We start from the raw sequence: 230686 nt of genomic DNA on the forward strand, positions 1-230686 counted from the left end.
AATGTAGATAAAACTATTGCATTATATGAAGGGAGGATTACTATGACTGATAAAGAAAAGTTTGAGGGATTTAAGCAAAAAATGATTGAAGAAAATGAGGAGAAATATGGTAAGGAAATTAGAGAAAAATATGGCGATAAAGAAGTTGATAAGTCCTATGAAAAGTTAAAAAATATGAATAAGGAAGAATATGATAGGGTAGAAAAACTAAGTGCAGCCGTACTTGATACGCTAAAGGAGGCAATGGAAACTGGGGACCCGTCCTGTGAAATTGCACAGAAGGCTGCAGATTTGCATCGCCAGTGGCTGTGCTTCTTTTGGGATAAATATACAAAGGAAGCTCATGCGGGTATTGCTCAAATGTATGTTGATGATGAAAGATTCAAGGCATATTACGACAAAGTAAAGGCGGGAGCAGCTGAATTTTTAAGAGATGCCATTCTTATTTATACAGGGATGAAAAAATAAATTTGCATGATTTAGGCAAGGGGCAATATGCCCCTTTTATTGTAGGTATCTGGGACGGTTACTTATTTCTTTACCTTCAACTCAAATTTAAAAAACGCCCTATTGTTTATCCAACCCCGTCGTTTTTCCTTAAAAAAATTATTTGTTTTAAAACAAATTCACCTTATTTTGAATAGGCTTGTCCAATCTTAATATTTATTTCATCCACAAACACAAAAACTTTTTATTGGCTTGCGGATATTTAATAAAGTTTTTTAAAGTCAATAAATTAAATTTCAAAAAGTATGCATTATTCTTTGTATAAATGCAAAATGTTCCCTTTAATATTGAAAACTTTATGCACATATATTTAAAATTTCATCGATCAATCCCCTATACTTTTCCTCCTTTACAAGCTCTCTGCCTATTGTGCAAAGCCTCGAAACATTGGCTTGCCCTACATTCCCTAAAATCCTGCATATATCAGCACATTTTAAATCGCAAAACTTCCTTAAAACAAAGCAAAGTACAGCCTTTGCCTCTTTTGCATTCTTTGCCCTTTTTATCCTTAGCATAAGCTTATCTATGTTAAACTTTTTTACAATTATATCTATTATCCTCTCAGGGGATATATCCCTTGCAAGTACTGTCCTCATGCTTCTATATTCTGTAGGCTCATTTTTAAACTCTTCACTTTGAGCATCTACCACACTTTTTACTTTAAATATAAGATCTTTATAAATAGCCCTTGCAGCAGCTTCTTTCAGGCTGAACATTGATAAAATAAACTCATCATCAATAAGTTCATATTCATCTTTCTTTTCAGCTAAAAATATCCCTAAGGATGAAAAAGGATAATCCTGAGGATTAGTTTCATAGCCTTTGATATCCGTTGCATTGTAGTGAACGTAGGCTGTTAAGGCAAAGAGGTACCTGTCATCCCTTACAATTTTGCTTTTAAATCTGTCTTGGAAAAGGTGGCCATGCCTTTTATGCCTTTTGTTAAAATACATAGCATATTTGTAGTTGATAAAATGCATAATTTTTGATATGTCTGCCCCGTTAGCGTCTATAATAAAATGGGCGTGAGTATCCATTACACAGTAGGAGTAAACTCTAAATTCAAACTGATCCTGAGCTTTTTTTATAAAATCTAAATATTTTGCTTTATCTTTTTCATCAATATAAAGATTTACCTCGGAAATACTTTTTACCATGATGTGATAAATAGAGTCAAAGGATTTTTCTCGTGCCAATCTTGGCATAATAACACACCTCCAGATTAGGTTGTATTTTTAGTATTATTTTGCCAATTTGGAGGTGATTTTATTCATAAAATTATTTAGTTGCAACAATAAATAAGTAACCGTCCCCGGAAAATTCCCCGGAAAATTCGAAAACCCCAAAAGTATGAAACCCCACAATACAATTATACGATTATTCAACAAATAAGTAACCGTCCCCCGCACCAAACATTGCTGCCTTTTTCGCATAGTAAAATTAATAAGTAACCGTCCCTCCTACCCCCGCGCCCCATGTCCAGTCCCCCTTCCCCCAAAACGCCCCCACCCCCCAACCACCTCCACCAACAAAAAACTTGCAGGATATTTTAAATATTTAGAGAATAAATAATTAAAAATATTTACAACAGGAAGTGTGGATATGGAGCTTAAAGATGGCCTTTATGAGCAGGTTATAAACAGAATAATTTCTGAGAATATTAATTTGCTTAATGATAGGAAACTGATACAAAAGGAAAATATTGATGAAGAAGAAAGCAGCTTAATATTATCTCAATATTTATATGCAGTTTTAAAAAAGGCTTTAAGTTATATTAGTGATGATGACAAATTGCAAAGGCAAATAGAAGTCGCAAATAAAATTATTATGCTTTTAAAGCATGCACTTAATGATGAGAGCATTACAGAGTATCTAATAACTGAGGATGCGAAGATGCTTCTATCAATTTTTGATAAGGTAAATTCAAAGTATGCAGTTATAAATGAGAATAAGATAGTAAGGCCTGCAACCCCTCTTTCTAAAAGCTCTATTTTTACCGGCTCAAGCAGCGAGCCAAGTTTAGTGAGCGAGCTGAAGAAGGAGATTTTAACGGCAGACAGAATAGATATGCTTGTTTCATTTATTAAATGGAGCGGCCTTAGGCTTATTGCTGATGAAATAGTTGAATTTACAAAGGATAGAAAGCTTAGAGTTATTACAACCTCCTATATGGGAGCAACGGATTATAAGGCTGTTGAATTTCTCTCAAAGCTTCCTAATACTGAGATAAAAATTTCATATAATACAAAAAGAACAAGGCTTCATGCAAAATCCTATATGTTTTATAGAAATACTGGGTTTAGCACAGCCTATATAGGTTCTTCAAATTTATCTAACGCGGCGATTTCAAGCGGCCTTGAGTGGAATATTAAAGTTACAGAGCAGGACATGAAGGACATTATGAAAAAATTTGAGGCAACCTTTGAAGCATACTGGCACGATAGGGAGTTTACTTCTTTTCATCCTTCTGATGCTGATATTTTAAAAAATGCAATTGAAAAAGAAAAAAGAGCCAGCTATGAAACATTCGAATATGGTTTTGATATTCAGCCCTATTCATATCAAAGAGAAATATTAGAAAAGCTGAAGGCTGAAAGGGAAATTCATGGTAAGTATAAAAATCTTATAGTTGCAGCTACAGGAACAGGCAAGACGGTTATTTCAGCCTTTGATTATAAAAATTTTAGAAAAGAAAATCCTACTAATAACAGACTTCTTTTTATAGCCCACAGAGAAGAAATATTAAAGCAGAGCATAGGAGCCTTTAGAGGAATTTTAAAGGATCAGAATTTTGGGGATCTTTGGGTAGGAAGCTTTGAGCCACAGCAAATCGACCACCTTTTTATGTCGATTCAGACCTTTAATTCAAAGGAGTTTTATAATATAACTACTCCTGATTTTTACGATTTTATTATAATAGATGAATTTCATCACTCAGCAGCCCCATCCTATCAAAAGCTTATAGATTACTATAAACCCAAGATATTATTAGGTCTTACTGCAACTCCAGAGAGGATGGACGGAAAGGATATTACTGAATATTTTGATGGAAGAATAGCAGCAGAGATTAGATTGAGTGAGGCGATAGATAGAAAGCTTCTATGCCCTTTCCAATATTTTGGGGTTTCCGATAATGTTGACCTTAGCAATTTAAGATGGAGCAGAGGGGGGTATGAAAAGAACGATCTTGATAAGCTCTATACTCATAATACAAAAAGGTCGGAGCTTATTATAAATTCCATAAATAAATATGTAAGCGATATTAAAGATATAATAGGATTAGGATTTTGTGTTAGCGTAGAACATGCAAAATATATGGCTGATTTTTTTAATAAAAAGGGCATACCATCTATTGCATTGCATTCAGGTTCAGGGGATGATGAAAGGTTTAGTACTCAGGAGAAATTAAAGAATAAGGAGATAAACTTCATATTTGTAGTTGACCTTTATAACGAAGGAGTTGATATACCTGAAATCAATACGGTTTTGTTTTTAAGGCCTACGGAAAGTTTAACGGTATTTCTTCAACAGCTTGGGAGAGGGCTTAGGTTATGCGAAGGAAAGGAATGCTTAACAGTTCTTGACTTTATAGGTCAGGCACATAAAAAGTATAACTTTGAAGAAAAGTTCAAGGCATTATTAGGTAAGTGCCGAAGTTCCCTTCAAAGGGAGATACAAAATGGTTTTCCTAACGTTCCTAAGGGATGCTATATACAGCTTGAAAAGCTTTCTCAAAAATATGTTTTAGATAACATAAAAAGCTATTTTAACAATAGAAGCAGTATAGTAAACAGGATAAGTACATTTGAAGAAGATTGCGGTAAAAAATTGACTCTTTTAAATTTTATAGAGCATTATCATATTTCTTTAAAGGATATATATTCAAAGGATAATTGGAGCAGATTATGCGTTCAGGCAGGAGTTAAGGATGATTTTGTAAATTCTGATGAGAGAAAACTAACAAAGGCTCTTTTAAGGGTTTCTCACATTAACTCTAAAACGTGGATTGATATTTTACTAAAATATTTAAATAACATAGATAAAATCGATGAAAATAATATGACAGAAGACGAAGTAAAAATGCTTACTATGTTTCATTATACAATTTGGCAGGAACCTCTTTATGTTATGGGTTTTAAATCACTAAAGGATAGTTTTAAAAGGGTAAGAAAAAATGATGAATTGTTTAGTGAACTTATTGAAATTTTAAAATATAACTATGAAAAAATAGATTTTATAGATAAAAAGATAGATTTAGGCTTTTCCTGCCCATTATATTTGCACTGCACCTACAGCAGGGATGAGATACTTTCAGCATTAGGATACTTTACATTACATAAGAAACCTTCCCAAAGAGAAGGTGTATTGTATATTGAAGATAAAAACGTTGATGTACTCTTTGTAACCCTTAATAAATCTGAGAAGGATTATTCTCCCTCTACACTGTATGATGATTATGCAATAGATGAATTCCTATTTCACTGGCAGTCACAGAGTACAACTTCCGATGCTTCAAAGACAGGACAAAGATATATAAATCACAAAAAACATGGAGGGAAGGTTTTATTGTTTGTAAGGGAGTATAAGATGGAAAATGGCATCGCTTCCCCATATTATTATCTTGGACCTGCAGATTATGTAAGCCACAGCGGAAGCAGACCTATGAATGTTATATGGAGACTTGAAAATGAAATTCCTGCATTTTTGCTTACTAAAGCAAACAAAATGATAGCTTTATAAGGAGATATTAGATTTTTATGGAGAAAAGGTGTATTATAAATAATAATGATTATGTTTTGGCACTTGGAGGGGCGAATGTTGATATACAGGGCGTCCCTAAGGATAAGCTTATATTTAGGGATTCTAACATAGGAACTTTGAATATTTCTTTAGGAGGCGTTGCAAGAAATATAGCTGAGAACCTCTCAAGGCTTGGAATTTTTGTGAAGCTTTTAACCGCCATAGGGGATGATTTATACGGCAATAAAATATTAGAGCACTGCAAAGATTTAAAAATTGACGTAAGCGATGTTATAGTTTCAAAAAAGCATAGCACATCAACTTACTTATCGATTCTTGATGAAAAAAAGGATATGGCAGTAGCTCTCTCCTGTATGGATGTATGTGATGAGATAACCATTGATTATATTAAATCTAAAGAAAATATTTTAAAAGATTCAAAGATATGCATTGCAGATACAAACCTTTCAAGGGAAGTTTTAGAATACATAACTCAGATTAAGGATGTAAATATTTTTTTAGATACGGTTTCAACCTCAAAGGCTAAAAGAGTTAAGGATTTTATAGGAAGGTTTCACACAATTAAACCTAATAGATATGAGGCACAGGTTTTAACAGGGATAAATGTTGATAGTATAGATAATGCTAAAAGAGCCTGTGAATATCTTTTAAATAAAGGAGTAAAAAGGGTGTTTCTGAGCCTTGGGGAAGAGGGAGTCATAAGTGCAGGGGAAGAATTTGACATGTTTAAAATTAATATGTTAAAGATTAAGGTTGTAAATGCAACAGGAGCAGGGGATGCCTTTTTAGCAGGCCTTGCTTTTGGGGATCTAAAGGGAATGAGCATTATAGAGTGCGCAAAGTTTGCTATGTCCTGTGCAGCAATAGCCCTGTCATCTGAAAATACTATTTCTGATGAAATGTCAGTTGAAAATGTTAATAAAAAAATGAAGGAGATGGAATTATGCTTGAAAAATATTTAGTTATATCCGATGAGGTAAAAGAAGCGATAGATAATAAAAATCCCGTTGTTGCCCTTGAATCAACTATTATTTCCCATGGAATGCCATACCCTCAAAATGTAGAAACTGCGCTTTCCGTTGAGAAAATAGTTAGAGAAAATGGTGCTGTTCCTGCAACTATTGCAATAATAGGAGGAAAACTTAAAGCAGGACTTAGCCGTGATGAGATTGAATATCTTGGGAAAAAGGGAAGAGAAATTATAAAGGTGAGCAGGAGGGACATACCCTATATAGTTTCAAAGGGATTAGATGGAGCTACAACTGTGGCATCAACGATGATAATAGCAGCTCTATCGGGAATAAAGATTTTTGCAACTGGGGGAATAGGGGGCGTTCACAGAGGGGCACAGGAGACCTTTGACATATCAGCAGACCTTCAGGAACTTGCAAATACAAATGTTGCTGTTGTTTGTGCAGGAGCAAAATCTATACTTGATTTAGGATTAACTCTCGAATACCTTGAAACCTTAGGCGTTCCTGTTGTAGGATATAAAACCGATGAGCTTCCTGCATTTTATACAAGAAGAAGCGGATTTAAGGTTGACTATAGATTGGATACGCCAAAGGAAATAGCAAATATGCTAAGGGTAAAATGGGAGCTTAACTTAAAGGGCGGAGTAATAATAGCAAACCCCATACCAAAGGAGTATGAAATGGACTATGATACAATAAATAAAGCCATTGAAGATGCACTAGAAGAAGCGAAGTATAAGGGAATAAAGGGCAAGGAGACAACTCCCTTCCTGCTTTCTAAGGTAAAGGATATAACAGGAGGCAAGAGCCTTGAATCCAATATTCAGCTTGTATTTAACAACGCAAAGCTATCAGCTCAGATTGCTGTGAATATGTAATTTTTTCTCCCCAAAGGATATTTTTAATCCTTTGGGGAGTTTTTGTGAGTCCGGCATGGTGACAGCTCGCCGGACAAGCCTGGGGACAGTTACTTATTTTATGAATTTGATATTTAATTTTTTACCGTAACAAGCAGAAGGACGGTTACTTATTTCATACACAATATCTGCAAAATTAGGGGGGCCATCCATAAAATATTATGTTTATTTAATATATTAAGTAACCGTCCCTCCTGTTACTGCAACTGCTAAGTAAGAACATGTCTCCCAAGCTTGTATTAACACTACAATAATAAATAAATAAGTAACCGTCCCCCTGCACTGCACCATGCCAAGGGACGGATTACACTAACAGCATATTCATTTTGTCAGTGACTTTTTAGAATATTTTTTTAAGAAGTATTGATGCATAATATAACTTTCAAATTTGCTAAGGGGGACTCCTTTTTCAAGTAATTTTGTCTCAATGAGGGTTTTGCATGATTTTTCAAGTATTTCGCATGCTGTGAAAGCTTCATTAAGGCTTCTTCCTATACATACAGCCCCGTGATTTGCAAGAAGAACTCCATTTCGCCCTTTTAATGCCTTTATTGTATTTGTTATCAATTTTTTAGTTCCTGGTATTGCATAATCAGCAACCCTTATTGAAGGACCTATTATCTGTGCCATATCATCAAGAAGAGGAGGGACTTGAAGCCTTGCAGCTGCAACTGTGCAGGCACTCTGTGAATGAGTATGAATTACTGCATTTATCTCCCTTCTTGTTTTATATATTTTAGCGTGAAGACCGGTCTCACCTGAAGGTTTAAGCTTACCCTCATAGCTTAAATCATTTATATTTACTATTACCATATCTTCAGGTTTTAAAGATTTATATGGTATTCCGCTTGGAGTTATGAGCATGTAATCATTATTTATCCTGAGGCTTAAATTTCCCCATGTTCCACTTACAAGTCCAGATTCTAAAAGTCTTAAACCTCCATCACACAGTTTCTGCCTTAGTTTTATAATAACATCATCATCAAAATTGTCCTTTGCTTCAGTAAGAATTAATGGTGATTCCTCAAATTTTCTTGCATAGAGAAAAGTTAAAAAGATAAGAACTGTAAAGAAAAGAAGGGAATATACCATGTTTCCTCCTGCAAGACTGCCTAAATAATCCATTAAAAATATAAAAATTATCCCAGATATTTGTCCCATAAGCATTAAAATACCAAAGGAAGTTCCTTCAGGTATTGGATATGCAATTTCAGCTCCGTATTGAAATGCGATTGGCCCAATACCCATTATAAAAAAGCCAAATGCTGAACAGCAAATTAATATAACAGCATAACTCTTTGAAAAGGTGAGTACTGCAAAGGGAATTACAGCAAAAAGTATAGGCCATACTAATAAAGGTTTTCTTTTTTTAATCCTGTCTGATACCATAGGAAGAATAACAGCGCCTACAAGACCAACTATTATTAGTATTCCTCCTATTGTTCCTGCCTGTACAGAGCTAATTCCCTTTGGACGAAGCATCTCTTCAATCCATGTCATAACAGCGTTAAAAATTCCCATAAGGACAAACATACATACCATGAGCCTTATATAATTATTATTGCTTAATAAAGACTTTGTTTTTGAAAAAGTAAATTCTTCTTTAATATTATTTGTTTCATCTACTAAGATTTCAGGCTTTTCCTTTGAAAATATTATAAAAATGATAGCGCAGAATACGGAGGCATAACCATATTGCATAAGAAGCTTTGGAAGACCTAAAGATAAATATAGTCGAGGTGATAAAAGCATTGCTGCAATCATGCCAATATACCCTGCCATAGTTGCTATGCCTGATGCAGTAGCTCTCTCATATAGAGGAAACCAATTCGCAGCAATCTTTGTTATTGAGTTTACAAGAAAGGGCTGCCCAAGAGCTATGGCTGTCTGGCATAATGAAACTACAATATAGTTATCTGCAAAGATACCTCTTAGCATTCCAAAAACAGCAGTAAGAAGGGCACCTATGAGCATAGAAATTTTAAATCCTTTTTTATCAATTAGATATGATACAGGCAGTGCTGCAACTATATAGACTATCATATAAATCATTGAAAGAAATGCTATATAAATAGGAGAAACATTATAGAATTTTATTGCCTGACTTGTTATAGGTGCAAAAGTAAGCCAGAAAACATTTGTCATTGCAAGTATTGGAAGTGTACAAAAAAGCACAACCCACCTATATGGATATACTTTATATTCTTTCAAGACAAACCCCCCTTAAAAGATATTTTCTCCATTCTCCGGTGCCAGGCACCGGAGAATGGGTACCGTTAAAATCGTTTTGAATTTATTTCTTTATAAGCTTTCTCAAGGGAATAATATATTTTTTTGTATGAAATAAACAATTCATCGTATATCTTATAGTTTTCTTCCTGAGGTATATAGGTATGTTCTATATGAAGAAGCTTCTTAACGTCAGAAAAATCCTTATAAATTCCAAGACCAACCAGTGCACACATTGCAGCACCGAGGGCACCGCTCATTTTAGGATTGTTTGAAACCTCTATTCGTTTTTTAGTAACATCGGATATTATCTGCATCCACTGTTTATCAAGCGCTCCTCCGCCTATAATTTTAATCACATCAAAATCAAAGCCGAAATCCTTTTTATAGTTTTCTAAAATCCATCTAAGGTTATAGGCAACACCTTCGTAAACTGATCGCATTAGATGTTCTCTTGTATGCTCATGAGTAATATTAAATAGGGTTGCTCTAACAGTTGTTGAGCTTACCGGGCATCTTTCTCCCCTCATCCAGGGGGTACATATAAGATAATCTGATCCTGGAGGAACCTTTTTAACATGCTCATCCATTAATACATATATATCCTTAATTGAAGGGTCAGCTTGTTCGTGCCTGTAAAATTCATCCGCTATCCATTTTATACATGAGCCGGCAGATTCAGTAATACCAACAACAATATTCATATCTGGATCTGCACTTTTTAGGCATACTGCAGAGTTTTTAAATTTTAGTACCTTTTTTGTAGAAACACATACCCATGCGGAGGTTCCAAGATAAATATGAGCTTCATTATCTAAGACAGCACCGGAGCCAACGGCTGCACTTTGAGTATCATCGCATCCCCCAAAAACTGGAGTACCCTCTAAAAGCCCCATCTCTTCTGCTGCCTTTTTTGTAAGCCCTCCAACATTATCAATAGAACGCACAAGGGGAGGGAGCTTTGAGGTGCTTATACCGCTTATTTTAAAGAAAATCCTCATCCAGTCTTTTTTATGCAAGTCAAAACCATAGGAACAGGCTCCGGAAAGTTCAGCAGTTTTTGCCCCGCTTGCCATAAACCTCAGATATCCATTAACGTCTAAAAAATATTCCGTCTTATTATAAATATCCGGTTCATTTTCCTTAATCCACAGAAGCTTTGGAATAACATCCTTTCCCATTAGTTCAATTCCAACAATTGATTTGAATACCCCGCTTCCCAAAAATCTTTTCATTATCTTTTTAGCCTGAACTTCTGCTCTTCCATCTACCCACGTTATGTTTGGCCGAAGGACATTTCCATCTTTATCAATAGGTATTATACCCATTGCCTGTGTCGTAAAAACTATACCGATGATATCCTTTGGCGAAACCGAGGATTTTTTAATAACATCTCTTGTACATTTTGTAACAGCTCTCCAGTAGTCCTCAGGATTTTGTTCAACCCAATTAGGATGAGGAACGCTTAGAGGATAATCACAGGATTCATGACAGCATATTCTGCCATCAGTATCAACTAATACTGCTTTGCTGCAGCTTGTTCCAACATCATGGGCAATTATATATTTGGCACCCACAAAACCACCCCTAATTCATAATAAATTTACAAAATATAGAATTAATTCTATTATATACTATTTGATTTTGAAATAAAATATAATATTAAAATATTGTATAAAATTATACCATAGTACAAAATTATTGACTTGGAAACTATTAACATATATAATGGTTTCAAAGAGAGGAAATTGGAGGTATGTTACACCAATGGAGATTTCAAGAAGAGAAAGAAAGAAAATAAAAACAAAATCAGATATATTAAGGGCTGCAAGGCATTTGTTCGAAGAAAAAGGATACGATGATGTTTCAATTGAAGATATAACAGAAAGGAGTGATGTTTCAAAGGGTACATTTTTTAATTACTTTAACAGCAAGGAAGGCCTTTTAAAAGCAATAGCAGAGGAGGAAGTAGATGATATACAGGAACTTTACGAGAGAGAAGGGCAAAACTTTAAATCCTGCAGGGATAGAATAAAGCTGATTATGAAAAGGCTGTTAGATGATTCAATACCATATATGCACTTAACTGGAAGGGTTGTATTTTCTACAATTATTAACTCTAATGAAGATGTCTCGCCTTTCTATGCAATAAATGAAATGATAGACTCACTTGTACAGGAGGGGCAGATGTGCGGTGAATTCTCTAAGGAATATCCGTCTAAATATATTGTTACGGCAATATTAGGAGCATATTATGGACTTATTTTCACATGGTTTGAACACAAAAAAGAGACAATAGGATGGAGCGAGCTTGAATGTATTTTGGATGCTGTCTTTAAAGGCTTTAATAATATTATATAAAAATTTTAAATTTGAGGGGGGTGTATGTTATGGAGAAGGAAGGATATGCAATATCAAAATGGCATAATACAAAAGAAATTTATGAAAGGATAGATAATCTTTTAAAGCAGCCTGTAAGGGGAATAAAAAAAGATGCAATGGATAGATATATTGAATATTTTAATACGAAATGTTCAAAGTCAAAGGAGATAATAACTGAAGCAAAAAAATATATTCCAGGAGGGGTACAGCATAATCTTGCCTTTAACTATCCTTTTCCCATAGTTATAACTAAAGCTGAGGGAGCTTATATGTATGATGCTGACGGCAACAGGTATATAGACTTTCTTCAGGCTGGAGGGCCTACTATTTTAGGAAGCAATTATAAGCCTGTCCAAGAGAAGGTAATAGAGCTTATAAAGGAATGCGGGCCTGTAACGGGACTTTTCAGCGAATATGAGCTTAAAATTGCAAAGCTTATAAACAAGTATATGCCTTCCGTTGAAATGTTCCGTATGCTTGGAAGCGGCACGGAGAGTGTGATGGCAGCAATTAGGATAGCAAGGCTTGCAACTGGAAAGAAAAAGGTTATAAAGCTTGGAGGGGCTTATCACGGATGGAGCGACCAGATGGTTTACGGCCTTCATGTTCCAGGAACAAGAGGGTTTGAAGCTCATGGTATTCCAAGTTCATGTTTTAAACATACTCAGGAGGTATTCCCAAATAATATTGAACAGCTTGAAAGAAAGCTAAGGTTTAATAAATTAAGGGGAGGAACTGCTGCAGTTATAGTTGAGCCCGTTGGCCCAGAGAGCGGAACAAGGCCTATTGATAAGGATTATAATAAAAACGTCAGGGAACTTTGCGACAAATATGGTGCCCTTCTTATATTTGATGAGGTTGTAACAGGATTCAGGATTGGCCTTGGTGGAGCACAGGGATACTTTGATGTTAAACCTGATTTGACTGTATTTGGGAAGATAGTAGCAGGAGGATATCCTGGAGCTGGAGGAGTAGGAGGACGAAGAGAACTTATTGAATGCCTTGCAGCAGGAATTCAGGGGGACAAAAAAAGGGCATATGTTGGAGGAACTCTCGCAGCAAACCCATTAAGTGCTGCAGCGGGGTATTTTACATTACTTGAAATAGAAAAAACGAATGCATGTGAAGTTGCTGGACGTGCTGGGGACAGACTAACAAAGGGGCTTTCAGAGCTTATTGAAAAATATAAACTTCCCTATGTTGCATATAATCAAGGTTCAATATGTCATCTTGAAACAACAGGAACGATGTTTGTAAAGCTTTTGAGCTTAGGCAGTATGAATGAGATTAAAAAACGAAAGAAGATGATGGAGGAGATGGGTGCTGCCTACATGGCGGAGGGTATTATAACTCTTGCAGGAAACAGGATGTACACAAGCCTTGCAGATACAGATGATGTTATCGATGAGGCTTTAAATAGATTTGAAAACGTGTTTAAAAATGTAGACGGAGTTTAAATAAAAATGCCTGCAGAATTTATATTAGCAGGCGTTTTTGTGTGCGCCCGGCATGGGCAACAGCTTGGCGGTGAAAGTCCGCTATGGGTTTGGTAGTGGGAATCATTAGCCAATAGCAAGGGTGTCCATTGTGAGGTGGAATCTGAAGGAAGACGGAGGCAAAGTCCTGGCTCGATGAATAAGAACCACATATGAGGCTGACTTGAGGCGGACGAGTTTGCACAACAAAACAAAGTCCAACACTACCCTAACCTCATACAGTAAATGTGGCGAGTATATTGGATGAAGTCGGTCGCTCTTACTTGGGGAGGTCTAACAGCTATGCCATCATGCAGATATCCTTTGGGGGACAGTTACTTATTATTGAACATTATAATAAAATATCTAAAATTGCATATTTTTGTACGTTGCATTATTATTTTAAAAAATATAAAATCACAATAAACCTTATGCTATAATAAAAAATATAATATTTTTTGAAGGAGATTAAATTGTGATTGAAATAAAGGGAAAATACAACAGCGCTATTGTTTATACTGACAATATAGAAGACGATGCAGCGAGGCAGATTGAAACATTATGCAATCAGGAATTTGTAAAGGGAAGCAAAATAAGAATAATGCCCGATGTACATGCTGGGGCAGGATGTACTATAGGAACTACAATGACCATTGATGATAAAATAGTCCCTAACCTTGTTGGGGTTGACATTGGCTGTGGAATGGAAGTTGTAAAGCTTGAAAACCGCCGTATAGAGCTTTTAAAGCTTGATAAGCTGATTTATGAGAAAATTCCTTCAGGCTTTGATATAAGGGATAAGGAACATAAGTTTAATGATGAAATAGATTTAGGAGAGCTAAAATGCAGGGGTGAAGTGAACCTTATAAGGGCGAGAAGAAGTATAGGCACCCTTGGCGGAGGCAACCACTTTATTGAGGTTAACAAAGACAGCGAAGGCAATCTATATATTGTTGTCCACTCAGGTAGCCGCCATTTAGGTCATGAGGTTGCAACGTTTTATCAGGAAGAAGCCTATAGAGCTTTAAACAAAAACACTAAAAAGGATATTGAAGATTTTATAATGCAGCTGAAGAATGAGGGACGGGATAAGGAAATACAAAAGCTTCTTAAAATAAAAAAATCTGAGGTTTTAACGAAAATTCCAAAGTCCCTTGCCTATGTATCAGGAGAGCTTTTTAAAGATTATATTCACGATATGAAAATAATTCAGCGCTTTGCAGAGCTTAACAGAAAGGCTATAATTGAGGAAATAATAAAGGGTATGAAATTAAAAATTGCTGAACAGTTTACAACTATTCACAATTATATAGATACTGAAAATATGATTTTAAGGAAGGGTTCGGTTTCAGCACAAAGAGGAGAAAAACTTTTGATACCTATAAATATGAAAGATGGCAGCCTTATTTGCATTGGTAAGGGAAATGCAGATTGGAATTTTTCTGCTCCCCACGGTGCCGGGAGGGTAATGAGCAGGACTCAGGCTAAAAATTCTATTACTTTGAGCCAATATAAAAAAATGATGGAAGGGATTTTCACAACATCGGTAAATAAGGAAACGATAGACGAATGTCCCCTCGCCTATAAACCTATGGAGGAGATTATAAAAAATATTGGTGATACAGTAGATATTGTTGAAAGAATAGTTCCTGTATATAACTTTAAAGCAGCGGAATGATGAAAAAGGTGCCACCCAATTGACAATGACAAACTTTTTATAACTGTCCTTTTGGGCAGTTTTTTTTAACATAAAAAGGCTCTTTGTCAATTGTTGGGGCGGGTATTCGATTAGAATGCCTGTCCTATCTTGTTTGAGAGTTATTTTAGAAAGATAAGTTAGATTGGGGAGAGTATCCCACAAAAATTGCAGGACAAAAAGACCAACGTGAGTTGGTTTTCTAAAATTTGGTATTATAATTTACTTTAATTACAGCAATGAAGAATTCTATTTCTAAACCTATCAAAGTTTTTGAAGCCGAAGGCATTTCTTTTAATAACTTTAATTTTGTTATTAAAGCCTTCAGTGCAAGCATTTGTATATGGTATATCAAAAGAATTCACTATTTCATTAAAATACCTGATATAAGTATTAGCACATCTTTCAAATTCTTTAAGGCCGCTACTTTGTGCAAACTTAATCCATTCCTTTAATAAAGTACGAGCTTCTTTAGAAGAAGAGGTAGTATCAATTATTTTTAATAGTTTTTCTTTTAAGGTATGAGCAATAGCTAAATCGCTATTGTAAGAAAACATAACTTGTAATGCGAACTTTGAATCTTCATCAAGTAAGTCAAATCTTTTAAGAATAAGTTTTTTGCTTCTTTTAAAGTATTTTCTTAATTTAACAGATAGCTCTTTTTGAACACGTTTTCTAACTGCTTCTACAGCCCACATAGCGTGCCTAATATAATGGAATTTATCAATAACAATAATAGCATTTTTAAAGTAAGTTTTAGCTAAATCAATATAAGGTTGCCACATATCACAAATAAAATATTCAACACTATCGCGATTTTTAATTTTTTTAAAGTAGTCCGATAGGACGTGAAACTGTCTATCTTTAATAATATCAATAATTTTTCTATTAACAGGGTCAACGATAGAACAATGATATTTAGCACCACCAGAATTACCTTTAAATTCATCAATAGCAATAATTTTAGGTAAAGTAGTAGCAGCAGAATAAGACACATTATTGAAAATGCGTTTTATAGTATCAACAGATAAGTTAACTTTTTTAGCAACACTTGACATACTACAAGTATTAGCAAGTTCATTAATTACATACAGAGATAGAAGATTGGTGATTCTATGATATCGAGGAAGAAATTCAATACTTTCATAGAATCTCTTACCACAAACATTACAACGATACCTACGTTTTTTAATAATAAGAACCGTAGATTTTAAGAAAAAAGGAAGATGTTTAACACGTTGAATTCTATAGTCGTGAACTCTACGAGTTTCAGAATTACAACGAGGACAAGTATGAGGCTTCTTTTTCATTTCTAAATAAATTTCATAGCAAACATTATCAAGTACTTTTGTTATAATAACATCTTTAAAACCCAGTAAATTTTTGATAAAATAATTATTGTGCACTTGTTGGATGCCTCCTTTCAGGTAATATTTTTGTAGTTAATTTAATTTTACCAGGCATCTAAAACAGGTGCATATTTTTTTGTAAAAAAATATGCTGGGGCTACGCCCCAACATATATTATAGAACCCATAAAAAATCAGAGTTCAGAGGGACGGTTACTTATTTCATGCATTTAATATAATAAATTACAGAGGACGGTTACTTATTTCATGTATTTGATATAAAATTTTCGTATAGGAAATTAAAAAGGGGTACTTGAGAGAGGAGAGCTCTCTTTTTTTATAATAAATAATAGAAAAAGGGGGACGGTTACTTATTTCGTGCATTTAATATGAAATTTTCATATTAAAAATAATAAAAGGAATAACCCCTATGAAGCAGATTAATTCTTTTAAATATTAAACTAATAAGTAACCGTCCCTCCATACTCCACACTTTCACACACTACAATACACTTTTCATATCATCCTTTATTTACGGTTCTATATTTAGCATTGGAGGCTATTCCTTCTACCAAAGAATGTTTGAATTGGGGATACTATCGAAAGTAATTTAGAATACAAAAGTAACAGATCATGATTAATCAATAGCCACAACGAAGGCATGAAAAAGTTTGTCACTTTCAACTGGGTGGAAGTTTTTTTTCTCTATTCTCCATATTCGGTGCCAGGCACCAAAGATGGAGAAAACTTTTTCACACTAATCATCCCTATATACCCGAGTCTGTCTCACGATTAATCTAATAGCATATAATAAGTAACCGTCCCCAGGCTTGTCCCCAGGCATGTCTTATTTGCAATATAAGCTAATAGAAGTATAATTATTATGATAAATATAAAAGGATGTATTTATAAGGATGTTATTGTTACATAAGATGCAGAAAAGGGAGTGTTGTTGTGAGTACATGGATATTTCAAGATAATCCTAATTTTTTTGATATAGATAATTACTTAAAAGGAAATCAAATAATAACTTGGTCTATAAGGCAAAAACAGTACATTGATGTTATTAAAGAAAAAGATAGAGTTTTTATATGGCGTTCAGATGGAAAGATTAAAAATAGCGGTGGAGTAGTTGCCCTATGTGAAGTTGTTAAAACACCATATATTGATCAAAATGGAAAATATGTTGCTGATTTGAAGGTATTAGAGTATAGATTAAGTGAAGATGAAGGAATGCTTTTAAGAAGCTATCTTAAGGAAGTTCCTAAAACTATGAATCTTCCCATCCTAAAGATGACACAAGGTACCAATTATAAGCTAAATGACAAAGAGTCAGAGGCTTTACTTGAATATTGGCAAAATCCCAAATTTTTAAAGGATGCTGCCAATATGCCAAGGATAGAAAAATATCTTCAAATTTTTAAGGAAGAAGCTGTAACATGGTTTGATAAGTGTGATTTTATAAAAGAAAACTATAAATTTTTTATAGAGTTTAAAAGAAAAGAAAATCTTGAAAAAATGGAATGGGATGATATACAAACTTTGGGAGAGCATATAAATGCATTTAGAATGCCCCTTGCAAGGAAAAGAGCCCTTGGCAAGCCCAATGCTGATATTGAGAAATATAGAAACAGCTTCATATATTTAATATATGGGGATGAACCTTTGGAGATAAGAATAGATAAATTTCTTACAAATGAAGAATATAGTTTATTTGGTTTTGGAGAATCAGCTCTAAGTGAAATAATAGGGAATATTTATCCAGAAAAATTCTGTTTTTTTAATCAAAGGGACAAGGTAGCCCTTGAAAACATTTTAGGTATTATTCCGCCCTATTCAAAGAATGACAAATTCTCAGATAAGTTTATTAAGTTTCATAAAGCAATTGAGGAAAATGAAATTATAGATAAATATTTACAAGTTGTGGGAAAACACACGAATCTGCCAATATTTTATGAAATAGATCAGTTCTTTAGTTTCTTATATGAAAAATATGGAGAAATTGAAGAATTGGATGAAAAAGTAGAGACAAATTATTGGACGCTTTCTGCTGGAGATAATGGATCTATGTGGGAGGATTTTTATAAAAATAATATTATTGCAATAGGATGGGATGAACTTGGCGACTTGAATCTTTATAGTAGTAAGAGTGAAATAAGTGATAAATTAAAAGAAATGTATGATCAGAGCAAAGATTATAATAATACTGCTTTGGCTTGTTATCAATTTTCAAAGGATATGAGTATAGGAGATTTTGTATTTGTTAAAAAAGGTTTTAATACTATTCTTGCCTATGGTCAGGTTGTATCTGATTATTATTTTGATTCATCGAGGGAAAAATTTAAAAATGTCAGGAAGATTGATTGGATAAAAATCGGTAGTTGGGATTGCAGCAATAATAAAGTAGCAAGTAAAACACTTACAAATATTACTCCTTACAAAGATTTTGTCAAAAATCTTCTAAAGATTGTTGGCATTGAAGAGGCGGAAAATAAAAGTGACAATAATATAGAAGACAGCGATGAAAAAATTTATGAAGAATATAATATGGAACAGCTTTTAAAAGAAGTATTTATTTCTGCTGACAAGGTAGAGGAGATAATTGATGCTGTGAATTATAAGAAAAATATAATACTGCAAGGGCCCCCAGGAGTTGGGAAAACATATATTGCAAAGAGGATTGCCTTTGCTCATAGTAAAGTAAAGGATAATAAGAAGATTGAAATGGTTCAGTTTCATCCAAGTTATTCCTACGAGGACTTCATAAGGGGTTATAAGCCGAGCATTGATGGAAATTTTAAATTAAAAGATGGTATATTTTATAATTTTTGCAATAGAGCAATAAATGATCCAGAGCATAATTACTATTTAATAATCGATGAAATAAACAGAGGTAACTTATCAAAAATATTTGGAGAACTTATGATGCTAATAGAATCTGATAAAAGAGGATTTGAATATGCTGTAACCCTAACATATTCTGAAGGAGAAGAAAAATTTTTTGTACCTGAAAATCTTTATATAATTGGAACTATGAACACAGCAGATAGATCTATTGCACTTGTTGACTATGCATTAAGGAGAAGATTTTCATTTATTGAACTTGAGCCTGCATTTGAAAACCAAGCTTTTCAAGAATATTTAATATCAAAGGGAATAAGCAGAGGATTTATTGATAGAATTATTGAATCAATAAAAGAAATTAATAGTGAAATAGAAAACGATAAAATTAATCTTGGAAAAGGGTTTAAAATAGGTCATAGCTATTTTTGTCCAACTAATAAAGTTGATGATGAAGAAAAGTGGTTTAAAAGTATAATAAAGCTTGAAATTGAGCCTTTACTTAGGGAATATTATTTTGATGATGAAGATAAAGTGAGTGGTTTACTTGCAAGACTACGATAGAATTCCTGTTAGAAATATTTATTATATGCTTTGTTATGCTTGGGATAGACTCAAAGAAAAAGATGAAGTCAAGGTGAGTCAATCAGATTTTTCAGATATTTATAATCTGCTTTCAAGAGTTTTAATAAATAATCTTGAAAAGCTTATAAAAAAGGGATTTTACAAAGAATATAATGTTAATTATAAGGAAACTTCCACACTTAGAGGAAAAATAAATTTCAATGATAGTTTGAAGCATTTTGGATTTAAAAGAGGAAAACTTTATTGTGAATTTGATGATTTTAGTTATAATATACTTTATAATCAAATAATTAAAACAATATTATATATTCTAATTAAATACAAATATCTTGATGAAGAATATAAAGAAAAAATATATGAAATGCTTAATTATTTTGAAGATATATCTTTATTAAGACTAAAAAGTGAGCATTTTTCAAAAGTAAAACTAAATAAAAATAATTTATATTATGGATTTGTGTTAGATATATGCCAGCTAATTTTTGATAACTGTCTTATAGATGAAAGTAAAGGTGATTTTTTATTTAAAGATTTTGAAAGAGATGATAGAGCAATGGCATATCTATTTGAAAATTTTGTCCGTAATTTTTATAAAAGAGAATGTAAGGAGTTTAAAGTTTATAGGGAAAATATAAATTGGGCTGAAAAAGATAGTAAGGTTGATTTGCTTCCGATAATGCAGACAGATATTTCTCTTGAAAGTGCTGATAGAAAAATTATTATTGATACAAAGTATTATAAAAACTCACTTTCTAATAATTATGGAGCAGAAAAACTAATTAGCAGCAATTTATATCAATTATTTGCCTATCTTAAAAATATAGAATATAAAAGCGATAAGGACATTAATGCAGAAGGTATTCTTATTTATCCTAAAACCAGCAAAGAGCTTAACTTAAGATATGTTATACATGGACATAAAATAAAAATATGTACAGTTGATTTAAATAGGGATTGGCAGGTTATACATAACAGGCTTATAGAAATAATAAGGCAGGGTTAAGGGAAAGAAGTATAATTATAATAAAACATAAAGTGGTGAAATTATGGATGGTATTATTAAAAGTAAAATAGATGAATTTCTAAAAAAAGCACAAGAAATTTGTGAAATTAATTTTGCCTACATTTTTGGATCCTACGCAAGGGGAGAGCAAAACGAAAACAGCGATATAGATATTGCCATCATGCCTCAAAAAAACTATGATGACATAGAAGAAGTTTTTATTAGAGGGAACTTAATAGAAATTGGGAAAGAAGTGTTTAAAAAGGATGTTGATGTAGTATTTTTAAATATAGATTCTATTTTTTTAAAATATGAGATTATAAGGGATGGTATTGTTATAAAAGATAGTATCGATAGAATATCCTATGAATCCTTGGTAATTAGAAAATATTTAGATTTTAAATATTATAGTGATTATTATAATGAAGTTATTCTAAATAGTATAAAAGCTAAAAATAGGGGTGTATAGTATGGTTAACAGGGATGTTGTACTTACAAGAATAAGCAAACTTAATGAGTATTTGGATTTTTTAAAAGAAATTCAAAAGTATTCCATTGAGGAATACCTAAATAGCCCTATGATATACGGTTCTGCGGAAAGGTTTTTGCATTTATCAATAGAGTGTATTATTGATATAAGTAGCCATATTATCGCTGATATGAGATTTAGAAAACCAGCCAGCAATAGGGAAATATTTGAGATACTCTATGAAAATAAAATAATAAATGATTCTCTAAAAGAAAAATTGAGCAATATGGCTGGATTAAGGAATATATTAGTTCATGATTATATACTTAATAAGAGAATAGTATATGAGATAATAAAAAATAATTTAAAAGATATCGAGGATTTTGTAAATATAATAATAGAATATATTTAAAATAAATTGACAAAAGATAAGATTATATTGAAAGCAAATTTTTTAATCAAATTAGTGATATAACACCTCTACTTTTATAAGTGGGGGTGCTTACAGAAAAAAGTGCTGCCATCAAATTACAGTTGGCAGCACTTTTTTCCTTTCTTCTCCATCTCCGGTGCCTGGCACGGAAAATGGAGAACTTATAAATTTTTCATATAATAAATATAATAAGTAACAGGTCATGACTAATGAATAGCCACAACGACGGCATGAAAAAGTTTATGGTTTTTCAAAGGTAACAGAAGGGACGGTTACTTATTATATTAAATAATAGACATAATATTTTATACATGTCCCCCTGATTTTGTAGATATTGTGTATGAAATAAGTAACCGTCCCTTAGCTTGCTTTGGCTTGAACTTTTTTCCTTTTTTGTAAATGGACATTTTCACACTAACTGATCCGATTTCGAGTTGTATGAATTAGACCTCTCTGCCATCTCTCCATCTAAATCATATGATAAGTCTAATATATTTATATCACATGATAAATTTTATTTACTTTCTAATACTTGTTATGTTATAATCCTAATATCGAATTTCGATATCGTATATTGATAGAGGTGCAATATGGAAAATAAAATACTTAGAAAACTTTTTCTTGGTTTTATTGAATTACACATTCTTCATCATGCTAAAAAATGCCCCTTTTATGGTTCTTGGATGATAGAAGAACTAAAGGAACATGGATACGATATAAGCCCTGGAACACTATATCCCATTCTTCATACACTATGCAGCGAAGGTTTGCTTGTTGTTGAATCTAAAAATGTTGAGGGTAAAATTAGAAAATACTACTCAATAACAAAAGAAGGAGAAGAAATATTAAATAAGGCTACCGAAAAAGCTATAGAACTTATAAAAGAAATTGGAGGTTAAAATATGTTTGAAATAAAGAATATAAAATTTAAAGACATATTAGATATTGAACATTTAATAATACCTGAAGAAAAGATAACAAGTATAGTAGGGGAAAGTGGCAGTGGTAAAACTACTTTACTAAAAATGTTAAACAACATTATATCTCCAGATGAAGGTGAAATTTTATATAAAGGAAAAAACATCAATGATTTTGATGCCATAGAACTTAGACGAAAAATTACTATGCTTCCTCAAAATCCTGTTATTTATAAAGGAAATATATTGGACAACATACTTATAGGTAAAAAGTTTGCAAAATCTACTGACTATGATATAGAAGAAATAAAAAAACTTATGAAGGAATTCAGCATAGATAAAGACCTTAATTCACCTGCTGATAACCTATCGGGAGGTGAAAAACAAAGACTTTGTATAATAAGGGTACTAATTATGAATCCTGATGTAATACTTTTAGATGAACCATCATCTGCACTTGATGAAAAAACAGAGGAAAAAGTAATAAACTATATTTGTAATTATGTAAAACAAAACAATAAAACACTTGTTATGGTTACTCATTCAAGTGAAATTGCTAAAAAATATTCTGATCACATTATTGAGATTAATAAAAGGAGTTGAAACTATGAATGGTGCTGTTGACTTGTCTTTGATTCAAGTTGTTTCTGCATATATATTTATTTTAATTCTTCTTTTTATAGTTAGAAAACGTGAATTAAATAGAGAAAAGGAAATAATTATTGCAACTACAAGAATGACAGTTCAGCTTATTTTAACTGGGTTTATACTAACATATATATTTAAAAATCCAAATGTTTTTATCACAATTTTAATTGTAGGCTTTATGGAGATATTTGTTATAAGCAATATATTAAAAAGAAATAAAACTAAGCTATCAAATGAACTTAAAAATGTAATTACTATTTCTATGTTAGCTGGAACACTGATTAGTTTATTATATTTTTTACTTATCGTTATAAAAATAAAACCTTGGTTTAATCCACAATATCTCATACCCCTTGCTGGCATGATTGTTGGAAATTCTATGACTGGAATAAGCCTTGGAATAAACAAGCTGATTGATGGAGTTACAAACCAAAGAGATATGATAGAATGTTCACTAATGCTTGGTGCAACACCAAAGGATGCATGTAAATCAATAATAGATAATGCCTTTGATTCGGCAATACTGCCAACAATAAACTCAATGGTTGGAATGGGAATTGTGTTTTTGCCTGGTATGATGACAGGACAAATACTATCAGGCTCGCTTCCTCTTGTTGCAATAAAATATCAAAGGTTCTATAATAAATGTTGGGGTGGTAAACCTCAACATTTTTATTTAAATAGAAAAAAGCACTTTATTCAGATGCCAACTTTGCTAAAATAAAATTAACCAAAACAAAATTTTAGAAAGGAGGCATCCAATAAAGTGCTTAAGTATAATTTTATCAACAATTTACTAAACTTAAAAGATGTTTTTGTAAAAAACGTTGTTAATAAAGATGATTTTATTGAGATATTTGTTGAAACTAAAAAGAAACCACATGTTTGTCCAGTTTGTGGCTATACTACATCTAAAGTTCATGATTACAGAAAACAAAGAATTAAAGATGTACCCATTCAGTTTAAAAAAACTTTTATCATTCTTAGAAAAAGGAGATTAGTATGCTCAGAATGCGGTAAGCGCTTTTATGAAAAGCTAGATTTTCTTCCACGCTATCATAGAATGACAAACCGCTTATCTTTCTTCATAATTAACGAACTATCTAATGTTAATAGCATGAAGCATGTTTCCTTAAAAGCCAATGTTTCCACCCATACTGTAAAACGCATTTTTGATACTGTTAGTTATACTGCGTATTCTTTGCCTGAAGTTATATCTATTGATGAATTTAAAGGTAATTCTGGTGGCTCAAAATATCACTGTATATTAGTTGATCCTGTTAATCATAAAGTAATTGATATTATTAAAGATAGACGATTTCATATCCTTTCGGATTACTTTAGAAATTTTAAAAACAGGGATAAGGTAAAATATGTAGTTATTGATATGTGGAGTCAATATGCTGACATTGCTAAAACATACTTTAAAAATGCAACTATCATCATAGATAAGTTCCACTTTATGCGCTACAACACCTGGGCTATAGAAAACGTTAGAAAGCGCATTCAAAAGAATATGGATAAGAAACTAAGGCGATATTACAAAAAAAGTCGAAAACTCATTCTTGCTAGAAAAGATTCCTTAGATGAAGACTCTAAGAGACAACTTGAAATTATGCTTTTATACAATGATGAATTAAGACATGCCCATTACCTTAAGGAATCCTTTTACAAAATTTCAGATGCAAGGTCTGCTTCTGAAGCAAAAATATTACTAAAGGAATGGATTGAGATAGCAAGAAAAAGCGGTATAAAAGAATATATTTCATGTGCAGAAACTTTAAGCAGGTGGTTTAAGGAAATAGTTAATTCCTTTGATGTTCCTTATACGAATGGATGTGTTGAAGGTTTTAACAACAAGATTAAAGTTATTAAAAGAAATGCGTTTGGGTTCAGAAATTTTAACAGGTTTAGAAATAGAATTCTGCATTGTTGCAAGTAATTGATTACTGTACTCTATTTTTCAAAAACCAACATTAGTTTGGTCTTTTTGTTATGCCCATTTTTAGAGAATTTTTGATTCACTTTCTTTAATTCGTTAAAACTTCTTGAAAATTAGCAAGGGCAGGCATTTGAATAAAATGCCCACCCCAACTATTGACATAGAACCATATCAAATTGCTATTATGCTTGGAATATTAGGGAGCGTTTCAATAACAGTAATTACATTTTTGAATCTAGGATATAAAACGTTTTTTAATAGTAGAATGCAGCTTAAAAGAGAGGGATAAGCATACCCTCTCTTTTAAAATTACTGACTAAATTCATCTTATAAAACTCTATCTATAACCTCAAGTCTATGGTTAGCCATTTATTACATTCTAAATCACAAAATGTTTCTAAGGTACAAACATGAATTTCATAAAAAATAGGCATTTGTGCTTTTTTTACTGCTTATAAAAGGAGGATTAAATAAAAATAATAAGTAACCGTCCCCCTAAATGAATTTTAATGCTAATTCAAATCCATCCCTTATTGCCTCAACAGCTGATGCTACGTTATTACAATCACCTATAAAAATATATTTTTTATTATTTTTTAAAGGTGTAAATCTATCATCTGGTTTATATCCTAATGCTACAACAATATCATCAAATTCTTGAACCACTTCTTTTCCTTCTAAACTATAAATAAGCTTATTTCCATCAATATTTTTTATATTTGCATTTGTAATAATTTCTATGTTATGCATTTTAATTCTGTTTAAAATTAATCTTTTTGTCATTGGAAATACATTTTCTAATACATTACTTTCTTTTTCTAAAATTATTACATTTTTATTAAATTGGGCTAAATATTCTGCAGTTTCAATTCCAGTTAATCCTCCACCAATCACTATAATATACTTCCCTTTTGGCATTTTCCCTGTTAAAACATCAGATGCAAAGTAAAATCCATCTAAATTTTCTATATTATTAGGAACAGAACCTGTTGCTATTATAACTTTGTCATGGGGTAAATTCATAATTTGTTCTATATTCATTTTATTATTTAAATGTATATTAACATTAAGATTTTTCAAATCTCTTTCTAAATAATCAATAACTTGTCCTATTTTTTGTTTAAAAGGTGGAACCTTTGCAATATTAAGCTGTCCTCCTAATTTACATGTCTTTTCGTACAAATCAACATTATGACCTTTTTTAGCTAAATACTTAGCAGCAGACATACCAGAAGGGCCACCGCCTATTACTGCTATTTTTAAAGTTTCTTTAGTATTTTCATTAAATTCTGATTCTCTTCCAACTTCAGGATTTATAAGGCATGAAACAGGCAACCCTTTCAAAATATTTGCAATACATGCTTGATTGCAGTGAATGCAATATCTAATTTCTTCAAATTTACCATTTTTAATTTTTGATATTAGATCTGGATCACATATCAAATTCCTTGCAATACCTATGAAATCGGCAACATTATCTTCTAATATTTTTTCCCAATCCATAAAATTTCCAAGCTTGTTTGCAGCTATAATTGGTATGTTAATATTTTCTTTTATTCTTCTCACTAAATTTACTAAGAGTTTGTCTTGGATTTCCATTGGTGCTATATGATATTCAGCTTTTTCTCCAACCCCTGCTGAAAGACTAATACAATCTGCTCCATATTTCTCAAGCATTTTTGATAGTTTTATACTTTCGTCAATATCAAAACCATTTGGAAGAAAATCACTAACATTAATTCTGCAACTAACTGCTATATTGGGAACTCTCTCTTTAACTTTATATAATATATCTAAAGCAAATTTAGCTCTTTTTTCAAAACTTCCACCATATTCATCATTCCTGTTATTTTTATATGGTGACAAAAAGTTATTTACAAACCAACCATGAGCAAAATGAAGTTCTACTAAGTCAAAGCCTGCTTTTTTAGCTCTAAAAGCGGCCTGTGCAAAGTCTTCTATAAAATTTTTAATTTCTTGTATATTAAAATCCTCAGGTTTAAATTTTGGATTATGCATGGCAAGCTGTATACCTGCTATTGAACCATTTTTATGTAATATATTAGATAATTTATTTAATCCTTCTATCTTATCATCGTTATCGATACCAAGCTGATTTAAAAAAAACTTTCCTAAAGTGTTTACATAGCTTGCCTCTACTATGACTAATGAAACATCCTTTGATCTTTTATCATAATATTCCATTTCTCTATCAGTAACAAATCCATTACAGGCTAAATTAGTAACTGTAGGTAGCATAATAAATCTGTTTTTTAAATATATATTTCCTATTTTACCACTATCAAAAAGCATCTTTAAGCATCTCCTTTATTTACGCTAATTTTAAACGATATGTGAGACTATTAAACTTATCAAAGAAATAAATGAACTTGATATAATACCTAAATATAGTGGCTTAAGTCCTACCTTTTTCATTGATGCTATACTTAAATCTAAACCTAATCCTGCCATAGCTAAAGTCATTAAATAACCATCTGTTTTAACAAGCAAGTCCAATGTATTTTTAGGGATTTGTATAGTAGAATTAATTATAACTATCAAAAGAAATAAAATTACAAAATATGGAATAGAAATATTTTTTAAACTAAACTTACTATTTTCTTTTTTTGATGAAGTTAAACTTAATATTATCGTAACAGGTATAATAAATAAAACCCTTGTTAACTTAACAATAGTTGCCTGCGTTCCTGCATCATTCGAAACTGTAAAACCTGCTGCAACAACCTGGGCAACTTCATGTATTGATGAACCTGCCCAAATACTGTATATTTGTTGATTCATTTTAAAAAGTTTGAATATAACTGGATAAACAAACATAAATATAGTTCCTAAAAGCGTTACAACACCTATAGAATAGGCAATATCTTCCTCATCTGATTTTATAATAGAATTCACAGCTGCAATGGCTGCAGCTCCGCATATAGACATTCCTGTTGCTAATAATGTAGTTAAATTTTGTTTTAGATTAAACTTCTTTCCAAGATAATTTGTAAAAAGTATAGTTGATGTGGTTGAAATTAAAATAACAATTACAGCTTTAGGACCAATTTTTAGAATTTGTGAAAAACTAAGCTTAAATCCCAGCAGGACTATTGCTATTCTAAGTACCTTTTTAGAGCAGAATTTAATTCCTCCTTCAAATTTTTCAGATATACCTACCGTATTTTTTATTAATGCTCCAAGTATAATCGCTATTATGAGTGTGCTTAAATTGAGTTTTTTTATTATCCATATATTTTGAAGTAAATATGCTGTAATAGTAACAATTATACTTGCTGCAATACCTAAAATAATTTTTATATTCATATTTTCACCTCCATCCCTTATTTTAAATTGAAATATATCATAAGTAAAATTATATTATTTTATAATATAAATAACTAAATACTTATATTGGAATAGAATTATATACATAATCAACAAAAACATTTATTAGATTAGAAAAGTATTTATCCTTATGATATATAAAATAAAACTTTCTTTTTAAGTTAACATCTTTTATTTTAAGCATCGAGATAAGTCCTAATTTTATTTCGTCATTAATACATCTTTTAGATATACAAGAAATACCCAAATTAGATATAACAGCTTTTTTGATAGCTTCTGTATTTCCAAGTTCAAAGGCTGTTTTATATTCTATATTATTTTTTAAAAATGTCTTTTCAAAAACTTCTCTTGTACCACTTCCGGCTTCCCTTAGTATAAACTTCTCATTTTTTAAGTCTTCTTTATCTACTTCGTAAAAATTAGATAATCTGTGATTTGAAGATACTATAACCACAAGCTCGTCATCACAAAAATCCTTAACTACTATTTCATCTGAATAAATAGGGCCTTCAACAAAGGCAATATCAATTTTGTTTTCCAATAACATATTTTCAATAATCTTTGTATTTTCGATTGCAATTGAAATTTCAACATCTTTGTATATATTATTAAAACTTCCTATTATTTTAGGAAGAAGATAAATTCCTATTGTTGTACTTGCTCCTATTCTTAATTTACCGCACTTTAGATTGTTTATATTGCCAATTTTAGTTCTACATTCATCATAAATATTTAAAATTCGCCTGACATAACCTAAAAAAATTTCTCCCTCATAGGTTAAACAAAGTTTCTTTCCAATTCTTTCGAAAAGTTTAACACCAAGTTCATCCTCTAATTCAGATATAACCATACTAACTGCTGGCTGAGTTATATATAAATTCTTTGCTACTTCAGTCATGTTAAGTGATTTAGCTACTTCATAAAATATTTTAAGCTTTCTTTCGTTCATATTTAGCCTCCTTATTGATTTTTGGGACGGTTACTTATTATTGATTAATACATTACAATTTCTAAAAAGTGATGAAAGGTAAATAACATTATTAGAGTTATTAAAAATTATGAAATTTAATTGATATATGTTACTTAAATTATAATAGCTTGTCCAACTTTATTTTAAGTTTAAAAAATATTAATTAAAATTTTTTATTTTTATATTGAAATTGTTGTAAATTTTTACAATAAACAGCTATGCTCCTATTGATAGTATTTCCTCTGCTATTACTTTATATCTTTCTTCTTTAATAAGCTCTCTTCCTATGGAGCATAGCCTCGAAACATTGGCTTGCCCCGTATTTCCAAGTATCCTGCATATATCGGCACACTTTAAATCGCAAAACTTTCTCAGTACAAAGCAAAGCACAGCCTTTGCTTCTTTTGCATCCTTTGCTCTTTTTATCTTTAGCATAAGCTTATCTATATTAAACTTTCTTATAATTATATCTATTATTCTATCAGGGGATAGATCCCTTACAAGTACAGTTCTCATACTCCTATATTCTGTAGGCTCATTTTTAAATTCTTCCTTTTGGGCATCTACTAAGCTTTTTACTTTAAATATAAGATCTCTGTACATTGCCCTTGCGGCAGCGTCTTTTAAGCTAAAGATAGATAAAATAAAGTCTTTATCGATAAGTTCAAACTCATCAACCCTTTGGGCTAAAAATATACCTAAGGATGAAAAAGGGTAATCTTGTGGATTTGTTTTATATTCCTTGATATCTGTTGCATTAAAGTGAACATAAGCTGTTAAGGCAAGGAGATACCTATCGTCTTTAACTATTTTGCTTTTAAATCTGTCTTGAAAAAGGTGGCCATGTCTTTCATATCTTTTGTTAAAATACATAGCATATTTATAGTTTATAAAATGCATAATCTTTGAGATATCGGCTCCATTAGCATCAATAATAAAATGGGCGTGATTATCCATAAGGCAGTAGGAGTAAACTCTAAATTCGAATTGATCTTGAGCTTTTTTCATAAAATCTAAATATTTTGCTTTATCATTTTCGTCGATATAAAGATTTACCTCAGAAATACTTTTTACCATGATGTGATAAATTGAATCGAAGGATTTTTCACGTGCCAATCTTGGCATAATAAAACACCTCCAGCTTAGATTATATTTTTAGTATTATTTTTCCAAGATGGAGGTGTTTTTATCCATTAAATTGTAAAGTTACAATGATAAATAAGCAACAGGCCATGACTAATCAATAGCCACAACGATGGCATGAAAAAGTTTTAGGCTTGTCAAAGGTAACAGCAGGGACGGTTAATTATTATATTAAATAATAGACATAATATTTTATAGATGTCCCCTTGATTTTGCAGATATTGTGTATGAAATAAGTAACTGTCCCCTGGCTTGAACTTTTTTCCTTTTTTGTAAATGGACATTTTCACACTAACCGTCCCAAAGTTGCAAAGTTCTACCAAAGTTTTAGTCCCACAAGTAACAGGTCATGACTAATGAATAGCCACAACGACGGCATGAAAAAGTTTGTCACTTGTTAACTGGGTGGGAGTTTTTTTCTCTATTCTCCATCTTCGGTTCCAGGCACCAAGGATGGAGAAAACTTTTTCACACTAACCGCCCCTCCCAATACCATAAATTACAAAAATAAGTAACCGTCCCCAAAGACATACCACCGAATACCTGTTAACGGAATTTGCAAAAATAAGTAACCGTCCCCAGCACCCTAGCACCCCTCAGCACCTACAGTTCCAAGCATTTACCCAGTATTTAGATTCTTTACTGTGCTCCGTAGATGAATTCTTTAAGTCTTTTTTTGTTTTCATTCAAATTAGGTACAAGGACAGCCATTCCTCTTATGTTTTCGCTTTTAAAAGTGCCATCAGCGGGTATTCTAAATTGGATTATATTATTCGTGTCAAATTTGGCAGCATCTAATGATAGTGATAAAATTTCTTTATTTGAAAGGTTGGTTTCCACATAAGGTAGCATTTCAGATATTGTAGATGTAAGTTTTATAATTCCTTGAGCCTTTAATTTTTTAAAGATTTGATTTAATACCTCTCTTTGTCTTTCAGTTCTTTCATAGTCTCCATTACCAACATATCTTATTCTTGCGTATGCAACTGCCTGTCTACCATTTAATGTATTTACTCCCGCATTAACATCAGGTACAGTATTATTATTTAGTCTATTTAATTCTTTAAGATACATATTTAAAACCTTTGCTTCATCAGATGTTACATTAATTGTTACTCCACCAATCGTATCGATTAATTTTTCAAGTCCTAAAAAATCAACTGTAACGAACTTTTCAATGTTAAGGCCAAAATTTGAATTAATGGTTTTTATTGCAAGGGCTGGTCCACCAAATGCATAAGCGGCATTAATTCTATTACTTCCTTTTCCAGGTATTGGGACATACATATCACGCATTAATGATGTAGCTTTAACAACTTTTTTATCATTATCAATAGAAATAATCATTATGCAGTCAGTTCTTGAATTTTCATCAGGATTTCTTCTATCAAGCCCAAAAAATAAAATATTTGTTATACCAGTATTTTTCACTTCCTCTTTGTTTTCTTCCGTGTTTATTCCAAGATCTGTATTATTTTTTGATATTTCCATTTTTTTAATCTTGCCTATTAATGATAAGCTTATGTATCCTATAATTGAGAAAATAAAAATAATAATTATGATTAATGAAAAAACTATCTTTTTAGTTTTTGTTTTAATCATTTTCATCACCTTTAAAAGAAATTTTTGGTAATTAATCTTAAAATAAAACGTTATTCTGAAACTTATTGTATCCTATCATGCAAAGATAATTCAATGCAAATTTTACCATAAAATTATAACATAAATATGATCTTGACAAAATAATAAATTTAAAATATGTTACATTTAAAGTTATTCAGTATAAAAGATAGAGGTGTATATATGAAAAAAATAATATTTTTATTTTTAATAATTATAATTATGCCTGCAGTTTTAGCCTTTTCAAAGGGAGGATATAAATATATTCCTAAATCTGATCCAACTGATGCTATCGATAAAATAGAAACGGCTTATATGTTAGGAGGTAATATTGAAATTTCTCAAAGTGATATTAACAATATATTAGGGCAGCTCGTTGAAAAACGTTTTAATAGTGGTAGAATTTCAATTCAAGATGTGTGCTTTTATATTAATAATAATAAATTAAACATTATTTTAAAATCAAAATATAATGGCATAACCTTTTATCCTGGTATTTCAGCAAATTTGGAGTATAATGATGAAGGTTTAGTAATAAGTATATCTTCTGCAAAAATAGGATATTTTCCTATACCAAAATTTGTAATAAACAAATTTGTTAATGAATATTCAAATGATTATATAAAAATTCAAAAAAATAAAATACTCATTACAAAATCTATTATTCCATTGAATTTAAATAATTTATATATTAATGATAATAAAATTGTACTTGAAATTAAGAAAAATATAATTTCGAAGCAATATTACAATAATAATATAAATCAGCAGACTGAAAATAAATCAAACAATAACCTAAATAAACAAGTTAAAACTGATAATAATATATCTGTTCAAAATAAAAATAATATAAATACTGTTGAACCTGAGTACAAAAAATATCTTGCTGAAGTTAGCAGTCAGATAAATGGAGCTATATTAGAAGTTAAAACTTCAAAAGAAAAGGAAATACTTAAGAATATTCAAAGGGTTATAAGTGAAGTTTCTAAAAATCCCTCATATCCCTATAAAACCGAAGTAGATAAAGTTAAATCATATTATAATAATTTAAGTAATGAAGAAAAAAATAGAATTAAAAAAGCAATAATTAATAATGTTGATATAGGAAATGTATTAAGACTAATAAATATATTTGGAGTATAGCCTGCATTGCAGGCTTTTTAAGTTTAATGCATACTTTATATTCAAAATTCTAATATTATTTGATACAATATTATTAGAAGGTGTTACTACATAAATAAGTCTGAATATTTTTTATATTTATTTTGTTTTTAAGGAGGTAAAAAATGATAAAAAATTTTGATCAACTTTTAGAAATTGCAAAACAAAGACCTAAAATGAGGCTTTCAGTTGCAGCAGCACAGGATGAGGAAGTACTTCTTGCGGTTGATTCTGCAAAAAAGCTTGGCTTAATTGATCCTATTTTAGTTGGAGACATTGAAAAAATAAAAAAAACATCTTTTGATTTAAATGTAGACCTGGCAGGATATGAATTGATTGATTGCAAAAATATAACAGAATGTGGTAAAGTTGCTGTATCACTTGTTGCAAAAGGTGATGCAGACTTTTTAATGAAAGGCCTTATTCCAACAGCAGACCTTTTAAGGGCGGTTCTTGATAAAGAAACTGGACTTAGAGGAAGTGGCCTTTTAAGTCATGTTATGGTATATAGTACTTCCAATTACCATAAACTATTATTCTTAACTGATGGTGGAATGGTAACCTATCCTGATTTAGCTCAAAAGGTTCAGATAGTTAATAATGCTGTTAAGGTTGCAAAAGCCCTTGGAGTAAGCCCTATAAAGGTTGCACCACTTTGTGCAGTTGAAGTTGTTAATCCTGACATGCAAGCAACTCTTGATGCTGCACATCTTTCAAAGATGAGTCAAAGAGGACAGATTAAAGATTGCATAATAGATGGACCTCTTGCCCTTGATAATGCAATTTCAAAGGAGGCAGCAAAGCATAAGGGAATAGAAAGCACAGTTGCAGGAGATGCCGATATACTTCTTGTTCCAAACATTGAATCAGGAAACATGCTTGGTAAATCTCTAACTTACTTTGGAAATGCAAAGTCAGCAGGAATAATAATGGGAGCAAAATGCCCTATTGTTCTTGTTTCAAGAGCTGATACCCATGAATCAAAACTTTACTCAATAGCCCTTGGATGCTTTGCAGCAGATATTAAATAATAAAATGGGGGATGGGAGTCATGAAAAGGATAATGTCAGGAAATGAGGCTATAGCAAGAGGTGCTTATGAAGCAGGCTGTACAGTAGCTGCAGCATATCCTGGAACGCCAAGCACAGAAATACTTGAAAATACAGCTTTGTATAAGGAAATATATTCAGAATGGTCACCAAATGAAAAGGTGGCTGTTGAGGTTGCATGTGGTGCGTCAATTGCAGGGGCAAGATCGATTTGTGCAATGAAGCATGTTGGACTTAACGTTGCAGCAGATCCCATGTTTACTATGGCTTATGAGGGAGTTAACGGAGGGCTTATAATAATTACTGCAGATGACCCTGGAATGCACAGCTCCCAAAATGAGCAAGATAATAGATATTATGCACCCCATGCAAAGGTTGCAATGGTAGAACCTTCAGATTCACAGGAATGTAAGGATTTTGTAAAATACGCCTTTGAAATAAGCGAAAAATTTGATACAGTTGTTCTCTTTAGAATAACTACAAGAATAGCTCACAGCAAGAGCATAGTTGAACTTAAGGAAAGATGTGAAGTTGGAGTTAAGGAATATAAAAAGGATATTGAAAAATATATTATGATACCAGCTCATTCAAGAGTTAAACACTATGAAGTTGAAGAGAGGCTTTTAAGATTGCAAGAATACTCAAATAACTGCCCATTAAACAGAATAGAATGGGGAGATAAAAGGATAGGAATTATAACAAGTGGGATATCCTATCAATATGCAAAGGAAGTGTTTGGGGAAAATGCATCATACCTAAAAATAGGAATGAGCTATCCTCTTCCTGATAAGATGATTAAAAAATTTGCAAAAGCAGTGGACAAGGTGTATATAATAGAGGAAAATGATCCATACCTTGAAACTTATGTAAAATCCCTTGGAATAGAATGTATAGGAAAAGAATTTATACCAATCTGTGGGGAACTTAATCCAGATATAATAAGAAGAGCACTTTTGCCAGTAAAAGAAAAAAATATATATAGAGTTGATATTAAAGTGCCATCAAGACCTCCTGTGCTTTGCCCAGGTTGTCCACACAGAGGACTATTTTTTGCAATATCAAGGTACAAGGATATAATAGCAACAAGCGATATAGGATGCTATACTCTTGGAATGATGCCACCATTAAATGTAGCAGATGCTATGATATGTATGGGAGCAAGCATATCTGCAGGAGTTGGATTTAAAAAGGCAGCAGAAAAGGCAGGAAGGGATTCTAAAGTTTTTGGAATAATTGGCGATTCAACATTTTTTCATTCAGGAATTACAGGCCTTATAGATGCAGTATATAATAATGCACCAATAGTTACAGTAATCCTTGATAACAGAATTACAGGAATGACAGGTCATCAGGATAATCCAGGAACTGGAAGAACATTAATGGGAGAAGAAGCTCCAATTATTGATATTGAAAAAATTGTTAAAGCTGTTGGAATAAAAGATGAAAACATTAGAGTTGTTGATCCATATAATCTTGAAGAAACTCAAAGAGCTGTAGATGATGCTTATAAAGCTGTAGAACCTTTTGTGATAATAACAAAGCAACCCTGTACACTTATTAAAGAAGTTCAAAAAAGAAGGTTTAACATGTACTGCAAAGTGGAAGATGAAAGATGTAAAAAGTGCAAAGCGTGTCTTAGAATTGGCTGTCCTGCAATAACCTTTAAAAATGGAAAAATAGCAATAGAGAGAAGTATGTGTAATGGATGTACACTTTGTATGCAGGTTTGTAAATTTGATGCTATAGAGAAGGTTGGTGAATAATATGACAAAGAGCATATTGTTTGTTGGAGTTGGAGGACAGGGAATAATACTTGCATCTAAAATTTTGACTGAGGGGCTTGTAAAATTTGGGTATGACGTTAAAATGTCAGAAGTACACGGAATGGCACAAAGGGGGGGAAGCGTTACAACGCAGGTTAGATTCGGAGAAAAAGTATATTCGCCTTTAATTGGAGTTGGTGAAGCTGATGTTTTAGTTGCTTTTGAAAAGGTTGAGGCTGCAAGGTGGATAAGCTATCTTAAAGAGGGTGGAAACCTTATTGTAAATGATTATGAGATATATTCTATGCCTGTTTTAATAGGACAAGAGCAGTACCCAGAAAACGTAATAGAAGAACTTAAGTCAAAGGTTGAAAATGTAAAGATATTTAATGCTGCAGAAGCTGCACAAAACATTGGAAATATAAAGACGCAAAATATAGTTCTACTTGGGGCTTTGATAAAAGCCCTCGGCCTTGAAAACCTCGATTGGGAGGGAATAATTAAAGAAAACCTTCCTGAGAAAATGCAGGATGAAAACATAAAGGCACTTAAATTTGGTATGAATATATAAAAAACCAGGGAAAAAACCAGGGACAGTTACTTATTTTGCACAATTTACACACAATACTAAAAAATTAAAAAAACTAAGTGACGGTTACTTATTATGAAAAAACAAAGGGAAATAGAGGAACAAGAGGGACGGTGAACAAGAGGGACGGTTACTTATTTTGATTAAATTATAAAAAATAGGTGGTTCCCCCTATACATCAACATAAATTGCACAAATAAGTAACAGGTCATGACTAAAAGTAGCCTCAACGACGGCATGAAAAAGTTTATTACTTGTCAACTGAGTAGCACTTTTTTCCTCTCTTCTCCATCTCCGGTGCCTGGCACCACGGATGGAGAAAACTTTTTCACACTAACCGCCCCTCCCAATACCATAAATTACAAAAATAAGTAACTGTCCCCAAGATTATGTCCCCAAGATTATGGAGTCCCTCATACTTGGCGGATACCACCGAATACCTGTTAACGGAATTTGCAAAAATAAGTAACCGTCCCCAAAGACACACCAAAGACACACCAAAGACAAAGACCAAAGACTACGCTACAGTTAACAGATACCAGGCAGTGGAGAGATTATTAATCTTAAAATTTCATATAATATTAAATAGATTTGTAAAATTAAAAGGAGTCTTTTATGCTGATGTTTTATAGAACTTGTTTGAAGTTGTTTTTAGCGGTAATTTTGGGTGGAATAGTAGGATATGAAAGACAGCACAAAAGCAGGCCTGCCGGGCTTAGAACCCACATACTTGTCTGTATTGGTGCATGTCTTGTCCAAATTATATCCCTTGACTTTTCAATAATAAATAAAGGAACAGAAGTGGATCCTATGAGGCTTGGTGCTCAGGTTATAAGCGGCATAGGCTTTTTAGGAGCAGGTACCATTATAAAAGAAGGGGCAAGCATTAAAGGCCTTACAACTGCAGCAAGCCTTTGGACAGTCGCATGCATTGGCCTTGCCACGGGAAGTGGGCTTTATATGCAGTCAATCCTTGCAACATTTTTTATATATATTGCTCTGAAAGGTTTTAAACTAATTGAGGATAAAATAGGCTACGACAAAAGAGAAGTTTCCTTTGAAGTAGTTATAGATGATGACTTAGGAAAGATAGGTTTTATAGGAACAAACCTTGGAAAACTTAATGTTAATATATCGAACATTGAAATAAATAAGAAAGATGAGCATATTATAATTGAGCTTAATTTAAAATCTCCCAAAAATATATCAAACGAAAGAATAATTAAAGCATTTTCTGATATACCAGGAATAAAAAGGGTTAGTTTATTATAAAAATAAAGGCAGCCATTTAGGCTGCCACATTTTGTATCCAAAACAGAATTATTTTACTTTAATTTTTAAATTTATCCTTTGAATCAATGAGCCTCTGCTTAACGTTATGCTATCTATTATATATCCATCCTTATTTGCCATTTCCCTTAAAGCATCTATATTAACTCCAGAAGGAGGATTATCTACTTTACCAAAATCCTCTGGCCCAAAAACTTTCTTTTCATTAGCCTTCAAATTAAACTTATAATTCAAATAAGAAAGCACACTATCCTTATTTGTAGTTATATAAGTTTTAACGCCTATACCGGATTTTAATGAGCTTAAATCAAGGGTATAGAAGTTTTCGGTATTAGATTTTTGAGCTTTTAATATAGTCCCATCGCTTAAAACAGCACCAGCTTCTGTAATATTTATTGGATCAACAATAAAACTGCTTGTTACAACATAGCTATCATAAGGCACTTTAGCCCCAGCCCTTTTTACAAGAACAGAAATCTTGTATATTCCTTCTTCATTTACTGGAAAAGAAACTGTAAAAGAAGACGTTCCTTTAGGAGTGCTTTTAACATTGTAATATCCATATTTCTTCATATTTGGATACAATTCAACCTGAGTCTTTTTAGCAAAATTCCAAAGAATAACCCTATACTGAACCTTTCCACTATAATTTGACGCTTTAACTTGAAATGTAACCTTATCACCTTTTTTATATTCAGCCTTAGGCTGCGAAACAAAAATAAGTTTTGGCTTTACAACTGTTTTAGTTTTAGCATTTGCATTTATAAATCCTAAAAAAGTAAAAACACTAAATAATGCAGCTACAATGCATACTAAAGTTTTATATCTTTTTCTCATAACTGTAACTCCTTTCTAAATTTGATACAAAATACATTTTAACACATAAGTAACATAAAATCAAATAAATATAAAAATATGGAAATAAATCATGCAAATTATATATTTTAAATCAAAATAACTAAGTGCTCTAATCTTATAATATAATTGTACGATATATATTAAAGTGAAGCATAAAAACAAAGGGGAAATATAAAATTTTTAAGAAGATAATATATTTCTCTTAGTAACATTTTTAATAATAAAAATCTTAGAACTAAGTATAATATTACTTAGGAGGATAAAAAATGTTAAAATGGATATTAGGTATTATATTTGTATCATTTATTTACTTACTCATATTTTCCCTCTGTAAAGCAGCCTCAAAAGATGATAGATATAAATAAAACCCCGCATATTGCGGGGAATTTTATTCAACAACCTTTATATAATTAACTTCAGGATCCTCAGTTCCTTGAACATAAAGCCCTGTATCCTTTAGTGCCTGAACATAATCAATAATCTCCTTAGTTATAACTTCTCCAGGGCAAAGAACCGGGATTCCAGGAGGATAGGACATTAAAAATTCACAGGATACAAGCCCTGCACTCTCATTAATAGGAACTGACCTCTTATTTGCATAATAAGCCTCCCTTGGAGATAACTTTCTCTCTGGTATAGAAGGTATATCAAGTACTTCTCCCTTAACAGGCCTTTTCCCATAAAACCTTTTGCTAATATCCCAAAGAGCTTCAATCAACTTATCATTTTTCTCCTTTGTATCTCCAAAGGATCCTACTGCAAGGGCATTATATAAATCAGATAATTCAAGCTGTATATGATACTCATCAGCAAGCATACTGTCAAGCTCATAACCTGTTAATCCAAGGCCCTTTGCAGTTATTGTAATCTTTGTAGGATCAAGAGCATAAACTCCCTTTTGCCCTAAAATTTCTTTTCCAAAACAATAAAGTCCTGGTATCTTGTTTATTTCATTTCTTGTATATTCAGCAAGATCAATAGCATAGTCTAAAAGCTCTTTTCCCTTAGTTGCAATTTGCATCCTTGCAACATCAAGTGAAGCCATTAAAGGATATAATGGGCTTGTAGTTTGAAGAAGGCTCATCATAGACTGAACTCTATTTATATCAACCCTTCCGCCTCTAACCTGCAAAAAAGAACTTTGAGTCATAGAACCTATTATCTTGTGGGTGCTTTGGGAACACATATCAGCTCCAGCATCCATTGCAGATATTGGAAGCCTGTCGTTAAACCCAAGATGCGGGCCATGTGCCTCATCAACTATTAAAGGAATATCATAGCTGTGGACGATTTCAGCAATCTTTTTAATATCAGTTGCAACTCCATAGTAAGTTGGATTAATAACAAGTACAGCTTTGGCATCTGGATGCATCTTTAACGTTTCTTCAACAGTTTCAGGAGTAACACCGTGAGCTATGCCAAGGTTTTTATCTATTTCTGGCTGCATGAAAATAGGATTAGCACCGCTTAAAATGATGCCTGCTGTAACAGATTTGTGAACATTTCTTGGAACTATTATCTTATCTCCATCCTTAACAACACTCATTATCATAGCCTGAATAGCACCAGAAGTTCCGTGTACTGATATAAATGCCATATCAGAGCCATAGCAATCGGCAGCAAGCTCCATAGCTTTTTTTATAGATGTTGTTGGATGGTGAAGGCTATCCACAAGCTTAAATACTGTAACATCAATGGATAATATATTTTTACCTACAAAATCTTTAAATTTACTGTCCATTCCATCTCCTTTTTTATGGCCAGGTACATGGAAGGGTATTGTGTTCCTGTTAACATACTCCATTAAGGAGTCAAAAATTGGCGTTTGTGTCTGATCAAGTTTGTAATTTCTCAATGTAATATGCACCCTCTTTCTTTTCTTAATAAACCTTGTATAATCAAGGCTTTAACATGTCTTAAAGCCTATTTAATTATAAGATAACACTTCTTTAAATTCAATTATTTATTTTAAAAAAAAGATAAATTTTTATAAATAATTTTCCTCCTGTAAAAAATAATATGCAGTCTTTTAATAATTGCTACAAATTAGTTTAAAAATAATGTTTAAAAAAATAAAAAATAGGAAAAACTTCTAAAGAAAAAACTTTAAGGAGGTTACAAGATGGGAAATACTCTTCATGCAGATAAAAGATTTCACATTACAAAAGGTGATAATAAAAGGCTTAGAAAATCAGGGAAAATCCCTGCAATATTATATGGGCTTAAAGAAAGCAGCATGCTCGTTGAGTTTGCAGAGCTTGATGTTTACGATGTAATAAAAAGGGTAGGGGAACATGGAGTAATTGACATTGAGCTTGACGGGAAAAATGAAAAGTCATTAATAAAAGAAGTACAAAGGGACCCTGTAACAAAGAAAATAATACATATAGACCTTCAAAGGGTTAAAGAAAACGAAAAGATTAAAACTAAAGTTCCAGTTATAGTAAAGGGAGAGGATACATTAAAAAACTATGATGCAATAGCCCAGATTGAAAAGGATGAAATTGAAATAGAATGCATTCCAAGTAAAATACCAAATTGTATAGCAGTTGACGTATCCTATAGGCATCCAAACGAAAGAATAAGAATAAAAGATATTGAAATTGCAAATGAAATATCAGTACTCGATGATTTAAATTCAGTAATAGTTTCAGTAAAACATATAAAAGACCATACAAGCCAGACAGAGACACCCCAGGTTATAGAGGTTGTATATCAAGAGGATATAACCCCATAGCCTGGGGTTTTTACTATAATATCAAAAAAATACAAAAATTATTATTTAATATTTGAAAAAATTAATATCTCATCTTTGACAGTTGCGAGAAGCAAAAAGCCTGTAGAACCATTGAATATCAAGGGCTCTCAGGCTTTTATACTTTTCAAAAAAGTGAACAATGTTTTTTATTTTTTCGTGTCTTTAAAAATTTTCTTCATTTGTTTCATATTAATTATTTGATAATCCGTTCTAAAGCCAAATTTGTCATGTAAATCATCTGTAAAATCAGTCCTTGTATATATTGGAATATAACCCTCATTCTTAATCTCATAAAAATTCATTTCTCTAAGTCCTGATATAATATCGCTACACGTATATTTTTCTGAAAGCTTTTTTTCTAATAGCCTATATATCATCAGGGAAATGAAACAAGTTGTAAAATGCGCTTTTATTCTATCATCTCTTCTTAAATATACTGGTCTTGCCTTAAACTCTGATTTCATAATACGGAAGGACTCTTCTATTTCCCAACGCCTTCTATTAATTTTTATAATTGCGGCAGCATCATCACTTATATTTGTACATACTGCGTAAAAACCATCATACATTGCCTCTTGTGCTATTAAATCAGCATTAATGCTGTATAATTCTTTTTCAGCTACTTCACCGTCAGGTGTGTAGTGAGTCTTTGAAATAAAGCGTTTGTAATCATTAGCATTACATTTCTTCAATTTTGTAGGATTGGTATCAATAACCTCTTGAGCTCTCTCTATTTGGTTACCTCTTATAGTTCTTTGATAGTTTCTATATTTCAAGGAAAATGTTACAATAAGTTTTTGTTCAAGCCCGTCTTCTTTTATCCAGCGTTCCTTATAAAAAATTTTATTAATATCTGCTTCTTCGTTAATTTCGTTTAAATTATATACTTTGTCTGAATCGCTAAGATGCCATCCTTTGGGGGCTAACGCCCATTCTTTTAAATGTGATTTTAATTTTTTAATAGATTGTGTAGTAATAAAAGCTCGATTTTGTATATTATTAAATTTTCTGTTTGCTGTAGATGCAAGCCCTGCATCTGTACAAATGATAAATTTTGAAAGCCCAAATTCGGATATAATTTTTTGCTCTAAAGGTTTTAAAGTTACTTGTTCATTAGTATTACCTTTGTTTATACAAAATGCAAGGGGGATGCCGTCTCCATCCATGAAAAGTCCCATTTGAACAATTGGATTGGGTCTATGTTCCTTCGATACTCCATACTGTTTTAATCCTTCTTCCTGTTCAATTTCAAAGAAATAGTTGGTGCAGTCATAATAGAGAACTCCTTTATTACGATTGCAAACTTTAAGACTGTTCTTATATAATTCTGACTGAATAAAATCTGTTTCTTCTGAAATTACTTCTAAAGCTCTATAAATATGCTGAAGCTCAAAATCAGGCTGCTCAATAAATTTTTTTGATAGTTCGTATGTAGCAAGCTTAGATGATGGATAAATAATTCTTGCATAAATTAATCTTGATAGTATTGAATTTAGATTAAAATTAAATTTATGTTTATCCGAAATATTTTTACAGATATTTTGCAGCCCAAGCTCGTTATATATTTTTTGTAAAAACAAGTAACTACCATTAAAAGTATGCTGTTCGTCTTTGTTAATTTGTTTAACAGGCGAGTATTTTACTAATATTTCTCTTTTCTCTTCTTTTTCTTTTCTATTTAACTCTTCAACGTACCTCTTCCCCCATTCTATAGGGTCTTGTCCGTTTAGTTTTTTTAAAAGTTCATCATAAGTGCCAAGCTTCTCAACTACTTTTGAAGTACGATTGCCTTTTTCATAAACAGATTTAACTACGTATAAGGATGCTGCATTTTTTGATTTAACAATTTGTAATCTCATTTTTTCACATCTCTTCATATATTTATATCTATATTATAACACATTGTTACACATTGTGCACTATAAAAATTTAAAATTTGACAAAAAAATAAGCCTATATCAAGGCTTTAAGGCACTTTTTTTGTCTTGCAACTGTCAAAGACCCGAATTATTATTTAATATTTGAAAAAATTAATATTATGTAATAAAATAGATTATAAGTGCTAAATTTTTCATATATTTATACTTTAATACTATTATATAAAAATTATAGCATTATTACTAATTATGCATAATATGAGGAGGAATTGTTAATGGATGAAGAAATGAGCATTGATTTAAGGGAACTATTAGAAATAATTAAAAAAAGGAAATCAATAATAATATTAATAACTTCATTGTTAATTATAATAACAGGAATTGTAAGTTTTTTTATATTGCCTCCAACTTATGAGGCAAGTGTTAGTGTACTTATTGGGAAGGTTCCAGACGGGACAAACTATCAAGTACAATATAACGATGTAATGATGTACCAAAAGCTTTTAAAAACCTACAGCGAAATTGCAAAATCAAGGCTTGTTGCCGAAAAAACTATAAGAGAATTAAATAAAGATATAGACTATGAAGATTTTCAAAAAACTATTACAGTAACTCCACAGGTTGATACCCAGATAATGATGCTAAAAGCAAGAAGTAAAGATCCAAGAGATGCTATGGAAACTGTAAATTTATTATCCCAAAATTTTATTGAAGAGGCTATGAGGCTTTATCCTACAGGAAATGTTCAGATAATAGACAATGCAACGATTCCAGACAAACCAATAAAGCCAAAAAAGAAGCTTAATATTGCAATAGCATTTGTTCTTGGAATAATGATATCCCTTGGAATTATATTTTTACTTGAATACATGGATAATACACTAAAAACAGAAGAAGATATAGAAAAATATCTTAACATACCAGTTATTGGAACAATACCAAAACATGAATAGGAGGATAACATGTCTGATATAATACTTCAAAAGGATCCAAAATCCCCGGTTTCTGAGGCATATAGAACTTTAAGGACAAATATTCAATTTGCTTCCTTTGATAAGGATATTAAAACTATAATAATTACAAGTTCTGGGCCAGGGGAAGGTAAAAGTACTACAGCCTCAAACTTTGCTTATTCATTGGCAGAAATAGGGAAAAAAGTATTACTTGTAGATTGTGACCTTAGAAGGCCAATGATACATAAAAAGTTTAAAATATCAAATCAAGAAGGGCTAAGTAACCTCCTTCTTGGAGATGAGTATATATATTTTAATTTCACTAAAATACTGGACAACCTATATGTAATTCCCTCTGGTACAATTCCACCAAATCCTGCAGAGATGCTCTCATCAAGTAAAATGAAAATCTTTTTAGAAAGGGTAAGGGAGCAGTTTGACTATGTAATACTTGATACTCCTCCGGTTATTACAGTAACTGATGCACAGATTCTTTCAACTATGGCTGATGGGGTTATACTTGTTGTATCTTCTGGGGAGGCAGATAGGGACGCTGCAATAAAGGCAAAAGAGCTTTTATTAAATGTTAATGCAAAAATACTTGGAGTAGTATTAAACAAAATAGATATAAAATCAAGAAGTGGATATGGATATAGGTATTACTATTATTATGGAAAAGGTGAAGAAAGGAAAAAGAAAAAATGATAGACGTTCACTGCCATATTATACCTAATATAGATGATGGTTCTGATTCTATAGAAACCTCATTAGAGATGCTTAAGATTGCATCAAAAGACGGTATTAAAAAGATAATAGCAACACCTCATTTTTATCCTGATATATTTGAAAATAATCCTGAAACTATATTAAATTCAGTTGAAAACCTTAATAATATATCAAAGGAATTGGGAATTGATATAGAGGTTTTATGTGGGCAGGAAGTATTTTTAAACAGAAATCTTTTAAAGCAGTACAAAGACAATAAAATACTAACTTTAAACAAAAGCCGCTACATGCTGATTGAACTTCCAATGGATAGTATGCCAGATTACACCTTTGACATAATTTATGAACTTGCCCTTCTTGGAATAGTTCCAATCATTGCTCATCCTGAAAGATATAGATATATTATAAATAAGCCCTGTTTTATAAATAATTTTATAAAAGAGGGCTGCCTTATTCAAATAAACTCATCAAGCATTACAGGCCTCTTTGGCAGGCATGTTAAAAAAACAGCCATAAAGTTAATAAAACATAATATATGTCATTTCATTGCATCAGATGCACACTCTAACAATATTAGAATACCTGCCTTAAAAAAATCCTTAGAGGTTGCCCAAAAGTATAATAATGAAATTGTATTAAATATTACACAAAATGGAAATAATTTACTTAAAGATGAAACAATTGAGCATAATTCAGAGATATTAAGCGAAAACAAGAGAATATTTTGGTTTAAAAAGAAATTATAGTTAAATATGGATAATAATAACCAATATGGAAGTTTTGAATTTTGTTAAAAAAATGTTATAATTTCTTATGTGTTTTGTTAAATTTTCTCAAAAATAGTTATCATTTTTTATTTAAGGGGTTGGTTGTGTGCCACTAATTGATTTAATTACTATTAATAATCCTAAATCAGTTGTATCAGAGGCATATAGAACTTTAAGGACAAATATACAGTTTTCATCCTTTGATAAAAATATAAAAACAATAGTCGTTACAAGTTCTGGCCCTGGAGAAGGAAAGTCAACAGTCTCTTCAAACTTATCAGCAGTTTTATCACAGGGTGATAATAAAATACTTCTAATTGACTGCGACATGAGAAAGCCTAAAATACATAAAATATTTAACCTGTCAAATGAGATAGGGCTTACTAATCTTTTGCTTGGAGAGATTAATTTTGAAAATGCAGTAGTTAAAATAGATAAAAATCTCTTCGTTCTTCCCTGCGGTACAAGGCCTCCAAATCCAGCAGAGATTATAGCATCATCAAAGATGCAAAATTTTATAGAATCCCTAAAGGAACAATTCAACTACATAATAATCGACACACCTCCAATCCTCATGGTAACCGACGCCCAGATACTATCAAAATACGCCGATGGAACACTTCTTGTAGTATCATCAGGAGAAGCAGATAAAAATGCAGCAGTTAAATCAAAGGAGCTCCTTTTAAAAGTAGATGCTAAAATACTTGGGGTTATACTAAATAAAATCGATACCTCAAGAAAGGGCTACTACGGCTACTACTACCACTACTACTATGGAAGTGACGGACATAAGAAAAAGGTTAAGGAGAAAAAGCGGGGGCTATTCTTTAAAAAGAGAAGGGAAATAGAAGGTTAAGGAAGGTGTTAAAGTGGAAAGGGAAATGGAGATAGATGTTAATGGCAAAATTGAAAGTGCTGTTATAAATCAACCATCACAACTTTATTTTTTTATTAAAAGAATATTAGATATCATTTTATCATTTGTTGGAATAATTTTATGTTTGCCTATTTTTTTAGTAATATCAATAGCAATAATTATTGATTCACCAGGGAATCCATTCTTTTCACATAAAAGGCTTGGATTAAATGGGAAGATAATAAAAGTTTATAAATTTAGATCAATGTATAAAAATGCTGAAGAAATGCTAAAAAAATTAACACCTGAGCAGAAAAAAGAATTTGAAGAAAATTTTAAACTAAAAGATGATCCAAGAATAACAAAAGTAGGTGCATTTTTAAGAAAAACAAGTCTTGATGAATTACCACAATTATTTAATATATTGATTGGTAATATGACAATAGTAGGTCCAAGACCAATAGTAGAGAAAGAGCTTGAAAAATATGGTATATATGCAGAAAAATTTTTATCTGCAAAACCTGGTCTTACAGGACTATGGCAGGTATCAGGTAGAAGCGATACTACTTATGAGGAAAGAGTTATGCTTGATATGGAATACATAGATAATAGAAGTATATTAAACGATATTATAATAATATTTAAAACAATTCTTGTTGTATTTAAAAAATCAGGTGCTTATTAATAAAAATTGTTCTCTTTGGAGACGAGAATGCATGCTAAGGGAGGTAAAAATGGAAACAATTAAGGCTTTTGATATAAGAGAATTAAATGAAAATATACCAGAAAAATCATTAAATAAAAGGGTATGCGTCTTTGGGCAGGGCTTTGTTGGGCTTCCTTTAACATTAAGCTTTGCCTTAAGGGGTTGCAATACGATTGGTGTTGATATTGATAAAAAACTTGTTGACGAAATAAATAAAGGCATAACCCATCATACAGAAAAATTTTATAACGTAACAATACAAGAAATATTAAAAATGCAGATTGAAGAAAAAAGATATAAAGCTGTAACCGATGCTTCAAAGGCAGTAAAGGAATGCAACAACATAATTGTAACCGTTGGCATACCTATAAAAGATGGGAAACATGATATAAGCTACCTTGAAAGTGCGATAAGAGTAATAGGTAAAAACCTTAAAAAAGAAGATTTGGTTGTAATAAGAAGTACAGTAATACCAGGAACAACAGAAGAAATAATCCTTCCTATACTTGAGGAAGAATCAAAGTTAAGGGCAGGAGTTGACTTTTATCTTGCCTACTCCTCAGAGAGAATAGCAGAGGGTAATGCCTTTGAGGAATTTGCTAATATGCCTACTTTAGTTGCGGGAATAAACAAGCCAAGCCTTTATAGGGCAGTTGATTTATTATCAGTTGTATGCAAAGCAGATATAGTAATATCAAACTCCATAAAAGCTGTTGAAACTTCAAAGGTTGTAGAAAATGCCCAAAGAGATGTAAATATAGCAATGGTTCAGGAAGTTGCAAGATTCTGTGAAGCATTAAATATAGACGTTTTTGAAGTTATACGCCTTGCAAATACCCATAAAAGGGTAAATCTTTTAACTCCAGGTCCAGGAGTTGGAGGATACTGCATACCAAATGCATATCACTACCTTGAGCCTAAGGCGAAGGAGCTTAATGTTGACCTTGAGTTATTTAAGCTATCAAGGGAGAAAAACAGACTACTTCCTGATTTCATAGTTAGTAAAATAGAAGAGCAGTTAAATAAAGTAGGAAAAACCTTAGAAAATTCCAAAGTAGCAGTATTAGGTCTTGCTATGAAGGATTTTTCTAATGATGATAGAATAAGCCCGCCGATAGATATATGCAATAAATTAATAAACAGGGGAGCATTAGTTTGTGCCTTTGATCCACAAGTTCCAACAGAATATGAATTTAAAGTAAAAACGCAGGATGAAGCCTTAAAAGACGCCGATGCAGTAGTAATACTTACAAAACAAAAGGGAATATCCTTTGACGATTATGAGTATATGGCAAAACAAATGAAAAAAGCTCGATTATAATTGATACTAAAAATGTTATAAACGAGACAGAAGCTAAAAAATATGGATTTAAGTGGTGGAGAATATAATTATGAAAAAAATTGTACATGTTGTAGAATCTTTCGGGGGAGGAGTTTATTATTTTCTTAGAGAACTTTGTAATGGACTTGCAGATGAATTTGAATTAGTTATTATTTATTCAGAGAGAAAAGAAACTCCTAAAAATTTTAAAAAAGATTTTAATCCTAAGATTAAATTTATAAAAGTTAATATGTGTAGAGGATTTAATCCGTACATAAATATTCAATCATTTTTTCAAATAAAAAAATTTTTAAAAAAAGAAGATCCTGATATTATACATCTACATTCATCAAAAGCAGGTTTTTTAGGTAGATTAGCGTGTTATTTTAATGGATTTAATATGGAAAATGTTTATTATAATCCGCATGGTTTTTCATTTTTGCAACAAAATGAATCTAAAATTAAAAGAAAACTATATTTATATTTAGAAAAGTTTGCAGCAAATTTAGGAGGATATATTATAGGTTGCTCTAAAGGAGAATATGAAGAAGCTAAAAAAATATCAAATAAATCTTTAAATATTAATAATGGCATTGATATAGAAGAAATAGATAAAATAATAATAGAAAATAACATAGATAAAAACATTTATAAAAATAATAAAAAAATAACCATAGGCACTGTAGGTAGAATATGTCCTCAAAAAAATCCAATATTATTTAATGAAATAGCAAATAATTTTCCTCAATATGACTTTGTTTGGATTGGCGATGGAGAATTAAAACATGAATTAAAATCTAAAAATATAAGAATAACTGGATGGTTAGAAAGAATAGATGTAATTAAAGAATTATTAAAATTGAATATTTTTATTTTGACTTCAGAATGGGAAGGATTACCTTTATCATTACTTGAAGCTATGTATTTAGAAAAACCTGTTATAGTATCAAATGTTATTGGGAATAAGGATGTAATTATTAATAATGAAAATGGATATTTATGTAATGATCTATCTGATTTTAAAAAAATATTACTAAATTATAATAATAATAAAATATCAAATTCTGCAAAAAATCATATTATTAATTTTTATTCATTAAAAATAATGAAACAAAATTATTTTAATTTATATATGGAGAGTAAAAATGTGTAAAGTAAGTATAATAGTTCCATATTATAATAGTGAAAAAACAATAATTAGAGCTTTAGATTCTATAAAGAATCAAACATATAAAGATTTTGAAATAATAATAATCAATGATGGTTCAAATGATTCTTCAGAAAAATTAGTAAATAAATTTATAAATGATAATAAAAATATAAAATGTAAACATCTTAATCAAAAAAATAAAGGCCCTTCTAGTGCAAGAAATTTAGGTATAAAAAGTAGCAAAGGTGAATATATTGCATTTTTAGATTCTGATGATACTTGGGAAAATAATAAATTAGAAGAACAAATAAATTTTTTGGAAAAACATAAAGATTATTATATATTAGGTACTCAAAATAATATTATTATAAAAGGAAAAAAATTAAATAAAATAAAGACTAATGATTATTTTACAGAAATTACTTTTTATAAAAGACTTTTTAAAAATTATTTTATTACTCCAAGTGTAATTATAAATAAAAAGGCATTAGAAGAAATTGGACTTTTTAATGAAGAACAAAGATATGCAGAAGATCAATTGTTATTTATGAGAGTATTAAGAAAATTCAAAGGAGGCATTATAAATATCCCTCTATGTACTACTTATAAATATTTATATGGTGATAATGGACTATCGGCTAATATGAAAATGTGTGAAAAATTTGAAATAAGAAATCTTATTTTATTATATAAAGAAAACAATAAAAGCGAAAAAAAAATAAGTTTTGCTTTATTAATATTATTAATTATTTTTTCCTATTTAAAATATTTAAGAAGAATATTAATAGTAAAACTTAGAAAATATAGGTGGTTAAATGAAAAAAATTATTTTTGCTGATTTTAAAGAATATGATGATAATACAAATAAACTTGGTAATCATCACTATGCAGATTTATTTGCAAATAATGGTTATGAAGTATTATGGATATCAAATCCTTGGAATTTTTTGATATATTTTAAAGACAAAAATGTATATAGAAAGAGAAAAAGTTTATCATTAATAGATAGGCATAAGCTAAAAGAAAATATTTATGGGTTTGCACCTTATTCAATTTTTCTATATGGCAATTATCCTTTTTTTAATAAAGAAAAGATAGGGCTTAATTTACATAAGTTTATTAAACCGAATTTAAAAGAAACTTTAAATAAAATTGATTTTTTAAATGTAGATATACTTTGGATTTCAAATCCTAAACAATATTATTTAAAAAATATTGTTAATTATAAAAAGTTAATATATAGAATTGCAGATGATTTTGCTGAATTTTCAAGTTTTCCTAAAAGCATAAAATCAATAGAAGAAAAATTAATTAATGAGTCCGATTTAAACTTAGCAGTATCAAAAAATATAATAGATAGAAAAAAATACCTTAAAAAAGACATAAAATATTTACCTAACGGAGTTGACATAAAAAACTTTATTAGAGATTATTATATTTACCCTTTTGAATTTAAAAATAATAAAAGACCTAAAATAATTTATGTTGGAGCAATAAGTGAATGGTTTGATATAGATTTAATAGTATATGCTGCTGAAAAATTAAAAGAGTATGACTTTTATATTATTGGTCAACCACAAATAGATTTATTATCTCTTAAAAAACAAAACATCTTTATTTTAGGAAAAAGAAATTATTATGAAATACCTAATTATTTATATTTTAGCGATGCAGCAATAATACCTTTTAAAGTTAATAATATGACAAATTCAGTTTCACCTATAAAGCTTTATGAATATATGAGTGTTGGCTTAAATGTTGTATCAACTAATTTTAAAGAAATGCAATATATAAATAGCCCAGCATATATTGCTAATAATTATGATGAATTTTGTGAATATATTGTACAAGCTATAGAAAATAAAGAAAAAAATAGAGAAAGAAATATACAATTTGCAAAGGAAAATACTTGGGAAAAAAGGTTTGAAGAGATAAAAAAGTATATTTAAATATCTATATAAAATAAGGAGTAATATATGCAAAGAAATATAAATGATTCATTGTATAATTAAATGCAACAGGTAAAAAATATTTAAACCATAGTGAAAATCATGTATGATATAGGTGACAAATCCAAACATACAGGAGGTTTTCACTATGGTTCATAAAAATAATTATAACACACCTATACGTTCTTTTAAACATCTGAAATCTTATGAACGTGGAGAAATTTTTGCCTTGCTTAAAGAAGGTAAAAGTATTCGTTATATTGCTAAAAAATTAGGACGAAGTCCAAGTACTATAAGCCGTGAAATTAAACGTGGTACTGTATCACAATTAAAAAGTGATTTATCTTATTATTCAAGTTATTTCCCTGAAACTGGGCAAGCTGTCTATAAAAATCACCGCTCAAATTGCGGAGCAAAAATTAAATTGGCTAAAGTAGAAACCTTTATAAAATTTGCAGAAGAAAAAATCCGTAAAAATAATTGGTCTGTTGATACTGTCGTTGGTTATTGCAAAACTGATCCTTCTTGGAAAGATGAGTTCATTGTTTCAACTAAGACCTTATATAACTATATTGATAGAGGATTTTTATCTATACGTAATATAGATTTACCTTTAAAAACACGTTTAAAACCTAAAAAGAAAAGAATTAGGGAGAACAAACGCCTTTTAGGTAAAAGTATTGATTTAAGGCCTGAACAAATTAATTCTCGTCAAGAATTTGGACATTGGGAAATAGATACTGTTATAGGTAAAAAATCAGGCGATAAAGCTCTTTTAACTTTAACAGAACGTAAATCCCGTTATGAAATAATAATGCTTTTAGATAATAAAGATGCTAAGTCTGTTGATGATTCTATAAAGAGACTTATGGAAGTATATAAGGATAATTTTAAAAAGATTTTCAAGAGTATTACGGCAGATAATGGAGTTGAATTTAGTAATTTACAATTCATTCTTAAAAAATATGATGTTGAGGTATATTATACCCATCCCTTTTCTTCTTTTGAAAGAGGAACTAACGAACGACATAATGGTCTTATACGTCGTTTTATCCCTAAGGGAAAGAGTATAAAGGATATATCTATTGATACCATTAAAAGAATTCAAAATTGGATGAATACACTCCCACGAAAATTACTAAATTACAAAACTCCTGAAAAATTTTTTTACGAGGAATTATTAAAAATAGCCTAAATCATATTATGAATATTGTAGATGCCACTTGTGGTATGTCAAGGGTAAAGCTACGCCTGCTACGCAGCCCTTGACATACCCCTGCGTGACATATAGATTGATAATTAAGATGGATTTAAGGCTATTTTGACTATTTTTAGTCCTTATACTACATGATTTTTCACAGAGTGTTGCATTTATTATTGCAATTTAAGAAAATATATATTAGATACAATATATTGCAAAATATCTTATTAATTATGGCATGTTTTACATTAAATAACTATATATTTAAAAAATTAAAGATTGAAGATATTAAATTTTATTTATTAACTATATTCATAATAATATTTAACTTAAGTTTGATTTATATTGCTTATTGTAACGCAAAAAAACTTGGCTTTTCAGATGGATTATTATATGGACAAGTTGGGAATAATTTATATTATGATTCTTATGGCTATTATTATCAATCAAAAATAGTAAGCGATTTATGGAAAAATAGAAATTTTATTTCTTACTTTACTGGTGGAATAGAAAAAAAATACATTGATAGAGGAATTTATAATTATTTTATTTTATGGAATTCTTTATTAAATATATTATTTGGTAATGATTTGAATAGTTTAATTATAATTAAATATCAATTTTCTATTATATCAAATTTATTTCTTTATAAGATTTCAAATGAATTTTTACAACCTAAATATTCAAGAATAGTTGTATTATTGATGAACCTTTACCCTGGATTTATATACATAAATATTGATTTAATGAGAGATAATATTATTTTATTTTTAATTTTATTTGCATCTTATTTAGTTATTGTTAATAATAACCAAGATAATAAAAATAATGAATTTAAAATATGGAAATTATTTATTTTTTTAATTGGAATTATAACTTATATAAGAATTTATATTGGTATACTTTTAGGTTTAACTTTAATTATTTATTATCTGTATGATAAGTTATCATTAAAAAAAATAATACAACTTATTATATTAATAATAGCAATAATATTTATAGTTGGCAAAATTACAGAATTTATGGGATATGGTTTCTTAGCTGTTAATATTTTAAGTAATAAAGAAAATATTGAATTGGGAAGATGGCAACCTTATAAAGCAAATTCTCCAATAAAATTAATTTTATGGTCATTGTATTTTGTATTTACAGGTGGTAGAGCAAATATAAGCAACATATATATTAATTCATTATTTGAAATTTTAAATACTATATCACCAATATTTATTATAATTTTTATAATGCCAACATTTCTTATATTTTTATTTAAAAATAAAAAGCAAAATAAAAAAATTATTCTATTTAGTTTTTTATATTCAAGTGCATCAGCAATTGTAGTATTTTATTATTTTACTGGTATTATACCACGATTATATATTTGTTGGTTGTGGACTCAATTAATAATATTTGGTATGGTTTTGGAGAACATTACAAAATTAAGTAAAAATATAAAATTAATATGTAAAATTGAATATATAATTTTTATTATATTTTGTGTAACTATTTTTACGAAATGAATAAATTATATTTGAAAGGAGTCCTTCCAATGTCTAATTGGCAAACTTATGATTTTGAAAATAGGATAAGAAATATTTTATCAAACATCAATTATTCTCCCAATCCATCACATCATTTTAAAAGACCTTATTTAAGTGCTTATCAGATAGCCATAGAATTTAATAATCTTTATCCTAATGATGTTGCTGCAATGGGATATGTTGTAGGAGGGGATGGATCTAATACACTCAAATCATTATCAAGGTATATAGCAAATGAGCTTTCCAAAAGAATTAAAGCAGGGGAGATAACAGATATAGAAGGAGCATTTATATCAAATAATTTTATTAAAGAAATGGTATTTGATAATAATGGACAAGATATCATTTCATCATTACTTGGAAGTGAGTATGATTTATCTATATTTAGGTTAAAAGATTAAAATAGGAGTTTCTTATGTCAAATATAATAAAAAAATTTTCAAAATATAAAAATCAGCCAATAAGAAAGCTAACAAAAAAAGCATTTAAAAAAATAAAAAATAAAATATATTTTTCATATAGAAGATATAGAGCCTATAAAAATCCTATTGATATTCCAATAGATAAATTTTATTCCTTTTACCCTGAATGCAGCTTTTTCTATGATTTTAACAATAGGGAAAAGTATATAGAGGAAATTAAAAAGCTTAATTTAGAAGATTCTATTATAAGAAGTGCTAACCTAATATTAGAACATAAATTTAATCTTTTAGGCTCTGGGGAGAAATATTTAGGAGAAAAACTTCCATGGAATGAGGATTTTAAGACAGGCTTTAAATGGGAAAATAAATTTTATAAAGATATAAAAATAGTTGATTTGAACAATAATGCTGATGTAAAGGTTCCCTGGGAGCTGTCAAGATTTCAGCATTTATTTACCCTTGGTAAGGCATATATTTTAACCTGTGATGAAAAATATGCATTAGAATTTAAAAATGAGATTGAAGATTGGATTTTGAATAATCCTGTTGAGATGAGTGTAAATTGGACATGCACCATGGATGTAGCTATAAGAGCTGTAAATTGGATATTGGGATACTTTATGTTTAACAGCAGCAAATCAATAAATATGGATTTTTGGACAAAATTTAATAAATCCTTATATCTTCATGGAAGATTTATATATAAAAATCTTGAAAACTACGGAGAGCACTACAATAATCATTATCTTTCAGATTTAGCAGGACTAATATGGCTTGGGATTTATTTTGGTGATTTTTATATTAATGATAAAGAAAAGAACAATAATCCAAAGGACTGGCTAAAATATGGAATATCTGAATTTGAAAAAGAAATGAAAAAGGAAGTAAATATAGATGGAACAGATTATGAGTCATCAACTTCCTATCATAGATTAGTTACAGAGTTATTTTTAATAACAACTATATTATGCAGTAAAAATAATATTAATTTTTCTATTGAATACATTAAAAGACTGGAAAAGATGTGCGAATTTATTATGCAAATTACAAAACCAAATGGTAAATCGCCTTTAATTGGGGATGCCGATGATGGAAGGCTTGTAATACTATCTGATTATCATAACTGGGATAGAAGGGATTTTAGACATATATTATCAGTAGCAGGAGAATATTTTGACAGGGATGATTTTAGATATTTTGGGAAAGATTTTAGAGAAGATGCCCTTTGGATCTTAGGAAGTTATAAAGATAGCTTAAAAGAATATAAATTATCTTCAATTGCTTACAATGACGGAGGATATTATATTTTAAGAAATGATAAATTTTACTGCTTAATAAGATGTGGACAGCTCTCCTGCAGGGGAGAGGGTGGACATAGCCATAATGATCAGTTAAGTATTGAACTTAACGTTGAAGGGGAAGATTTTATAATAGATCCGGGCTCTTACTTATATACAGCAGATTATAAAATGAGAAATGTTTTTAGAAGTACAAATATGCACAGTACCCTTTATATAGAAGGCTTTGAGCAGAACGAATTTAATCCTTATGATTTATTTTATATGAAGGAAGAAACCTTTGGAAGATGTTTAAACTTTACTGAAAATATCTTTTTTGGAGAACATTACGGATATTATAAAAAATGTGGAGTTATTCACCAAAGAAGAGTTAAAATTAAAGATGAAATGTTAGAAATAACTGATACTTTAAAAGGTGATATAAATAATAAAAAAGGCAAATATTTTATAAATTTTATTTTAGATAAAGGGGTAGAAATTAAAGAAAAAGACGGATATTTAGAACTGCTTAAAAATAATAAAAGGCTTCTATTGGAATTTCAAGGTGATTATATAATTGAAAAATGCGATATATCTTACAGCTATGGATGCAAAACAGACGGGAAAAGGATAAATATAAAAATGATAGGGAATGAAAATAAAATTTATATAAGGACTGATTTATATGAAAAATATTATTAATAAAATTCCACCCGTATATCAACAACCTATAAGATTTATTTATTATAGTTTACCAGATAAAATAAGATATGGTAGGGATTTTAGGGATTTTTATAATTTTCTTGATAAATCTCAATATTGGGATAAAAGCAAATTACAAGAATATCAGATTCATAAAATAAAAGAGATTATTCAACATGCATATAATACTGTACCATATTATTATAAATTATTTAATGAATATGGAATAAAACCTAATGCTATTCAAGATTTTGATGATTATAAAAAAATACCTTATTTAACAAAAGAAATTATCCAAAACAATTTAAAGGAATTAGTATCTAATAACTATAAAAATAACAATAAAAACTTATTATATGTAACAACAGGAGGATCTACAGGAATACCTACTGGATTTTATATAGATAAAAAATTTGAATTAATTAGAGAATGGGCTTTTGTTACGCATATATGGAAGAGAGTAGGTTATGATATTAATAAAGTAAATAAATGTGTTATTTTAAGAGGGAATATTCCTTTTAATGGGTTATACGAATATAAAAACAGAGAATTAATTTTATCTTCATATAAATTGACTGAAGAAAATATGATTAATTATATTAATTTAATTAATAAATTTAATCCTGATTTTATACAAGCCTATCCATCATCAATATATATTTTATCAAATTATATTAATGAAAATAAAATAATAATAAATTGTAAAAATTTAAAATGTATATTATGTGCATCTGAAAATTTATATGAATTTCAAAGGAAGGAAATTGAAAATGCATTTAATGTAAAAGTATTTAGTTTTTATGGACATACAGAACATGCTTGTATAGGAGGAGAATGTGAATATAGTAATTATTATCATTTACAATCTGAATATGGTTATACAGAATTAATAAATGAAAATGGTCAAGAAGTAACAGAAGAAGATGAAATAGGTGAAATAGTTGCAACAGGTTTTAATAATTATGTTGTACCTTTTATACGATATAAAACAATGGATCTTGCTGTAAATACAAATAAAACTTGTACCTGTGGAAGAAATTATAAATTAATTAAAAAAGTAGAAGGAAGGTTACAAGAATTATTAATTACATTTACAGGTCGATATATTTCTATGACTGCTATAAATATGCATTCCAATATCTTTGATAATGTACAACAATTTCAATTTTATCAAGATACTCCGGGAGTATGCATATTTAATATTGTTAAAAAACCTAATTATACTGAAAAAGACGAGAAAATTATATATAGGGAATTGAAGAAAAAATTAGGTGATGATATGCAGCTTATAATTAAGTATGTTGATAATATTCCAAGAACAAAATCAGGTAAATATAGATTTTTAATTCAAAAGTTAGATATAAAATATGGAGATAGGTAAAATGGAAAATATTAAGATAATTAATATTATAGGCCCATATCCTCCACCCTATGGAGGTATATCAGTACATATTAAAAGAATTTATAATTATTTAAAGAACAATAATTATGAAGTAAAAATTTATAATGAATCTAAAACTTTTTTTAATGAAGATGTAAAGATAATAAAAAGTTATAAAACATTTTTACTTAAACTTTTTTTTATAAAAGGAGATATTTTTCATTTTCATACAATAGACAAAAAAATAAGAATGTTATTAGGTATTTATAAGCTTTTTAATAAAAAAATAATTTTAACAATACATGGTGAAAGTCTTAATAATCAAATAAACGATTCTAATTTTTTTATACGTTTTTTATTAATAAATAGTTTAAAGAAATTAGACAAAATTATTTGTGTTAATCCTAAAATAGTTGATGAATTAGTTAACTTAGGATTTAATAAAAATAAATTAATTTATTTACCTGCATATATTAATCCAATGGAAGAAGAAAAAGATTATAAAAATATATCTAAAGAAGTATATTCATTTATAAGTAAATCTAAATTTCTATTATGTGCAAATGGTTGGATAAGATTTAATAAAAATCAAGATTTATACGGAATTGATATTATGATAGAGTTGATAAATAAGTTAAAAAATAATAATTATAAGGTTAACCTAATAATTGCATTATTAGGATGTGAAAGTTTAAATGACAGAGAAAAAGAGCATTATAATTACATAAAAATGTTAATTAATAAATACAATCTAAAACAAGAAATATTTTTAATGGAGGTAAAAGATACTGAATTTTATCCTATATTAAAACAAAGTCATTTATTTCTTCGCCCTACGAATACGGATGGTTATGGGGTTTCTATTGCTGAAGCATTATATTTTAAAATACCTGCAATTGCAAGTGATGTTTGTAAAAGACCTGAAGGAACTATTTTATTTAAGAACAGGGATATAGATGATTTATATGAAAAGACAGTAGATGTTATAGAAAATTATAAACAATATAAAAATAATCTAATTAATTATACTCAACATGATTATTCACAAGATTTATTGTTATTATATAATCAAATGATAAATCAATGATTTTTGCATTGGAGGAATTTACCTAATGAAATATATTATTAGCTTAATTATCTTTATTTTTTTTATTCTAGTATCACTTATTTTAAAAAAAAATAAAAAATATTATAATAAATTTTCTATATTATTAATATCTACAGCTATAATTTTTAGTTCAGCAATTAAGTGGGGATTAATTTATTTTGAAATTAATAACTATCTTATTATAATTAATTCTTTTAGTTTATTATTAATTTTATTAATAATACTTTTATATAAAAAAAATAAAATTTCTTTTTTTAAATCAGAATTTAAATTTATTTTTATATGTTTGCTTATAATTATTTTAATTATTTTATTTCAAGCAATATTATTAAAAATTTATAATACAACTAATTATATTTCTATTTTAACTGTATATATTAATTTATTATTATTACTATTATTTAGTTATACATTAAGTAAATATAATTATAATATAAAAGAAATTATAATTCCAATTGTCATTTTTAGTTTTATTAATTCTATATTAGGTTTAATTCAATTTAAAACAGGAAAATTATTTATTAATTTTAAAGATCAAGAAGCTTTAATAAGAAGTTATTCAACTGTTAAAAGAGTTAGTGGTTTTATTATAGGTGATAATGGAGCAGGTAATTTAGGAGCAATACTTTTTCCCATATTGTTGTATAATTATAATAATAAAAAGAACTTAATTAATTTATTGGTATTAGTATTAAATATATTATTTACAATTTTAACTTTTACAAGAATTGGATATCTTGCGATTATTATTGAAATAATGATATATTTTTTATATAAAAATAAATTTAATAATATAAAAAATATTATTCTATTTATAACGAAGATTATAATAATATACTTTTGTATTATTTGCTTTTATAAATTTGCTTATAATAAATTTTATCAGATTTTATTTATTGATAGAGGTGATACAGTTACAGGTAGATTCTTACAATTTAGATATGCATTAATGGCTTTTATCACTAAACCTTTATCAGGAATTGGTACAGGTCAATATAATGAATATATTGTAAATAATTTATTTTTATTTGATCCGTGTGTAATACATTCACAATTATTAAATACATTGGTTGAAGGTGGATTATTAATTTTTATCCCTTTTATTTTGTTTAATATATTTATTATCTTAAAACTAATAAAAAAATATAAAATGAAAAATGAATTTATATATATAATAATGTTAATAATAGGGAATCTTATAGCTACTAATTTTAATCCTAATCAATATTATGATATTAATATTTATATATATTATACAATTTTATTTTTATTTTTATTTGAAAACAAGGTTGATTTTAAAAATAAAACAAAAGATTCATTTTATAATTAAATGCGACAGGTAAATAAAATTTATTCCATTAATAATATAAAGTTAAAAATTATCAATTAGAAACGAGGTTCAAAATGCAAAAGCATAAAGATTCTTTTATAAAAATAGGCTTTATATATGCAGTTGGACAAGTATTATCTAAGGCTTTATCCTTTATTCTATTGCCAATATATACAAGACAATTAGGTACTGTTGGATATGGGCAGCTTGCCCTTGCAGATACAGTTTTAGATTTTATTGGAGCATTTACTATTCTTGGAGTATATTCTGGTTATTACAGATTTTATAGAGAATATGATGAAAAAGATAGAAGAAAATTAAAAAATACAGCAATTAATTTTGCTTTGATTTTATCAGTTTTTGATATATTATTAGTTGTTTTAATAGGACAACCTGTGGCAAAATTGATTTTTAAATTTGATAATAATTATGAAATATTAATTTTAATTATAATAAGAAGTATATTAACACAATTAGTTACGATGCTAATGTGCGATTATACTTTAAATTATAAAGCTACTATTGCCGTTACAACTAATTTGGTTAACTTAATATTAAATTTAGGATTTTCTATCTTTTTTGTTGTTTATTTAAAACAAAATATAGTTGGAGTATATAAAGGATATATATATAGTAATTTTATAATATTTATATATTTATTTTATAAGAATTTAAAATATTATAGATTAGAATTTGATATGTCAATGCTAAAAAATATGCTTACATTTAGTGGAGGATTAATACTTGGGAATATTTCAAGTACAATATTAACCCTTTCTGATAGATATTTTTTGGCAGGATATAAAACATATTCTGAAACTGGGGTATATTCAATAGGATATAAATTTGGGATGTTAATTGATCCTTTATTTATTTCTCCTTTTAAATCTGTATTTACACCATATAAATTTCAAATCTGGAAAAATGAAGATGCCCAAGAAAAATTTAATGATATGTTTAATAAATATCATTTTTATGGGCTATTTATTTTATTAGCAATTTCATTATACAGTAAATTTATTATATCTATTTTTACAACAAAAGAATTTATTAATGCATATAAAATTGTTCCATTAATTTTATTTTCTTATTTTTTGTATGGGAAAACAGAATTTTATATATTAGGTATTCAAATCAGAAACAAAACATATATTAGTAGTTTTGTTATATTGACAAGTGGAATTTGTAATTTAATATTAAATTTTTTACTAATACCTAAATATGGAATGTATGGTGCCACATTTGCTACATTAATATCTTATATTATTATTAATTTTTTATATATTTTTATAGCTATTCCAATGATTAATATTAGGTTTAATTTTTATAAAACTTTTATTTATTATTTAATAAGTTTCATTATTTATCTATTATATTTAAGCTTTACAAAAATATATGATAATATTACTTTTGAAATAATTTTTTCAATGATTTTATTAATTATTTATATATTATCATGTATAAAATTAAAACTTATAAAAAAAGATTATATAAATAAAGTTCTAATATATATAAAAACAAAATTAGCTTTATTTTAATATTAATAATTTCAAATGACATCATTTTAGATTAAATTTGTGGCTATAAGGCATTAGGAGTATTTATACATGATAATATTAGGAAAAAATTTCACCTTAGACAAATATTTCAATTAGGAGGGAGAACAGGACATGGATGGCCTCCTATTATTGGTGATAATGTATTTATTGGACCAGGGTCAAGGCTTCTTGGAGGATTTAAAGTTGGGAATAACGTAATTATTGGGGCTAATGCAGTAGTAATAAATGATGTGCCAGATAATTGTGTTGTCGCAGGCATACCTGCAAAAGTAATAAAAACAAATGTTGATAAATGGAAAGAAGCAGGAATAATTTAATAGTAGATGTACTATGGGGGGAATTTAATGGAAATATCTGATATGGAATTAAACAAATGAGGATATTTTATAATTCAAAGACAGAATAAAAATGTTTATGCAGAATTTTAAATAGGTAATTATAAAAATCAAATTATTAATATGCAATAAATATGAATGTGTAGTAAAAAATACATGAATATAGTACTTGGGGGATTTTTATATTTGTTGATATTGCATTACATGATACAGGAAGGAAAAGTGGAAGTTTAGCTAAGGCATTTTTAGATATTCGTTTTAAATGGGTTTTTTGTTTATTTAGTACTTGGAATATTGCTATTAAATGCTTTAAGAAGAAATGATGTAATAAGAAATAATTCTATAGTTATATTAATTTGTGTGCTTTATGCCATTTCAGATGAGTTTCATCAAGTTTTTGTCCCGGGTAGAGGCCCTAATATAAGGGATGTTTTTATTGATAGTACAGGAACACTTGTTGGGATTTTGATTTATTTGGGGGTAAAGAAAGTTAGGCTATCTAAGTATTTTAGATTTTTGTAAGTTGCCATGGCATTGGGAGTAAAACCTGGTGCTGCTTTTTTATTTTTATTTTATTTATTAATTATTTTTTTAATGATTCCTATTTTTTCGGAGCTTTCCCAGGCACCGGAGAATAGAGAAAAGTTGGTAATAAAAAAATCTATGAAATAAATAATATATTAAAATCTTATAGGAAGAAGGTAGGTTTAGGTATAAACTATAAATTGGTAAAATTTTTCGCATTGAACCATGAATTTTGCAATGATATAATTATAGGCAAAGAGAATTTTTTGGTGGTGAATAGTTTGGATAAAGAAATAAGACAAATGTTTGAAATAATTATTGGAAAATTAGATGGTGTTGATAAAAGACTGGATAGCATGGATAAGAGAATGGACAGCATGGAAAAACGATTAGATAATGTAGAAAAACAATTAGATAATGTAGAAAAAAGATTGGACAATGTAGAAAAACGATTAGATAATGTTGAAAAACGATTAGACAATGTAGAAAAGCGATTAGATAATGTTGAAAAACGATTAGATAATGTTGAAAAACGATTGGACAATGTGGAAAAGAGAATGGATAATGTAGAAAAAAGATTGGATAATGTTGAAGAAAGTATTCATTACATTCAAAAGAGGCAGGATGAAATATTTTTAGTTGCAAAATCCATAGAACATAGCAATGATGTAAGAAAAGCAGAGTTAGATAATTTGATTTATAAAGTAGCACATGTAGAAGGAACGATTAATGGCGTAGGAGAGTTTATTGAATCAAGAAGAGCAATAAAATAAAAAGCTTATCTCAATAAAGGGATGAGCTTTTTCTCTGATTTTTACCTATTTTTGATAAACGGATGCGAAAAAGCTATGTGAGCAAATAGTAAAATAATGCCAAAAATAATTAGAAAAAAGTTATGATTAAAAAAGAGGTACCGAGAAATTTCCTGGTACCTCTTTTTTAAAACTATTTTTTTGTAATTGTAAAGGTTTTTTCAAATATATTATCCATGTTGTCCGTTACCCTTACCTTTATGGTATTTAAGCCATTTTCAATATCAACGTCAATATTGCTGTTTACTTCAAAAATGGTTTCATCATAAGAGCAAACTCTTTGCTCCGTGCCGTTTAATATAAGTATTATTGACTTTATACCCGAGTCATCAACTGCTTTAAAATCAAGGGTAACTCTGTTTGTACTTACGGTTGTGCTTGTGGATTTTGGATACTTAAATGTTACTGTTGGTGCCTTTATATCAGCGATCCTTTTTATTGTAATTGCCTTGGATTGAACATTACCAGCCCTGTCTACAACGGTTATTGTTACAACTGCAGTTCCGTTTTCTTTCCTTACTCCAAGGTTTTCAAGGGTTTCGTTGAAACTTAGGGACTTTTCATAGAATCCTTCAGTATGATTATATATATCCTTTGATATTGTATCAGTATTATCTACTTTAACAGATAAAGTTACCTTTTCAATTCCCGATATAGCATCAAAGACATTGAAGGCAAGGTTATAAGATGTAAGGTAATTGCTTATTGAAACAGTGCTGACCCTTGGGTTTGTTATTGTAATAGTTGGTTTAGCACTATCAGTCTGCTTTGTAACCGAAAGGGACTTTTGAGCAGCATTATCCCATTGGTCGCAAACTTCAATTGTATAACTGCTATTTTTCCCAGTTAAATCCAAAGCTGCTGTATAAACTAAGTTTTCTTCATTTAAAACAGGTGTTGCGGTTATAGTTTCTTTTTGCCCTGTACTAGGATTTGTATACTGCCACTTTATCAAGGCACTTTTTATATTTGACTTATCCTCTGCCTTAAAGCTTAGTACATAAGTTGTATCATCAATATAGGCTAAGGTGCTTGAGAGCACTGTTATCTTCGGGGCTGTTGTTTCAGGCTTTTTAGTTTTAAATGTCAGAGAATAATCCTCATCTGTAGCATTTGCGCCTTCAGCATAAGATACCGCTCCCTTTAAGATTGAAAATTTATAATCAGAATAGTAATCAAGACTGCTCTTTGGGGTAATTGTAAGTTCACTATTCTTCAGTGACCATGATATATCTATTTTATTTCCGTTTTTATCTTCTAATACAATTAAATTACTATTTAGAACTTGTATCGGCTTGTTGTATTTTATTTTTATTTGTGCCTTAACATCAATATTTTGTGATGCTGATGCCGGCGTTGAGCTAATTACATAAGGTACTGGAGAATCTGCTGTTTTAAACTTAATTGTTATATCGCTGTTACAAATATTGCCATAACTGTCGCGGATGCTTCCCTTTACTAGTTTGAATGTATAGCTTGACAAAGGGCTAAGTTTCTTTTCAGGCTTTACAATAAGCATATTAGGATTATCCTTTGATATCTCATATATAATGCTTATAGGCTTATTTGATTTATCAAGCAGAGTACATGCAAAATTATCAGTTAATTGTATACTCTCATCAAAGACAATGCGTATTTCCTGTGTTAATGATGCATCAGAAGCATTTTGCGTTGGAGTGCTTGTTGTAATTGATGGTGCAACATCATCTGTAGTAGTAAAGGAGAAGCTATAATTACTGCCAAGTGTTAAAGTGCTGTTTGAATAGTCCTTTACTGCATTTTTAGGAATAGTTACGGTGTACTTTGTTAATACTTTAACCTTTGATAAAGGTTTTATTGTGAGTATGTTATTTGATACTGAGGATGTTACAGGAATATTTGTACCATCCATATCGGTAAGGGTAATAAGGCTTGCGCCTGTGCCAAGGGCTATCTTCCTGTCAAAGGTAACAGTTATTACAAGATTGTTTGTTGCAACATTTTCTGTATTATCAGCAGGTGAGGTTTTAGTAACGTATACTGGTATTCCCTTCTGGGGCTGATAATATATTGTAATACCATTGCTTTTTATAGTATATATATCGTTTAAGGCTTTGGTTCCTGGTGAAATGTCTAAAAGATTATTAGTAACGTCAATATAACCTTCCCCATATCCGAATTCCAACTGAGTTTCAGATAGACTTTTTATTATATCAAGCTGCTTTTCCCTGCTATTAGTATAATTTAATGTATTTTTAAGATTTGATAGTTCCTTCTCATTATAATTAGTTCTGTCAGCATTAGTTGTATTAGCCCTTGTCTTTTCTATACCTTTAAAAGCACCATTCTGTGCTAAAATAACAAGTGATGTTATATCGCTAATATTATTTGAATCTATCTTAAGCTGTTTTAAGTTAACAAGACCTTCAAGTGGTGTCAAATCACTTATTTCATTTCCAGATAAATTAAGATATCTAAGTCTTGATAATGTGCTTATAAAATCAAGATTACTTATATTGTTATTTGATAATGATAATGTAAATAAATTATGTAATCCTTCTATTGGACTAAAATCACTTGTTTTTATTCCATTAATATTAAGTTCAAATAGATTAGGAATGCTGCCAATTGGTTCAATATTTGTTATTGGGTTGTTTGAAAGTGATAGTAAATATAAATCCTGCATATTTGCAATTGAATCAATACTTTGAATGTTATTATTATCAGCATAAAGTGCAAAAATGTTAGTTAAGTTTTCAAGTGAACTTATGTCTGTAATGCTGTTTGAATTCATTATTAATATTGAAAGATTTTCAAGGCTTGATAAAGAAGATATATTAGTTATTTTATTTCCTGAAATATTAAGCATTGATAAAAATGTTAGATCACTTAATACTGATATATCGCTTATTTTATTGTTGGATATATTAAGCTCTATTAAATCTGTCATTTTACTTAAAGCAGAAATATTTGTTATGCTGTTGTTGTTTAATTTAAGAACATATAGATTTATAAGGTTTGATAAAGGGCTTATATCAGTAATTGAATTATAAGAAAGCTTCAGCTTCTCAAGCTGAGTTAAATTTTGTAAAAAGCTTATATTTGTAAGCCCTGCGTTGCTTAAATCAAGAGAATAAAGGTTTTTAAAGTTTGAAAGCAGTGATAAATCACTTATGCGATTTCCACCGATATTCAGGGATAGAAGATTATTCATATTTCTTAATGGAGAAATACTAGTAATACCAGTGTTGTAGAGTTCTAAAGTATATAGGTCATAAAAGTTTGAAATAAGATTAAAATTTGTAAGTTTGTTTCCGTTAAGATAAAGATGTTTCAGGCCTGTCAAATTTATAATAGATGAAATATTGGTAAAGCCAGTATAGGATAAATCTAATAACTCAAGGTTTGATAAATATAAAAGTGCTTCAAAATTTGTAATTCTGTTTCCACTTAGGTTTAGATATATAAGTTTGTTTAGATTTATTAACGGATATATATTAGTAATGCTGTTATGAGCAAGGTCTAATGCTGATAATTCAGTTAAGTTTGATAAAGGAGATATATCGCTAATTAAATTATAATCTAAATATAAATTTGTAAGCTTTCTAAGGCCTGATAAAGGCTTAATATCCTTAATTGAATTGTTTGTTAGATCAAGGTAAGTAAGATTTTTAGCATATTCAAGCCCTGTAATATCTGTTATATTGTAACCATACATGCTTAGGGAATATAAATTTAGCATATCCTGATCAGTTATTTCCCCTTCAGGTTTATTAAGAGCTTCCCTAATTGCCCTTTCAAGTTCCTTATCCTTGAAAGTTACAGTTTTAGATAAAGTAGGGCCAAAGGATATTTGTACATCCATAGAGTTTGAGCTTGTACTTAGAACTTCAATATTAATTTCGCTGTCACTGCCGTCATATAATTTGCTGCTTGGTGTTGATATTGAATTAAAAGATGTAAACCCACCAACATAATAATAATGATCATAATCATCCCAATAGATTCTATTATCAAGTTGGCTGTATTCTAATTCCCCTTCATTTGCCTCTTCAACGTCAACAGCTTTATGTGATTCATCATCATTTATGCCATATCCATAGTTTGCATAATATACGTTTTCATCAATATGCAGGATTTCTATCCCGCCGCTTATAAGATATGAGGATAATGACTGGTCAAATCCATTAAACTGCCTGTTTTCAAGCAGGAAGTATTCATTTGAATTTTGTGTTGGAATCTTTAAAACGTTGTATCCTGAAGGTGAAGCAAAGGAGTTTATTGTGTAGTTTGAATTCTGGCTTACAACTGTTGGGTTTGCAAAGCCAAGCATTATTTTACTCCACGCATCAAAATGTACAGGTGAGGCTCCTAGGTACTCTGAAGGAAGGCTTGCCCAACTGCCGACTGCCATTATACTGTGTATTCCAACACCTTCAGAGGAATAATCGTAATCATATAAATCTGGCAGCCCAAGGTCATGCCCAAGCTCATGACAGAGTATACCTATTGTAGCTATATGGTCATCATTATAATAGTATGAACCGTGTATTTCGCCTTGCTGGGTATACCCACCATAATATGGTGAACATACGTATTTGCCATTTAGTTTTAGTCCTGAAATACTCCATCTGTGCCCCCATACTGAAGGCTTGTCTGAAGAATAAATTCCAGAATATGAGCATTCATAGCCTGCAATTATGGTTACAATATGGAGTTCACTGTTATCTATATACCCATTGTTATTTGTATCAAACTTTGAGAAGTCTATATATTTGTCATTGCTTGCTTTAGTTAAAGCATCGATTACAAGCTGCTGATTCCTATAATCAGTTTCTGGGCCAGTATTTGGATGATTGTAGGGTAATTGAACTTTTATAATACCGTCATTGTAGTTGTTGTATGTTTCATCAGCCGGTATAAAGTTAAACTTATTTTCAGACACTTCCCTATAATAAGTTCTTACAGTTTTACCTGTAGTTCCAAAAAACTGGTTGTTCCATACGCTGTCAGAGTTTTTTATTTTTACATCAGAAAATTCTACAAGTACAACTAAAATTTTTTGATTCCAGTTTGTTACTGGATTTATATCTGTAGTACGTTGAATTGCTCTTAGGATTGAAGAACTGTATTTTGCATTTAGCAGTTTTTTACTATTTTTTGAAACTGTTTTTCCAGTTACCGAATTCTGAGGTTTTGGATCTATTTTATATCTGCGGTCTGTTTTGGTTAATTTATTAAGATTTAGTTGAGCATAATACCAATAGTTATCCGTTCCCTTTATAATCACATCGCCTTTTTCCCCTTCTATCCAATTTAGCCATTCATCACCTTTTATCCTTGCATAAAATGATGTACCATCTGGCTGAGTAAGTAGAAACTTTTCAGATCTTGCCGGTGCTGCTGATGCGTTTTTATAAAATAAAAAAACATTAAAAAAAAGAAATAAGATTAGTAGAATATACCTTTTTTTATTTTGCAACATATCCCATCCTCCCTTATTATTTGGTTGCGTTTAATATATTCGACATTTATGGAAAATTTCCTTTTCTGCTGCCTTATAAATTATTATCATTCTCCGGTGCCAGGCACCGGAGAATGGAGAAAACAGGTATTTAAATATAGTATGCCTGTTTTTTATTTTTATGCTGCTTTTATAAAGCTAAGGTAAACTTTTTTGCAGCCAATATTGGAATTTATAGTTATTTACAAAGAAAAAATTATATTTTTTTTCAGATTTGCTTTTTTGTATTTAAAAGGCCAAGCCTTATAATTACCTTAGTACCGGTACGAATATTATTTTTGGGGGATTATTATGAGGGAAAAGGTGATTTTAGCAAGGCATGATGAGAATGTAAGGCTTGAAATTTTAAAAAGTTTTGAACCACTTATTAAAAAATGTATAAAGCTTTATGTAAAGAATAGAGAGTATTATGAAGATGCATTTCAGGAAGGATATATGATTGTTTTAGGATGCATATATAAATATGATTTGAATAAAAATTATCCTTTTGAAGGCTATGTTAAAAGTTCTGTTGTATATGGTATTAGAGATTTTTCATTTAACATAAAACAGCATGTAAGCCTTGATGAGAGGATTGGTGAGGATCAAGAGGGAAGCCTTTATGATATTTTAGAAGGAGATGCTGATGTTGAGGAGGATTTTGAAAGGAAGGAAGATATTAAAAGGCTTAAAGAAGCTTTAAAAAAACTTCCTTATAGGCAAAGGGAGATAATAGAAGAGGTATATTTTAAAAATATGAGTATGGCTGATATATGCAAATATAGAAGGTGCCACTATATGAGCATTGTTAAGATGAAGGAGAGGGCATTAAAAAATCTTAAGGAGAATATGAAAAGTTAATATTTTCACTTGCAATGGAACTTATGTTCGTAGTATAATATATGTAAACAAATGGAAAAAGGAGGATAAATATGGTTCAGTATATCATTCCTGAATATATTGAAGGCAGGGGGGATTGCTGCAGGATAAAAGAAGATGACAACGAGAGGATTATATATAAAGGAATGAGCAGTGCCTTAAGGAGTTTATTTTATGAAAGAGGCAGGAGCATTGAAAGTATAAGAAAAAGATGTGTTAAAATATTAAACCAGAAAAACCTTATACCTATTTATCTTGGAGAAGGAGAAGTTTTGATTCCTGTTAAAGTAAGGGAGAGCATTGTAAAGGGTGATGGCTTATATGGATATGTAAATTATGGATTTATAGATAGGATTTATGATGATTATATAGTTTTTAAGGATAATAGCCGTATTTGTGTTTTGGAAAATAAAAAGAGTATAAATAAAAGATTTAAAATGGCCTCTATTGTTGAGAAGGAATTTGATGATTTAAAACTTCCTTTAGAATTCTATTCCATGTCAAAGGAGGCTGCTACAAAAGAGGATATAGCTCTTTTGCTTTTAGAGATAAAAAAGATTGTAAAAAAGATTGAAGCTTAAAAAATTGAAAATTTATTAAATAAAAAGAGACAACTAATTATGATTAGCTGTCTCTTTGTTTATTTTTACCTTCCTTCAAAAGCGTTAATATACATTTCTTTTATTTCGCTTATTAGAGGATATCTTGGGTTAGATACGGTACACTGATCGTCAAAAGCTTGTTCAGCCATTTCGTCAAGGCTTGCATAGAACTTCTTCTCTGAAACACCAGCCTCTTTTATAGATTTTGGTATATTTATTTTTTCCTTTAGCTCATCAATTGCTTTAATTAATAATTCAACCTTTTCATCATCAGTTTTTCCACCAAGTTTTAAATAGTCAGCTATTTGTGCATATCTCCATTTTATATTTGGATATTTATATTGTGGGAATGCAGTCTGCTTCCTTGGATTATCTACAGCGTTAAATCTAATAACTTCATTTATAAGGAGGGCATTAGCTATACCATGTGGTATATGGTGCATAGCACCAAGCTTGTGAGCCATTGAATGGCAAACTCCAAGGAAAGCATTTGCAAAGGCCATACCAGCTATAGTTGATGCATGAGCCATCTTTTCCCTTGCTTTTACATTTGTTGTACCTTCATTATATGCTTGTGGTAAGTATTTAAATATCAATCTTATAGCTTCAAGGGCAAGTCCATTTGTATATTCTGATGCAAGTACTGAAACGTAAGCTTCAATTGCATGTGTTAGGGCATCTATACCTGATGCTGCTGTAAGTCCCTTTGGCATATTCATCATAAGCTCTGTATCTACTATTGCCATATCTGGTGTTAATTCATAGTCTGCAAGAGGATACTTAATTCCAGTTTTTTCATCAGTGATAACTGCAAATGGAGTTACTTCAGAACCAGTACCTGATGATGTTGGAATTGCAACCATCATAGCCTTTTTACCCATTTCAGGGAATCTATAAACTCTCTTTCTAATATCCATAAATCTCATTGCAAGATCTTCAAACCTAACTTCAGGATGTTCGTACATAACCCACATTATTTTAGCAGCGTCCATTGGAGAACCTCCTCCAAGGGCTATAATAACATCTGGGTTAAATGCTTTCATAAGGTCTGCACCTTTTTTAGCACATGCAAGGGTTGGATCTGGTGTAACTTCAAAGAATACATTAAATTCAATACCGCATTTATCTAAAACCTCTGTAATTTTTTCTACATAACCAAGTTCAAATAGAACTTTGTCAGTTACAATAAATGCTTTTTTCTTATTCATATCCTTTAATTCTTTTAGTGCAGTTGCAAGGCATCCGTATTTAAAATAAATCTTTTCAGGAACTCTAAACCAAAGCATATTTTCTCTCCTTTCGGCAACGTTTTTAATATTTATAAGATGTTTTACACCAACGTTTTCCGAAACGGAGTTACCTCCCCATGAACCACAGCCTAAAGTTAATGAAGGTTCAAGTTTAAAGTTATATATATCTCCTATTGCACCTTGTGATGATGGCATATTTATTATTGTTCTTCCAGTTTTCATAACAGAGCTGAATTTTTCCACTCTGTCTTTACTCTTTATTGTATCAGTATAAAGTACAGATGTATGTCCAAATCCACCGTTTTTTACTAGTGTTACAGCTTTATTTAGAGCATCATCAAAATCCTTAGCTCTATACATTGCAAGTACTGGAGAGAGCTTTTCATGAGCAAATGGTTCATCAAGTTCAACAGATTCAACTTCTCCTATTATAATTCTTGCACCTTCAGGAATATTTATTCCAGCCATTTCAGCTATTTTTTGAGGGCTTTGTCCTACAATGTTTGGATTAATAGAACCATTTACAAGTATTATTTTTCTAACCTTATCTACTTCATCGCTCTTTAATATATAAGCGCCTCTTTCTACAAATTCCTTCTTAACTTCTTCATATACTTCATCTAAAACTATAACTGACTGCTCTGATGCACATATTACACCGTTGTCAAAGCTCTTTGATAAAAGTACAGAGTTTACAGCCATCTTAATATGAGCTGTTTCATCTATTATAGCAGGAGTGTTTCCAGCACCAACGCCAATTGCAGGCTTACCAGAGGAGTATGCAGCCTTAACCATTCCAGGACCACCTGTTGCAAGTATAAGGTCACATTCTTTCATAACCATCTGTGATAATTCTACAGAAGGCTCATCTATCCATCCGATTATATTCTTAGGTGCTCCAGCCTTAACAGCGGCTTCAAGAACTATTTTAGCAGCTTCTATTGTTGATTTCTTTGCCCTTGGATGAGGTGAGAATATTATTCCATTTCTTGTTTTTAATGAGATTAATGCTTTAAATATTGCAGTTGAAGTTGGGTTTGTAGTTGGAACTATTGCAGCAATAACACCTATAGGCTCTGCAATCTTAGTAAGTCCAAATCCTTCATCCTTGTCAATAACTCCACATGTTTTTTCATCTTTATATTTATTGTAGATATATTCTGATGCAAAATGGTTTTTAATAACTTTATCCTCTACAATTCCCATTCCTGTCTCTTCAACAGCCATTTTTGCAAGATATATTCTTGCATCATTTGCAGCCATTGCTGCTTGGCGGAAAATTTCGTCTACTTGCTCTTGAGTATAAGTAGAAAATTTCTTTTGAGCTTCTCTAACTTCAGCTATTTTGTTTAAAAGTTCTTCTCTGTTAGTAACTGGCATAAAAAACACCTCTTTCATTATATATTAATGTTAAAAAAATAACATGTATGACTAAAAAAATAATTTTAAAAAGGAGGAAGAGGCTTGATTAGCAAGCCTCTTGATGAGGCTTAATTGGCGTTTATCCCAAATAACCGTTTTACTACTCTTAAAATGTAAAGTATAATGTTATTATTTTCACAATGTTATTGTATATTAATATAATGAAAAATGCAATATATTTTAAAAATTTTTAACATATCAGATATTAAAGAAATCCTTTTTGGTTAGGAACTATGCAAAAGCCCCGTGAATGGATTTCAAAAAGGCATCTTTCGTGAGCTTTGGCAAAATGATAAAGTGCCAGAGAAATCCTTCACGGGGCTTAATAAAACAAACTTTTTCAAAGGCCTTAAACAATTAAAAATTAATAACCGCTCAATTCTTTTAAAATATATTTGTGCTAACTTCTTTATATATATCTTCCCATTGAAGCGGCAGTCTTACGCCAATTGAATTGAATTCTGCTTTAACATCATCATTTAGCTTATTTAAAATGTTTTTTGAAAGTTCTTTTAAAATATCTGTAATCTTCTTTCTAACAGAATCAATTGCTTCATCTTCCCCAGAAAGTTTATATCTTGGTTCAAGATAATAAAAGAAGTAGATTATAAAATGCAAAAAGGCTATGTATCCCTTATTAGCATCAATTTCAAAGAGATATTTTATTTTATTAATATATACTATAAGGAATTTTTCTTCCATATTGTAAACATCTAAAAACCTTATAATTTTTCTGTGGTCGATATAGGACTTTATATAGCATAGAATATAAGGCAATATCAAATTTAAGTAGCTTAGATATCTTTCTATATCAAGATTTTCAATATCAATATAGTTTAAGTTTATGTCATCAAAATCATATTCTTTATCCATGTTTTCTTTTAAAAAGAAAAATAAGGAGAGCAGCTCAATAATGTTTTGATTTGTTTTTATGTTTTTTGATGTTTTAATTCTAACTATTTGTGTGATATTTTCTTTTATATCATTATCTATATTATCAAATTGTATGCTATCTTCTAATCTGTTAAGGATTAATTTTAAAACATCATCATTAATGAAGTAGTTTTCATTGATAACTTTTAGTAATATATTTTTACACTGCTCATACATATTTTCAGAAGGCAAAAGCATAATATATTTTTTAATAATTTCATTTGAATATTCCTTTGCAAACTCTGGAAATTCAAGTAATATGTCCTTTTCAATCATGGAAAAATCTTCAACTAAAGATTCAGAATTGTTTAGCCTTTCTATGCATTCTTCAAATAAAAGGCTGTCAAGTTTCATTTCTATAAGCTTTTTTCTTATAATAAATAAACTATCTTCATCAAATGAATTTATTGATTCTATATATAATTTTACGAAAATATGGGAAATAATAGTTCCTGCTATGCTTTGATATATTTCATTTACAATATTTACCCAATATTCAATATCCTCCTTGCATAGTTTTAAGATTTTATCTATAATATCAGCATCCTTTGATGTAATATAGCAGCAGTGTTTAATAAGCTTTTCCATAGCCTCATTTTTCATAGCCTGTTTAAAAGTATATCCAAGTTCTATCAGACTTTTTAAAGTTATGTAAAGATAAAAGCCACTTCTATCTTCAAGTTCCTTTCTTGATAGAAGTGCATTTAAAAATTCAATCCTTTCTTTTGATATAGATTCTTTTAATATTGCAAAGGATAAATCACTAAATTCATTGTTTATTTCCTCATATATTTTTAAAAGTTCAGGTAAACTGTCGCTGCTTTTAATTGCTATAATATCTATTGCAGCAAAAAAGTAGTAGCAGTTTTTATCAATAAATAAAGGAATTTTATTATTTAAAGCCGTTTTAAATATGAATTTTGAAAAAGGTTTTATCGATTCAATATCTATGCTCCTTGATATAATTTGAAGATGCATCTCAAGGGAATTATAAACATTAATCAAAAAATCATCTTTAATATTTTCAGATGCAAATTCAAATGCAGGTTTTAAGTATTTATTATCTTCATTTTTTTCTTCATCATTTAATGCAGTGTTTTCAACTATTTTATAAAGCTCAAGGCAGCCATCTATATTTTTATCAAGATTATCATAGCCGCAGTCTTCTATAAACTCATTAAATTTTATTAACTGGCTAAAATCCTTTAGAAAAGATTTTATGGCAAAATCAGAAAAATTATAGTTAGATTCAAAAGAAGGATAATTTAAATTTAAAAAATCAAAAACATATTCTTTATCAGAAAAAGCATTGCTGAGCCCGTTTATCATGCAGCCATTTTTAGATATTAAATCATCGGTTGTAAAAGTCAAACTATGAGAAAACTTATTAGGAAGGCACATTGAAAGTGAAGCTATCCATAGAATAATGTTATCTTTAGTATCATATATATAAATTGGTTTTTTATTTTCATTGCAGTAAATAAAAGCATTTAATAGTTTATTTAAATATAATATCCTGTTGTTCAATAAAAAATCTTTAATTTTTTCCCGGGAAATATGATTTTCTGGTATTTCCATCTCCATGCTTATTAAATTATTTTCTTTTAATTCATCTAATCTTTTAATAAATAAATTTGATTCTATTAGCTCAATTGGGTTAAAATCTAATGGTTTATTAAAAATGATAGCATGGGCAAAGGTATTTTCAATACTGCTTATGCTGCATTTTATAATACAATAATTGCCGCTTTTCAATTGTAAAAAAGAAAATATTTCTTTAGTTTCATTGGTGTTTGAAATCTTTGATAATTCTTCCATTGGACTTAATATATCTTTGATTTCATTTATATCATTTTTAATTATCATTTCTGAAGCATTTAAAATTTCTATTCTATAGTAACGCTTTAATATACCTTTTTTAATCAAATGAAAAAATGCTTGATATCCTTTCATAAAACCACCCTTTTAATATATCGAACTTTTTTTAAAAGCATTGATAAATTTTATAATGAAAAAATCCATTTTTAAAATTGCAATTTTAAATTTAATTTAAATTTTTTTAATATAGGAAAAAATATATTGACAACGATAATTGTATATAATATAATTCATGGAAATAGATGTTATTTCAACATATAATAAAGCTGAGATGGAGAGAAAGATACCTGTTTTGAGCTTTAGAGAGCTAACGGTTGGTGGAAGTTAGTGCTTAAAGGGTATGTAATGATCACTCCGGAGCTGCCAAGTCGAAAGCTTACAAAGTAAGTAGATGAGGACGGGAGCTACCGATATATAGCTATATGGTTATGATTGAGTATTGCAGTTGCAATACGATATTCCGACCTGATGAAATGAGGCGTAGTGGTATATCTAAAACATAGATATACTATACGTGAAGATGGGTGGTACCACGGAGGTTAAGTCCTTCGTCCCTATGGATAGTTCTATATCCATGGGAACGAAGGGCTTTTTTTAATACAAAGGATATTAAAAATATAATTATTTAAATTGTTCTCAGCAAATTAAGTTGATTTAACATTGAATTATTAATGGGAGGGATATTTGTGTCAAAAACTTTAAATGTATCACTAATTCCAAGCATCGATCCTTTTATAAGAATTGTTTCTGTGTTAAGGAAAAAGGGATTTGATATTGAAAGTGTTGATTTTAAAGAAATTGATTCACAAAAGGGAAGCCTTAAAATAAAAATCAATGAAAATATGAATCTTGGATTATATGAAGCTATGCTTCAGGTTAAAAAAGTAGTTGGAGTATATGAAATAAAAATATCTGAGGAGGAATGTTAAATGGCAAAGATGTATTATGAAAAAGATGCAGATTTAAAACTATTTGAAGGTAAAAAAGTAGCTGTTATAGGATATGGAAGCCAAGGGCATGCACATGCTTTAAATCTTAAAGACAGTGGTGTTGATGTTGTTGTAGGTTTATATGAAGGAAGTAAATCATGGGAGAAAGCCCAAAAGGATGGGCTTAGAGTATTAAAGGTAAGCGATGCTGTAAAAGAAAGCGATATAGTTATGGTGCTAATTCCTGATACTAGCCAAAGAGAAGTATATGAAAGGGATATAAAGCCTTACCTTAAGAAAGGAAGTGCCCTTGCTTTTGCACATGGGTTTAATATTCACTTTAATCAGATAGTTCCTGAAAAGGATATCGATGTTTTTATGGTAGCGCCAAAGGGCCCAGGCCATCTTGTAAGGAGGGTTTACCTTGAAGGAAAAGGTGTACCGTCTCTTATTGCAGTTTATCAGGATTATACAAATAAAGCAAAGGATATTGCTCTTGCTTATGCAAAAGGAATTGGAGCAACAAGGGCAGGGGTTATTGAAACAACATTTAAGGAAGAAACTGAAACAGACCTTTTTGGAGAACAGGCTGTTCTTTGTGGAGGAGTTACTGAGCTTATAAAGGCAGGTTTTGATACCCTTGTTTGCAGCAGGATATCAAAAGAAATAGCATATTTTGAATGCCTTCATGAGATGAAGCTAATAGTTGACCTTCTTTACGAAGGCGGGTTTGAAAAGATGAGATATAGCGTTAGCGATACTGCAGAATATGGAGATTATATGGTTGGAAGAAGAATAATAAATGAAGATACAAGAGAAGAAATGAAAAAAGTACTTGAAGAAATTCAAAATGGAAAATTTGCAAGGGAATGGATACTTGAAAATCAGATAAATAGACCTGTATTTAATGCATTGAAGAAAAAGGAACTTGAACATCCAATTGTAGAAGTTGGTAAGAACTTAAGAAAAATGATGTCATGGATAGAGGAGTGATCAAAATGAGAAGTGATGATATTAAAAAAGGACTACAAAGAGCACCCCATAGATCCCTTTTAAAGGCTTTAGGCATTACAGATGAAGAAATGAATAAGCCTTTTGTTGGAATAGTAAATTCCTTTAATGAACTTGTACCAGGTCATACAAACTTAAGAGAAATAGTTGAAGCAGTAAAAAAGGAGTTTTTATGGCTGGAGGTATACCATTTGAGTTTCCAACCATTGGTGTATGCGATGGAATTGCAATGAACCATGAAGGAATGAAATATTCTTGCAAGCAGAGAGCTTATTGCAGATAGCATTGAAACTATGGTTTTAGCTCATAGGCTTGATGGAATAGTTTTAGTACCAAAATTGCGATAAAATTGTTCCTGGAATGCTAATGGCTGCTGCAAGGCTTGATATACCAGCAATAGTTGTAAGCGGAGGGCTAGGTGGCTTGCTGAGATGATAGCTCTGCAAAAATGTTGATTTGACTACAATTTTTGAGGCAGTTGGAAAAGTTTCAGCAGGCATTGGAGATTTAAAGAGCTTAAGGAACTTGAGGATTGTGCTTGTCCTACTTGTGGTTCCTGTTCAGGCATGTTTACAGCAAATTCTATGAACTGTATGTCAGAGGCCCTTGGAATGGCTCTTCCGGGTAATGGAACTATACCAGCAGTTTATTCGGAGAGAAAAAGACTTGCCAAGGAAGCAGGTATAAAAATCATGGAACTTATAAAGGAGAATTTAACTCCTTCAAAAATATTAACTGAAAAGGCATTTGAAAATGCACTTACAGTTGGCCCTTGGCTGTTCAACAAATACCGTACTTCACTTAACAGCTATTGCAAAGGAAGTTAATGTAAAGATTAACCTTGATATGATAAATGAAATAAGCAGTAGAACTCCTAATCTTTGCAGGTTAAGTCCAGCAGGCCCTTACCATATTCAAGATTTATATGAGGCAGGGGGGATACCTGCAGTTATGAAGGAGCTGTCTAAAAAGAATCTTTTAAATCTTGATTGTATACTGTTTAAAAATGTTACAGTTGAAAAGGTTATTGAAAATGCAGTAAATAAGAATGAAAAAGTAATTGCACCAATTGAAAACCCTATAGTGAAACTGGCGGAATTAAAGTATTAAAGGGAAGCCTTGCACCAGAAGGGCAGTGTTAAAAAATCTGCAGTTGTTCCTGAAATGATGAATGTTAAATTAAAGGCAAGGGTTTTTGATGGAGAGGAAAGTGCAACAGAGGCAATATTAAACGGAAGCATTAATAAAGGTGAGGTTATAGTTATAAGATATGAAGGGCCTAAAGGCGGTCCAGGAATGAGGGAAATGCTGACACCAACATCAGCTCTTGCTGGTATGAATCTTGACAAATATGTGGCACTAATAACTGATGGAAGATTTTCAGGAGGAACAAGAGGTTCAGCAATTGGCCATGTATCTCCTGAAGCCTGTGAGGGAGGTCCAATAGCTTTAGTTAAAGATGGGGATATGATTGAAATTGATATAGATAACGGAAGATTGGAACTATTAGTTGATGAAAAGGAGCTTGAAGAGCGTAAAAAGAATTTGTCCCTAAGTTTAAAGAATATGGTGGATATATAGGAAGATACATGAAAATGGTGTCTTCAGCTTCCCAGGGGGCATATAATAATGTCATTTTGGAGGATGCAGTAATGTATTTAACAGGAGCTCAAATTGTTTTGGAATGTTTAAAAGAACACAACGTAGATGTGCTGTTTGGATATCCTGGCGGTGCAGTTATTCCTTTATATGATGCACTATATGATGAAAGAAACAACTTTATGCACATTAGAACAGCCCATGAACAGGGGGCTGTTCATGGTGCTGATGGTTATTCAAGAAGTACTGGAAAAGTAGGTGTCTGCATTGCAACATCAGGACCTGGAGCTACTAATACTATTACTGGTATAGCAACAGCTTATATGGATTCTACTCCGCTTTTAGTAATAACAGGGCAGGTTCCAAGCAATTTATTAGGAAGGGATTCTTTTCAGGAGATAGATATAACAGGGGTTACTATTCCTATTACTAAAAATAACTATCTTGTGAAGAATGTTGAATTACTTGCACCAACTCTCAGGGAGGCTTTTAAAGTTGCTGTAAGTGATAGACCGGGACCGGTATTGGTTGATATAACTAAAGATGTGTTTCTTAGTAAAACAGAATATGTAAAATGCGAAAGCGAATATAAAAACGATAGTTTTGATTTAATCGAAGATGATGTTTTAAAGAGGGCAGCAAAGCTTATAAATGATTCAAAAAGGCCGGTTATTTATGCTGGAGGAGGAGTAAAAATTGCAAAGGCATCGGATGTACTCATAAAAATTGCAAAAAAAGCATGCATACCTGTAGTGAACACTCTAATGGGGCTTGGAACTATTCCCAGAAACGATGAATTGTCACTTGGGCTTGTTGGAATGCATGGCTTTAGAGAAGCTAACCTTGCTGTTTCAAATTCTGATCTTTTAATTGCTATTGGAGCAAGATTTAGCGATAGAGTGGTTGGAAAAAACGATTCCTTTGCAAAAAAAGCAAAGATAATACACATTGATATTGATGAAAGTGAATTTGGTAAAAATGTAAAACCAGATATATATATAGCAGGAAATTTAAAGAGCAGCCTTGAAAAGCTCTATTCATTAATAGAAGAAAAGGATAGAAAGTCCTACATTGAGGAAATTAGAGGTTATGCTGTATCTAATAATAATGATGAAGGGAGCTTTTTACCTAAAAATATAATAGGCATTTTAAATAAAAAGTTTGATGAGAATTGCTTTGTCGCAACAGATGTTGGACAGCACCAGATGTGGACTGCTCAACATTGGAAATTTAAAAGTGAGAGGGGATTTATAACATCTGGTGGCCTTGGGACTATGGGATTTGGATTAGGTGCGGCTATAGGATGTAAAATTGGAAATCCTGATAGTGATGTTGTTTTAATAACTGGAGACGGAAGCTTTAGAATGAACTGTAATGAACTTGCTACTGTTTCAAAATATAATATTCCAATCCTTATAGTTCTTATGAATAATAAAACCCTTGGAATGGTAAGGCAGTGGCAGAGGATGTTCAGCAATAAAAGATATAGCGAAACTGATGTTACTGATGATGTTGACTATATTAAGCTTGTAAATGCTTATGGAATAGAAGGGTTTAAAGTAAATACCCTTGATGAATTAAATAGTATTGTTTCAAAAATAAATAAACTTACAAAGCCACTATTTATTCAATGTGACATTGAAAAGAATGAGAGTGTTTATCCAATTGTTCCCCCTGGTATGCCGATTGAAAATATGCTCTTTGAAGGATAAAAAATCTAATTTATAGTTTTTGTTAGTATTAATGTTAAAATGTTGAAAAAGGAGTATAGAAATATTATAATAAGCATAAGGAAGGGGATGATTTATCTGAAAAATATAAAATTTGAATTAGATTTAAAAGGTAAAAAGGCAAAGAAGAATCTTAAAAAGGGACTTGCACTTGGAACAATATTTGGAGCTGCTGCTGGTTTAGTTGGTGGAATTCTTTTTGCTCCAAAGTCTGGTAAGGAGACGAGGGCTCAAATAAAGGACAATGCAGCTGATGTTTCTAAGATGGTAGCTGGTAATGTTAAGGAATTTACAAAAAAGACAGGTGAAGTTGTAAAAGAAAAATTTAATAAGTGCTGTAATAAAGAAAAGGATGCAGCTTTAAATCAGGATGCTCAAGAAAGTAATCAGGAAGAAGTATCAAATGAGACTCAAGAAAATATGAATGAGGAGTAATACTATGGAAATAAAGATAACTGCTGAAGGGTTGGTTCTATTTATTGTTGCAGTTGCGGTTATTTTAATTACAGTATACCTTGTTAAATTGTTAAAAAATCTTATTGAGCTTTTGAAAAATGCAAATGACTTTTTTAAAGAGAATAGAAAGAATTTAGATGAAACTTTAAATAACGTAAATTCTATTACAGCTTCAGCAAAGAATAAAGTAGATTACTTAGATAAATTTTTAAAATCCAGTGATGAAGTTGCAGCAAGCAATGATTTTTCAAACATTGTTTCTATAGCACAGGCAGCCTTTGATTTATATGATCAGATTAAAGGAGTTTTTCCTAAGAAAAAAAGGCATAGAAAATAAGCTGTGGCGGTTAAAATGAAAAATTTTAACCGCTTATTTTGTGTATAAAAATTATGCTTTTATTTTATAGAATTATATCAATAAATATGATAATATTGCCTTAATAATAGTATTTTATAAAAGTAAATTGTAAGGGGGAATATATGTGCCTGTTAATAATTCGTTTTATGGTAAGCTGAAGATTTATAAAGATAAGAGTAAAGAATATAAGTATATAATTGAATATCCAAAGAATAAAGGCAATATTACTGATATTAGCATGGAGCTTTTTAAAAATATCTTGGAAGAAGATGATGTTGTAATTCAGGTTGATTCTGTTTTAACTTTTTTAAGCATAAATGATTTGAAAGAGCCAATAAAAAGTTTAAAAGATGTATTAAATGAAAAAAATATATATTTAAACTATAGAGCATATAAGTATGAAGAAAAGAAGTCCTTTTTAGGGCTTATGATTGGAAATAAACTTGCTATAAGAGAAGTTCTTACATTTAAATTTTCAAAATCTTTTTACGATGATGAGATTTTAAAGCTTTTATTGAAAATAGGATGCATGATATATGTTCCAAAAGATAAGTCAAGTGATTTTGTAGATAGTATATCTAATGGATATTATGAAGATGAAAATGAAAGGCTTAATCATTTTAAATTTATAATGTATATAAATTCTTATGTTGATAGGGCGTCAGTTGAAACTAAAATATCAGATTTAGAAGAAATTAAGAAAATGTTTATAAAATAAGTAAAATTAAAGTACAATTTAAAAAGAAGGATTATCATTTTTTTCATAGAATAATGTCTTAAGATACTACTGTATACTTTAGGATGGTGAATTTTATGGCTAACCAGAAAAATATATCAATTGTAAGGATGGCCATCTTTTTAATAAATTTTTTTATAATTATGTTCATGTCAATAATAATCTATAATACAACTAAACTTATTTGTGAAAATGATATGGCAAGAAGTTTTTTGGAAAAAGTAAAGTTCGTTCCAATGATACCCTGGAAGGTACCTGCTTATTCAATATCTCTTCTTATTATATTGTTTATTTCATTTGAAATCAGAGAAAAAATATCAAAAAATTTCAAAATATTGTTCTTTATATTTAGCATATTAGACTTAATAATATGTATTGCAGTAATTTTTTGCTTAAATATTGGATATAAAGGGCTTTTGCTTCTTGCAATAGCTAATATGATTATATACATAGATGATAGAAAAAGCAGAAGTATTTTTATAGTAATAACTATTATTATATATGTACTGCTTGATTATGATATATTTTCAATTGAAACAAATATATTTTCAATAAATGAATATATACAATATTACACTTCAACTCAAAGACTCTATATTTATGGTATTAGAAATATACTAACCTCAATTAATGAAGTCCTGTTTATACTTTTTATGATAATGGTAATTCAAGGGCAGATGGATGAAAATAAAAAGATAAAAGAGCTGTATTCTAAGCTTTGTAAGACAGCGGAGGAGCTTAAAATTGTAAACATACAGCTTCAGGATTATGCAAAAAAATCTGAAGAGATGGCAAAGACAAGAGAAAGAAATAGACTTGCAAGGGAAATACACGATACAATAGGACATACTTTAACAGGAATAGCAACAGGGCTTGAGGCCTGTATAGAGCTTGCAGGAGTAGATATTGAAAAGACAAAGTCTCAAATTATTAAGATTGCTGAACTTGCAAGAAAAGGGCTTGTTGATGTAAGGCGTTCAGTAAATGAATTAAGACCAGATACATTAGAAAGGTTTTCCTTAATTCCTGCTATACAAAATCTTGCTGAAGATATAAATGAGTGTACAAAGGTTAAAGTTATATTAAATATTGAAGGGGATGTTCCAAAGTTTGGTGCTGATGAGGAGGAAACAATATACAGGATAATACAAGAAGGTATTACAAATGCAGTACGACATGGAAATGTAAATGAAATAAGTATAGCATTAAAGTTTGTTGATGGGAAAGCTTTCATTAGCATAAAAGATGATGGGACAGGCTGTAGCAATATTGTAGAAGGATTTGGGCTAAAACATATAAGAGAGAGAGTTGAAATGTTAAAGGGAAGTGTTAATTTTATAAGTGATGATGGAAAAGGATTTAGTATTACTGCACAAATACCTATAAGGGGGAGAATAAAAGTATGATAAGGGTGATGATAGCAGAAGATCAGGAATTAATAAGACAGAGCCTTGAGATTATTTTGAGCAATAAACCAGATATGGAGCTTGTTGGAATAGCTGAAGATGGATTAAAGGCAGTTAAGTTAGCAAAGGAACTGCTCCCAGATATTATACTTATGGATATTAGAATGCCTGGAATTGATGGAGTAAAATGCATTGAAATAATTAAAGAAAAACACCCTAATATTAAAATTATTGTTTTAACAACATTTGATGATGATGAATATGTTTTTAATGCTTTAAAAAATGGGGCTAGTGGATATCTTTTAAAGGGCATTTCTTCAAAGGAGCTTGTAGATGCAATAAGGACAGTTTACAACGGAGGAGCTTTAATAAATCCAAATATTGCTGTAAAGGTTGTTAAACTTTTTTCTCAAATGGCTCACATAGATTATAGGTTTAAGGTTGATGAAAAAACACTTAACAGTTTAAGTAAGAATGAGATTAAAATAATAAAGCTTATTGGAATGGGAATGTCAAATAAAGAGATTACTGATAAGCTTAAGTTTAGTGAAGGAACTGTAAGAAATTATATTAGCGGTATTTTAGACAAGCTCAACTTAAGGGATAGAACACAGATTGCGATATTTGCTGTCCAATCTGGAATGATATTAAATGGAATTGATAGCAAAGGTGATATCAGTGAAGCATAAAAAAAGAGTAATTATTATTATTTTAGTAATCTTGATAATCTTTTTATTTAATATTTATAAAAAATTGAATAATATAGTAGTGCTTGAACTTGGAATTTTTGCAGGAAGCATGTATGATGTTCCTAACTGGCAGAGCTATAAAACCTTTGATGAGGCAATAGAAAAATTTCAAAATCTCCATCCTAATATAAGGATAAAGTATAGGAGCGGAACATTAAAAAATGACTATTCAGAATGGCTTGCACAAAAGATTATAAATGGGGATGAACCAGATGTATTTTGTGTATTGCCTGGGGATTTTAATACCTTTGCATCAATTGGAATTATGAAAAATCTTGATGAGCTTATAAAAAGGGACAAAAGTTTTAACATTAACAGGATGTATTTGAATGCAATAAAATTCGGCCAGTTTCAGGGAGTTCAATATGCAATACCAAAGGAACTTGATCCACAGCTTATGTTTGTAAATAAAACTCTTCTTAAAAAAGAAGGAATTCAAGTTCCAAAGGGAAACTGGACGTGGGAGGATTTTTATAATATTTGCAGGAAAATAACTAAGGATACAGATGGTGACGGAAAAATAGACCAATTTGGTTCTGTAGGTTTCAATTGGAAAATAGCTGTATATACAAATGGAGAGCAGTTTTTTGATCAAAGTGGAAAAAAGGCTATGTTTGACAGTAAAGGAGTTATTGAGGCAGTAAAATTTGTTAAGGCTTTAAACGATTTAAACCAGAATTTTAAAGTTAATCTTGAGGACTTTGATAACGGCAGAGTTGCATTCAGGCCCTTTTCATTTTCTGCATATAAAGCATATAAAACTTATCCATATAGAATAATAAAGTATGCTCAGTTTGATTGGGAGTGCATAAAACTTCCAAGGGGACCAAATGGTAGGAATGCATCGGAATTAAATGCTATGTTATTTGGAATAAGTTCAAGAACAAAACATACAAAAGAGGCATGGGAGTTTTTAAAATTCATTACATATAATGATGAAATTCAAATGGATGTATTAAGGTATTCCCATGGCATACCTGTTTTAAGAGATGTTACAGAATCAAAAAAAGCCGAGGAAGAGCTTTTAAAATATAATCCGGAAGAGGAGATATCTGTTGATACTAAAGTTTTAAGTGATGTAGTAGAGCAGTCTGTAGTCCCACCGAGATTTCATAAATATGATGAGGCTGTAGAAATTGCAGATAGAGAGATTTATCAAATAATAAAAGGGGATAAAGAAGTGGAAGATACTTTGATAAAGCTAAACTCCGAATTAAATGATTTTTTAAATCAATAGAGGGGATTATATGATTAAAAGAATAGCCTTATTTTTAATAATAATATTTATGCTGTTTTCAACAAGCTGCATAAATAATGAAAAAGTAAGCAATATTAAGAAGTATAAATTTGGTGCTTCCTACATGACTTTTAATAATCCATTTTTTGTTGAACTGAACAATGGAATAAAAGATGTTGTAGAGAAAAACGGAGGAAAACTTATAACTCTTGATCCACAGCTTGATATACAAAAACAGATACAGCAGATTAAAGAATTAGTTTATGAAAGAGTTGATGTTATTTTTTTAAACCCGGTAGATTGGAAGGAGATAAAACCTGCACTTGAAATTGCAAAACGTGCCAACATTCCTGTAATTGTTGTTGATGCACCAGTTTATGATGATGAACTTGTTGAATGTACTGTTGTATCTGATAACTATAATGCAGGTGTGCTTTGTGCAAAGGATATGATTAAAAGATTAAATGGAAAGGGAAATGTTGTAATACTTGAACATCCTTCTGTAAAATCTGCAATTGACAGAATAGAAGCTTATGAAAACACTATAAAGGAATATCCAGATATAAAAATTGTTGGCAGAAGAGCATCAGACGGCCAGATTGAAAAGGCTATGCCTGCAATGGAGAGCCTTTTAAAAATGAATAAACAGATAGATGCAGTTATGTGCCTTAATGATCCCACAGCTATGGGGGCAATTGCAGCTCTTGAAAAAGCTGGTCGTTTAAAAAATGTACTAGTATATGGAGTTGACGGTTCTCAAAATGCAAAAAAGATGATTAAGCAAGGAAAGATGATAGCAACTGCTGCACAGTTTCCAAAGGAAATAGGGAAAATAGCAGCTGAAGCAGCTTTAAGAAAGTTAGCTGGTGAGAAAATTGAACATGAAATAAAGGTGCCTGTAATACTTATAGATAAAAATAATGTAGATAAATATTAAAAGCTCTGCTACTTTGCAGGGCTTTTTAATATTTACATATATCATGCCCTATATGACAAATGTAATAAATAAGTTGTGACAAATTATATGTGAATATTCTTAAAAATTTTTATATTATAAAAACAACGGCACAGGATGCCTATAAAAGAAAAAAAGGGGGATTTATATGTTTAAAAAAGTATTGGCAATTCTTTTAACAGCTGCATTAGTGTTTTCGCTCTTTACAGGCTGTGGTTCTAAAAATACAAGTACACAGCAAACATCTCAAAGTAACCAGCAGCAAACATCACAGAGTACAGAGCCTGCCAAAAAGCAGTACAAGTTTGGTGCAACTTACATGACAATGAACAATCCATTCTTTATTGCATTAAATGATGGTATTAAATCAGTTGTTGAAGCAAATGGGGACTCACTTGTTGCTCTTGATCCTGCACTTGATTTGAACAAGCAGATTAGCCAGATTGAAGACCTTATTGCACAAAAAGTTGATGCTATATTCTTAAACCCTGTAGACTGGAAAGGAATAAAACCAGCCCTTGAAGCTGCAAAGAAAGCAGGAATACCAGTTATAAATGTTGATGCTCCTGTATATGATGAGGATTTAGTTTCATGTATTGTAGCATCAGATAATTATAACGCTGGTGTACTAGTAGCACAGGATGTTATGAAAAGATTAAGCAAAGCAAATGTTGTTCTTCTTGAACATCCAACTGCAAAATCAGCAATTGACAGAACAAAGGCCTTTGAAGATACAGTAAAGGGTAATCCAAACTATAAGATAATAGCAAAGCAATCATCTAATGGACAACTTGAGCAGGCAATGCCAGTTATGGAGAACATAATTCAGGCAAATAAACAGATTGATGTTGTTATGGGACTTAATGACCCAACAGCTTTAGGAGCATTAGCTGCACTTCAGGCTGCAAAGAGGGATAAAGGAGTTTTAATATACGGTGTTGATGGTGCTCCAGAAGCAAAGAAGATGATAAAAGAAGGAAAGATGACAGGAACAGCAGCACAGTCACCAAAGAATATAGGAAAGACAGCTGCAGAAACTGCATATAAGCTCTTAAAAGGAGAAAGTGTTGAACATAAAATATACGTACCAGTTACTCTTATAACAAAGGACAATGTTGACCAGTTTGGAGTAGATGGATGGCAGTAATGATACATGTAAGTTTTGCCCGATTAATTCGGGCAAAACTTTAAATTTAATTAGAAGAGGTGAAGACATAATGAAGGATACTATCCTTAAAATGAGCAATATACACAAAAGGTTTCCAGGGGTTTATGCATTAAATGGGGTAGATTTTGAATTAAGATATGGTGAAGTTCATGCACTTCTTGGAGAGAATGGTGCTGGAAAATCTACTCTTATAAAAATACTTGCTGGAATTTATCAAGTAGATGATGGTGATATTTATATAAAAGGCAAGAAATGTAATATTGATAGTGTAAGAACATCGCAATCTTTGGGTATTAGTGTAATACATCAGGAATTGTGCCTTGTACCATATATGACAGTAGCAGAAAATATATTTTTGGGAAGAGAAAAGGCTATTGGAAGGACAGGATTTTTAAAGGCGAAGGAAATTAATAAGGATGCACAGATGATATTAGATTCTTTAGGCCTTGATATAAAAGCTGAAACAATTGTTAAAGATTTAAGTATTGCTCAGCAGCAAATGGTTGAAATTGCAAAGGCTCTTTCTACTGATTCGGAAATAATAGTAATGGATGAGCCAACATCTTCTCTAACTGAAAAAGAAACTGAAATGCTTTTTAATACTATACTTGATTTAAAAAGTAGAAATATATCGGTTATATATATTTCTCACAGATTAGAAGAACTATTTAAGATTTCTGACAGGGTAACTGTTATAAGGGATGGTAAATATATAGGCACAAGAGATACAGCCTTAACAAATAGGGAAGAATTAATCTCAATGATGGTTGGCAGGGAGCTTAAGGATTTATATAAAAGAACTATAAGGCCATTAGGGGAAAATATTCTTGAAGTTAGAAATATTAAGAGAGGAAATATATTAAATGATATAAGTTTTAATCTTAGAAAAGGTGAAATACTTGGAATATCCGGACTTGTAGGTGCAGGAAGGACTGAACTTGCAAGAGCGATATTTGGAATCGATAGAATAGATTCAGGTAAGATAATGATTGAAGGAAAAGAGATTGATATTAAATCTCCACTTGATGCAATGAATAATGGGATAGTTCTTGTTCCAGAAGATAGGAAACAACAGGGGCTTGTTTTAATCAGAGGAGTTGGATACAACATTACTCTTACAGTGCTTAATCAGTTTTTAAAATTGATTAAGGTAGACAAAGAAAAAGAAGAGTCAATTGCTCTTGAATATATAAATAAACTTAATATTAAAACGCCTACGATTGAACAAATAGTTGGGAATTTAAGTGGTGGAAATCAGCAAAAAATTGTAATTGCAAAATGGCTTGCCACAAAGCCAAAAGTGTTGATACTCGATGAGCCGACAAGAGGCGTTGATGTTGGGGCAAAGGCAGAGATATACTCAATTATGGACATGCTTGCTTCACAAGGCGTTAGTATTATTATGATTTCTTCAGACCTACCTGAAATAATCAATATGAGTGACAGGGTAATTGTAATGTATAGAGGTAAAATTACGGGAATAATTGATAGAAATGATTTAAAACAGGAAAAAATAATGCATTTTGCAACTGGAGGTGTTAGCTATGCAAGCTAGTGTTACAAAAAATAAAAACAACTTAATATTAACATATATTCTCAAAAATAGTGTGGTAAAATATATAAAAGAAAACCTTGGAATAATAATTGGTCTTGCAGTAATGTGTACTATTTTAAGTATATTATCTCCTGCATTTTTAACAAAGGAAAATATAATAAATGTATTAAGACAGGTATCGACAAATGCAAACCTTGCATTTGGAATGACTCTTGCAATTATAATAAATGGAATTGATCTTTCAGTAGGTTCTATACTTGCTTTATCAGGAACTATAACAGCAGGGCTTATAACGTTTAATAATATGCCTGTTATAACATCTGTTATTATAGGTATCATTATAGGAATAAGTCTTGGTTTGTTTAATGGAATTGTTATAGCAAAAACTGGAATACCACCTTTTATTGTAACCCTTGCAATGTATAATATAGCAAGAGGGGCTGCCTACGTTTATACAGGTGGTATGCCTGTTAGAACAATGAATGAACAATTTAACTTTATTGGTAATGGCTATTTAGGGCCAATACCTCTTCCAGTAATATATACACTAATCTTTTTAGTTACAATGTATATATTGATGAATAAAACAAAGTTTGGAAGATATGTATATGCTGTTGGTGGAAATCGTGATGCAGCAAGATTTTCAGGTATAAATATTAAAAAGATTGAAATAGCTGTATATACAATAATTGGATTTTTATCTGGTTTTAGCGGAATTGTTCTCTGTGCAAGGATGTATTCTGGTCAGCCTACTGTAGGAGTAGGGTTTGAGCTTGATGCTATTGCTGCTTGCGTACTTGGTGGAACAAGTATGATGGGTGGAATAGGTAAAATTGGTGGGACTGTGCTTGGAGTTTTAGTAATAGGAGTATTAAATAATGGATTGAATCTTTTAAATATCAATTCATTTTGGCAGCTTATAGCTAAAGGTGTTGTAATACTTCTTGCTGTATATGTTGATATTTTAAAGAAAAAGAAAAAATGATATATAAATAGGAGGGCAAAATATGTTTGATGTTGCAGCACTTGGAGAGCTTCTAATTGATTTTACTCCTGCAGGAGTTTCTAATACTGGAAATGATCTATTTCAAAAAAACCCTGGAGGTGCACCAGCTAATGTGCTTGTTGCAGTTTCAAGATTAGGAAAAAAGACAGCATTTGTTGGGATGGTTGGAAAGGATCAGTTTGGATTTTTCTTAAGGGATGTTTTAAAAGATAATGGTGTAGATGTTTCAGGCCTTAAATTTTCAGAGAATGTTAATACAACACTTGCTTTTGTTCACCTTGATAAGAATGGGGACAGGTCCTTTAGCTTTTATAGAAATCCTGGAGCAGATATGATGCTAAAAGAAGAGGATTTGAATTATGAGGTTATTGATAATTCAAACATTTTCCACTTTGGTTCCATATCAATGACCGATGAACCTTCAAGAAGTGCAACATTAAAGGCTGTAGAGGCAGCAAAAAATAAGGGTGCTATAATATCTTATGATCCTAATTTAAGGCCTCCTTTATGGAAAAGCCTTAAGGATGCTAAAGAAAGGATAATTGAAGGATTAAGATATGCTGATATACTTAAAGTATCAGATGAAGAAATGGAGTTTATAACTGGTACAAGGGATCTTCAAGAAGGAAGCAGTATACTTTATAAAATGGGTATAAAACTTGTTCTTGTAACTCTCGGAGAGGATGGATGCTTTTATAAATATAAAAAAGAGATAGGAAAAATAGATGGGTTTAGAGTAAAGGTAATTGATACAACAGGTGCTGGAGATGCATTTTTAGGAGGAGTATTATACAAAATATGCCAAAAAGGTATCTGCGATATAAGTAGTATTGAAAAATCTGAAATGGAGGATATAATAAGATTTGCAAACTGTGTTGGGGCCCTTGCAACAACAAAAAAAGGTGCCATCCCTGCAATGCCAACTCTTAATGAGGTTTTAGATATTATGAATTTTTCATAATGCCCCCTTATAAAGCCTTATTCCTTGTGGAAGAGGCTTTTTTTAATTTATTTTAGTAAACTGTAGTTTTTTAAGATGTGCTAATAGAAATTTAGATGTTATTCCAACAAAAATGCCAGTTCCAATACCTGCTATCATAAGAACAGGGAGGTATGCAATAATTCTTATGTTTTGAACCGTAATTGAGGCTACTAAAATTTGACCGATGTTGTGAAATACGGAGCCCATAACGCTGACTCCAATTATGCTTACATTTTCTTTGCCAAACTTCTTTAAAATAAACATCACCAAAAGGCTCAATATTCCTCCTGATAAGCTGAAAAAAAAGCTTGAAAGGGAGCCGACTAAAAGTGTTGAAAGTATTATTCTTAATATAACAACAAGGAATGTATCAGCAATGCTTAGAGAATATAGGGATACAACAGTAATAATATTTGCAAGACCAAGCTTTGCACCTGGAGTTATAAAGGGAACAGGTATCATAGTTTCAACTATATAAAGCACTAAGGCCTGTGCAACAAGTATTGATATAAATAGCATCTTCTGTGTTTTTTTCATTTAAATCCCCCTTAATATGCAAGATCATCGGTTTCAGATTTACCTTCTCCTTTTATTTCCACAACAACTTTATGAGGAAGGCATACGATTGTTTCACCTACTTTATCGATGGTTCCTGATTTAACACATACTCTGTCGTGGCAGTCGGCATCGACCATGTTTATTTTTCCATTTGATATATGGATTACATTTTTACCAAGTTTAGTTTCAATTGGGATAGTCATTTCTTCCATATTTTCTGTGAGAGGGATTCTCTTATATAAAACCCCTTCAACGTAAATCTCTGCATAAGTATTTTCATATTTTTTATTTGAAGAGAACATGAACCAAGCTGCAGATACTATAGATATTAATAAAAATGAAATTATAATAATAATATCAAATTTTTTCATTATTTTAGCCTCACTTTTAAAGTTAATATTAAAATCTAATTTTTATTTTAAACAATAATTTAATGTATGTCTATATAGCTCGATGCTTGAAATTTAATGATTATTAATGAAATAAATGAACAAAATGTACATAATTTAGTGTAAATTGATAATATATTGACGATGATTTTAATTGAATGTTAAAATAAAAACAAAAAAGATGATTTAAAAAATTTTAACTATGAATAATATTAAGTTTACTTGTTTATAATACGGCTTTAGAGAAACCTCTAAAGCCTTTATAATGTATAAACAATAAAAATATATTTTATGGAGGATATCATGATACATAACAAAAAAAGACTTTTAATTTTATGCATAATCTTAGTTATCAGCCTGTCTTTATTTTTTTCTGGATGCCAAAAAAAGGTTAAGGTTTTAAATGAACCAATTGAAAAGACTGATTTTGTCCTTGGAACGGTTTGTACAGTTAAGATTTATGATGAGGCACCATCAAATTTAATGGATAAGATTTTTGATAGGCTTAAGGAAATTGAAAATAGGATGACGATAAATGCAGAGGGCAGCGAAGTTGATGAAATTAATGAAAAATCAGGGATTGAGCCTGTCAAAGTAACAGATGATGTTTATTATGTAATAAAAACTGGTAAAGAATTTGGGAAGATTTCAGAGGGACGTTTTGATATTACTATAGGTCCAATAGTAAAGCTTTGGAATATTGGAACAGATTATGCGAGGGTTCCTTCTCAAAATGAAATAAATGAAAAACTTCCTTTAGTAAACTATGAAGATATAGTACTTGATGATAAAAACAAAACAGTATTTCTTAAAAGGAAAGGAATGATTATAGACCTTGGGGGCATAGCTAAAGGATATGCTGCTGATGAGGTTTATAGGATTTTAAAAGAGAACAATGTTGAACATGCAATTATAAACCTTGGTGGGAATGTATTTGCAATGGGAAGTAATCCAAAGGAAAACCGAAACTGGAATATAGGGGTTCAAGATCCATTTAGTGAAAGAGGAGATTATATTGGTATATTAAGTATTTCAGACAAAACTGTTGTATCATCAGGAATTTATGAAAGATATTTTATACAGGATGGAAAGAGATATCACCATATACTTGATACTAAAAATGGCTATCCTGTTGATAATAACCTTGCAGGGACTACTATAATAGCTGATAAATCAATAATGGGAGATGCTTTATCAACTACTATTTTTGCAGCAGGGGTTGATAGAGGGCTTGAAATTGTTAAAAACTTAAAGGAAGTTGAGGCAATTTTTATTACTAAAAACCGTGAAGTATATATTACACCAGGACTTAAAAGTATCTTTAAAATAACAAATTCTAATTTTAAGATTATGAATTAGATTATGAAAGGTTTGAGTTTTATGGCTTATAAGGATATTCAGGATTTTATGAATGTACTTGATAGGAGAGGACTTCTTAAGAAAATTAAAGTTGAAGTAGACAGTGAACTTGAAATTACAGAAATAACTGATAGAATTTCAAAGTCAAAGGGGCCTGCTCTTTTATTTGAAAATGTAAAGGGTTCAAAGTACCCAGTTTTAATCAATACCTTTGGAAGCTTTGAAAGGTTAAATCTTGCACTTGAAGTTGATAAATTAGATGATATTGCCCATGTAATAACCGATTTGATGGATGTTTCAAATTATATAGGATTTATAGATAAGATTAAATCTATACCAAAACTTGTAAGGCTGGCAAGGGTTTTTCCTAAAAAAGTAGATAGGGCTCCCTGTCAGGAAGTTGTTGAGGAAGCAGACCTTTCAACTCTTCCAATTTTAAAATGCTGGCCACTGGATGGAGGAAGGTTTATTACTTTGCCTCTTGTAATTACAAAAGATCCTGAAACAGGCCTTCAAAACATGGGTATGTATAGGCTTCAGGTTTATGATAAAAATACTACAGGCATGCACTGGCATCTTCATAAGGACGGAAGGGAAATATACGAAAAGTATAAAAAAATCGGAGGAAGAATGCCGGTATCGGTTGCATTAGGGTGTGATCCAGCAACCATTTATTCAGCAACAGCACCTCTTCCAAAGGAAATAGATGAGATGATTTTTTCAGGATTTTTAAGGAAATCTCCTCTTGAAATAGTAAAATGCAAAACAAATGATATTTATGTTCCAGCAAATGCAGAATTTATACTTGAAGGGTATGTTGATGTTGATGAACTCCGTGAAGAGGGACCCTTTGGAGATCATACTGGTTATTATTCTTTAAAAGATTTATATCCTGTGTTCCATATAACTTGTATAACAAGAAAAAAGAATCCTGTATATCCTGCAACAGTAGTTGGAAAGCCTCCAATGGAGGATTGTTATCTTGGAAAAGCAACCGAAAGAATATTTCTACCTCTTCTTAAGATAATGTGTCCTGAAATTGTTGATATTAATTTTCCACTTGAGGGAGTTTTTCATAACTGTGTTATAGTATCTATTAAGAAAAGGTACCCTGGGCATGCAAAAAAAGTAATGCACTCTCTATGGGGAATGGGACAGATGATGTATACTAAGATGATTATAGTTGTAGATGAGAGCATAAATCCCCATGACCTATCGACAGTTGCATGGAAAGTTTTTAACAATATTGATGCTGCAAGGGATGTAGTGATTGTTGAAGGCCCATTAGATGCCCTTGACCATGCATCACCCCTTTCCCATTATGGGCATAAGATGGGAATAGATGCAACAAAAAAATGGACAAGCGAAGGACATTTAAGGGAATGGCCAGATGATGTTGAAATGACGAAGGAAATAAAATCTCTTGTCGATAGGAGATGGATTGAATATGGTATTTAAAAAACTTAAAAATTATTCTGAACTTGTAATGTTTTCACATACTTTGTTTTCTCTTCCCTTTGCTGCAATTTCAATGCTTTGGGCTGCTAAAGGCCTTCCTTCGATAAAGGTAGTACTTTGGATATTAGTTGCGTTTGTTGGTGCAAGAACAGGTGCTAATGCATTAAATCGCTTAATTGATAAGGATATAGATGCAAAAAATCCAAGAACTGCTGGACGGCATTTGCCTAAAGGCATTGTAAAAAACTATGAAGTTGTAATACTTTCTATTATAAGTTTTTCACTTATGGCTCTTGCGGCATTTAAATTAAATCCTCTTTGTGTAAAGCTTTTACCTCTTGCAATAATTATATTTATTTTTTATTCATATACAAAAAGATTTACCTACCTTTGCCATATAATACTTGGAATTGCCTGCGGAGGTGCACCAGTTGGTGCTTGGATTGCAGTAACAGGAAAAATAGGCTGGCCTTCTATTGTACTTGGTGCCGTTGTAATGTTTTGGGTTGCTGGATTTGATATTATATATGGCTCTCAAGACTATGATTTTGATAAAAAAGAAGGATTATTTTCAATACCTGTAAGGTTTGGAATAAAACATGCCCTTGAAATTTCTTCTTTTTTTCACATTATTGCAATATTACTTCTTGTTTATTTATATTTTATAATGAACATGGGCTTTCTATACCTTATAGGCGTTTCAATAGATGCAATACTTTTATACATAGAACATAAAATAGTATCCCCAAACAATCTTTCAAATGTTAAAATTGCATCTTACAGTATTAATGAAGTTGTAAGCGTAGTTCTATTTTTATTTACTGTGGCAGACATTTTTTTGAGGTGATAGAGTGAAAAAGTACATAGTTGGAATTACTGGTGCAAGTGGCAGTATCTATGGTATTCGCCTTGCAGAGGAAATACTTAAGGCAAAAAATGAGGTGTTTATTGTAATTACTGATAATGGCCAGAAAGTAATGAAATATGAAACGGGATTTGAGCTTAATAGTGTTTTAAAGAGGCTTGAGGGTTTTGGAAAAGTAAATTTATGTGATATAAATGATTTATTTGCTCCTATTGCAAGCGGTTCATTTAAAGTTGAAGGGATGGTAATTGCCCCCTGTTCGATGTCAGCAATAGGTAGAATTTCAAATGGAATATCTTTAAATCTTCTTGATAGGGCAGCAGATGTTTGTATAAAAGAAAAAAGAAAGCTGATTGTTGTTCCAAGGGAGATGCCCTTTAACACTATTCATTTAGAGAATATGCTAAAGTTAAGCAAAAGTGGTGCTGTGATACTTCCAGCATCACCTGGATTTTATAATAAGCCTCAAAGCCTTGATGATATAATAAATTTCGTTGTGTCAAGGATACTTGATAATTTAGATATTGAAAATAATATATCAAAAAGATGGAGGGATTAAGTTGAAAAAAGTATTAAAGTTCTTATCATTATTAATTATTGTTTTTTCACTATCAGCATGTAATCAGTCTAAAAAGGAACTTAAACAATTAAATATTGGCGTACTTCCTGATGTTGATTCAATACCCCTTATAATAGCACAGCAGCAAGGATACTTTGAAAAAGCTGGGATTAAGGTTAACATAGAACATTTTAAAAGTGCAAAGGACAGGGATAGTGCTTTCCAAGCTGGAAAGATTGATGGTGCTGTATCTGATGTGCTTGCTGCTGCTTTTGCAAAGGAAGGAGGCTTTGATATCAGAATAACTTCAATGACAAATGGAAGTTATAAGCTTCTTGTAAATAAAAATTCAGGAATTAAAAGTATTAATGATTTAAATGGAAAGAGCATTGCAATTTCAAAGAATACAATAATAGAATATTCCTGCGATATGATGTTAAAGGAAGGGGGCTTATCATCAGATAATGTGAAAAAGACAGTTATACCTGAAATTCCTGTAAGACTTGAAATGCTTCAGAATGGCAAAATTGATTCTGCTGTACTTCCAGATCCACTTGCAACAGTTGCAATGAAAAATGGTGCATTACTTTTAAACAGCACTGATAAGCTTAACATAAACCCTGGTGTACTTCTTTTTTCATCAAGTGCTATTGATTCAAAGAAGGAAGAGATTAAAGCCTTTTATTCAGCTTATAATATGGCTGTAGAATATATTCAAAAGCAACCAGTTAGCAGCTACATAGATGTTTTAATAAAAGAAGCAGGCTTTCCCGAAACTGTAAAGGATTCAATAGTTCTTCCAAAATACACAAAGGCGGTGCTGCCAAAAGAAAAAGATGTTGATGAAGTAATAAAATGGCTTAAAGATAAGCAGCTTATTAAAAACGAATATAAATACAGCGATTTAGTTGATGAAAATTTAGTGAGGTAATCTTATGATTAAAGTTGATAACCTTACTGTAAGATATAAAAACAATAGGGGCAGTTTTACTGCCCTTTATGATATAAATATTGAAGTTGGGGATAAAGAAATTGTTTCAGTGATTGGTCCTTCAGGCTGTGGCAAAACAACCCTTGTATATGTCCTTTCAGGAATAATAAAGGAATTTGAAGGAAGTGTTTTAGTAAATAATATGGTAGTTAATCCAATCAGGACGAGAATAGGAGTTGTATTACAGAACTATGGACTTCTGCCTTGGAAAAATGTTTATGAAAATGCAGTAATTGGTGCAAAGATAAAGGATAAAGAAAAATTCGACAGGCATTATGCAGAATTTATATTAAAGGAACTTGGACTTATAGATATGAAAGAAAAATATCCTAATAGTTTAAGTGGTGGGCAAATGCAGAGAGTAGCTATTGCCCGCTCATTTATTTTAAAGCCGGAGATATTGATTATGGATGAACCTTTTTCTGCATTAGATGCAATAACAAGGGAAAAAATACAGGAGCTTTTTTTGAAAATATGGGTTAAAAATAGAGTTTCTTCAGTTTTTGTAACACATAGCATTGAAGAAGCTGTGTATGTTGGGAAAAAAATTATAATACTTTCAAATAGTCCTGGGAGAATAATAAAAGTAATTGATAATCCTATATTTGGAATAGAAAATCCAAGGCTCTCACCGAAATTTTATAGCATAGTAATGGAAATTAGAGAATTTATAAAAGAGGGATGGAAGATTGAAAATTAAAAAAGAATATATAAAAAATATAAATGCAGTTGCTTTTATTATTATATTTTGGCATATTATATCATTGCTACTAAATCGGCCCATACTGCCAAGACCAATAGAAGTATTAATTCATTTAATAAATATATTTTTCTCAAAAATATTAATACATGCCCTTTTTAGTATCGGAAGGGTAATTGTGGGAATATTTTTGTCTTTTATTATAGGTATGCCGCTGGGAATTATAATGGGATATAGTAATTATTGGGATGATGTTTTATCACCAATAATATATTTTTTATATCCTATTCCTAAAGTTGCTCTTTTACCAGTTGTTATGCTTATATTTGGGCTTGGAGAGGCTTCTAAAATAATTATGATAATTCTTATAGTTGTATTTCAGATAGTAGTGACTGCAAGGGATTCAGTAAAAAATATACCAAAAGAAACATATTATTCATTATTTTCCCTTGGAGCTTCAAAGTATGATATATTTAAAAACATTATATTTCCAGCAGTATTTCCTGAAATTTTAACATCAGTTAGAGTCGGAACTGGTACTGCGGTTTCTGTATTGTTTTTTACAGAAACTTATGGAACAGAATACGGTATGGGTTATTTTATAATGGATTCATGGATGAGAGTTAATTATATTGAGATGTATTCAGGAATAATCATAATGGGCCTAATTGGATTTGTGTTTTTTTTAACTTTAGATTTGCTAGAAAGATTTTTTTGTTTATGGAAGAAGTAATCCACTAATTTTGATATTTTTTAATATGATTTTATTTATATTTTACTGTTATCAATAATAAAAAAATGACCAAAATGACCAAAAATTTGATAAACATTGACGCAATTTTAACAATTGAATAAAATTAAATTGTAAAATTATTTTGAAATAAATCTATTAAAGGGGGGATTTCGTTGAAAAAAAATGTTAAAGGAGTGGCCTTTGTTTTAGCTACAGCATTAACACTTTCAACTATGGCAATCGGCACAAATACAAAATTGCTTGGTGTTGATGTTGTATCTGCTGCAACTACTGGAGAGACAACTGCTCCTAAAACAACAACTAATCCAAAAACAACTGTACCTAAAACAACAGTTTCAAAGACAACAAATGTTTCACAATTATCAGGGAAGTTAACAAGACTTATTGCACTTCACTCTTGTGGGGAAGATGTTAAACTTGTTCAGACATTGCTTAATAAATACGGGTACAATCTAAAAGTTGATGGAATAGTTGGACCAAAAACTTTAGCAGCAGTAAAAAGCTTCCAGAAGAAGAATGGTCTTAAGGTTGATGGAATAGTTGGACCAAAAACTTTTGCAAAGCTAAGTCCTACTGTAGTTCAGACAAAAACTCAAGAATCAGCTGTAAAAGAAGAAAAAGTTACGGTTAAGATAGGAAAAGTTGATTATGCTGCACATGGAACAAAATGCTTTACAGTTGCAGTAGCGGCTGTAGCAGGAGACAAAATTGTTGCTGCATACTTTGATGATTATCAATATATGCCAACAAGTGCAGCAAAGGGAGTTCCAAACTCAGATGCAGATTTTGGAAAGAACTATCCACAAGGATATGTTTTAGGTTCAAAGTTGACAAATGCTGATTATTACTCACAGAACATGAAGACAAAGGCAAATGCAACAGTTCCAATTGACAAGAACTTTGAAGCAATAAGAAAATACGTAACTGGAAAGACAATAGCAGAGCTTGAGGCAACACTTTCATCAACAACAAAAGAAAAAATGGTTGATGCAGTAAGTGGGGCAACATTAGAAGATACTTATGGTTATGTAACTGCTATTGTTAATGCGGCAAAAGCTGCGAAGGATGATGTTTCAATACAAGTTGATGCAAAGGATATAAGCAATATAAAGATAGGAAAAGTTGATTATGCTGCACATGGAACAAAATGCTTTACAGTTGCAGTAGCGGCTGTAGCAGGAGACAAAATTGTTGCTGCATACTTTGATGATTATCAATATATGCCAACAAGTGCAGCAAAGGGAGTTCCAAACTCAGATGCAGATTTTGGAAAGAACTATCCACAAGGATATGTTTTAGGTTCCAAGATGACAAATGCTGATTATTACTCACAAAATATGAAGACAAAGGCAAATGCAACAGTTCCAATTGACAAGAATTTTGAAGCAATAAGAAAATACGTAACTGGAAAGACAATAGCAGAGCTTGAGGCAACACTTTCATCAACAACAAAAGAAAAAATGGTTGATGCAGTAAGTGGGGCAACATTAGAAGATACTTATGGTTATGTAACTGCTATTGTTAATGCGGCAAAAGCTGCGAAATAATTTATTGTGAAATTTAAATAATAAAAATAAAGCGGTTAAGAAAATTATAAAAAGTTCTTAATCGCTTTATTTGTTTTAAAAGATATTATTAAATCTGCGTATTTATACTACCTTTGTTGTCCATGCCTCTAAGTTCCATACGTCAGTAACTATTTCTGTATAAAATTCCATCTCGTGGCAAATTAAAAGTATGCTTCCCTTATATTCTAAAAGTGCTCTTTTAAGCTCCTCTTTTGCATCTACATCAAGATGGTTTGTTGGCTCGTCAAGTACAAGAAGATTAGTTTCTTTATTAATCAGCTTACATAATCTTACCTTTGCCTGTTCCCCGCCGCTTAAAACCATAACTTTACTTTCAATGTGTTTTGTTGTAAGACCACATTTTGCAAGGGCAAGCCTTACTTCAAACTGATTAAAGGACGGAAACTCATTCCATATCTCTTCTATGCAGGTATTATAGTTGTTTTCTTTAATTTCCTGCTCAAAATATCCAATTTTTAAATAATCTCCAAGTTCAACTTCGCCTGATAGTGGCTTAATTTCGCCTAAAATGCTTCTTAAAAGAGTTGTTTTTCCAAGTCCATTTGCACCGATTATTGCAATCTTTTGCCCTCTTTCCATTTTAAGATTTAAAGGTTTTGATAAGGGGGAGTCGTATCCTATAACTAAATCCTTTGTTTCAAATATTAATTTGCCTGATGCACCAGCTTCTTTAAAATTAAACTCTGGTTTTGGCTTTTCCTTATCAAGCTCAATAATTTCCATCTTTTCAAGCTTTTTTTGTCTTGACATAGCCATGTTTCTTGTTGCAACCCTTGCTTTATTTCTTGCTATAAAGTCTTTAAGCTCTGCAATTTCCTGCTGCTGCTTTTTATATGCTGCCTCAAGCTGCTGCTTTTTAGCTTCATAGACTCTTACAAAATCATCATAGTTTCCTACGTATCGTGTAAGCTTTTTATTTTCCATGTGATAAATTAAATTAACAACGCTGTTTAAAAAAGGTATATCATGGCTTATAAGTATGAATGCATTTTCATAATCTAAAAGATATTTTTTTAGCCACTGGATATGCTGCTCATCAAGGTAGTTAGTAGGCTCATCTAGTAAGAGTATGTCCGGCTTTTCAAGAAGAAGCTTACATAGAAGAACCTTTGTCCTTTGACCTCCGCTTAAGTCATTGACATCTGTATCAAGTCCAATATCACAAAGCCCAAGTCCCCTTGCTACTTCTTCAACTTTTGCATCTATAATATAAAAGTCGTTATGAGTTAAAATATCCTGAATTGTTCCCATATCTTCAAGAAGGGATTCCATCTCTTCAGGGCTTACATCTGATAACTTTTCGCATATTTGATTGTATTCCTCTTCAAGTTTAAATAGATAGTCAAAGGCTGATTTTAAAACATCCCGAATAGTTTGCCCTTTTTGTAGCACTGTATGCTGGTCAAGGTATCCAACACGTGCTCTTTTTGCCCATTCAATAGTACCTTCATCGGGCTCAAGTTTGCCGGTTATAATGTTCATAAATGTTGATTTGCCTTCTCCGTTTGCACCTATAAGACCTACGTGCTCCCCATTAAGTAGCCTAAAGGAAACGTCTTCAAATATAGCCCTGTCTCCAAATCCATGGCTTAAATTCTTTACAGTTAAAATACTCATCTATGCTTCTCTCCTATTTACTTAAAATAAAACGACAAAGATAATTATAAAGAAGTTTTAAGGTTAAGTAAATATGAGGTTTAAGGAATTATAAAGTAACTTGTCAACTGGTGGCACTTTTTTTCTCTTTTCTCCATCTCCGGTGCCAGGCACCAAGGATAAGGTACCAAGGATAATTACCAAAATTAAAATTCAATGAGTAAATATTCGTCATAGAACTCAAAGCCGAGGGCTTTATATGCTTTAACTGCAGGCATGTTATTTTTTCTAACTATTAAGGTTGGTATTTTTCCTTTTGAAATAATTCTACTGCAAAGATTAGATACAACAGCTTTACAGTATCCCCTTCCTCTATGTTCAGGTAAAGTGTAAACTGCACCTATTTGACTAATTCTATCAGTTGAAGTTTGAATGTTTGCTCCAGCAACGATAAGATTATCCTTAATTAAAAACAAATAATCTTCATCTTTAGATCTTTGATTTAATGACTTTATAGCTTCGTCTTTTGTATATTTCATATTTCCAAAACCTTTTATGTTTGTTTCAACTATAAAATCTGTGATACAATCTAAATCGATTTCATGGAAACTTTTTATTTCAACTTCAGGTATTATAAATTCTTTAAAATTGTTATTTACGAAATAATAGGAATCACTAATGTTTCCACTTTGTTTTAAAGATTTTAATTCATTATATAAAGGTTCAATAAATTTTTTCATCCCTAATAAAAATTTAAACTCATTATTTTTCATTAAATCTATAAAATGCGGTATAGCATTTTTGCTTTCAAAATGAGGTATGCAGCTTCCAAGATTGTAAAAGGGTATTATACCCTTTAAAATTCCATTTTCAAAATATCCATAATAATCTCCGCATCTTCTCAAATCTTTTTTATTTTCAAGCCCGAAATATTTAACATTTCCTATTAAAAAAGTTGTGTCAATGTGATTTCTTTCAAGGTATTCTTCAACAACAGGTTTGTCTTTTTCATTTAAAATTCTTATCATAATATCCCTCCAATAAAAAATAATAAAAAATCTCACAAAGACACTAAAAAGTGACTCCGTGAGATAAATCACGTGTAGGATAAAATCCCTGTGCAGCTTTTAATGCACACTCACTTATTAATATTATATTAACTATATATAACATATATGTCAACAGATAGTAAGTTGATTGATGGGATAGCTGTTAATGCTACAAGTGCCACCATAAAAGGGAAATAAATATATAGCTGGTTGTCCTAGAATATCATAAAAATATTTGATATTTTGATAATATTTATAATCAGTTTACTAATAAAGTATTTTGTTTTACAAAATTAAAAAAGTCATTGACAAACGAAAGCAAACATAATAAAATGAAATCAAATGAAAGTATACAAAAGTGAAAATGAAATTGATACAATATTTAGACATAAGGATTTAAATATTTAAAATATAATGTTTTTATTGAAATGTCGGAGGAGTTTTGTATGTTCAGTGAAGAGAGAAAAATGCAGATAATAAGCCTCCTAAAGGAACAAGGTAATATTAAGGTTTCTGATTTAGCAAAAATTTATGATGTGTCTGAAGTTACTATAAGAAAGGATCTTCAGGAATTAGAAGAAGAAGGGCTTATAAAAAGGGTTCATGGAGGTGCAGTACTAAATAATAGTATAAAATTTGAACCTACATTTTCAGAAAAATCCGACAAATATATTCAGGAGAAAGAAAGCATAGGAAAAGCTTCAGCAAAGCTTATAAAGGATGGAGATATAATAGCTCTTGATGCAGGAACAACCACGCTTCAGATTGCAAAAAACATAACTGCAAAGAATTTGACTGTTGTAACTAATTCTCTTGATATAGCATATCAGCTTTCAAGCAAGAAAGATATTGAAGTAATAGTTACAGGTAGTTTATTAAGATGGGAAACAAGAGCTTTTGTAGGGCCATTAACTGATATGACATTAAAAAATATAAGGGTAGATAAGGCTTTTATAGGTACAAATGGAATATCATTAAAATTTGGGCTTACAACGCCAAATATAACTGAGGCAAATACGAAGAAAACATTGATAAGTATATCTCAGCAGATTATTGTTGTTTGTGATCATTCAAAATTCAACTCAGTTTGTTTTGCAAAAATAGTTGATATTGACGAAATCGATATTGTTGTTACTGACAGTGGTATTGATAAGTCAATTAAAAAACAATTTGAAAAAGCAGGAGTTGAACTTACTATATCAGAATTGGAGGTAAATTAATGATTTTTACTGTTACATTGAATCCAGCTGTTGACAAAACCCTTAGGATTCCTAATTTTAGTGTTGGACAAGTAAATAGGGTAGAATCTTTAAGAGTAGATGCAGGAGGAAAGGGAATTAACGTTTCTAAAACAGTAAAAGAATTAAAGGGGGAAAGTACTGCTTTTGGATTTATTGGTGGAAAAAGTGGAGAATATATAAAAGAATATTTAGATGCTATTGGAATTAAAAATGATTTTTTATGGATAAATAGCGATATAAGAACAAATATTAAAATTGTAGATACTATAAATAATACTTTTACAGATATAAATGAAGCAGGCCCTACTGTAAGTCAAAAGGACTTAGAAAAAATTATGAAAAAAATATTAGATGCTGCTTATGAAAACTCTGTACTTGTATTATCAGGGAGTATACCAAATGGTTTAGGAAGCAGCACGTACAAAGATATCATCGAGTATGTTTCACCTAAAAATGTTAAAGTAATACTTGATGCTGAAGGAGAGCTCTTTACTGAGGGGATTAAAGCTTCACCATATCTTGTAAAGCCAAATAAGTATGAGCTTGAAAAGGCATTCAACATAAAAATTGACAATGACTTAGTGCTTATTGAGGTTTGCAGGAAAGTAATAGCTATGGGAGTTAAATATGTAGTTGTTTCCCTTGGTGAGAATGGTTCTGTAATGGTTAGCAAAGATAAAGTTTTAAAGGCAAAGGGGCTAAAAGTAGATGTAAAAAGCACTGTTGGTGCAGGTGATTCTATGGTAGCAGCCTTAGCACTTTCGATTGAGAGAAATTATGAAATGGATTATGCTTTAAGGTTTGCAGCAGCTACAAGTACAGCAAACGTTATGACAGAAGGTACACAGACAGCTGAATATGAAGTTATAAATGAGCTTATTAACAAAATTGAGATTGTAGAGATTAATATGTAAAGGAGAGAAGAAAATGAATATAGCAGAAATTATGAACGAAAAAATGATAAAGTTGCAGCTTGATTCAAAGGATAAGATATCAGTTATAAGGGAACTTGCAGAGCTGCTTTATGAAAATGATAAACTTTATGACAAGGAAAAATATATTGAAGCAGTTTTAAAAAGAGAAGAGGAATTTTCAACAGGTGTTGGAATGGGAATAGCAATACCCCATGGAAAGAGCAGTGCAGTTAAAGAGCCTTCAATTGCTTTTGGAAGAAGCAAGGAAGGAATAGAGTATGGATCATTAGATGGACTGCCAGCACAGCTTTTCTTTATAATTGCAGTACCTGAAAATTCAAATGATGAACATTTGAGGTTATTAGGTCAGATATCAAGAAAGCTTATGCATAGGGAAGTAAGGGAAAAATTGCTTAATGCAGAAACCTTTAATGAAATAATTGAGGCTCTAAAATAAATTAATATAAAAAATAAAAAAGATAGGGGGAAATATGTATGAAAATTGTGGCTATTACATCCTGTCCGACGGGTATAGCTCACACTTACATGGCTGCAGAAGCACTTGAAATGGCTGCTAAGGAAATGGGCGTTGAAATTAAAGTTGAAACACAAGGTTCTGTAGGAGCAGAAAATGAGTTAACAGAAAAGGATATTAAGGAGGCTAATGCTGTAATAATCGCAGCAGACACAAATGTTTCAAAGGAAAGGTTTGTAGGAAAGCCTCTAATTGAAGTAGGTGTACAGGAAGCTATCAAAAATCCTAAGGCACTTATCGAAAAAGCAAAGACTGCAAAGGTTATGACCAGTGATCTTGTTGAAGAAGTTAATAAAATTAAGGAGCAGAGAAAATCCGAAACTAAAGGACCTTACAAGCATCTTATGACAGGTGTTTCATTTATGATTCCCTTTGTTGTTGCAGGTGGAATTATAATAGCATTATCCTTTGCTTTTGGTATTAATGCATTCAAACAAGAAGGAACTCTTCCAGCAGCCTTGATGCAAATTGGTGGAGGCTCGGCATTTTCGTTAATGATTCCGATATTGGCAGGATATATTGCATATTCAATAGCTGACAGACCAGGTCTTGTTCCAGGTATGGTTGGTGGTATGCTTGCATCATCAACTGGATCAGGTTTTCTTGGAGGTATTATAGCAGGTTTTGCTGCAGGATATCTTGTTGATTTCTTAAAGAAAACAATTAAATTGCCAAAAACTCTTCAAGGTTTAATGCCTGTACTAATATTACCATTATTATCTACTCTTATTATAGGACTTTTTATGATTTATATTATTGGTAAACCAGTTGCAGCAATCAATAATGGAATGGCTGCATGGCTTAAGAATTTAAGTGGAACAAACTCTGTGCTTCTCGGAATCATTCTTGGACTTATGATGGCATTTGATATGGGAGGTCCTGTAAATAAAGCAGCGTATACTTTTGGTGTTGCAACATTATCAAGCGGACAGCCCTCAATGGTTATGGCAGCTGTTATGGCTGCTGGAATGACTCCTCCACTTGGTCTTGCACTTGCTACTATAATAGCAAAGAATAAATTTACTGCTCAGGAAATTGAAGCAGGTAAAACAGCATGGGCTCTTGGAATTTCCTTTATAACAGAAGGTGCAATACCATTTGCAGCTGCAGATCCAATAAGGGTTATTCCTTCAATAATGGTTGGTTCAGCTGTTACTGGAGCATTAAGTATGATTTTTAAATCTGCACTTGCTGTTCCACATGGAGGGATATTTGTTCTTGCAATTCCAAATGCTATAACTAATTTAGGATTATATATTATAGCAATTGCTGCAGGTACAGTTGTAACAGCATTGTTAATATCAGTGCTTAAAAAGAATGTAAAATAAATAAATTTTAATATTTAAATTTAAAAGGCAGTTTATGAAAACAAATGTTTTCTTAACTGCCTTTTTTTAGGCTGTTAAAAAAGTTTGTTTTTGTTAAGCCCCCATGAAGGATTTCCATGCACTTAATCATTTTGCTAAAGCTCATGAGAGATGCTTTTTTGAAATCCATTCACGGGGTTCTTACTGTGTTTTAATAAGGATGCTATAAAGTATTTCTATAAAGTTAAAAAAATAATTTGGTAAAAGTAAAAAAACAAGATAAATGTAGAATTTTATCGATTATATGATAAAATATGGTTAGAAGATATTTTTATGATGATAGTGAGGAAATATTATGGGCTTAGATAATAAAGTAATAAATTTTAAAGGAATGATATTAATACCTCTTATCGTAGCTTTTATTTCGGTAATGGGAGTAGGCGTTATTTCATCTTTTTTTGGGATAAGGATATTAATTGAAGGAGCAAAATATTATGGAATTGATATTACAAAGATGCTTGCAGAACAAATAGAAAGTAATAGTTTATCATTGGAAGCTATTGATGAAGCTGTTGAAAACAGAATTAAAGTTATAGGGCAAGCTATTATCTTAAGCTCACAAAAACCAAGCAGCAGCTTTTTAAAAAAATTAGCTAAAGATTTTGATGTTTATGAAATAAATTGGTTTAGTAAAGATGGAGTAATATTGTATTCAAATATTGATGAATATGTTGGTTTTAAAGTCCCAAAGAACCACCCAATAGAAAAATTTATGAATTCTAATTTAAAAATATATGTTGAAGAAGATATCAGAAAGGATACAGAATCAGACAGATTTTTAAGATATGGATATATTAAAAATACAGATGGAAGCTTTATTCAAGTTGGAATTTTATCTGATGATATATTTAAATTAAAAGGTAGATTTCAATACCAAAAACAGATTGATAGCTTAAGATTTAATAAAAACGTTGTTTTTGCATATTATTATGACGCTAAATTAAGGGAATTAGCAAGGATGGAAAAGGGTAGTACATATAAACTGACAGCTGCAGATGAGTCATATAAGAAAGCTTTAAATCATAGCTACTCTGTTGAAGAAATAAGGGATAGCTTATCAGGTAAAAGGTTTATGAAGGTTACTGTGCCAATTATATATAATAATTATGTAATTGGTATTTTAGTAGTCGGAGTGACATTAGATAATTTTTACAGCATAACTCAAAAATACATAATAGCATCATCTTTAATTGCATTTATATTATGCTGCTTTATAATTATCTTTTTAAATAGAAAAATTAAACGTCCATTAGAAAGTTTATCGGTGGATGTAATCAAAATCGATTTAGAAAATAATTTGGATTATAGGCTAAATATTGAAAAGGATGATAATTTTAAAGGTTTAAAATCAATCATAAATGAAATGTTAGACAGGATATCTAAGTATTTTTATGATTTAAAGGAAAGCCATGAGGAAATTGCTGCATCTAATGAGGAATTAGCTGCAAGTCTTGAACAGCTTACAGCTACTGAGGAAGAGTTAAAAGCACAATATGATGAACTTCAAAGCTATTCAGAAAAGATTGAGGAACTTCAACAAAAATATGATATTGCAATAAAAGCAAGCAATAGCGGTGTTTGGGAAATAGATTTAAACAATATGACAATAAATATTTCAGAGAACATACTGGATATTCTAGGGAAAAATCTAGTTAGAAATGGGAACGTACATGATGTTTTAGATAAAATTTTATTAAATGAAGATAAAGAAAAATTGATTCAAAAGTTTAGAAAACATCAGGAGGGAGAGAAGGAATATATAAACCATCAAGTTAAGGTTGTAGATAAAAATGGAAATATCAAGTGGCTTTTGATTGCTGGTAGGGGGATTTTTGATTCTAAAGGTATAATTAAAAGATTGTATGGCATTTTTATTGATACTACGGATTTGAAAAAGAAAGAAAGACAGATTGAATATATGGCATATCATGATCAGCTTACAGGGCTTCCAAATAGAGCAATGTTTAATAATATAATTAATGAAGAATTAGGTAAAGGAAGCAAAGGGGCATTAATGCTTGTTGATTTAGATAATTTTAAAAATGTAAATGATATAATGGGACATGTTTGTGGCGATGAATTATTAAAGAAATTAGGAGATATTTTTAAAACTTTTTCTAATGACAAATTGTTTTTCTTTAGATTTGGAGGAGATGAATTTTTAATTTTAATTAAGGATGAGGATAGAATTAATATTGTTAGTAAATTTGCAAGGGCAATACTTGAAGCGATTAAACATGAATCAGCCTTTGTAGTTCAAGGAATTAATGTTACAGCTTGTATAGGCATTGCATTTTACCCTAAAGATGGTAGTAATTTAAAAGAGCTTCTTATGAAAGCTGATACTGCAATGTATAGAGCAAAGTATGAAGGGAAGAACAAGTATTTATATTTTTATGATGAAATGACAGATGTTTTAAAAGAGAGGGTTGAAATTGAGGGGTTACTTAAAAAAGCAGTAGAAAATAATGAAATTAATCTTTTATATCAGCCGATAGTTGATGCAAAATCAGGAGAAATAGCTTCTTTTGAGGCACTTATAAGGCTTAAAAATTCTAATATTTCTCCAGCTAAATTTATACCTATTGCAGAGGAAACGAACCTTATTATTCCAATTGGATATTGTGTTATAAAGGAAGTGGCAAGGCAAATTAGTAGGTGGAAAGAATGTGGATTTAAGATAAGGCCTGTTTCTATAAATGTATCTGCAAAGCAAATAAAAGATGATAAGTTCATAGATACACTAAAAGGTATTATTGAAGAATATAAATTAGATGCTAAGTCTATAGAAATTGAAATTACAGAAAGTATAATGCTTGAGAAGAAAGATGAAATAATGAAGAAAATTGAATATATTAAAAAATTAGGTTTTTCTGTAGCACTAGATGACTTTGGAACAGGATATTCATCACTTAACTATTTAACATTTCTTAATATTGATAAAATTAAGCTTGATAAATCCCTTTGTGATAAGTTTTTAGAAGATGAAAATATAAAGGTCATGGAAAGCATTATAATGCTTATTCAGAGCCTAAATCTTAAAGTTACAGCTGAAGGTATTGAAGATGTTAATAAACTAAACATACTAAAAAAAATAGGATGCGACTATGTACAGGGCTATGTATTTAGTAAGCCTTTGCCTAAAGAGGAGATAAATAATCTGCTGAATAAAGAATGAAAGAAAATCTAAAAACATTAGCTTAAAATTAAAATATTTTATATTGCATAAATTAAAAAAAAGGAATATCATATTATTAATACAAAAATTTACTTATATTCTTTTACTAAGGTTATCTTATAGAATAAAAATTGTTTCCTTTTATGAGGGAACATTTTTTTATTGAATATTATAACCTTTAAGACAAAATTTATATTAAGGAGGCGAAATAGCCAAAGGCTATTTGGTTATGGAAAATGTACTTCATTTAGGACTTGATGCTGGTTCAACAACAGTTAAACTTGTAATATTAGATAGTAAAGGTAATATTTTATACAGCAGATACCAAAGGCATTTTTCTGATATTAAGAATATAATATCAGGTTTAATAAATGAGGCCTATAAGAATTTTAAAGGTTTTAATATAACAATAAATGTTACAGGTTCTGCAGGGCTTTCTGTATCAAAATGGCTTAAAGTTCCTTTTGTACAGGAAGTTATTGCAGCAACTAAAAGTGTTGAAAAGTATATACCTAAGACAGATGTTGCAATAGAGCTTGGAGGAGAAGATGCAAAGATTACTTATTTCAATGGAAGCATTGAACAGAGGATGAACGGTACCTGTGCAGGAGGTACAGGTGCATTCATTGATCAAATGGCAACGCTTCTTCAAACTGATGCTAGTGGGCTTAATGAGCTTGCGAAGGGATATAAGGTAATATATCCTATCGCAGCAAGGTGTGGAGTATTTGCTAAAACCGATATACAGCCTCTTTTAAATGAAGGAGCAGCAAAAGAGGATATTGCAGCATCTATATTTCAATCTGTAGTAAATCAGACAATAAGTGGACTTGCCTGTGGAAGACCGATAAGGGGAAGAATTGCCTTCCTTGGAGGTCCTCTTTACTTTTTATCGGAGCTTAGAAAAAGATTTATAGAAACACTTAACCTAAAAGAAGATGAGGTTATCTTCCCAGAAAACTCACAGCTTTTTGTTGCGTTAGGGGCAGCACTTTTATCTTTTGAGAATAATATAATTTCATTTAAAGAGTTAAGGGACAGGCTCCGCAATTTAAACACAATATCTGAGAAAGAAGTACAAAGGTTAAGACCTCTTTTTAAGGATGAAATAGAGTTAAAAGAATTTAAAGCAAGGCATGAAAAAAATAAAGTTAAAAGGGCAGACATAAAAAGTGCAAAGGGAAATTGCTTTCTTGGAATTGATGCTGGCTCTACTACAACGAAGGCTGTTTTAATAAATGATAATGGTGAGCTTTTGTATTCTCATTATGGAAGTAACGAAGGCAATCCATTAGGATCAACTATTAAGATATTAAAAGAGATATATAGTATAATGCCAAAGGATTTGAAAATAGCAAATTCTGCCGTAACCGGATATGGAGAAGGGCTTATAAAGTCTGCACTTTCTGTTGATATTGGGGAGATTGAAACAGTAGCTCATTATAAAGCTGCACAGTTTTTCCTGCCAGGGGTTGATTTTATACTGGATATAGGCGGCCAGGATATGAAATGCCTTAAAGTTAAAAATGGGGTTATAGAAAGCATAATGTTAAATGAGGCATGCTCTTCAGGATGCGGTTCTTTTATTGAAACTTTTGCAAATTCTCTTAATATGACGGTTGATGAGTTTGCTAATTCAGCTCTTTTAGCAGAAAATCCTGTTGATCTTGGTTCAAGGTGCACTGTATTTATGAATTCGAGGGTAAAGCAGGCTCAAAAAGAGGGAGCAACTGTTGGGGATATATCTGCAGGATTATCCTATTCAGTAATAAAAAATGCTCTTTTAAAGGTTATAAAGATAAGGGATCCAAAATTGCTTGGAAATAAAATAATACTTCAAGGTGGAACCTTTTATAATGATGCTGTTTTAAGAGCCTTTGAGATAATATCAGAAAGGGAAGCTGTAAGGCCTGATATTTCAGGACTTATGGGTGCCTTTGGGGCTGCTTTAATTGCAAAGGAGAATTTTAAAGAAGGATATGAAAGTACTCTTTTAAAGTTAGATGATATAAAAAGCTTTTCTACACAAATAGATATGAAAAGATGTGGACTTTGTACAAATAATTGCCTTCTTACTATTAATAAGTTTAGTGATGGAAGGGAGTTTATATCAGGCAACAGATGTGAGAGAGGTCAGAAGGGAATTGTTAAAAATAATAACCTTCCAAATCTTTTTAGATATAAGTATGCAAGAATATTTAATTATAAACCTCTTGATGAAAGTGAAGCTAAAAGAGGGACTATAGGTATACCAAGGGTTTTAAATATATATGAAAACTATCCTTTTTGGTTTACATTTTTTACAAGGCTTGGATTTAGAGTTGAACTATCTCCAGCTTCAACACGAAAAATATATGAGCTTGGAATAGAAACAATACCTTCAGAGTCAACCTGCTATCCTGCAAAGATAAGCCATGGCCATATTATGAGCCTTGTAAATAAAGGAATTAAGAACATATTTTATCCCTGTGTTCCTTACGAAAGAAAGGAATTTGAAGAAGCAGATAATCATTATAACTGCCCTATTGTTTCAACTTATGCTGAAGTTATAAGAAATAACATGGATATATTAAAAGAAAAGAATATAAACTTTATTAGCCCATTCCTTTCTCTTGATGATGAAAAGAAATTAAAAATAAGGCTTTATGAGGAATTTAAAGATTTTGGAATATCAAAAGATGAGATAAATGATGCAGTTGATGAGGCATTAACTGAAGTAGAAAGGGTAAATAATGATATAAGGAAAAAAGGTGAAGAAGCACTTAAATATATAAAAGAGAATAATATTAAAGCTATTGTCCTTGCAGGGCGTCCCTATCATATAGATCCTGAAATAAACCATGGAATTCATGAAATGATAAACAGCCTTGGAATGGCGGTTTTAACTGAAGATTCTATTTGTCATTTAGGAAATGTTGAAAGACCTTTGAGAGTTGTTGACCAGTGGATGTATCATTCAAGGTTATATGCAGCTGCAAGCTTTGTAGCAAAGCAAGACAATATTGAGCTTGTACAGTTAAATTCCTTTGGCTGTGGGCTTGATGCAATAACTACAGAGCAGGTTCAGGAAATACTTGAAGGTAACAATAAAATATATACTCTTTTAAAGATAGATGAAGTTAATAACCTTGCTGCAGCCAGGATAAGGATGCGCTCATTAAAGGCAGCTATGGAGGAGAGGGAAAAACAAAATATAAGACCTAAAAAAATAAATAATTCTTATAAAAGAGTAATATTTACAAAAGAGATGAAGGATAAACATACTATTATTGCACCACAGATGTCCCCAATACATTTTGATTTGCTTGTACATGCTTTTAGGGCAAGCGGATATAAACTTGAAGTATTGCCTTCAGTTGATAAGGATGCTGTTGAAGAAGGATTAAAATATGTAAATAATGATGCATGTTATCCTTCAATTATAGTTGTAGGTCAGATTATTGAAGCTTTAAAGTCAGGAAGGTATGATATTAATAATACTTCTGTTATGATAACCCAAACTGGTGGAGGATGCAGGGCAACAAACTATATAGGATTTTTAAGAAAGGCTTTAAAAGATTCAGGTTTTGGACATGTTCCTGTAGTATCTTTGAACCCAGGAGGGCTTGAAACAAACCCAGGTTTTAAAATTACCCCTTCACTTATTAATAAAAGTATGATAGCACTTGTGTATGGTGATCTTTTTCTAAACGTTTTACTTAGAGTTAGGCCTTATGAAAAAATTGCAGGTTCAGCAAACCTTTTATATGAAAAATGGAAAACTAAATGTATTGAGAATATTATATCAGGGAATTATTTTACTTTTACTAAAAATATAAAGGATATTGTAGATGATTTTGAAAATATAGAAATCAGAGATATTAAAAAACCAAGGGTTGGAATTGTAGGAGAGATACTTGTAAAGTATCATCCAACAGCCAATAATGAAGTGGTAAAGATAGTTGAAAGTGAAGGAGCAGAAGCAGTTGTTCCAGGACTAATTGATTTTCTTTTATATTCTGCTTATGATTTTAATTTTAAATATAGATATTTGTCAGGAACTAGGAAAGAGATGATATTATTTAATTCTCTTATTTTAGGAGCAGAGTTCTATAGAAAACCTATGAAGGAGGCACTGAAAAAAAGTACAAGATTTGAACCTCCAAAAAGAATTGATGAACTTGCAAAAAAAGCCTCTGAAATTCTTTCAATTGGAAACATGTGTGGAGAAGGATGGCTTCTTACGGCTGAAATGATTGAGCTTATTGAAAGTGGCGTGCCTAATATAATATGTATGCAGCCTTTTGCCTGTCTTCCAAACCATGTAACGGGTAAAGGAATGATAAAAGAAATTAAAAGAAGGTATAATAAGGCAAATATTGTGGCTGTTGATTATGATCCAGGAGCAAGTGAAGTAAATCAATTAAATAGAATAAAACTTATGCTTTCAGTTGCCTTTAAGAACATACATAAGGATGCAGAAATAGAAAAAAATAACGATATTAAAATTATAAATTATAATACCATACCTTTAGAAAGGTAGGAATTCAGAGGGGGACTAAGTTTGGGTTTTGAAGTTAAAATAATAAAAAGGGAAAATCAAATTACAGCAAAATCAAATGGTGGAATAACAAAGGAGATCTATATTTACCCTGAAAGCAGTAAATACAGTAATAGGGATTTTGTATGGAGCCTTAGTATATTTACTTTAGAAGAGGAAGAATTTATTTTTGAAGATCTTCCTAATTATGAAAGATATATAATGCCTATTAATGGACAGTTAAAGCTTGAACATAAAGGATATTATAGAACTAAATTAATGCCCTTTGAAAGTGATTGGTCTTTAGGAGAATGGATAACATACGGCAAGGGTAAATCTGTAAATTTTAGCCTTGTTCTTGCAAAGGGATTAAAAGGATGCATTGATTCTTTAAAGATAAAAGATGGTATTTATGTAGATGATATGATTTGGAATGGAGATAAAGAATTTAAAAGGGAAGCTAAAGCATTATATTGCTGTAATGAAGGATTTTCAGTTGAATTTAATAACTATCAGTATTCACTTAATGCTGGAGAGATGCTTTTGATTATAGGGGATAGTGTGAAAGGAAAAGAGCAGATTAAACTGTTTAGCTCTTGTGATGAGGTAATGATTGTAAAGGCAGAGGTGCTATTCAATTAAGTTTGTTACCAATATTGGCAGGCATTTTTAGAGTGCCTGTTCTTTTTTTGCAAAATATATATTTATAATCTATAAATTGGCATAAAAATTGCATTATTATTTGTGTTAGCAAATAAGACTAAATTGTTTTATAAAATAATTTTATTCTTCAAAGATTATAAATTTATACATTTTATTATCTACAAGATTTTGATATTCTATTAATTAATGGTTTATTATAATAGAAAAAATATATTGAATAATAAATTATGCCAAAAACTTGTTCCTTTATTTTATGGATATAGCATAATTGTTTGCCATAAAAATGGGAACATGTTATATAAAAAAATTATAATTATTAATGGTTTATGTTAAAAGTATATTTAAACTTTTGACACTACTAAATATAAAAGGAGGAGTTATAGTGAAAACAAAATTAGTACAAGATGCAATGGGAACACACTTGGATTGGGAGCATGAAGGAATCACTCCTAAGATGATTGATTGGTTTTGGAGCAATATGGAAAAGGGTTTTCTTTTATGGCATCCAGACCAGCATGAACCATTAACCTGGGCAGTACCACCAAAGCATGGTAACCCAATAGGCTCAATACATATAGCACCTCAAACATGGTCTGATGGTACAAGGCAAAATCTTTATATAAGATTTGAGGATCTTGCCAATATACCAGCAGAAGTTAAGGAATATATAGTATATGAACACTGTGTTGTTGTAGCTGGCCTTGGATTTGGTCCTGAAAGCATGAAAAATACAGAACCTATGGGATATCGTATACATCAGTGGCAGAAAACTGATTATGGTGTTGTTGGAAGATCATCAGCGATTGGTATGAAAAAGAAAGAAAAACCAGAAGAGGGCCTTATATGGGCAAAACATTGTGAGGAAGAGATAGGAAATTGGGGAGTGTTTTTACCACAGCTATATAATTTATATAAAGTTGTTAAAAATACTGACTATAACCCTTTTGCAGATCTCACAGTTGAAGGTAAAGGAAAGGATTTGAGATATAAATATATTAAATAAAAATAGTTATAGTATTACAATAGAGTTTTTTAACCTAATTAGCGAAAGAAGTTGCAACTTCTATATGCGGGGTCAGTGCACAGGTAAGAGTTAATATTAAAATTGGGTAGGTAACAGAATATATTACCTACCCAAAATTTTCAAAAGGATATATTTAATAATAAATAGTTTTTTTATCATCCTAATCTATTGACTGGAACTCACCAAGATATTCTAAAACTTTAAATGAATTATATAAAAGAGAAATTGTCTTTCCATCATCTAAATTGATATTTAACATGTTTTGAATTTTTTCAATACGAAATCTCATAGTATTGTGGTGTATGAATAGTTTTTTAGCAGACAAACACATATTTAATCCAGATTCTAAATAAGTAAATAAAGTTAATGTATATTTTGTGTGATTTTTATTATCAAATTCAATTAAGTTTAATAAAGGCGGATAGCAAAGTTCTTTTATGTCGATTTCATTAATACATAAACTTAAAGCATGATAAATTGCATATTCTTCGTATAAATAAACTGAATTTTTTCTTTTTAAGTGTTCCGCAGAATCAATTGCAGCTAAACATTGCCTTAAGTATTTTTTTAAATTATCAATTTTGTTAAAATTTATGCTTATACCACACTTTAGCATATATTTAGAAGCAATTGCTTCAAGACTTTCAATAAATTTTTTATTTATCACTTCTTCGTTATTAGATTCAATAATTAAAGCTATGCCATCGTTAAATATAACCGATTTTGAATTGCAAATCTCTGCATCCAAAACGTTTTTAATATAAACAAGAGGAATATTAAAATTATCTTTTTGATTATATACAAAATATAGCAATCTAAGATTCTTTTTTGGAAGCCAGCCTAATGTTTTTAACTTTTCTTCAATAGTTAAAGGATCATTAAGCTCGTTATTCAATAATCTAATTATAAAATGTTCATGTAGTTCTCCCTTTGTATTATGAAAGAAATTGTTTTTGTTTAATTCATAAGAGATAATTTTACCTAAATATTCTGTAAGTTCAAGGTCTGAATCTAAAAATGGCCTGACTCCCTCATTTAAAGCTACATGTCCAACTATTTTTCCATCTATATAAATGTTTGTCATAAGTATCCTGTTTTTATAGAATGAAGGATGAATAATAATTGGGCTGGAACTTTTAAATACTTTTTCAATATATTTTCCTACTTTAAGCTGTGCAATATTTTTATAAGTATTAAATCCTTGTTTTATATGATCGGTCCATTCGGGATCGTCTACTTCAGGCCCATTTGTATAGGCAATTAAGGTAAAAATAGTATCTATGACATGGATTGGATTGGTTAATAATTTTTGACCAATATTTAGTATTTCCAATATTCCTTTATTATCAAATAATGCTTGAAGTAGTTGAACAGACCATTCAATATAAATATTTATTATGTTATTAATTGTATTATAGATTTTAAATATATCATCATTGCTTATAAGAAAAATTATTGTTCCACAAATATCAAAATCCGGAAGTTCATCTTGGCATTCAGGCAAAACAATTATGAAATTTCCCTGAGGTTTTAATAAAATTATATCTTTAAAATCAGAAAAATTCCCAATATATAAACAATCAGATTCAAATACTGATTGCTTTTTTTCTATTAATTTAGCAAATTTTATTGAAGTATTATTTAGCTTTTTAATAACAAAATTATAATCGCTTAGTTTATCTAATATCATTTGAATACTTATATTCATTGATATTACCTCTATTAAAATTAATAAAATAAAACATTAGTATAGCCTAATTTTATAATTTTATATTATACATGTCAATTGTTTGCAATTGTGAAAATATAAAAATATTAATGAAAAAAATTAATTTTTATAACAATGATATTATAATTGCGTTGTGATAAATTAAGATTAATTCAGACAATTTTGAAATTTATAATGGAAAAGGAGATGAAAATGTGAATACTCTGTATGCTGTTGCAGAATATGGGAAGGTAGTTTTGAAAGAAAAAGAAATCCCAGATCCAGGACCGGGACAGTTATTGCTTGAGGCTGAATTTAGTTCTTTAAGTCCAGGAACTGAACATGATTTAATGGCTGGACATATTCTACCTTTACCACAAAACATTGGCTATAGTATGGCTGCACGTGTAATAAAGGTTGGAGAAGGCGTTACTGATTATAAAGTAGGTGACCAAGTTGTAACTACTGGTCAACATGCTCAGTATTTGTTAATGGATGCACATAATGTTACTCCAGCACCTAAAGGGGTTGATATGGAACAGGCTGCATTTTTTAACTTAGCACATACAGGTATGTATGCCGTAAGAAGAACAAAAATCCAGTTAGGTGAGCCAGTTGTTGTTATGGGACAAGGGTTAGTTGGTGCTATAGCTGCTCAATTGGCAAAGCTTGCTGGTGCATTACCTGTCATTGTTACTGATTTAGATGACAGGCGCCTTGAAATTGCAAAAAAGATGGGTGTTCATTATGCTATCAATCCTAAAACTAATCCTAACGATTTAAAAAATGTTATTGATAGTTTAGGGACAAATGGTGTTCCAGTAGTCATTGAAGCAACAGGTGCTCGTCAACCATTAGAAGAGGCTTTTGAAATTGTTTCAGAACGAGGAAGGGTAATGATGTTGTCGCAAGCACACGGTAATGATGCACCTAAATATGATCATAACCTTATGATGAAGGGGGCTACACTAATTGGTGGATATATCAATTCTAAGCCTTTTGCTTTAAGACGTTATGATTTAATGATAAAGGAACAATGGCCGCCAGTAATATCAGATAATTCATCACGATACGTAAATTCTGATGTTTGGACAAGTGATGAGGATATAAGGGTAATATTGAACTTAATAAAATATGGTTCACTAAATTTGAAACCATTGATAACTCATCGTTTTAGTGTTGAACAAATTTCAGAAGCTTATGATTTGGTATGGAGAAAAGATACAAGCTTAATAGGCGGTGTAATTTGTTGGAAATAAAAAATTATGAATTAAACATTAACTGTTTAGGAGGAGGATTATAAATGGATATAAAATCGCTTGAGTTAAAAGTTTTAAAAAGTGAAGCATATCAAAAAATACAAAATGTTATGGGAAGATATGCTTATATGCTTACAGCATGTAAATATGATGATATATGTGAGCTTTTTACTAAGAGAGAAGATGTAAGAGTTGAAATGAACTGGGGCGTATATGAGGGATATGAAGGGGTAATAAGATGTTACGCCAAATATCATAAAAATGAAGTTGTAGGACCTGGAACAATGGCTGTACATGCTTTATCAACTCCTGTTATTGAAATTGCCGATGATTTGCAGACAGCAAAAGCTGTTTGGATATCACCAGGTCATATTACAGGAGGAATGTTTTCTAAAGATAAAAAGATAAAGGCTCACTGGGCTTGGATGAGATATGGCTGTGATTTTGTAAATGAAGATGGTGAATGGAAAATATGGCATCTTCATGTATATGGATTATTCATGACTCCATTTGATAAAAGTTGGGTAGAAATTGGAGATGCTCATGAAATAGAAGAATTTCCACCGGAGTATGCTCCAGACAGGCCGCCGACATATTCATGGGCATATAGTCCAACAAGGACAACAGAATATGTCCCTGCACCTCCAAAACCATATTCAACCTTTGACCCTAATGATGCATATTGATAAATTCTGTTTGCATTAAAAAATGAATAAGAAAGAGTGAAGAAGATGAAGAAAATATACAAACCATTACATGTTGGTATAAGTGTTTATGACATAGATGAAGCAATAAAGTGGTATGAAAAAAATCTGGATTTTGAGGTTGTTAAGGATTTCTATGTTCCGGTGCTTAAAGCTCGTATTGCATTTATTAGAAATGGAAATTTTGAAATTGAACTCTTTGAATATGATAAGCCAAAACCTATTCCACAGGAGAGGTTAATCCCAGATTTGGATTTACAAACAGTTGGAACTAAGCATATAGCTTTAGAAGTAGATGACATGAAATGCGTAAAAGAAAAATTTTTAGCAAATAACGTGGATATTGTTCATGAAGTAATAATGGAAGGCGATTTAGTAATGTTTATTAGAGATAATTCTGGAGTTTTAATTGAGCTTATTCAAAAGAAACAGTAATAATTAAGGTATTTTGAGGCAAGAATATTTTTCAAACTTGTAGTGCAATTTTATTATCTTCAATAATTGTAAATATATAAAAACACTTGATTTAAAAAATTAAATTTTAAAAATGAGGGTGAAAAAATGTTTAAAAATAAAAAGTTTGCACGTTATTCAATTATATTTATGATTTTAGGTGTAATTTACATGTTTTTCTACTCAGGCTTGCAGAATGACCATATAAATATTTTGCAGCCATATTTAAAAAGTACTTATGGCTGGACAGATTTGCAAATTACAAACCCTGTAACTTATGGAAGCATTGTTGTTATAGTATTTTATTTACTTTGTGGAACTGCATTTGTTAAATTTGGAGTTAGGAAATTCATGGTTCCATGTATGATAGTTTTAGGTTTAGCATGTATTGGTTTAGCTTTGGCAGGAGATAACTATATTGTTTATGCAATTAGTTTATTTGTAGTTCGTGTTTTAGTTGTTCCACTACAAATGGGTGGCTTTATGTTATGCGCTAACTGGTTTATAAAATATCGTGGTCGTGTTATGGGAGTAATTACAGCAGGAAGCCCACTATTTTCTGTTGTTGGTATTAATGTTTTAACAAGACTTGCAAACAGCGTTGGAATTAGATCTTCATATATTGTTATAGGTATAATTATTTGTTTAATAGCTGTTTTAACTGCAGTATTTATGAAGGATAAGCCAGAAGATGCCGGACTCTATCCAGATGGTTCAGACACTCCTCCAGTTTCTGAAGGAGCTGAAGAATCTGAAGATGTTACATTTAAAGAAATTATTACTGATAAACGTGCATGGCAGTTAATAATTTCTTATGGAATATTGCAATTCGTAATTAATGCTATGATGGCTTATATGGCGGTACGTTATATTTCTCTAAGTACTGAAAATGATATTCCTAATCTTTTTGTATCAAAAGCAATTGTGTATTTATCAATAGGCGCTATTCTTGGTATACCAATGAGCTATGTTTTAGGGTGGATTGATGATAAGTTAGGTTCAATGAAAGCTTCTTTAATATTGAATATATTATTCCTTTTTGCAGTTGTTCCTTTGGCAATTATGCCAAAAGGAGGTAATACAGTATTAATGCTTATATGGGCCTTTGGAGTTGCTTGTATGACTGGTGGATTACCAACAATGCATCCTTGTGTTACATCTTATGTTTATGGCCGTAAGAAGTATCAAGCTGCTAACAGGTGGATTATGACAATTCAGGCAATACCATTTGCATTCTCTGTTGCTTACATGGCTGCAATGAACCAGATTGGAAAGCTTACAGAGGCATATTATGGATTATTAATACTACTTGCAATATCCTTTATTACGATTTTAACTATGTTAAAGATTCCAGATGCTAATGAAGCAGACCGTGACTATATCAAGGAAAATAAGACTTCTTCTTATCAAGCTTAGTAGAAAAACTGACATAATAAGTTTTAAGGTTATTTAAACAAAGCAACTTAAAAGCCTCAAAATACCTTTTTATTTAAAAAAACGGTAGTTAATGGAGGTTAGTGATATATTCCAATTAACTGCCGTTGAATTATTGTATTTTAAGACAAAGAATAATTTATTATGTTAGTAAAATGCACATTGAAAATTAAAAATATAAATTTTAAAATATTAAAAAAGATTGATACAAAATCGATTCTTGCTGATACAATATTGTATCAGCAAGAATCGATTAAATTCAAATCTTTTTATAGGATCGAATTAGCTGATACGATTTCGTATCAGCTCAAGCTAATAAGCTATAGCTTAATAGTTATAATATCAGAAAATTCATCATTTACTTTTGGCATGTAAATTGCTTAATTTATAGGCATAAATGTAGAAGGAGGATTAATCATGCAAGTTAATCTGATGAGAAGTATCATACTCAATTGTGTGAGGGAAGAGAATGATTTACCAGCTGCATACCGTTGGCTTTATAAGTATCATGTTGCAGACAGCATATCACAATTTGCACCCTATGTATCTAAATATGCAACTTATAGAGCTTTACCTGTTCCACCAGATGGAGAAGATTTTGGCACATACAATTGGATTATGACAGAACATTATTGGCTTATTAATCCTTTTGAGAATATAGCATCAAACATGCCAAGAGGACTTGCTTTTTCAGAATATTATACTCCAGAATTCTTAGAAATAACAAATCAGCCACCACAAGCTGAATTAAGATCAAGGGAATGGGTTGGAAGCAGAAATGGATATCATCCTATAGTATTTAGTTTTATACCTTTGTTTTGGGAAAATGATTTTAAAGGAAGTCAAAGAACAATAGAGGATGGTCCAAACTATAGATGGCTTATCGTATTTAAGTATCCAGAATGCATTACAAGAGAAGAAGGAGATGACTGGTTCATAAATGTACTTGCTCCACAAATTGCAGAGCTTAAAGAGGTAAACAGGTTTGTTAGCAGTGCAGTTTTAAAAGAACCTCAAACCTCACCATTCCATAGAGTTGCTGAGATATGGTTTGATGATAGTAAAGCATGGCATAGGGCTATTGTGGAAAATAAACATAAGTTTACAAAACCAGGCTGGGCACAATATGGACAGTTCCCATTCATGGAGCCCTATAAAGATTTTGTAGGGATTTTCTTGCTTGATAGACCTGAATCTGATCACCTACAACAATTTAGAGGCTACATAACAACAAGATAAAAATTATATTAAAATAAATAAAATTTAAAGATTGGGGGATTTTTTTATGAAAATTTTAGGAATATCATGTGGAAGAAGAATGGGCAACACAGAAATACTTGTAAAAGAGGCATTAATGGGTGCCCAGGAACTTGGTGCAGAGGTTGAATTTATACGCCTTGGAGACTTAAATCTTAAGCCTTGTACAGGATGTAATGCTTGTGTTGTAAACCTCTTTGAAAAGGCTGGAACTGGAGAATGCGTAATAAAAGATGACGATTTTGCATTTATTGACGAAAAAATATTAGAATGTGATGGATTAATACTTGGTTCACCAATTTATGAAAAAAGCCCAAGTGGTCAGTTAAAGATATTAAATGACAGAATGGGGCCATCACATGATTATGCATTTAGATTGATTGCTAAAAAAATTCGTGAAGAGAAAAATATAACTACTGGTAAAGGTCCAGATGAAAGATCATTTAAGATAAGAGCAGCTTCTTTAATAGCAGTTGGAGGAAGTGAATGGGATAACTTTGCACTTCCAATGCTTCATTTGTTTACACTCTCATGGCAGATGGAAGTTGTTGATAAATTTCTTGTTAATTGGGTAGCACTTCCTGGAATGGTTGCATTAAAGGAAGATATATTAAAAAGAGCAAGGATGTCTGGAAGACATGTAGCTGAAACATTAATGAAACCAATAACTGAAGCAAAATATATTGGTGAAGAAGGCGTATGCCCAATATGCCATTCTAAGCTATTTGAAATAAGAAATTCTAAAGATAATTATCCTGTTGTTTGTGGAATTTGTGGAGTAAAAGGAACACTTAACGTTATAGATGGTAAGGTTAAATTTGAAATAAGTGAAGAAGAAAAATCTAATTCTCATGTTACTTTATCAGGAAAGTTCAAACATGCTGATGAGCTTAACAATATATCATTAAAGCCAGCTCCAAATGCTCATGAATTGCCACAAAGATTAGAAAAATATAGAACATATTTAACTTACTCAAAACCTCAGCGTTAGTTAGAGGAGTAAAAGAGGGAATATAAACTTTGAAAATAAATTAATATACGAAAACTATAAAAGCAACAAATTCAGATTTAATTATAGTTGAGAAGGGATGAACAATGGAGTTTAGAAATTTTAATGAATTGATAAATAAAGTTCAAAATTCAAACAAAAAAAAGAAAGTAGCTGTAGTTGCTGCCCATGATGAACATACTTTAGAGGCTGTAATTAAGGCAATGAATGATAACATTGTTGAATCTGTTCTAATTGGGGACAAGCATAGAATAGAAGAAATATTAACTAAACTAAATTTTAATATTAATGATAGTAATATTATTGATATACATGATGACAAAGAGGCAGCAATGAAAGCTGTAGAGCTGATAAGGGAAAATAAGGTCGATTTTATAATGAAAGGAAAAATTCAAACTGCAGACCTGTTGAAGGCTGTAGTTAATAAAGAAAAAGGGTTAAGAACAGGAAATATAATGTCCCATATTGCAATACATGAGATTCCTAACTATCACAAGCTTCTTGCTGTTACAGATGGTGGAATGATGATGTATCCAAATTTAGATGAAAAGAAACAAATAATTGAGAATGCTGTTAATACATTTTTAGCAATGGGATATGAGAAACCAAAGGTTGCAGTTTTGGCAGCAGTTGAGAATGTAAATCCAAAGATGCCAGAAACATTAGATGCTCAAAATTTAAAGCTTATGAATCTAAATGGAGAAATTAATAATTGTATTGTAGAGGGACCAATTTCTTATGATATAGTTATGAGTAAAGAATCTGCAAAAATTAAGGGATTTGAAAGCCCTGTTGTTGGGGATGCAGATATATTAGTGGTTCCTAATATTACAGCAGGTAATATTTTAGGGAAGTCCCTGGTTTATTCTGGAGGAGCTAAGATGGCAGGGTTTATTGTAGGTGCTAGTGTACCTATCGTATTAACTTCAAGAGGTTCATCTTCTGAAGAAAAATATCTTTCTTTAGTGTTATCTGCATCGCTGAATCAATAAACTTAAAATTGATTGGAGGAATAGTTATGAAGGAATTGCTAACAGGAAATGAAGCAGTTGCACGTGGTGCCTATGAGGCTGGAGTTGTTTATGCCTCTGCCTATCCAGGAACTCCAAGCACTGAGATAATGGAGACTATTGCAACATATAAAGGAGATATTATTGCAGAATGGGCTCCTAATGAAAAAGTTGCCCTTGAGTCTGCAATAGGAGCATCTATAGCAGGTGCAAGAACTCTTGCTTCAATGAAGCATGTTGGTTTAAATGTAGCTGCAGATCCTCTATTTACATTTGCATATACAGGAGTAAATGGAGGAATGGTAATAATTAGTGCAGATGATCCAGGTGTTCATTCATCTCAGAATGAGCAGGATAATAGAAATTATGCAAAGTTTGCAAAGATACCAATGCTTGAACCAAGTGACAGCCAAGAGGCAAAGGATATGGTAAGATATGCTTTGGAAATCAGCGAAAAATATGATACACCAGTTTTAATGAGGATGACTACGAGAGTATGTCATAGCAAATCATTGGTTGAACTTGCTGAAAGAAATAATGTACCTAAAAAACCTTATGTAAAAAATCTTCAAAAATATGATGCGGTACCTGCAGTTGCCAAGATACTTCGCGAGAAGATAGAAGAGAGATTAAAAAAGCTTGAGGATTTTTCAAATGAAACTGAGCTTAATTTTATAGAGATGAATGATAGTAAAATAGGCGTTATAGCTTCAGGGGTAGCTTATCAGTATGCTAAGGAAGTTTTTAAAGATGGTGCTTCATATTTAAAAATAGGCTTTAGTTATCCACTGCCTATGAAAAAAATAAAAGAATTTGCAAGTAAGGTTGAAACGCTATATGTAATAGAAGAACTTGATCCTTTTATGGAAGAACAGATTAAGGCGGCAGGTATAAAATGTATAGGTAAGGAAAAAATTCCTGCTATGGGGGAATTAAATCCTGATATAATAGCAAAAAATTTACTTGGAAAAGAGAATAGAGTAATTGAGTATGACCGCTCAATTGTTGCTAAAAGGCCTCCTGTGCTTTGTGCAGGGTGTCCACATAGAGGTTTCTTTTATGATCTTACAAAGAGAAAGGATATAGTTATTACAAGTGATATAGGATGCTATGGTTTAAGCAGCCAGCCTCCACTTAATGCAAAAGATACAAGTATATGTATGGGGGCAGGTTTTAGTATGGCCCATGGTGCACAAAAGGTATTCAATAAGTTCAATGAAAAAATGAAAACTGTTGCAGTACTTGGGGATTCAACATTTTTTCATTCAGGAATAACAAGCCTTCTTAATGCTGTATATAATAAAAGCAATGCTGTATTTTGTATCTTAGATAATAGAATAACAGGAATGACAGGACATCAGGAGAATCCTGGAACAGGATTTACTCTTCAAGGGGATCCAACAGTAATAACTGATATTGAAAAAGTTGTAAGGGCATTAGGGGTTGAAAATGTTAGAACTGTAAATCCTTTAGAAATCTCAGAGATGAAGGATGCAATGGATTGGGCATTATCTAATGAAGAGTTAACTGTTATAATAACTAAATGGCCTTGTGTACTTAAAAAACTTTCCCAAAAGGACAAAGATGATTTTGGTGATTATAAAGGTTTATGTTATGTTGATGATAACAAGTGTATTGGCTGTAAGATATGCATAAAGACAGGATGTCCAGCCCTTAAATATGATAAGAAGTTGAATAAGGTTTCAATTGATAAAACTCAGTGCGTAGGTTGTAAACTTTGTGTACAAGTATGTCCCAAAAAGGCTATTAGTAAGGTAGGTGAATAATATGTGTGATGTAAAAAACATACTATTATGTGGAGTTGGTGGACAGGGTACTATTCTTGCAAGTAAGATATTATCAACTTGCCTTGTTGATGCAGGATATGATGTAAAGATGTCCGAAATACACGGAATGGCTCAAAGGGGTGGAAGTGTTACAACTCAGGTGCGTTACGGGAAAAAGGTATATTCACCAATTATAGGACGTGGTTCAGCAGATATACTTGTTTCCTTTGAAGCAATGGAAGGCTTAAGATACCTTGACCAATTAAAACCAGAAGGTGTTGTTGTAGTAAATGACTATAAAATACCTTCATCAACAATACTTGCAGGATTAGAAGAATATCCTGAAGATGCTATAGAAATTTTAAAGGCAAAGGCAAAAACAAAAGTAATAGACGCAGGTGAAATTGCAAGCAGTTTAGGAAATCCAAAGGCAATGAATATTGTATTGCTTGGATCACTTGTAAAGCTTATGGGACTTGAAAGTTTAAATTGGAAGTCAGCAATAGAAAAATGTGTAAAGCCAGCCTTTGTTGAATTAAATATTAAAGCATTAGAAGAAGGAATGAATGCAGTATAATTTTTAAATTTGACACCACTTTTTAGTGGTGTCAAAATTTAAATTTAAGGAGAGATAACGTATGAAAAAAGGAGATTTTTTGTGGATATTTTTATTGTTAATTTGGGTAGCGATTTTAGTTATTCCATCATCAAGAGAAGTATTTATTTTATCTACTAATGCCCACCCTTATATAGGTGGATTTATTAAATTTGCAATATTAGCTTCAATGGGAGATTTACTTGGTTTAAGGATTAAAAAGGGAGAATGGATTATTCCAAAAGGTTTTATTTTTAGAGCCATAATATGGGGTATTATAGGTATGATGGTTACACTTGTATTTACGGTGTTTATGGGCGGAGCAGCTGCAGCACAAGCTTCAAATAAACTTCCATTTAAAGGTTCACAGCTGGCACAGGCCTTTTTTGGAAGTGCAATTATGAATTTAACCTTTGGACCAATGATGATGGCATTTCATAGATTTACTGATTTGTATATTGATGTTAAATACGAGAAAAAAGGAGAAAAGGTAACAATACATGAGCTGGTAGATAAAAATGATTGGCACACTTTAGTGGAATTCAGCTGGCTTAAAACATGTCCTTTTTTTTGGATACCTGCACATACTATAGTGTTCTTGTTGCCTTCTGAATATAGAGTATTAGTTTCTGCATTTTTATCAATAGCATTAGGACTTTTATTAGCAATAGCAAAAAAAGGAGGAGTAAAAAATGAAGTATAAAATATTATCCATTAATCCTGGTTCAACATCAACAAAAATTGCTCTATATGAAGATGAAAAGGAGATTCTTTGCAAGACACTAAATCATTCAGCTGATGAAATTGAAAAATATGAAAAAATTCAAGATCAATTTGAAATGAGAAAAGAGGCAGTACTTTCATTTTTAAAAGAAAGTGGATATGATATCAACGAATTATCTGCTGTCGTTGGAAGAGGAGGTATGCTTCCAAAAGTAAAGGCTGGAGCATATTTAGTTAATGAGATAATGGTAAATAGATTAAAAAATAATCCTGTAATTGAACATGCTTCTAATTTAGGTGCAATTATTGCTTATGAAATAGCAAACTTAATTGGAGTAAATGCATATATATATGATTCAGTAAGGGTAGATGAACTAAATGACATAGCACGTATTTCAGGAATGCCTGATATACCAAGGGAAAGTACAAGCCATGTTCTAAATTCAAGAGCAATGGCTATGAAAGTTGCAAAAAAATATGGTAAAAAATATAATGAAATGAATTTTGTAGTTGCCCACTTAGGAGGAGGAATATCTTTAAGTATTCATGAAAAAGGGCGTATAGTTGATATTATTGCCGATGATGAAGGACCCTTTTCACCTGAAAGAGCAGGGAGGGTTCCATGTAAGGCTCTTATAGACCTTTGCTATTCAGGAAAGTATGATAAAAATACAATGAATAAAAAATTAAGAGGTAATGGAGGATTAAAAGCATATCTTAATACTGTTGATGTAAGGGAAGTAATTCAAAGAATAAATAATGGAGATGAATATGCAAAATTAATTCTTGAGGCTATGGCATATCAAGTAGCAAAAGGTATTGGTGAACTTTCAACAGTAGTAGAAGGCAATGTAGATGCAATTATTATTACTGGTGGAATTGCTTATTCTGATATGATTACATCATGGATTAAAAAGCGTGTAAGTTTTATTGCCCCCGTGGAAATTATGCCAGGAGAAAATGAGATGGAATCCCTTTCTTTAGGTATTCTTAGAGTTTTAAGAGGAGAAGAAGGATATAATGTGTATAATGAGTAATAAAAAAATTACACAGTATATTTGATTTTTATGGCTAAGATTTGTTAAAATTAAATTAAAATTTAAACTTTTACTGCAAAGGGGGGCATATATAAAATATATGGATATTGATTTTTTTGAAATCAGCAATGCAATACCAGATGGTATATGTTTAACTGATAATAAAGGTATTATACTTAAAGTAAACAAGAGATTTTCTGAGATAACAGGAATTGATTTTAAAGAGGCTGTTGGGAGAAGTATAGATAAGCTTCCATCACAGCCTTTTCTTGGGAAAATAAATGAAGAGAGCCAAGAAATTACATTAAGTGAAACTAACTTTAAAAATGTAATATCAATTATGTTTGCAAAACAAAAAAAGAGTATGTCCTCCTTATTTTATATTAAAAAGACAAATAAGCAGGTGCTTCTTACAATAAATCTATTAATGGATAGAGAAGGGAAGCTAAATCAAGTTTTGCATGTGTTAAGGGATATGTCTGAAATAATAGAATTAAAAGAGAAGCTTGAAGATATAGAAAAGGAAAGAAACAGATATATAAATGAAATAAACTATCTTAGAAATAATATAGTTGAAACAAAAAATTTAATTACAAATAGCAGCTCAATGAAAAAGGTAAAGGAAATAATAGATTATGTTGCAAAAACAGATGCCACTATTCTTATTACAGGAGAAACAGGATGTGGTAAGGAAGTTGTTGCAAATGAGATTCAATCTAAAAGCAATAGGAAAATGGAACCTTTTATAAAAGTTAATTGTGCAGCTATACCTGAAAGCTTAATAGAAGCTGAGCTCTTTGGCTATGAAAAAGGTGCTTTTACAGGTGCAGCACCAAAAACAAAAATTGGAATGTTTGAGATGGCTAATAATGGAACTATATTTTTGGATGAAATTGGTGAGCTTTCATTGAGTACTCAGACAAAATTATTGAGAGTGCTTCAGGAAAAAGAAATAATTAGAATAGGTGGAACTAAAAGTATTAAGCTTGATGTCAGGGTTTTAGCGGCTACAAATCAGGATTTGCTTGAACTTATAAAACAAAGAAAATTTAGAGAAGATTTATATTTTCGCCTTAACGTTGTACCAATAAAACTTCCACCTTTAAGAGAAAGAAGGGAAGATATACCTATTTTAGCATATCATTTTTTAAAAGAGTTTAATTTAAAGTATAATAAGGAAAAAGTATTTCACAATTCGGCAATAGTAGCTTTGGAATCATATAATTGGCCGGGGAATGTAAGAGAGTTAAAAAACATAGTTGAAAGACTTATAATCATTGATGATGATTGCCAGATAACAGCTGAAAAGATAAAGAACATAATAAATCAATATACAGTTACATCAAGTATTTCAAAGGGATTTACATTGAAAGAAACTTTAAATATGGTTGAAAAGGAAATGATAGAGAATGCATTAAAAATATATGGAAGTACTCATAAGGCTGCGAAAGCTCTTGGAATAACCCAGCCTACGGTATTTAGAAAAGCAAAGGCATTAAATATAAAGTTAAATGGTAAATATTAATGAATTAAATAAGTTTTTACCTCTTCCTTGGAAGAAAAAATAAGGAAGAGATTTTTTTATGCATTTATTATAGTTTTTACAGCAATAAATTTGTTGTTTTGACAATAATTTGTTGCAATAGATTACACAAATTATAACAATTGGAAATAATAGTTAAATAATATCAAAATATAATCATATTATGTCATTTAATAGGAAAAAATAATTGAAGTTTGCTGTCATAAATCAACAAAATAATTTTTAATAGAATGATAAAATAAGCTAAAAACATATACATATATTTATGTATTTCAAATTTTTACTGTATAAAAACAAAGGGGGATTTATGATGCTTAATAAAAATCAAGTAGCTTTTTATAAGACAAGCATTGATGATAGGGAATATATTTATAAGTATTATGTACTGGAAACAAGTAAAGAGATGGCAATTAATAATAAAAAATACATTATACCCTGTTATGGAATTTGTATTGTAAGTGAAGTATATGAAAACGGAAATATGTGTTTTTCCTTTGAAGATTCAATTGAACATTTAACACCTTTATTAAGTAAAGTTTTAAATTTAGTTGAGTATCTTAAAAATAATGGAGTATCACCAGTTCATCTTATTGATATTGCAGGTGAATTTGTTGATGAGTGGGTTAATGATTTTGATGAAAAAGCTTATAATATGATTGGAGAGATTTCTGTTGCAATATAGAGACATTTTGTCTCTTATTTTTTTGAACTTAAATGTATATTGAAGTATAATTATATAGAGGGATTAAAAATGATTAAAGGTGTAGGTACAGATATAATAGAAATAAATAGATTTGAAAAGTTAGTTAATAATGCACACTTTATGGAACGGTTTTTTACTCAAGGGGAGAGGGAATACCTTAAAACTAAAAGGATTGAAAGTACTGCGGGATATTTTAGTGCAAAGGAAGCTGTAGTTAAGGCTCTTGGTACAGGCTTTAAAGGTATTAAGTTTACTGATGTTGAAATTATAAAAGTAAATTCTGTTCCTAAGGTTGTACTTCATGGTAATGCTTTAAAGATAGCAGAAGATATGGGAATAAAAACGATTCATCTTTCAATTTCCCATTGTAGAGATTATGCTATATCTTATGCAGTTGCGGAGGGATGAAAATGTTTGTTGCTGATTCAAAACAGATGAAGGAAATAGATAAAAGAGCTGTTAGTACTTATGGGATACCATCTATTATCCTTATGGAAAATGCAGCAATGTCGGTATTTAAATATATTAAAGAATGCGGAGCCAAAAAAGTTTTGGTAGTCTGCGGTACTGGAAATAATGGAGGAGATGGCTTTGCAATAGCAAGGCTTTTATATGTTAATGGATATGATGTTAGCGTATATTGTTTCGGTAATTTAAATAAAATCTCTATGGATGCTAAGGTTAACTTTGAAATATTAAAAAATCTTTATATTAATATAAAAAGCGATTTAAAAGAGTTTGAGTACGAAATAAAATGTTGCGATGCCGTTGTAGATGCTATATTTGGAACAGGATTTAAAGGGGAAATATCAGGTGACTATTATAAGGCAATAAAATGTATTAATGAGAGTGGAAAATATGTTATTTCTGTTGATATTCCTTCAGGGATAGAAAGTGATACAGGAAAGGCATCAAATATTTGTATAAAGGCTGGTACTACTGTAACTTTTGGATGTTTAAAATATGGTCATTTATTAAATGAGGGAAGATGCTACAGCGGTAGAGTTTATGTTGAAAACATATCAATACCTTTAAGCTGTGTACATGATGAGGGAATAAAGTCAAGGACAAATTATGGAGATTATCCTTTATGCCTTATAAAAGGTCGTGAAATTGATACGAATAAATCTGACTATGGAAGGATTTTTATAATAGGTGGAAATGTAAATATGTCAGGGGCAGTATCTTTATGTGCAAAGGCTTCATTAAGAACTGGAAGCGGACTTGTAAGCTGTGTTATACCCAAAAGTATTGTTGAACGTGTAGGAATACTTGTGCCCGAAGCGACTTATGTTTTATGTGATGAAAGGGATGGATGTATAGATATTAAAAAAGAGCAGCTTGATAATATTATAAAAAGTGCTGATGTTATTGCCTTTGGGATAGGAATTGGAAGGGCTAATCATATTATAGAATTGTTAGAATATATAATTAAAAATTCTACAAAGCCTATTGTTATAGATGCAGATGGTCTTAATGCATTATGTAAAGATAAAGATATTTTAAAAAATGCAAAATCCAAGATAGTAATAACTCCACATCCAGGAGAAATGTCAAGGCTTACAGGATTCACAACAAAGTATATAAATGAAAACAGGGTAAAAGTTGCATCTGATTTTTCAAGAGAATATAACTGTGTTACTCTGTTAAAAGGATCGAGTACTGTTGTTGCATATAAAGATGAAATTTATATAAATACAACAGGGAATCCAGGAATGGCAACAGGAGGAAGTGGAGATGTTTTAACTGGTATTATAGCATCTTTTATAGGTCAAGGATATGATGAATATGAAGCATGTATTTTAGGTTCATATATACATGGCCTTGCAGGAGATGATGCATACGATGATTATGGATACGGTTTTACTTCCTTGGATATGATAGATTATATAGGTAAAAATTTAAAGATGTAATATAAGTCTATATTTTAGAATAAATATTATTGATAGTTTGTTATATGGTGATAATTTGAAAAAATATATAACCTTTTCACTTTTTATATTGATTTTGTTATGTGCTTGTAACAAAAAGGATAATAATGATTTTATTAAGGCTAAAAACAAACTTAACAATATGAAAAGCTACTCTTCACTTGCAAACATTACTGTATATGGTAATAAAGGAATATCGGAATATAAAGTTAAACAGTACTGCGTTCTGACAGATAAAATAAGGATTGAAACTATTGAACCTTCTTTTTTAAAAGGAAAGATAACAGTATATAGTGATGGTAAATGGAAAGTATTTCATCCTTTAATTAATAAGACCTTTTATATTGATAATCTCAGAAATATTGATCAAATTGTATATCTTGGTGTTATTCAAAGAGATTTGTTTGTTGATAAAGGTGCAAAATACAGGCTTGTAAAGAAGGATGATAAAGAGTTAATAGAAATAACTAAGGATATACCTAAAGAGAGTGAATATGGTAAAGAAGCAGCTTTATATATTGAAATGGATAATTATAGTCCAATAGTTATGGAAATTATAGATAGCTTACAAAGAGTAAAGGTCAGGGTTAAGTATGAGAACTTTAAGTATAATGAAGAATTGGATAATTCCATATTTGTACTGGAGTAATTCTTTTACAAGGGGGGATAAAGTATGTTTAATTGCTTTAGGCCTTACTATGCGGAAATAAACCTTGATAATTTTCGCCATAATATAAGAGAAGTAAAGAGAATTATTAATGGGAAAAAAATCATTGGAGTTATTAAGGCAGACGCTTATGGTCATGGTGCACTTGAGATTTCAAGGGTTCTGAAAGAAGAAGGAGCCGACTATCTGGCTGTTGCAGTTATAAGTGAAGCTTTAGAGCTTAGAAAATATGGATATGACAAGCCTATATTAATTCTTGGTTATACTCCCCCTAACTTTGCAAAGGAAGTAGTTGAAAATGATATTACTCAGACAGTTTTTTCTTATGAGATGGCACATATTATATCAATTGAGGCAAAAAAAAGAAATAAGATTGCAAAAATACATATAAAGCTTGACACGGGAATGGGAAGGGTAGGTTTTATTTCTAATGATGATTCTGTTGATAAGATAATTAATATATCAAAGCTTGATAATCTTTATATTGAAGGAATATTTACACACTTTGCATCTGCAGATGAAGAAGACAAGAATTTTACGATTGGCCAGGCTGAAAAATTCAATTATATAATAAACAAACTAAAGCAAAAAGGCATAGAATTTGAAATTAAACATGCAGCAAATAGTGCAGCAATCATAGATTTGCCAAACACATATTACGATGCTGTAAGGCCAGGGATTATGCTTTATGGATATTATCCCTCTGATGAGGTTAATAAGGAAAAAGTAACTTTAAAACCAGTTATGTCTTTAAAGGCAAGCGTAGTTAATATAAAAGAGGTGCCTGTGAACACTCCAATAAGCTATGGAAGAAAATTTTATACTAAGAGGAAAAGTAAAATTGCAACGCTTCCCTTCGGATATGCTGATGGATTTACAAGGCTTTTGTTTGGAAAAGCTTCTGTTATAGTAAATGGGAAGTTTGCTCCAGTTGTTGGAAGAATATGTATGGATCAGTGTATGGTTGATATAACTGATTGTGGTGAAGTTAATATAGGTGATGAAGTTATAGTTATGGGGGAAATGGATGGAATAAGAAACAGTGCTGACGACATTGCAAAAATGCTTGGAACAATAAGCTATGAGATTTTATGTGGGGTTTCAAAGAGAGTTCCAAGGGTTTATATAGAAAACGGTAATATAATTAAAGTAAAAAATTATATATAGACATATTTTTGAGATTAATGGAAATAATGTTATAAGAAGAGTTTTTATATATTTAATGTTGGAATTATAATTGCACCTTTATGTATAGTAGGGTATAATTATGGTACGGTAATTTATCTGTATAGTAAAGGCGGAATACATAGGTTAATTTAGGGGGTAAGAAAATGACTGATAGTAAAAAAATAGTTGTTAGCCTCCCGCGAAATTTATTAGATGAATTTGATGAACTTGTTAAGTGTAAATCTGGTAAAAATAGAAGTCAATTTATAAGGGAAGCTGTCATATTATATATTAAAGAGCGTAAGAAGAGCAATATGATAGAACTTATGAAGAAGGGCTATGAAGATATGGCCACAATCAATAGCGAATTGAGTGAAATTGGTCTCGGAGTTGATTGTGTTGAACTTGCTAAATATGAAGCAGGATTAGCGGAGAGTGATAGTATAGATGGCACAGGCGGTGAAAAGAGGAGATATATTTTATGCTGATTTAAGCCCAGTCATAGGTTCTGAACAGGGTGGCATAAGACCAGTCCTTATAATACAAAATGATGTAGGCAATAAGTATAGTCCTACGGTTATAATTGCAGCTATAACCTCTCAAATCAATAAAGCCAAGCTTCCAACTCATGTTGAGATAAGCTCTGAAGAATATGGGCTTAGTAAGGATTCGGTTATACTTTTAGAGCAGTTAAGAACTATTGATAAAAGAAGGCTTAAAGATAAGATTGGTCATGTTAGCGATAAAACTATGGATGAAGTTAATGAGGCGTTAAGGATTAGCCTTGATATATAATTAAAACATTATTAAAAGGCCATTTAAGGCCTTTTAATTTTACATATATTAAATGAGTTTGTTGATAAATTTAAATTTTTAATAAGAGCTAATAGTTTTTTCAATTATATCTATTGCACAGTCAATGTCATCAAAGCTGATATTAAGGGGTGGCAAGAGCCTTACAGTATTTGAACCAGCACTAACTAATAAAAGCCCATTTTCGAAGCATTTATTAACAAAATTTTTAACATCTACTTTAAGGCTTATTCCTAATAAAAGCCCAATTCCTTTAATCTCATCAATTAAACCGTATTTATTCTTAATATTATATAGCTTGTCTACTAAATATTTACTAAGTGTATTTACATTTTCAATTATCTTGCTACTTATTAATTCGTTTAAAACTGAAAGAGAAACTGCACAAGCAAGTGGATTGCCTCCAAAGGTGCTTCCATGATCGCCTTTTACAAAGGCAACATCAGCCTTTTCGTTTGCTATAATTGCTCCTATTGGGAATCCGCCTCCAAGTCCCTTTGCAAGACATACTACATCAGGGATTACTCCAAAATTTTCATAAGCAAAAAATTTACCAGTTCTGCCGATGCCACATTGAACTTCATCAAAAATTAAAAGGGCGTCAAATTTATCACAAAGTTCTCTTACTTTAATAAGATAATCCTTATTTGCAGATATAATTCCACCTTCACCCTGTATTGGTTCAAGTATAACTGCACAGGTATTTTCATTCATTACTTTTTCTATTTCATCAATATCGTTAAAGGATACAGGTATAACTTCAGGAATAAGCGGCATAAAGTCCATTTGATATTTTAGCTGGCCTGTAACAGAAAGTGCACCAAGGGTTCTTCCATGAAAAGAGTTTTTCATGTATATTATTTTATTCTTAGAGTTTCCTCCTTTAAGTTTTCCGTATTTTCTTGCAAGCTTTAGTGCAGCTTCAGTGGCTTCTGTACCGCTGTTGCAAAAAAATACGCTTTTGTGATTGCTTAAGCTAATGATTTTTTCTGCAAGCTCTATTTGGGGTTTGTTGTAGTACAGATTTGAAATATGAATTAGCTTTTGGCTTTGCTCTTTTAATGCATTTACAATTACAGGATGGCAGTGCCCAAGGCAGTTTACTGCCACTCCAGAAACAAAATCTATATATTCTTTTCCATTTACATCATAAACTCTACAGCCAAATCCTTTTTCAAAGACAACATCAAATCTGTTGTAAGTATTCATTATATGGCACTCTGACATATATAATCCTCCTTTACAATATTTGTACCTGTATTTTGAATTATTCCATTTATTATGCTATGCTCATATTTTCCATTTAATATTTGTATGCACTTTGCACCATTTTCTATTGCGTAGATTCCACATTCAACTTTAGGAATCATTCCTCCACTTATTATTCCATCCTTTATTAATTTTTCAATTTCGCTTTTAGTAATAGAAGATATTAAGGTGTTTTTATCATTAACATCTGTACAAATTCCATCAACGTCTGTTAAAAGAATTAGTCTTTCTGCTGAAAGAGAAGCAGCAATATATGATGCAGCATAGTCAGCATTTATATTATAAGAATTTTCTTCATCATCACATCCAATAGGAGATATTATAGGAACGTAGTCTTTTCCTATTAAATCTAATAAAAATCCTTTGTTGATTTTGACGATATCCCCTACAAAACCTATATCTATTTTTTTACCATCATTATATATATATTTTTTCTTTGCACGTATAAGCCTTGCATCCTTACCACTAATACCAATAGCTTTTATTCCGCTTTTGCAAAGGTTCATAGTAATCCTTTTATTTATAGTACCTGATAGAACCATTTCAGCAACTTCCATAACTTCCTTACTTGTGAATCTAAATCCATTTACGAATCTACTTTCAATACCAAGCTTCTTTAACATTGCTGATATTTCAGGCCCTCCACCGTGAACTATTACAATGTCAATTCCAATGTTCTTAAGAAAGAGAATATCCTCTACAAAAGATTTGTTAACGGAAGGGCTTTCCATAATGCTTCCACCATATTTTATAACGATAATCTTGTTTTTAAATTTTTTTAGCTGCGATATTTCTTCTGATTCTTTTTCATTAAAAAATTTCATTTAACATCTCCCCTTTATATTAGATGCTTATAATTATACTTTATTATTAAAAATTATTCAATAATGTATTGAAGTTTTTTGCATAATTATATATAATTCATTTATAAATATAATAAAGGGGTGATAAGGTGGTTAAAGTTGGCATAATAGGTGCAACAGGCTATGCAGGCGAGAACCTGGTATATTTAATAAATATGCACCCAGAGGCAAAAATAGAATTTATGACATCTCATAATTATTCAGGGATGATGTATTCTGATGTTTATAAAAATTACAACAGCTTTATACAGGATGTGTGTTTAAATGAAGATGACATTAAGGAAAAAATTAAATCAGTAGATGTTATTTTTACAGCTCTTCCTCATGGTAAAAGCTTTGATATAGTTAAAATGGCTGTGGAAAATAATGTTAAAGTAATTGATTTAGGTGCAGATTTTAGGATTAAAGATGCATTTGTTTATGAAAAATGGTATAGAGTTGAGCATAAGTTACAGGAATATTTAAAACATGCAGTTTATGGGCTTCCAGAAGCTAATAAGGATAAAATAAAGTCAGCAAAAGTTATTGCAAATCCAGGATGTTACCCAACCTCAATACTTCTTGGGCTTATGCCATCTTTAAAAGAAAAGATAATTGATGAGAATCTAATAATAATCGATTCAAAGTCAGGGGTTTCTGGTGCAGGTAGGTCAGCAAATATAGGAACACTCTTTTGTGAGTGTAGTGAATCAATTAAGGCTTATAACGTTTTAGGGCACAGGCATACACCAGAGATAGAACAGGAACTTTCAAGTTTTGCTAATACAAGTGTAAATGTTATATTTACCCCGCATCTTGTTCCTATGATAAGAGGAATATTATCAGTTTGCTATTGCAGGCTGAAAGAGGATATAAATGAGGAAAAAATCTATAGCTTGTATGAAAAGTATTATGAAAAAGAACCCTTTGTAAGGGTAGTTACATATCTTCCTGAAACAAGATATGTAAAAGGTTCAAATTTTTGTGATATTGCTATAAGAGTAGATGAAAGAACAAAAAGTTTAATTATAATATCAGCCATAGATAATCTTATGAAGGGGGCAGCTGGGCAGGCTCTACAGAATATGAACCTTATGTTTGGGTTTGATGAGACGTTAGGATTAAAATTTCCATCTATGGTGCCATAAAAATTAAGGAAAGGATGATAATATGAAAGTTTTAAATAATGCAACAATAACTGACGTACCAGGATTTTTGGCAGCAGGTATACATTGCGGGATTAAAAAGAGTGGAAAAAAAGATTTGTGCATAATATACAGTGAGTACCCTTCTGTAGCTGCTGCAACTTTTACTACAAATAAGGTAAAGGCAGCCCCTATCTTGGTAAATATGGAGCATATAAAATCTGAATATATACGTGCAGTTGTTGTAAACAGTGGCGTTGCAAATGCATGTACAGGGGAAAAAGGAATAGATGATGCTTATGAAATGGCACAGATAACTTCAAAGGAATTTAATGTTAAAAAGAATGAAGTAATTGTTGCTTCAACAGGGGTTATAGGAACATATCTACCAATGGATATTATAAAAAGTGGAATTAAAAAAGCTTCAGCATGTATCTCAAAGAATGGAGGATTAGATGCAGCTGAGGCTATAATGACTACAGATACTTTTATAAAAAAATGTACAGTTGAAATTGAAATCGATAATAAAAAGGTATTAATAAGCGGTATTGCAAAGGGATCAGGGATGATACATCCTAATATGGCTACTATGCTTTCTTTTGTTGTTACTAATGCTAACATATCAAAATCCATGCTTACAAAAGCGTTGAAAGAAAGCGTCAATGATTCATATAATATGATATCTGTAGATGGAGATACAAGCACAAATGATATGGTTCTTGTACTTGCAAACGGACAGGCAGGTAATGAAATTATAGATAGTCAAGACAAAAATTATATAGAATTTAAAAAGGCTCTTCATTATGTAAATTGTGAATTAGCAAAACAAATTGCAAAGGATGGGGAAGGAGCTACAAAACTTATAGAGGTTTGTGTTAATAATGCAAAGACAATTGAAGATGCTAAGGTACTTGCAAAATCTGTTATAAAATCAAGCCTTGTAAAAGCTGCTTTCTTTGGAAGCGATGCAAATTGGGGAAGGATAATATGCTCTCTTGGGTATTCAGGAGCTGATTTTAAACCTGAAAATGTCAGCATAAGTTTTAAGGGGCAAAAGGATGAGATTTGTATTGTTGAAAATGGAATGGGTACTGTCTTTGATGAAGGTGAGGCAAAAAAAATACTTGATGAAAATTATATTAAGGTAATAATTAATCTAAAGGATGGGGAATATAATGCAAAGGCCTGGGGCTGTGATTTATCTTATGATTATGTAAAAATAAACGGAAGCTATAGAAGCTAGAATAAATATGTCCTTATCAGCAAAGTTAATTGTTTGATAAGGACTTTTTATATAATTGTATTTTGCATTGTTACTTTAAAAGTGTTTATAGTAAAATATGTAATAAGGTTTTTTATAATTTATAGGTAAGAGCAAAAATTATAAAGATAAAAGGAGTGATGATTTTGTTATTAGAGCAGCAGAGAAAAAAGATAATAGAAATTGCATTAAGAGCACAAAATGAAAAACTTATAGTTTTAACATTTGGTAATTTTAGTATAAGGGATAAGGAAACAGGTTATATATGTGTAACTCCAAGTGGTATGAATTATAAGGAGCTTGTACCTGAAGACATTGTTGTAGTTGATGAAAATTGTAATATAATTGATGGTAAAAGAAAGCCATCAATTGAAACACCTATGCATTGTGCTGTTTATAGGAAGAGAAAAGATGTAAACGGAATAGTTCATACTCATTCAAGCTTTGCAACAGCTTGGGCATGTTGTGAACAGGATATTCCTTGCGTTGTTGCAGAAGTTGCGGCATTAATTGGAGGGGATATTAAGTGTGCTCCATATAGGCCAATGGGGACAAATGAACTTGCAGATATTGTAGCTGAAACAATAGGAGATAATGATGCAGTTTTATTGGCAAAGCATGGAGCACTTGCAGTTGGACCAGATATAGAGATAGCTTTTACAAATGCAGTTGTTGTAGAAGAAGGGGCGAAAGTTGCTTATTATGCGAAAAGCATAGGAAAACTTGAACCAATTCCACAAGAAGAATGCAGAGCATTAAGAAAAGCTACGATAGAAAAATACGGTCAAAAATATAATAAATAATATAATAAAAAAGTATAATTATAATTAAAGCCCCTATCTAAAAGATTAGGGGCCTTAATTAAGTGAACTATCCCAATTATAGAAGTGGGCGACTTCTGTCATTGATTATGTTAAAATAGTTTAACTGTGTCTTCATATTTTTTGAGGAAATTATTTATTTTTTCTTTAATAATGTCGCATCCACCGATAACATCAGATTCAATATTTAATACCAATAGTGGTTCGTGTAAAGACATTCTTAAAAGGAACCAACCTTTTTCTTCATCACAGTTCACTCTAATTCCTTCATAGTTTTTAGGCACTATATTCCATCCATTGATTGTATTACAATATTCCTTTAAATCATCAATAATCATTTTGCCAATTACTTTAAAATCTTCTGAAAGAATCTGTGATCTGAATTCTTTTGATTCTAAAGGCTGTTTAAGGTTTTTTATAAGATCATAAAGTAACTTGTTCTCTTTTTTAAGTTTAATGTATTTAGAAATTATCTTACAAACAAGATATGCACCATCATCGAGGAAATAGTTCTCCTTAAGTGCAGCATGACCTGATGTTTCTATTGCTAAACAACATTCTTCACCGCTTTCGTTTAGCCTTATAGCTTCGTTAATAACGTTTCTATATCCTCTTTTAAATCTGTGATGCTTTCCTTTTAAATCCTCTTCAATAAACTTTGTAAGCCCGTTTGATGTTACTGAATCAGTTACAATTGTTGAATTTGGGTTTTCTTCAAGTACAATTGCAGATAGTAAAGCAATAAGGTTATTTCTATTTATTTCATTTCCTCTTTCATCTATTATTGCGGCTCTATCAACATCTGTATCGAATATAATCCCTAAATCAGCTTTGCTTTTTAAAACAGCTTCTTTAATTGATGCAATAGCTTCTTTTGATTCTGGATTTGGTATATGCCCAGGAAAATTTCCATCGGGCTCTAAATATTGACTTCCTTCAATATCTGCTCCTAATCTTTTTAGTACTTTATGAGCAAAAAATCCTCCTACTCCATTTCCTGCATCTACTATTATTTTTGAACCCTTAAGCAACTGGGCTTTGTTTAAATCATCCTTAAAGTCTTTTATAATTACATTATATAAATGATCACTATATATATCTAATAAATCCTTTGCAACAACATTTTTGCTGTATGTAATATTTTCGAATTTTTTATTGTTATATATATCTGTTGCAATTTCAATGATTTTTTCTAAATCTTCTTTATTAATACCTCCATCTATTGTAAAAAACTTCATTCCATTATACATATATGGCAAATGGCTCGCAGTAATCATTATTGATCCGTCACATTTAAATTCGTCAAATATTGTTGTCATAAACATTGAAGGAGTAGAACTTAATCCACAATCATAAACTAAAGCGTTTGTTTTACAAAGACCATCTATTGCTGCATCTTTTAAATCGGGACCTGATAGTCTTGAGTCCATTCCTACAGCAATTTTAAGTTCATCAGTATTTTTATTGCATTTTTCAGATACCCATACTGAAAAAGCAGTTGATAAAAGATTAACAATATCCTTGTCTAATGTTACATTTATTCCTTCTTTATTTGTAAGTGCAACTCCCCTGATATCAGTACCATTCATTAATTTTCTTAAGTCCTGATTCATAAATATAACCTCCTAAATATCAGTAATTATTATAAAATCCTGCTGAACAAATTAATTATAACATAAAATTTATCTATCAAAAATCTTTTAAATATAATAAAGTTAAAAAAAAATTTAAATTTATAAATTTCTTTATTTTGTTATTGTTTTTACAAATTAATATAATAGAATAAAGTGAGAATAATAGATATTTTATGAATATATTATCATACTTTGAGAAATATAATATAAGATATTTTATTAAAATCTATATGAAAAACAGTTTTAATTACTTTATTAGTCTTTATGTCATTTATAGCAAGACTTTTATAATTTAGATTTTACTGCTATAATATAAATGATTGTCTAAATAATATTTATACAAAGGAGGTTTAACATGGCAAGGGACATCGAAAATCTGAAGAAAACCGCAAACACAATAAGGCAGGATATAATCAAGATGCTTGCTGAATCAGCATCAGGGCATCCAGGTGGTTCACTTTCAGCAGTTGAAATTTTAACAGCACTTTATTTTAGTGAAATGAAAATTGATCCTAAAAACCCAGGATGGGAAGAAAGGGATAGATTCGTTCTTTCAAAAGGTCATGCTGCTCCTGTTCTTTATGCATCTCTTGCAGAGAGAGGATACTTTGAAAAAAGTCATCTCGTAACTTTAAGAAAGATTGGTTCAATGCTTCAAGGTCACCCAAATATGAATGATACTCCCGGTGTTGATATGTCAACTGGCTCATTAGGTCAAGGCCTTTCAGTGGCAAATGGTATGGCGCTTTCTGGAAAGCTTGACAAAAAAGATTATAGAGTATATGTACTCCTTGGAGATGGGGAAATTGAGGAAGGTCAAGTATGGGAAGCTGCAATGACTTCAGCTCATTATAAACTTGACAATTTAACAGCTTTTGTTGATTTTAACGGATTACAAATTGATGGACCAGTAAATGAAGTTATGAATCCAACACCAATTGGAGATAAATTTAAAGCCTTTGGATGGCATGTAATAGAAATAGATGGACATGATTTTAATCAAATTTTCAATGCAATAGATGAAGCAAAGAATACAAAGGAAAAGCCAACTGTAATAGTAGCAAAGACAGTTAAGGGAAAAGGAGTAAGTTTTATGGAAAATGTTGCTTCATGGCATGGAACTGCTCCAAGCAAGGAACAGGCAGAAAAGGCTTTAGAAGAGTTAGGAGGTGCGATAAATGGCTAATCTTGCAACAAGAGAGGCTTATGGTAAGGCTCTTGTAGAGCTTGGTAAGGAAAACAAAGATGTTGTTGTATTAGATGCAGACCTTTCAAAATCAACAAAGACTGCTGATTTTGCAAAGGCTTTTCCAGATAGATTTTTCAATATGGGTATAGCAGAAGGAGACATGATGGCAACAGCAGCAGGATTTGCAACTTGTGGTAAAATTCCTTTTGCAAGTACCTTTGCAATATTTGCATCAGGTAGAGCCTTTGAACAGATAAGAAATTCAATATGTTATCCTGAACTTAATGTAAAGGTTGTAGCAACCCACGCAGGACTTACTGTTGGAGAAGATGGTGCAACTCATCAATCTGTTGAGGATTTAGCTATAATGAGGGCAATCCCAAATATGACAGTAATTTGTCCTTGTGATGATGTTGAAACTATGGCTGCAATTAAAGAAGTTGCTGCAATGAAAGGGCCTGTATATATAAGGCTTGGTCGTTCATCGGTTCCTACTTTAAATAATGAGGCTGATTATAAATTTGAAATAGGAAAAGCTGTAACATTAAGAGAGGGAAAAGATGTAACAATATTTGCAACAGGTATTATGGTAAGCGAGGCTCTAAAGGCTGCTGATTTACTTGAAAAACAAGGAATAGATGCTCAAGTAATTAACATACATACTATAAAACCAATAGATGAAAAGGCAGTAATTGAAGCAGCTAAAAAGACTGGTGCTGTTGTAACTTGTGAAGAGCACAGCGTGGTAGGAGGACTTGGAAGTGCAGTATGCGAGGTGCTATCTGAATACTGTCCTGTACCAGTAAAAAGAGTTGGAGTTATGGATATGTTTGGTGAATCAGGAAAACCAGCTGAGCTTTTAAAGGAATATGGACTTACAGCAGAGAATATAGTTGAAGCTGCAAAGGCTGTTGTAGAAAACAAAAAGTGATATAATTAACCTATTTAATAGGCAGATAGCTTTAATGCTGTCTGCTTAATTTTTTTATTATCCTTTCTCCTTGTAATTAACTATCTTTTATGATATATGTATATATACAGGTATAATGCATAAAAGTAGGTGATACTGTGAAAAAAGCTTTTAAGGAATATATTTTAATAACTTTTGGAATTATTTTAGTTGCAATAGGAATATATTATTTTCTTGTGCCAAACAACCTTGCTGCTGGTGGAGTTAGTGGTCTTGCAATAGTTATAAATAACTTTGTACCTGCTATACCAGTAGGACTTTTGATGCTTGTAATGAATATTATACTTTTTATTGTAGCCTTTATTTTCATAGGTGCAAATTTTGGAGCTAAAACAATTTACTCAAGCTTAGGTCTATCAGGAATAATATGGTTTTTAGAAAAGTTCTATCCAATTAAAAATCCTGTTACAGATGATATTTTTTTAAATTTAATATTTGGAATTTTAATAGGTGGAGTTGGAATGGGAATAGTATTCAATCAAAATGCTTCTACCGGTGGAACGGATATAATAGCAAAGATAATAAATAAGTTTTTCCATGTAAATATAGGTAAAGCTCTTTTAATGTCAGATTTTTTGATTACACTTATGGCAGGGTATGCATTTGGAATTAAAGTTGCTATGTATGCTCTTCTTGGTGTTATAATAAATGGCTTTGTAATTGATGAGGTAATCCAGGGTATATCTATTTGTAAACAGGTTATGATTATAAGCTCAAAGGGTGAAGAAATTAAAAACTATATAATGAATGAGCTTGGCAGAGGAGTAACTCTTTATGAGGCAAAAGGTGGATATACTAAGGAGAAAAAAGAGGTTATAATGACAATAGTCAGCAGAAGAGAATTTATTAAGATTAGAGAGTTTATTATGGATGTAGATAAGAGGGCATTCATTTCTGTTAATAATGTGCATGAAGTTTTAGGTGAAGGATTTAAAGAAATAGATGAAATATGATAAAACCTGATAAAATTTGTCAGGTTTTAATTTTTTATTAAAAAATAGTCAAAAAGAATAATTTTATGTTATTATATTAAATATAAGCAGAAGCATGTTGAAATATTATATGCTATATAAATTTTCATTAGGGGAGTTGTTCTTAATGATAGAATTTAAAAATGTTTCCAAGGTCTATAAAAATAATCATATAGCTATATCGAATGTTTCGATAAATATACATAAAGGAGAATTTGTTTTTTTGGTTGGGCCAAGTGGTGCAGGAAAGTCAACATTTGTTAAATTACTTTTAAAAGAGATAGAACCAACAAGCGGGGATATATTCGTTAATGAAATAAAAGTTAATGGATTGAAAAGAAGAGAAGTTCCATTCTACAGAAGGAATATAGGTATAGTATTTCAAGACTTTAGACTTTTACAGGATATGACTGTGTTTGAAAATGTTGCTTTTGCAATGCAGGTTGTAGAAGCTGGACACAGGGAGATTAAAAAGAGGGTTCCACATATGTTGTCTATTGTTGGGCTTCATGGTAAAGCTAATTTATATCCTCATCAGCTTTCAGGAGGAGAACAGCAAAGAGTTGCTCTTGCAAGAGCTCTTGCAAATAATCCAGGGATACTTATTTGTGATGAGCCTACAGGAAATCTTGACCCTGATACAGCATGGGGAATAATGGAGCTATTAAATGATATAAATAAATCAGGGACAACCATAGTTATGGCTACACATGCAAAAGAAATAGTTGATAAAATGAAAAAAAGGGTTGTAGCTATTGAAAAGGGAGTAATAATAAGAGATCAACAAAGAGGTGTTTATGGCTATGAAGATTAGAACTGTTGGTTATTTTTTAAAAGAAAGTTTAAAAAGCATACGAAGAAATAGGGTAATGAGTTTTGCATCGGTTACTACGGTTGCAGCGGCATTGTTTATTTTTGGTATATTTATGATAATTATAACTAATGTGAATAGTATTGTTGATACAGTTGAAAATAAAGTTGAAATAAAGGCTTTTTTAAAGGAAGATGTAACTACTTTAAAAGCTCAAAAGATTGAAAAGCAAATAAAGGAAATCAATGGTGTTAAAAGTGTTACTTTTGAATCTAAGGAGGAAGCCTTGAAAAAGGTGTCACAAGAGCTTGGAGAAAATAAAGATTTAGTAGAAGGGCTTGAAGAGGATAATCCATTTCCAGCGTCTTTTGTAATAAAAGTAAACAAGCCTTCTGATGTATCTGATGTTTCAAAAGAACTTTCAAAGATAGAGGAGTTTGAAAAGATAAACGATGCACAAGAGGTAGTTAATCAGATAATTAGAATAACAAACTTTATTAAAGTATTAAGTCTTGTTTTAATGATTATACTAGGTATTATAGCAATTTCACTTATTTCAAATACAATAAAGCTTACGGTGTATGCAAGAAAAAGAGAGATAGGAATAATGAAATATATAGGTGCAACGGACTGGTTTGTAAGATGGCCTTTTATACTTGAGGGAGTTTTCCTTGGATTATTAGGAGCATTGATTGCATTAGGCTTACTTGCAGCAGGATATTCTTATGGGCTTAATAAGATTGCATCTAACTTGTTATTTTTCTCCTTCGTACCTTTAAATAAAATAATGGATATTTTGTTTTGGAAATTTAGTTTTGTAGGTATGCTAATTGGTGGTTTTGGCAGTCTTATATCAATAAGAAAATTCCTTGTTATGTAAAGTAAAAGCTTAGAGCTATTTTGCTTTTTTAAGGTTATAGTATTAAAATTAAAATAACTATAAATAATAATATAGCTTTTGTTTTGCTTAAGCTTAAAATTTTATTAAAATAATAAGCTTTAAATGTTATAATGTACAAAGAATTACAGTAAAATAACAAGAGATGAATTTTGATTTGGGGTGTTAGTGTGAAAAAAAATGTATCGCTAAAAAATGCTGTCATAGCAATTATTGTAACAAACCTTATAACTGTGTCCTTATTAGTATTTGCACCTATTCCTATGATTGGAGGAATGAAGCTAGTAACTGGACAGGAATATGACTTTTTGAAAAAGTTTGGAAAAATGATAACAGTTAAGAACTTAGTTATGGATAGATATGTTGATAAAATTGACATGCAGAAAATGGTTGATGGGGCTTTAAGGGGAATGGTTTCAAATGCAACTGACATATACACAGAATATATGGATGAGAAGGAATTTAAAGAGTGGACTACACAAACTAAAGGCTCTTATGCAGGAATAGGAGTTTATATAGAGCCAAAGGACGGAAGGATAATGGTTGTATCTCCTATAGAAGATGGACCAGCTCAAAGAGCTGGTATAAAGTCAGGGGATATTATATTAAAAATAAATGGGCAAGAAATGACTGCTGATGATATGAATAAGGCAGTATCTATGATGACAGGCAAGGAAGGGAAGAAAATAAATTTAATTATATATAGAAGTGGTGTTGGAAATAAAGAATTTAATCTTATAACTGAGAAGATAGTATTTAAAACTGTAAAGAGCAAGATTTTAAATAATAATATAGGCTATATCAGGATTACACAATTTACAGAAACTACAGGAAATGATTTTAATAAAGCACTTGATTCACTTTTAGATAAAAAGATTAAAGGATTAGTACTTGATCTTAGGGATAATCCAGGAGGTCTTCTAACAGAGTGCGTTAAAGTTGCTGATAGGTTAGTTGGAGAAGGCACAATAGTTTATACTATAGATAACAAAAATCAAAGAGAAGAGTGGACATCAGATGAGAATAAGATAAATATACCACTTGCATTACTTGTAAATGAAGGAACAGCAAGTGCATCGGAGATAGTATCTGGTGCTGTAAGGGATTATAAGGCAGGGACTTTAATTGGTACAAAGACTTTTGGTAAGGGGCTTGTTCAGGATTTAATTGATTTGCGTGATGGAACAGGAATTAAGATAACTATTGCAAGATACTATACTCCTTCAGGAGAGTGTATACAAGGCAAAGGCATTACTCCCGATATAATACTTACATTACCTGAGAAGGATAAATATAAGGAATTAAAGTTGGAAGAGGATATTCAGCTACAAAAGGCTATACAAGTTATAAAATCGAAGATGTAGGGAGGTTTATTTAAAGTCCTTAAAGGGAGGTTATTATGGATATTTTTAAACTAATATACTTTGCCTTTAAAAGTTATGCAAATGCTGTTTTGACTTTTCTTTTAGATCCTATTTCATGGATATTTCTTTTTATAATTATAGGGCAATATAAAAAGTTTATTACTCTTCAACAGAATATATATGGTGGTAAAACTAAACAGGATACTAAAGAACTTGTTACTACGTCTGTTCTTTTTGGCATTATAGCAGGGCTTGTTGGCTCGATTATTATGACAACCTTTGGAGTTACGTTTTATAAGGCAAATGGGTTAAACTATTTAATACTTTTATCCCTTTTATTGATGCTTATAAGCCCAAGATATGTTTGCCTGTCCTATTCAGGAGGGATATTAAGCATAATTGTTTTAATTCTTTCTGCACTTTCATCAAAGGGGATAATTGTAGAAGGTAGCCTTGTTAGCAATATATATAATGCTTTGAATTTTGATGTTCCTGCTCTTATGGCAATTGTTGCAATAATGCATTTTATGGAGTCTATATTAATGTGGCTTGATGGTAATAGAGGGGCTACTCCTGTTTTTATGAAGCAGGATGATGAAATAGTAGGGGCATTTATTATGCAAAGGTTTTGGATTATACCAATTATCTTGTATTTTTTCATGGGTAGCGGTATATCGAATCTATCTGATGTTTTAGCAACCCTAATTGGTGGCCTCTTATAAAATCACCTCAACTTGGTGATTTAGCAAAAGATGCTATTTTCATGGCAACTCCGCTTATTGCAATGCTTGGTTATTCTGATTTTGCAGTTACAACAACTGTTGAAAATAAGGTAAAAAGAACATCGATTGGTCTTTCAGCTTTTAGTTTAATACTTCTTGTACTTTCTTATTTGGCAACAAAGTTTTATATTTTTAACTATGTTGCAGCATTATTTGCTCCTCTTGCTCATGAAGGGCTTATACTATTTGAAAGGTATAGGGAAAAAAATGGAGAGCCTCTTTACAAAAAAAGTGATGAGGGTATAGTAGTTCTTGATACTATTCCTTTATCTCCAGCAGAGAGTATGGGAATAAGACCAGGGGAAATAATAATAAAAGTAAACAATAAAATAGTAAAAAAGATTGATGATGCTGATGAAATATTTAATGAATATCCAAGCTTTTTATGGGTAGAAGTTATAGGTATTGATGGTAAAAGAAAGATATTAGAGTTTAGAGACTATAAGAATTCAATAAGGGAGCTTGGAATAATAACAATTCCTGAAAATATGTATGATATTCCTTATATTGAAGATAAAAACATATCACTGTTTGATAGAATAAGAAGAAGGTATAGATAATGCATTAGCATTATCTATACCTTCTTTATCTTATCTGACCATCCCCATAGATTATATATTTTGTTGTTGTAAGCTCATTAAGCCCCATAGGACCTCTTGCATGCATCTTTTGTGTGCTGATTCCTATTTCTGCACCAAATCCAAATTCATATCCATCAGTAAAGCGGGTTGATGCATTAACATATACAGCAGCAGCATCAACTTCTTTTAAAAAGCTCTGGGCGTTGAAATAGTTTTTAGTAACTATTGCTTCTGAATGTTTAGTTCCATATTTATATATATGTTCTATAGCTTCATCTAATGAATCAACAACCTTAATGGCAAGTATAAGGTCTAAGAATTCAGTAAAGTAATCTTCTTCAGTAGCTTCTAAGGCATAAGGAACTATTTCTTTAGTTTTTTTGCAACCTCTAATTTCAACCCCAAGTGAATTTAGTTTTTTACAAAGATCTGGAAGGATTTTATCAGCTATATCTTTATGAACAAGTAAGGTTTCCATAGCATTGCAAACTCCTGGCCTTTGGGTTTTGGCATTTATAACTATATCCTCTGCCATTTTAATGTCAGCTTCGTTATCTATATATACATGGCAATTTCCAACACCTGTTTCAATAACAGGTACAGTTGAATTTTCTATAACTGTTTTAATTAGGCCAGCACCTCCCCTTGGAATTAAAAGATCAAGGTATTTATTCATTTTCATCATTATTCTTGTAGCTTCCCTATCAGTTGTTTCAATAAGCTGTATACATCCTTTTGGAAGACCTGCCTCAAAAGCTGCACTTGAAATTATATCAGTAATAGCTTTGTTTGAATTAATTGCTTCTGATCCTCCTCTTAAAATAACAGCATTCCCTGATTTTATGCACAAAGCTGCTGCATCTACGGTAACATTTGGCCTTGCTTCGTATATTATGCCTATAACTCCTATAGGAACCCTAATTTGTCCAATTTGAAGGCCATTTGGCCTTTTCCACATTCTTAAAATTTCACCAACAGGATCAGGTAAAGCTGCAACTTGAAGTAATCCTTCTGCCATGTCGTTTATTCTCTTTTCATTCAAAAGTAGCCTGTCAAGAAGGGAACTTGAAAGGTTTTTATTTTTTCCTTCAGCCATATCTAATTCATTTGCAGTTAATATTTTATCAATATTATTTTTTAATGCTTGAGCCATATTTATAAGAGCTTTATTTTTAATATTTGTCTGCATATTATTAAGCTCTTTAGATGCCTTTTTTGCCAAATAACCTTTTTCTTCAACATAGCTATATATATCCATTTTTATCCTCCTTATAGACTTAAAATAACCATATTATCCTTGTGTATTACCTCGTCGTAGTTTTTATGTCCTAAAATGTTTTCAATTTGGGAAGAATTTAATCCTTTAATCTGTTCAATCTCATTAGAGCTGTAATTTACAATACCCTTTGCTATTTCTTTATCCTTGCTATTTAAAATAGAAACTACCTGGCCTTCACTGAACTTACCAGATATTTTAGTTATTCCACTTGGAAGTAAGCTTTTCTTATTAACAATTATTGCTTTTTCAGCACCATCATCAACATAAATTTTACCTTTTATCTTTGTACTGTAAGCAATCCACCTTTGCCTTGCATGAAGTGGCTTTTCCTTTGGTTTAAACCATGTTCCTATATTTTTGCCGGTAATAATATCAGTAATTATTTTTGGGTTTGAGCCGTTTGCAATAACCATTGAAGTGCCCGCAGAAACAGCAATTTTAGCAGCTTTTATTTTAGTTGCCATACCTCCTGTCCCAAGGTGGCTTCCTGCACCTCCTGCTGCTGCTTCTATTTCCGGGGTAATTTTATCTATCCAGCTAATAAGTTTTGCATTGGGATTAATATGTGGGTCAGAATCATAAAAGCCATCAATGTCAGATAACAAAATTAGAAGATCTGCTTCTACAAGGCTTGCAACACATGCTGATAATGTGTCATTGTCTCCAAATTTAATTTCCTCAGTTACAATAGCATCATTTTCATTAATTATAGGTATTACGTTATTATCAAGCAATGCAAATAAAGTATTCCTTGCATTTAAAAATCTAATTCTATGGGACATATCTTCTCGTGTTAAAAGTACCTGAGCAACTATTTGACCATATTCTGCAAAAAGCTTTTCATATATATGCATAAGTATTCCTTGGCCAACTGCTGCTGCAGCTTGTTTTTCGGGTATTGTTTTAGGTTTTGTTTTTAAACCTAATCTTCCTATTCCAGCACCAATAGCACCAGAGGTTACAAGTATTACTTCTTTTCCTCTATTAATAAGATCTGCAATTTGCCTTACAATGCTTTCTATGCTGCTTATATTAAGTCTTCCATTTTCGTGTGTTAAAGTTGAGGTGCCTACTTTTATAACAATTCTGTTTATTGAGTCTATATATTCTGCTCTTTTATTATCCATTAATATCCTCCTAGAATATAAGATATTAAAAAATGATTTTGTAAATATACTTATGATTTTGATAATTATACCATAATATGAATAAAAGAACAACAAAATTATAAATTGGGCTCTTGCAAAGTTCTTAACACAAAAAGGTTTGTCGTCAATCTGAAATATTTTTATGAGATATGTTATAGTTAAAAGTGATATAATAATTCTTTTATATACAAATAATATAATTAATAAGGAGGTTAAAATATGGAGAAAATGTTTGATGATTTAGGTTTATCTAAGGAAATATTAAAAGCTGTTGAAGATATGGGATTTGAAGAACCATCTCCTATACAAAAACAAGCTATACCAGTAATTTTAAGTGGTAAAGATGTTATAGGGCAAGCACAAACAGGCACAGGGAAAACAGCAGCCTTTGGAATGCCTGTGATAGATATTATTAATACTCAGGATAAATATCTTCAAGCTGTAATTTTATGCCCTACAAGAGAACTTGCGATTCAGGTTGCAGAAGAAATAAAAAAGCTGTCAAAATACAAAAAGGGAATTCAAATACTTCCTGTGTATGGTGGTCAATCAATAGAGAGGCAAATAAAAGCTTTAAAAAAGGGAGTACAAATAATAGTTGGAACACCAGGCCGTGTTATGGACCATATAAATAGAAAAACAATTAGCCTTGATAAAGTTAAGATATTTGTTCTTGATGAAGCCGATGAAATGCTGGACATGGGTTTTAGAGATGACATAGAGTTTATTTTAAAAAATGCTCCCAAAGAGAGGCAGACGCTGTTATTTTCAGCTACTATGCCAAAGGCAATTCTTGAACTTACAGAAAAATATCAAAAAAATCCTGAGCTAGTTAAAGTAATCCACAAGGAACTTACAGTACCAAATATTGAGCAATATTATTTTGAAGTTAAGGAGAAAAATAAAATCGATGCTTTATCAAGGATTATAGATGTATATAATCCATATCAGGCTATAATATTTTGTAATACAAAGAGAAAGGTAGATGAGCTTGTAGAGGAATTGCAATCAAGAGGATATGCAGCTGATGGACTTCATGGTGATATGAAGCAATCTCAAAGAGATAAGGTTATGTCAAAGCTTAGAAAGGGTATAACTGAAATACTTGTCGCGACTGATGTGGCAGCAAGAGGGATTGATGTTGAGAATATTGACATGGTTTTTAATTTTGATATGCCACAGGATGAAGAGTATTATGTTCATAGAATAGGAAGAACTGCAAGAGCTGGTAAAACAGGTAGGGCTTTTACATTTGTATCTGGAAAGGATTTTTATAAATTAAAGGATATACAAAGGTATACTAAAACAAAAATTATGAGAAAGGAAATACCTACAATAGGAGATGTAGAGGAGATTAAAAATAATGCTCTAATAGAAAAAATAAAAGCTACTATAGAAGAAGGCGGAATAGAGAAATATACAAATATAGCTGAAAAGCTTCTTGATGAAGAATATAATTCTTTAGATGTATGTGCTGCACTTTTAAAGATGCTTGTAAAAAAAGATGAAAGGCCTTTAAATGATGAAGATGATTTTGATTTTGAAAACACAGGAGGAGCACCTGGAATGGCAAGGCTTTTTATTAATGTGGGCAGAAGAAATAATATAACTCCAAAGAATATAGTTGGAGCAATTGCTGGTGAAACAGGACTTCCAGGTAAACTCATTGGAACTATTGATGTATATGATAAATATACTTTTGTTGAGGTTCCAAAGGAATATGCAAGGGAAGTAATAAGAATAATGAAGGATAATGAAATAAATGGAAACAAGATAAATATAGAACCTGCAAATGCAAGATAGAATAAAATATAAAGCCTGTAAATATGTTAAAGCCGTTTTTTTATATTGGATTTAACATATTTTCAGGCTTTTAATTTAAATAAGCATAATATTCCTTAATTTATAATTATTGCACTACTAATATTAATATCTTAAAATGATAAAGAGGTGATGATATGATAAAAAAGTTTATTAGCTATTATAGGACTCATACGGGACTTTTTATACTTGATATGGTCTGTGCAGTTTTAATATCCGCAACTGATTTAATATATCCTATGATTACAAGACAGCTTATAAACAATATTATTCCTTCTAAAAATGTACTACTTATTTTTAAAATAGGACTTATCTTGCTCATATTATATATTTTTAGAATGATTTTTGAGTATGTAGTAGGATATTATGGCCATGTTTTAGGGGTTAGAATGGAATATGATATGAGAAAGGATATGTTTACCCATATTCAAACATTACCTATAAGATATTTTGATAATACAAAAACCGGGCAAATAATGTCAAGGATAGTAAATGATTTAAATGAGATATCAGAACTTGCTCATCATGGGCCAGAGGATATTTTTATTTCAACACTGATGATTTTAGGTTCTTTTTTTCTGCTTTTAAATATTAATATAAAATTAACTTTAATAGTCTTTACTATTATACCTTTTATGGTCTACTTTACAGTAATATATAATTCAAAAATGAGAAAAAATTTCAGAAAAATTAGAGAAAGCATTGCAAATGTAAACAGCAGATTGGAGGACACGCTCTCGGGAATAAGAGTTGTGAAATCCTTTACAAACGAAGAATATGAAATAGACAGGTTTGATGAAAACAACAATGAGTTTAAATGCCTTAGGACAAAATCAGTAAAATATATAGGAATACTTCATGGAGGAATAAACTTTTTTTCAAATTTATCAACACTCCTTGCACTTATAGCGGGAGGATATTTTGTTGCTAAAGGTGAGATAAAAGTAGGGGATTTAGTTGCCTATCTTATATATATAGGTCAGTTTCTTCAGCCAGTAAAAAGGTTAGCACAATTTGTTGAGGAGTATCAAAGAGGTATGGCTGGATTTAAAAGGTTTTATGAAATAATTAACATAAAGCCAGATATATTTGATAAAGAAGATGCAATTGAATTAAAGGATGTTAAAGGAAAAGTTGAGTTTAAAAATGTAAGTTTTAGCTATAACAATAAAACCACTGTACTTAGGGATATAAATTTGACTGTTAATGAAGGAGAAAGCATTGCAATAGTTGGCCCATCAGGAGTTGGAAAAACTACTCTTTGCAGCCTAATCCCAAGGTTTTATGATGTAGATAGTGGCAATATATATATTGATGGTATTGATATAAAAGATATAAAAATAAAATCTTTAAGGCAAAATATCGGTATAGTACAGCAGGATGTTTTTTTATTTGCAGGAACAATAAGAGATAATATAGCCTATGGTAAACTTAACGCAACAGAGGAGGAGATTATTTGGGCTGCAAAGGCTGCAAATGCCCATGAGTTTATTATGGAACTTGAAGATGATTATGATACATATATTGGGGAGAGAGGGGTTAAACTTTCAGGAGGGCAGAAGCAGAGAATTTCAATAGCAAGAATGTTTTTGAAAAACCCACCTATATTAATACTTGATGAAGCAACATCATCCCTTGATAACCAGAGTGAGCTTATAATTCAAAAATCTATAGAGCAGCTGTCAAAGGGACGTACAACTTTTATTATTGCCCATAGGCTTGCAACAATAAAAAATGCAAAGAGGATAATAGTTCTAACTGAAAATGGAATAGAAGAGGAAGGTACACATACTGAGCTTATGGCAAGAAAAGGTATATACTATGAATTATATAAAACACAATTTGAATAGATTTTGTTTAGAGGCGGATTTTAATTAAGATCTAAGCCTCTTTATTTTATGCTTATAAGGGAATTATTATTTAAATTTAAGATAGGCTTATAGTGTTTCGACTATATAGAAAAGATAAATATATTGAAAGAAAATTATTTATATTATGAATAATTAAACGCAGTATAAAAATTATATAATTTAATTATGAAATATTTATTGATTGTGTTAAGTAAATATGAAAAAATAGCGTAGCTACACGTATAATTACACAAAATTACACAGTTTTTTTATGTAATCTGAATTAATAAAATTTGATAATACTGGATTTATCAAAAAAAGGCATGCCGAAGGCACCTACTTAAAACTTAAAATGTAGGTATGTTATGAATATATGGTTTATTTGAGAATTAAGCAGACAGAAGCCAGTTATTAATATTTTTTTCATCAACTAAAATACCAGCAACTTGTGCAGGAGTTAGATTGTTTAAAGAATAGTGAGGTCTTAAAAAATTATAATGGAAAATAAACATTGCTATTAGAGTGTTTGCACTTTCAAATGATTTAAAACCTCTTTTACGTTTATACCAGTCTTTAAATGTATCATTAAAAGCTTCTAGCAAGTTGTTGGATATATCATCTTTAAATGATTGAACTTTTATGTGTTTTGAAGTGTTAAAAATAGTTTTAGTAGCAAGATTATATGAGCCTAATCTATCGGTCACAATAGCCGATGGACATCCAAACTTACTTGCAGATTTAAACAAGGAAAAAGCTTGAGAAGCATCTCTTGAAGGAGATAAATTAAAACCAAGAACCATTCTGGTTTCTGAATCGATAATTAACCATAGATAATGTTTTTTACCATTAATAAAAACGACAGTTTCGTCGGCATGCCATTCATCAGATGTACTTAAATCAAGATTTTCAGTAAGTCTATTAGCTATACTTAGAAAAATTGGAGCAAATTTTTTGCACCAAGATGCAATAGTTACATGAGAAACTTTGACATTGTAGGTTAGTTTAAAAAATTGAGATATTCTTCTTGTTGAAGAACCATTTAGATAATAGAGGTTAAGTGCAGTAAGAATTAAAAATAATGGAAATCTCATTCTTTTAAAATCTGTCTTTCCTTTAATTAATTCACAAGATGCAGAGGGTATATTAATAGGTTTTGCAACATAAATAGAATGACCACATTTTTTAGAGTTGCAAGTATAATGGGAATAGTACTCATAATCATGGTGCAAATAAGTACCACTACCACAAACAGGACAACGAGGATACCCTCTCAATACACGATTTTTCTTACCCTTATAATCTTCAAGAGTAAACTGACGTCTACAGTCTTTACATTGATATTTTTGATTACCTGCTTTGTCTTTCCCAAAGCGATAGAGATTTTGACTATGGCATCTTGGACATGAAATTTTATTCAATGACTTGCACATAATTTCATCTCTCCTTCGGAGGTATTTTGTTTTTCGCTATATATAAGATAACTCAAAGGAGAGATGAAATTCAAATATCATATAACTTAACAAAACTTATTTATTTATTAGGAGGATGAAAATATGGGGGAGAAAAAATGGATTATCATTAATGGAATCATAGTAGGCCTTATTTCTGTAATGCTTGTTTACTTTGGCAATCCCGTAAACATGGGAATTTGTATTGTGTGCTTTATTAGGGATATTGCCGGTGGATTAGGACTACACAGAGCAGAAGTAGTTCAGTATGTAAGGCCAGAAATCATTGGTATAGTTCTTGGTGCGTTTTTAATGGCCCTTGGGAAAAAAGAGTATAATGCAAGGGGTGGTTCATCACCATTTACAAGATTTGTTCTTGGATTTATAGTTATCATCGGTGCTTTAATGTTTTTAGGCTGTCCTCTTAGAATGGTTTTAAGACTCGCAGGGGGAGATCTTAATGCATTGTTTGGTCTTTTCGGGTTTATTGCTGGAATTGCACTTGGAATCGTTTTTTTAAACAAGGGGTTTACTTTAAAGAGAACCTATTCATTGAACAGATATGAAGGGTATCTTTTGCCTTTTGTAAATGTAGTATTGCTTATACTTGTTATTGCAGGAACTGCAACTGGAATTTTATTCTTTAGCAAAACTGGACCTGGTTCTCAGCATGCTCCAATTATTATTGCTTTAGTTGCAGGACTTATTGTAGGTGGATTTGCTCAAAGAACAAGGCTTTGCATGGTTGGAGGAATAAGAGATCTTATAATGTTTAAGGATTGGTATCTTATTTCAGGATTTATTGCTATATTTGTTACAGCATTTATTGGGAATGCAGCTTTTGGATATTTTAAGTTTGGATTTGCAGGGCAGCCTGTAGCACATACTGATGGATTATGGAATTTTCTTGGAATGGCTCTTGCTGGATTTGGATCTGTTCTTCTTGGTGGATGCCCATTAAGACAGTTAATACTCTCTGGAGAAGGGAACATTGATTCAGTAATTACAGTAATGGGAATGGTAGTTGGTGCTGCTTTTGCTCATAATTTTAAACTTGCTGCATCAGCAAAGGGACCAACACCAAATGGAAAGATTGCAGTAATTCTTGGCTTTATAATTGCCTTTGCAATTGCATATTTGAATATTGATAAATCAGTCAATATCAAAATGAAAGGGGATGGAAAAATTGAAACTTATGGAAATTGACGCAAGAGGTAGGGCTTGCCCAGAGCCAGTTCTTCTTACTAAAAAAGGGGTTGAAAATAGTCCTCAGGGCGTAAAGGTTATTGTAGATAATGTAACTGCAAGAGAAAATGTAAAAAGGTTTGGAAAGAATGCAGGTTATAAAGTTGAAGTTGAAGAAAAAAATGGAGAATACATTTTAACATTAAGTAAGTAGGTAGTTAATATGGAGTACATTGCAACTTTTTTTACTCAATCCGGTGCTATAAAATATCAAAGATTTTTACTTGAAAAGAACATAAAGGCTGAAATCATGCCTGTTCCGAGAAAATTCAGCTCAAGCTGTGGGATTAGTGTCAGATTTTTATTAGATGATGATGTATTAAAGTATGTAAGCGATGATATTGAAAAAATATATGAAATGAGCAGTATAGAGGGAAGGCTTGTATATAAGGCAGATATGTAATCTTAAGGACAAAAAACCTACGGATTAAAAATTCGTAGGTTTTATACGTTAGTTTCGGTTAGAGAATTTTTATAGGTAATTTATACCATGATAAAATATGTAGTTTACAGATGTAATATATCACTATTTATATTATAATATTTATGTAAATAATATAAGAAATGAGGTTGCCTATGAAAAATGTTGGAGTATTTGATATTTTAGGACCTGTTATGATAGGGCCATCAAGTTCTCATACAGCTGGAGCAGTTAGGCTTGGAAGAGCGGCAAGGTGTATTATGGGTGAAGATTTTAAAAAAGTAAATTTTTATCTTCATGGTTCCTTTGCAAAAACATATAAAGGACATGGTACTGATAGAGCATTAGTTGCAGGAATACTTGGAATGGATACTGATGATGAGAGGATAAGAAAGTCCTTTGATATTGCTAAGGAAAGGGATATAGAAATTAATTTTATTGAGTCGGATTTGGGAGAGGTACATCCTAATACAGTAAAAATTGAGTTTATTAATAGTAATATAACAAGCTATATTATTGGTTCATCTATTGGTGGTGGAAGTATAGCCGTTGTGAATATAGACGGTGAAAAAGTTTATTTTACAGGTGAGTATCCAACACTTTTAGTAAAATACAAGGATAAAAAGGGAATGATAAGTAAAATTAGCTTTGCTATTGCTCTTGGGGATATTAATATTGCTACACTTAAAGTTGATAGGGAAAGTAAAGGAGAAATAGCAACAGCTGTAATAGAAACAGATAATAAGGTGAATTATAATATAATAGATGAAATATCAAAACTTGAAGGAGTTTTTTCAGTTAAATTTATTGATGCTATATAATAAAGCACTTTTGCTTTTTAATGGAGGTTAGTATGTTTAAATCGGCTGTGGATGTAATTGAATTAACAGAAAAATATAGCTGTAGGATATGTGATATTGTATTAATGAAAGAAAGTAAGATTTCTGAAAAAAGTAAGGATGAAATAAGAAATAAAGTTAAATATACTTTAGAGGTAATGAAGCAATCAGCAGAATCAGGTATAGATGTACCTATAAAATCTGTAAGTGGGATTATAGGTGGCAATGCAAAGAAAATTGAGGATTATAGGAAAAAAGGAAGTACAGTGTGCGGAGATATAATAAACAAAGCTATTGCAAGGGCACTATCCTGTTCTGAAGTTAATGCTGCCATGGGCAAAATAGTAGCATGCCCTACTGCAGGATCCTGTGGTATTGTTCCAGCTGCTATAATTACATCAGGTGAAATTATTAATGCCGATGAAGAAACTTTAATTGATGCTCTTTTAACTGCATCGGGTGTTGGGCAGATTATTGCAAAAAATGCCACATTATCTGGTGCTGAAGGAGGATGCCAAGCTGAATGTGGTTCTGCCTCTGCGATGGCAGCAGCTGCAATTGTTGAAATGTTTGGAGGTACTCCTAAAATGGCTTTTAATGCTGCAGCGATTGCTTTAAAGAACATATTAGGACTTGTTTGTGATCCAGTAGCAGGGCTTGTAGAGGTGCCTTGTTCTAAAAGAAATGCAATGGGTGTTGTAAATGCTATGAGTAGTGCTGATATGGCTCTTGCTGAGATTGAAAGCGTAATACCATTTGATGAGGTAGTTAGTGCTATGTATAAAGTTGGGAAAATGCTTCCAAGTGAGCTTAGAGAAACAGCCCTTGGAGGGCTTGCAGCAACCCCAACGGCAATAAAAATTGCAAAAGAGATTAATAAGGTATAAAAAGGGACGGCTTTGCCGTCCCTTAAAAGTTTTTAGTTATTTATAAGAGCTATAATGCCTCCAATTAAAATACACATTAATAATATTATTAAAATTACGGTATCATAATGCTCAACTTTATATGCTTTATATATATATTTTGAACAAAATATCAAAGTAATTCCAATGAATAAAGTATAATATCCCCAAATACCTATGACACTTATTATTGATTTTGCAATAAACCTGAATACAGTAAACTTAGGTATTACTTTAGGTAAAGGTATTTGCAACTTTTACAACTCCTTAATATTTACTATTCAGTTTGACCACTATGCTTTTTACCAAATAATAATGGAATTAAAACACCTATTAAAGCAGGAAGTATCCAGGCAAAGTTTGATTTTGCAAAAGGAAGTTTGCTAATTAGTGCTTGTACGCCTTTTAAATTTATTCCTATTGCTGAAAGTCCATCAACTATGCTTATAATTAAAGTTAAATATACTGCATAAAGATAAGAATTCTTGTTTTTTATAAATTCATCAAATATATTTAATATAATTAGTACTATAACAACAGGATAAACAGTAACTAAAAGAGGCACTGCCAATTTAACGATAGTTTCAACTCCAAAATTTGAAACTACTGCACTAAATAAAGTAACAATTATTACAACAGTCTTATAACTAATTTTGTTGTTTGTAAGGTTAGAAAAGAATTCTCCAGCAGTAGCAGTTAAACCTACAGAAGTAGTAAGGCATGCAAAACCTACTGCTATACCTAAAGCTATTTTGCCGAAATTACCTAAAAGATTTTGTGTTATTGCAATAGTAAGCTGAGTTTTTGATATATCGCTACTAAAAATACCTGATGCAGTAGCACCTAAATACATAAGCCCTCCATAAACCATAAGAAGTCCACAAGCTGCAATAACACCTGATAATAGTGTAAGTTTTATTTGATCTTTAGTATTACTATATCCCTTTGCAACAACGCTGCTTATTATAATACCGGCAAAAACAGTTGACGCTAAAGCATCCATAGTTTGATAACCTTCCGCAAAGGCCTTTGAGAATGGGTTTGTTATATTTGTTATAACAGGCTGTCCAATAGGAGAAATTATGCCTTTAGCTATTATTATTGCAAGCATTGCTAAAAGCACAGGAGTTAATATTTTTCCTATCTTATCAATAACTGATGAAGGATTTATTACGAGATATAAATTGATTGCGAAATAAACTGCAGTAACTATTATAGGACTTACGTTTGGGAAAAGAGGCTTTATTGCCATTTCATAAGTAGTTGCACCTGTTCTTGGTATTGCAAGTAGTGGTCCTATTGCAAGCATTATAACTATTCCTAAAACTTTGCTAAAGTTTGTTCCAACCTTTCCAGCGAAATTTTCAAATTTACCATCATTTTTTGACATTACAATAATTCCGATAAGGGGAAGGCCTATACCTGTTAACAAAAATCCAAAAAGTGACATGTACCATTTTGAACCTGATAAAATACCAATATAGGGAGGAAAAATAAGGTTTCCAGCTCCAAAGAACATTGCAAAAAGTGCTAATCCAATTACTAAAACGTCCTTAAATTGTTTCATTTTGTTACCTCCTAAATTGTTATTAAAAAAAGTTAAAAAAGTAGAAAAATTAAAAAAAATAATGACAAATATAATTATAATAGCACAATGAAATGATTTCAATAGAAAAAATATGTGTATTTTGCTAAATTGTATATGTTATATATTTAACAATGATGCAAATTTTAAATATTAAAGTTACATTATAATAAAAAATATATAAAATTGAAAAAATTTTTGTGTATCAAAATATATTTATTTTAATATTATGATAATAGACTAATTCTTGGAGGATAAATATGGCAATTAAAAAATGCTATTTTGCTTCAGCAAATACTTGTAAAGGATTTGTATCATTTTTTGATTATGTCATTAATGATGCAAAAAGGGTCTACATTATAAAAGGAGGACCAGGATGTGGAAAGTCAACTTTTATTAAGAAGATGGGGGAAGAACTTCTTGAATTTGGCTTTGATATTGATTTTATATACTCTCCTTCTGATATGAATTCCATTGACGGTATTTTCATACATGGAGTTGATTTTGCTGTAGTCGATGGAACTTCACCTCATGTTATAGATCCTAAATATCCTGGAGCGGTTGAAAGAATATTAAACTTTGGGGATTATTGGGATATTGATTATTTAAGGGAAAAGATGGATGAAATAAAGTATTATTTTGATGAAATAGAAAAACATTATGAGGTATTTTTTAATTATATGCTTGGGGCAAAGCAGATACACGATAGGTGGGAGAAAGAATATTTAAAAGGAATGGATTTTAAAAAGGCAGATGAAATAACTGAAAAGTTGATAAGTAGCATAATTTTGAAAAATAATAATAAAGCACCTAAGGAGTGGCATAGATTTGCAGGAGCTATGACTCCACAGGGGCAATTATCCTTTTATGATGTATTGGTAAAGCAGATTAAAAACAGATATATAATAAAAGGAAGACCGGGTACTGGTAAATCAACTATGACTAAAAAGGTGGCTAAAGCAGCACTAAAAAGCGGCTATGATGTTGAATACTATCATTGCAGTTTTGATCCTGATAGCATAGATATGATAATAATACCTGAGCTTAGCTTTGCAATGCTTGATGGGACTGCTCCACACGAATTTGAGCCTGAGAATAAAGACAAAGTAATTGATATGTTTGAATGTATAGATAAGGATATAGTACATGAAGATGAAGATCCTATTAAATCAATAGAACTTGAATATATAAAAGAACTTGAAAAAGCAAAATTTATATATAGAAAGATTTATGAGCTTAATAATGAGCTTGAAAAATATTATATTGATGCAATAGATTTTAATGACGTAAATGCCCTAAGGATAAGAATTACAGATACAATTAAGGCTCTAAAAAAATAGTTTTGAATCTTGGTGAATTTTGGGACAGTTACTTATTTTCTATATATCTACATCAATTCAATGTAGGTTTCTCCTCTTGTTTTCTTGGGGGTTACTTGAGGTGTTTTGCGGTTTCCCCGGCCTTTTCCAGTCTTTCCGGGACGGTTAGTGTGAAAATGTCCATTTACAAAAAAGGAAAAAAGTTCAAGACAAGGGACGGTTACTTATTTCATACACAATATCTGCAAAATCAGGGGGACATGTATAAAATATTATGTCTATTATTTAATATAATAAGTAACCGTCCCTTCTGTTACCTTTGAAAAACCACAAACTTTTTCATTCCGTCGTTGTGGCTACTTTTAGTTATGACCTGTTACTCATTTAAGGTACATTCACACCAATTCTATGAATAAACAAACCTCCAACTTGGAAAAATAATACTAAAAATATATTCCAAGTTGGAGGTGTTTTTTTATGCCAAGAATGGCAAGGCAAAAAAGCTATGACTCTATTTATCATGTTATGGTTAAAAGTATATCCGAAGTTCCCCTCTATAAAGATGATAAAGATAAGATAAAATACCTTGACTACATGAAAAAAGCCCAAGAACAGTTCGAATTTAGAGTTTATTCCTATTGCCTTATGGATAATCATGCTCATTTTATTATAGATGCAAACGGTGCAGATATCTCAAAAATAATGCACTTTGTAAACTATAAATATGCCATGTATTTTAATAAAAGGTATGAAAGAAGTGGCCATCTCTTTCAAGACAGGTTCAAAAGCTTAATCGTAAAGGATGATAGATACCTCTTTGCCTTAACAGCCTACGTTCACTTTAACGCAACAGACCTAAAAGGCTACGATAAAAATCCACAGGATTATCGCTTTTCATCTTTAGGCATATTCTTAGGGCAAAAGACAGATGAATTTGAGCTTATAGATGACAAATTTATATTATCCATGTTTAGCCTAAAGGAAGCTACAGCAAGGGCTATATACAAAGACTTTGTATTTAAAGTAAAAAGTATTGTTGATGCGCAAAGAGAAGAATTTAAGAAAGAAGGAACAGAGTATAGGAGCATGAGAACCATTCTTGTAAGGGATCTATCCCCTGATAAAATAATAGAATTAATATCACAAAAATTCAACGTAGATAAGCTAATGCTAAGGATAAAGCGGGCAAAGGAGGCAAAGGAAGCGAAGGCAATACTATGCTTTGTGTTAAGAAAGTTTTGTGATTTAAGATGTGCCGATATATGCAGGATACTTGGGAATATGGGGCAATCTAACGTTTCAAAGCTATGTTCCCTTGGGAGGGAGCTTGTAAAGGAAGAGAAATATAAAAATATAGTAAATGATATATTAACACAAGGGGCATAGATAATTTTATAATGTAGGTTATATATTAAGTATCTTGGTATAAGTTGATAAAATATTTATGCAAATTGTAATAAAAAATTTAAAGTTTTTATACATAAAGATAAAAATAAGGATAAAATATGGACAAGCTATCTTTACAAAATTATTAAAAAAGCAAAAACTTAAAAATATATTAAAAACTAAAATGCAAATAGGTAAAAGGAAGGATTAGATTCAAAAAAATTTTAGAAATTTTAACATGAAAAAATTAATAAGTAACCGTCACCAAACCTAATAAGTAACCGTCATGAAAAATCTAAAAACCCAAAAACATAAGTAACCGTCCCAAAAAACATAAGCATTGACTGTAAATGTTAAAAGATATATAATCATAGTAATCGAACTAATGTTCAAAAGGTGATGACTATGGGAGAGTTTAAAATAAAATCGATTTTTAAGCCAACTGGAGATCAGCCTGAGGCAATAGAAAGGCTTGCAGAGGGAATAATAAGAGGAGACAGGTTTCAAACGTTACTTGGTGTTACAGGTTCTGGTAAAACATTTACTATGGCTAATGTAATAGAGAGGGTACAAAAGCCAACCCTTGTAATAGCCCATAATAAAACTCTTGCAGCGCAGCTTTGTAATGAATTTAAAGAATTTTTCCCTGATAGTGCTGTGGAATATTTTGTAAGTTACTACGACTATTATCAGCCGGAGGCTTATGTACCTCAAACAGATACTTATATAGAAAAGGATGCAGCTATAAACGATGAGATTGATAAACTAAGACATTCTGCAACTTCTGCACTTTTTGAGAGGAGAGACGTTATAATAGTTGCTAGTGTATCTTGCATATATGGATTAGGAGATCCATTTGAGTATAGGAATCTAATGCTTTCATTAAGAAGGGGAATGGAAAGAGATAGGGACGAGATATTAAGGAAACTTGTTGATATACAATATGAAAGAAATGATATTAACTTTACAAGAGGTACCTTTAGAGTAAGAGGAGACGTTGTTGAGATATTTCCTGCTTCTTCATCAGACAAAGCTATACGAATAGAAATGTTTGGAGATGAAATCGACAGAATATGTGAAATTGATACTTTAACAGGAGAGATATTGGCAGAGAGAAATCACGTATCAATCTTTCCTGCATCTCATTATGCTGCATCAAGAGAAAAAATAGAAGAGGCAATAATAAAGATAGAAAAGGAGCTTGATATAAGATACAGGGAACTTAAAGATCAAGGCAAATTACTTGAAGCACAAAGGCTAATGCAAAGAACTAATTATGATATAGAGATGCTTCGTGAAGTTGGATATTGTACGGGGATTGAGAATTATTCGAGGCACTTTGATGGTAGAAAGCCAGGAGAGCCTCCTTATACACTACTGGACTTTTTTCCAAAGGATTTTCTTTTGTTTATAGATGAGTCCCATGTTACATTGCCTCAGATTAGGGCAATGTACGGTGGAGATAAATCAAGAAAAGATAACCTTGTTGAATATGGATTTAGGCTTCCCTGTGCTTATGATAACAGGCCTTTAAAGTTTGAAGAATTTGAGAAAAAAATAAATCAATGCATTTTTGTTAGTGCAACTCCAGCAGAATATGAATTGAAACATTCAACACAAATTGTAGAACAGATTATAAGACCAACAGGTCTTGTAGATCCTGAAATAATAGTACGTCCGATTAAGGGACAAATAGATGATTTGATTTCTGAAATTAAATCAACTGTTAACAATGGATATAGAGTACTTGTAACAACTCTTACGAAGAAGATGGCTGAAGATTTAACGGATTATTTAAAAGAAGTAGATATTAAAGTTAGATATTTACATTCTGATATTGACACTATAGAGAGAATGAAAATAATAAGAGATTTAAGGCTTGGAGTTTTTGATGTCTTAATAGGCATAAACCTATTAAGAGAAGGCCTTGATATACCAGAAGTTGCGCTTGTAGCAATACTTGATGCTGATAAGGAAGGATTTTTGCGTTCAACAACTTCCTTAATTCAAACCATAGGTAGAGCTGCAAGAAATTCTAATAGCAGGGTAATAATGTATGCAGATAGTGTTACTGATTCTATGAAAAAGGCAATTGATGAAACTAATAGAAGGCGAAAAATACAAATGGAATATAACATTAAGAACAACATAACTCCTAAAACTATAATAAAGCCTGTACATGATGTAATAGAAGCTACTAAAGTAGCAGAGGATAGGGCAGAGTATATTGAGAGTGTAGAGAGTTTAGAAAAGCTTTTAGAGTCCCTTGAAAAGGAGATGAAACAAGCAGCTAAAAACCTTGAATTTGAAAAAGCTGCACAAATAAGGGATAAGATTATTGAACTAAAAAAACATACGAAAAAGTAATATAAAAATTCATTGCTATTTGTAGCATAAGCATAGCTATAAATGAGGAGGTTAATATGTCTTTAGATAAAATAATTATAAAAGGAGCGAGAGAGCATAATCTAAAAAATATAGATCTTGAAATACCTCGAAATAAGCTAATTGTATTTACAGGCCTTTCGGGCTCTGGTAAATCATCCCTTGCATTTGACACTATATATGCAGAAGGTCAAAGAAGGTATGTTGAGTCTCTTTCAGCTTATGCGAGGCAGTTTTTGGGCCAAATGGATAAACCAGATGTTGATTATATAGAAGGGTTGTCACCTGCAATTTCAATAGATCAAAAAACTACAAGTAAAAATCCCCGTTCAACTGTAGGGACGGTAACGGAAATTTATGATTACTTAAGGCTTCTTTATGCAAGGATAGGAGTGCCACACTGCCCTAAATGTGGCCGTGAGATAAAGCAGCAAAGCCTTGATCAGATAGTTGATAAGGTTATGGAGTTTGGAGAAAAAACAAAAATACAAGTTTTATCTCCAGTTGTTCGTGGAAGAAAAGGAGAACATACAAAGCTTCTTGAAAATATTAAGAAGAATGGATTCGTAAGAGTAAGAATAGATGGTGAAATATTAGATATAAATGAAGACATTAAACTTGAAAAAAACATAAAGCACAATATAGAAGTTGTTGTTGATAGAATAGTTATTAAAGAAGGAATAGAAGCAAGGCTTTCTGATTCAATAGAAACAGCATTAAAGCTATCAGAGGGGCTTGTAATAATCGATATAGTAGGAGAAGAAGAGATACTTTTTAGTGAAAACTTTGCTTGCCCAGAATGTGGAATAAGCATAGGAGAACTTGCACCAAGGATGTTCTCTTTTAATAACCCTTATGGCAAATGTCCAGTATGTGATGGATTAGGATCTCTTATGGAGCTTTCTCCAGACCTTATAATACCTGACAAGAAAAAATCTATAAACGAAGGAGCTTTAAAGCCTTATAATGGCTTTAAGGAAGATTCATGGGGATACTCTATAATATCTGGTCTTGCAAAACATTATAATTTTAGCCTTGATGAACCTGTTGAAAATTTGCCTGAGGATATTATTAACATACTGCTATATGGAAATAATGGTGAGAAATTTAAAATAGAATATAATACTGAGTTTAGAAGAGGGGAGATACTTCATACCTTTGAGGGAATCATACCAAATCTGGAGAGAAGATATAAGGAAACAAATTCAGATTATATTAGAAGCGAAATTGAAAATTACATGACGGTTAGAAAGTGTCCTAAATGTAATGGTGCAAGATTAAGAGAAGAAAGCCTTGCAGTTACTGTTGCAGGGCTTCCTATTAACAAGGTATGTGATATGGCTGTAAGAGATAGCCTTGAATTTTTCAAAAACCTTAAACTTACAGATAGGGAGTATACTATTTCCAAACAGATAATTAAGGAGATTAAAGCAAGACTTCAGTTTATGGTTGATGTTGGGCTTGATTATCTTACTCTTTCAAGGGCTGCTTCAACTTTATCAGGAGGAGAATCCCAAAGGATTAGGCTTGCAACCCAGATAGGATCAAGTCTTGTTGGAGTTTTATATATACTTGATGAACCAAGCATAGGGCTTCATCAAAAAGACAATGATAAGCTAATATCAACCCTAAAGCATATGAGAGATCTTGGGAATACAGTTATAGTTGTTGAACATGATGAGGATACAATAAGAGAAGCAGACTACGTTGTAGATATTGGCCCTGGAGCAGGTTCCCATGGCGGTAAAATAGTTGCCCATGGAACACCAGAGGAAATTGCAGCCTGTGAAGATTCTATTACTGGTCAATACCTATCAGGAAGGAAGAAAATTGAGATACCCTCTAAAAGAAGAGTACCTAACGGCAATTGGATAAATATAAAAGGTGCAAGGGAAAACAATCTAAAAAATATAGATGTTAATATTCCCCTTGGGGTTATGACAGTTGTAACTGGAGTTTCTGGTTCTGGAAAAAGTACATTAGTAAATGAAATACTATATAAAGGGATTGCTAAAAAAGTTATGGGAACAAAGGCTTATCCAGGTGAGCATGATGATATACTTGGAATTGAAAACATAGATAAGATAATCGATATTGATCAATCTCCAATTGGTAGAACCCCTCGCTCAAATCCTGCAACCTATACGGGAGTTTTTGACTATATAAGAGAAATATTTGCTCAAACTCCTGAAGCAAAGATGAGAGGATATAAGACAGGGCGTTTTAGCTTTAATGTTAAAGGAGGAAGATGTGAAGCCTGCAGTGGAGATGGAATTATTAAAATAGAAATGCAGTTTTTACCAGATGTTTATATACCCTGTGAAGTATGCAAAGGAAAAAGGTACAACAGAGAAACTCTTGAGATTAAATATAAAGGAAAAAATATTTCAGATGTACTTGATATGACTGTAGAAGAAGCCCTTGAATTTTTTGAAAACATACCAAGGATTAAAAATAAACTTCAAACGCTATATGACGTAGGGCTATCATATATAAAGCTTGGTCAACCCTCAACTCAGCTATCAGGGGGAGAGGCACAGAGAGTAAAGCTTGCAACTGAACTTTCAAAAAGGAGTACTGGTAAAACACTATATATACTTGATGAGCCTACAACAGGCCTTCATATTGAAGATGTTAGAAGGCTTATTGATATACTTCAAAGGCTTGTTGAGAGTGGAAATACAGTAGTTGTAATTGAGCATAATTTAGATGTTATTAAATGTGCAGATTATATAATAGACTTAGGTCCAGATGGGGGAGATAGAGGAGGGAAAATTGTAGTATCAGGAACGCCTGAAGAAGTAGCAAATTGTAAGGAATCATATACAGGGCTATATTTAAAAAAGATACTGAAGCAGATATAATCTGCAACAGTATCTTTTTTGTGCTATAATTTACTTAGATTTTTGCAAAGGGTGATTGTATGATAGGGTATTTAGGTTTTGTTTTGAAGTTTGTTATAATTGCTATAATATATATTATTTTATTTAGGATAATAAAGATAATGTATATGGATCTTAAAAGTATTAAAACGAAGGAAGAATTAAAAAACTTTGCCTTTGAAGTTAAAGATGCACCTGATAGCTTAGACATAAGAAAAGGAAGTGTATTTCCATTGCATGTTATAACCAATATTGGAAGAAAAGATGATAATCATATTATAATAAACGATCCTTTTATATCTTCAAAGCATGCTACAGTTTTTATAAAGGACGGAAGATTATTTATAAAGGACTTAAATAGCACAAATGGTACATTTAAAAATGGAAATAGAATTAATGATGTAGAAGAACTTTTTGATGGTGACATAATTGAAATAGGAAGGGTCATATTTAAAGTTATAGGATAGAGGGATATTATGAGTGAGGAAAAGTCAATAATAAAAAGTATATGTCTTGTTACAATGCTCATGTTTATACTTCTTTCATTTTCCCTTGGGAAGATTGATTTTCTTCCGATAATATTTGGAATATCTTCATGTATATTAATTGCATACTCAAACTTTATTATTAAAAGGTTTTTTCCCAATGGAGATAAATATATTTTGATATTATCATCTTTTATAACTCAGTTTGGACTTGTTATGATATATAGATTAAATAGCCAAAACCCAGTAAGAGCTATTAAACAGATATCCTATTTTACAGTAGGCATAGCGGTTTATATATTTCTTGTTATATTTCTTCCTGAAATAAAAAAGTTTGAAAGATTTAAAAACACATACATAGTTATAGCAATTTTGCTTCTAGCTTCTACTTTGTTTTTAGGAAGGGAGATAAAAGGCTCAAGGAATTGGATACAAATAGGTTCCTTTAGTATGCAGCCATCAGAAATTGCTAAGCTTTTTCTAATCTTTTATCTTGCATCTTCAATAAAGTATATAAAAGGATTTAAAGATGTTTTAAAATTATCGATACCTGTATTTATATGTATTGGTCTTTTAGTTATAGAAAAGGATTTAGGAGCAGGGCTTATATTTTTTGGTATTTTCATTACTATGCTTTATATTGGTACTTCTAACTTTAAATATGTACTTATAGGTATGCTTTTATTTTCAGTTGGGGTAATAGCAAGCTATTTTATATTTCCACATGTTAGAGTCAGGATAGATATATGGCTTGATCCTTTTGCATATAAGACAGGGAAAGGATATCAAATATGCCAATCCCTTTTTGCAATAGCTTCAGGAGGGCTTTTTGGTACAGGCCTTGGGCTTGGGCATCCAGAGTTTATACCAGAGGTTCATAATGATTTTATATTTTCTGCAATATGTGAGGAATTTGGACTTTTAGGAGCTATTGCACTGATAATTTTATATCTTTTATTGATATATAGAGGTCTTAGGAATGCAGTTTATGCTAAAGATGACTATTCAAGGCTTGTGTCTGTTGGGATATCAAGTATGCTTGCTTTTCAAATATTTGTTGTAATAGGTGGCGTTACAAAGATGATACCAATGACGGGAATTACCCTTCCATTTGTAAGTTATGGGGGGAGTTCTATGCTGCTAAATTTTATATGCCTTGGTATACTTCAAAGGATATCAGAAAACAGGTGGGATGTAGATGAACAATAGAAAGCTTATTAAAAATATTAAAATTCTCCTTATATTTTTTTGCCTTTGTTTTTTTGGGATAATAATGTATCTTACATATTTTAATATTTATATATCCCCAAAGATAGTATATGACGTTTCAAATCCAAGGCTTAGGGTAGAGGAGGAAAAGATATTAAGAGGGCTTATACTTGATAGAAATGGGAATGTAATAGCACAAAGTAAAAGGCTTGATAATGGAAAGCAAAAAAGGATATATAACTATGGGGAAATCTATGCACATATTACAGGATATAATAGCATAATCTATGGAAAAACTGGGTTAGAGCTTGCATATAATGATATACTTTCAGGCAAAACATTAGAATATAGCACTCCAATTAGTATTTTTAAAGGTTTTTTAAATTCATTGTTAAATAAGCAGAAGAAAGGATATAACCTATATCTTACAGTAGATGATACTTTGCAAAAAAAAGCATACAAATTATTAGGTGATGACAAAGGGGCAGTGGTTGCAATAAACCCTAAAAGTGGAGAGATACTATCTATGGTGTCAAAGCCTTCATTCGATCCAAATCAAATAGATGAAAAATTTAAGGAATATAACAGCGATAGTACAGGGGTACCGTTTTTAAACAGGGCTGCTTTAGGATACTATCCTCCAGGTTCAACCTTTAAAATAATTACGGCTTCTGCAGCACTTAAATATATAGATGATATAGAAGGACAGAGTTTTAATTGTAATGGAAAACTTAAAATAGGAGATTATATATTGAAGGACTACAATAAAGAAGCCCATGGAAGGATAAAGCTTGAAGATGCTTTTAAAGAATCCTGTAACTATACTTTTGGAACTTTGGGAATGAAGCTTGGATATGAAAAATTAAAGGAAACAGCAGAAGGTTTTATGTTTAATAAAGATATTCCTCTAAACGATGAATATGATTCTATACATATAAAAGAGGGTAAAATAACAACTGAGAATATAAAAAGTCCTGCTTTGACAGCTCAGGATGCAATTGGTCAGCACGGAGTAACTTCCAATCCTATGCATATGGCTCTTGTTGTTAGTGCAATTGCAAATGATGGTATTATGATGAAGCCCTATATTGTAAAAAAGATAAGTGATAGCTATAACAATGTTGTATATGAAGCTAAGCCGAGGGAATTAAATAAGGCAGTAGATAAGGTTATTTCAAATAAAATAAAGGATTACATGATTAAAGTAGTAAAAAGTGGTACGGGGACTAATGCAAAAATAAATGGAATAACTGTTGCAGGTAAAACTGGTACAGCAGAAATAGAAGGGAACAATCAAACTCATTCATGGTTTGTTGCCTTTGCACCAGCAGATAATCCACAGATTGCTTTGGCTGTTATTGTTGAAAATGGAGGAGTTGGAGGAGGACGTGCTGCAATGATTGCAAGGGAGATAATTAAAGCATATTTAAAATAATAGTATTTCAAACAGTTGTTCGAAAATAAAAAGTGGTATATACTATAATAAAGTAGTTTACATAAAAGGAGTAAAGTCATGACAGGAAAGACTCACGTTGGTATTGGTGTAATGTCTACAATAATTTTATCTCAGTATATACCTATAGATTTAACTGTTTCTGCTCTTGGAATAAGTGCAGTAGCTTCCCTTTTGCCAGACATTGATCATCCAAAGGGGATTATAAATAAATATTTACTTCCTTTTAGAAGCAAAGGTGCAAAGATTGCATTTTATTTTGCTCTTGGTATTTTTGTGATATTAATTAATAATTTTTATTTTTCATATAGTTATTTAACAGCTCTTGGGGTTTTTTTTGTTTTTATTGGTGTTTCAAATCATAGAAATGGTACTACTCACAGCCTTACGGGTTTTTTATGCTTTTTATTTACACTTGGATATATCGCTACAAAGCTTAAATATAAAAATTTCATTATTCCCTTTTCAATAGGATATTTGTCCCACCTATCTGCAGATATGTTTACATCAAGGGGAATACCTCTTTTTTATCCCTTTGTAAAAAAGAAGATAAAAATGCCTTTAACAATTACGGTTGGTTCATTTTGGGGTAATTTAATAGAAGGTATAATAACAATTGGTGGGCTAATTTATTTAACTTGGAAACTTCCTATTATAATGATGAGGCTAAGATAGGAGGGTTATGATATAATGTTTAACTTAGAAGAAGCACTTAAAAATCTACCAGATCATCCTGGGGTTTATATTATGAAAAATTCAGAAGGGGAAATAATCTATATAGGTAAGGCTGTATCTCTTAAAAACAGGGTAAGGCAGTATTTTCAAAACTCCAAGAATAATTCTCCAAAGGTTGCTGCAATGGTAAGCCACATTGCTGAGTTTGAATATATACTTACCGATTCTGAAATAGAGGCGTTAATCCTTGAATGTAATCTAATTAAAAAAAATAAGCCAAGATACAATATACTTTTAAAGGATGATAAGCACTATCCATATATTAAAGTAACAACAAATGAAGAATATCCACGAATATTCATTACAAGGAAAATAGAAAAGGATGGTGCTAAATATTTTGGGCCCTATACAGATACTAATGCAGTTAGAGAAACTATACAGATAATTAAAAAACTTTATCCTATAAGAAGCTGTAAAAAGTTAATTTCTTATGGTAAAGACCTTGGAAGGCCATGTTTAAATTATCATATAAAAAGATGCCTTGCACCATGTACTGGAAAGGTAAGCAAAGATGATTACATGTCTATGGTAAATAATGTATTATTGTTTCTTTCAGGAAAACAAGATGATCTTATAAGAGATCTTACTCAAAGGATGGAGGAAGCTGCAGAAAAACTTGATTTTGAGAAGGCAGCACAGATACGGGATGAAATTAATTCAATACGAAAAATACAAGAAAAACAAAAGATTATATCTTCTGCCCTTGAAGATGAAGATGTTATAGCCTTTGCTAAAAATGATGAAAAGACGTGTATTGAGGTTTTTTTCATAAGAGGAGGAAAGCTTCTTGGAAGACAAGATTTTTATTTTGATACTATAGAAGATGATGAAAACCTTCTAAGCCAGTTTATTATGCAATTTTATTCTGAAAGGGAGTATACGCCAAAGAATATAATACTTCAAAGTGAAATAGACGAGATTCAAATTTTAGAGTCATATTTATCAAGAAAAAGGGGAAGTAAAGTTCATATAAAAGTTCCAGAGAGGGGAAGTAAAAAAGAAATTATAGAGCTTGCTAAAAAGAATGCATCAGCAGCTTTAGAACAGTTAAAGTATAAGACTTTAAAGGAAAAGGATGCTACGGAAAACGCTTTAAAAGAAATTTGTACAATACTTGAGCTTGATGAAATCCCCTATAGAATTGAAGCTTTTGATATATCAAACATTAAGGGGACGGATTCTGTAGGCTCTATGGTTGTATTTGAAGGTGGTAAGCCTAAAAACAAAGATTATAGAAGGTTTAAAATAAAGACAGTTGAAGGTCCTGATGATTATAAATCTATGGAGGAGATATTAAAAAGAAGATTTGAAAGAGGATTTTTAGAAATAAAAGAGCTTGAAAAACTAAATAAAAGTGCTGATGAAGGTAAATTTTCGATTTTTCCTAATCTTATAATGATGGACGGAGGAATTGGACAGGTATCAGTTTGTGAAAAGGTTTTAAAAAGTTTTGGACTTGACATTCCTGTTTGTGGAATGGTTAAGGATGAAAAACATAGAACAAAGGAACTTGTTTATAATGGCGATAAAATAAGCCTTTACAAGGATTCTAATGCATTTAAATTGATAGCCAAAATTCAAGATGAGGTTCACAGGTTTGCCATAAGTTATCATAGGAGCCTTAGAGGTAAGAATGCTGTAAGTTCTTTACTTGATGAAATACCGGGAATTGGAAAGAAAAGAAGGCTTGCTCTTTTAAAGCACTTTGAAAGCATAGATGCAATTAAAAAAGCATCTATTGATGAACTTAGAAGGGTTGAGGGAATGAACGAAAAAAGTGCAGTTGCAGTCTATGAATATTTTAATAAGGATGTTAAAAGCTAATTATGAAAAAATTTACGAATTTGTATTAGTTGCTAAATTATAATATAATTGAATTGTAATGGGGGTGGTTATATGAAAAAACTTGTTGTTGATACTCATACCCACACTGTAGCAAGTGGTCACGCTTATAGTACCATTATTGAAAATTGTATTGAGGCAAGCAAAAAAGGTATAGAACTTATCGCTATGACTGATCATGGTCCAGCGATGCCAGGAGGGCCTCACATATTTCATTTTGGTAATTTAAAAGTTATACCAAGATATATTCATGGAGTTGAAGTTTTAAAAGGAATAGAAGCAAATATAGTAGATTATGATGGAAAACTTGATTTAAACGAAGAAAGAATGGAGAAAATTGAAATAGTTATTGCAAGCCTTCATGATGTTTGTATAACTCCAGGAAGTGTAAAGGATAATACAAGGGCTTTAATAAATGCTATGAAAAGTAAATATGTTGATATAATAGGGCATCCAGGTAATCCTATGTTTCCAATAGAAATAGATGAGGTTTTAGATGCAGCTATATACTACAACGTTATGATTGAAATAAATAATAGCTCTCTTGGGGTTTCGAGGATAGGTAGCTATGAAAATTGCAGTCTGATAGCAAAACATGCTGCCAAAAAAGGAAATATAATTGCCCTTGGAACAGATTCTCATATATGCTATAGTGTAGGAGAATTTAGTAAAGCGGTTGAGATTATTGAAAAAGCAGGTATTGATGATGATCATATAATAAATAACGATAAAGAAAAGCTTAAAGAATATTTAAGAAAAAAAGGAAAACTTATAAAATAATAAGCCGCCTACTGGCGGTTTTTTTAAAAGAGGTTGAGATATGAAACTTTCTGCGAATTTTTTTGAGAGAATGAAGTTTATTTTAAAGGATGAATATGATAGCTTTTTGGAAAGCCTTAAAAGAGAAAGGGTAAAAGGTATTAGAGTAAACACATTAAAAATTGACATACAAGATTTTAAAGATATTTCTCCATTTGACATTTTAGAAACTGTACCTTGGGAAAAAAGAGGCTTTTATATAAATGAAGATAAACCAGGAAAGCATCCTTATCATCAAGCAGGGTTATATTATATACAAGAACCAAGTGCAATGGCAGTTGTACCAACTTTAAATATAAATGAAGGAGACAAAGTTTTAGATTTGTGTGCAGCTCCAGGAGGAAAATCAACTCAGGCAGCTTGCTATCTTAATGAATCAGGACTAATAGTATGTAATGAAATTGAAGGTAAAAGGGCAAAGGTTTTATCTGAAAATATTGAAAGAATGGGAATTAAAAATGCAATTGTAACTAATAATTCTCCAAAGGAACTTGAAAAAGTATTTAAAGGGTATTTTGATAAGATAATAGTTGATGCTCCCTGCTCTGGTGAAGGTATGTTTAAAAAGGAAGAAGCTGCAATAGAGGATTGGAGCATAGAGAATGTTGAAGGATGTGCAGCCAGGCAAAGGGAGATTATGGATTGTGCAGCTACCATGGTAAAACCTGGAGGATATATAGTTTATTCAACATGTACATTTTCCATTGAGGAAAATGAAGGTACAATAGATTATTTTCTTAAAAAACATAAAGAATTTGAAATAGTAGAAATAAAAAAAGAGTTTGGATTTACAAGAGGACTATATGAATATTTTGACAACTATGAGCTAAGCAAAGCAGCAAGGCTTTTCCCGCATAGATTAAAGGGAGAAGGTCATTTTATTGCTCTTTTAAGGAAAAAAGATGGCGATGACTTTAATTACATGTCTTTAAAAAGTAATGTTAAACAAAATCAGCTTAAAGATTACTTTGAGTTTGAAAAGGAAAACTTAAATACTATTATTAAGGAAAATTTTTATTTATCGGGTGAAAACCTTTATAGTTTTCCATCAGACTTATGTGATTTAAAAGGGCTCAGGATATTAAGGTTAGGGCTTCACATTGGAAGTTTTAAAAAGAATAGGTTTGAACCTAATCATGCTTTAGCACTTGCAATAAGAAGCAAGGATGCTAAAAGAGCTGTTAATTTTACATCAAATAGTGATGATTTATTATCTTATCTTAAGGGGGATGTAATAAAAGCAAAAGTTGAGGATGGATGGTGCCTTGTGCTCGTTGATGGATACCCTATAGGCTGGGGAAAAGCAGTTAAAGGAGTTATTAAAAATCATTTTCCAAAGGGCCTTAGATGGTAACATTTTGCTTGATTTATGCATTTATTATATAATATACTGTAATTGCTTAATTTTATTATAGGAGATGAATATATGATATTAGATGCAGTAATCTATGAATTAGAAAAAATAATTGATAAAGAGCATATAAGATATAATGAACCTATGAAAAATCATACTTCTTTTAGAGTAGGAGGACCAGCAGATATATTCATATTACCAGAAAAAACATGGCAAGTTATTAGTGCAATAAAGATATTAAAAGAGAATAGTATTCCTTTTTTTGTTATGGGCAATGGGACTAACCTTGTTGTAAAAGATGGTGGATATAAAGGAGCTGTAATTAAACTTACATCTATAAATAATATAAAAGTAGAAGGAAATAAGATTAGAGCACAGGCAGGAGCATTCCTTTCAAATGTTTCTATAGAGGCTCTTAAAAATAGCTTAAAGGGAATGGAGTTTGCCTCAGGAATACCGGGAACTGTTGGGGGTGCTGTTGCTATGAATGCAGGGGCTTATGGCCCTGAAATAAAGGATATTATAGAATCAGCAGTTTTAACTGACTATGATGGTAACCTTTATTGTTTTAACAAGGAGGAACTTCAACTATCCTATAGAAGCAGCATAATTCAAAGAGAAAACTATATTGTGCTTGAAGCTACCTTTGCATTGGAAAAAGGAGATGTTATTGCAATTAAAAATAGGATGGAAGAACTAAATAGACGCCGTGCTGAGAAACAGCCTTTAAATTTTCCAAGTGCAGGGAGTACATTTAAAAGGCCAGAGGGGCATTTTGCAGGAAAGCTTATTGAGGATGCTGGACTTAAAGGCTATTCTATAGGTGGTGCAAAAGTATCAGAAAAACATGCAGGTTTTATAATAAATTACAATAATGCAACTGCAAAGGATGTGCTTGAGCTTATTAAAAAAGTACAGGAAGTTGTTTATGAAAAATTCAATGTTATGTTAGAGCCTGAAATAAAAATAATTGGTGAAGACTAAAAAAATACCAATATGCTATCTTGTATAGCATACTGGTATTTTTTTTATAGAATCTTAAATTGTATTTATTTATATAAAATAAGTAACAACCCATGACTAATGAATAGCCACAACGAATGCATGAAAAAGTTTGGGGGTTGTCAAAGATGACAGTAACAGGAGGGACGGTTACTTATTATATTAAATAAACATAATATTTCATGGATATCCCCCTGATTTTGCTGATATTGTGTATGAAATAAGTAACCGTCCCTTGGCTTGAACTTTTTTCCTTTTTTGTAAATGGACATTTTCACACTAACTGTCCCCTATGAATAAAAGTTTGACGTAAATATTTGGAATATTGTAAAATATAAAAAATATTGTTAAATAATTTAAGGGAGGGGAAATTTAATGAAAGTTAGGGATGCTATTTTGGGATTGAAACTTTACCAGGCTGGGAAGCCTATCGATGAGGTAAAAAGGGAATTAGGGCTTGATGATATTATAAAACTTGCTTCTAATGAAAATCCTTTAGGGTGCTCAACAAAAGTTTGCGATGTTATAAAGGAGTTTGCAGATAAAGTCAACCTCTATCCTGATGCTTCTAATTATGAACTTAAAAAAGCTTTATCGAAATATCTTGGGGTAAATGTTGAAAACATATTTTGTAGTACCGGTTCTGACTCTTTGATTAAGGCTATATGCAACTTGTTTGTAAATGATGGTGATGAGACAATAATGGGAGAAGTTTCTTTTCAAAGGTATGAGGATAGTACTGTGCTTATGGGAGGTAAGATTGTTAAGGTACCGATGAAAAATTATATGCTTGATGTTAAAGGAATGGTTGATGCAATTAATGATAGGACAAGGGTTCTATGGTTTTGTACCCCTAACAATCCTACAGGTTCAATAATTAATAAAGACGAACTTTTTAGTGTGCTTGATTTAATACCTAAGGACGTAATAATAGTAATGGACGAAGCATATTATGAATATGTTACAGATGATAACTACCCACAAACAGTTCCACTTCTTGAAAAATATGATAACATGATAATTTTAAGAACATTTTCAAAGGCTTATGGGCTTGCAGGGTTAAGATGTGGGTATGGTATTGCAAGTGAAGAAATTGCTAAATATATTAATACTATAGTAGGACCCTTTGATACAAATATAATTGCACAGCAAGCGGCAGTTGCTGCTTTATCAGATACAGAATTTTTAAAGAGGGTTATTGATGAGAATAGCAGGGGAAGGGAATATTTATATTGTGAATATAAAAGGTTAGGTCTTGAATATATTGAAAGCCAAGCTAATTTTATTATGGTTAATGTGAAAAGAAACGATAAAGAAGTATTTAATGAACTTTTAAAAAGAGGTATTATAGTAAGGCCTGGATATCTGTTTGGAATGGATGGATGGCTTAGAGTATCAATTGGAACAATGGAGCAGAATAAAAAATATATAAAGGAACTTGAAAATATACTTGTAAATAAATAATTATAAAATAACTAAAAGCCTGTAAATCTGTATGATATTAATAGATTTATGGGCTTTAAATTTAAATTTGTATACGAAATGCTTTTTTACATAGATTATTATTGAAGAGGAGATGGGACTATGATATATTTTGAAATAATGATGAACAAATTGGAGGAACAACTATGAAGATTTTTGCAGACTATCATACTCATACTAAGTATAGCCATGGTAAAGGGACTATAAGGCAAAATGTAGAAGCTGCCATAAAAAAGGGCTTAAAGGAGATAGTAATATCTGACCATGGGCCAGCTCATGTTTTTTATGGAGTAAGAAAAAAGCAGCTTAAAGAGATGAGAGAAAAAATAGATAAACTGCAATCTGAATATCCACAGATTAAAATTATGCTTGGTGTTGAGGCAAATATAATAAGCTGTGATGGGGATATAGATGTTGATGAGGAAGATATTAAATTGCTTGATAAACTTCTTGTAGGGTTTCATAATGGAGCAATGCCAAAAGACTTTAAATCCTTTTATAATCTATCTGTTAAAAATAAACTCTCAAAAATAATACCTTCATTTAAAGGGGAATGTAGGAGATTAAATACTGAGGCTTTAGTTAAAGCAATCAATAAATATGATATATTTTTAATAACACATCCAGGGGCTAAAGTAGATATAGATACAAGGATTTTAGCAAGGGCAGCAGCAAAAAGAGGAACTATACTTGAAATAAATTCAAGCCATGGATATATGACATCAGAATATGTTAAAATAGCTATGGAGGAAGGAGCATATTTTGCAATTGATAGCGATGCTCATAATCCAAAGGATGTGGGAAACTTTGAAAAAGGAATAGAAATAGCAAAAAAAGCTGGGCTTTCAGAGGATAGAATTGTTAACGCTTTAAAATAAAGATTGGAGGAATTTTAATGCGTTTTGTAATAGTTACAGGACTTTCAGGAGCAGGCAAGACACAAGCTATAAGATGTCTTGAGGATTTTCAATATTTTTGTATAGATAACCTCCCGCCGGCTCTGATTCCAAAGCTGTCGGAGTTATGTTATGCTTCGGGGGATAAAATAGATAAAGTAGCAATAGTTGTAGATATAAGAGGAAGAGGCTTTTTTGATGAACTTTTCCAAAGCCTTAAATCAATTGAAAACATGGGATATAAATATGAAATATTATTCCTTGATGCATCGGATAATGTTCTTGTTAAAAGGTATAAAGAATCAAGGAGAAATCATCCTTTAAATAACGATGGAAATATAATAGATGCTATACATGAGGAAAGAGAAAGATTAAAGGAAGTTAAAAAGAAGGCAAATCATATAATAGATACCTCAAATCTTTCAACAAGGCAGCTTCGTGAAGAACTTAGAAAGATATTCATAATAGGTGAAAAGTTTGAGAGCCTTGTAATAACAGTTGAATCCTTTGGGTTTAAGTATGGAATCCCAATAGATGCGGATCTTGTTTTCGATGTTAGGTTTCTTCCAAACCCATACTATATAGATGAACTTAAACACTATTCAGGTAACGATATACCTGTTAGGGACTATGTATTAAAATGGAGTGAAACCGTTGAGTTTATAAAAAAGGTTGATGACTTACTTGAATTTTTAATACCCTATTATATAAAAGAAGGAAAGGCAAGGCTTGTTATTGCTGTTGGCTGCACAGGAGGGCGCCATAGATCTGTAACAATTGCTAACTCTATATATGAAAAGCTAAAGGAAAATGGTCATACAGTTTTAATAACTCATAGAGATTTGTCTAATGATGTTATGGGGGATGTTAGATAATGAATTTATTTGATTGGATTAGGCCAGGACTTAGGATAAAAAGATGGATTTTAATGGGCTTTTTAGGTATAACAATATTTGTTCTTGGAATTTCAAAGCTTCTTTTTAGAGGGCCTTTATTTGATTCATATCTTTTACTTTATATTTATATCGCTTTTCTTGGTGTAATTATGATGTATGCTTCTTTGAAGATGGAACTTAAGAGCATATTTGCACTTATAAATGGAACAAACATAAATACAAAAATAACTAAGCAATCTATATCTGATTTATTATATGAACAAAGGCTTTTAATAAGAGGTCCAAAGATTGTTGCAATAGGTGGGGGTACAGGACTTTCAACTATGCTAAGAGGGCTTAAAGAATATACATCAAATATATGTGCAATAGTTACTGTTGCTGATGATGGAGGAGGATCCGGAGTTTTGAGAGACACATTTGGGATGCTGCCTCCTGGTGATATAAGAAATTGTCTTGTTGCTCTTGCTCATACTGAACCAGTTATGGAAGAACTTATGCAATATAGATTCAAAGAGGGGAATCTTAAAAATCAAAGTTTTGGTAATTTGTTTATTGCTGCTATGAATGGGATATCAGCAAATTTTGAAGAAGCAATAAAGAAAATGAGTGATGTTTTGGCAGTAACTGGCAAAGTATATCCTGTTACCCTTAATGATGTTACCTTGTGTGCAAAACTTTCAAATGACATGATTGTTCAGGGGGAATCCAATATACCTTTAGAATCTATAAAACATAAATCTAAGATAGAAAGAGTATATTTAAAACCTGAAAATCCAAAACCTCTTGAAGATGCACTCTATGCAATTGACAATGCTGATTGTATAGTAATAGGGCCTGGAAGCCTTTATACGAGTATACTCCCAAATCTTGTTATAAAAGAAGTTGCAGAAAGAGTAAAAAAATCCAGTGCGATAAAGATATATGTATCTAATATAATGACTCAGTCGGGTGAAACCGATGGATATAAGTTATCTGATCATATAAAGGCTATAGAGTCCCATTGTGGGAAAGGCATGATAGATTTTGTAATTGCAAATAGCGGTATTATACCTGAAAAATATTTTAAAAAATATAAAGAAGACTCTCAAGATATGGTTGAAATAGATGTAGAAAACATTCCAAAAGATATAGAAGTGCTACAGGATGATTTTATTTATATAAATTCAATGGGCCTTTTAAGACATGATACAAAAAAACTTTCAAAGGCTATAATGAAACTAATACTAAAATATGTTTTTCCTAAAAACAGAAAGAGGATTATAGATTATTATTATCTTTTAGATAGAGTTAGAAATAAATAATAGCAGGAGGTGAAAAAGTGTCTTTTTCTTCTATAGCAAAAAATGAGCTTTGCAGGATAAATGAAGAAAAAAGGTGCTGTCAGATAGCTGAACTTGCTGCAATTACAAGAATTAGCGGAACAGTAAGTATAAAGGGAAGTCAAGGGCTTAGTTTTAAAATACAAACCGAAAATCCTGCAATTGCAAGAAGGATATTTACTCTTCTTAAAAATGCTTTTGGAATTCACACTGAAATACTTGTGAAAAAGAGTAATTCACTTAAAAAAAATAATATATATATACTTGTTATAAATCAAGAAATGGGTTCTAAGGAAATTCTAATAAAGACAGGTATTTTTAAAGAGCATGGAGATGGTATGCTTAGTTTTAGTAATAAAATAGGCAGCAACATAATAAAAAAGAACTGCTGTAAAAGAGCCTATATAAGGGGTGCTTTTCTTGCAGGTGGTTCAATAAGCAATCCAGAGAAAACATACCACATGGAGTTTGTTGTAAACAGTATTGAACAGGCAGAAGAACTTACAAAACTTATAAATTCATTTGGACTTACAGCAAAAATAATTCAAAGGAAAAATAGCTATGTGGTATATTTAAAAGAAGGGGATCAGATAATAGATCTTCTTAATATAATAGGAGCCCATTCGGCACTTTTAAATCTTGAAAATGTAAGAATTTATAAGGAAATGAGAAATAATGTGAATAGGCTTGTAAATTGTGAAACTGCAAATTTAAACAAAACTGTTGATGCCGCAGTAAGGCAGATAGAAGCAATTGAATATATAAAAGAAAAGGTTGGGCTAAAAAAACTGCCTCAAGGTCTTAGAGAAATAGCAGATCTGAGAATAAAATATCCTGATGTATCTTTAAAGGAACTTGGCGAAATGTTAAATCCTCCTCTGGGTAAATCTGGAGTAAACCATAGGCTTAGAAAAATTGAAAAAATTGCAGAGGAGCTTAAGGATAGTGGGTACTAAAAAATAGTTAATAGGGGTGAACAAATGTCAAAACATGAGGACATTATTAAATATATAAAGAATTTAAGAGTTGGTACTAAAATATCTGTACGTTTTATTGCATCAGAGCTCAATGTAAGTGATGGTACAGCTTATAGGGCAATTAAAGATGCAGAGGCTTTAGGGATTGTAACCACTATTCCAAGAGTTGGAACTGTAAGAATTGAAAAGATGGAAAAAAGAAATATTGAGAGTTTGAATTATGCAGAAGTTGTTAATATAGTTGAAGGGACAGTGCTTGGAGGAAAGGACTATTTATATAAAACCCTTAATAAGTTTGTTATAGGTGCTATGACAACTGATATGATGAAGAAATATATAACTCCAGGTAACCTTTTAATAGTTGGAAACAGGGAAGATGCGCAAAGGCTTGCTCTTGAAAATGGCTGTGCAGTTTTAATTACAGGGGGATTTGGTTGCAGTGGAGAGATAAAGGCTCTTGCAGATAAAAATGAGCTTCCTATAATATCCTGTTCCTATGATACTTTTACTACTGCGTCAATGATAAATAAGGCTATATCTGAAAATTTAATTAAAAAGGATATAATCCTTGTAGAAGATATAATGAAAACCGATGTTGTTTACGCTAAAACTTCTTATACTATAGGTTATTTAAAGGAAATGATTAAAATAACAAAACATGCAAGGTTTCCAGTATTAGATAGATATGATAGAGTTGTGGGAGTTATAACTATAAAAGACATAGAGCCAAATGTTCAAGATAATGAGATGGTAATAAATTTTATGACAAGCAACCCTGTTGTCGTTACTCCTAAGACATCAGTGGCCTATGTTGCACATATTATGGTTTGGGAAGGAATAGAGCTCATACCTGTAGTTGAGGATAAGAAGCTTGTTGGTGTTATAAGCCGTGAAGATGTTATTATGGCTCTTCAATATATAAATAAACAGCCTCAAGTTGGAGAAACAATAGAAGACCTTGTTTTAAAGAATTTTACCTATACAAATACTGATAAAGGAATGAAATTTACTGGGAGAATTGTTCCTGAAATGTTAAGTTCAATAGGTACAGCAAGTTGGAGTGTCCTAAGCCTTATCATGTCAACAATTGGTACTTTAGCATTAACTCAAAAAAATCATCTAAATATCATTGTTGATTCCTTTACTGTTTATTATGTTAAGCCTGTTCAGATAGATTCTGTAATTAATGTAAATACTCAAATAATAGAAACTGGTCGTAATATTTCAAAGGTTGAAATTGAAATGACTCTTGATAAAAGCAGGGAACTTGTTGGGAAGGCTCTTTTGAGCGCTAAGGCACTAAAAAAATAGGAGGCATTATTAATGAATGATAAAAATTTGCAGTTAGAAAGCTTTGTTCATCTTCATGTTCATACAGAATACAGCCTTCTTGATGGTTCTGCAAGGATTAAAAAACTTGTGAAAAAGGCAAAGGAACTTAATATGAAATCCCTTGCAATAACTGACCATGGTGTTATGTATGGAGTCGTTGATTTTTATAAGGCTTGTATTGAAGAAGGTATAAAGCCAATAATTGGTTGTGAAATATATTTAGCCCCAAGGAGCCTTTATAAAAAGGAAAACTCTTATGATGCTTCTAATTACCATCTTGTACTTCTTGCAAAGGACAATGAAGGATATAAAAATCTTATGAAAATAGTTTCCTGTGCCTTTATTGATGGATTTTATTATAAACCAAGGGTAGATTATGAGCTATTAAAAAAGTATTCAAAGGGTTTGATAGCTTTAAGTGCATGCCTTGGAGGAGAAATTCAATCGCTTCTTTTAGAGGGGAAGTATAACGAGGCTAAGGATAAGGTTATAATGTACAAAGACATATTTGAAGAAGACTGCTTTTATCTTGAGCTTCAAAATCATGGCATAAAAGAGCAGGAAAAGGTTAATGAAGATTTAATAAAGCTTTCAAAGGAAACAGGAGTAGGTCTTGTTGCTACAAATGATGTCCATTATATAAATAGAGAAGATGCATCAGCACATGAGATACTTTTATGTATACAAACAACAAAGACTATAGATGATTCTGACAGAATGAAATTTCCAACGGATGAGTTTTATTTAAAATCACCTAAAGAGATGATAGAACTTTTTGGTTTTGTTCCTGAAGCTATAGAAAATACTATAAAAATTTCCCAGAAGTGCAATGTTAAAATGGAGTTTAATAAAACTAAACTCCCAGAGTTTGATACTCCTGATGGTGTAAGTTCAAGAGAATATTTAAGAAAGCTTTGTTTTGATGGATTATATAAAAGATATAAAGATCCTTCTAAAGAGGTAATCGAAAGACTTGAATATGAGCTTTCGGTAATAGAACAGATGGGATATGTAGATTATTTCCTTATTGTTTGGGATTTTATAAGATTTGCAAAGGAAAAAGGTATAATGACAGGTCCTGGAAGAGGAAGTGCTGCAGGCTCTATAGTTGCTTATACCCTTGGAATAACTAAAATTGATCCTATAAAGTACAATCTTTTGTTTGAAAGGTTTTTAAATCCTGAAAGAATAAGCATGCCGGATATTGATTCAGATTTTTGCTATGAGAGAAGACAAGAAGTTATAGATTATGTTGTAGAAAAATATGGGAAAGACAGGGTAGCACAGATAATAACCTTCGGAACTATGGCTGCAAGGGCAGTTATTAGAGATGTTGGAAGAGCCCTTAATTATTCTTATGCAGAAGTTGATGCAATAGCTAAAATGATACCCTTTGAACTTAATATGACAATAGATAGAGCCATTGAAATAAATCCTGAGCTAAAAAAGATATATGAAGAAGATGAGAGAATTAAGCATCTTATAGATATATCAAAGTCCCTTGAAGGGTTACCAAGGCATTCATCAACACATGCAGCGGGAGTTGTAATATCATCAGCTCCAATTGTTGAATATGTGCCATTATCAAAGAATGAAGATATAATTGTAACGCAATTTCCAATGTCTACTTTAGAAGAATTAGGTCTATTAAAGATGGACTTTTTAGGATTAAGGACTCTAACTGTTATTAGGGATGCAGTAAACTTAATTAAAAAAGATAAAGGAATTAATATTGATCTTGATTATATAGACTACGAAGATCAGCAGGTTTATGAAATGATATCACAAGGCAGTACTGAAGGGATATTTCAGCTTGAATCTACAGGAATGACAAACTTTATGAAAGAACTCAAGCCTTCAAGCCTTGAGGACATAATTGCAGGTATATCCCTATACAGGCCTGGTCCTATGGATCAAATTCCGACTTATATAAAAAATAAAAATAACCCTGAAGAGATAACATATCTTGATTATAAATTAAAGCCTATTCTTGATGTTACTTATGGATGTATGGTATATCAAGAGCAGGTTATGCAAATAGTCAGGGACATTGCTGGATATTCTATGGGGAGATCTGACCTTGTAAGAAGAGCCATGGCCAAGAAAAAGCATTCGGTAATGGAGCAAGAGAGAAAAAATTTCATATATGGACTTTTAGATGAAAATAACAATGTTATAGTACCAGGTGCTATTAGAAATGGAATTAGTGAAGAGGTTGCAAATAAGCTATTTGATCTTATGATGGATTTTGCAAGTTATGCATTTAATAAGTCCCATGCTGCAGCTTATGCTGTTGTTGCATACCAAACTGCATATCTTAAAAGGTATTATCCTATTGAATTTATGACTGCCCTTTTAACAAGCGTTATGGGTAGTAATGAAAAGATTGCATTTTATATATATGCCTGCAAAAAGATGGGGATTGAAGTTTTGCCTCCTGATATAAATGAAAGTAATGTTAACTTTTCGGTAGCAGGGAATAAAATTAGATTTGGACTTGCTGCAATAAAAAACGTTGGAAAAGGTGCTATAAATTCCATCATATCTGCAAGAGAGGAAAAGGGGCCATTTAAAAGCTTTACAGATTTTTGTGCAAGGGTTAATCTTTCTGAAGTAAATAAAAGAACTATAGAAAGCCTTATAAAAGCAGGTGCTTTTGATTCTTTTAATCTTAAAAGATCACAGCTTTTAAATGTTTATGAAAGAGTAATAGATTCAGTTATAAATGATAAGAAAAAAAACATTGAAGGACAAATTTCATTATTTGCAATGGATTCTATAAAAGAAGTTGCTAAAATGGATGATTTTCCTGATATAAAAGAGTTTGATAAAAAGTATCTTCTTGCAATGGAAAAGGATATGCTTGGTCTTTATATAAGTGGACATCCCCTTGAAGATTATTCTGATGAGATTGAGTTATTAACTAACATAAGGATATCTGATATTGTAACAATAGAAAATGAAGAAGGAATAATAAGCCAGTCAAAAATTGAAGATGGGCAAAAAGTTATTCTTGCAGGTATAATATCTGAAGTTAATATAAAATCAACAAAAAAGAATGATATAATGGCATTTATAAAAGTTGAGGATATGATTGCAGCAGTTGAGGTATTAGTCTTTCCTAAAATATATCAAAAATGTAGTAAAATACTTCTTGAAGATAATATGGTAATAGTTAAGGGAAGGGTTAGCATAAAGGAAGATGAGCAGCCTAAAATTATAGCTGAGGAAATTGAACCTTTAAAAAAGAAAATGGATAATGATATAAAAAGGGTGTATATTCGCCTTAATGATTTATTATGGAAGAAACAGATTGAAGAGTTAAAGCCTCTGTTAATTAAATACAAAGGTTTAAATCCTGTTTATATAGTATTAAAAGATTCAAAACAGATGTTTATGGCTTCAAGGTCAATGTGGGTTGAAATCTCTGATAGGCTTTTGGAAGATTTAAATAAAGCAATAGGGAAAGATAATGTAAAGATAAAATAAAGAGCCGATATATTGCATAAGGGACTTATTTTATATAAGTTATATGCAGTATGTCAGCTCTTTTTTCAAAATGAATATAAAATTTACTTATAAAATTATATTGTTTATAATTTATAATAAGTAATATTAAGTTTAAGTAAATAAGGAATTTATTGTTGATTTTTAGTATAAAATAAAATAAAATTAAGAATGAGAATGAATTAGGAGGCCAGTCACGATGTGGACTGTTGTTTACGTTGCGCAGAGTAAGCATGAAATGGAAAAAATTGAAAAGAAATTATCTGACCAAGGCGTACTTGTAAAAGTAAAAAAAATAGGGAAAAATAATGATGATAAAAATGGTCTTTATGAAATTTTAGTTCCACAGGCAGAAGTTGATGATGCTTATACTATTCTAACGACTATAACTTTTTAGTATTTTTGTAAACAATGCGGGACTAATAATGTCCCTATGGACAAGGAGGAGTATAAATGAAAACAATTGGGGTTTTAACAAGTGGTGGAGATGCACCAGGAATGAACGCTGCAATTAGAGCAGTAGTAAGGTCAGGAATAAATAAAGGTATTAAAGTAATGGGAATACAAAGAGGCTATAGCGGACTTTTAAATGGGGAAATATTTGAATTAAATCGTTCATCAGTTGCAGATATAATTCAAAGAGGTGGAACAATTCTAAGGACCGCAAGATGTGAAGAATTTAAAACGCCTGAGGGGAGAAAGAAAGCATATAATGTTTTAAAGGTATTTGGAATAGAGGGACTTATAGTAATCGGAGGAGATGGTTCCTTTACTGGTGCTCAAAAGCTTTCAGATGAATTTGATGTTAAAACTATAGGTCTTCCAGGAACTATTGATAATGACTTAGCTTATACTGATTATACAATTGGATTTGATACGGCACTTAATACTGTATTAGATGCTATAAACAAATTAAGAGATACTTCAACATCCCATGAAAGAGTCAGTATAGTAGAAGTTATGGGAAGAAGATGTGGTGATATTGCTCTTTATACAGGTCTTGCAGGTGGAGCAGAAAGTATTATTATCCCAGAAAAAGAATATAACTTTGAAGAATTATGCAAAACTATAATTGAAGGAAAGCATAGAGGAAAAGTTCATAACCTTATTGTTCTTGCAGAAGGTGTTGGAGGAGCTGAAGAATTGGCAAAGAAAATAGAAGAGGTTACAGGGCTTGAAACAAGAGCTACAGTTCTTGGCCATATTCAAAGGGGAGGAAGCCCAACTGCTTTTGATAGAATACTTGCTTCAAGGCTAGGAGCAAGAGCTGTTGAACTATTAGTGGAAGGAAAATCTAAGAGGGTTGTTGGTATAAGGGATAACAAAATTATAGATTTAGATATAACTGAAGCATTAAGCATGAAGAAGGAAACAGATAATGATCTTTATAACTTAGCAAAAATATTATCATTTTAAGGAGTGAAACAATGAGAAGAACTAAAATAATTTGTACTATTGGTCCTGCTTCAGAGAGCGAAAATATGATAAGAAAGCTCATTGAGAATGGAATGAACGCTGCAAGACTTAATTTTTCCCATGGTTCTTATGAAGAGCATGGAAAAAGGATTGAGCTTATTAAAAAATTAAGAAAAGAACTTAATAAGCCTATTGCAATAATACTTGACAATAAAGGGCCAGAGCTTAGGACAGGTAATTTTAAAGTTGATAGTGTAGAGCTTGTTGAAGGGCAAAAATATATATTAACTACAAGGCAAGTTTTAGGCGATGAAAATATATGTTCAGTTAGCTATGATAAGCTTCATGAGGATTTAAAAGTTGGAGATAGAGTATTAATAAATGATGGGCTTGTTGGACTTGAAGTTGAAAAAATTGAAGGCCAGGATATTCACTGCAAAGTATTGAATACTGGAGTTATAAGTAGCCATAAAAATATGAATGTTCCTGGGGTTAAAATTAATCTTCCGGCCTTAACGGAAAAAGATATAGAAGATATAAAATTTGGTATAAAGCAAGGAGTAGACATAATTGCAGCTTCCTTTATTAGAAAGGCAGCTGATGTTATAGCTATTAGGAAAGTTCTTGAAAATAATGGCGGAGAAGGAATTCTAATAGTTTCAAAGATAGAAAACCAAGAAGGAGTTGACAACATAGACGATATTATAAAGTTCTCTGATGCTATAATGGTTGCAAGAGGAGACTTAGGTGTTGCAATTCCAACAGAAGATGTTCCAGTTGTTCAAAAGATGATTATAGAGAAGTGTAATATAGCAGGAAAGCCAGTAATTACAGCAACACAAATGCTTGATTCTATGATTAGAAATCCAAGGCCTACAAGAGCTGAAGCAAGTGACGTTGCAAATGCAATATTCGATGGTACTGATGCAATAATGCTTAGTGGAGAAACTGCTAATGGAAAGTATCCAATTGAAGCAGTATCAACCATGGCAAGAATAGCTGAAAAGGCAGAATCAGCATTAAATTATGATTCAATGTTAAGAAAAAGAAGAAAATACCATGCACAGTCTGTTCCAGATGCAATAAGCCTTGCAACAGTAACTACAGCTATGGAACTTAATGCTTCTGCTATAATAACAGCAACTCAGTCTGGTTATACAGCAAGGATGGTTTCCAAATACAGACCACAGTGTAAAGTTATTGCTGCAACGCCATTTGAAAATGTAGCAAGAAAGCTTGCTATTGTGTGGGGAGTTTATCCTATTATTACTGAAAAAATGGAGTCAGCTGATGATGTAATGGATAAGTCAGTAAATGAAGCATTAGATCAAGGATATGTTAAAAAAGGAGATCTTGTAGTTCTTGCAGCAGGAGTACCAGTTGGATTTGCAGGTACTACAAATCTTATGAAAGTTCATGTTGTTGGAGATGTATTAGTAAAAGGACGTGGAGTCGGAGCATCGACCTACGGTTATGCGTACATTGCAAAAAGTGTAAAAGATGTAAATAATAATTTTAACGATGGTAGCATATTAGTTGTAAAAGAATTAAGTAAAGAATATATAGATGTAATAGGAAGAATTGGTGGAATAATTGCCGAAGAAGGTGGGCTTACCTCCCATACCGCTGTTGAATGTATAAGTATGGGTATTCCTGTTATAGTAGGGGCTCATGGAGCTACTGAAGTAATAAAGACAGGTATATTAATTACTATGGATACCGAAAACGGAATAGTTTACAGCGGCAAGGCAAATGTGATATAATATAAATTAAACTTAGGGAAAGAAACAAGTAAGATTTTCCTTTGTTAGCTAGTTATAACAACATAAATAAAGTTTACCTCCTTAAGCCCTTTTGGGCTCTTTTTTTTATAAATTAGTATAAAAATAAAAGGGGGATATATTATGAAGTATAATTATCTTGGGATAACAGGACTTTGTGTTTCTGAAATTGGATTTGGAGGTATACCAATTCAAAGAATAACTAAAGATGAAGCAGCAAAAGTAATACAAAGGGCACAGGAATTAGGTATAAACTTTATTGATACAGCAAGAGGATATACGGTAAGTGAAGAGTATATTGGATATGCTTTAAAAGGAAGAAGAGATAAATGGATAATTGCTTCTAAATCAATGGTTAGAGATAAAAGCCTTATGGATAAAGAGATTGATATAAGCCTTAAGAATTTAAATACCGACTATATTGAACTTTATCAAATACATAATGTAAAAGATATAGCTACTTATGATAAGGTGATTTCGAAAGATGGGGCTTATGAAGCTTTATATAAAGCTAAAATTAAAGGGAAAATAGGACATATAGGTATTACTGTACATAGTGCTGATATACTTAAAAAGGTAGTTGAAAGTAGATTGTTTGAAACGATTATGTTTCCATACAATATAGTTGAAACACAGGGGGAAGATATTTTTAAAAGAGCAAAAGAATTAAATATTGGAGTTATTGCTATGAAGCCCTTAGCTGGTGGAACAATAAGAGATGCTTACCTTGCAATAAAGTTTATCCTGCAAAATAAGAATGTAGCAACTGTAATACCAGGTATGGCAAGCATAAATGAAGTTGAAGAAAATGTATTAGCTGCAGAAAAAGGTAATTTATCTCAAAGTGAAATTGAGATGTGCAAAAAAATATCAAAGGAGATTGGCCAAAATTTTTGCCGTAGATGTGGATACTGTGCTCCGTGCCCACAGGGAATAGATATTTCATTTTGTTTTCTTTTGAAGTTGTATTATGATAATTATAATCTTAAAGATTGGGCTACTGAAAGGTATAAAGATTTAAAGGCCCATGCAGAAGATTGCAAAGAATGTGGAATATGTGAAGAGAAGTGTCCTTATAACCTTCCAATAAGAGAAAAACTTAAAGAGGTTAAGACAGTATTTGGATTTTAACTAATCATCTACAGAATTCGCCCTTTCGTAAAGTTGGGTGAAGAATGTTGCTTGACTAATAAAAACAAAAAATAAAATGAAAACTAAGCTAAAGTTAGCTATTAAAATGGTAATCTTGGGACGGAACAGACCTTAGAGCGTGGATACTCTGCTCCAATAGGAGCATTACACGAAGCCCCAATTCTATAAGTGGGAGGAGCTCATTGTATAAAAACATGAATATATGTTAATAATAAAAAAAGCCGTTGGATTTTAGCGGTAACTGATTCTACTATTGCACACCACAGGTGTGCTTTTTTTAATAAAAATAAATATGTATAAATTTTATAAAAATGGTACATATTAATCAATGAAATAAATTAATATATTATTTTTAAAAAGGAGGAAGATTAAGTGAGGATTGATACATTAGATTGGTTCGCAATTGTTTTGACTGTAATAGGAGCTTTAAATTGGGGACTAATCGGGCTTTTTAATTTTGATTTAGTTGCGTTTTTATTTGGTCCTATGTCTACTGTTAGCAGAATTGTTTATACTTTAGTTGGTATAGCCGGGCTATATCTTATTTATACATCAAGTAAATTTTCTACAGCTTCTCTTGAAAGAGATTAAAGGTTTTTTGGCGGTCTAATTCATTTTTATGATTTAGATCGCCTTTAATTTTTTTATGTTTTACTTTTATAGTTTTATTTTTTTGATAAAATTATATCTATGTAGACTATATATGAGGTGATAGCATGACAAATAATATAGTAAAAAAGAATGAGGAATATGAAATAATGATTACAAGCCTTGGTTTTCAAGGAGAAGGAGTTGGAAGGATAGATAATTTTACTGTTTTTGTTGAAGGTGCACTTCCTAATGAATTAGTAAGAATTAAAATAGTTAAGGTATCAAAAAACTATGCCTTTGGAAAGCTTATTGATATAATCAAAACATCTAACGAAAGAAGAACACCAATATGCGATATATATAAAAGATGTGGAGGCTGCCAAATACAGCATATTTCTTATGAGGCACAGCTAAAATTTAAGAAACAAAGAGTAATTGACTCAATAGAAAGGATAGGTAGGATTAAAGATGTTATTGTTCATGATACTATAGGTATGAAACATCCTTATAATTATAGAAACAAGGTGCAGCTTCCTGTTAGAATGGTAAAAGGTGTACCTGTAATCGGATTTTTTGCTGCAAGAAGCCATGAAATAATAAAAATGGATAAGTGCTACATTCAAGATGAGGCTTCTTCAAAAATAATACCTATAATTAAAGAATGGATAGAGAAAAATAATATTATGCCTTATGATGAGGCAACTGGTGAAGGCATTATAAGACATATAATGATACGAAGTGCCCATAAAACAGGAGATATTATGGTGGTTTTGATAACAAATTCTGAAAAGTTACCACATAAAGAAGAAATAATAGAAATGTTAAAAAAAATAAAAGGAATAAAAAGTATAATACAAAATATAAATTCTAAAAAAACTAATGTAATTTTAGGAGATAAGTGTAACACTCTTTGGGGTAGCGATACAATAACTGATTACATAGGAAATTTTAAATTCAACATTTCTCCTCTTTCATTTTTTCAGGTAAACCCTCTACAAACTGAAATATTATATAATACAGCCCTTAAATATGCAAACCTGACTGGGAATGAAGTAGTATTTGATGCCTACTGCGGCACAGGAACAATATCTTTATTCCTTGCCCAAAGGGCAAAAAAGGTTTATGGCGTTGAGATTGTACCTGAAGCTATTGAAAACGCAAAGGAAAATGCAAAAATAAACAATATAACTAATGCTGAGTTTATTGTAGGTGAGTCAGAAGTTGTAATACCAAATCTCATTGAAAAAGGAACTTATGCTGATGTTGTAGTTGTAGACCCTCCAAGAAAGGGATGCGACAGGAAACTCCTTGATGCAATATCTAAAATGTCACCTAAAAGAATAGTCTATGTCTCCTGTGATGTTGGAACTTTAGCAAGGGATCTTGGAATACTTGAGGAACTTTCATATAAAACTATTGAAATTCAGCCGGTTGACATGTTCCCACAGACGAGCCACGTGGAGTGCGTCGTGAAGATAGAGAAGAAATAGCTTGAAATCAAAGGCTTGGGGCAATTTGCCCCTTTTTCTTTTGTGTGTTTTATGTTTCCGTAGACTAAGGTTTTGAGGGGATTTGAACCCCCGGGGGTGCACTTTTTCGCTAATATGGCCATAGCTTTTTTTAGTATTTCATTTTCCTCCTTAATCCTGACCATCTCCTGCTTCAATGTCTTATACTCTTTCATAGTTACAACTTTGCCTTCATCAATAGCAACAGGCCTGGAGTTTTTATCCAACCGTTAATAGTAGATTTTGAAATGCCATATTCGCTGCTTAACTCTACTAAACTTTTTCCTGAATTATATAGCTCTACTATTGTATTTTTAAATTCATCGGTATATTTCCTTTGATTTCTTGCCATTTTGTAGACACATCCTCTCTCTAATTTTATTTTAATTTGTTCGAGTTATTATGTCTACAAAACTATACTAACACCTATTAACAATAACAATTTACAGTAAAACTTTTATTTTTAGCGTCCACCCATCCGATACTTACATTACAACCAAGTTCATTCTTGAGTATATCACTCAGTTCCTTTTGAGCTAAAAGAATATTATCCTTATTAGTATCAGAAAACCCATCAATAGGGAAAAAAATGTTTTTAGATTGAGTTGTAATTTTTCCTTCTTCACTCTGACGCCATATCCATTTTCTGGTTCTTACTGAATTACCAGTAGCATATACAATTTCATTTTTGTCAACTGGCTCAACCTCGGTGCTGCCAAATGGAATAAAATAATCTTGTTCCTTCGAGAATCGCAGGGTAATTTCTTCTTGCACAGTATCTATGTCATGTGCGCCAATTGGAATTTTATATTTAAGTGATATGGCGTTACCCAAGTCAATTGCTGTGTTAATAAATGGTATACCTTTTCCCTTAGAGATTCTTGTTAATAATGCTTCGATAGAGCACATATATTTATTGGGATTTACATTAAGTTTGCGAAAAGCTTCCCTATAGCATAGTACCGATTCTATTTCTTTTACGTTTACTCCCTCAAGAGAGGTTTGACACAAAAGAATGTTTTCTTTTAATAAGTTTTGAATCTTCGAATTATGTGTAGTATTATCTAATCCATGGGCAACTACAACAGCAAAGCAAACATTATCAAGTGTTTCAAAAACTTTATCTTCTACTGAAAATTTCATAAAATACCTCCTAGAATAAATTAAGCTGGTGTTTACGAGTTTTCCAATCACTGCGTTTTTCCTTTTATTAGAATAATTAAAGGTATTATAAACCTTCTAGCTACTAGAGTGTCAAGTCATTTTTTTTACAATTCTATTATTATATATCAGATTATCTCCAAATTTTGAAAAAAATATCTCTAAATCTATGAATATCTTAAAATATCATTTTTTATTACATTATTTTTAATTGGTTTGCATATATTAACTGGCTGCACTTTACACTGTGGTGTTAGTATAGTTTTGTAGACATATTAACTCGGACAAATTAAAATAAAATTAGAGAGGGGATGTGTCTACAAAATGGCAAGAAATCAAAGAAAATATACCGATGAATTTAATAATACAATAGTAGAGCTATATAATTCAGGAAAAAGTTTAGCAGAGTTAAGTAGCGAATATGGCATTTCAAAATCTACGATTAACGGCTGGATAAAAAACTTAAGGCCTGTTGTTATTGATGAAGGTGAAGTTGTAACTATGAAAGAATATAAAGCATTGAAGCAGGAGATGGCTAGGATTAAGGAGGAAAATGAAATACTAAAAAAAGCCATGGCCATATTCGTAAAAAAGTAGATTCTATCTTTAAATTCATATATGATAATAAGGACAAACATGATGTTAAGCTAATGTTCAAACTGCTAAAAGTTTCAAGAAGCTCTTATTACAAAAGCCTTAACCAAGTTGAAAGTAAAAGAAGTATTGAGAATAAAAGATTAAAAGAAGAAATTCTTAAAATATATAATGATAATAAAAAACGTTATGGAGCTCCTAAGATCCATAAAATACTAATAAATCAGGGAGAATCTATAAGTTTAAAGAGAGTTCAAAGGTTTATGAATGATTTGAGGATAAAGTCAATAGTTTGTAAGAAGTACAAGTCCTATTCATCTAAAACCAAGGTTGAAGAAAGGGAAAATATCTTAAAAAGAGATTTTTTCATAACTACAATAAATGAAAAATGGGTTACTGATATTACATATATCCATACTTTGCGTGAAGGATGGTGTTACCTTGCCTCTGTGATGGACCTTCATAGTAGAAAAATAATATGCTACGCCTTTGATAAGGTCATGGATACTGATTTAGCAATTAGAGCTGTAAAGAACACCTATGAATGTCAGAAGCCTAGTAAACAGGTTATATTACACAGTGATTTAGGATCACAGTATACAAGCTCTAAATTTGCAGAATATATATCAGAAATTAAATTCATTCACTCATTCAGTTGTAAGGGAAATCCATATAACAATGGCTGTTTTAAGTCTTTTCATGCTGTCCTTAAAAAGGAAGAGGTTAATCTAGTAACCTACTATGATTTTAATGCTGCAAGGCTGGCAATATTTGAATATATAGAATCATAGTATAATAGAAAGAGAATCCATAGCAGCATAGGGTATATTACCCCTCAGCAATGTGAAGATAGGGCTATAAAATCAGCAAAAAAATTCGAGTTTTTGTGTCTACTATATTGACATAAGTCCATAGTTGGGGTGAGTAAATTATTTAGACTCTGTAATGACAGCAGCTATGACCGATAGATTAACATATAATGGAAGAGGAGGTCTGCTTTTCGTTTATGACTTGGAATAAAATAATGTATAAAATACCTGCATTTTGGGTCATAGTAATTTCAGTTGGGACTGTTTGCTTGGCGTTGATTGCTTTTACAGCAAATCCTTCTAAAGAAGGAACAATTTCAGAGGGAGACAAAAGAAAACTTGAGGCTGCTGTCACCGAATACTACCTGAAGGCTGATCCAGCCAACAGGGGAACTCTTAGAATTTATAACATAAAAAAATATGGTAGTGGCTATCTGGTATTAACTGAAAAATATAGAGGAGAAGGTGAGAGTTTTTCTGTTTTATTTTTAGTAAATCATGATTTTAATATAGTGGCTAAAGCTCCAGGAGATATACCCAAAAGTCCTTGTTTCTCGGCAAATGTGGTAAAAGATCAGGGAAAGAGTATAGTATACGGGAATTTTAAAAACAAGAAATGGAATCCTAAAACAGATCTTGTGGTAGATGTACAAATTGATTTCATTAAGATTACATTTGAGGATGGAACTTATATCAGGGAACAGGTTTCTATGGACAAAGGATATATTGTCGTAGCTGATACTCTCTCAAATATACGAAATATAGAAGTATATAATAGCAAGGGAGAGTTGCAAAGTGATCTTATAAATGAAAGCTCTTGCTCAGAATTTAGTTTTATAAAAGAGGAGAATAAAACCCTATCTCACCAAGAAGAGGAAAAGGATTCAAACACTCTGTTTGACAAAAGCAAAGTGCAGGAATATTGCCTTGAAACCGTTGTAATTAATGACTGCTTAAGTAGAGAAGGTCCCGGCGAAAATTACAAAAGCATAGGGAGCTTGAAGTACGGCGATATTGTTCTGGTAGAAGGCAGATATGGGAATTGGGTTCTTTGCGCCGCTGACAATTTACATGGGAAATTTTGGATTGAAGCAGGTAATTTAATTGAGGAGCAAAGACATACGAAATACAATTTAGGAATTATTACGGCGGATGAGGTAAAAGTCGGAACGGTAACGCTGTACAAAGGCAATTTGGTGCAGGTATTGAAAGTAGATAAAGATAAGACGTGCGTGACTATCAGAGTTATTGATATAAATGTTGGCAAGACTGGGTGGATAAAAAACAGCGATTATGTTCTGGTAAAAAATGGAGTTTATTTTAACCAGGCTTATTTGAGAAAGGGGACGGCTATCTATGAAGAACCTTCTCTTAAAGCACGGCAATTGGATGATTACGGAACAAAAAACAAAGAGATGTTTGTCAATATTGAAAAGGAACAGAACGGATGGGTATTGATTTCTACCTATGGTCCGGTAAACGGCTGGGTGAGAAAGGAAAATATCTTTATTCCTATGTCTGACGCAATGACGTATGAAGAGTAAAAAGCTCAAAAAGAATAGGAGGAAAAGGATAATGGATAAAAAAGTATTGGTAGCTTTTTTTTCATGTAGTGGTGTAACAAAAAATGTTGCCCAAACTATTGCAGATGCAGCTGGTGCTGATCTTTATGAAATAAAGCCTAAGGTGCCCTATACTGCCGCGGATCTTAATTGGATGGACAAGAAAAGCCGCAGTTCAGTGGAAATGAAAGACCCGTCCTCACGGCCTGCCATAGAAGGCAAGGTTACAAACATGGATGAATATGACATTGTTTTTCTTGGCTTTCCTATATGGTGGTATGTAGCTCCAACAATTATAAATACCTTTTTAGAAAGCTATGATTTTTCGGAAAAGACAATAATACTTTTTGCAACTTCTGGTGGTAGTGGCTTTGGAAAAACAGTTGAGAAGCTAAAAGAAAGCGTTTCATCAACTGCTAAGATTAAAGAAGGAAGGATTCTAAACGGCAAGCCGTCTAAGGAGGAACTGTCTGCGTGGATAAAAAGTTTGGGTTTAAAGTAATATTTAATAGCACATATCATCACTTGGCATAAAATAACCTTCTGTTGTAGTTGATTCATTCCACAACAGAAGGTTATTTTTTAAGAGAATATTCTACAGGTAGATTATAGGTGAAGTCATCTATAACAGCCTATTAATAATAATAGAAAAATGGAGTTATAATTTATTCTAATATTTTGCACATAATAGTTGACAAATACAACAGTTGTAACATACAATAATATAGGGAGGGATAAAATGGATACTTCACAAGAGATATATAAATTGAGAGAAACAATAAGGCAAATAGTGAGAAACTTGGGGATGATGGAAAAGAGCGAGGTCTCATGCTGTGGAACAACATTAAGTCAATGCCACATAATAGTTGAAATAGGCAGAGCAAAAGAAATATCATTAATTGATTTATCTGAAAAGATAGGTCTTGATAAAAGTACAATGAGCAGGAACATTGACATTCTTGTAAATCAGGGTGTTGTAAAAAGGGATCTTCATCCTGAAGACAGAAGGTATGTAACTATAACTTTGACTCAAAAGGGAGAAGAGATATTTAGTAAAATTGAGGAAAGTATGGGATTATTTTATAAGAATATATATGAGGCAATTCCTCAAGAAAAAAGATACCAGGTTTTAGAGAGCCTTGAATTGTTGCTTTTTGCTTTAAAAAATAATAGATGTTGTTAGGAGGTATGATTATGAATTTTGATGTAAAAAAAGAAGTACAAAAGTATTATGGTGAAATTGCAGAAAAAGTAAGTAATGGTTTAAAAGGAGGATGCGGTTGTGGATGCGGTACATCATGTTGTGGGGATATTACTAGTTTATCTGTAAATTACAATGGTGATGAAATTGAAGGATTGCCCAAGGAGGCTATAAATGCATCATTAGGATGTGCCAATCCACTTTTATTTGCAAAACTTAAAGAAGGAGAAACTGTTCTTGATCTTGGAAGTGGTGGTGGAATTGATGTATTAATTGCATCAAAGTATGTTGGAAATAGTGGTAAGGTATATGGACTTGATATGACTGATTCTATGCTAAGGCTTGCAAATGAGAATAGAGAAAAGATGGGAGCATCAAATGTTGAGTTTATAAAAGGATATATTGAAGATATACCTCTTGATGATGAAACAGTTGATGTTATAATGTCAAACTGTGTAATTAATTTATCTGAGGATAAAGAAAAGGCACTATCAGAAGCCTACAGAGTGCTAAAAAATGGTGGAAGGCTTGCAATTGCAGATATTGTTACTTTAAAGGATGTACCGGATGAAATAAGAAAGAAGGCAGAGTTATGGGCAGGATGTATTGCAGGAACAATTAAGATTGATGAATATAAAGCTATTCTTGAAAAGGTTGGATTCAAAAATATTGAAATTGAACCTGTAAATGTATATACAAAGGAGATAATTAAAGGACTTATTGAAAATGATAGTGAACTTTTAAGTGTAATATCGGAGGAAGAGCTGGATTTAGTTGATGCTGCTTTTGCAGGGGCACATATTAAAGCTGAAAAATAGGAGTGATATTATGGGTTATTCAACGAGGGAGGCAAAAGTTCAGGATGTACCTGCAATTACAAGAATATATAACCAAGGCATTGAAGATAGAGTTGCAACCCTTGAAACAAGATTGAGAACTGAAGATGAAATGAAGGATTGGCTTTTAAATAGAAGTGAAAAGAATAAAGTACTTGTTATTGAAGATGAAAACAATAATGTATATGGATGGGCCTCATTAAACATATTTAACTCAAGGTGTTGTTATAGTGGAATTGCAGATATATCAATTTATATTGAAAGGCAAATGCGTGGAAAAGGACTTGGAAAGATTTTATTAACTTCTTTAATTAAAACTGCAAAAGAACAGGGGTTTCATAAGATGGTTCTAAGTACATTTAAGTATAATGAGGCAGGACAAAGATTATATAAGGCTATGGGCTTTAGAGAAGTAGGGACATATATTAGACAAGGAATGCTCGATGGAAAATGGGTTGATGTTACTATAATGGAAAAACATCTTCTGGATGATGTAACATCTAAGTAGACGAAATAAATCTTTGTATGAAGAGTAATGATTTTTTTAGAAACATTTAAGATTCATTAAAAAATCCTAGTAAGGCAAAAGAAGCTTTACTAGGATTAATTTTTTCTTATCTTTAATTTCTATTTGAAACTTAATCTTTATCTTAAAATCTAAAATATTTCTCAAGTTTGTTAATTATTATATTAAACCCCTTATCAATATCTTCACAATTTACACTTGCAATACTTAATCTGATTCCTTTTTTATAAAATGAATCATCTAAAAAAAATCTTTTTCCTGAAGACACAAGAACCTTTTCTGCTTTTAATTCTTCTACAAATTTATTTTCATCTATATAATCATCAAAAAGTATATATGAGTAAAAACCTGATTTACCACCAATACATTTTATTCCTAAATTTCTAACTCTTTGAAAATTCAAACTAAGTTTATTTTGCTTTTCTTTTAATTCTTTAGTCATATAATCTACATGCTTTTTTAGAATATTACTTCTTATATATATTTCCAAAGTAGCTTGTGATATCAAAGAAGCAGAAAAATAGGAATAATAGTAAGAAACAGTTCTATACTCCTCCAGAATCTTTAATATATGTGTAGGTGCAACAATTAATCCAATCCTAAGCCATGGCAGTATTTTAGAAAAACTTTTTAAATAAAAGTGGCGTTCATGATTTGAATAGCTATAAATTGGATCATACTTGCTGTCAGATGAAATATCGGCAAAGTAATCATCTTCAACTATATATACATCATATTTATCAGCAAGTTTTGCAATAGCTTTCCTTTGATTTTTGCTGTAATATGTACCTAAAGGACTATGATTGTGTGGTACAGTATAAAAAAATTTAATTTTTTCGTTTTTAAAAAGGAATTCTAATCTATCTAAATCAATTCCCTGTTCATCTCTTTCTATTCCTATTATCTTTGCTCCGTAATATTTTAAAAAATTTATAAAATAACTATAAGTAGGCTGTTCTATCAGAATTATATCTTTTCCATTTGGGAATGTTATTTGGGTTAGTATACTCAATGCCTGCTGGATTCCTAAATTTATAAATATATTATTTGGAGACGTAAAAACTTGAAAGTTTGAAAGATATTTAGGTAATATTTGGCGCAAAGACTCAACTCCATATACGTTACTGCTTAATGAATTATCCTTGTATATATCAACAGCTCTATCAAGACAATGCTTAAGATCAGGAGTGTTCATATTCCCTACAATTGGATTACCTGTATGAAAGTTTATATATTCAGATTGCTTTTGGGTATTATTAATTAATTTTTCAACTATATAATAACCGCTCTGAGGGATTGAATATATTATGTGATTGTTTTTTAAAGTCTCATAAGCTTTAACAACAGTATTTTTTGAACAATTATATTTTTTACTTAAATTTCTAATAGAAGGAAGTCTTTTACCTGGTTTATATAATCCATTGTTTATATCTTCTTCTATAGCTTTTACGATATCATCATATAATTTGCTCATTTTATCCTCCTATTATATGCTTGATTATAGTACAATTATATTAATAAAAAATTAATTGTTCTATAACTATAAATTATGTTGAATAAGTAAATAAAGAATTGAAAAAACTTTGTTAAATCGGAGATATCTATGTAATATTTATTATACAATAAATTACATGTTTTCTTGAACTTATTATAAATTTTGATTTTTTGGATATTCAACAGAAGTGCTTCTGCTCTTTAACCTAATCAGCCACAGAAGTTGCCACTCCTATAAGTGGGAGCAGTTTACTATTTCAATAAATAATGAAGTTATTGCTTGTACATGCAGAGGATCATCTTATGGATGCCATATTGGCGAAAGATTTATCTAAAGAAATGATAAGCCTTTATAAATTAAACAGAGCTTAGCAGATATTATACAAAACAGCTCCTCTTTTTTAGGGAGCTGTTTTGTATAAACTACTACTAGCTAAGAGGTATGGATTATTTTATTTCCCCTTTTTCTATCTTAGAAATTACATCTTTAAATTGAGGTAGATATTTCTTGTGTGCTACAAGCATTTCATTTAATAATTGCCTTGCTATTTTTCCACTTGGTATTAATGGATTAATTGTGAATGCATGTAGAGCTGTACCATAATTTCCTGTAACAGCGGCTTCGATTGTAGTAAGTTCCATAGCTTTCATAATTTGTAACATTCCTCTGGCTGCTGGTTTAAATTCACCCCAGACAATTGGCTGAGGACCAGCTGCTGTAATAATAGAGGACACTTCTACCACAACATCATCTGGCAAATCCTTTATAGCACCATTATTTTTTGTGCTTACAACCATATTAACTCTCTTATCATTGTAAATTGAATTGATTACTTCACAGGCAGCATCACTATAATATGCTCCTCCACGTTTCATTAATTGTTCTGGTTTATAATCAAGGTTAGGATCTTTATATAATTCAAAAAGCTCAGCTTCTGTACGCTTAACAACCTCAGCTCTTGTGTTATTATTTTTATAATCTTCAAGTTCTTCTTGAAGCATATCATCTGTAATATAATAATAACGATGATAAGAACATGGTAAAATTCCTAAATCTCTTATCTGTTGGGATAAAAATGCAATGTTTTTAATATTTGCAACACCTAATTTTTCTTCTCTTTCTTTTTTTTCTTTCAAATATTCTGGCTTGTAAATTTGCATAAAATCCTTTTCTTCCCCGTAAAGCTTTTCAATACATTCCATTGTTAATTCATTACCATATTTATCCCAAACTCTATGCCAGTGAAAATGATTTAAACCTGCAAACTTAAAATATAGATCCTCTTCATTTCTTTCTAATGCAGATGCAGCAAGTTTTCTAGCGGATATAGGAACATTACATAAACCAACAACTTTATCCCATTTTCCATATCTCATTACAGCTTCTGTAATCATACCAGAAGGATTTGTAAAGTTTATAAGCCAGGCTTGAGGACATAGTTCCTTCATATCTTCAACAATTTCAAGTATAACTGGAACAGTTCTAAATGCTTTTAATATTCCACCAGCACCATTAGTTTCTTGTCCAATTATTCCATGACTTAATGGAATTCTTTCATCTTTTATGCGAGCATCAATCTGTCCAACGCGAAACTGAGTAGAAACGAAATCAGCGTCCTTTAATGCTTCTCTTCTATCTAAAGTTAGGTGAACTTTCCAATCAAGCCCAGCAGCTTTAACCATCCTTTGAGCCATAGATCCTACTATATTTAATTTTTCTTTACCTTCTTCTATATCTACAAGCCAGATTTCACCTATCGGCAATTCATTTTTCCTTTTTATGTAGCCCTCAATAAGTTCCGGAGTATAACTGGATCCCCCTCCAATAGTAACTATTTTTAGTTTATCCTTTTTCATATCCTACACTCCCCTTTAAAATATTATTTCATTTTTACAAAAATTATCTTATACCCATTCATACTATAAAACAACATTTAATATTAACAACTGTACCAGTACAATTTTATTGCCTTCTTTAACTAAGGCAGTGATATGAAGGTGTTCACTTTTATAAGTGGGTGATGAATGTTGTTTTATATATCCTTTCTGTAAAAATATAATGAGTATTATAATGAAGGAGTGTAGATAAATAAATGAATTTAAATAATAATCATTTAGTATTCTTATTATATTATCATCTTGTTTTGATACATGTTTTAAACTTTTTAAATAACTTTTTCTGAAAAAAAATGAAAATTAATTTAATACCCCTTGACTTAGAGTGGACTTCAGGGTTTATCATATTTCTATGTTTAGATGTATCTGATAGAACATACTACAAAAATTAATATAAAAATCAAAAAAGAAAGGAAGTGACTTATGAATAGCTCTAATGTACTATCAATTAAATTAAAGTTTCTCTATATTTTTGTATGTGCAGCAATAGCTTGCTTTATGCCATTTCTAACATTTCACTTTCAGCAAAAAGGCTTTAGTTATACACAAATAGGTATTGCACTTGCCGTTTATTCTATAGTTGGTGTAATTGTACAGCCTATTTGGGGTTTTATTACGGATAAATATTTAAATAAAAGAATCTCATTAATTATTACTATGCTTTTGAGCTCTTTAACTATATATATCTTTATTTTTGCTAAAGGTTTCTATTTTATTCTTATAAGTATGATATTAGTATTAATTTTTCAAAGTTCAGTTATGCCCTTATCAGATGCTTATACCTATGAAATCATAGGACAGCATAAACAAATTCAATATGGAAAAATAAGGCTTATGGGATCCATTGGATATGGTGTTACAGCGCTATGTATAGGGCAGGCGGTAAAAGTTATTGGTATAAATAGTGCCTTTATTCTTTTTTCAATTGTTATGCTTTTAGGTGCAGCAATGGCATTCAGCATAAAATTCAAAGGAAAGAATATACAAGAAAAAATTAATGCAAGCGATATTGCTAATCTTATTAAAGATAAGAAGTTATTAATATTTTATATAATGGTTATAATTGTTAACATCTCTTTAGGTTGTAATAATACTTATATTACAATATTGATTCAAAAGACAGGTGGAGATGTTTCAAAACTTGGATTACTTTGGTTTGTTATGGCAATAAGTGAAACTCCGATTTTATTTTTTGGAAACAGACTATTAAAAAAATTCAATGACTTAAATTTATTTATACTGGCAATTATATTTTTTGCATTAAGATATTTTTTAGACTCAATAAGCCCATCATATATTTTTGTAATTGCTGTACAAATAATGCATGCATTAACTTTTCCTTTGTTTTTATTAGCTGCGCTTAATTATTTGAATAGAAAAACTAATCCTAAGATGAAAACCACAGCTACGACAGTGTATTTTGCATCCAGTGGTATTGGAGCATTTGTAGGGAATATAGTTGGAGGAATGCTTCTTGAACATATTACTGTATTTACGCTATTTAAGATAATTTCTATTTTTTCTGTACTTTGTTTGGCTTTGGGAGTTAAATTAAAAAAGATAAACTTATTTGAAGATTATACGCTAATGGCTAATTCTAAAGAAAATAATACAAGTAAATTATATGATGTGAAGGAGGCGATTATAGAGTAAAAAGTTATTATGATGAACATTGTTGTAGTAATATGTTGAGTTTTTTAGTAAATCATATAAATAAATTAGTAGAAAAGAAGGTGTTAATATGAGCAAAGTATATTTTATTAAAAACACACAATCCAATTATGATGAGCTTGGAAAAGATGCCTTGAAGCTTCTTAAAAAAGTAGTATCAGAAACTGGACACCAGTTTGAAAAGGAGGTACCTATTAAGGTTCATTTTGGTGAAAAGGGAAACAAAACCTTTATACCTGCAAAATGCTATGATGAAGTCATAAATTACCTAAGAGAAAATGGAGTATCACCATATTATATTGAAACCAATGTGCTATATAGAGGATCAAGAACTACAACGGAGCTTCATATTGAAACAGCAAAAGCTCATGGCTTTACACAGATTCCAATAATAATAGCAGATGGAGATATTGGAACAGATTATGATGAAATAGAAATAAACAAAGAATACATTAAAAAATGTAAAATAGGCAGAGGGTATGGGAGATTTAAACAATTTATTGTTATGAGCCATTTTAAAGGGCACATAGCTGCTGGGTTTGGTGGAGCTATAAAACAGCTTGCTATGGGATTTGCTGCAAGAGGTGGAAAGCTTGAACAGCATTCAGGAATATCTCCTGTAGTAGATGCAAATAAATGTATATCCTGCGGTATTTGTGTAAAAAAATGCAATTATGGAGCTATTCAAATTAAAGATTCTGCAGTAATTGATGGCAATAAATGCATTGGCTGTGCAGGATGTATTGCTGTTTGTCCAAAAGGTGCAATTACAAATACCTGGGGAGGCTCACATTTTCTTGAGAAACTTTCAGAGTATGCTTATGGAGCATCAAAAGATAAGGATATAATTTATATTACCTTTGTTCACAATATTACAGAGGAGTGTGACTGCCTTGGTACACACATGAAACCAATTGCAGATAATATTGGTGTTCTTGCAGGAAAAGATCCAGTTGCTTTAGACACAGCATGTTTGGACTTGGTTCAAAAAAGCAGTGGAAAGAAGCTTTTTGAAAAGGGAAGGCAAGCTCTTATACATGCAGAGAAAATTGGATTAGGAAAAATGGAGTATGAACTTATTCAGATTAATTAAATGGTATGGCTTATATACAATGAAGGAAGCCTATTGGGGGTAGTCAAAGCGATATAAAAAATATGTACCAACTGTAAAAATTGAAAAAGGAATTGCTATAATAGGAAGTAATGTGAATTTGGCTGAGCATGATATTGAAAAATGATTAAAATATATAGATAATTAAGGGGGAGATAAAATGGAATATACAAAACTTGGGAATTCTGATCTTGTTGTTTCACGTATTTGTGTAGGATGCATGAGCTTTGGTGATACGGCAAGTAATTTTCATGCATGGACACTTAATGCCGATGAGAGTGAAGAGGTTATAAAGTATGCTCTTGAGCTTGGTATTAATTTCTTTGATACTGCAAATGTTTATTCTGCTGGAACTAGTGAAGAGTTTCTTGGCCGTGCAATTAAAAACAATGTTGCTCGTGATAAGGTAGTTATAGCGACTAAGGTTTATTTTAATGAAGGTAAGCTTTCAAGACAAGCGATACTACGTGAGATTGACGGCTCATTAAAACGACTTGGAACAGATTATGTTGACCTTTACATTATTCACCGTTTTGATTATGGTACCCCAATAGAGGAAACGATGGAGGCTCTTGACAGCCTTGTCAAGGCAGGAAAGGTGAGAGCCCTTGGAGCATCTGCAATGTATGGCTACCAGTTCTACAATATGCAGCTTGCTGCTGAGAGAAATGGATGGACAAAGTTTGTTTCAATGCAGAATCACTACAATCTGATTTACCGCGAGGATGAACGTGAACTTATTCCAATCTGTAAGCAGCAAAATGTTGCTCTTACTCCCTATAGTCCTCTTGTAGCAGGGAGGCTTTCACGCCTTGAATGGAAGGCTGATACAAAACGCAGTCAGACTGATAAAACTGCAATGTCTAAGTATGACAGCACACAGGAGAGTGATTATAAAATTGTGCTTCGTGTAAACGAACTTGCACAAAAATATGGCGCTACAATGACGCAGATTGCTCTTGCATGGCAGTTTGCAAAAGGAGTTACAGCCCCAATTATAGGTGCTACAAAGGCAAAATATTTTGATGATGCTGTAGGTTCTTTAAATATAAAGCTTACTGATGATGATATTGCATATCTTGAGGAGCTATATGTTCCGCATAAAATTGTTGGTGCGCTTTGATAATTAAAAAAAAGTTTTAGATAGGGAATTTTATTTTACAAGCTCCTATCACTTTTAAGTGATAGGGGTATTTTTATATGGTTTTATTTATAAGTGCATTAGAGGAAATAATATTTTTTCTGATATGAATAAAGTAATATAAAAGCTAGAGTCAATTCACTAATTATGATATACTCTAAATCATAAAGAGTTTTATATTTACTTATCATTACACTTAAAAATATTGTACTAATAGATAGATTTAATCAGGAGGATACATTATGAAGATTTCAAAGAAAGATGCACTAATGTGGTTTGAATTTTTTTCTATGCTGCCTGAAGATGAGGAAATTATGACAAAGCAGCAGGAAATAATATATGCAACCTTTGCACAAATCGAAGCAGCAGTAGAACATAGAAATGATATGTTAAAGTCGGAAATAAAAGGTTTAAAAACTTTAGAAAATAGAACTTTTTTTGTAGGAGATGAAAACAAATTTCCAAAAGGATGCAAATCCTGTCTTTTAGGTAGTGGTTTGAGTGCAGTTAGGAAAACCAACAAATGCAATATAGAGTGTAAGTTCTGTTATAATTATGGACAATTAAATGATATTCCCCCAGTTGGTGAAGGTTTGTGGGAAATTGGAGGAACAAAATTCTATGAGAAGGACATTGATTTGCTTCTTTCTATATATGAGAAACCAACAGGTATTGCCTATGTTTATTTAGAGCCCTTTATGGAAATTGAAAAATACTATTCAGTTATAAAAAAATTCAGCAATGCAGGGATTCATCAGCATCTATATACAAATGGAATATTAGCAACTGAGGAGTCCTTAAAAGCATTAGGGGAAGCTGGCCTTGACGAGATACGCTTTAATCTTGGTGCAACTAACTGTTCAGATAAGGTTATTGAAAATATTAAAATAGCCAAAAAGTATATTAAAAATGTAGGAATTGAAACTCCAATGACTCCTGAGTTTTTTAACACTTTTCTTAAGAAAAAAGAAACTATTTTAAATACAAAACTTGATTTTATAAATTGTGCTGAATTGCATTTAAATGAGAATAACATTGGAAATTATTATGGGGAAAACATGTATATTTCAAGATTAGGCTATATATCCCCAATTTGGAGCAGAGAGCTCACTTTAAAATTTATGAAAATAGCTGATGAAGAGAAATGGGATTTAGTAGTTCATGACTGCTCAAACTATACAAAATTTGCAAGAAGTTTAAATTTAAGCAGCAAAGAAGGTAAGTGGTTTGGACATAGCAGTTATGGCTGTGAGTTTCAAAGAATACCCTATGAAGTATTTTTACCAATACTGCGAGATGAAAACTTTAAATTTTTAAGTGAAGAAGAACTACCGCAGGGCTATAGAATAGGGGAGATTATTTTTTAGAGAGCTTTGTTAATATTATTTTAAAAAGTAAAAATGTACAGTTGATTTCTGCTCATATTGCAGATTATGGCAGAATATTACATGAATCAGGACTTTTAAAGCTATGATAAAAAGGTATTAAGAATAATATTAAAAATATATTATAAATATAGTTTTTATTTATGGGGAGGGTAGGAGTATGGCCAAAGTAGTGGTTAATGAATGTGAAAGTTATGATTTAGAGAAGGTGATTGAAAAAATTAATAGTGGAATTGAATTGCTTGGTGGTTGGGATAACTTTGTTAAGCCTAAAATGAAGGTACTGCTTAAAGTAAATTTAATAGGACCTAAGAGTCCTGAATCTGCCGCAGTTACTCATTGCGAATTTGTTAGAGCTCTTACTAGAATATTAAAACAAAGAGGTTGTACGGTATGGATAGGTGATAGTGCCGGCGGAGCAATTGCAGGAATAGCTCCAACAGCACAAAGTATGGAAATATCTGGTTTGAGAAAAGTCGCAGAGGAAGAGAATGTAGAATTAAAAAACTTTGATAAGGAAGGTACAGTAGATACAGGAGGAGGGCATTATGCTATTGATAGACTTTACTTAGCAAAACCTCTTTTTGATGCAGATTTTATAATTAATGTTCCAAAGCTTAAAACTCATTCTGGTTGTATTTATACTGGTGCAGTAAAAAATGTTTTTGGGTGTATTCAAGGATTAAGAAAAGCTGAATATCATAAGGCTGCTCCAAATCCAAAGGATTTTGGAAACATATTAGTTGATATATATGAAGCAGTAAAAATAGGACTTCACATTATGGATGGAATTACTGCAATGGAAGGTGAAGGTCCTACTGCAGGAAGTGTTTATAATGCAAATAAAATACTAATTAGTACGGATCCATTAGCGCTTGATACTACGGCAATAAATATGATTGGATTAGACATTAAGGATATCCCCATACTTAATGCTGCCATAGAAAGAAAACTTGGAGAATCAAATAAAGATAATATTGAGATTTGCGGAGACTACTCTAAGCTGCCGGTGCTTCAAAATTATAAAATTCCAAAAAGATTTACTTCAAAAAAGAAAAGCAATTATAATGCAGTGATTAAGGTTATTAATTTTTTAAAGACAAAGCCAAAGATTAATTTAAAAAAATGCATAAAATGTAATACTTGTGTAGATAGTTGTCCTGTGCATGCTATTGATAAGACAACTAAAAAAATAAATTATTCCAAATGTATTGAATGTATGTGCTGTCATGAACTTTGCCGTTACAAGGCAGTTGAACTTAAAAGAGTAAATCCTATTGCAGGAATAATGACAAAATTTTATAGAGGGAATTATAAATAAGGCTTATGCTTACAACCTCTGCTATAGCTGACACTTCTTTTCTCAAAATAATTTATTAAGAGTTTTTATTTAAATAGCTTGAACTATTAGCATATAAATTACTGTTCCACCTGTTAATAGTTTAATAGCCACAAATTGCATAGAACCTGCATATACTGTAGAACTCATCAATATAGCCCAGATAAAATTATAACCTGATTTTTGAAATAGTAATCCAAATGCAATTCCAACTGATAGATAACCTAACATTATGGGAATTGTAGCTAAAAAAGCTGTTTTTAATGTTTTTTTCATGTTAATCCTCCTATGGTTTAGCTGTAAATTATAGTAAATATTATATCAGAACATAGGTTGGAAATCAGTAATAAGGATTCTAAATTAAAAAGGCCGGTATACGTTCAGTTATTATGACTACAGTATCTGGGTTAAACATAAAGGAAGTTCCAGATATTATTGATATTGTTGTTAAGCATGGTGTGGATGTATATGCTTTTGCAAGGTATTGCCCAAATGGCAAGGAAAAGGATATTGGTATGACTCCGCAGGAATACAAGGAACTATTGGATATATGTTATCAAAAGTTTCAAAAATATGAGAAAGAGGGTTGCAAAACCTATTTTAATCGAAAAGATCATCTGTGGACGCTTTATGAATATGAAAAAGGTATTTTTAAAATTCCTGTAGATGTGCAAACAGGAATGATTTATGGAGGATGCAACTGTGGTAATTGCCATCTGACAATCCTACCTAATGGTGATATTTATGCATGCCGCCGATTTGAAAGCAAGGTTAGCAATGCTTTTAAAAACGGTTTTTATGGTGCACCTACGGTTTGTATAGTATTTTCCCAGAAAAACTTCCTATTTAGCATAGCCGATTCATTCTGCTGTGCGACAAATATGGTATTAGAGGCAACAGAACTTGGGATTTCATCATGTATTATTTCACGAGCAGAAGAAACCTTTGAAAATGAATTAGGGCAAAAGTTATTAAAGGATTGGCAAATTTCTGATAATTATATTGCAAGATGCTTTGTTATTCTTGGTTATTGCGATGGAGAATATCCAACAGATAAGCCAAGAAAAAATGGAAGAATTAAAATTGTTGAATAATAGGATTATATAGAAAAATTATAAATGCTAAGATATGTAAATAAAATAAAACTTGTACCTTAGGCTATATAAATATTTAGCTTGAAGGGTACGGAATTATTTTGTTAAAAGGACTGGCAGGTTTATAACAATCTAATGCACATCTTCCTTTGTTTTACAGGAAGATGTGCATTTTAATTATATACTATTGACTTTTTTAAGATTTTGTTTTACAGTTCGTATATTCTCTGGTATATCTTCTGGAGTTATTTTTTTATGAATATTGCAGGTACCGGCATTTTTTGCCTCTTCATAGTACCAACACTTATATTCTAAAAGTTTAAGTGTTTCCTGCAATTGTTTAATTTGATTTTCAACAGCCTCTTTCTGCTTTTTAAACATATCAAGTCTTTTTTCAATTGTTGAATCGCCCTCTATAGTCCAGTCAATGTATGTTTTAATATCTTTAATTGACATGCCGGTCCTTTTTAAACATTCAATTAACGTTAGCCATTCAAAATCTTCATCTTTAAACATACGGATACCGCTTTTGCTTCGTTCAACAAATGGCAGTAAACCTTCTTTTGAATAAAAGCGAAGGGTATGAGGGGAAATATTTAGTTTTTTAGCTATTTCACCTATGGTGTAATACATAAATCAACCTCCAAAATGTAATAATTTTTGTTAAAGTATTATACTTGAAAGTTAAATAAAATTAATAGTATATTATAAAACCACTTGACTTGGAGTAAACTCTCAGGGTTATTATGATAGTACCATATATAGGTTCATGTGTCAATTTGTGAATTAAAAGACGTATAGGAGGTAAAATATTATGAAAAAGTTGGGATTTGGTTTAATGCGTCTGCCCCTTTTGGATAATAACGACCAGGGAAGCATCAATATGGAAGAGATGAAGCAGATGGTTGATACTTTTATTGAGAATGGATTTACATATTTTGATACAGCATATATGTACCATAATTTCAAAAGTGAAATTGCAGCTAAAGAAGCACTTGTTAAAAGGCACTCAAGGGATAGTTTTACATTAACAACAAAAATGCCTACGATGTTTCTAAAAACAAAAGAAGATATGGAACGTATTTTTAATGAACAGCTTGAAAAATGTGGTGTTGAATATTTCGATTATTATTTGCTTCATAATCTTGGAGTATCTCATTATGAAATAGCACAAATGCAAAATCTGGGACTTCGCCAATAGTTGAAGTACTATCTCCTGCAGAACGTCCTACAAAAAAAGGGCTGATTTTTGCTGCAACCCCTGCAAGCGATATAGTCTGTGGACCATGCCAGCTTGCTTCAGGTATAGGTCTTCAAGTGTTTATGACTGGCCGTGGAACTCCTTATGGTTTAGCAGTAGCTCCAGTTATAAAAGTGTGTTCAAGGAATGATATGAAAGATTTGTGGTATGATCTTATAGATGTTAATGCTGGTCCAATTGCATCGGGAGATGCAACAATACAAGATATTGGAACTTTATTGTTTAATTTAATAATAGATGTGGCAAGTGGGAGAAAGCAGAGTTTAGCTGAAAAATATAAGCTTCATAATGATTTTTGTATTTTTAATCCTGCACCTATTACCTGATAAAAAATTGTATATATCGTACAATAATATTCAATAATTTAATACATGATTAACATGTTAAAAAGTTTGAAAATATTTTAAATTATATTTAAACAGAAGAGCAAATAATGTAAAGCCATAAAGGAGGTTCACATGTTAAAGGTAGATGATTTAAAAGGTGTAATCCCCCCAATTGTTACTCCTGTTGATGATGAAGAAAATGTAGATGAACAAGGTCTTAAAAAAGTAATTGATTATGTTATTAGCGGAGGAGTTCATGGTGTTTTTGTACTTGGCAGCAATGGAGAATTCTATGCATTCGATTATGAAAATAAAAAAAGAGCTGTTGAGATAACAGTAAGGCATGTGAATAAAAGAGTCCCTGTCTATGTAGGTGCCAGTGCTATTACAACAAAAGAATGTATTAAATTAGCTAAGATGGCTGAAGATGTGGGGGCAGATGCAGTAACTGTACTTACACCTATGTTTATAAAACCCAATGAAAAAGAAATGTACAACCATTTTGAAGCTATTGCTAAATCAACAAGCCTTCCTGTGATTTTGTATAATAATCCTGATAAAACTACAAATAATATTTCTGTTTCACTGCTTGAAAAATTATCAAAGATTGATAATATTATAGGAATCAAAAATACATCCTTTGATTTTGCTCAAACAGTAGAATATATAAGAGTTACAAGGGATAATAAAAATTTTAAAGTGCTTAGCGGTTCAGATTATTTGATTTATGCAACCTTAGCTTATGGTGGAGCAGGCTGTGTTGCTGGGACAGCAAATGTAGCTCCAAGATTAGTAGTAGATATTTATGAAAAATATATGGCTGGAGATTATAAAGGAGCGATAGATGCTCAATACAGGCTTATTCCTCTAAGAAATGCATATAATTATGGAAGTTTCCCAGTACCTATGAAGGATTGCCTGAATATATTAGGGTTAGATATAGGACATCCAGTAAAACCAATTGAGCACTGTAGTGAAGAAAAGCTTCAGGCAATTAAGAAGGTTTTAGATGATTTAGGCTTAACTAATATCTAGTATGAAAGAGCGGTGTATCTAAATGAGTACAATCAGGGAAGATGCCTTTAGAATTATAGATGAGTCTATTAAAGCTGTACTGCCAGAAGAAGCAGTTATTAAAGCACTTGAAAATAAAGTGTTTGAAGGCAATGTGGTTGTAATTGCTATTGGGAAGGCTGCTTGGAATATGGCAAAAGCTACTAAGGATACATTAAAAGATAAAGTTACAAAGGGCATTGTTATTACAAAATATAATCATTCTAAAGGCCCAATTGAAGGCTTTGAAATAATTGAAGCAGGCCATCCAATCCCGGATAAAAATTCAGTATTAGGGGCTTCAAGGGCTATAGAGCTTGTTTCAAATTTAACTGAAAAAGATAATGTAATATTTTTAATTTCCGGTGGGGGATCGGCACTATTTGAAAAACCAGCAGATGGAGTGGAGCTTGAGGATATAATTGATATTACAGATCAGCTTTTATCCTGTGGGGCTGATATTGTTGAAATAAATACTATAAGAAAGCATCTTTCAGCAGTTAAAGGCGGAAGGTTTGCTCTTCTGTGTAATAAAGCAAAAATTTATGCAATAGTGTTATCAGATGTAATTGGTAACAGATTGGATTCAATTGCTTCAGGTCCTGCTTATCCTGATAGTTCAACATCACAAGAAGCTATAAGCATTATAGAAAAATATGGTTTGAAAGTTAGTGAGCATTTAATAGATGTTTTAAAGTTAGAAACCCCAAAGAAAATAGATAACTGCGAAACGGTTGTTACTGGAAGCGTTGATGCTTTATGTGAAGCAGCTTCAAAAGTAGCAGAAAAATTAGGATATAAGGTTGTGTTTTTAACATCTACATTAGAATGTGAAGCAAAAGAGGCAGGAAGGTTCATTTCAGCAATTGCAAGGGAAATTAAAAAAGGGACTTCAAGTATAAAGCCTCCTTGTGCAATAATCGCTGGCGGAGAAACTGTTGTACGTATTACAGGGAATGGGAAAGGTGGAAGGAATCAGGAATTAGCATTATCAGCAGCTTTAGGTATTGAAGGTCTTGAAAATGTTGTTATATTTTCAGTAGGTTCTGATGGAACTGATGGGCCAACTGATGCAGCAGGTGGTATTGTTGATGGACAGACAGCAAATAGAATAAGGAAAACAAAAATAGAACCTGTTGTTTATCTTGATAATAATGATTCTTATAATGCACTAAAATCAAGCGGGGATTTAATTATTACAGGTTCAACAGGTACAAATGTAAATGACTTAATAGTTTTATTAATAAAATAATTTATCATTAGAAAGGGGTCATGAAAATGAAAATAGGTTTTATAGGACTTGGAATTATGGGAAAGCCAATGGCAAAAAATTTGATTAAAGCAGGTTATGAATTAGTTGTATTAGATTTAAATAAGGCTGCTGTTGATGAATTAACAGCTCTTGGAGCTCAAGCTGGAAAATCTAATGTAGATATTGCAAATCAATGTGATGTCATCATAACAATGCTTCCAAATTCTCCTCATGTTAAGGCAGTAGTTTTTGGTGAAGGCGGTATAATTGAAGGAGTTAAGCCAGGAAAAATTCTTATAGACATGAGTTCAATAGCACCTTTGGCAAGCCGTGAAATATATGAAGCATTAGCACAAAAAGGAGTTGAAATGCTTGATGCACCTGTAAGTGGTGGTGAACCAAAGGCGATAGATGGAACATTGTCAGTTATGGTAGGTGGTAAGAAAGAAATTTTCGATAAATGTTATGATATAATGAAGGCAATGGCAAGTTCAGTAGTATACATTGGTGAAATTGGAGCAGGTAATATTGCAAAGCTTTGTAACCAGATTGTAGTTGCTATAAATATAGCTGCTGTTTCAGAGGCACTAATTCTTGCAAAGAAGGCAGGAGTTTCACCTGATTTAGTATATCAGGCAATAAGAGGTGGCCTTGCAGGAAGTACAGTAATGGATGCAAAAGCTCCAATGATGATGGACAGGAATTTCAAACCAGGATTTAGAATAGATCTTCATATTAAAGATTTGAATAACGTTCTTGAAACATCTCATAGCGTAGGTGCTCCTCTTCCATTAACTGCTCAGCTTATGGAGATTATGCAGGCAATAAAATTAGATGGCTGTGGAGTAGAGGATCATGCAAGTATTGTAAAATTCTATGAAAAACTAGCAAATGCTGAGGTTACAAGATAATTTAAATAAAGTATAGTAATTAACACAAGATCCTTAAAATAGGTATCTTGTGTTAATTGTTAATTTAAGGAAGTGAATATGAATGAGATATTTAAGACAATTCGTAATAATTTTATTTATAGCATTCATTGGAGAAATATTGAATAAAATATTTAATATTCCTATTCCAGGTAACATATTAGGTATGGTTTTATTACTATTTGCTCTTATCTTTGGAGTCATTAAGCTGGATTATGTTGATGAGGTTAGTAAATTCTTATTAGAAAATTAAAGATATTTAGAATTAAAGATCCTGTAGCTGCAGGTATTGCTATTGGAACTTCATCTCATGTACTTGGTACCTCAAAGGCAATAGAGATTGGAGAGGTTGAGGGGGCAATGAGCGGTCTAGCAATTGGAATTTTAGGACTTACAACAGTTTTACTAGCACCAGTTATAATTAAAATTCTTCAATATTTTTAGTAATATGAATTATTGCATATTTTATTTATAATTTTTTAAAAAGGGATTAAAGAACATGGGAATGATAAGCAAAAGCGATTTGATAAGAAATAAAAATTAGCAGATGTTGGTCAATTTACCATAAGGAATAAAAGTACCTGTAATAGAATAAGGTACCTTATATATTGGTGAAAAGTTTCAAGAAAAAGATAAAGAAGTAAAAGCTTTAAAGCTTGGAATCGATTTAATTAAAGGATATAATAGCTATACCAAAGGCTGCTAATGAGCAGCATGTAATAGAAAATGCAAAAGCAGCCTTTATAACATTATCTAAAGATGAATTAGATGCACTTGATTCTGTTTTTCCAGCTCCAAGAAAAAAAGTAAGCTTAGATATTTTATAATAATATCTAAGCTTACTTTAATAATTTATGCTTTTAATATTGACTTTCTATGATCAATTTTAAATTTATTAGGAGTTACTCCTTCAAACTTTGAAAATACTTTGCTAAAATATCCAGGATCAATATAACCAACTTCAAAGGATATTTCACTTATACTTTTATCAGTTAACTCTAATAGTTCCTTTGCTTTTTTTATTCTTAATTTTGATAGATATTCAATGAAAGTCATACCTACATTGGCTTTAAAGTATCTGCTAAAATATTGGGGGTTTAAGTGTACAAATGATGCAACAGATTCAAGGTTTATGTTTTTAGAATAATTTTTATGTATATAATCAATTGCTTCCTGTATAAGAGATTTATTCATTGCATTTATTTCAAGGGAGGAAATATTTTCATTAAATTGAATGGATGTAATAGCTTTGTTAATAGCCTCAACAATTTCTGATGGTTTTGCAGGCTTTAAAAGAAAATCTATAACATTTAGCTTAATAGCAGCTTGGGCAAACTGAAATTCATCATAGGCTGTTAGTATTATTGTTTTAACGTTGTGATTAAATTTTAGTATTGTCTTTTGTGCTTCAATTCCATTTTTTTCAGGCATTCTAATGTCCATTATAATTATGTCAGGCTTTATTCTCCTTGCTATTTCAACTGCCTCAATCCCATTTTGAGCCTCTTCGATTATATCAATGTTATCAAAATACTTTTTAATAATTATATTTATTGCTTTTCTTTCAAGAACTTCATCTTCAGCAATCATTAATTTATACACTTTTTATCCCCCAAGACTATTTTATATAAGGAACTCTAATTTGAACCTTGGTACCTTTTCCAACTGTGCTTTCAATTCTCAAGCCGTATTCATTGCCAAAATAATATTTAATTCTGCCATCAACATTATGTATGCCAAGGCCTATTTTATTATATTCTTGACTGCTGTTTAATAATGAAATTAATTTTTCTTCAGGTATTCCAAGGCCATTATCACAAATTTCTAATAATATATATTTTTTAAACATTAGTTTTCCAGAAATTATCAACTTTCCTCCTTCTTTTTTTTCTTCGAGTCCATGTATTATTGCATTTTCAACAATTGGTTGAAGAGTCATAACAGGAATTTTAGAATCTAAAATTTCAGGGTCAATGTTTATTTCGTAGCTTATCCTATTACCATAACGTATAGCTTGAATATTAATATATTTTCTTATATTATTTATTTCAGTTTCTATTTCAACCATATTACCAGAATTTTTAAGATTATATCTTAATAAATCGGAAAGATTATAAATTAAATCCTCAGTCTTTGGAGCACCTTCAATAAGAGCCATTCTTGCAATTGTGTTTAGTGTATTGAAAAGAAAGTGTGGATTGATTTGAGATTGTAATGATTTAATTTGAGTATCCCTTAATAGGTTTTCGAGGCGTATTTTTTCTTTTGTTTCTTTAAGGAGTTTGCTTTGAGTGATGTTTACCATACCAATTTTTGCTATATAATTTGCAAATATATATAAAAAATCTGAAGCATCTCTTAATTTGTCATAAGATACGATAGGAGCTTTCTTAAACTCCCTTCTTAAATCCTCTTCAGGAATTTCAATCTCTTGTGATAATTTTTTAAAATCTACAATGTTATCGTTTTTTTGCTCTTCTAATATAACTTGTCCACAAAGCATTCCGCCAATATAAGTATCATCAACGATTATTGGGGCAGCAACATCTGTAAGACCAGCGTGGCATCTGTAGATTACCGGACTTTTTGCATTCATTGACTGAAAACATCCATTAGCATCGCAAAGGGAACACCTTTGATAACCTTTTTTACTTTTTCTAATAAGGTTACAGTATCCAATGAAGTTGCTTGCTTTATCGATTGGAGAGCCATTACTATTTACAGTAATCGCTGCAAGTCCAAGCATCTTGGCAAACTTATCCTGAATGTTTTGAAGAAAATTAATATCAATTATTTCACTGATTTTATATTTTAGTTCCTCATTCATATCAATCACCTATCAAATATAAATTTACTATAAGTACAGTTTAAAAACAATTAATAGGTAAAATAATTACAATTTTTAGTAAGAAAAATATAAGTCAATTGGTAAATTATATACAAAAATAAAGCAAAAAATTTATAAAATTCTAACTATTTCCATAATATTATTATAGTGTAAATTCAAACAAATTTAAAGATGGAGGGATATAATAATGGGTCAAGAAGCATTGGGTATGATTGAAACAAAAGGCCTTGTTGCTGCAATTGAGGCCGCAGATTCGATGGTAAAGGCAGCAAATGTTACTTTAATCGGGTACGAAAAGATAGGATCAGGACTTGTTACTGTTATGGTAAGAGGGGATGTTGGAGCTGTTAAAGCAGCCACAGATGCAGGAGCAGCGTCAGCAAGAAGAGTTGGAGAAGTTATTTCAATCCATGTAATTCCAAGACCACATAATGATGTTGAAAAGATTCTTCCAAAGATGGAAGAAAAATAGTTGGTGAGGGGTAGCCTATGGATAATCAAATTATTGAGATGGTTTTAGAGGAAGTAAAAAAAAGACTTAATGGACAAACTCTAAATCAAAACCAGGTAATTGAAAAGAAAGAAGAAATTAAAAGGGAGGGTGAAACTGTGAATGTATCTGGAATTACTGAATTTGTAGGAACTGCTATAGGTGATACTGTAGGTCTTGTAATTGCAAATGTTGATAAAGGATTACATGAAAAAATGGGAATAGATAAAAAATATCGCTCAATAGGAATAATTGGTGCAAGAACAGGTGCAGGTCCTCAGATTATGGCAGTGGATGAAGCAGTAAAGGCTACGAATAGCGAAGTTGTATCAATTGAACTTCCAAGGGATACTAAAGGTGGAGCAGGTCATGGCTCATTTATTGTAATTGCTTCAGAGGATGTATCAGATGCAAGAAGAGCTGTTGAGGTTACTCTTAAGGAACTTGATAGAACTTTTGGAGATGTTTATGGCTGTGATGCAGGACATCTTGAATTACAATATACTGCAAGGGCTAGTTATGCTATAAATAAGGCTTTTGGTGCTCCTATTGGAAAGGCATTTGGGTTAATTGTTGGAGCACCAGCTGCAATTGGGCTTTTAATGGCAGATGTTGCATTGAAAACTGCAAGCGTTGAAGTTGTTTCTTATGGTTCACCAGCAGGAGGGACATCCCATTCAAATGAAGTTGTACTAAGCATTACAGGAGATTCTGGTGCTGTAAGACAAGCTATAATATCAGCAAGGGAAGTTGGGATTAAGATTTTAAGGGCCATGGGCCAAAATCCAGAATCATCAACAAAACCTTATATATAAAAAATGATGGGTGGTTGATAATATGAAAAGATCTAAAAGATTTGAAATTTTAGCAAATAGAGAAGTAAATAAGGATGGTTTTGTAAAGGATTGGCCTGAAGTAGGTCTTATTGCTATTGGAAGCCCAAATGATCCAAAACCAAGTATAAAAATAGTAAATGGAAAAGTAGTAGAAATGGATGGAAAAAAGAGAGAAGATTTTGATTTTATAGATTTATTTATTGCTGATCATTCTATAAATATTGAAAATGCTGAAAAATACATGTCAATGGATTCAATAGAAATTGCAAGAATGTTGGTTGATATAAATGTTCCAAGAGAAGAAATTGTGAAAATTACAACTTCAATAACTCCAGCAAAGATAGTAGAGGTTGTAGATAAGTTAAATGTTGTAGAGATGATGATGGCTCTTCAAAAGATGAGAGCAAGAAAGATACCTTCAAATCAATGCCATGTAACAAATGTAAAGGATAATCCTGTTCTTATTGCAGCAGATGCTGCTGAAGCTGCACTAAGAGGTTTTGATGAAATGGAAACAACAGTTGGCATAGTAAGATATGCACCTTTTAATGCCTTGTCATTACTTATTGGTTCCCAGACAGGAAGAGGAGGAGTTCTAACCCAGTGTGCCCTTGAGGAAGCTACGGAGCTAAGGCTTGGTATGATGGGATATACTTCTTATGCTGAAACTATTTCTGTATATGGTACTGAACAGGTTTTTGTTGATGGAGATGATACCCCATGGTCTAAAGCCTTTTTAGCATCAGCTTATGCTTCAAGAGGATTGAAAATGAGATTTACATCAGGAACTGGTTCAGAAGTACAGATGGGATATGCAGAAGGCAAGTCAATGCTCTATCTTGAAGCAAGATGTATTATGATTACAAAAGGTGCTGGAGTTCAAGGACTTCAAAATGGTTCAATAAGCTGTATTGGAGTTCCAGGAGCAGTATCAGAAGGAATAAGGGCAGTTCTTGCTGAGAACTTAATTACAACTATGCTTGATCTTGAAGTTGCATCTGGAAATGATCAAACCTTTACTCATTCACCTATAAGAAAAACTGCAAGAACTATGATGCAGTTCCTCCCAGGAACAGATTTTATATTCTCAGGCTATAGTGCAGTTCCAAACTATGACAATATGTTTGCAGGCTCTAATTTTGATTGTGATGATTATGATGACTATCTTGTACTTCAAAGGGATTTAAGGGTTAATGGGGGATTAAGGCCTGTAAAGGAAGAAGAAGTAATTGCAGTTAGAAATAGAGCAGCAAAAGCTCTTCAGGCAGTATTTAAGGAGCTTGGACTTCCTCAAATTACTGATGAGGAAGTTGAAGCTGCAACTTATGCTCATGGTAGCAAGGATGTTCCTAATAGAGCAGTTGTTGAGGACCTTAAGGCAGCCCAGGATCTTATAAAAAGAGGTATAACAGGTCTTGATATAGTTAAGGCTCTTTATAAAGGTGGATATGAGGATATAGCAGAGAGAGTTCTTAATATGCTCAAACAAAGAGTAGCAGGAGACTACCTCCATACATCATCTATTTTTGATAAGAACTTTAATGTAATTACTGCTGTAAATAATCCTAATGATTACAAAGGGCCTGGAACAGGCTATAGGCTTGAAGGGGAAAGATGGGAAGAAATAAAGAATATAAATAATGCATTAGATCCGGATAAAATTTAATTGGAGGGATAGAGATGATAAATGCATTGTCTAACGAAGAATTGATTGAATTAGTGGCTAAAGAAGTACTGAAATATCTTAAAGGTGAAAATGAAATCCCTCAGGGAGAAAAAAAATCTAAAGGTTATAATGGCAATAGTTCTATTGCAGGTAAAATGGAACTTATTGAAAAAGGTGCTGCTCAGATTGGAAAGAAAAGTGATGAAGTTGTAATTGCAATAGGACCTGCCTTTGGCATAAGTCAAACTAAAACAATTATAGATATTCCTCATGATGAAGTTTTAAGAGAAGTTATGGCAGGAATAGAAGAAGAAGGAATAACTCCAAGAGTTATAAGAGTACTCCATACCTCTGATGTAGCTTTTATGAGTCATACAGCTGCAAAACTTAGTGGTTCTGGTATAGGTATAGGAATTCAGTCCAAAGGAACAACAGTTATTCACCAAAAAGACCTTGAACCATTAAATAACCTTGAACTGTTTCCCCAAGCACCACTTATTGATCTTGAAACTTATAGGGCAATAGGTAAAAATGCTGCAAAATATGCAAAAGGAGAGTCACCTAATCCTGTTCCGGTTAAAAATGATCAAATGGCAAGACCAAAGTATCAGGCAAAAGCAGCAGTTCTTCATATAAAGGAGACTCAACATGTAGTTCAAAATGCAAAGCCAATTGAATTGGAAGTAGTTTTTAAGTAAAGGGGGGATAAACTATGGATAATACATTAATAGAGGAAATAGTAAATGAAGTTTTAAAATCTATAAATAAAGTTCAAAGAGAAGATAAAAGGCAAAATTATTGCAACAGCGTAAATGAAAAACTTGGAGTTAAGGATTATCCACTAATTCAAAAGAGAAAGGATTTAATAAAAACTAAGACAGGAAAGAACATTGATGATATAAATATTGAAAATGTAATCTCAGGAAAAATAAGTCCTGATGATATAAAGATTACTCAAGATGTTCTTCTTTATCAGGCACAAATTGCAGACAGCGTTGGGAGAACACAGTTTGCAAAAAATTTAAGAAGAGCTGCAGAACTAACTGCAGTTCCTGATGAGAGGGTTCTTGAAATATATAATGCTCTAAGACCTTATCGTTCAACTAAGGAAGAACTTATTGCAATTGCTGATGAACTTGAAAATAAATATAATGCAAAATTAAATGCAGCTCATGTTCGTGAGGCAGCTGAAGTATATGAGAAAAGAGGCAGACTAAAAGTATAAACTTATGTTAGAGGTGATTTAGGTGAGACTTATTGCGGGGGTTGATATTGGAAACTCCACTACTGAGGTAGCTATAGCAGATATAGAAAAAGGATTGAATTTTATGACGAGCAGCATGGTAAAAACTACTGGGATTAAAGGAACAGTAGACAATGTTGCTGGAGTTATATTAGCTTTAAAAGATGCATGTAAAAAGATTAATGTAGAAGTTTCAAATCTTGAGACTATATGTATAAATGAGGCTACCCCAGTAATAGGGGATGTAGCAATGGAGACAATAACCCAGACGATTATTACAGAATCTACAATGATTGGACATAATCCAGATACTCCAGGAGGATTAGGGATAGGAATTGGGAAAACAATTTTTATAGATGAAATTGATTATATATCAAAGAGTGAAGATGCTATATGTGTTATTCCAAAATCAGTGGATTTTGAAACTGCTGCAAGAAGGCTAAATGATGCTTTTGATAGGGGTTTTAAGATTCAAGGTGCTATCGTCCAAGGAGATGATGGAGTACTTATATCAAACAGACTTAAAAAGAAAATTCCAATAGTTGATGAAGTAACATATATTAACAAGGTTCCTATGGGCATGATATCAGCAGTGGAGGTAGCAGCTCCCGGAGAAACTATTAAAGTCTTATCTAATCCTTACGGTTTAGCAACTGTGTTTAACCTAACCCCTGAGGAGACAAAACATATAATTCCAATAGCAAGAGCATTGATAGGGAACAGATCTGCAGTGGTTATAAGAACCCCTCAGGGGGAAGTGAAAGAAAGAATAATTCCTGCAGGAAAACTTTTGCTTTTTGGAACTTCAGAAAAGAGGATAGCAATAGAGGAAGGGGCAGAAAAAATAATTAAGTCAATAAAAGAAGTATGGCCTTTAAAGGACGCATCAGGAGAGCCAGGTACAAATGTTGGGGGAATGATGGAAAGGGTAAGGCAGGTAATGTCTGAGCTTACAGGACAAAGTTCCTCTGAAATAAAGATTCAGGATATACTTCCTGTTGATACCTTTGTACCCCAAAAAGTCCAAGGAGCTCTTGCAGGAGAATTTGCACTTGAAAATGCAGTAGCTCTTGCGGCTATGGTAAAAACAAGTAAACTTCCTATGGAAAATATAGCAAAAAAGCTTCAGGAGGAAACAGGGGTTAAGGTTGTTATAGGTGGTGTTGAAGCTAATATGGCAATTCTTGGAGCACTTACTACCCCAGGGACAGCTAAACCCCTTGTTATTCTTGATCTTGGAGGAGGGTCTACTGATTCGGCATATATTAGTAAAGATGGAATTATAAAATCTATCCACCATGCTGGTGCTGGTGAAATGGTAACAATGCTTATTAATTCTGAACTTGGACTTGATGATTATAATTTAGCTGAGGATATTAAAAAGTATCCATTAGCAAGGGTTGAGAGCCTTTATAATATACGATATGAGGATGGTACAGTATCTTTCTTTCAGGAACCTCTTCCTTCAAATTTGTTTGCAAGAAACATAGTTGTAAAAGGGGAGGAAATGGTTCCAATACCATCAAGACATCCTCTTGAAAAAATAAAAACAATAAGGCGGGAAGCAAAAAGAAAAGTTTTTATTACTAATGTAATTCGTGCTCTTGAAGATGTAGCTCCATTTAATAATATTAGAGGAATTGAGTTTGTTGTGCTGGTAGGAGGTTCTGCATTGGATTTTGAGATACCTGAGATGATATCAGATGAATTATCACATTATGGTATCGTATGTGGGAGAGGAAACATAAGAGGCTTTGAAGGTCCAAGAAATGCAGTAGCTACTGGCCTTGTAATATCCTATTATAACAATTTAAGGAGCAATAAAAATGAATGAAATTGAAAAACCATGTATTTTAATATATTCAAATAATGCAAATGGGTTAATTTTAAAGGAGATATTAGCTGGAATTGAAGAAGAGGGAATCCCATATTTAATTAAAAACTCAGAGGATAAAGATTTAATAGAGATAACATATCAGTATGCTCAGATTTCTAAAATAGGAATAGCATTAGGTATATCAAATAATAGAGTTGTTGTTCATTTTCATAAGCTAAACCTACTTAATCCAATTATAGATGTTGAACTTAAATTATTTGAAAAGGAAAAGGCAAGAGTTATTGGAAATAATGCAGCAAGGCTATATAAGGTTATGCCATTTAAGAGCTTTGAAGAGAATTTAAACATGGATTATTTGGAGTATATTAAGGAACAGGTTTTAAAAGAATTGGAAAAGAGATTGTCTGAAGGAGGGATAAAATGAGTGAGAAAGCCCTCGGTTTAATAGAAACCATAGGATTGGCAGCAGCTATAGAGGCAGCAGACACAGCAATAAAATCAGCAAATGTAAATTTAATAGGCTATGAGCTTACTAAGGGAAACGGAATGGTAACTGTTAAAATTGAAGGGGATGTTGGAGCTGTAAAGGCTGCTATTGAGGCTGCTAAAGTTAGTGCATCAAAGATTAACAAGGTTTGTAGCGTTTTAATTATTCCAAGACCTGCAGAGTATATAGAAAAAATAATAAGATCCTCTTTAACTGTTGGCTTAAATAA

General features: G+C 31.3%; 195 protein-coding genes, 4 pseudogenes and 1 other annotated feature (2 of these 200 cut by a window edge). Of the genes and pseudogenes, 164 read left to right on the forward strand and 35 right to left on the reverse strand.

Annotated features, from left to right (window positions below):
• A protein-coding gene (locus tag FDN13_RS11820) for a MerR family transcriptional regulator (RefSeq protein WP_138980578.1) crosses the window boundary here: on the forward strand, positions 1–468 show its 3' portion. The gene continues 297 nt to the left of window position 1, outside the view; the window shows 468 of its 765 coding nt (coding positions 298–765); its start codon lies beyond the left edge, outside the window; it ends in the stop codon at positions 466–468.
• 335 nt (positions 469–803) lie between these two features.
• Here the strand turns inward: FDN13_RS11820 and FDN13_RS11825 are convergent, their stop codons facing one another.
• Positions 804–1712: a transposase gene (locus FDN13_RS11825; RefSeq protein WP_138980579.1), complete on the reverse strand. Its 909-nt coding sequence runs from the start codon at positions 1710–1712 to the stop codon at positions 804–806.
• A 397-nt stretch (positions 1713–2109) separates the two neighbouring features.
• On the opposite strand from FDN13_RS11825, the gene FDN13_RS11830 reads away from it, so the two are divergent.
• The 3 genes from FDN13_RS11830 to FDN13_RS11840 are packed head-to-tail and all read left to right on the forward strand — an operon-like array spanning position 2110 to position 7120.
• On the forward strand, positions 2110–5247 hold the full coding sequence (locus FDN13_RS11830; RefSeq protein ID WP_138980580.1) for a DEAD/DEAH box helicase: 3138 nt from the start codon (positions 2110–2112) through the stop codon (positions 5245–5247).
• A gap of 17 nt (positions 5248–5264) precedes the next feature.
• Complete coding sequence (locus FDN13_RS11835) at positions 5265–6230, forward strand: carbohydrate kinase family protein (RefSeq protein WP_138980581.1); 966 nt, start codon at positions 5265–5267, stop codon at positions 6228–6230.
• Positions 6212–7120, forward strand: a complete 909-nt coding sequence (locus tag FDN13_RS11840) for a pseudouridine-5'-phosphate glycosidase (RefSeq protein WP_138980582.1) — start codon at positions 6212–6214, stop codon at positions 7118–7120. The genes FDN13_RS11835 and FDN13_RS11840 overlap by 19 nt, the downstream gene beginning before the upstream one ends.
• 360 nt (positions 7121–7480) lie before the next feature.
• Here the strand turns inward: FDN13_RS11840 and FDN13_RS11845 are convergent, their stop codons facing one another.
• Together FDN13_RS11845 and FDN13_RS11850 are read right to left on the reverse strand one after the other, a co-directional pair.
• Positions 7481–9370 carry an MFS transporter gene (locus FDN13_RS11845; protein WP_138980583.1) on the reverse strand — a complete coding sequence of 630 codons (1890 nt, stop codon included), beginning with the start codon at positions 9368–9370 and terminating at the stop codon, positions 7481–7483.
• 65 nt (positions 9371–9435) lie between these two features.
• On the reverse strand, positions 9436–10965 hold the full coding sequence (locus FDN13_RS11850) for a xylulokinase (protein ID WP_138980584.1): 1530 nt from the start codon (positions 10963–10965) through the stop codon (positions 9436–9438).
• Between the two features lie 190 nt (positions 10966–11155).
• Here FDN13_RS11850 and FDN13_RS11855 point away from each other — a divergent pair, with 190 nt between their 5' ends.
• The 3 genes from FDN13_RS11855 (at position 11156) to FDN13_RS11870 (ending at position 14923) form a co-directional block, all read left to right on the forward strand.
• Positions 11156–11749 carry a TetR/AcrR family transcriptional regulator gene (locus FDN13_RS11855; RefSeq protein WP_168190158.1) on the forward strand — a complete coding sequence of 198 codons (594 nt, stop codon included), beginning with the start codon at positions 11156–11158 and terminating at the stop codon, positions 11747–11749.
• Positions 11750–11778: 29 nt separating this feature from the next.
• A complete protein-coding gene (locus tag FDN13_RS11860) occupies positions 11779–13227 on the forward strand; it encodes an aspartate aminotransferase family protein (protein WP_138980586.1) in 1449 nt (482 codons plus the stop codon).
• 493 nt (positions 13228–13720) lie between these two features.
• Positions 13721–14923: an RtcB family protein gene (locus FDN13_RS11870; RefSeq protein WP_138980587.1), complete on the forward strand. Its 1203-nt coding sequence runs from the start codon at positions 13721–13723 to the stop codon at positions 14921–14923.
• Positions 14924–15168: 245 nt separating this feature from the next.
• Here the strand turns inward: FDN13_RS11870 and FDN13_RS11875 are convergent, their stop codons facing one another.
• Positions 15169–16347, reverse strand: a complete 1179-nt coding sequence (locus tag FDN13_RS11875; RefSeq protein ID WP_138980588.1) for an ISL3 family transposase — start codon at positions 16345–16347, stop codon at positions 15169–15171.
• Positions 16348–17243: 896 nt separating this feature from the next.
• Here FDN13_RS11875 and FDN13_RS11880 point away from each other — a divergent pair.
• The 8 genes from FDN13_RS11880 to FDN13_RS11915 all read left to right on the forward strand — a co-directional run bounded on the left by FDN13_RS11880 (position 17244) and on the right by FDN13_RS11915 (position 25127).
• A complete protein-coding gene (locus FDN13_RS11880; RefSeq protein WP_138980589.1) occupies positions 17244–19694 on the forward strand; it encodes an AAA family ATPase in 2451 nt (816 codons plus the stop codon).
• Entirely contained in the window at positions 19669–20718 is a 1050-nt protein-coding gene (gene mcrC, locus FDN13_RS11885) for a 5-methylcytosine-specific restriction endonuclease system specificity protein McrC (RefSeq protein ID WP_207670886.1), read from the forward strand. Before FDN13_RS11880 ends, mcrC begins: the two co-directional genes overlap by 26 nt.
• A 43-nt stretch (positions 20719–20761) precedes the next feature.
• Positions 20762–21187, forward strand: a complete 426-nt coding sequence (gene mntA / locus FDN13_RS11890) for a type VII toxin-antitoxin system MntA family adenylyltransferase antitoxin (protein ID WP_138980590.1) — start codon at positions 20762–20764, stop codon at positions 21185–21187.
• 1 nt (position 21188) lies between these two features.
• Entirely contained in the window at positions 21189–21599 is a 411-nt protein-coding gene (hepT, locus tag FDN13_RS11895; protein ID WP_138980591.1) for a type VII toxin-antitoxin system HepT family RNase toxin, read from the forward strand.
• A gap of 611 nt (positions 21600–22210) precedes the next feature.
• On the forward strand, positions 22211–22519 hold the full coding sequence (locus FDN13_RS11900) for a PadR family transcriptional regulator (protein ID WP_138980592.1): 309 nt from the start codon (positions 22211–22213) through the stop codon (positions 22517–22519).
• Between the two features lie 3 nt (positions 22520–22522).
• Positions 22523–23140: an ABC transporter ATP-binding protein gene (locus FDN13_RS11905; RefSeq protein ID WP_138980593.1), complete on the forward strand. Its 618-nt coding sequence runs from the start codon at positions 22523–22525 to the stop codon at positions 23138–23140.
• Between the two features lie 4 nt (positions 23141–23144).
• On the forward strand, positions 23145–23909 hold the full coding sequence (locus FDN13_RS11910) for an ABC transporter permease (RefSeq protein ID WP_138980594.1): 765 nt from the start codon (positions 23145–23147) through the stop codon (positions 23907–23909).
• 42 nt (positions 23910–23951) lie between these two features.
• Entirely contained in the window at positions 23952–25127 is a 1176-nt protein-coding gene (locus FDN13_RS11915; protein ID WP_138979155.1) for an ISL3 family transposase, read from the forward strand.
• Between the two features lie 495 nt (positions 25128–25622).
• Here the strand turns inward: FDN13_RS11915 and FDN13_RS11925 are convergent, their stop codons facing one another.
• From FDN13_RS11925 to FDN13_RS11945, 5 genes are all read right to left on the reverse strand, one after another.
• Positions 25623–27440: an NAD(P)/FAD-dependent oxidoreductase gene (locus FDN13_RS11925; protein WP_138980595.1), complete on the reverse strand. Its 1818-nt coding sequence runs from the start codon at positions 27438–27440 to the stop codon at positions 25623–25625.
• A gap of 30 nt (positions 27441–27470) precedes the next feature.
• Positions 27471–28454, reverse strand: coding sequence for a YeiH family protein (locus FDN13_RS11930; protein WP_138980596.1), 984 nt, complete (start codon positions 28452–28454; stop codon positions 27471–27473).
• Positions 28455–28536: 82 nt separating this feature from the next.
• Positions 28537–29424, reverse strand: coding sequence for a selenium metabolism-associated LysR family transcriptional regulator (locus FDN13_RS11935; protein WP_138980597.1), 888 nt, complete (start codon positions 29422–29424; stop codon positions 28537–28539).
• A gap of 237 nt (positions 29425–29661) precedes the next feature.
• Positions 29662–30570 carry a transposase gene (locus FDN13_RS11940; protein ID WP_138980598.1) on the reverse strand — a complete coding sequence of 303 codons (909 nt, stop codon included), beginning with the start codon at positions 30568–30570 and terminating at the stop codon, positions 29662–29664.
• Positions 30571–31227: 657 nt separating this feature from the next.
• Complete coding sequence (locus FDN13_RS11945; RefSeq protein ID WP_168190159.1) at positions 31228–32190, reverse strand: LCP family protein; 963 nt, start codon at positions 32188–32190, stop codon at positions 31228–31230.
• A gap of 201 nt (positions 32191–32391) precedes the next feature.
• On the opposite strand from FDN13_RS11945, the gene FDN13_RS11950 reads away from it, so the two are divergent.
• The 5 genes from FDN13_RS11950 (at position 32392) to FDN13_RS11970 (ending at position 38042) form a co-directional block, all read left to right on the forward strand.
• The gene (locus FDN13_RS11950) at positions 32392–33351 is read left to right on the forward strand and encodes a hypothetical protein (RefSeq protein ID WP_138980600.1); all 960 of its coding nucleotides are present in this window, start codon (positions 32392–32394) and stop codon (positions 33349–33351) included.
• A gap of 143 nt (positions 33352–33494) precedes the next feature.
• Positions 33495–34400, forward strand: a complete 906-nt coding sequence (locus tag FDN13_RS11955) for a phosphate butyryltransferase (protein ID WP_138980601.1) — start codon at positions 33495–33497, stop codon at positions 34398–34400.
• 20 nt (positions 34401–34420) lie between these two features.
• Positions 34421–36181, forward strand: coding sequence for an indolepyruvate ferredoxin oxidoreductase subunit alpha (iorA, locus tag FDN13_RS11960; protein ID WP_138980602.1), 1761 nt, complete (start codon positions 34421–34423; stop codon positions 36179–36181).
• A 1-nt stretch (position 36182) separates the two neighbouring features.
• Complete coding sequence (locus FDN13_RS11965) at positions 36183–36752, forward strand: indolepyruvate oxidoreductase subunit beta (protein ID WP_138980603.1); 570 nt, start codon at positions 36183–36185, stop codon at positions 36750–36752.
• A 657-nt stretch (positions 36753–37409) separates the two neighbouring features.
• On the forward strand, positions 37410–38042 hold the full coding sequence (locus FDN13_RS11970) for an MgtC/SapB family protein (RefSeq protein ID WP_243120218.1): 633 nt from the start codon (positions 37410–37412) through the stop codon (positions 38040–38042).
• A gap of 48 nt (positions 38043–38090) precedes the next feature.
• Here FDN13_RS11970 and FDN13_RS11975 read toward each other — a convergent pair whose 3' ends face one another.
• Together FDN13_RS11975 and FDN13_RS11980 are read right to left on the reverse strand one after the other, a co-directional pair.
• Positions 38091–38897, reverse strand: coding sequence for a hypothetical protein (locus tag FDN13_RS11975; protein WP_138980605.1), 807 nt, complete (start codon positions 38895–38897; stop codon positions 38091–38093).
• 409 nt (positions 38898–39306) lie between these two features.
• Positions 39307–40722: an aminotransferase class I/II-fold pyridoxal phosphate-dependent enzyme gene (locus tag FDN13_RS11980; RefSeq protein WP_138980606.1), complete on the reverse strand. Its 1416-nt coding sequence runs from the start codon at positions 40720–40722 to the stop codon at positions 39307–39309.
• Between the two features lie 318 nt (positions 40723–41040).
• Here FDN13_RS11980 and FDN13_RS11985 point away from each other — a divergent pair, with 318 nt between their 5' ends.
• Positions 41041–41655, forward strand: coding sequence for a 50S ribosomal protein L25 (locus tag FDN13_RS11985; RefSeq protein WP_138980607.1), 615 nt, complete (start codon positions 41041–41043; stop codon positions 41653–41655).
• Positions 41656–41822: 167 nt separating this feature from the next.
• On the opposite strand, the gene FDN13_RS11990 is transcribed toward FDN13_RS11985, so the two are convergent.
• Complete coding sequence (locus tag FDN13_RS11990; protein WP_138980608.1) at positions 41823–43535, reverse strand: IS1634 family transposase; 1713 nt, start codon at positions 43533–43535, stop codon at positions 41823–41825.
• 293 nt (positions 43536–43828) lie between these two features.
• Between FDN13_RS11990 and FDN13_RS11995 the strand changes: the two genes are divergently transcribed.
• The 20 genes from FDN13_RS11995 to FDN13_RS12090 all read left to right on the forward strand — a co-directional run bounded on the left by FDN13_RS11995 (position 43829) and on the right by FDN13_RS12090 (position 64132).
• The gene (locus tag FDN13_RS11995; RefSeq protein ID WP_138980609.1) at positions 43829–44506 is read left to right on the forward strand and encodes a YveK family protein; all 678 of its coding nucleotides are present in this window, start codon (positions 43829–43831) and stop codon (positions 44504–44506) included.
• 9 nt (positions 44507–44515) lie between these two features.
• Positions 44516–45211, forward strand: coding sequence for a CpsD/CapB family tyrosine-protein kinase (locus FDN13_RS12000; protein WP_138980610.1), 696 nt, complete (start codon positions 44516–44518; stop codon positions 45209–45211).
• Complete coding sequence (locus tag FDN13_RS12005) at positions 45208–45978, forward strand: tyrosine-protein phosphatase (RefSeq protein ID WP_138980611.1); 771 nt, start codon at positions 45208–45210, stop codon at positions 45976–45978. Before FDN13_RS12000 ends, FDN13_RS12005 begins: the two co-directional genes overlap by 4 nt.
• Positions 45979–46114: 136 nt before the next feature.
• A complete protein-coding gene (locus FDN13_RS12010) occupies positions 46115–46855 on the forward strand; it encodes a CpsD/CapB family tyrosine-protein kinase (RefSeq protein WP_138981094.1) in 741 nt (246 codons plus the stop codon).
• A 25-nt stretch (positions 46856–46880) separates the two neighbouring features.
• On the forward strand, positions 46881–47540 hold the full coding sequence (locus FDN13_RS12015; RefSeq protein WP_138981095.1) for a sugar transferase: 660 nt from the start codon (positions 46881–46883) through the stop codon (positions 47538–47540).
• 49 nt (positions 47541–47589) lie between these two features.
• A complete protein-coding gene (locus FDN13_RS12020; RefSeq protein ID WP_243120219.1) occupies positions 47590–48882 on the forward strand; it encodes a nucleotide sugar dehydrogenase in 1293 nt (430 codons plus the stop codon).
• Positions 48883–48952: 70 nt separating this feature from the next.
• Positions 48953–50035, forward strand: a complete 1083-nt coding sequence (locus FDN13_RS12025; protein ID WP_138980612.1) for a glycosyltransferase — start codon at positions 48953–48955, stop codon at positions 50033–50035.
• Complete coding sequence (locus tag FDN13_RS12030; protein ID WP_138980613.1) at positions 50028–50870, forward strand: glycosyltransferase family 2 protein; 843 nt, start codon at positions 50028–50030, stop codon at positions 50868–50870. The genes FDN13_RS12025 and FDN13_RS12030 overlap by 8 nt, the downstream gene beginning before the upstream one ends.
• A complete protein-coding gene (locus tag FDN13_RS12035) occupies positions 50848–51981 on the forward strand; it encodes a glycosyltransferase (protein WP_138980614.1) in 1134 nt (377 codons plus the stop codon). The genes FDN13_RS12030 and FDN13_RS12035 overlap by 23 nt, the downstream gene beginning before the upstream one ends.
• A 148-nt stretch (positions 51982–52129) precedes the next feature.
• The gene (locus FDN13_RS12040; protein WP_138980615.1) at positions 52130–53176 is read left to right on the forward strand and encodes an IS30 family transposase; all 1047 of its coding nucleotides are present in this window, start codon (positions 52130–52132) and stop codon (positions 53174–53176) included.
• Between the two features lie 239 nt (positions 53177–53415).
• Positions 53416–54699, forward strand: coding sequence for a glycosyltransferase family 39 protein (locus tag FDN13_RS12045; protein ID WP_168190161.1), 1284 nt, complete (start codon positions 53416–53418; stop codon positions 54697–54699).
• A 29-nt stretch (positions 54700–54728) separates the two neighbouring features.
• Positions 54729–55121 carry a hypothetical protein gene (locus FDN13_RS12050; RefSeq protein ID WP_138980617.1) on the forward strand — a complete coding sequence of 131 codons (393 nt, stop codon included), beginning with the start codon at positions 54729–54731 and terminating at the stop codon, positions 55119–55121.
• 14 nt (positions 55122–55135) lie between these two features.
• The gene (locus tag FDN13_RS12055) at positions 55136–57121 is read left to right on the forward strand and encodes an alginate lyase family protein (RefSeq protein WP_138980618.1); all 1986 of its coding nucleotides are present in this window, start codon (positions 55136–55138) and stop codon (positions 57119–57121) included.
• Positions 57105–58502, forward strand: coding sequence for a phenylacetate--CoA ligase family protein (locus FDN13_RS12060; protein ID WP_138980619.1), 1398 nt, complete (start codon positions 57105–57107; stop codon positions 58500–58502). The genes FDN13_RS12055 and FDN13_RS12060 overlap by 17 nt, the downstream gene beginning before the upstream one ends.
• A 1-nt stretch (position 58503) precedes the next feature.
• Positions 58504–59589 (forward strand): glycosyltransferase family 4 protein, encoded by a 1086-nt coding sequence (locus FDN13_RS12065; RefSeq protein ID WP_168190162.1) that lies wholly within the window; start codon positions 58504–58506, stop codon positions 59587–59589.
• A gap of 307 nt (positions 59590–59896) precedes the next feature.
• Positions 59897–60940 (forward strand): O-antigen ligase family protein, encoded by a 1044-nt coding sequence (locus tag FDN13_RS12070; protein ID WP_138980621.1) that lies wholly within the window; start codon positions 59897–59899, stop codon positions 60938–60940.
• Positions 60941–61014: 74 nt separating this feature from the next.
• The gene (locus FDN13_RS12075; RefSeq protein ID WP_138980622.1) at positions 61015–62478 is read left to right on the forward strand and encodes an oligosaccharide flippase family protein; all 1464 of its coding nucleotides are present in this window, start codon (positions 61015–61017) and stop codon (positions 62476–62478) included.
• Positions 62479–62645: 167 nt separating this feature from the next.
• On the forward strand, positions 62646–62816 hold the full coding sequence (locus tag FDN13_RS14410; protein WP_305781728.1) for a hypothetical protein: 171 nt from the start codon (positions 62646–62648) through the stop codon (positions 62814–62816).
• 267 nt (positions 62817–63083) lie between these two features.
• Positions 63084–63356, forward strand: coding sequence for a VanZ family protein (locus FDN13_RS12085; protein WP_138980623.1), 273 nt, complete (start codon positions 63084–63086; stop codon positions 63354–63356).
• A 284-nt stretch (positions 63357–63640) separates the two neighbouring features.
• Entirely contained in the window at positions 63641–64132 is a 492-nt protein-coding gene (locus tag FDN13_RS12090) for an exodeoxyribonuclease VII large subunit (protein WP_243120221.1), read from the forward strand.
• Between the two features lie 172 nt (positions 64133–64304).
• Here FDN13_RS12090 and FDN13_RS12095 read toward each other — a convergent pair whose 3' ends face one another.
• Positions 64305–69635: a leucine-rich repeat domain-containing protein gene (locus FDN13_RS12095; protein WP_138980624.1), complete on the reverse strand. Its 5331-nt coding sequence runs from the start codon at positions 69633–69635 to the stop codon at positions 64305–64307.
• Positions 69636–69965: 330 nt separating this feature from the next.
• On the opposite strand from FDN13_RS12095, the gene FDN13_RS12100 reads away from it, so the two are divergent.
• On the forward strand, positions 69966–70514 hold the full coding sequence (locus tag FDN13_RS12100; protein WP_138980625.1) for a sigma-70 family RNA polymerase sigma factor: 549 nt from the start codon (positions 69966–69968) through the stop codon (positions 70512–70514).
• Positions 70515–70585: 71 nt separating this feature from the next.
• Positions 70586–71113 carry a hypothetical protein gene (locus tag FDN13_RS12105; RefSeq protein WP_138980626.1) on the forward strand — a complete coding sequence of 176 codons (528 nt, stop codon included), beginning with the start codon at positions 70586–70588 and terminating at the stop codon, positions 71111–71113.
• 65 nt (positions 71114–71178) lie between these two features.
• Here the strand turns inward: FDN13_RS12105 and adhE are convergent, their stop codons facing one another.
• The gene (adhE, locus tag FDN13_RS12110; protein ID WP_138980627.1) at positions 71179–73764 is read right to left on the reverse strand and encodes a bifunctional acetaldehyde-CoA/alcohol dehydrogenase; all 2586 of its coding nucleotides are present in this window, start codon (positions 73762–73764) and stop codon (positions 71179–71181) included.
• Positions 73765–74190: 426 nt separating this feature from the next.
• Entirely contained in the window at positions 74191–76692 is a 2502-nt protein-coding gene (locus FDN13_RS12115; protein ID WP_138980628.1) for a hypothetical protein, read from the reverse strand.
• A gap of 184 nt (positions 76693–76876) precedes the next feature.
• Positions 76877–77176 (forward strand) — a binding site (T-box leader).
• 127 nt (positions 77177–77303) lie between these two features.
• On the opposite strand from FDN13_RS12115, the gene FDN13_RS12120 reads away from it, so the two are divergent.
• The 15 genes and pseudogenes from FDN13_RS12120 to FDN13_RS12190 all read left to right on the forward strand — a co-directional run bounded on the left by FDN13_RS12120 (position 77304) and on the right by FDN13_RS12190 (position 92473).
• Positions 77304–77546 carry a hypothetical protein gene (locus FDN13_RS12120; RefSeq protein WP_138980629.1) on the forward strand — a complete coding sequence of 81 codons (243 nt, stop codon included), beginning with the start codon at positions 77304–77306 and terminating at the stop codon, positions 77544–77546.
• Positions 77547–78539 (forward strand): ketol-acid reductoisomerase, encoded by a 993-nt coding sequence (gene ilvC, locus FDN13_RS12125; RefSeq protein ID WP_138980630.1) that lies wholly within the window; start codon positions 77547–77549, stop codon positions 78537–78539. It begins immediately after the preceding gene.
• A 5-nt stretch (positions 78540–78544) separates the two neighbouring features.
• Positions 78545–80200, forward strand: a pseudogene (gene ilvD, locus FDN13_RS14650) (dihydroxy-acid dehydratase); the annotation flags it as partial.
• A gap of 9 nt (positions 80201–80209) precedes the next feature.
• Positions 80210–81868, forward strand: coding sequence for a biosynthetic-type acetolactate synthase large subunit (gene ilvB / locus FDN13_RS12135; protein WP_138981098.1), 1659 nt, complete (start codon positions 80210–80212; stop codon positions 81866–81868).
• 87 nt (positions 81869–81955) lie between these two features.
• The gene (locus tag FDN13_RS12140) at positions 81956–82321 is read left to right on the forward strand and encodes a YtxH domain-containing protein (RefSeq protein ID WP_168190163.1); all 366 of its coding nucleotides are present in this window, start codon (positions 81956–81958) and stop codon (positions 82319–82321) included.
• A gap of 4 nt (positions 82322–82325) precedes the next feature.
• Positions 82326–82679: a DUF948 domain-containing protein gene (locus FDN13_RS12145; protein ID WP_168190164.1), complete on the forward strand. Its 354-nt coding sequence runs from the start codon at positions 82326–82328 to the stop codon at positions 82677–82679.
• Between the two features lie 145 nt (positions 82680–82824).
• Complete coding sequence (locus tag FDN13_RS12150; RefSeq protein ID WP_138980633.1) at positions 82825–83418, forward strand: hypothetical protein; 594 nt, start codon at positions 82825–82827, stop codon at positions 83416–83418.
• 95 nt (positions 83419–83513) lie between these two features.
• Complete coding sequence (locus FDN13_RS12155; protein WP_168190165.1) at positions 83514–84842, forward strand: sensor histidine kinase; 1329 nt, start codon at positions 83514–83516, stop codon at positions 84840–84842.
• The gene (locus FDN13_RS12160) at positions 84839–85531 is read left to right on the forward strand and encodes a response regulator transcription factor (RefSeq protein ID WP_138980635.1); all 693 of its coding nucleotides are present in this window, start codon (positions 84839–84841) and stop codon (positions 85529–85531) included. The genes FDN13_RS12155 and FDN13_RS12160 overlap by 4 nt, the downstream gene beginning before the upstream one ends.
• Before the next feature lie 64 nt (positions 85532–85595).
• On the forward strand, positions 85596–86828 hold the full coding sequence (locus tag FDN13_RS12165; protein WP_207670887.1) for an ABC transporter substrate-binding protein: 1233 nt from the start codon (positions 85596–85598) through the stop codon (positions 86826–86828).
• Between the two features lie 10 nt (positions 86829–86838).
• Positions 86839–87765, forward strand: coding sequence for a sugar ABC transporter substrate-binding protein (locus FDN13_RS12170; RefSeq protein ID WP_207670888.1), 927 nt, complete (start codon positions 86839–86841; stop codon positions 87763–87765).
• A 166-nt stretch (positions 87766–87931) separates the two neighbouring features.
• Positions 87932–88930, forward strand: a complete 999-nt coding sequence (locus tag FDN13_RS12175; RefSeq protein ID WP_138980637.1) for a sugar ABC transporter substrate-binding protein — start codon at positions 87932–87934, stop codon at positions 88928–88930.
• 70 nt (positions 88931–89000) lie between these two features.
• Complete coding sequence (locus FDN13_RS12180; RefSeq protein WP_207670889.1) at positions 89001–90506, forward strand: sugar ABC transporter ATP-binding protein; 1506 nt, start codon at positions 89001–89003, stop codon at positions 90504–90506.
• On the forward strand, positions 90496–91491 hold the full coding sequence (locus tag FDN13_RS12185) for an ABC transporter permease (protein ID WP_138980638.1): 996 nt from the start codon (positions 90496–90498) through the stop codon (positions 91489–91491). Before FDN13_RS12180 ends, FDN13_RS12185 begins: the two co-directional genes overlap by 11 nt.
• A 22-nt stretch (positions 91492–91513) precedes the next feature.
• Complete coding sequence (locus FDN13_RS12190) at positions 91514–92473, forward strand: PfkB family carbohydrate kinase (RefSeq protein ID WP_138980639.1); 960 nt, start codon at positions 91514–91516, stop codon at positions 92471–92473.
• A gap of 42 nt (positions 92474–92515) precedes the next feature.
• On the opposite strand, the gene FDN13_RS12195 is transcribed toward FDN13_RS12190, so the two are convergent.
• Both FDN13_RS12195 and FDN13_RS12200 read right to left on the reverse strand, forming a co-directional pair.
• Entirely contained in the window at positions 92516–93031 is a 516-nt protein-coding gene (locus FDN13_RS12195; protein ID WP_138980640.1) for a Gx transporter family protein, read from the reverse strand.
• Positions 93032–93042: 11 nt separating this feature from the next.
• Entirely contained in the window at positions 93043–93423 is a 381-nt protein-coding gene (locus FDN13_RS12200) for a NusG domain II-containing protein (RefSeq protein ID WP_138980641.1), read from the reverse strand.
• A 321-nt stretch (positions 93424–93744) separates the two neighbouring features.
• Here FDN13_RS12200 and FDN13_RS12205 point away from each other — a divergent pair, with 321 nt between their 5' ends.
• From FDN13_RS12205 to FDN13_RS14545, 8 genes are all read left to right on the forward strand, one after another.
• Complete coding sequence (locus FDN13_RS12205) at positions 93745–94800, forward strand: FAD:protein FMN transferase (protein ID WP_138980642.1); 1056 nt, start codon at positions 93745–93747, stop codon at positions 94798–94800.
• Between the two features lie 21 nt (positions 94801–94821).
• Entirely contained in the window at positions 94822–96258 is a 1437-nt protein-coding gene (locus FDN13_RS12210) for a menaquinone biosynthesis decarboxylase (protein WP_138981101.1), read from the forward strand.
• A complete protein-coding gene (locus FDN13_RS12215; protein WP_138980643.1) occupies positions 96248–97105 on the forward strand; it encodes a UbiA-like polyprenyltransferase in 858 nt (285 codons plus the stop codon). Before FDN13_RS12210 ends, FDN13_RS12215 begins: the two co-directional genes overlap by 11 nt.
• A gap of 4 nt (positions 97106–97109) precedes the next feature.
• Entirely contained in the window at positions 97110–97682 is a 573-nt protein-coding gene (locus tag FDN13_RS12220; protein ID WP_138980644.1) for a UbiX family flavin prenyltransferase, read from the forward strand.
• Between the two features lies 1 nt (position 97683).
• Positions 97684–98613 carry an ABC transporter substrate-binding protein gene (locus tag FDN13_RS12225; RefSeq protein ID WP_138980645.1) on the forward strand — a complete coding sequence of 310 codons (930 nt, stop codon included), beginning with the start codon at positions 97684–97686 and terminating at the stop codon, positions 98611–98613.
• A 4-nt stretch (positions 98614–98617) separates the two neighbouring features.
• Positions 98618–99373 (forward strand): ABC transporter ATP-binding protein, encoded by a 756-nt coding sequence (locus tag FDN13_RS12230; RefSeq protein WP_138980646.1) that lies wholly within the window; start codon positions 98618–98620, stop codon positions 99371–99373.
• Between the two features lie 178 nt (positions 99374–99551).
• The gene (locus tag FDN13_RS12235) at positions 99552–100106 is read left to right on the forward strand and encodes an ABC transporter permease (RefSeq protein ID WP_243120223.1); all 555 of its coding nucleotides are present in this window, start codon (positions 99552–99554) and stop codon (positions 100104–100106) included.
• 173 nt (positions 100107–100279) lie between these two features.
• Entirely contained in the window at positions 100280–101674 is a 1395-nt protein-coding gene (locus tag FDN13_RS14545; protein ID WP_305781721.1) for a peptidoglycan-binding domain-containing protein, read from the forward strand.
• Positions 101675–101776: 102 nt separating this feature from the next.
• Here FDN13_RS14545 and FDN13_RS12245 read toward each other — a convergent pair whose 3' ends face one another.
• Positions 101777–103333, reverse strand: coding sequence for an ABC-F family ATP-binding cassette domain-containing protein (locus FDN13_RS12245; RefSeq protein ID WP_138980647.1), 1557 nt, complete (start codon positions 103331–103333; stop codon positions 101777–101779).
• A gap of 185 nt (positions 103334–103518) precedes the next feature.
• On the reverse strand, positions 103519–104340 hold the full coding sequence (locus tag FDN13_RS12250) for a GNAT family N-acetyltransferase (protein ID WP_138980648.1): 822 nt from the start codon (positions 104338–104340) through the stop codon (positions 103519–103521).
• A 467-nt stretch (positions 104341–104807) separates the two neighbouring features.
• Here FDN13_RS12250 and FDN13_RS12255 point away from each other — a divergent pair, with 467 nt between their 5' ends.
• From FDN13_RS12255 to FDN13_RS12290, 8 genes are all read left to right on the forward strand, one after another.
• The gene (locus tag FDN13_RS12255; protein WP_138980649.1) at positions 104808–105581 is read left to right on the forward strand and encodes a DeoR/GlpR family DNA-binding transcription regulator; all 774 of its coding nucleotides are present in this window, start codon (positions 104808–104810) and stop codon (positions 105579–105581) included.
• The gene (gene pfkB, locus FDN13_RS12260; RefSeq protein WP_138980650.1) at positions 105581–106516 is read left to right on the forward strand and encodes a 1-phosphofructokinase; all 936 of its coding nucleotides are present in this window, start codon (positions 105581–105583) and stop codon (positions 106514–106516) included. The genes FDN13_RS12255 and pfkB overlap by 1 nt, the downstream gene beginning before the upstream one ends.
• A 13-nt stretch (positions 106517–106529) precedes the next feature.
• Entirely contained in the window at positions 106530–106973 is a 444-nt protein-coding gene (locus FDN13_RS12265; protein WP_138980651.1) for a PTS sugar transporter subunit IIA, read from the forward strand.
• 38 nt (positions 106974–107011) lie between these two features.
• Positions 107012–108379 carry a PTS fructose transporter subunit IIC gene (locus FDN13_RS12270; RefSeq protein ID WP_138980652.1) on the forward strand — a complete coding sequence of 456 codons (1368 nt, stop codon included), beginning with the start codon at positions 107012–107014 and terminating at the stop codon, positions 108377–108379.
• Positions 108380–108713: 334 nt separating this feature from the next.
• Positions 108714–111596: an EAL domain-containing protein gene (locus tag FDN13_RS12275; RefSeq protein WP_138980653.1), complete on the forward strand. Its 2883-nt coding sequence runs from the start codon at positions 108714–108716 to the stop codon at positions 111594–111596.
• A 229-nt stretch (positions 111597–111825) separates the two neighbouring features.
• Entirely contained in the window at positions 111826–116118 is a 4293-nt protein-coding gene (locus FDN13_RS12280) for a 2-hydroxyacyl-CoA dehydratase (protein ID WP_138980654.1), read from the forward strand.
• Positions 116119–116139: 21 nt separating this feature from the next.
• Entirely contained in the window at positions 116140–116757 is a 618-nt protein-coding gene (locus tag FDN13_RS12285; protein ID WP_138980655.1) for a HutD family protein, read from the forward strand.
• A gap of 403 nt (positions 116758–117160) precedes the next feature.
• Positions 117161–117781, forward strand: coding sequence for a hypothetical protein (locus FDN13_RS12290; protein ID WP_138980656.1), 621 nt, complete (start codon positions 117161–117163; stop codon positions 117779–117781).
• A 181-nt stretch (positions 117782–117962) separates the two neighbouring features.
• Here the strand turns inward: FDN13_RS12290 and FDN13_RS12295 are convergent, their stop codons facing one another.
• Positions 117963–119510: a PucR family transcriptional regulator gene (locus FDN13_RS12295; protein WP_138980657.1), complete on the reverse strand. Its 1548-nt coding sequence runs from the start codon at positions 119508–119510 to the stop codon at positions 117963–117965.
• Positions 119511–119725: 215 nt separating this feature from the next.
• Between FDN13_RS12295 and FDN13_RS12300 the strand changes: the two genes are divergently transcribed.
• From FDN13_RS12300 to FDN13_RS12390, 19 genes are all read left to right on the forward strand, one after another.
• Complete coding sequence (locus tag FDN13_RS12300) at positions 119726–120769, forward strand: zinc-dependent alcohol dehydrogenase (protein ID WP_138980658.1); 1044 nt, start codon at positions 119726–119728, stop codon at positions 120767–120769.
• Positions 120770–120813: 44 nt separating this feature from the next.
• Positions 120814–121455, forward strand: coding sequence for a nuclear transport factor 2 family protein (locus FDN13_RS12305; RefSeq protein WP_138980659.1), 642 nt, complete (start codon positions 120814–120816; stop codon positions 121453–121455).
• A 45-nt stretch (positions 121456–121500) separates the two neighbouring features.
• Positions 121501–121908 (forward strand): VOC family protein, encoded by a 408-nt coding sequence (locus FDN13_RS12310; RefSeq protein ID WP_138980660.1) that lies wholly within the window; start codon positions 121501–121503, stop codon positions 121906–121908.
• A gap of 126 nt (positions 121909–122034) precedes the next feature.
• The gene (locus FDN13_RS12315; protein ID WP_138980661.1) at positions 122035–123342 is read left to right on the forward strand and encodes an MFS transporter; all 1308 of its coding nucleotides are present in this window, start codon (positions 122035–122037) and stop codon (positions 123340–123342) included.
• Between the two features lie 435 nt (positions 123343–123777).
• Entirely contained in the window at positions 123778–124599 is an 822-nt protein-coding gene (locus FDN13_RS12320) for an acetyl-CoA hydrolase (RefSeq protein ID WP_138980662.1), read from the forward strand.
• 46 nt (positions 124600–124645) lie between these two features.
• Positions 124646–125608: a flavodoxin family protein gene (locus FDN13_RS12325; RefSeq protein ID WP_138980663.1), complete on the forward strand. Its 963-nt coding sequence runs from the start codon at positions 124646–124648 to the stop codon at positions 125606–125608.
• Between the two features lie 104 nt (positions 125609–125712).
• The gene (locus FDN13_RS12330) at positions 125713–126618 is read left to right on the forward strand and encodes a bifunctional enoyl-CoA hydratase/phosphate acetyltransferase (RefSeq protein WP_138980664.1); all 906 of its coding nucleotides are present in this window, start codon (positions 125713–125715) and stop codon (positions 126616–126618) included.
• A 26-nt stretch (positions 126619–126644) separates the two neighbouring features.
• Positions 126645–128423, forward strand: coding sequence for an indolepyruvate ferredoxin oxidoreductase subunit alpha (gene iorA, locus FDN13_RS12335; protein ID WP_138980665.1), 1779 nt, complete (start codon positions 126645–126647; stop codon positions 128421–128423).
• A 1-nt stretch (position 128424) separates the two neighbouring features.
• Positions 128425–129000: an indolepyruvate oxidoreductase subunit beta gene (locus FDN13_RS12340; protein WP_138980666.1), complete on the forward strand. Its 576-nt coding sequence runs from the start codon at positions 128425–128427 to the stop codon at positions 128998–129000.
• A gap of 61 nt (positions 129001–129061) precedes the next feature.
• Positions 129062–129721, forward strand: coding sequence for a hypothetical protein (locus FDN13_RS12345; protein WP_138980667.1), 660 nt, complete (start codon positions 129062–129064; stop codon positions 129719–129721).
• Positions 129711–130778, forward strand: coding sequence for a butyrate kinase (buk, locus tag FDN13_RS12350; protein ID WP_138980668.1), 1068 nt, complete (start codon positions 129711–129713; stop codon positions 130776–130778). Before FDN13_RS12345 ends, buk begins: the two co-directional genes overlap by 11 nt.
• Before the next feature lie 100 nt (positions 130779–130878).
• Positions 130879–132303: a sigma-54 interaction domain-containing protein gene (locus FDN13_RS12355; RefSeq protein ID WP_138980669.1), complete on the forward strand. Its 1425-nt coding sequence runs from the start codon at positions 130879–130881 to the stop codon at positions 132301–132303.
• A gap of 328 nt (positions 132304–132631) precedes the next feature.
• Positions 132632–133003, forward strand: a complete 372-nt coding sequence (locus tag FDN13_RS12360; protein ID WP_138980670.1) for a DUF6514 family protein — start codon at positions 132632–132634, stop codon at positions 133001–133003.
• A 69-nt stretch (positions 133004–133072) separates the two neighbouring features.
• Entirely contained in the window at positions 133073–133432 is a 360-nt protein-coding gene (acpS, locus tag FDN13_RS12365) for a holo-ACP synthase (RefSeq protein WP_138980671.1), read from the forward strand.
• Positions 133433–133434: 2 nt separating this feature from the next.
• On the forward strand, positions 133435–134937 hold the full coding sequence (locus FDN13_RS12370; RefSeq protein WP_168190166.1) for an NAD(P)H-hydrate dehydratase: 1503 nt from the start codon (positions 133435–133437) through the stop codon (positions 134935–134937).
• An 88-nt stretch (positions 134938–135025) separates the two neighbouring features.
• A complete protein-coding gene (locus FDN13_RS12375; RefSeq protein ID WP_138980673.1) occupies positions 135026–135604 on the forward strand; it encodes a hypothetical protein in 579 nt (192 codons plus the stop codon).
• Positions 135605–135628: 24 nt separating this feature from the next.
• A complete protein-coding gene (gene alr, locus FDN13_RS12380; protein ID WP_138980674.1) occupies positions 135629–136789 on the forward strand; it encodes an alanine racemase in 1161 nt (386 codons plus the stop codon).
• Positions 136790–136953: 164 nt separating this feature from the next.
• Positions 136954–137277, forward strand: coding sequence for a CopG family ribbon-helix-helix protein (locus FDN13_RS12385; protein WP_138980675.1), 324 nt, complete (start codon positions 136954–136956; stop codon positions 137275–137277).
• Positions 137237–137584: a type II toxin-antitoxin system PemK/MazF family toxin gene (locus FDN13_RS12390; RefSeq protein ID WP_138980676.1), complete on the forward strand. Its 348-nt coding sequence runs from the start codon at positions 137237–137239 to the stop codon at positions 137582–137584. Before FDN13_RS12385 ends, FDN13_RS12390 begins: the two co-directional genes overlap by 41 nt.
• Positions 137585–137662: 78 nt before the next feature.
• On the opposite strand, the gene FDN13_RS12395 is transcribed toward FDN13_RS12390, so the two are convergent.
• Positions 137663–138829, reverse strand: a complete 1167-nt coding sequence (locus FDN13_RS12395) for an aspartate aminotransferase family protein (RefSeq protein WP_138980677.1) — start codon at positions 138827–138829, stop codon at positions 137663–137665.
• The gene (gene argB / locus FDN13_RS12400) at positions 138811–139695 is read right to left on the reverse strand and encodes an acetylglutamate kinase (RefSeq protein ID WP_138980678.1); all 885 of its coding nucleotides are present in this window, start codon (positions 139693–139695) and stop codon (positions 138811–138813) included. Before argB ends, FDN13_RS12395 begins: the two co-directional genes overlap by 19 nt.
• A gap of 128 nt (positions 139696–139823) precedes the next feature.
• On the opposite strand from argB, the gene argC reads away from it, so the two are divergent.
• From argC to FDN13_RS12415, 3 genes are all read left to right on the forward strand, one after another.
• The gene (gene argC, locus FDN13_RS12405) at positions 139824–140861 is read left to right on the forward strand and encodes an N-acetyl-gamma-glutamyl-phosphate reductase (RefSeq protein WP_138980679.1); all 1038 of its coding nucleotides are present in this window, start codon (positions 139824–139826) and stop codon (positions 140859–140861) included.
• A 22-nt stretch (positions 140862–140883) separates the two neighbouring features.
• Positions 140884–142101 carry a bifunctional ornithine acetyltransferase/N-acetylglutamate synthase gene (gene argJ, locus FDN13_RS12410; RefSeq protein WP_138980680.1) on the forward strand — a complete coding sequence of 406 codons (1218 nt, stop codon included), beginning with the start codon at positions 140884–140886 and terminating at the stop codon, positions 142099–142101.
• A gap of 158 nt (positions 142102–142259) precedes the next feature.
• Positions 142260–142922: a class II aldolase/adducin family protein gene (locus FDN13_RS12415; RefSeq protein WP_243120224.1), complete on the forward strand. Its 663-nt coding sequence runs from the start codon at positions 142260–142262 to the stop codon at positions 142920–142922.
• A 110-nt stretch (positions 142923–143032) separates the two neighbouring features.
• Here FDN13_RS12415 and FDN13_RS12420 read toward each other — a convergent pair whose 3' ends face one another.
• A complete protein-coding gene (locus FDN13_RS12420) occupies positions 143033–144553 on the reverse strand; it encodes a phosphomannomutase/phosphoglucomutase (RefSeq protein ID WP_138980681.1) in 1521 nt (506 codons plus the stop codon).
• A 376-nt stretch (positions 144554–144929) separates the two neighbouring features.
• Here FDN13_RS12420 and FDN13_RS12425 point away from each other — a divergent pair, with 376 nt between their 5' ends.
• From FDN13_RS12425 to FDN13_RS12460, 8 genes are all read left to right on the forward strand, one after another.
• On the forward strand, positions 144930–145760 hold the full coding sequence (locus FDN13_RS12425; protein ID WP_138980682.1) for a transketolase: 831 nt from the start codon (positions 144930–144932) through the stop codon (positions 145758–145760).
• Complete coding sequence (locus tag FDN13_RS12430) at positions 145753–146694, forward strand: transketolase family protein (protein WP_138980683.1); 942 nt, start codon at positions 145753–145755, stop codon at positions 146692–146694. Before FDN13_RS12425 ends, FDN13_RS12430 begins: the two co-directional genes overlap by 8 nt.
• A 137-nt stretch (positions 146695–146831) precedes the next feature.
• On the forward strand, positions 146832–147686 hold the full coding sequence (locus FDN13_RS12435) for a YitT family protein (protein ID WP_138980684.1): 855 nt from the start codon (positions 146832–146834) through the stop codon (positions 147684–147686).
• A 145-nt stretch (positions 147687–147831) separates the two neighbouring features.
• Positions 147832–148518, forward strand: coding sequence for a cell division ATP-binding protein FtsE (gene ftsE, locus FDN13_RS12440; RefSeq protein ID WP_138980685.1), 687 nt, complete (start codon positions 147832–147834; stop codon positions 148516–148518).
• The gene (gene ftsX, locus FDN13_RS12445; protein ID WP_138980686.1) at positions 148502–149395 is read left to right on the forward strand and encodes a permease-like cell division protein FtsX; all 894 of its coding nucleotides are present in this window, start codon (positions 148502–148504) and stop codon (positions 149393–149395) included. The genes ftsE and ftsX overlap by 17 nt, the downstream gene beginning before the upstream one ends.
• Before the next feature lie 188 nt (positions 149396–149583).
• On the forward strand, positions 149584–150777 hold the full coding sequence (locus tag FDN13_RS12450) for a S41 family peptidase (RefSeq protein ID WP_138980687.1): 1194 nt from the start codon (positions 149584–149586) through the stop codon (positions 150775–150777).
• A 35-nt stretch (positions 150778–150812) separates the two neighbouring features.
• A complete protein-coding gene (locus FDN13_RS12455) occupies positions 150813–151499 on the forward strand; it encodes a hypothetical protein (protein WP_138980688.1) in 687 nt (228 codons plus the stop codon).
• Positions 151500–151540: 41 nt separating this feature from the next.
• Complete coding sequence (locus FDN13_RS12460) at positions 151541–152119, forward strand: PDZ domain-containing protein (protein WP_138980689.1); 579 nt, start codon at positions 151541–151543, stop codon at positions 152117–152119.
• A 25-nt stretch (positions 152120–152144) separates the two neighbouring features.
• Here the strand turns inward: FDN13_RS12460 and FDN13_RS12465 are convergent, their stop codons facing one another.
• Positions 152145–153398, reverse strand: a complete 1254-nt coding sequence (locus FDN13_RS12465) for a glutamate-5-semialdehyde dehydrogenase (protein WP_138980690.1) — start codon at positions 153396–153398, stop codon at positions 152145–152147.
• An 11-nt stretch (positions 153399–153409) separates the two neighbouring features.
• Positions 153410–154546, reverse strand: a complete 1137-nt coding sequence (gene proB / locus FDN13_RS12470) for a glutamate 5-kinase (RefSeq protein WP_138980691.1) — start codon at positions 154544–154546, stop codon at positions 153410–153412.
• A gap of 240 nt (positions 154547–154786) precedes the next feature.
• On the opposite strand from proB, the gene FDN13_RS12475 reads away from it, so the two are divergent.
• Together FDN13_RS12475 and FDN13_RS12480 are read left to right on the forward strand one after the other, a co-directional pair.
• Positions 154787–156370, forward strand: coding sequence for a DEAD/DEAH box helicase (locus FDN13_RS12475; protein WP_138980692.1), 1584 nt, complete (start codon positions 154787–154789; stop codon positions 156368–156370).
• Positions 156371–156525: 155 nt separating this feature from the next.
• A complete protein-coding gene (locus FDN13_RS12480; protein ID WP_138980693.1) occupies positions 156526–158238 on the forward strand; it encodes an ABC transporter ATP-binding protein in 1713 nt (570 codons plus the stop codon).
• 389 nt (positions 158239–158627) lie between these two features.
• Here the strand turns inward: FDN13_RS12480 and FDN13_RS12485 are convergent, their stop codons facing one another.
• The gene (locus FDN13_RS12485) at positions 158628–159668 is read right to left on the reverse strand and encodes an IS6 family transposase (protein ID WP_138980196.1); all 1041 of its coding nucleotides are present in this window, start codon (positions 159666–159668) and stop codon (positions 158628–158630) included.
• Positions 159669–159791: 123 nt separating this feature from the next.
• Here FDN13_RS12485 and yedE point away from each other — a divergent pair, with 123 nt between their 5' ends.
• From yedE to sdaAA, 5 genes are all read left to right on the forward strand, one after another.
• Complete coding sequence (gene yedE / locus FDN13_RS12490; RefSeq protein WP_138980694.1) at positions 159792–160892, forward strand: YedE family putative selenium transporter; 1101 nt, start codon at positions 159792–159794, stop codon at positions 160890–160892.
• Entirely contained in the window at positions 160882–161085 is a 204-nt protein-coding gene (locus FDN13_RS12495) for a sulfurtransferase TusA family protein (protein ID WP_138981105.1), read from the forward strand. The genes yedE and FDN13_RS12495 overlap by 11 nt, the downstream gene beginning before the upstream one ends.
• Before the next feature lie 9 nt (positions 161086–161094).
• Positions 161095–161334 carry a DUF3343 domain-containing protein gene (locus FDN13_RS12500; protein WP_138980695.1) on the forward strand — a complete coding sequence of 80 codons (240 nt, stop codon included), beginning with the start codon at positions 161095–161097 and terminating at the stop codon, positions 161332–161334.
• Between the two features lie 173 nt (positions 161335–161507).
• Positions 161508–162173, forward strand: coding sequence for an L-serine ammonia-lyase, iron-sulfur-dependent subunit beta (sdaAB, locus tag FDN13_RS12505; protein ID WP_138980696.1), 666 nt, complete (start codon positions 161508–161510; stop codon positions 162171–162173).
• Between the two features lie 32 nt (positions 162174–162205).
• A complete protein-coding gene (gene sdaAA, locus FDN13_RS12510; protein WP_138980697.1) occupies positions 162206–163078 on the forward strand; it encodes an L-serine ammonia-lyase, iron-sulfur-dependent, subunit alpha in 873 nt (290 codons plus the stop codon).
• Between the two features lie 295 nt (positions 163079–163373).
• Here the strand turns inward: sdaAA and brnQ are convergent, their stop codons facing one another.
• Positions 163374–164663 (reverse strand): branched-chain amino acid transport system II carrier protein, encoded by a 1290-nt coding sequence (brnQ, locus tag FDN13_RS12515; RefSeq protein WP_138980698.1) that lies wholly within the window; start codon positions 164661–164663, stop codon positions 163374–163376.
• Between the two features lie 278 nt (positions 164664–164941).
• Between brnQ and FDN13_RS12520 the strand changes: the two genes are divergently transcribed.
• From FDN13_RS12520 to rlmD, 25 genes are all read left to right on the forward strand, one after another.
• Entirely contained in the window at positions 164942–166021 is a 1080-nt protein-coding gene (locus tag FDN13_RS12520; RefSeq protein WP_138980699.1) for a PRK06851 family protein, read from the forward strand.
• Positions 166022–166477: 456 nt separating this feature from the next.
• Complete coding sequence (locus FDN13_RS12525) at positions 166478–167386, forward strand: transposase (protein WP_138980700.1); 909 nt, start codon at positions 166478–166480, stop codon at positions 167384–167386.
• A gap of 405 nt (positions 167387–167791) precedes the next feature.
• A complete protein-coding gene (gene uvrB / locus FDN13_RS12530; protein WP_138980701.1) occupies positions 167792–169753 on the forward strand; it encodes an excinuclease ABC subunit UvrB in 1962 nt (653 codons plus the stop codon).
• 56 nt (positions 169754–169809) lie between these two features.
• Positions 169810–172635 carry an excinuclease ABC subunit UvrA gene (uvrA, locus tag FDN13_RS12535; RefSeq protein ID WP_138980702.1) on the forward strand — a complete coding sequence of 942 codons (2826 nt, stop codon included), beginning with the start codon at positions 169810–169812 and terminating at the stop codon, positions 172633–172635.
• Positions 172636–172694: 59 nt separating this feature from the next.
• Positions 172695–173120, forward strand: a complete 426-nt coding sequence (locus FDN13_RS12540; RefSeq protein WP_138980703.1) for an FHA domain-containing protein — start codon at positions 172695–172697, stop codon at positions 173118–173120.
• Positions 173121–173129: 9 nt separating this feature from the next.
• Positions 173130–174347, forward strand: a complete 1218-nt coding sequence (locus FDN13_RS12545; RefSeq protein ID WP_243120225.1) for an FtsW/RodA/SpoVE family cell cycle protein — start codon at positions 173130–173132, stop codon at positions 174345–174347.
• Complete coding sequence (locus tag FDN13_RS12550; protein WP_138980705.1) at positions 174337–175782, forward strand: peptidoglycan D,D-transpeptidase FtsI family protein; 1446 nt, start codon at positions 174337–174339, stop codon at positions 175780–175782. The genes FDN13_RS12545 and FDN13_RS12550 overlap by 11 nt, the downstream gene beginning before the upstream one ends.
• Positions 175783–175860: 78 nt before the next feature.
• The gene (locus tag FDN13_RS12555) at positions 175861–176475 is read left to right on the forward strand and encodes a metal-dependent hydrolase (RefSeq protein ID WP_138980706.1); all 615 of its coding nucleotides are present in this window, start codon (positions 175861–175863) and stop codon (positions 176473–176475) included.
• Positions 176476–176490: 15 nt separating this feature from the next.
• The gene (gene uvrC / locus FDN13_RS12560; RefSeq protein ID WP_138980707.1) at positions 176491–178359 is read left to right on the forward strand and encodes an excinuclease ABC subunit UvrC; all 1869 of its coding nucleotides are present in this window, start codon (positions 176491–176493) and stop codon (positions 178357–178359) included.
• A gap of 72 nt (positions 178360–178431) precedes the next feature.
• On the forward strand, positions 178432–179157 hold the full coding sequence (locus FDN13_RS12565; RefSeq protein ID WP_138980708.1) for a phosphatase: 726 nt from the start codon (positions 178432–178434) through the stop codon (positions 179155–179157).
• Between the two features lie 40 nt (positions 179158–179197).
• Entirely contained in the window at positions 179198–180550 is a 1353-nt protein-coding gene (locus FDN13_RS12570) for an RsmF rRNA methyltransferase first C-terminal domain-containing protein (protein WP_138980709.1), read from the forward strand.
• 72 nt (positions 180551–180622) lie between these two features.
• Positions 180623–181534, forward strand: coding sequence for a UDP-N-acetylmuramate dehydrogenase (murB, locus tag FDN13_RS12575; RefSeq protein ID WP_138980710.1), 912 nt, complete (start codon positions 180623–180625; stop codon positions 181532–181534).
• Positions 181535–181927: 393 nt separating this feature from the next.
• Positions 181928–183016 (forward strand): histidinol-phosphate transaminase, encoded by a 1089-nt coding sequence (hisC, locus tag FDN13_RS12580; protein WP_138980711.1) that lies wholly within the window; start codon positions 181928–181930, stop codon positions 183014–183016.
• A 164-nt stretch (positions 183017–183180) separates the two neighbouring features.
• Positions 183181–183912: a PHP domain-containing protein gene (locus FDN13_RS12585; RefSeq protein ID WP_138980712.1), complete on the forward strand. Its 732-nt coding sequence runs from the start codon at positions 183181–183183 to the stop codon at positions 183910–183912.
• A 17-nt stretch (positions 183913–183929) separates the two neighbouring features.
• Entirely contained in the window at positions 183930–184805 is an 876-nt protein-coding gene (rapZ, locus tag FDN13_RS12590; RefSeq protein ID WP_138980713.1) for an RNase adapter RapZ, read from the forward strand.
• Positions 184805–186127: a gluconeogenesis factor YvcK family protein gene (locus FDN13_RS12595; protein ID WP_138980714.1), complete on the forward strand. Its 1323-nt coding sequence runs from the start codon at positions 184805–184807 to the stop codon at positions 186125–186127. The genes rapZ and FDN13_RS12595 overlap by 1 nt, the downstream gene beginning before the upstream one ends.
• Before the next feature lie 17 nt (positions 186128–186144).
• Positions 186145–187101 (forward strand): DNA-binding protein WhiA, encoded by a 957-nt coding sequence (gene whiA, locus FDN13_RS12600; RefSeq protein ID WP_138980715.1) that lies wholly within the window; start codon positions 186145–186147, stop codon positions 187099–187101.
• A gap of 24 nt (positions 187102–187125) precedes the next feature.
• Positions 187126–188433 carry a DRTGG domain-containing protein gene (locus tag FDN13_RS12605; protein ID WP_138980716.1) on the forward strand — a complete coding sequence of 436 codons (1308 nt, stop codon included), beginning with the start codon at positions 187126–187128 and terminating at the stop codon, positions 188431–188433.
• A gap of 12 nt (positions 188434–188445) precedes the next feature.
• Positions 188446–191943, forward strand: a complete 3498-nt coding sequence (locus FDN13_RS12610) for a DNA polymerase III subunit alpha (RefSeq protein WP_138980717.1) — start codon at positions 188446–188448, stop codon at positions 191941–191943.
• A gap of 217 nt (positions 191944–192160) precedes the next feature.
• Positions 192161–192358 carry a glutamate decarboxylase gene (locus FDN13_RS12615; RefSeq protein ID WP_138980718.1) on the forward strand — a complete coding sequence of 66 codons (198 nt, stop codon included), beginning with the start codon at positions 192161–192163 and terminating at the stop codon, positions 192356–192358.
• Between the two features lie 56 nt (positions 192359–192414).
• Positions 192415–193377, forward strand: a complete 963-nt coding sequence (gene pfkA / locus FDN13_RS12620) for a 6-phosphofructokinase (RefSeq protein WP_138980719.1) — start codon at positions 192415–192417, stop codon at positions 193375–193377.
• 11 nt (positions 193378–193388) lie between these two features.
• Positions 193389–195140: a pyruvate kinase gene (gene pyk / locus FDN13_RS12625; RefSeq protein ID WP_138980720.1), complete on the forward strand. Its 1752-nt coding sequence runs from the start codon at positions 193389–193391 to the stop codon at positions 195138–195140.
• Between the two features lie 141 nt (positions 195141–195281).
• Complete coding sequence (locus FDN13_RS12630; protein WP_138980721.1) at positions 195282–196289, forward strand: aldo/keto reductase; 1008 nt, start codon at positions 195282–195284, stop codon at positions 196287–196289.
• A 393-nt stretch (positions 196290–196682) separates the two neighbouring features.
• The gene (locus FDN13_RS12635; protein WP_138980722.1) at positions 196683–196901 is read left to right on the forward strand and encodes a DUF378 domain-containing protein; all 219 of its coding nucleotides are present in this window, start codon (positions 196683–196685) and stop codon (positions 196899–196901) included.
• Between the two features lie 125 nt (positions 196902–197026).
• Entirely contained in the window at positions 197027–198391 is a 1365-nt protein-coding gene (gene rlmD / locus FDN13_RS12640; RefSeq protein WP_138980723.1) for a 23S rRNA (uracil(1939)-C(5))-methyltransferase RlmD, read from the forward strand.
• 196 nt (positions 198392–198587) lie between these two features.
• Here the strand turns inward: rlmD and FDN13_RS12650 are convergent, their stop codons facing one another.
• On the reverse strand, positions 198588–198761 hold the full coding sequence (locus FDN13_RS12650) for a transposase (RefSeq protein ID WP_138980725.1): 174 nt from the start codon (positions 198759–198761) through the stop codon (positions 198588–198590).
• Between the two features lie 77 nt (positions 198762–198838).
• Positions 198839–199552: a B3/B4 domain-containing protein gene (locus FDN13_RS12655; RefSeq protein WP_138980726.1), complete on the reverse strand. Its 714-nt coding sequence runs from the start codon at positions 199550–199552 to the stop codon at positions 198839–198841.
• A gap of 342 nt (positions 199553–199894) precedes the next feature.
• Here FDN13_RS12655 and FDN13_RS12660 point away from each other — a divergent pair.
• The 6 genes and pseudogenes from FDN13_RS12660 (at position 199895) to FDN13_RS12685 (ending at position 205080) form a co-directional block, all read left to right on the forward strand.
• Positions 199895–201066, forward strand: a pseudogene (locus tag FDN13_RS12660) (IS3 family transposase).
• A 104-nt stretch (positions 201067–201170) separates the two neighbouring features.
• Entirely contained in the window at positions 201171–202517 is a 1347-nt protein-coding gene (locus FDN13_RS12665; RefSeq protein WP_138980727.1) for a hypothetical protein, read from the forward strand.
• 31 nt (positions 202518–202548) lie between these two features.
• On the forward strand, positions 202549–203037 hold the full coding sequence (locus FDN13_RS12670; RefSeq protein WP_138980728.1) for a flavodoxin: 489 nt from the start codon (positions 202549–202551) through the stop codon (positions 203035–203037).
• A 237-nt stretch (positions 203038–203274) separates the two neighbouring features.
• Positions 203275–203718: a MarR family winged helix-turn-helix transcriptional regulator gene (locus tag FDN13_RS12675; protein WP_138980729.1), complete on the forward strand. Its 444-nt coding sequence runs from the start codon at positions 203275–203277 to the stop codon at positions 203716–203718.
• 11 nt (positions 203719–203729) lie between these two features.
• Positions 203730–204554, forward strand: coding sequence for an arsenite methyltransferase (arsM, locus tag FDN13_RS12680; protein WP_138980730.1), 825 nt, complete (start codon positions 203730–203732; stop codon positions 204552–204554).
• 10 nt (positions 204555–204564) lie between these two features.
• Positions 204565–205080 carry an arsinothricin resistance N-acetyltransferase ArsN1 family A gene (locus FDN13_RS12685; RefSeq protein ID WP_138980731.1) on the forward strand — a complete coding sequence of 172 codons (516 nt, stop codon included), beginning with the start codon at positions 204565–204567 and terminating at the stop codon, positions 205078–205080.
• 142 nt (positions 205081–205222) lie between these two features.
• On the opposite strand, the gene FDN13_RS12690 is transcribed toward FDN13_RS12685, so the two are convergent.
• Positions 205223–206572, reverse strand: a complete 1350-nt coding sequence (locus FDN13_RS12690; protein ID WP_138980732.1) for a PLP-dependent aminotransferase family protein — start codon at positions 206570–206572, stop codon at positions 205223–205225.
• 287 nt (positions 206573–206859) lie between these two features.
• On the opposite strand from FDN13_RS12690, the gene FDN13_RS12695 reads away from it, so the two are divergent.
• Complete coding sequence (locus tag FDN13_RS12695; RefSeq protein ID WP_138980733.1) at positions 206860–206964, forward strand: PTS lactose/cellobiose transporter subunit IIA; 105 nt, start codon at positions 206860–206862, stop codon at positions 206962–206964.
• Positions 206965–207039: 75 nt separating this feature from the next.
• Here the strand turns inward: FDN13_RS12695 and FDN13_RS12700 are convergent, their stop codons facing one another.
• Positions 207040–208449, reverse strand: coding sequence for a 6-phospho-beta-glucosidase (locus tag FDN13_RS12700; protein ID WP_138980734.1), 1410 nt, complete (start codon positions 208447–208449; stop codon positions 207040–207042).
• Positions 208450–208911: 462 nt separating this feature from the next.
• Here FDN13_RS12700 and FDN13_RS12705 point away from each other — a divergent pair, with 462 nt between their 5' ends.
• The 5 genes from FDN13_RS12705 (at position 208912) to FDN13_RS12725 (ending at position 215117) form a co-directional block, all read left to right on the forward strand.
• Positions 208912–210141, forward strand: coding sequence for an MFS transporter (locus FDN13_RS12705; RefSeq protein ID WP_138980735.1), 1230 nt, complete (start codon positions 208912–208914; stop codon positions 210139–210141).
• Positions 210142–210229: 88 nt separating this feature from the next.
• The gene (locus FDN13_RS12710; protein ID WP_138980736.1) at positions 210230–211252 is read left to right on the forward strand and encodes a DUF362 domain-containing protein; all 1023 of its coding nucleotides are present in this window, start codon (positions 210230–210232) and stop codon (positions 211250–211252) included.
• 178 nt (positions 211253–211430) lie between these two features.
• A complete protein-coding gene (locus tag FDN13_RS12715) occupies positions 211431–212393 on the forward strand; it encodes an aldo/keto reductase (RefSeq protein WP_138980737.1) in 963 nt (320 codons plus the stop codon).
• 260 nt (positions 212394–212653) lie between these two features.
• Positions 212654–213778, forward strand: a complete 1125-nt coding sequence (locus FDN13_RS12720) for a radical SAM protein (RefSeq protein WP_138980738.1) — start codon at positions 212654–212656, stop codon at positions 213776–213778.
• Positions 213779–213956: 178 nt separating this feature from the next.
• The gene (locus FDN13_RS12725) at positions 213957–215117 is read left to right on the forward strand and encodes a DUF362 domain-containing protein (protein ID WP_138980739.1); all 1161 of its coding nucleotides are present in this window, start codon (positions 213957–213959) and stop codon (positions 215115–215117) included.
• Between the two features lie 69 nt (positions 215118–215186).
• Here FDN13_RS12725 and FDN13_RS12730 read toward each other — a convergent pair whose 3' ends face one another.
• A complete protein-coding gene (locus FDN13_RS12730; RefSeq protein WP_256372263.1) occupies positions 215187–215411 on the reverse strand; it encodes an AzlC family ABC transporter permease in 225 nt (74 codons plus the stop codon).
• Positions 215412–215524: 113 nt separating this feature from the next.
• Between FDN13_RS12730 and FDN13_RS14430 the strand changes: the two genes are divergently transcribed.
• Positions 215525–216229, forward strand: a complete 705-nt coding sequence (locus FDN13_RS14430; RefSeq protein ID WP_138980740.1) for a nitroreductase family protein — start codon at positions 215525–215527, stop codon at positions 216227–216229.
• Positions 216230–216406: 177 nt separating this feature from the next.
• Here the strand turns inward: FDN13_RS14430 and FDN13_RS12740 are convergent, their stop codons facing one another.
• On the reverse strand, positions 216407–216862 hold the full coding sequence (locus FDN13_RS12740) for a MerR family transcriptional regulator (RefSeq protein ID WP_138980741.1): 456 nt from the start codon (positions 216860–216862) through the stop codon (positions 216407–216409).
• A 181-nt stretch (positions 216863–217043) separates the two neighbouring features.
• Here FDN13_RS12740 and FDN13_RS12745 point away from each other — a divergent pair.
• The 7 genes and pseudogenes from FDN13_RS12745 to FDN13_RS12775 form a co-directional block, all read left to right on the forward strand.
• A pseudogene (locus FDN13_RS12745) lies at positions 217044–217403 on the forward strand (aldo/keto reductase); the annotation flags it as partial.
• Between the two features lie 23 nt (positions 217404–217426).
• The gene (locus FDN13_RS12750) at positions 217427–217816 is read left to right on the forward strand and encodes a UxaA family hydrolase (protein ID WP_243120304.1); all 390 of its coding nucleotides are present in this window, start codon (positions 217427–217429) and stop codon (positions 217814–217816) included.
• 132 nt (positions 217817–217948) lie between these two features.
• Entirely contained in the window at positions 217949–218851 is a 903-nt protein-coding gene (dapA, locus tag FDN13_RS12755; protein WP_138980742.1) for a 4-hydroxy-tetrahydrodipicolinate synthase, read from the forward strand.
• Positions 218852–218873: 22 nt separating this feature from the next.
• Positions 218874–220121, forward strand: coding sequence for a glycerate kinase type-2 family protein (locus FDN13_RS12760; RefSeq protein WP_138980743.1), 1248 nt, complete (start codon positions 218874–218876; stop codon positions 220119–220121).
• Between the two features lie 26 nt (positions 220122–220147).
• Positions 220148–221032 carry a 2-hydroxy-3-oxopropionate reductase gene (gene garR / locus FDN13_RS12765; protein WP_207670892.1) on the forward strand — a complete coding sequence of 295 codons (885 nt, stop codon included), beginning with the start codon at positions 220148–220150 and terminating at the stop codon, positions 221030–221032.
• Between the two features lie 82 nt (positions 221033–221114).
• Positions 221115–221303: a CidA/LrgA family protein gene (locus tag FDN13_RS12770; protein ID WP_138980745.1), complete on the forward strand. Its 189-nt coding sequence runs from the start codon at positions 221115–221117 to the stop codon at positions 221301–221303.
• Positions 221303–221494 (forward strand): annotated as a pseudogene (locus FDN13_RS12775) (LrgB family protein); the annotation flags it as partial. The gene FDN13_RS12770 and the pseudogene FDN13_RS12775, both read left to right, overlap by 1 nt.
• A 408-nt stretch (positions 221495–221902) precedes the next feature.
• On the opposite strand, the gene FDN13_RS12780 reads toward FDN13_RS12775, so the two are convergent.
• Positions 221903–222652 carry a response regulator transcription factor gene (locus tag FDN13_RS12780; protein WP_207670893.1) on the reverse strand — a complete coding sequence of 250 codons (750 nt, stop codon included), beginning with the start codon at positions 222650–222652 and terminating at the stop codon, positions 221903–221905.
• 16 nt (positions 222653–222668) lie between these two features.
• Positions 222669–223877: a sensor histidine kinase gene (locus tag FDN13_RS12785; RefSeq protein WP_138980746.1), complete on the reverse strand. Its 1209-nt coding sequence runs from the start codon at positions 223875–223877 to the stop codon at positions 222669–222671.
• Positions 223878–224085: 208 nt separating this feature from the next.
• Between FDN13_RS12785 and eutM the strand changes: the two genes are divergently transcribed.
• The 8 genes in view from eutM to FDN13_RS14550 are tightly spaced (at most 22 nt apart) and all read left to right on the forward strand, a layout consistent with a single transcriptional unit that may run on beyond the window.
• Positions 224086–224370 (forward strand): ethanolamine utilization microcompartment protein EutM, encoded by a 285-nt coding sequence (eutM, locus tag FDN13_RS12790; protein ID WP_138980747.1) that lies wholly within the window; start codon positions 224086–224088, stop codon positions 224368–224370.
• Between the two features lie 17 nt (positions 224371–224387).
• A complete protein-coding gene (gene pduB / locus FDN13_RS12795) occupies positions 224388–225203 on the forward strand; it encodes a propanediol utilization microcompartment protein PduB (RefSeq protein ID WP_138980748.1) in 816 nt (271 codons plus the stop codon).
• 22 nt (positions 225204–225225) lie between these two features.
• Positions 225226–226890: a propanediol/glycerol family dehydratase large subunit gene (locus FDN13_RS12800; RefSeq protein WP_138980749.1), complete on the forward strand. Its 1665-nt coding sequence runs from the start codon at positions 225226–225228 to the stop codon at positions 226888–226890.
• A gap of 14 nt (positions 226891–226904) precedes the next feature.
• Entirely contained in the window at positions 226905–227588 is a 684-nt protein-coding gene (locus FDN13_RS12805) for a propanediol/glycerol family dehydratase medium subunit (protein WP_138980750.1), read from the forward strand.
• A 14-nt stretch (positions 227589–227602) separates the two neighbouring features.
• Positions 227603–228115, forward strand: coding sequence for a diol dehydratase small subunit (locus FDN13_RS12810; RefSeq protein WP_138980751.1), 513 nt, complete (start codon positions 227603–227605; stop codon positions 228113–228115).
• A 22-nt stretch (positions 228116–228137) separates the two neighbouring features.
• Positions 228138–229967: a diol dehydratase reactivase subunit alpha gene (locus tag FDN13_RS12815; protein WP_138980752.1), complete on the forward strand. Its 1830-nt coding sequence runs from the start codon at positions 228138–228140 to the stop codon at positions 229965–229967.
• Entirely contained in the window at positions 229960–230394 is a 435-nt protein-coding gene (locus FDN13_RS12820) for a glycerol dehydratase reactivase beta/small subunit family protein (RefSeq protein ID WP_138980753.1), read from the forward strand. Before FDN13_RS12815 ends, FDN13_RS12820 begins: the two co-directional genes overlap by 8 nt.
• A protein-coding gene (locus FDN13_RS14550; protein ID WP_138980754.1) for a BMC domain-containing protein crosses the window boundary here: on the forward strand, positions 230391–230686 show its 5' portion. The gene runs 274 nt beyond the window's last position; 296 of the gene's 570 nt are visible here — the first part of the coding sequence; the start codon lies at positions 230391–230393; its stop codon lies off the right edge, out of view. The genes FDN13_RS12820 and FDN13_RS14550 overlap by 4 nt, the downstream gene beginning before the upstream one ends.

The organism is Caloramator sp. E03 (assembly GCF_006016075.1).
GTDB lineage: Bacteria > Bacillota > Clostridia > Clostridiales > Caloramatoraceae > Caloramator_B.

Coding starts and splice junctions, on each gene's coding strand:
- FDN13_RS11825 (WP_138980579.1), bottom strand. CDS start 1,712: ATGCCAAGATTGGCACGAGAAAAATCCTTTGACTCTATTTATCACATC.
- FDN13_RS11830 (WP_138980580.1), top strand. CDS start 2,110: ATGGAGCTTAAAGATGGCCTTTATGAGCAGGTTATAAACAGAATAATT.
- FDN13_RS11835 (WP_138980581.1), top strand. CDS start 5,265: ATGGAGAAAAGGTGTATTATAAATAATAATGATTATGTTTTGGCACTT.
- FDN13_RS11840 (WP_138980582.1), top strand. CDS start 6,212: ATGCTTGAAAAATATTTAGTTATATCCGATGAGGTAAAAGAAGCGATA.
- FDN13_RS11855 (WP_168190158.1), top strand. CDS start 11,156: ATGGAGATTTCAAGAAGAGAAAGAAAGAAAATAAAAACAAAATCAGAT.
- FDN13_RS11860 (WP_138980586.1), top strand. CDS start 11,779: ATGGAGAAGGAAGGATATGCAATATCAAAATGGCATAATACAAAAGAA.
- mntA (WP_138980590.1), top strand. CDS start 20,762: ATGGATGGTATTATTAAAAGTAAAATAGATGAATTTCTAAAAAAAGCA.
- hepT (WP_138980591.1), top strand. CDS start 21,189: ATGGTTAACAGGGATGTTGTACTTACAAGAATAAGCAAACTTAATGAG.
- FDN13_RS11900 (WP_138980592.1), top strand. CDS start 22,211: ATGGAAAATAAAATACTTAGAAAACTTTTTCTTGGTTTTATTGAATTA.
- FDN13_RS11905 (WP_138980593.1), top strand. CDS start 22,523: ATGTTTGAAATAAAGAATATAAAATTTAAAGACATATTAGATATTGAA.
- FDN13_RS11910 (WP_138980594.1), top strand. CDS start 23,145: ATGAATGGTGCTGTTGACTTGTCTTTGATTCAAGTTGTTTCTGCATAT.
- FDN13_RS11925 (WP_138980595.1), bottom strand. CDS start 27,440: ATGCTTTTTGATAGTGGTAAAATAGGAAATATATATTTAAAAAACAGA.
- FDN13_RS11930 (WP_138980596.1), bottom strand. CDS start 28,454: ATGAATATAAAAATTATTTTAGGTATTGCAGCAAGTATAATTGTTACT.
- FDN13_RS11935 (WP_138980597.1), bottom strand. CDS start 29,424: ATGAACGAAAGAAAGCTTAAAATATTTTATGAAGTAGCTAAATCACTT.
- FDN13_RS11940 (WP_138980598.1), bottom strand. CDS start 30,570: ATGCCAAGATTGGCACGTGAAAAATCCTTCGATTCAATTTATCACATC.
- FDN13_RS11945 (WP_168190159.1), bottom strand. CDS start 32,190: ATGATTAAAACAAAAACTAAAAAGATAGTTTTTTCATTAATCATAATT.
- FDN13_RS11950 (WP_138980600.1), top strand. CDS start 32,392: ATGAAAAAAATAATATTTTTATTTTTAATAATTATAATTATGCCTGCA.
- FDN13_RS11955 (WP_138980601.1), top strand. CDS start 33,495: ATGATAAAAAATTTTGATCAACTTTTAGAAATTGCAAAACAAAGACCT.
- iorA (WP_138980602.1), top strand. CDS start 34,421: ATGAAAAGGATAATGTCAGGAAATGAGGCTATAGCAAGAGGTGCTTAT.
- FDN13_RS11965 (WP_138980603.1), top strand. CDS start 36,183: ATGACAAAGAGCATATTGTTTGTTGGAGTTGGAGGACAGGGAATAATA.
- FDN13_RS11975 (WP_138980605.1), bottom strand. CDS start 38,897: ATGAGAAAAAGATATAAAACTTTAGTATGCATTGTAGCTGCATTATTT.
- FDN13_RS11980 (WP_138980606.1), bottom strand. CDS start 40,722: ATGGAGTATGTTAACAGGAACACAATACCCTTCCATGTACCTGGCCAT.
- FDN13_RS11985 (WP_138980607.1), top strand. CDS start 41,041: ATGGGAAATACTCTTCATGCAGATAAAAGATTTCACATTACAAAAGGT.
- FDN13_RS11990 (WP_138980608.1), bottom strand. CDS start 43,535: ATGAGATTACAAATTGTTAAATCAAAAAATGCAGCATCCTTATACGTA.
- FDN13_RS11995 (WP_138980609.1), top strand. CDS start 43,829: ATGGATGAAGAAATGAGCATTGATTTAAGGGAACTATTAGAAATAATT.
- FDN13_RS12000 (WP_138980610.1), top strand. CDS start 44,516: ATGTCTGATATAATACTTCAAAAGGATCCAAAATCCCCGGTTTCTGAG.
- FDN13_RS12005 (WP_138980611.1), top strand. CDS start 45,208: ATGATAGACGTTCACTGCCATATTATACCTAATATAGATGATGGTTCT.
- FDN13_RS12015 (WP_138981095.1), top strand. CDS start 46,881: ATGGAGATAGATGTTAATGGCAAAATTGAAAGTGCTGTTATAAATCAA.
- FDN13_RS12020 (WP_243120219.1), top strand. CDS start 47,590: ATGGAAACAATTAAGGCTTTTGATATAAGAGAATTAAATGAAAATATA.
- FDN13_RS12025 (WP_138980612.1), top strand. CDS start 48,953: ATGAAAAAAATTGTACATGTTGTAGAATCTTTCGGGGGAGGAGTTTAT.
- FDN13_RS12030 (WP_138980613.1), top strand. CDS start 50,028: ATGTGTAAAGTAAGTATAATAGTTCCATATTATAATAGTGAAAAAACA.
- FDN13_RS12035 (WP_138980614.1), top strand. CDS start 50,848: ATGAAAAAAATTATTTTTGCTGATTTTAAAGAATATGATGATAATACA.
- FDN13_RS12040 (WP_138980615.1), top strand. CDS start 52,130: ATGGTTCATAAAAATAATTATAACACACCTATACGTTCTTTTAAACAT.
- FDN13_RS12045 (WP_168190161.1), top strand. CDS start 53,416: ATGGCATGTTTTACATTAAATAACTATATATTTAAAAAATTAAAGATT.
- FDN13_RS12050 (WP_138980617.1), top strand. CDS start 54,729: ATGTCTAATTGGCAAACTTATGATTTTGAAAATAGGATAAGAAATATT.
- FDN13_RS12055 (WP_138980618.1), top strand. CDS start 55,136: ATGTCAAATATAATAAAAAAATTTTCAAAATATAAAAATCAGCCAATA.
- FDN13_RS12060 (WP_138980619.1), top strand. CDS start 57,105: ATGAAAAATATTATTAATAAAATTCCACCCGTATATCAACAACCTATA.
- FDN13_RS12065 (WP_168190162.1), top strand. CDS start 58,504: ATGGAAAATATTAAGATAATTAATATTATAGGCCCATATCCTCCACCC.
- FDN13_RS12075 (WP_138980622.1), top strand. CDS start 61,015: ATGCAAAAGCATAAAGATTCTTTTATAAAAATAGGCTTTATATATGCA.
- FDN13_RS12095 (WP_138980624.1), bottom strand. CDS start 69,635: ATGTTGCAAAATAAAAAAAGGTATATTCTACTAATCTTATTTCTTTTT.
- FDN13_RS12100 (WP_138980625.1), top strand. CDS start 69,966: ATGAGGGAAAAGGTGATTTTAGCAAGGCATGATGAGAATGTAAGGCTT.
- FDN13_RS12105 (WP_138980626.1), top strand. CDS start 70,586: ATGGTTCAGTATATCATTCCTGAATATATTGAAGGCAGGGGGGATTGC.
- adhE (WP_138980627.1), bottom strand. CDS start 73,764: ATGCCAGTTACTAACAGAGAAGAACTTTTAAACAAAATAGCTGAAGTT.
- FDN13_RS12115 (WP_138980628.1), bottom strand. CDS start 76,692: ATGAAAGGATATCAAGCATTTTTTCATTTGATTAAAAAAGGTATATTA.
- ilvC (WP_138980630.1), top strand. CDS start 77,547: ATGGCAAAGATGTATTATGAAAAAGATGCAGATTTAAAACTATTTGAA.
- ilvB (WP_138981098.1), top strand. CDS start 80,210: ATGTATTTAACAGGAGCTCAAATTGTTTTGGAATGTTTAAAAGAACAC.
- FDN13_RS12140 (WP_168190163.1), top strand. CDS start 81,956: ATGATTTATCTGAAAAATATAAAATTTGAATTAGATTTAAAAGGTAAA.
- FDN13_RS12145 (WP_168190164.1), top strand. CDS start 82,326: ATGGAAATAAAGATAACTGCTGAAGGGTTGGTTCTATTTATTGTTGCA.
- FDN13_RS12155 (WP_168190165.1), top strand. CDS start 83,514: ATGGCTAACCAGAAAAATATATCAATTGTAAGGATGGCCATCTTTTTA.
- FDN13_RS12160 (WP_138980635.1), top strand. CDS start 84,839: ATGATAAGGGTGATGATAGCAGAAGATCAGGAATTAATAAGACAGAGC.
- FDN13_RS12170 (WP_207670888.1), top strand. CDS start 86,839: ATGATTAAAAGAATAGCCTTATTTTTAATAATAATATTTATGCTGTTT.
- FDN13_RS12175 (WP_138980637.1), top strand. CDS start 87,932: ATGTTTAAAAAAGTATTGGCAATTCTTTTAACAGCTGCATTAGTGTTT.
- FDN13_RS12180 (WP_207670889.1), top strand. CDS start 89,001: ATGAAGGATACTATCCTTAAAATGAGCAATATACACAAAAGGTTTCCA.
- FDN13_RS12185 (WP_138980638.1), top strand. CDS start 90,496: ATGCAAGCTAGTGTTACAAAAAATAAAAACAACTTAATATTAACATAT.
- FDN13_RS12190 (WP_138980639.1), top strand. CDS start 91,514: ATGTTTGATGTTGCAGCACTTGGAGAGCTTCTAATTGATTTTACTCCT.
- FDN13_RS12195 (WP_138980640.1), bottom strand. CDS start 93,031: ATGAAAAAAACACAGAAGATGCTATTTATATCAATACTTGTTGCACAG.
- FDN13_RS12200 (WP_138980641.1), bottom strand. CDS start 93,423: ATGAAAAAATTTGATATTATTATTATAATTTCATTTTTATTAATATCT.
- FDN13_RS12205 (WP_138980642.1), top strand. CDS start 93,745: ATGATACATAACAAAAAAAGACTTTTAATTTTATGCATAATCTTAGTT.
- FDN13_RS12210 (WP_138981101.1), top strand. CDS start 94,822: ATGGCTTATAAGGATATTCAGGATTTTATGAATGTACTTGATAGGAGA.
- FDN13_RS12215 (WP_138980643.1), top strand. CDS start 96,248: ATGGTATTTAAAAAACTTAAAAATTATTCTGAACTTGTAATGTTTTCA.
- FDN13_RS12230 (WP_138980646.1), top strand. CDS start 98,618: ATGATTAAAGTTGATAACCTTACTGTAAGATATAAAAACAATAGGGGC.
- FDN13_RS12245 (WP_138980647.1), bottom strand. CDS start 103,333: ATGAGTATTTTAACTGTAAAGAATTTAAGCCATGGATTTGGAGACAGG.
- FDN13_RS12250 (WP_138980648.1), bottom strand. CDS start 104,340: ATGATAAGAATTTTAAATGAAAAAGACAAACCTGTTGTTGAAGAATAC.
- FDN13_RS12255 (WP_138980649.1), top strand. CDS start 104,808: ATGTTCAGTGAAGAGAGAAAAATGCAGATAATAAGCCTCCTAAAGGAA.
- pfkB (WP_138980650.1), top strand. CDS start 105,581: ATGATTTTTACTGTTACATTGAATCCAGCTGTTGACAAAACCCTTAGG.
- FDN13_RS12265 (WP_138980651.1), top strand. CDS start 106,530: ATGAATATAGCAGAAATTATGAACGAAAAAATGATAAAGTTGCAGCTT.
- FDN13_RS12270 (WP_138980652.1), top strand. CDS start 107,012: ATGAAAATTGTGGCTATTACATCCTGTCCGACGGGTATAGCTCACACT.
- FDN13_RS12275 (WP_138980653.1), top strand. CDS start 108,714: ATGGGCTTAGATAATAAAGTAATAAATTTTAAAGGAATGATATTAATA.
- FDN13_RS12280 (WP_138980654.1), top strand. CDS start 111,826: ATGGAAAATGTACTTCATTTAGGACTTGATGCTGGTTCAACAACAGTT.
- FDN13_RS12295 (WP_138980657.1), bottom strand. CDS start 119,510: ATGAATATAAGTATTCAAATGATATTAGATAAACTAAGCGATTATAAT.
- FDN13_RS12305 (WP_138980659.1), top strand. CDS start 120,814: ATGGATATAAAATCGCTTGAGTTAAAAGTTTTAAAAAGTGAAGCATAT.
- FDN13_RS12310 (WP_138980660.1), top strand. CDS start 121,501: ATGAAGAAAATATACAAACCATTACATGTTGGTATAAGTGTTTATGAC.
- FDN13_RS12315 (WP_138980661.1), top strand. CDS start 122,035: ATGTTTAAAAATAAAAAGTTTGCACGTTATTCAATTATATTTATGATT.
- FDN13_RS12320 (WP_138980662.1), top strand. CDS start 123,778: ATGCAAGTTAATCTGATGAGAAGTATCATACTCAATTGTGTGAGGGAA.
- FDN13_RS12325 (WP_138980663.1), top strand. CDS start 124,646: ATGAAAATTTTAGGAATATCATGTGGAAGAAGAATGGGCAACACAGAA.
- FDN13_RS12330 (WP_138980664.1), top strand. CDS start 125,713: ATGGAGTTTAGAAATTTTAATGAATTGATAAATAAAGTTCAAAATTCA.
- iorA (WP_138980665.1), top strand. CDS start 126,645: ATGAAGGAATTGCTAACAGGAAATGAAGCAGTTGCACGTGGTGCCTAT.
- FDN13_RS12340 (WP_138980666.1), top strand. CDS start 128,425: ATGTGTGATGTAAAAAACATACTATTATGTGGAGTTGGTGGACAGGGT.
- FDN13_RS12345 (WP_138980667.1), top strand. CDS start 129,062: ATGAAAAAAGGAGATTTTTTGTGGATATTTTTATTGTTAATTTGGGTA.
- buk (WP_138980668.1), top strand. CDS start 129,711: ATGAAGTATAAAATATTATCCATTAATCCTGGTTCAACATCAACAAAA.
- FDN13_RS12355 (WP_138980669.1), top strand. CDS start 130,879: ATGGATATTGATTTTTTTGAAATCAGCAATGCAATACCAGATGGTATA.
- FDN13_RS12360 (WP_138980670.1), top strand. CDS start 132,632: ATGCTTAATAAAAATCAAGTAGCTTTTTATAAGACAAGCATTGATGAT.
- acpS (WP_138980671.1), top strand. CDS start 133,073: ATGATTAAAGGTGTAGGTACAGATATAATAGAAATAAATAGATTTGAA.
- FDN13_RS12370 (WP_168190166.1), top strand. CDS start 133,435: ATGTTTGTTGCTGATTCAAAACAGATGAAGGAAATAGATAAAAGAGCT.
- alr (WP_138980674.1), top strand. CDS start 135,629: ATGTTTAATTGCTTTAGGCCTTACTATGCGGAAATAAACCTTGATAAT.
- FDN13_RS12385 (WP_138980675.1), top strand. CDS start 136,954: ATGACTGATAGTAAAAAAATAGTTGTTAGCCTCCCGCGAAATTTATTA.
- FDN13_RS12390 (WP_138980676.1), top strand. CDS start 137,237: ATGGCACAGGCGGTGAAAAGAGGAGATATATTTTATGCTGATTTAAGC.
- FDN13_RS12395 (WP_138980677.1), bottom strand. CDS start 138,829: ATGTCAGAGTGCCATATAATGAATACTTACAACAGATTTGATGTTGTC.
- argB (WP_138980678.1), bottom strand. CDS start 139,695: ATGAAATTTTTTAATGAAAAAGAATCAGAAGAAATATCGCAGCTAAAA.
- argJ (WP_138980680.1), top strand. CDS start 140,884: ATGAAAGTTTTAAATAATGCAACAATAACTGACGTACCAGGATTTTTG.
- FDN13_RS12415 (WP_243120224.1), top strand. CDS start 142,260: ATGATTTTGTTATTAGAGCAGCAGAGAAAAAAGATAATAGAAATTGCA.
- FDN13_RS12420 (WP_138980681.1), bottom strand. CDS start 144,553: ATGAATCAGGACTTAAGAAAATTAATGAATGGTACTGATATCAGGGGA.
- FDN13_RS12425 (WP_138980682.1), top strand. CDS start 144,930: ATGGCAAGGGACATCGAAAATCTGAAGAAAACCGCAAACACAATAAGG.
- FDN13_RS12430 (WP_138980683.1), top strand. CDS start 145,753: ATGGCTAATCTTGCAACAAGAGAGGCTTATGGTAAGGCTCTTGTAGAG.
- ftsE (WP_138980685.1), top strand. CDS start 147,832: ATGATAGAATTTAAAAATGTTTCCAAGGTCTATAAAAATAATCATATA.
- ftsX (WP_138980686.1), top strand. CDS start 148,502: ATGGCTATGAAGATTAGAACTGTTGGTTATTTTTTAAAAGAAAGTTTA.
- FDN13_RS12455 (WP_138980688.1), top strand. CDS start 150,813: ATGGATATTTTTAAACTAATATACTTTGCCTTTAAAAGTTATGCAAAT.
- FDN13_RS12460 (WP_138980689.1), top strand. CDS start 151,541: ATGGCAACTCCGCTTATTGCAATGCTTGGTTATTCTGATTTTGCAGTT.
- FDN13_RS12465 (WP_138980690.1), bottom strand. CDS start 153,398: ATGGATATATATAGCTATGTTGAAGAAAAAGGTTATTTGGCAAAAAAG.
- proB (WP_138980691.1), bottom strand. CDS start 154,546: ATGGATAATAAAAGAGCAGAATATATAGACTCAATAAACAGAATTGTT.
- FDN13_RS12475 (WP_138980692.1), top strand. CDS start 154,787: ATGGAGAAAATGTTTGATGATTTAGGTTTATCTAAGGAAATATTAAAA.
- FDN13_RS12480 (WP_138980693.1), top strand. CDS start 156,526: ATGATAAAAAAGTTTATTAGCTATTATAGGACTCATACGGGACTTTTT.
- FDN13_RS12485 (WP_138980196.1), bottom strand. CDS start 159,668: ATGTGCAAGTCATTGAATAAAATTTCATGTCCAAGATGCCATAGTCAA.
- yedE (WP_138980694.1), top strand. CDS start 159,792: ATGGGGGAGAAAAAATGGATTATCATTAATGGAATCATAGTAGGCCTT.
- FDN13_RS12495 (WP_138981105.1), top strand. CDS start 160,882: ATGGAAATTGACGCAAGAGGTAGGGCTTGCCCAGAGCCAGTTCTTCTT.
- FDN13_RS12500 (WP_138980695.1), top strand. CDS start 161,095: ATGGAGTACATTGCAACTTTTTTTACTCAATCCGGTGCTATAAAATAT.
- sdaAB (WP_138980696.1), top strand. CDS start 161,508: ATGAAAAATGTTGGAGTATTTGATATTTTAGGACCTGTTATGATAGGG.
- sdaAA (WP_138980697.1), top strand. CDS start 162,206: ATGTTTAAATCGGCTGTGGATGTAATTGAATTAACAGAAAAATATAGC.
- brnQ (WP_138980698.1), bottom strand. CDS start 164,663: ATGAAACAATTTAAGGACGTTTTAGTAATTGGATTAGCACTTTTTGCA.
- FDN13_RS12520 (WP_138980699.1), top strand. CDS start 164,942: ATGGCAATTAAAAAATGCTATTTTGCTTCAGCAAATACTTGTAAAGGA.
- FDN13_RS12525 (WP_138980700.1), top strand. CDS start 166,478: ATGCCAAGAATGGCAAGGCAAAAAAGCTATGACTCTATTTATCATGTT.
- uvrB (WP_138980701.1), top strand. CDS start 167,792: ATGGGAGAGTTTAAAATAAAATCGATTTTTAAGCCAACTGGAGATCAG.
- uvrA (WP_138980702.1), top strand. CDS start 169,810: ATGTCTTTAGATAAAATAATTATAAAAGGAGCGAGAGAGCATAATCTA.
- FDN13_RS12540 (WP_138980703.1), top strand. CDS start 172,695: ATGATAGGGTATTTAGGTTTTGTTTTGAAGTTTGTTATAATTGCTATA.
- FDN13_RS12545 (WP_243120225.1), top strand. CDS start 173,130: ATGAGTGAGGAAAAGTCAATAATAAAAAGTATATGTCTTGTTACAATG.
- FDN13_RS12550 (WP_138980705.1), top strand. CDS start 174,337: ATGAACAATAGAAAGCTTATTAAAAATATTAAAATTCTCCTTATATTT.
- FDN13_RS12555 (WP_138980706.1), top strand. CDS start 175,861: ATGACAGGAAAGACTCACGTTGGTATTGGTGTAATGTCTACAATAATT.
- uvrC (WP_138980707.1), top strand. CDS start 176,491: ATGTTTAACTTAGAAGAAGCACTTAAAAATCTACCAGATCATCCTGGG.
- FDN13_RS12565 (WP_138980708.1), top strand. CDS start 178,432: ATGAAAAAACTTGTTGTTGATACTCATACCCACACTGTAGCAAGTGGT.
- FDN13_RS12570 (WP_138980709.1), top strand. CDS start 179,198: ATGAAACTTTCTGCGAATTTTTTTGAGAGAATGAAGTTTATTTTAAAG.
- murB (WP_138980710.1), top strand. CDS start 180,623: ATGATATTAGATGCAGTAATCTATGAATTAGAAAAAATAATTGATAAA.
- hisC (WP_138980711.1), top strand. CDS start 181,928: ATGAAAGTTAGGGATGCTATTTTGGGATTGAAACTTTACCAGGCTGGG.
- FDN13_RS12585 (WP_138980712.1), top strand. CDS start 183,181: ATGAAGATTTTTGCAGACTATCATACTCATACTAAGTATAGCCATGGT.
- rapZ (WP_138980713.1), top strand. CDS start 183,930: ATGCGTTTTGTAATAGTTACAGGACTTTCAGGAGCAGGCAAGACACAA.
- FDN13_RS12595 (WP_138980714.1), top strand. CDS start 184,805: ATGAATTTATTTGATTGGATTAGGCCAGGACTTAGGATAAAAAGATGG.
- FDN13_RS12605 (WP_138980716.1), top strand. CDS start 187,126: ATGTCAAAACATGAGGACATTATTAAATATATAAAGAATTTAAGAGTT.
- FDN13_RS12610 (WP_138980717.1), top strand. CDS start 188,446: ATGAATGATAAAAATTTGCAGTTAGAAAGCTTTGTTCATCTTCATGTT.
- FDN13_RS12615 (WP_138980718.1), top strand. CDS start 192,161: ATGTGGACTGTTGTTTACGTTGCGCAGAGTAAGCATGAAATGGAAAAA.
- pfkA (WP_138980719.1), top strand. CDS start 192,415: ATGAAAACAATTGGGGTTTTAACAAGTGGTGGAGATGCACCAGGAATG.
- pyk (WP_138980720.1), top strand. CDS start 193,389: ATGAGAAGAACTAAAATAATTTGTACTATTGGTCCTGCTTCAGAGAGC.
- FDN13_RS12630 (WP_138980721.1), top strand. CDS start 195,282: ATGAAGTATAATTATCTTGGGATAACAGGACTTTGTGTTTCTGAAATT.
- rlmD (WP_138980723.1), top strand. CDS start 197,027: ATGACAAATAATATAGTAAAAAAGAATGAGGAATATGAAATAATGATT.
- FDN13_RS12650 (WP_138980725.1), bottom strand. CDS start 198,761: ATGGCAAGAAATCAAAGGAAATATACCGATGAATTTAAAAATACAATA.
- FDN13_RS12655 (WP_138980726.1), bottom strand. CDS start 199,552: ATGAAATTTTCAGTAGAAGATAAAGTTTTTGAAACACTTGATAATGTT.
- FDN13_RS12665 (WP_138980727.1), top strand. CDS start 201,171: ATGACTTGGAATAAAATAATGTATAAAATACCTGCATTTTGGGTCATA.
- FDN13_RS12670 (WP_138980728.1), top strand. CDS start 202,549: ATGGATAAAAAAGTATTGGTAGCTTTTTTTTCATGTAGTGGTGTAACA.
- FDN13_RS12675 (WP_138980729.1), top strand. CDS start 203,275: ATGGATACTTCACAAGAGATATATAAATTGAGAGAAACAATAAGGCAA.
- arsM (WP_138980730.1), top strand. CDS start 203,730: ATGAATTTTGATGTAAAAAAAGAAGTACAAAAGTATTATGGTGAAATT.
- FDN13_RS12685 (WP_138980731.1), top strand. CDS start 204,565: ATGGGTTATTCAACGAGGGAGGCAAAAGTTCAGGATGTACCTGCAATT.
- FDN13_RS12690 (WP_138980732.1), bottom strand. CDS start 206,572: ATGAGCAAATTATATGATGATATCGTAAAAGCTATAGAAGAAGATATA.
- FDN13_RS12695 (WP_138980733.1), top strand. CDS start 206,860: ATGAAGTTATTGCTTGTACATGCAGAGGATCATCTTATGGATGCCATA.
- FDN13_RS12700 (WP_138980734.1), bottom strand. CDS start 208,449: ATGAAAAAGGATAAACTAAAAATAGTTACTATTGGAGGGGGATCCAGT.
- FDN13_RS12705 (WP_138980735.1), top strand. CDS start 208,912: ATGAATAGCTCTAATGTACTATCAATTAAATTAAAGTTTCTCTATATT.
- FDN13_RS12710 (WP_138980736.1), top strand. CDS start 210,230: ATGAGCAAAGTATATTTTATTAAAAACACACAATCCAATTATGATGAG.
- FDN13_RS12715 (WP_138980737.1), top strand. CDS start 211,431: ATGGAATATACAAAACTTGGGAATTCTGATCTTGTTGTTTCACGTATT.
- FDN13_RS12720 (WP_138980738.1), top strand. CDS start 212,654: ATGAAGATTTCAAAGAAAGATGCACTAATGTGGTTTGAATTTTTTTCT.
- FDN13_RS12725 (WP_138980739.1), top strand. CDS start 213,957: ATGGCCAAAGTAGTGGTTAATGAATGTGAAAGTTATGATTTAGAGAAG.
- FDN13_RS12730 (WP_256372263.1), bottom strand. CDS start 215,411: ATGAAAAAAACATTAAAAACAGCTTTTTTAGCTACAATTCCCATAATG.
- FDN13_RS14430 (WP_138980740.1), top strand. CDS start 215,525: ATGACTACAGTATCTGGGTTAAACATAAAGGAAGTTCCAGATATTATT.
- FDN13_RS12740 (WP_138980741.1), bottom strand. CDS start 216,862: ATGTATTACACCATAGGTGAAATAGCTAAAAAACTAAATATTTCCCCT.
- dapA (WP_138980742.1), top strand. CDS start 217,949: ATGTTAAAGGTAGATGATTTAAAAGGTGTAATCCCCCCAATTGTTACT.
- FDN13_RS12760 (WP_138980743.1), top strand. CDS start 218,874: ATGAGTACAATCAGGGAAGATGCCTTTAGAATTATAGATGAGTCTATT.
- garR (WP_207670892.1), top strand. CDS start 220,148: ATGAAAATAGGTTTTATAGGACTTGGAATTATGGGAAAGCCAATGGCA.
- FDN13_RS12770 (WP_138980745.1), top strand. CDS start 221,115: ATGAGATATTTAAGACAATTCGTAATAATTTTATTTATAGCATTCATT.
- FDN13_RS12785 (WP_138980746.1), bottom strand. CDS start 223,877: ATGAATGAGGAACTAAAATATAAAATCAGTGAAATAATTGATATTAAT.
- eutM (WP_138980747.1), top strand. CDS start 224,086: ATGGGTCAAGAAGCATTGGGTATGATTGAAACAAAAGGCCTTGTTGCT.
- pduB (WP_138980748.1), top strand. CDS start 224,388: ATGGATAATCAAATTATTGAGATGGTTTTAGAGGAAGTAAAAAAAAGA.
- FDN13_RS12800 (WP_138980749.1), top strand. CDS start 225,226: ATGAAAAGATCTAAAAGATTTGAAATTTTAGCAAATAGAGAAGTAAAT.
- FDN13_RS12805 (WP_138980750.1), top strand. CDS start 226,905: ATGATAAATGCATTGTCTAACGAAGAATTGATTGAATTAGTGGCTAAA.
- FDN13_RS12810 (WP_138980751.1), top strand. CDS start 227,603: ATGGATAATACATTAATAGAGGAAATAGTAAATGAAGTTTTAAAATCT.
- FDN13_RS12820 (WP_138980753.1), top strand. CDS start 229,960: ATGAATGAAATTGAAAAACCATGTATTTTAATATATTCAAATAATGCA.